The organism is Pontibacter sp. LHS1 (assembly GCF_058932855.1).
Genome location: NZ_JBZYWF010000001.1, coordinates 632,998 through 863,683 on the forward strand (window position 1 = coordinate 632,998; position 230,686 = coordinate 863,683).

The window sequence follows — 230,686 nt, forward strand, 5'->3', positions numbered from 1 at the left end:
TTTAGACAGGTATAAGTATAGGAAAAACGTCAGCTTTCATCCGACGTTCAGGTATACGCTTACGAAGCCTGTTGTGGCTTGATGTCAGGTTTTACCTCTGGATTACCGCCCTGCATGATAACGGTTTGTTTCCGGATTGACTCCACATGGATCAACTTGTAAAGCTCCTCTACAAAAGCCGGGTTTATACCTGCTTCGGTTGCCCAGTCGGCGCGGGTTCGGAAGATCTCCTTCCAGCGCTCGAGCTGCAGCACCTGTACGTTGTTCTGCTTCTTATACTCCCCTATCTGCTCTACCAGAGCCATACGCTTAGCCAAGGCGGTGATAATATCATGGTCGGCGGCATCAATCTGCAAACGCAGCTTTTCAGCGCGATTCACCAGTTCAGCATCATCATAATTTGTTTTGCGCACCTGCAGCTTCTCCAGAATTTCGGCCAGGGCAGTTGGCGTTACCTGCTGCTCCGGGTCGCTCAGAGCCTCTGCCGGATTTGGGTGCGTTTCAATCATTACGCCATCGTAGCCCATGTCGAGTGCTCTTTGCGACAAGGGGTGTATCAGTTCGCGGGTGCCCCCAATGTGGCTCGGGTCCACAATCACAGGCAAACCCTGAAAACGTGCCTTCAGCTCGATTGGGATCTGCCATACCGGCGCATTGCGGTACTTCGACTGCTGGTACGAAGAAAAGCCACGGTGAATAGCAGCCAGATCGGTTATACCTGCCTGGTAGATGCGTTCGATCGCCCCGATCCAAAGCGCAAGGTCTGGGTTCACAGGGTTTTTCACCATCACAGGCACTCGCACACCGCTCAACGCATCGGCTATCTCCTGCACGGCAAATGGATTCACAGTCGTGCGGGCGCCTATCCACAGCACGTCTATACCCTGCTTCAGGGCTTCTTCCACATGGCGGCCAGTGGCCACCTCGGTCGTTACGCGCATACCCAGTTCCCGCTTCAGGCGACCCAGCCATTCCAGCCCCTTTAGGCCTATACCTTCAAATGTGTTGGGCCGGGAACGCGGCTTCCAGATACCGGCCCGGAACAGGTGCACGTTCAGCTTTTTCAGAGCCTCCGCCGTCTGCATCACCTGCTGTTCGCTCTCAGCGCTGCAAGGCCCGGCAATGACCAGTGGCCTGCCCCGCCCGGCTAGCAAATCTGAGAAATAAGTGTTTTTATTCTTGAAATTCATCCGTGTCAATTGTCCATACAAAGGTACGACAATTACAACAGTTATGCAGCGGATCTAGTTTAAGGGAATGCTGCACTGAAAAACAGTACAAAAATATACCTTAAGTACCAGGTGTCCATAGTGTATAACTTTAACGCATACACTATCTTTGCGCCGATTAACACGCTATTACATGAACCCGGTTACCAACGTTTCTTTTGACGATACAGCCGTCGCTTTTTCATCCAAGTCAGACGCTGAGCTTTATAAAATGTATCTGCTGTTCAAGTCTATGAACAGCAACACCTTCGTGAAACTGGGTGGCAATCTGCTGAACACAGCCATTAAGCTGCACCTGCCAGTTAAGTTTATCATTAAGCCAACTATTTTTAACCACTTCTGCGGCGGCGAAACGATCGAGGAATCTGAGCGCGCCATTCAGGAACTGGCCAAATACAACATCGGCACTATTCTGGATTACTCTGTAGAGGGTGAGGGTGTGGACAGAAGTTTTGATGAAACCCGCGATGAGATTCTTCACACCGTAGAGAAAGCACGTGGCAACAAAAACATCCCGTTCACGGTGTTTAAGGTGACGGGTCTGATGCGAACAGATTTGCTGGAGAAAGTGCAGGCAGGCGAAAAGATGACGGCTGATGAACAAGCCGCTTTTGAGCGTGGCCGCCAGCGTGTGAATGACATCTGCAAGCGTTGCTACGAAGCTGATGTGCGTGTGTTTGTGGACGCTGAGGAAAGCTGGTTTCAGGAAACGATCGACAACCTGGCCTACGAAATGATGGAGCTCTACAACAAGAAGAAGGCCATCGTTTACAACACGTACCAACTTTACCGTCACGACCGCCTCGACGCACTGGTGCGCGACTACGAAAACGCCGTGGCCAAAAACTACATACTGGGTGCCAAGCCTGTGCGTGGTGCCTACATGGAAAAAGAGCGCAGACGTGCCGAGGAGCAAGGTTACCCGAGCCCAATCAACCCAACCAAAGAAGCTTCTGACAAACTATACAACGACGGACTCCGCTTCTGCATCGACCACATCGACCGCATTTCGTTCTGCGCCGGTACGCACAACGAGGACAGCTGTTACCTGCTGATTGAACTGATGGAGGAGAAAGGTATAGCGCCAAACGACGAGCGTGTGTTCTTTGCCCAGCTTTACGGTATGAGCGACAACCTGTCTTACAACCTGGCTAACGCGGGCTACAATGTAGCCAAGTATGTGCCTTATGGCCCGGTGGAGTCTGTGATGCCCTACCTGCTGCGCCGTGCCAACGAGAACACAGCCATCGCCGGCCAGAGCAGCCGTGAGTTCGGTCTGATCAGCAAAGAGATGGAACGCCGCAAAAAGGTGAAGCGCTTCTAGAACAGATCCGGCGCTTTACTTATGCTGGCAGGCCAGACACAAAACAATCTGTAGCTATACCTAAGCTAATATGACCTGAGCAACCATAAAAATAAGAAGGCCCTGCATTGCTGCAGGGCCTTCTTATGTGTTTAGAACTATAAGGTATACTCTGTAGTTCTGCTATTAATTACTGTACAGTTACAGTAGTGTCAGCTTCAACTTCAACAGTAGTGTCAGCTTCAACTTCTTCAGTAACAACTTCTTCAGTCTCAACAGTCTCAGTTTCTACAGCTTCAGTTTCAGTTGCAGTTTCTTCAGTGTTGCAAGCTGTGAAAGCTACCAGGGCGAACGCTACGAAAGCGAATTTGAACAAATTTTTCATTTTGTGTTTGTGATTAAGTGTTTTGGTTTCGAATTTGAACTTCATACCGGAAACCCGGATAGGTAACCCGGTATTTTTTATTTTTTTAAATTATTTTTTTGTTGGGTTACAAAAAGGGGCCTGGCGTATTAAAAATAGAACGGCATGAGGAAGAGTTTGTACGAGACGGATGAGGCGATCATGGAGGGGATTCGGAATGACGATGACCGCGCACTCGCACATCTGTATAAGCTGCACTTCCCGATGATATCTCACTTCATCATCAGTAACAGTGGAACTGATGATGAGGCAAAAGACATTTACCAGGAAGGTGTGATCGTCTTCTACGAGAAGATAAAGGGAAACAGCCTGGAGCTCAGCTGCCAGATCAAAACGTACCTCTACTCCGTTTGCCGCAGGCTTTGGCTGAAGCGCCTGGCCGAAAAAGGCCGCTATGCCAACCGAATCGAGGACTCTGAGAATTACCTGGGCCTGGAAGAGGATGTACCACAGCACGAAGAGAACGAGCGCCAGTTCAGCATGATGGCGGAGGCGTTGGAGCAGCTTGGTGAGCCTTGCCGCACTTTGCTGGAGGACTTTTACATCCGGTCACAGGGCATGCAGGATATTGTGGAGAAGTTTGGCTATACGAACACCGATACGGCCAAGAACCAGAAGTACAAGTGCCTGCAACGCCTTAAAAAACTGTTTTTCACCTCTTACAAACCAGAGGTATAGGATAGACCAGAATGAATTTTAGCACCTTCTAAGAAGGTATTTTTATAAAACCATGTTTGACTACCGCATATACGAGCAAATAGAGCGCTACCTGGCCGGCACCATGCCTGCTGAGGAGAAAGCTGCCTTTGAGGCGCTGTTGCTCTCCGACCTGCGGCTTGCCGACCAGGTACAGGAGCACCGGCAAGTATTGCAGGCAATGCAACAGTATGGCCAGCGCCAGCAACTGCGCCATAAGCTCAGCAGCATCCACACAGAAATGGAAGCCGGTTCGCACGGCATCACCAGTGAACTCACTGCCTGGAAAGTTTTCTTTAAGAAGCATGCCCAGACCATGGCGGTTGCCGCCAGCGTTTCTCTGTTGTCAGTATTTGGCACACTCTGGAGTGTGCAGCAAATAAAAGAACCTGTACAGCAACAGACCGCCCGCTACATCGAACTTCGTCGTGAAGTTGAGAAGATCAAAAAAGAACAGCGTGCCATCATCAACGGCATTGCCAGCGCGGACGCTACTACTCCTGCCCCACGCTCAGCTCGCTTTAGTGGCACTGGTTTCGTCATCAGCCCGGATGGGTATATCGTGACCAGTTCACACGTTATTCAGGGAGCTGACTCTATCCTGATCGAAAACAAGGCTGGTCTTAAGTTTAAGGTAACCGAGGTGCACCGCAACACAGATTATGACCTGTCTATTTTAAAAGTAGAGGATCCGGCTTTTGCTGGTTTCAGCAAGCTACCTTATACCTTCAAAACAGCTTCTTCTGATCTGGGTGAGCGCGTTTATACGCTTGGTTTCCCGCGTGAAGACATTGTTTTTGGTGAGGGCTCGCTGAGCTCAGCTTCCGGCTTTGAGGGCGACACCACTTCTTATCAGATCTCTATCCCGCTAAACCCGGGCAACAGTGGCGGACCGCTGCTTGATGACAAAGGCAACGTTATTGGTGTGATCAATGGTAAGCAGGCAGGTCAGGAAGGTGCCGCCTTCGCTGTCAAGTCATCTTACCTGCTTCAGATGGTGAACGAAATGAAAGAGCGGGAAGCCGGCCTGGCAGTTAGCATGCCACAGCAAAACAATCTGAGCGGTGCCTCCCGCACACAGCAACTCAAGAAACTTCAGGACTATATTTTCGTCGTAAAAGTTTATAATTAAGACACATTAGTATTGTTTTATTACAATACCATAAGGGACTATCTGCAGCTCACACGCAGATAGTCCTTCTTTTTTATAACTTTTTTAAAAAGATACAGTTAAATAAACAATGTACATCCCAACCAAAGATGTGCAATTTGTTATATCGTGAACTATAAAGAAATAACTATGAAAATGCGAATGCTAAAACCTTTTGCTGCTGTATTTGCGGCAGGCTTTTTATTTAGCTGCGCCAGCAGTAATGATACAATGGACACAACTGCCATGGACGAAACTACAACCATGAGCGAAACTACCACCATGGCCGGTGATGATGCTACCATGGATACAGAAGTGACTACAGATGCCACTACCGGTACTACAAACATGGAGGCTTCCGCTACCATGGATGCCAATGCCGAGACCAGCTCAATGGCTATACTTGATGCAGCCAGAACCAGAAGCGACATTTCTACTTTTATGGAACTGGTACAGGCTGCCAATATTTCAAGAGCTTTTGAGCAGGAGGGTGAGTTTACTATCTTCGCACCAACCAACGACGCTTTTGAGCAACTCCCAGCTGGTCAGTTAGAGTACCTGAAGAAACCTGAGAACAGAAACGAGTTGATCCAGGTCCTGCAGGCCCACATCATTTCGGGTAAAGTAACGACTGCCCAACTGGAAACAAATCAGCGTATTCAGGTAGGTCAGGATGACTACATCGAAATCGGTACGGCCGGTGCCAATCCGAATGCCTTTACCATTGGCGGAGCCAACATCGTAGAGTCTAACATCGAAGCAAATAATGGTGTAATTCACGTAGTTGACCGCGTACTTGTAACTGCTGACCGTGTATCAGAAGAATAATTAACACCATACTATACATAAACCAGAAAGCCTTCCGACACGGAAGGCTTTCTGGTTTATAAGTACTTAAGATTATCTCAATTATACCTATATACGTGAAGCATGGCCCTATTCCGTAACCATAGAGTTAAGCAGCCGTTACTATAAACTAGTCTGCAAAAAGTGCAGGCATTCATAATCATACTAATACAAACTAAATAAATAAACTATGAACAGACAAGACAACGCGAACATGATGACAGCTATGTTCCGGGACCGTGACAGCGCAGAACGCGCATATGAAGAACTACGTGCACGCGGTTATGACAAGGATGATATCAATGTGGTGATGTCGGACGAGGGTCGTAAGCGTCACTTTAGTGATGACGTGGACCGTGATGGTGACACCGAACTGGGAAATAAATCACTGGAGGGCGCCGGAGCCGGTTCAGCAATCGGTGGTACACTTGGTGCTATTGTGGGTGCTGTGGCAGCCATTGGTACTTCAGTGGCTATACCTGGCCTGGGTCTGGTTGTGGCTGGTCCGTTGGCGGCTGGTCTGGCCGGTGCCGGAGCGGGTGGTCTGACAGGTGGCCTGTTGGGTGCGCTGGTAGGTGCCGGTATACCTGAAGAACGCGCTAAGGTATATGAAGAAGGCGTGAAGGAAGGTAATATTGTATTGGGATTTAACCCACGTTCGCCAGAAGACGCACGCTACTTCGAAGATCACTTCCAGAAGAACCGCGGAGAGCATATTTATTACTAAGGTTTCATACCTTACATAAAACAAAGGCTTGGCTTTTCCCTTGTGGCGAAGTCGAGCCTTTGTCTTTTTATACCTTGTCCTGCTGTGCTCCATCACCTACAAATGCCGTGCTGCAGAATAAACTGAACATACACTTACTGTTTTTCCGTATGCCCTTAAAAACACGTAGAAATAACAAAAAGCAAAATAAGACTATGAAAAACCTATGGATGGCAGTCACCCTCACATTGGGCACGCTCGCCTTTGCATCCTGTAGCTCTGACACACAGGAAACAGACACCACCGCAAACGTAGACACGGAACTGAATACAACTGCCGCAGCTGACACCACCTTAAATGAAGAAAAGCGGGAGTTTATGAGCAAGGCGCACAGCATTAGCACACAACAGGTGGAGCTGGGCAAACTGGCAACCGAAAGAGGTGTAACTGCGCAGGTGCGTGAGTATGGGCAGCAAATGGTGGACCTTTACTCTAAGAAACTGGAAGAGCTACAGGATATGTCCGGGCAGTACAGCACAACACTGCCTCAGCAAATGGAAGATGACCACGCAGGACGTGTGCAGGAGCTGCGTGACAAAAACACCGATGAGTTTGATCAGTCCTACTGGGATACCGTGGTGGACGCGCATAAAGATGCTCTCAGCGAATTTGAAGACAATGTGAAAGACATTGAGGAAACGGACAATACAACCTTCAACCTGTGGGCCCGCAATACCACAAAAGAGATCCGGGCACAGATGGAAAATGCCATGCGTTTCAGGCAGGATTACAGGAACTAAGTCAACAGAGAGACAGGCGGTGCATCATGCATCGCCTGTTTTGTTTAAATACTTTGCTTTATGATACCCTCCAGCACTGTCCAGGTATGGCGGGCCAGAATCTTTTGCCCCTCAGCATTAGGATGCACGCCATCCGGCAGGTTAAGATGCCGCATACCGGCCACGCCTTCCAATAAGAAAGGAACAAAGGCTACATTGTTCCTGATAGCCAATTCTCTGAAAAGCTTTCTGAACTCTGCTGCGTAGCGCCCTGGCACAATATCAGGGAACTCCATACCTGACAAAATAATCTGCGCATCGGGGTGTTTGTGCTTTACCTTGTCAATGATCTGCTGCAGATTCTGAGAGGTTTCCCGGGCAGGTATACCCCGCAATCCGTCATTGGCGCCAAGAGCCAGCACAAAGATATCGATTGGAGCAGCCAGCCAGCGATCGAGCCGGTAAAGGCCACTGGAAGTGGTGTCGCCGCTGATGCCCGCATTGATCACTGTGTAGTCATCATATCCTTCTTCTTTCAGTTTTTCCTGTATCAGCGACGGGTATGCCTGTGCTGTGGGCAACCCATATCCCGCTGTCAGGCTGTCTCCGAAAAAAAGAATTGTCTTCATAGTCATTTAATCTTGGCTATACCTGCATCAGCACATGCTTTCCTGGTTTTCAGGATCGTACGATGCGACTACCGCTGCTACACGCCAGATACAATTATCCGGGCTTGGGCATGCTCCGGAAACGAAAAAAAAGAGATAACAGTTATATAAAGAAGAGAGGCTTTCCGTAAAACAAGTAGGCGGCCTCTTTGTTTTATCATTAGCAGAAGCGCTGCTTTGCGATAAAGCTATATTTATACTACATTAGGACTCGCCTTAAAGAATTGCCCGTGGCCTCATCTGCGGCACTACTTTTGCGTAGAGTATATGTGGTCCAACAAACTAAATTAGATGCTATCCTTGACAACCAGATTAAAAATATTTCTTTCTGTACTGGCCGTGATTCTACTCACGGGTTCTTTTATCCTGTACAGCAAAAACAGTACACCTGCCGGTAAAAACGAGATTCTGATCAAAGCTCTGATGCAGGGCTTGAGCACAATGCACTATAAACCGGAAAAGGTAGACGACAATTTTTCTAAAAAAGCCTTTAAGCTATACCTGGATCGTCTCGACTTTAACAAGAAATTCTTGCTCGAGTCGGATGTGGCTATGCTGCGCCAGTACGAGACCCAGTTGGATGACCAGTTGCGTGCCGGCTCTTTTGAGTTCTTTGACCTTTCGGCCGACCTGATTGAGAAGCGCACGAAAGAGTCTGAGGCCTTCTACAAAGAGATTCTGACCAAGCCATTTGACTTCTCCAAAGAGGAGAACATTGAGCTGGACGGTAAGAAACTGAAGTTTGCCAAAGACAAAAACGAGCTGAAAGAAGCCTGGAGAAAGCAACTGAAGTACCAGACACTGGTACGACTGGCCGAAATGCAGAAACAGCAGGAAAAAGCCACAGCCAGCGCAGACAGTAAGGAAACCCGCAAAACTACCGAGCAGCTGGAAGCTGAAGCCCGTGAGAAAGTGATGACGGCCTACAACGAGCTGTATAAGCGTCTTGCCCAGGTAACCCGCGACGACCGCCGTGCCTCTTACATTAATGCCGTGGCCAACGTGTACGATCCGCATACGGGTTACTTCCCTCCCAAAGCCAAAAAGGACTTCGACATTGAGTTCACTGGCCGCCTGGAAGGTATAGGAGCGTCATTGCAAGAAAAAGATGGCCAGATCAAGGTAATGGAAATTGTGCCGGGTAGTCCATCGTATATGCAAGGCGATCTGAAGCCGGGCGATGCGATCCAGAAAGTAGCGCAAGGCAATGGCGATCCGGTGCTGGTAGAAGGTATGCGCCTGGACGACGCGATTCAGCTAATCCGTGGTAAGAAGGGTACTGAAGTTCGCCTGACCGTGCGTAAACCAGATGGTAGCACACGCATTATACCAATTGTTCGCGATGTGATCGTGTTTGAAGAGACTTACGCTCAGAGTGCCATGATTGATGACAAGCAGAAGATCGGTTATATCAAGCTTCCTGGCTTCTATGCTGACTTTGAGCGAAATGGTGGCCGCAACAGTGGCGCCGACGTAAAAGCTGAAATTGAAAAACTGAAAGCCGCAGGTATGCAAGGCCTCGTGCTGGATCTTCGTAACAACGGTGGTGGTTCTTTGGCAGATGCCGTAGAAATGGCTGGTTTGTTCATTGACCAGGGCCCGATTGTTCAGGTTCGTACTTCTTCTGGCAAAACCGTAGTACTGGACGACCGCGACCCGGAAGTACAGTATGCTGGTCCGCTGGTGATTATGGTGAACTCCAACAGTGCATCTGCCTCTGAAATCCTGGCGGCAGCCATGCAGGACTATAAGCGTGCCGTGATTGTGGGTACGCCGACCTTCGGTAAAGGTACTGTGCAGCAGTTCGTTGAGATCGACGAAGCCCTGCCATCTCAGTTTGACCCATACAAGCCGTTTGGCGCCCTTAAGCTGACGATCCAGAAGTTCTATCGTATTAATGGTGGCACGACGCAGCTGCGTGGTGTAACTCCTGACGTGATCCTACCAGACGCTTATAGCTACCTGGAGTTCGGAGAAAAAGAGCAGGAATATGCCCTGCCATTTGATGAAATTTCTCCGGCCCGTTATAAGCCCTGGACACGCACTAAGCTGAACATCCCGGCTATACAGGCCAATAGCAAGAGCCGTATCTCCGGCAACGAGAGCTTCAAAGTGATTCAGCAGAGTGGTGAAAGACTGAAAAAGCAGTCTGATATCACGACCCGCTCACTTAGCATGAAGAAGTACATGGAAGAAGAGAGAAAGAGCGAAGTCGCTAATAAACAACTGGAAGATGCTCAGAAGAATATTCCGGTGCTGAACGTATCGCGTTTGAAAACTGATCTGCAGACCATCTCAGGTGACACTGCCAAGATGGCCCGCAACAAAGACTTCCTGAAGTCGCTGCAGAAAGACGTGTATGTGGAAGAAGCAGTAGCGATTATCAAAAACGATATCAAGTAATTACACTCAATTGGTAATAAGGAGAAAGCCGGCTATGCAGATAGCCGGCTTTTTTTTATTTTGCACCTTCGCTATACCCAGAACTGCATTCATGAAACACGTCAACCTGCTCCAGTGCTTCCTACCAAAGCGCTATACCCTATCTTGTATTGCAGCAGTACTCCTCGCCTTCTCCAGCTGTGCGCCCCGACCTCATACCCAGGCTGAAGCGGGCAAACGAGGCGTAGTTGCTGACAAAGCCATGGTGGTTTCGGCTCACCCGGATGCCTCTAACATCGGTTTGGAAATATTGCGCAAAGGCGGCAATGCCTATGACGCAGCCATCGCCACACAGTTTGCCCTGGCCGTTTGCTATCCGGTAGCCGGCAATATCGGTGGAGGTGGATTTCTGGTATACCGCCATCATACTGGCGAAACCGGCGCACTCGACTTCAGAGAGAAAGCTCCCGCAGCTGCTCACCGCGACATGTACCTCGACTCCCTGGGCAATGTGATACCAGACCTAAGCCTTTTAGGTCATCTGGCAGCGGGGGTGCCCGGCTCTGTCGATGGCATGATCAAGCTGCACGAGAAACTCGGCTCGATGTCTTTTGCCGAACTGGTGCAGCCTGCCATTGACCTGGCTCGCCGCGGCGTGGTACTGACTGAGCGAGAAGCCCGCATGCTGAACAATGCCCGGGAGCGGATGATCAGGTATAACAAGCATACCCCCTACCTCACCCGTGAGCAGGCCTGGCAGCCCGGCGATACACTCTATCACCTCGACCTGGCCCGCACTTTGGAGCGCATCCGCGATCGGGGCCGTGATGGCTTCTATGCAGGCGAAACAGCTGACCTGATCGTGAAGGAAATGCAACGCGGGGGTGGGCTGGTCTCACATCAGGACCTGCGCGACTACAATGCCGTGTGGCGTACGCCCATCACGGGGCAATATAAGAACCTGAAGGTTACATCTATGTCGCCACCGTCTAGTGGAGGTATAGCCCTGATGCAGTTGCTAACCATGGTAGAGCCTTACGACCTCAAGAGCTACGGTTGGCAGCAGCCTCAGACCATTCAGATCATGACCGAGGCCAAGCGCCGCGTTTATGCGGACCGCGCCACCTACTTAGGCGATCCTGATTTTTATAACGTGCCGAGCAGCGGCCTACTGGACCATAGTTACCTGCAGGCGCGCATGCAAAATGTAAACCTGGAGCGAGCTACTCCATCTTCGGAGGTAAAGGCCGGTAAACTGCCTATTCACGAGTCCGATCAAACGACCCACTTCAGTATCGTAGATCAGTTTGGCAATGCCGCTTCAATCACCACGACCATCAACGGTGGGTATGGCTCTATGGTGGTAGTAGAAGGTGCCGGTTTTCTGCTCAACAACGAAATGGACGATTTCAGCGCCAAACCAGGAGTACCCAATATGTTTGGCTTGATTGGTGGCGAAGCGAACTCGGTACAACCCGGCAAACGTATGCTCAGCGCCATGACACCGACTATAGTGGAGAAAGACGGTAAGCTCTTTATGGTAGTGGGTACGCCGGGCGGCTCTACCATCATCACCTCCGTTTTCCAGACGATCCTGAACGTAGTGGAGCACGGAATGACCATGCAGGAAGCAGTAGCCGCTCCCCGCTTCCACCACCAGTGGCTACCCGATGAAATTCAACACGAACCAGATGCGATCTCGCCTGAGGTCAGGGCCGTCCTTGAAAGTAAGGGCTACAAGCTGAAGCAGAGAGGCAAGTATGGCGCCGTGGAAGGCATACTGGTGCTGCCAAATGGCAAGCTGGAAGGTGGTGCTGACCCTCGAGGTGATGATACAGCAGTTGGTTTTTAAACAGGTATAGCCAATTTTATAAGCTTCAGTTTGCTTCAGCCATAAAAAGAAGAAGCCCACAGGTATAGCATCTGCGGGCTTCTTCTTTTTTGCAACAGGTATACCTTAGCTATTCTTGCGCTTCTCGATGAAGCCCCCGATGTAGGTGGCCATCGCAGCTATACCTGTGGTGCTCATCAGGCCAAAGATTAGCTTGCGCCGGTTTAAGGTGGCTGGGTCAAATTTCGTTTCTGTCTCCACATCCGGCACGGCAGCTTGCAGGAACGAACGCAGCGTTTGGACTAACAAAAGTCCGGTGATCCCCACTGCAACATGCGCCATTTTTTGATCGCCTTTCTCCAGGTTCTTGCTTAAGAGCAGCAGCCCGCTTCCGGCTATTGCAGGTATAAGTGCTGTTTTCGGACGCTTTTCGTTCATAAAATAGCTGCTCAGTCCGGATCCTATCAGGGTAGCAGCATGCACATTGTTTATAATTTGTGGTTTGTCTGTCATAGTAGCTTCCATTAGTTTGTCTGTTTCATACTGATTGTCTGATAGCTTGGTTATACCTGTAAGAACGACTTCACATGAAGAACCGCTATACCTGGGCATAAAAAAAGCGGCCTCCCACATAGCAGGAGGCCGCTTTTATGTACTTATTTAGAAGCTTAGTTTTTTACCAGGCGCGACTGGTAAAGCTTGCCGCGTACCTGAATTTGCACAAAGTACATACCGTTGCGCAGGGCTGGCAGGCGCTCGTTAAGCTGCGTTATCACGCTGTCCAGGCTGCCTTTCAGTTCGTGTATTCTGATACCTTCCGGTGAATGTACTGTCATCGTTGCTTCCTCTACAGAAGACACATCTTCTGGCAGTACGATGGTTACAGCACCTCTGGTCGGGTTAGGATACATGCGGAACTCCTGGTTCTTGCGACGGGCAAGACCAGTCGGCATGTCGTTGTCACGGATAGAGAGTGTAAAAGAAGCGTTTTCGCCTGCCATCAGTTTGTCGCTGAATGAGGACAGTGCAAATGTCACAGTCTCCAGCTCTTCTACTTCCTCATCATCATTCACTGTGATGTTGAAGGTAGCGCTAGTCGCTCCTGTCGGAATGGTGATAGTCAACTTGCCATCAGCCACGGCAGGTGCGGTTGTGTAGTCACCTGCAGCACCATAAGTCACATTGGCACCATTTGTTACGGCTACTACCAGTTCTTCTTCCTGCACAGTTGCCTGGTCCAGGTTAAGGGTGATGGTCTTCGTACCAGCATCTTCGTTCACTTCCAGCGTAGTCTCGGCAAAGCTTACCGCCGACTTGTCATTGTCTTCAATGATCAGTTCGAAAGTACGAGCTGATGTGAGCCCCAGGCCAGTACTGGCAGTATGGATTGTGAAAGACACACTCTCTGAAAGCTCCACCAGATTGTCATCCACGATTTCCACTTCAAAAGAAGCTGTTGTCGCATTGGCAGGGATCGTGACAATGATTACTCCATTTTCAGCACTAGAAACCGTGTAATCAGCTGCAGAGGCAGTCGCTTCGTCAGCAATCATCACGGTTACAGTATGCTCCGTTGCTTGTGCTTCTGACAAGGTCAGGCTCACGTTGAACTTGCCTGCATCTTCCATTTTAGTAACTGACGGTTCCGTGAAAGTCACTACCGGAGTAGCGCTGAATGTGAATCGAGCCGATACAGGCACGTGATCCGAGGTGGTGGTTCTAAAGCTGGAGATGCTGTTAAGGAACTGGTTCTCAATTGCAATAGACTCCTCGATGTATTCGTCTGTCAATGACTTAGACACGATAATGTGATCCAGAAAGCTCTGATAAGAACCACCTGCATAGGTGAAGGCACCCGTCGTGCTCAGGTCGTAAGTCAGCGTCTTGAAGTCTTCGTCGTTCACGAACGCCTCCAGTGAAGATGGCAGGTTGTTTACCACTGATACGTCCACATCATCGTTCATGTCGCCTAACAGCACCAGGTTCATGTTAGGATACTGCGCGGCCAGGCTGTCTTTCAGCACCTGTACATCGTATTTGCGCATGTTATAGCGGCTTACGTCAGTACCTGAGTTGGCGCGTGTGTGTAGGTTTACCAGATTGATACGCTGAGAAACACCATTTACTGTAGCCTCAACTTCTACCATGTATGGTAGGCGGCCACTGGCCCAGAAACTGTCACTAGAGCCCGGATAATTCTCCAATTGTCTTCCATCCAGGATCTCCTTGTACAGCGTGTTCAGCAGCACTTTCTGACTTTTGATCTGAACTGTTTCATTCTTATACACAAGGTATAGTTTCTGCGGATCCAAGGTAGATCCGGAGCTTTCCTTTTGCGAGTATGAGTATACATCAGATTTCACGAAGCTGTAGCCTGCCAGTTCATTGATGAGCTGCTCCATTCTCTCGTCATTCGAGATCTCCTGTAGCGCGATGATGTCAGCGTCTAGCGTCTCCAGTACTTTCTTTGTATTGCTGTACTGCAGGTCCAGGTTGCTTGGGCCACCACTTGTTGAACCGAACCAGGCTACGTTCCAGGACACAATATCCAGGGTGCTGGTCTTTGGCAATGAGCTACCAGTCAGCATACCTTTCTTGACAGATAAATCGCCGCTTGTGAAAGTAATGGCGCTTGTAGTGCGCAGCTTGGTGCTGGCAGGCTTGAAGCGAACGTATACCTTGTTTGATGCAGCAACTTCCTCAGCTGAGTAAGTGATGGAAGCTGCAAAAGTCTCATTATCTTTTGAGAGCTCAAAGTCCTCTTCTACACTCAGTGTCATACCTGCATAGCCCGGAGCTGAAAAACTGAAGTTTTGTGCTTCAGAAGCGTTCGGAGTTGCAACCATACCGAAGTCATAGATAAAGTCGCTGGCCAACAGGGCGCGTTCCATGTTCTCAACAGCCACATCATCCACTGTCCAGCGAGCTGCGCCGTCGGCCTTAGCCTCTGCTGTGTAAACAAAAGCCACGTAAACATTTTCGCCTTTGTAGGCGCTCAAATCAACGAAAGACTGTTTCCAGTAATCAGAGGCAAGTTCCGGGAAATCACCATTCAGTTCAGTCCAGGTAGCAGTGCTTGGAGCACTTGTACCGTTGTAGTCAGTGGATACCATCAGTTTCAGGCCCGGGCCTTTGAAAGCAGTTCTGGTCCAGAAAGTAAGAGCGGCGATATTGAAGTCGCTCAGGTCCAGCGAAGGAGAAATCAGCCAGTCTTCGTTCTCACGGGCACTACCGCTAAAGCCGTTGATTTGCACTGCATTGTTCCGTGGACTTTCGGCAGTCTCTCTGCCAAATGTAGTACAGCCCCATACCTGATCACCAGTTACGTTGATGGCAGTCCAACCGCCTGGCAACGTTGTAGCGCAGTTGTTGAAGTTCTGAACGTACGGGCTGAACACTTCAGCAGCAAGTGCCACGGTACCGTAGTCAACACCGTTGCTACTGTGCGTGATCGTGCTAGTGAAGTTACCAACAGCGCTGGTAGCTACTTTTACATATACCGTGCGCGGCTCCTCTAGCTGGCTTGGTGAGTAAACCAAACGCTGGCTATACTCCCCGTCTTCTGTCTTTGAAATACTGAACACACCATCTACCGCTATAACAACCTCATTGGTCAGCTCATGTCCTGTTACGGTATAAGAGAGTATATCGGCAGCCTGATTTACACCTAACGTACCGAAGGCTAGCGAAGAAGTGCTTACTTGTACTGGTTGTGGAGCAGGGTTTGTTTCTTCAATTACAATGTTATCGATAGCGATGCCGTCACGTGAACCGCCTACGCCAGTTTCCACATTTTCGTAAGTTACCCAACGCAGCTGCACAATGTCTTTGTTCTCAGCACCGGCTGGCAACATGGCTTCAATCGATCTAATGTCACCTTCAGCCAAATCTTTGCTGGTATAATCGGTGCTCGCCACTTCAATCCAGTCACCTGATTCGCCTACACGATACTGTAAAGTAACACCAGCAGAGCGTGGCTGGTTGTTAATCAATTCCACATCATAGGAAACCTGTATACTGGATTTCCCTGCTGTGTTGATAGCAGTCGCAATCTGGTCAGAACCGTTGGCTGCATTGGCAGACAATTGAATGTACAGTCTGTTTCCGTTGCCTGCCGTGTAATTGTACACGCTGGCGCCACCCGACTGTTTTCCACCTGTAGCAACAATTGGAGCATCAGCTGATGGAGTAGACGCTAAAGCTGCGGTTTTGGAGTTGTTGTATCCATTTAACCAAGCCGCGATACCAGTCGGCAGTTCCGTCGTACTTCCCATACTACTGAAGTCAGTACTAAATGGAAGTGTTTGAGGAGTTGGATTGCTCTGCCCCTGCACCTCATTGCCAGCCCAAAGGCCACAGCAAAGCAGCACAAAAGCAGAAGCTTTGTGTAAATGTTTAAACATAAGTATAAGATTGATTTGAGATTGATTCGGACAGGAGATGATAGTACAATGTACTGATGCACATTGGCTTTAGGCTACAGCATGTAGAATATAAAACCATCCTACAAATGTAAGCACTTGCATCTAATGTAAGGTTATGAAATCATTATAAATAATGTTATACCCCTATATAGTTCTATTAAATATTAAGCTACTACAGTTGTTTCAACGCCTGCTCCATATCCGTGATCAAATAATCAGCATCCTCCAAACCGATGTAAAAGCGCACCAGGTTAAAGTCGAGCTTGCCTTTGTAATTAGAGGTTTTATCAAAATAAGCAGCTGCCGGGTAAATCAGGGACTCGTGACCGCCCCAGGAGGCAGCCATCAGGAAGTGCTGTAAGCTATTGCAGAAGTTCTCTACCTTAGTGATGTCGTCTGTTCTAAGCGCGATCGTAAACTGTCCCGTATTATTGCGCAGTTGTTTCTGGGTCAGTTCATACTGTGGGTTTGAGGGATGAAAAGGATAATAGATCTTCTCGATCTGCTCCTGCTTTTCGATCCAGGCTACCACTTTTCGAGTAGTTTCGGCGACCCGTTCCATACGCACAGGAAGCGTCCGCAGGCCGCGCAGGAGCAGCCAGGCATCGTGTGGCGACAGTATGGCTCCCAGCGTCATAAATTCCCGCTCAAATATCTTGTTGATCATATCGCGACTGCCACAGATCACGCCTCCCATAGTGTCAGAATGCCCCCCGATATACTTGGTGCAGGAGTGCACAACCAGATCCACTCCCATAGCAAGCGGATTCTGGTTGAGTGGCGAGGCGAAGCTGTTATCTATGATGGTGCTACAGCCATGTGCTTTGGCAAGTGCGGCAACAGCTTCAATATCCTGCTGCTCAAAGGTAAAGGAGTTGGGACTCTCCATGTACAGCAGCCTTGTATTGGGTCGCATGGCCTTCCGGTAGTTTTCCGTGTCTGTGCCATCCACCATGGTTACCTCTACCCCAAACCGTGGCAGGAAGCGGTTCATCAACACGTTGGTCCAGCCGTAGGGTTTCTCGATGCACACCACATGATCGCCTGCCTTGAGTTGCGAGAGCACCGCCGCTGAAACAGCCGCTATACCACTCCCGAAAGCAATGGCATGTTCTGCTCCCTCAAGTGCCGCCATCTTTCTCTCGAACATGGTCACAGTCGGATTGTTGCCGCGGGTATACAGGTATGACTCGGCTTCGTTCCGCAGCATGCGACGCATATCGTCTACCGTTTTGCTGGCGAAATTGCTGGTCTGCAGGATGGGTGGCGCTACTGCATTGTAATACAATTCCCGGTCCTCCCCCAACTCGTTCAGGATGTATGATAGCTCCATGGCGTTAAGATTTGGTCCCCCTCTTGTACTCTTATTTTGAGCTTCAGGTTATTACTGTAAGCTCTCCTAAATTCCTGTAAATAAAAGGTATACATTCAGCCTTATTATACCTGAAATAGCGCTCCTTACAGCAGCGTTTTAAGCGCCAGAAAAATATTTTGTTCAACCTTGCCAACTAGCTGATAACCAGTATTTTAAATTCATTAAACCCGTGTATTTATGACTCAAAATTGCAACTGTTAGCAGCTCAAAAATGTTGTAAATACATGAAAGAGAAAGAAGAAGAAAACATCATATCCATGTATCCGGAAGAGCAGAAACAGCTCGACAAGGAATGGTATAAATCTATTCCGGCGCAGGTGTTTCTGAATTACTTTTTTGCGATCAATTATCACCTGAACCACTACGAGGGAATGAGCCTGCAGCAGTTGGCCTTCTTTAAGGAAGTACCTGCCGAGCTCTCCGAAGACGATGTGGAAGCGATCAAAAAACTTTTGCTGAACAGCTGGAACACCGAGTATGCCTTGCGTGCCACGGCAGAGCTGGGTGACGAGAGCTATATCCGAAATGCCCTGCACTGGACTTTTCCGCAAGCATACTATACAGTGTTTGCTAGCTTGCAGGCATTTCTGCATACCCGCCAGATCAAGACCAGCAACGAGACCCTGGTAATGCGCGAAGCAGGTCGCCTGATCGTAAAGAATGCTTATCCGCAGGCAATGAGCTTCTATGCATCCGGGCACTACGATGACTTCCGCATTAACCGTTTGCCACTGGCACACTACAAGCCGGGCTTGCAGATTGCCGGCAAAGAGCTTGAAGCACAGTCGCAGATCGGTCAGTTTTTGCGCACAACCCGTCGCATGAAGGCCAAAGCTGTGCGGCAACAGGTACAGAGCAATGCTGCAACCGCTATTCGCAGCAATCGCACTGGTGAGGTACTGCAGAAATTTGGTCCGCAGCACTGGCAGCAGCTGACCTGGCGCATGGGCTATACTACACTATTTGACCTGCTTGCCAGACTCCGCATCTCCAACTCACACCGCGAGATCGAGCGCTTTGTGCAGGCCGAGATCGATTTCAGGCTGTTCCACGAGTCACTGCTCGAGATAGTGAGCTACCTCAATGGCATACATGAGTGCTATGTGGCGCAGGCCATGAGTCTGCAGCAGTATGAGGCCTTTGTGCAGGAACTGCCAGCCTATCTGCAAAATTCCTTTGTGGCAGCCAGGCTGCAGGACAAAGTAAAACCGCTTTTACAGGACGACGAGCAGCAACTCCGCACAGCTGCGTAAGTCCGATTTGTTCTACTTCATATATGGGAGCCCCGGCAAGTTTTGCTTGCCGGGGCTTTTTTTGATCAGGACTTTCAGATTTCAGAAGGATACACAGGGTTGAGTTGTCTTTTCCAGCGACCACTTTTGTCTTTGGTGACTAACCTTTAACAATCAGTAATTAACCTTTTAAAAGCTGCCGATTATTTAGCAATTTTGCAGTTTGTATATAACAGTCACATTTAGTACTAAAATCGCATGCAACTCAGCGAACAGGAACTACGCAGACGCCACGAGCGCGAAGAACTGGAGAAAATGGGCATCAACCCATATCCATCCGAAACATTTGAAGTGACGGCCACGGCCAAAGAGATAAAGGAGAATTTCGATAAGGAGAAGAACAACTACCAGGAAGTAACTCTGGCTGGTCGCTTGATGAGCCGCCGCGTGATGGGCAAGGCCTCGTTTGCTGAACTGATGGACAGCACCGGTCGTATCCAGATCTACGTTTCCCGCGATGATATTGCACCAGGCGAGAACAAGGACATGTACAACACGGTGTTCAAGAAAATGCTCGACATCGGTGACTTCATCGGCATCAAAGGCTATGCTTTTGTGACGCAGGTAGGCGAGATCTCGGTACACGTGACGGAGCTGAAGGTGCTAACCAAGTCGCTTCGTCCGCTGCCGATCGTGAAGCGTGAGATCGACGAGAACGGCAACGAGATCGTGCACGATGGCTTCACTGATCCAGAATTGCGTTACCGTCAGCGTTACGTAGACCTGATTGTGAACCCGCATGTGCGCGAGACTTTTAAGAAGCGTACGCAGCTGGTAAGCACCATGCGCAATTTCCTGGCAGAGAAAGGTTATCTCGAAGTAGAAACCCCGATTCTGCAGCCTATACATGGTGGCGCAGCAGCCCGGCCGTTCAAGACGCACCACAATACACTGGACATGACGCTATACCTGCGTATTGCCAACGAGCTATACCTGAAGCGCCTGATCGTGGGTGGTTTCGATGGCGTGTTTGAGTTCGCCAAAGACTTCCGTAACGAAGGTATGAGCCGTTTCCATAACCCGGAGTTTACGGTGATGGAGCTATACGTTACCTACAAGGACTACAACTGGATGATGGACCTGGTAGAGGAAATGGTAGAAAAAGTAGCCCTCGCCCTGCACGGTAAAACAGAGGTACAGGTAGGTGAAAACCTTATCAACTTTGCCCGCCCTTGGAAGCGCTACACTATGTACGAAGCCATTGAGCACTTCACCAAAATTGACATCTCAAACATGGAAGAGCCAGAGCTTCGCCAGGCGGCACAGCAACTGGGCATTCATGTTGACCCAACCATGGGCAAGGCAAAAATCATTGATGAGATATTCGGTGAGACGGCAGAGCCTAACCTGATACAGCCAACGTTCATCACAGATTACCCGGTAGAGATGAGCCCACTGGCCAAGAAGCATCGCGACAAGCCAGGTCTGGTAGAGCGTTTCGAGGCGATCTGTAATGGCAAAGAGATCTGTAATGCTTTCTCGGAACTGAACGACCCGGTTGATCAGCGTGCCCGCTTCGAAGAGCAGCTGGAACTGGCAAAACGCGGTGACGTGGAGGCCATGGCCCTGGACGAAGACTTCCTGCGTGCCCTGGAATACGGTATGCCACCAACTGCTGGCTTGGGTGTAGGTATAGATCGCCTGACCATGATCATGACAAACTCTAACTCCATTCAGGACGTGCTCTTCTTCCCACAGATGAAGCCGGAGAGAAGAGAAGAATAAGAGTTAATTTTCCATAAAACAGAAATGGCCCGCTAAGGTATAGCGGGCCATTTCTGTTTTATGCTTATTTTCTTTCTACAGCTTTTCCTCGCCTGAGATTCTATCTTTCACTTTGTCTGCAGCATCTTTCAGGCTTTCTTCTTTTCCAACCCAGGAGTCAATTTTGGTCTTACCAGCACCTAACTTCTCGTTGATGCCGCGGCCTACCCAGGCGGCGGAGTCTGACAGGCGGCGACGGGTAATGCGGCCACTGTCGGGCGCCATGAGTATACCTGCCAGCACACCTACGCTGGCGCCGGCGAGCAAGCCCATGGCGACCCCCAAGGTGCCGCTGCTCTCTTCATGCGAGCTGGAAGACGATGACCTGCGACTGCCGCTGCTATACGCTGTCCTTTGCTGCATATTCGGCTGGTGCTTCGGCTCTCGCACTGAAGAGTGCGTTATATTTCCGCTCGTTTCCCTACCCACATGACTATAGGTAGAAGATGATCTTGGGTTGTTGCTGTATGTACTCTTTGCCTCTCCCAGGCTGCTGTAATCCATTTTCGTTCTCATAGTTTGCTTTGGTTTTATTGTGAATTCGATTGCGCGAACTTGTTATACTCTTTAAAATAATAACGGGAGTAAAGTCCTAAGGTTAGCGCTATTCAACTCATCAACTTCCAAAAACAAAGGCCTGCCCCCGTTCAGGAGCAGGCCTTCTCGTCTTAGTCTGGCATGAATCCGCCTCAGCGGGCCTTATGCCCCAGGATGCATCCAGACGCAGCGTATGTGTCGCATCGGGTATATTACCCGCGGGTGCTGTCTATGCGTTACCGCCAGTAGTTGTGCTACCACCAGTAGTAGAGCCAGTTGAGCCCGTTGAACCGGTTGCACCAGTTGATGAAGACGCACCGCCACCAGTAGTGCCGCCAGTGTTGCCGCCATCTTTGTTAGCGCCGCCCATTTTGCTCATGGCTTCGTTGCTCATGTTTTTGATCTCGTCAAGACCAGTCTGCAGGTTCTTCTCAAGATCTTTGCTCAGTTTGTTAGCCCACTTCTTGATCCCGGTTCTGGTGTGCTCACCTGTGTCTGGAGCCATCAATAAGCCTGCAATTACACCAGCGCTAGCGCCTGCCAGCAGTGCAAGCATTATCTTTCCGCTATTATCTTTCATAGTTCTGTTTATTATAAATTGTTGGATTTGGTTTCTTTAATATTAGCTATTGCCCTAATAACGATGAAGCTATGTATTAAGTTATAACTATACTACAGTTTTATATTGTAGTGCATCTAAATAACGAAAAAAAGCTCAGCAAAACACTTTGCTGAGCTTTTAAATTATGCCTTGTATTTTCTTACAAGTCCCTGATCACCTTCATGATCTCATTTTTGGTCTTGCCCAGCTTCTGCTGCAAACGTCCAAATAACTCGTCTTCCTGCCCTTCCACGTAGGTCAGGTCATCATCGGTCAGGTCGGCGTAGTTCTTCTTCAACTGGCCCTTCACATCATCCCAGGATCCGCGCATGATCAGGCTGCTTCCATCGTCGGTCACCCTGTTGCGTTCCAGCTTATCCATAAAGTTCTTGACAGTACGCTCTACATCATCGCTTACTTTGGTGAGCGTTTTTTTCAGACTATCGCGTGTGTCCAGACCATTGTTTGGGGCAAGTAGTACACCGGCTACTACACCGGCTCCAATACCGGCCAGTGTGGCCAGCAGAATCTTTCCTTTTTCGTCGTTCATGTTGTTTATCATTTTCAGGTGCTGTTTATTTGATAAGGCGTAGCTCCTTCAGAATAGAAAGCATGGTCCTTATACCTGTATCTCGTTTTAATTTACGTTCCAATACATACGGGTTGCTGCATACTTAGTTTGCAAGCCCTTATTTTTGCATACCGGCGTTTCTATCCTCTTTCTATTCAGTAGCACGTATAAAACAACAATAAAATAAAACCTTATGAAAAAGACAGCCCTGGCATTAGCCTTCCTGGCTATGGGAACCCTTTACTCCTGCAAAAACAGCGAAATAGCCTGCATTGACCAATCCAGGATCAACCCTGATCAGATGTGCACCATGCAGTATGAACCTGTGTGCGGTTGCGACGGAAAAACCTACGGCAATGCCTGTGAAGCTGACCGTGCCGGTGTGACTTCTTATACCAAAGGCGAGTGCCCTGACAAATCCTAAGCTATACCTGCCAGCCTATGTCTGAGAAAAAATATTTCAAACAAACCAAGCCTTTCCGGGTACCTACCACCGACGGTAAGCTGATAGAAGAGCATTTCGGCAAGGCCTCCACCCATACCAGCGCTTTCAGCGTCGCGCATATGGTAGCCCCACCACACTGGGGGGAGCCGCATCAGATGCCGGAGTTCGACGAGATCACGATCGTGCTGCGCGGCCGTAAGCTGATTGAGATTGACGGAGAGGAAGTGGTAGTGGAAGCCGGCGAGTCCATCCTGATCAAGGCTGGTGCCCGCGTTCGTTACTCCAATCCTTACGATGAGGAGACTGAATACTGGTCTGTATGCGTACCTGCCTTTGACTTTACCAAAGTGAATCGCGAGGAAGCGTAATGCTGAATCTTTCTATTTTTTTGTCATCCTGAAAGGATCTTTATGGTAAATAGCTAAGGCCTAACTCCTTTCTACCAAGTTTCTTAGCAGAATGACAGAAAGCTTAATTTTGTTCTTTAGAAACTTATCTCCCCAAGAAAATCGGGTGATTTAGATGTTTCACGAGTATCCTCCGGTGCCTGTCTTAGGCGGTGAACATGCTCCTACACTTGTCTTATGATTCTACCATAAGCTTGTATTACAAAAAAAGCCCCTGGTGCTAAATGCGCCAGGGGCTTTTCAGATTCCAGAGTATGTCATCAGATCCTTTTTAAATCTTCACATCCCCAAATCTTCCAATCCGAAACTAAGATTGTTTATTGATCATCTCTACTACATCCTCAGAGATGCCCATGGTAGAGAAGCCGCCGTCGTGCATCAGGTTCTGCATCGTCACCATACGCGTCAGGTCAGAGAACAGGGTGATGCAGTAGTCAGCGCAAGACTCAGCAGAGGCGTTGCCTAGTGGCGACATCTTGTCGGCATAGTCGTAGAAGGCATCAAAACCACCCACACCCGTACCGGCAGTAGTTTTGGTTGGCGACTGCGATACCGTGTTCACACGCACCTTGTTCAGTTTACCCAGTCGGTAGCCGTAGTTGCGGGCAATCGACTCAAGCACAGCTTTTGCCTGCGACATGTCAGTATAGTCAGGGAATACACGTTGCGCGGCGATGTACGAAAGCGCTACGATAGAACCCCACTCGTTCATGGCGTTCTGCTTCTCGGCCACGTGCATCACTTTGTGGAAAGAAAGCGCCGAGATATCCAGCGTCTTCAGGAACCAGTCATAGTTCAGGTCACCGTAAGACTTACCTTTGCGGATGTTCGGGCTCATGCCGATGGAGTGCAACACAAAGTCAATCTTGCCGCCCAGTATTTCCTGTGCTTTGGTGAAAAGGTTTTCCAGATCCTCTACAGAAGTGGCATCAGCAGGTATAACCTGTGCGTTGCAGGCCTCAGCCAGCTTATTGATCTCGCCCATTCGCATAGCAAGCGGGGCGTTGGTCAACACAAACTCAGCGCCCTCTTCTTTGGCACGCATCGCAACTTTCCAGGCGATAGACTTCTCGTCAAGCGCTCCGAAAATGATTCCTTTCTTTCCTTTAAGCAGATTGTAAGACATGTATTTGTCAGGTTAATGTTTCACATTTTTAGGATTCCCGCCAGGCAGGTATAGCCAGCGGAAATCAGGCAGCAATATAGCAATAACTGTGTATAACTCAAGTTATGATCAGCCATCATTCACATAAGCCCGTTTCTCCTAGTTTAGGTATGGGGTCCCGAACAAAGAAGCGCCATTGAGCTTGACCTTACAGCGAAAGCAACTCTTTGGCACTCTTATAGGCGCTCGCACTTGGGTTGGCTCCTGCTATCATGTGTGCAATTTCGTCTACACGCTCCTTATCACTCAGCTTTTTGATGCGGCTGATCGTGCGGTCTTCCGTGTCGTGCTTGTACACAAAGTAATGGGAGTTACCCTGCGCTGCTATCTGCGGCAAATGCGAAATAGCAATGATCTGGTGCTTCTGTGCCATCTGCTGCATCATCTTGCCCACTTTCACGGCTACCTCACCCGATATACCTGTATCAATCTCATCGAATACAATGGTAGGCAGGGCAGTCTTGTCAGCCAGCATGTACTTGATGCTGAGCATCAGTCTGGAGAATTCACCACCTGAAGCGGCTTTCACCAATGACTGCGGCTGCGCACCTTTATTGGCACTGAACAGGATACTGATCTCGTCGGTACCCGTAGCAGTCGGTGCAGCGGCTTTGTGTTGAATGACAATGCGGGCGTTCGGCATACCGAGCTCGGCCAGCAGGGTATAAAGCTCCTGCTCGAACTGACCAAACGAAGCCTTGCGACGCTCCGAGAGCACAGCGGCTTTCTCCAGCATTTCCTTCTCCGCATCCTTCATGGCCTTTTCGGTGCTGGAAAGGGCATTGTCCAGGTTAAGTACACTGCCTACTTTGCCTTCCAGTTCACGCTGAATCTCCAGCAGTTCGCCAATGGTTTGTACCTGGTGCTTGCGCTGTAAGGTATAAATGGTGTTCAATCGCTCCTGTACCTCCGTGGTGCGGGCCGGGTCGGCTTCGGTGCGGCGCTCAGCATCTTCCAGTTCGCCTGCCACGTCATTGAGCTCAATCATGCAGCTTTCGGTGCGCGTGCGCAACTCTTCGTATTTTGGTGAGAAAGCCGCCAATTGCCCGATCAGCTGCACTGTGTCTTTCAGCGCGGAGGTGATGTTAAACTCTGACTCTGTCAGATACTGCACCGCCTGCGTCAGCTTCAGCTTGATATCTTCGGCATTCTCCAGCTCCTTCAGCTCTGTCTCCAGCTGCTCCTGCTCGTCTTCCTGCAGGTTAATCTCCTCCAGTTCATTGAGCAGGAATGTGTTGTAGTCCAGTTCCTTCTGCGCCTGCGCCAGCTGGTCGGTCAGCTTCTTGTAGTCGCCCTCGAGCTTCTTATACCTGCGGTAGGTATCGTTATAGTTTTTCAGGTATGAGAGGTTGCCCGCGTAGATATCCAGCGAAGTATTACCGGCATAAATATCGAGGATGTTCAGCTGGAAGCTTGTGTCGCCTAACTGCAGTGTGTCGTGCTGCGAGTGGATGTCCATCAGGTTCTCCCCGATCTTGCGCAGCACGTCCAGCGTCACCGGCGTATCGTTCACAAAGGCACGGGATTTTCCGCTTGGGCTGATCTCGCGGCGCAGGATGCAGTGCTCGTCAAAGTCCAGGTCTTCTGCTACAAACACCTCTTTGAGGTTGTACTGCGAAATATCAAACACTCCCTCGATCACACACTTCTGCTCCTGGTTGAAAAGCAGTTTGGAGTCGGCGCGGTTACCGAGCAGCAGGCCAATGGCGCCCAGCATAATGGACTTACCGGCACCGGTTTCACCTGTTATAATATTGAGCACCGGCGATGGATTCATTTCCAACTGCTCTATCAGTGCGTAGTTTTTTATTTTAAGATCAATCAGCATATATAAGGATGCAAGACGCTAGTCACAAGGTATAAGATTTAATACCCGGACTTAGTTCGATAATTCGGGTGTATTTTAATAAGGTGCTTCGATGTCGTAAATCACTTCCTCTACCTCAGGCACAGGTATGGTATGCTTGTGCCTGCGGCCGTCCAGCAACTCCAGTTCTTCAACTGACACATGCTGCAGTACCCCCTGCACAACCACACGGCTTCTCAACACCACTTGCACCGTCTGTTGTTGCAGAAGATCGGGCAGGTGATCGGCCAATTGGTTTCGATAGATTCTGATCTGGCGTTTGCCCATAGGTGTTTGCGCAGGTATAGCCCTCCGCCCCGTGAAGATACGCGCTTTCTGTGAAATTTGGAAAAGGCTTAGCGCTGGAGCAGCACTTCGTATTTGGTGTTGTTGGTAGGATCCACCTGCGTGAGTAGGGTATAGGCAGCTTGTTTATCAGCCGGAGCGGCCGTCTTGAAAATATTTACCAACTCATCTGACTTGGCTTCGAAGAAAGAGCGGATTAAAGCAGCACCGGGTTTTTGCTGCGATATCTTCTGGATGTTCCGCAGCACTTCGAGTGTCGCCTTACGGGCTTTCTCCGGGTCCTGCGCCATCAGGTCCATCCCCTGGCGGTGCATGGTGTAGATGCCTTCGCGGAAAGGTATAAACACCGGATCCTGTATGTTGTCGATCATCCAGTAGCGGTTGCGGTTCCCTTCAAACGGGCGCCAGCCCGGGAAAATAGAATTCTGTGAGGCCGCCAGGTTCAGAATGCCACGAGCCCGGTCAAAAGAAGGAGACCCACCCAGTCTGGCAAAGCTGTCATTGTCCATCCCGATGATCATATAGGCATAGTAAGCCAGCATGGCCGACAGGTTGCCTGTAAAGTTATTTTCGGAAAAATCGAGCGGCTGCGCTTCGTTAAACTGAAAAAGCCAGTCGCGGTCGATAAAAGAGAAAAGCGTGGACTCATATCCGGTACCATAGGCCGGACGGACGGATACGATCTGCACGTTGGCACGGAAAGTACCTACCTCAGGCATTTCGGTCAGGTTGATGAGCATGCGGCACTTGATGCGCTCATCTACCCTGTAAGACTGATTAGTCCAGCGGCGGTTGTTCATAAACTCGAAAATGCGGTTTTGCATTTCGGTGAACAGTTGCCGGTTGGCAAAAGCTACCTGTTCGCTGTTGACCACCACATCGCACTGCAGCTCCTGGGCACGGGCTCCCAAGGCTACTCCCATCACACACAGCAAAACAAACAGTCGCTTAAGCATAGAGTCTCTCCCAAATCAGGTTGACGATATCCTGTGCCACTTCGCTTTTGTGCTTCAGCTCAAAAGCCGTGGTCGTATCTTTCTCAATAATAGTGATTTTATTTGTATCGTGCTTAAAACCAGCGCCCGGATCATTGAGCGAATTGAGCACGATCATGTTCAGGTTCTTCTTCTGCAGCTTCTCGCGGGCGTTGCTGTCTTCGTTATCCGTCTCCAGGGCAAATCCCACCGCAAACTGATCATCCCGCTTTTCTTTGCCGAGCGCCGCTGCTATATCAACGTTCTTCACGAGCTCAATCGTCAGTTCGGCGCCGGCTTTTTTAATTTTGCGGTCGGCCACTACTTTCGGCTTGTAATCGGCTACGGCAGCTGCAAACACCCAGATATCAGCCGCAGGAGCCTGTTGCCTGACAGCCGCATACATTTCATCGGCGGTCGTAACAGGTATAACTGTGATGGCATCATGCTGCGCCTGTAGGTTGGTTGGGCCTGCCACCAGCTGCACCTTGGCACCGCGGCTGGCAAAACACTCGGCCAGCGCATAGCCCATTTTGCCTGTCGAGTGGTTACCGATAAAGCGTACCGGGTCAATAGGCTCGTAAGTCGGGCCAGCGGTCAGGACGACGGTTTTGCCCTTAAACAGTTTTTCCAATGCCTGTGAAGTGATTTTCTAGTACGCGAATAATTTCCTCTGGCTCTGCCATACGCCCCTGCCCTACCAGTCCGCTCGCCAGTTCGCCATATCCGGCTTCAATGATGAAGTTGCCATAGCCACGCAGCTTCGTAAAGTTGGCCTGCACCGCTGGGTGCTGGTACATGTCCAGGTCCATGGCCGGGGCCACAAACACCGGGCAGCGTGCCGACAAATATGTAGCTGAAAGTAGGTTATCGCAGAATCCGTTGGCAAACTTGGCTACTGTGTTGGCACTGGCAGGTGCGACCACCATGGCATCAGCCCAGAGGCCTAGCTCCACATGGTTGTTCCAGACACCCTGCTCGTTGAGCACAAACTCGGTAAGCACTGGTCGTTTGGAAAGGGTGGCCAGAGTGAGCGGGGTTATAAAGGCAGAAGCAGAAGTGGTCAGGATGACCTGCACTTCTGCTTCTGCTTTCACGAGTAAGCGAACCAGCATGGCTGCCTTATACGCAGCTATACTTCCGCAAACCCCCAATACTATTTTCCGATTCCGGAGCATGCGCCTTACAGCGATATTTCGTCAGTCTCTTCGTCTGGTGTGCGCACGTATACTTTACCTTCCAGAAACTCCTCAATGGCAAGGCTGGTAGGCTTTGGCAGACGCTCGTAGTATTTAGAAATTTCGATCTGCTCACGGTTCTCAAATACCTCCTCCAGGTTGTCCACTGTAGTGGCAAACTCAGCCAGCTTAGAGTTCAACTCTTCTTTCAGCTTCACAGAGATCTGGTTGGCTCTTTTAGAGATAACCGCAACAGACTTGTATACATTGCCGGTCTGCTCTGCAAAGTCGGCCATGTTACGGGTAACGATTGATGATGGAACTGATGCCATATATACTTGCTTTATGAATTGCTTGGGTTATTTTTCTTTAATTTCTCTAGCTCCGACTGGGCGTTGGCGTATACCTGCTCCGCACTACGCAGATAGCTGCTATCAGGATACTGGTCGATGAAGGCCTGGTAAAAATCAATGGCCTCCATGAAGCGCTCCTGCTGCTTGTCCGGCACACTTTCCAGTGCAAAACGGTACTGCGCATCTATCCTTAAGTAAGCCGCCTGCTCACTATAAGGCGAAGACGGGTTTTCGCGCAGGAAGTTCGTAAATGCCACTACTGCAGACTTGTAATAACGCAGTTTGTAATACAAACGGGCACTTTCAAAAGCTTTCAGATCCAGCTTGGCGCTCAGATCATCAAACATCTTATTGGCCTCTGCTGCATACTGGCTGCTCGGATAGCGGACCAGGAATTCCTGGATTGACTCCATAGCCGTTATGGTGCTGGTCTGGTCCTGCTCAAAGTCTGGCGAGTCGTTGTAAAGGGACTTGGCCTGCAGGAACATGGCCTCCTCGGCCAGTTCGCTACGCGGGTATGTTTCGTAGAAGGTGCGGAACTGAAAGGCGCTCAGCATGTATTCCCGCTGCTGGTAGTGCGTGTTGGCGTAGTAGAAACGGGCTCTTTCAGCCTCTTCCCTACCCGTCATCAAAGGCATCACCTGCTCGAGCAGTTGGTTTGCACGGTAGTAGTCCCCTTTCTCGTAGTACTCGAGTGCGGCTTTGTATTTCAGATCAACGTCGTTGCTTTTTAACAGCTTTTGAAAGTTGCTGCAGCTGGTTGCAAAAACCAACAGGCACAACATTACGACGGTATGCAGGATTCCTCTGTTCATGAACGGGCAAAATTATACAATATCCCTGTGATTTACAAGTGTGAATATAGCGTGTTTACTTGCGGGCCGGCGACTGCCTGGCAGCCCCTGCAGCAGGCTTTTTAGCTGGCGTCTGGCCTGCTTTGTTACCAGATGTCTTGCCTTTGGCAGGAACAGCAGCTTTAGTAGGCACATCTGGCACTTTCACCGGTTCGCGCGGAGCCAGCACCTCTTTTTTATCAGGTCTGAGCTCTTCGAGCCAGGCAAATCCTTCAAGCCGTCGCTCAGAGGCCTGCAACTCGTGCGGCGGTATGAACTTTGCGTCCGGATTTACAAGAAACGAAATAGATTTCAGTTTATTTTCCGCAAAATTCAAAACCATGTCGCTACACACGGCCCGGTTCATACCTGTCAGCACCGAATCTCCCTCCAGCGCAAAATAGATGCTCTCGCCATTGCCGTTCACATTCACCCGTCGCATACGCCCATTCTGGAAATGCGCCACCATGTTACGGCCCTTCACCTGGTTATAATTTTGAAGCGAGTCTTCAGACGTAATAAAGGAATTGCTGAAAATGTACATCTTGTCGATGGTCTTGTTGCGCATGTGAATGCGGATAGTATCGCCCACGATCTGGCTTTGTTCGCTCCACAGCGTCGGGTTGCGGTGCATGTACATCAGCGAGTCGGTGCGGTTGTAGCTCAGTGAATCACAGGTGCCCTGCAAGTCTGACTTGAAGATCTTCACATTGTTGAAAGCAAACAGCATACTTGGCTGCCCATCTACCTTGGCCTCCTGCGAAATCAGCGAATCAGCGGCCATATACAAGGTATCGCCATCCATGATCGATTCCATCACCGGACTGCCCCATACCTTGGCTACCCCCTGATCGCGCCAGTAGCGGCCGACTTGCCCACGTATGGTCACGTCGTCTTTGAGCGAGCGCATGGTCATGTTCACTTTAGCCTCCCCATAGCCCCGGGCTTCGTCATAGTACAGGTCATCCCCTCCCAAGCGGTACTCCGGCGTCACGATATAGGCATTGCGACCAAAGCGGGATACTTTGGTGATGGTATTATAAGTACCCTGCTCTGCGTATAGATCACCGTTTTGGCCTTTGATGAAGGTTGGTCCCTGGAAGTACACCACCTTGCTTTCAGTGTTGTAGCGCATGTTCTGCGCCGTGATCTCATAGTCTGCCGAGAACACTTTTACATTTTGCTGGAAAGTAAAGACTTTGGTATTGGTGTCGTAAGTACCGCGCTGGCTCTGCAAGCGGTTTTCGGGGTCTACAATGGTTCCACCCTCCGTATAGACTGCCGTGCGGTTTTCCAGGTTATAATCAAGCGTAGGCGTCGTCAGTGTCATGCGGGGGTCCTGCATGGTCACACCACCGCTCATTCTGGCAGTGCGTTTTGCACCGTCATAAATGGCCTTCGTGCCGGTCATGGTAACAGTATCCGCCTGGTTGATGCGCACGTTGCCAAATGCCTCCAGTATCTCACTGTCCCGGTATTGGTACACAGAGTCGGCGTACAGAAACGTCTCCTTTTGCTTAAAGATCACATTCCCAATCAGCTTATTCACACGTCTCCCATTGATCGTTGTACCAATCAGGTCATCAGCACTCTCCAGTTGCACACGATCCTGCTGTTGAGGACCTTGCTGGACCGGCGTCTGCCCCGTACGCGCAGGCTCCTGCTGCTGGTTCATGCGGGGCTGTGGAGGGGCCTGCTGTGGCTGTTGCTGCGGCACAATCTTGGGCGGCTGAGGCCGTACTTGCTGCGTCGCCTGTCGCGGATTCACCGGAGGTTTCTGCTGCTGTTGCTCCTGCGCCAAAACTGTCAGCGACAATAGCGTAAACAGAATAGAATAAACTAATTTTGTGATGTTCATGCTTTATGGACAAAAGACAATGGCCTGCCAGGGGGGAGATCTCGTTTCAACGTTTCTTATACCTGTGGCCTTTGCCTGATCTTAACTTCAAAATTATAAAAAATATACCAGCCGCTGCCTTATGCTACAGAAAGTTTCCGGTTTCATACAATCACACAACCTTTGCGAGCCCAACAGCAAAATACTGACGGCCGTGAGCAGCGGCATCGACTCGATCGTGCTTTGCGAAGTGCTGCACCAGCTCAAGTATACCTTTGCCATTGCACACTGTAACTTCGGGCTGCGTGCCGAAGACGCCGAGGCAGACCAACTCTTCGCCAAAAAGCTAGCCAAAAAGTACGATGTACCCTTTTATACCGAAAATTTCGACACCCGTGCCTTTGCCGCGCAGGAAAAACTTTCGATCCAGATGGCCGCCCGCACACTGCGCTATACCTGGTTTGAACAGGTGCGCCAACAGGAAGGTTACGACTACATCGCCACGGCACACCATAGCAACGACCTGACAGAGACCATATTGCTTCACCTAACCAAGGGCACAGGTATAGCGGGCCTGCATGGTATACCTGCTAAGAACGGCCATATCATCCGGCCGATGCTCACGGTCACCAAAGACGACATCTTCGATTTTGTAACCGAGCAACGGCTGATTTGGCGTGAAGACACCTCGAACGAGACGACCAAGTACCAACGCAACAAAATCCGCCACGAGGTAATTCCGGTGCTCAAGGAAATCAACCCCAACCTGGAGGAGACCATGCAGCACACAGCCGAGCGGGTGAGCCAGGCCGAAGCCATTGTGCACGCCTACATCGACAACCTGCGCCAGCAAACTATAAAAGAGGCCGATGACGCCGTATACCTGTCGCTGGTACCACTGCAGAACGCGACAGGCCTGCCGGTGGTGCTACACGAGTTGCTGCGTCCCTTCAACTTCAGCTATACTGTGGTGCTGGAGCTGGTAGAGGCACTGGAAGGTCTATCCGGTAAACAGTTTGACTCGCCTAGCCATACCCTGATAAAGGACCGCGACCAACTTGTGATCACCCCGCGTAACCTGAGCCGCTTTGGGAGTGTGACCATAGCAGAAGGCCAGACGGAAGTGGACGAGGAACACGTGCAACTAAGCCTATGCTACGTACCGGCCAGTGCGTATAAGCTCAACACCAAACCGTATGTGGCTGCCCTGGATGCGGGCTTGCTTAAGTTCCCGCTGAAACTGCGCCCTTGGCAGGAAGGCGACTGGTTTGTGCCGCTGGGTATGAACGGCAAGAAAAAAATCAGTGATTTTCTGATCGACAAGAAGATTCCGGCCAACCTTAAAGCAAAAACGCTGGTATTGGTATCTGACCAGTCTATCGTCTGGATAGCTGGCCAACGACTTGACAACCGCTATAAAGTGACGGAGAAGACAGAACAAGTGCTGGAAATTTCTTTAAAACGTACATCGTAGCACATATCAAGTAGCAGAATTTTAGTGTAGACGTTTAGAGTGAGGCGCCTCTTAGCAGATTTCTGTTTCAGGAAGACAGTCACTTTATTTTTGTTTGAAGCCTTGAATATGAAAAATCGTGCAATGTGTGTCGTGATACTTGCTACTAAACACGCTTTTAATAATAGATTTTTCTAATTTTACGGAAGTAAACCGAATCTCAAACCATAATTAAAGTATATCCTACAATGAAAGTAACCGTAGTTGGAGCTGGTAACGTGGGTGCAACATGCGCCGATGTATTGGCTTACCGCGAAATCGCGAACGAAGTAGTTTTAGTGGATATTAAAGAAGGTTTTGCTGAGGGCAAAGCGCTTGATATCTGGCAGAAAGCCCCCATCAACCTGTACGACACGCGCACTGTTGGCGTAACCAACGATTACAGCAAGACTGCTGGTTCTGACGTGGTAGTGATCACATCTGGTCTGCCGCGCAAGCCAGGTATGACGCGCGATGACCTTATCTCAACCAATGCCGGTATCGTGCAGTCGGTAACTGAGAACATCGTAAAGCACTCGCCTGACGCCATCATCATCGTGGTTTCTAACCCACTTGACGTGATGACTTATGCAGCGCACATCACTTCTAAACTGCCACGCACCCGTGTAATGGGTATGGCTGGTATCCTGGACACGGCTCGTTACAGAGCATTCCTGGCTGAGGCTCTGAACGTATCTCCAAAAGACATCCAGGCGGTATTGATGGGTGGCCACGGCGACACTATGGTTCCACTTCCACGCTACACAACGGTTGGCGGTATACCTGTAACTGAGTTGATCGACGAAGAAACACTGAACGCTATTGTTGACCGCACTAAGAACGGTGGTGGTGAATTGGTGAAACTGATGGGTACCTCTGCCTGGTATGCACCAGGTTCTGCAGCTGCTCAGATGGTAGAGGCGATCGTACGCGACCAGCGCCGTGTATTCCCTGTTTGCGTGAAGCTGGAAGGTGAGTACGGCATCGATGGCGTATACCTGGGTGTTCCGGTAATCCTGGGTAAAAACGGTATCGAGAAAATCATCGAACTGCAACTGAACGAAGACGAGAAGCAACTGCTGGAAACTTCCCGCGGTCACGTGAAAGAAGTAATGGACGCGCTTGACAACATCAACGCCGCCAAAGCTTAATCGCTATACCTACTTATTGATACGAAAAGCGCCGCTTCTGCAAAGGAGCGGCGCTTTTGTTTTATCTTTTGTGCGATATCAATCTTTTTGACTCGCCTGAAACAGCTTCTGCTTCTCTTCCTTCGAGAGACTTTCGTAACCCGAAACCGAAATCTTATCCAGGATCAGGTCGATCTCCATCTGGCTTGGCTTGCCGGCATAACCAGTGTGGTAACCAGAGTTGTTACGGGCGCCATTATTCCCCACAGTCGCTTTCTGCCGGTGCGTTACTTTCAGTTTCGGACGGCGCTTAAACAGACCGGTGAAAAAATCCATGGTACCATGCAACGGACGTCCCATGTCGCGGCCGCGCTGCAACTGCTTGATGAATAGCCAGCCAAAGAGGGCGCCACCCAAGTGGGCGATGTTACCACCGGCATTGTCGCCAATCGCTCCGGAAATAGATAGAATCACCAGAAAGGCAGCGATGTACTTGATGCGCACCGGACCAATGATGAGCAAGTTGAAGGTATAGTTCGGTATCAGCGTAGCTGCCGCTACCACCACCGCCAGCACACTGGCTGAGGCACCGATCATCACGGCATATGCGGCGCGATCGGCAAAGTATGGAATCAGGTTGTAACTCAGGATGTAGAGCAAACCACCAGCTATACCCCCCAGTATGTAGAGGCTCAGCAGTTTTTTTTCACCCAGATACTCCCTGATCAGCTGCCCGAACCAGTAAAGGTTGAGCATGTTGAAGATAATGTGCAGAAAACCTTCGTGGGTAAAGAAATACGAAATAATCGTCCAGGGGCGGGTAATGAAAACGAGCGTGTCAGAGGGCAGTGCGATAAAACGCATCAAGCCACTGTAAGCCCAGCTGCTACTGGTCAGGAACAACACCGTCCGGAGCGTGATCAGTACCACAAAAACAATGACGTTGATGAGGATAAGCTGCTTCAGGGTGTTGTTCGGCTGCCGGAAAGAGTCTTTTATGTCTTGGATAATACTCATTATACCTGTTAGCTGAAAAGAGCGGGAAGGCTTTGGTGCCTTTCTATCTTATACTTGTTGTTTTACTATTACGTATCCTGATAATCGTTGCGTTGCCACATTTTTATAAGAATATACGCAAATAACATACCGCCGAGGTGCGCAAAGTGCGCCACATTATCGCCGGGTATACGGTTAAAGCCTGCATAGAGCTCGTAGCCCCCATACAGGAGTACAAAATATTTGGCTTTTATAGGTATGGGCAGAAAGAGCAGGAAGAGCTCCAGATTTGGGAACAACATCCCAAACGCCATCAATATTCCAAATACTGCGCCAGATGCTCCCAGCATGGGCATGTTGAAAGTTTGATTGAAGACGGCACGTACAGCTTTCTTACTTTCTGCGATATAACCTTCATTATCTGGATTGCGCTGGTACTCAATGGCAAAGCGCTTCTCATACCCACCTGAGTAGTGAGACTCCATAAAGTTATAAAAGCCTGTTGGCGTCGGGTTTTCGATGTACTGCACCGCCTCGGTTTCAATTGTATTCAATTCATACGCCCGTACACCGGAGTAAAGCATACTGGCCCCCAGACCTGTGATCAGGTAAAAGGCCAGGAAGCGCTGTGAGCCCCAGAAACGCTCCAGCAAGGGCCCGAATATGAACAAGCTGAACATGTTGCTGAACAAGTGCGCCCAGCCGCCATGCAGGAACATGTGTGTGAAAATCTGAACCGGCTGAAAATAATCAGAGGCAAAATGGTGCAGCGCAAATTGTCGGTAGTCGAACACACCATTTGCCTGCAGTATAAATACGACCACGTTGATGATCAGGAGGTTCCTGACCATGGGGGTTATATTGAACATCTTATCTTCTTTTTGTCGAGTTGATCGCTATACCTGTTGGCTATACCTGAGACTACGCCCCGAAAACCAAAATCAACGATTTAACAATCAACAATTTAACAATTCAATTCACCCCTTCAGGAAGAGCTCATGCAACTGACCGAGCTCCATGATGACCAGCGTCTTCTGTCCGCCGGGGGTGTAGTTGGGCACTTCGCAGCCAAACAGCTTGTCTACGAGTGAGTTCATCTCAAGGTCTGACATGCGCGGCTGCAGTTTGGAGGCCAGCCGTTTGGCCATGGCGCGGGCCAGGTTCTCCCGTTTATCCAACTTGAGGGTGGCCAGATTGTTTTTATACTGTTCAATCAGCTCCTCAAGCAGCTCTTTTTCGTTGGCCGCCTGCACATCGGCAGGTATAGCGTTCAGGATGATGGTGTTGCCGCCAAAGTCCTCGAATTGGAAGCCCAACTCCTGAAACTCTGCCCGGAGCTCCTTTACCAAAGCTGAATCGGCGGGTGAGAGCTCGATGGTTTGCGGAAAAAGAAGCGCCTGCGAGGTCACCATCTTCTTCTGCAGCGAGGCCATGTACTTTTCGTATAGAATCCGCTCCTGCGCCGCCTGTTGGTCAATGATCATCACACCAGACTTTACCTGCACCAACAAGTACTTGTGATGTACCTGCAAAGTTTTGCTGGACGTGGTCATAGGCGCGGCAAAAGTATCGTCGAGCAAACCCATACCGGATGGCGATGTGATTCGCTCTTCCTCTTGCGCAGTTTTGGTATCGCGCAGCGGCTCGTAGAGCTGTTCCCAGCCATTAACGTTGGCCTTTTTAGGTGAGGCCGGCACTTTAAAGCCCTGAAAGATGCCTTCCTTCTCAAAACCCTCTCCCCCATGCGGCATCCGGATCGGCTGCAGCGGCGCAAAGTTCACGTCACTCTGGAAATCGAGCGAAGGGGCGATGTTATGCGTCCCAAGCGATTTCTTCACAGCAGCATGCACAATGGCGTACACTGTCTTCTCGTCTTCGAACTTGATCTCGGTCTTGGTCGGGTGTACATTAATGTCGATCCGCTCCGGCTCAATGTCGATAAAGAGCACATAGAAAGGGTGGCTGTCTTTTGGCAGCAGTCCTTCGTAGGCCGTCATCACGGCATGGTTGAGGTAGCCGCTCTTAATAAAACGGTTGTTTACGAAGAAGAATTGCTCGCCACGGGTCTTCTTGGCAAACTCAGGCTTGCCGATGTAGCCACGCACGCTCATAAAGGGCGTTTCTTCTTCGCAGCCGGCCATTTGCTCTTTGTAGTTGTTGCCAAACACGCCCACAATGCGCTGGCTCAGCTTTCCGGCCGGCAGACTGAAGATCTCCACATCGTTGTGATGCAGTGTAAAGGCCACTTCCGGGTAAGCCAGGGCCACCCGCTGAAACTCGTCGAGTATGTGCCGCATTTCCACCGCGTTCGTTTTCAGAAAATTGCGGCGGGCCGGCACGTTATAGAAGAGATTCTTGACAGCAATGGAGGTACCAGCAGCTACTGCAGCTGGTTCCTGCGCGGCCACCGTGGAGCCTTCCACCAGCAAGCGGGTACCCGTTTCGGCACCGTGCGGCTTGGTTTTGAGCTCTACCTGCGCCACCGCCCCGATGGAGGCCATGGCCTCACCCCGGAAACCCATCGTCCGGATCCGGAACAGGTCTTCTGTAGACTTGATTTTAGAAGTGGCGTGGCGCTCGAAGCACATGCGGGCGTCGGTTTCCGACATGCCGATACCGTTGTCCACTACCTGCACCAGCTGCTTGCCAGCTTCCTTTACGATCAGCTGCACGCTTGTGGCACGGGCGTCAATGGCGTTCTCCAGCAGTTCTTTTACCACCGATGAAGGCCGCTGCACCACTTCACCAGCGGCTATCTGGTTGGCTAGGTAATCAGGCAATAAGTGTATAATATCGGACATCCGCTATTTCTAATTCAATTTAGGTATCTTCTATGCAAAATCTTGCGTTTTTAATAAAAACGGTCGGATTTTTGAATATACTATTTTGTCAAAACAGAACTTATTCAGAACAAATTTTATTACTAATTTACAGACCAGTTGCGAAATGGGTCGAAAATTAGAAGAGAGTCTGGATTCTGATTTTAACAAGAGACCGACGTATGGCTTGTGGCTCCTGAGGCGTTAGCACCTACAAAGGCCATCCGCTATACCGCCTGTCAGGGGCAAAAAGACTGGAAATAATTTTTCTCGTTTTTTGAACCGCCTTCTGCAAAAATAGGCTTAATTTCGACTTGTTCCAATATAATAATACCAGTACAGGATGTTGAAGAGTTTTAGCTTAGGATTACTTATACTTATCTTTCTCGGAATGGGACCGCTGATGTCACTGACACCGTCAGACAACATTATTGTGGCTTCGAAAGAGCAAAGTTGGGTAGACAGTGTCTTCACATCCATGACTCCGAATCAGCGTATCGGCCAGCTGTTTATGGTGGCAGCCTACTCCAACAAAGACGAAAAACACTTCCGGCAGATCGATACCCTTGTAGCCCGCTATAATGTGGGTGGCATTATGTTCATGCAGGGCGGCCCGGTGCGGCAGGCGCAGTTGACCAACCGCTTCCAAAGCAAGGCAAAAGTACCCGCATTAATCGCCCTGGACGCCGAGTGGGGCCTGAACATGCGCCTCGATAGCAGCATGCACTTCGCCAAGCAAATGACGCTGGGCGCTCTCAACGACGACAAGTACATATACCTGATGGGCCGCGAGATTGCGCTCAAGATGAAGCGTATGGGCGTGCACGTGAGCTTCTCGCCTGTACTGGACGTGAACGTGAATCCAGCTAACCCGGTGATCGGCAACCGTTCTTTCGGCGAAACCAAAGAGGAAGTGGCCCGCCGCGGTGTAGCTTACATCAAAGGTTTGCAGGACCACGGCGTGATTGCCGTTGCCAAGCACTTCCCCGGCCACGGCGACACCGACACCGACTCCCACCTGACTCTCCCGGTGGTAAACCACGACATGAAGCGCCTTTCGGAGGTGGAGCTATACCCTTTCCATAAGTCATTTGAGGCCGGTGTGATGGGCGTGATGGTGGCGCATCTGCACATGCCTAAGATCGACTCCACTAAAAATCAGGCGGCCACACTGTCTAAGCCAATCGTGACAGGGCTTCTGAAAGAAAAAATGAAATATAAGGGCCTTGTCTTCACTGACGCCCTGAACATGAAAGGCGTGAGCAGCTTCTACAAGCCCGGCGAAGTGGATCTGAAGGCCTTAATGGCTGGTAACGACGTGCTGTTATTCCCGGAGGATGTGCCAACTGCTATCCGTAAGATCAACGAAGCTATCGCAGCCAAGCAAATTAAGCAGGAAGACATTGACCAGCGTGTGCGCAAGATCTTGCATGCCAAGTACTGGGCTGGTCTGAACAACTACAAGCCGGTATCGCTGACGAATCTACAGCAGGATGTGGATCGTCCGCTGAGCAATGTGGTGCAGGAGCAGCTGTACGAACATGCCGTAACGGTAGCCCGCAACAAGGCCAACCTCATTCCCTTCCGCAACCTTGATACGCTGAGCATTGCATCGGTGGCCATCGGTACGGGTCCGAACAGTGTGTTCCAGCAGACACTGGGCAATTACGCTCCTGTGACCAAGTTTAACATCAAAGACCGCTTTGCCCCTGATTCCGCCTTTACCAAGCTTATACCTAAGCTGCAGGACCATGATGTGGTGGTAGTGAGCGTGCATGGCATGAACAATACGCCTTTCAGGGATTTTGGAATTGGGCTGGGCACGCGTGCTTTTGTGCAATACCTACAGAAGAGCACCAATAAGAAAGTCGTAGTAGCTGTGTTTGGCAATGCCTACAGCCTGAAGTTCTTCGACCAGAGTGAGTGGCTGGTAGCCGGTTACGAAGACAACCCTACCTCGCAGTCGCTGGTACCGCAGGTGCTGTTTGGTGCCCGCGCCGCCAAAGGCAAATTACCTGTAACGGCTTCGGCTACCCTGAAAGCAGGAACAGGTATAGCAACTCCTGCCCTCGGACGCCTGAAGTACGGCACGCCTGAGAGTGTAGGGATGGACTCCAAGACCTTGGCGCAGATCGACAACATTGCCACCGAAGCTATTGCCTATGCTGCAACGCCGGGTGCACAGGTGCTGGTGGTGAAGAACGGTACAGTCATCTTCAACAAATCATACGGCCACTATACCTACGACAAGAAAAAGCCTGTTACCAATAACACAGTATACGACATCGCTTCTATCACCAAAGTGGCGGCTACGCTGCAGGCGGTGATGTTCCTCAAAGATCAGGGCAAGATCAACCTGGACGAGAAAGTATCGACTTACCTGCCGGAGCTGAAAGGTACTAATAAGGCCAACCTGGTGATTCGCGATGTGCTGGCCCACCAGTCAGGATTGCGGGCAGGTATACCGCACTGGCAGAAAACGCTCGACAAGCTGCAACTGAACCAGACCTTCTACGCCAGCGCTCAGAATGATGTGTTTCCGAACGAAGTGGTGCCAGGCATCTATTCCATCAAATCGATGGAAGATTCGCTGTGGGCCTGGACGGTACGTTCGCCGCTGCTGGTGAAGCCAAAGACTGCCAAGACGTACGACTATCAGTACAGCGACCTTGGGTTCTACATCCTCAAGCGGATGTCGGAGCGTTTGCTGAACCAGCCGCTGAACGAGTTCATGGATCAGAACTTTTACGGTCCGCTTGGTTTGAGCACTATGACCTATAACCCGCTCCTGAAGCACCAGCGCGATGTGATTGTACCAACCGAAGATGACAATTACTTCCGCAAGAACCTGATCTGGGGTACGGTACATGACCAGGGTGCTGCCATGATGGGTGGCGTGGGTGGCCATGCCGGTTTGTTCTCAAACGCCAATGACCTGGCTATACTCATGCAAATGAACCTGCAGAACGGCAAGTACGGCGGACACCAGTTCTACAAATCGGAGGTGGTGAGCGAGTTTGCGAAAAGACAATCGACCACGAGTCGCCGCGGATTGGGCTGGGACAAACCAGACCCTGACGGTAATGGCCCAACGTCGAATCTTGCCTCAAAAGCGACCTTTGGCCACACAGGCTTTACCGGAACAGGCGCCTGGGTAGACCCTGATAACCAACTGATTTACATATTCCTTTCCAACAGAGTATACCCGGATGCGAGCAATTCCAAACTCGTGAAGTACAACATCCGCACCCGTATACATGATGTGATCTATAAAGCGATAGTACCTAAAACTTAAATAAAAAGGATACTTTTACAAGTGCAGCTCCGCATAGGGCTGCACTTGTTGTTTCCTCAGCATAAAACCATGAAAATCGGAATAGTTTGTTATCCTACCTTCGGGGGAAGCGGCGTGGTCGCCACAGAACTCGGCAAGGAACTGGCGCTAAAAGGTCACCAGGTGCACTTCATCACCTACAGCCAGCCAGCCCGACTGGATTTTTTTAACGAGAATGTTTCCTACCACGAGGTATACATCCCGAACTACCCCCTCTTCCAGTACCCGCCATACGAACTGGCACTAGCCAGCAAAATGGTAGACATCGCCCGTTTTGAGAAGCTTGACGTGTTGCATGTGCATTATGCCATACCGCATGCGTCGGCGGCGTACATGGCCAAACAGATCCTGCGCACCAAAGGCATTTACATACCTGTTATCACCACCCTGCATGGCACAGATATTACCTTGGTGGGCAAGGATGCTTCGTTTGAGCCGGTGGTAACATTTAGCATCAACCAGTCAGATGGCGTAACAGCTGTTTCGGAGAGCCTCCGCACCGAAACGTACGAGTTCTTCCAGATCGAGAAAGACATTGAGGTGATTCCAAACTTCATTGATTTGAAAAAATTCAAGCGCCAGAAGAAAGAGCACTTCCGGGCGGCCATCAGTCCAAACAACGAGAAGTTGTTGGTACATACCTCAAATTTCAGGGGGGTGAAGCGTGTGGAAGATGTCATCCGGATTTTTGCCAAGGTACGCGAGCAGATGCCATCGAAGCTCTTGCTGGTCGGTGATGGCCCTGAGCGCCCTAAAATGGAGAAGCTTTGCCGCGACCTGAAGATCTGCAATGACGTGCGTTTCCTAGGTAAACTTGAGGCAGTAGAGGAAGTGCTGTCTATTGCTGACTTGTTCCTGATGCCTTCCGAGAAAGAGAGTTTTGGCTTGGCCGCACTCGAAGCGATGGCCTGCGAAGTACCTGTTATCTCAACCAACGCCGGCGGTATACCTGAACTCAATGTGCACGGCGTAACCGGCTTCGTAAGCGAAGTGGGCGATGTGGATGACATGGTGAAAAACGCCCTGCACATCCTCGACGACGCCAACCTGCCGACCTTTAAGGCAAATGCTTTGGCCCGTGCTCATTATTTTGATATCGATAAGATCGTGCCGCTCTACGAGCAATTCTACCAGCGCATCATCGATGCGCAACTGGCTGAAACTGGCAATCCGTTGTAGATCAGAAATAAATTGTAGAAAAATCCGGCCGCTATACCTGTTGCCGGATTTTTTTATGCCTTATATTTACTTTGGTGCGCCACCCTGTAATTCTTTGCTGTCATCTCAACGTAAGGAAGGATCTGGATTGGAAGATGAATGATATACCCCTGCCCCCTCTCAAGAGCAGGGTCGTTTCATTCTATTTTTTTGTCATCCTGTAAGGATCCTGGTAAAGAGGGCCCCTACCCCCGCCAGTAGCATAGGCTTAATCTCCCGGTGGTAGGAGCCCTCTATTTCAACCAAGTTTCTTTACAGAATGACAGAATATTTGGGTCTATTTTTTTAGAATGAAACGACCCTGCTCTCAAGAGGGGAATTTTAACTTTAATATAGCGCGGGCGTCCTCGCTCGTGATTAAAAGTCTAAGTAACTCACCCTCCCTCGCTCGCCAGAGGCGAGCGAGAGCTAAATATTAAGCTATACCTAATAAACCCTATTACCTTACCCGACCAAACTATGGCAAAAGACAAGTACTACATCATCGACTTCGACAGCACTTTTACACAGGTAGAGGCACTGGATGAACTGGGCGAAATAAGTCTGGCGGGTGAGGAGAACAAGGACGAGATCCTGCAGCAAATTAAGGATCTGACTAATGGCGCCATGGAGGGTAAAAGTTCGTTTACCGAAGGCTTATCCAAACGGCTGGCTTTACTCAAGGCGAACCGCCGGCATCTGAAGCCGCTAATCCAGCTTTTGCAGACCAAGGTTTCGGACTCCATCAAGCGCAACAAAGGATTCTTCCAGGCCTATGCCGACCACATCCTGATCGTTTCTAGCGGGTTTAAGGAGTTTATCACCCCGATCGTGACCGAGTATGGCATCAAGGAAGAAAACATATACGCCAATACCTTCAGGTTTGACGAACAAGGCAACATCATTGGCTTTGATGAAGAGAACCTGCTGTGCCTGGACCGGGGTAAGATAAAGCTACTCGAGGAGCTGGCGCTGGAGGGTGATGTGTATGTGCTGGGCGATGGGTATACCGATTACGAGATTAAGGAAGCGGGTTTGGCCAACAAGTTCTATGCCTTCACCGAAAACGTGGTGCGCGACAGTGTAGTAGCGAAAGCCGACGACGTGGCCCCAAGTCTGGACGAGTTCCTCTACCAGCACAAACTGCCGATGGCGATCTCCTATCCTAAAAACCGCATTCGGGTGCTTTTGCTGGAGAACGTACATCCCAAAGCCGTCGAGTTATTCAAGCGTGAGGGCTACCAGATCGAGACTGTATCGGGAGCTTTGAGTGAGGATGAGCTATGTGAGCGGATCAGGAATGTATCGGTGCTGGGTATACGCTCTAAAACGCAGGTGACGAAGCGCGTGCTCGAGCATGCCAACAAACTGATGTGCATCGGTGCATTCTGCATCGGCACCAACCAGATCGACCTGAGCGCCTGCCTGGATGCCGGTGTGGCCGTGTTTAATGCGCCTTACAGCAATACCCGTAGCGTAGTGGAACTGGCCATCGGTGAAATTATCATGCTTTGCCGCAATGCCGTTGACAAAAGCACTAAAATGCACCAGGGGATCTGGGATAAGTCTGCTACCGGCAGCGTAGAGGTACGTGACAAAAAACTGGGCATAATCGGCTACGGCAGTATTGGAGCGCAACTGTCGGTGCTGGCAGAGGCATTGGGCATGGTGGTGTACTACTACGATGTGGTTGAGAGACTACAGCTCGGCAATGCCCGCAAATGCGAAACGCTAAAACAGCTCCTTGAAATAGCCGACATTGTGAGTCTGCACGTAGACGGTCGCACCAGCAACCAGGGTATGTTCGGAGCAGAAGAATTTGCCGCCATGAAGGACGGGGCCATCTTTTTGAACCTGAGCCGTGGCCATATCGTGGACTTGCCGGCTTTGGTAGAGGCTATTAAATCAGGTAAGGTACGCGGCGCGGCGGTGGATGTGTACCCGTATGAGCCGGCCACCAATGACGAGGAGTTTGTAAGCGAACTGCGTGGACTGCCCAATGTCATCCTGACCCCGCACATCGGCGGCAGCACACAGGAGGCGCAGGAGAACATCGGCACATTTGTACCAAGCCGCATTATGGAGTATATCAACACTGGCAACAGCTACCAGAGTGTAAACTTTCCGAACATCCAGCTGCCGGAGCTTAAGAATGCCCACCGCCTGATTCACATCCACAAGAACGTGCCGGGCGTACTCGCTAATATCAACAGCGTACTGGCTGGAAATCAAGTCAACATATTAGGCCAGTACCTGAAAACCAATGAACAGATCGGCTACGTGATCACAGACATCGACAAGCTATATGACAAGAAAGTGATCGAGGAGATGAAGCGGGTACCGGCTACGATCAAGTTCAGGATTTTGTACTAAGGTAGAGCCTTAAATTCCACCTTCTCAGCTTTCTAAGTTAGAACACCTGCCCGATCTCCTGCTTCAGATAACTGATGGCTTTGGCCGTTGGGTCGATTTCGTTGTTGAGCACGTTTTCCAGAATGCGCTTGGCTAGTTCCGTGCCTTTTGCCTTTTCGTCGAGGCTTTGGAAAGATTTGTTGATCAGGTTCACAACTTCTTCGCGGGCATGCCTTACCTGCTGCCAGGCCTGCTCGGTCATGTATACCTGCTGCGACATATTGTGGTTAAACTCGTTTCGGATCTCAGTGAGCAGGATGCGGTGGTATTCGGCGGCTGTGTGGCCCCCCCCACTCACCCGTAACAGGAGGTTGCTTGGCGTAATGCGCTCCAGCAACAGCACAATGCGTTCATAGGCCTGTAGCCGGATGGGCGTCACGACCTCAGCGCTTTTGTGACGAAGCTCCAGCAAGCGCAGTCTGTAATCCCGCTCCAGGAACTTTTTCAGCATAGAGTAAGCTACTGCGGCCACCAGAATGGCAGGTATAGAAATTCTGAGTATGTCGAGTATAATATTGGTTCCTTCTTCCATTTGCGATTGTTTTGAAACTTAAATATCGGGAAAAATTAATTTAGGTTGGCATGAATCATTTTCTGGATACAGCTGTTTAGCTAATACAACGGATAGCCGCAGTAAAATTGCGAGTAATTGCGTAAATTGCGACTCCATTTCAAATTTGAACGAACTATGGCAACTGAGACAAAAACTGCACCTATAGCGCTTACTGAAAAAGCACTGGCTGAAGTTAAAAATATAATGCAAGAGAAAAACGTACCTGCTGAATACGGCCTGCGCATTGGCGTGCAAGGCGGTGGCTGCTCTGGTATGTCCTACCTGCTGGGCTTTGACAAGGCAAAGGACTCTGACGAGATCTACACGCTCGAAGGTTTGAACCTGATCATGGACAAGAAACATGCAATGTATGTACTGGGTATGGAAGTTGATTTCCAGGACGGCCTGAACGCCCGTGGTTTCGTTTTCAACAACCCACAGGCTAAGAGCACCTGCGGTTGCGGCAGCTCATTCTCTGCATAAGATAGAAAGCACCTTCTTTCTCTTTAGAAAGACAAAGCCCGGCCAGTTGGCCGGGCTTTGTTGTTTTATCAATGGCGATCGTCATACTGTATAACATTCACTACTGTATCTGCCCTGAATTCAACATCAATGACATGAGGCAATAGAGAAAACGGACCTGGCAGCCGGCCTGTATAATATTTCCACCGTGCATTACTTTGGTTCTCTCTACCCGTTGTACCCAGCCACTTTTCAACTTCTGGTCTTGTCTTTCCAACAAGTAGCTTGCGAGCTATTAAATCATCCGTCATCTTATACCTTTCATCCGGCTCTGCCCACCATCCCGTTTGATTGAATTTTACATCAGGGTAATATCGCCAGACCACAAGGCTTGTGGAGTAAATGAACAGGAAACTCAAAAGGATGAAAGATAATGCAACAACCCACGCTGTAAATTTTCCAAGTCCATACCTTTCCATTACAGGCTTGACCTTGTAAGAACTCACGACACAGAGTCCTGCAAAGGCTGCTATAAGGAAAATCATCCAGGAAAATGTACCTATCAGCATAAGCACGCTCTCAATACGTTCTCGTCATAGTCGCTGGCACGACCAGTATATAATCCGCCTTCTGCACATGCTCCTCTGTCAGTTTGCCCAGGTTTTCCTGTAGCACGGTGGTGATGGTCATTGTTTTGAGTTGAGGATTTCCCTGCTTCAGATACCAGCCTATACCTTCAAAATTATCGGAGTGGTAGGCGCCGTTGAGGTGCAGCATTTTACTGCCGCTGTTTACCTGCTGCAGGATGAAATGAGCCATGGTCGCATCTTTCAGGGCCTGTGCCTGCACAATGTTTTCGCTTTTGGTGTTGCCGTGGGTGCTGCCGCCGAACATAGCCAGCATATTTTTATACCCCGGCAGGTTCATATCGACCTGCACGGGCAGTGGTGCGATATAGCACTTAGCGTCTGGCGACACATTCTCCAGCGCCTTCAGGCTGCCAGCTGATACCATGGCGGCATAACGGCGCGGCACGTTGGTAGCAATGAAAGGTATACCTGCTTCTTTCGCAAAACGTACCACAGGTCGGTAATCAGTTTTGTAATTATTCCATGGCCGCGATTCCTGCTCAAAGTTGTTCTCCGCCACCTGCCCCGACAGGTATTCATTCAGCACCAGTTGCACATCGGCTTCAAACATCTCGGCTCCTATGGCAAAGCGCTGCTGGTGAGCCTTGTGCAGGTCTTTGGCTACTTCTAATTGCAACCAGTGCGCGATTGGGTCGTTGTGCTGTTCTCCAAACAGCACAACATCAGCTTTCTGCAGTTCTTCCAGCATTCTGCTATACTTTACCGGCTTGCCCTTTGCCGTGAAGAGTTGGTAGGCGGGTTTGTCATTTTTTTGAGCCATAGTAATTGAACCCATTAAAAGCATTAAGTAGGCTATTAGGTATATCCTCTTCATGCTTCAAGCCCAAATTGTTGCTTCACATAGATATTCAAAATTGACTTTAGCATTTCAAATCCAACTGTTGGCAGTTTATCCCCTACTTTCGATTTAGCTTTATTCCAAATGTTATTATCTCTCGCGGCGTCTAAAAATTCGTGCCCATTCCATGTTAAACTTATTGGTTTCCATTCTTCAAGTTCTCTACAAGACACATAATCAGCTTCTATGTATCCTGCTTGGAATAATAGCTTAACATGATAGCTTACCTCTTTATCATTGTAACCTTCTATTGATAAACTAAAACTCCTACTTAATGAGGTAGATTTTTCTACTTCTATAAGAATCTGCCTAATAAGATCAATATCTCTTTTCATAATATTACGTTTCCCCTATCAAGTTACAAAAAAATAGCTGGCTCCGAAGAACCAGCTATGCTAATTTTATACCTATACCTGAGTGGCTATACTCTGTAAAACAACCACTTCGACAGCTCTTTGTAGTTGATTTTCTTGCCGTACATCAGTATACCTACCCGGTAGATTCTGGAGGCAATCCAGGTGGTGAAGATGAAGCCTAGAATAAGGAGCCCCATTGAAAGCAGGAGTTCGCTTGCAGGTACGCCGAATGGGATACGCACCATCATCACAATTGGAGATGTAAACGGAATGATCGACATCCAGAAAGCTACTGGCCCATCCGGATTCTGTATCACCACCGTGTAGGACATGATGAAAGAGATGATGAGCGGGATTGTGATCGGGAACATGAACTGCTGCGTGTCCGTCTCGTTGTCCACAGCCGCACCAATGGCTCCGAAGAGGGAACCGTACAAAAGGTAGCCGCCCAGGAAGTAGAACAGAAAACTGCCTAACAAGAGCGGGAAGTTGAGGTTAGAGATGGCGCTACTCACTTCGGATAAGGTATTTTGTTGGCTTGATTCTTCTGTCTCAGCAGATTCCTCTTCACCTGTTGCCATGGCACGTCCCGACTGCATCTGCTCGATTGGGGTAGGCGCTGGTTTGATGTCAAAGGCTGCCTGCACTCCGCTCACCACGATGGCCGACAGTACCACCCATAGCAGAAACTGCGTCAGGCCTACACCGGCTATACCTACGATCTTGCCCATCATGAGCTGAAAAGGCTTCACTGATGAAATCATTACCTCCACTATACGATTGGTTTTCTCCTCAATCACGCCACGCATGATTTGCACGCCATACAGGAAAATGAAGAAGTAAATAATCACGGCCCCAATGATGCCAGCTCCGGACGTTACCCAAACGTTGCTGTCACGCTCCCCACTTTCGCTCAGGTTCACGGTGGTCATGGTAATGTTGGCCTTCATTTTGTTGAGCATGTCGCGGTCTATACCTGAGGCCATAAAGCGCTGACTCTCAATTTCCTTCTCGAGCATATTCTCCAGCCTGAACTTTACCTGCAGACTGGTATTTTTTTTGGAATAGAGCCGTATACCTTCGGGTTTGTCAAGGTCGAGCTGCGGGATGTGCAGCAGTGCTGTGTAGTCTGTTTCCTGGTAAGCCATTTTGGCCTGCTCCAGCGAACCGGCAGCTATCGGGATAATTTTCAGGTCCTCGCGACTTTCCAGCTTATCTGCAAAGTGCCCGCTCTCGTCCAGCACCATCACCACATCCTCACTGTCCGAAATAGTGGCGAGCCAGGCAGGTATAACCATGAAGGCGGCCAGCAACAGCGGTGTCAGGAAGGTCATGATGATGAAGCTTTTCTTCCGCACGCGTGTCAGGTATTCGCGCTGTATAATGAGCCAGATCTTATGCATGGTAGGTTTCTTTTACTTTTCGGATAAATATGTCATTGATACTCGGCACCAGCTCCACAAAAGAGTGCACCTCCACACGCTGAATCAGGTAACGCAGCAGGTCATTTGGCGAAGCACCATCGAGCAGGCGGATGGAAGCCCGGAACACACCGTGGTTGTCATGCTGCTCCAGCACTTCAAAGTCAGGTGACGTAATCAGCAATTGCCCGTTGCCGATCACCTGGTAAGTATCTGTCTTGTAAGTGTCTTTAATTTCGCGTACCGGTCCATCAAGCACCTTGCGTGAGCGGTTGATCAGGGCGATGTTATCGCAAAGCTCCTCCACCGACTCCATGCGGTGTGTTGAGAAGATGATGGTCGCACCGTTGTCGCGCAGGCGCAAAATCTCATCTTTAATCAGGTTAGCATTGATGGGGTCGAAACCAGAGAAAGGCTCATCAAGAATGATCAGGGAAGGCTGGTGCATGACAGTGGCCATGAACTGTACTTTCTGCTGCATCCCTTTGGAAAGGTCTTCGATGTTTTTATTCATCCATTCCTTTATCTCAAAGCGGGCCACCCATTCCTTAATGCGGGCTATGGCTTCGTCTTTCGTCAGGCCTTTGAGCTGAGCCAGGTATAGCAGCTGCTCCCCTACCTTCATCTTCTTATACAGTCCGCGCTCTTCAGGCAAATAGCCCATATCCTTGATATGCGACGGACGCAGTTTCTCGCCTTTGAAGTATATCTCACCTGAGTCGGCACCTGTAATTTGAGTGATGATGCGGATCAGGGATGTTTTACCGGCACCGTTTGGGCCCAGCAAGCCGAAAATACAGCCTGCAGGTATATCAAAGCTGACGTTGTCAAGGGCAGTGTGGTTAGCGTATCGCTTGGTTACGCCATCTATTTTAAGAATGCTCAATGCTGTTAACCTTTTGGTATGTTCAAAAATAGCCTTTTTAGGGCTGAGTGACAAGCAATATCAATAAAGCACTATACTTAATCGACTAACGCAGGTATAGGCTATACCAAATACGAGTGCCGCATTATAGTGGCAATAAAAAAGCCTGCCTTCTCTACTGAAAAGGCAGGCTTTTGTTTATCTAGTCGCGGTGAGGCTTACTGAAAATAGTCTTTTACTTTCTCAAAGAAGCCCTTATCGCTCTTACCCGGGTGCGGTGCGAAGTTGTTGGAGTCACGCAGGCGCTCCAACGTAGCGCGCTCCTCGCTGCTCAGCGTCTTTGGCGTCCACACGTTGATGTGGATCAGCTGATCGCCTTTGCCATACCCATTGATGTCTTTCACACCTTTGCCACGCAGTCTGAAAATCTCGCCGCTCTGTGTACCCGGCTTGATCGTGATCTTCACGCGGCCACCGATCGTCGGCACTTCAATATCAGCGCCCAGTGCAGCATCGATAAAGCTGATGTACTGGTCAAAAATCACGTTGTTTCCATCGCGCTTCAGGCTTGGGTGCTCCTCTTCTTCAATCTGAATCAGCAAGTCACCCGGTACACCGCCACGCTCCGGCACGTTGCCTTTACCGCTCATCGAGAGCTGCATGCCGTCCATTACGCCCGCCGGCACATTGATCGTGATCACCTCTTCCTGCAGTTCGCGTCCACTACCGTGGCAGGCTTCGCAGTTTTTAGTCACGATACGGCCTTCGCCGTTACAGGTAGGGCAGGTTGCCGTGCTCACCATCTGGCCGAGCATGGTATTAACTACCTTGCGTACCTGACCTGAACCCTGACAAGAGCCGCAGGTCTGCATTTCAGTTCCGTTCTTGGCACCGTTGCCGCCGCAGGTGCCGCAGGCTACATAGCGCTTAACTTTTATCTTTTTCTCAACGCCGTTGGCAATTTCCTCGAGGTTGAGTTTTAGCTTAATGCGCAGGTTGCTGCCTTTGCGGGTGCGTCGGCCACCCTGACGGCCAGCGCCACCAAAGAAACTCTCGAAGCCGCCACCTCCGCCACCGAAGATGTCGCCGAACTGGGAGAAGATATCTTCCATGTTCATGCCACCTCCGCCGCCGAAGCCGCCGTTCATGCCCTGATGACCGAACTGGTCATAGCGCTGGCGCTTCTGCTGGTCGCTCAATACTTCGTAAGCTTCAGCCGCCTCCTTAAACTTTTCTTCCGCCGTGTGGTCGTCGGGGTTCTTGTCGGGGTGAAACTTGATGGCGAGCTTACGGTAAGCCTTCTTGATCTCCTCCTGACTTGCTCCTTTGCTTACTCCTAAAATCTCGTAATAATCTCTCTTAGCCATTGCTTAAGCTCCTATGATAACTTTCGCGAAGCGGATCACCTTTTCATTCAAGGTATAGCCCTTCTCGATTACGTCTACTATTTTGCCTTTCAGTTCCTCTGATGGTGCCGGAATTTGTGTTACCGCCTCGTGCAGATCGCTGTCAAAGTCGTCGCCAGCGTTGATCACGATTGGCTTCAAACCTTTGAGCTGCGTTACGTGCTTCAGCTTATGGAACACCAGCTCCAGGCCCTGCAACATCGCATCCACATCTTTAGTTGCCTCCATCGATTGGCGGGCACGCTCCATATCATCCAGTACAGGCAACAGTTCGCTCATCAGGTCTTCGTTGGCTGTTTTGAGCAAGTCCATGCGCTCCTTGGCAGTTCTGCGTCTGAAGTTCTCAAACTCTGCCATCAAACGGATGTATTTGTCTTTCATTTCTGCCAATTCGGCTTCAACTTTGGTTTCAGAGCCAGTTTCTTCTACTGTCTCCTCCGCCTGCTCCTGTCCGTTGTTTTCTTCTGTATTGGCAGTGTTATCCTCTAGTTCTGTGTTTTCCTGCTCTTTCTTGATATCTTTCTCTGACATAATGCCTTAAGAATTATAGGTTGATAGGTCTACTTTGTCTTTTCAATTGTCTTGCCAATTCTGTTTTTGTGTCAGATTGACATTTATTTAATTGTGGATTGTTGGATTGTTAAATTGTTGGGTGCTTTGATTTGGCGCTTATTACATTTTCCACCCGCTTTCCTTAGCTACACCTGAAAACTGTCTGAATCAGGATTTTGAAAATTAAAAAGGATCGGCAGGATTTTCGTGTACGATTAACCCACCCCTGCCCCTCCCGAGAGGGGATTTTCCTCCAAAGCGTGTTCTAAGGTAGAAGAGCAGTAGTTTTGGTTACACACCACTGGCAGGTATAGCAAGGCTAACTCGCACGCTCACAATGAAACAAGCAACAGTGCCAGGTGCGCTTTGCGACGCTCCACTGTTTGAGCGTTCAGCGAGTTTGGAGCGTCTTGATTTTTTTGCTTACTTTTTTCATCAAGGAAAAAAGTGAGTGCCCGCCGCACAGGCGAAAAGCCAGCTATGCAATAGCACATCAGCTATACCTGCAACAGCCTTAGCTACGTTAACAAAAACAACATTTTAACAATCAGCACCCGGCTGGTACCTCAAAAAAAATCGGTAGTAAGCTCTGCAGCCTCTACCGATCTGTATTTGTATGAAGACTGGTGGACTACGAGTTAAGCGCCGACCAGATCATATCTTTCAATTGGGTGATGTTCTTCTGCGTCATGCTGGAGATGAACACCGTTGGAAGATCTTTTGGCAAGGTCTCGCGCATTTCAGCTTCCAGCTCGTCGTCAATCATGTCGGACTTTGTAATAGCCAATATGCGTTTCTTGTCGAGTAGCTCCGGGTTGTAAGTCTGCAGCTCGTTCACCAGAATCTTGTACTCCTCAGCTATATCCGGACTGTCACACGAAATCATGAACAGCAGCATGGAGTTTCGCTCGATGTGGCGCAGGAAGCGCAGGCCCAGGCCTTTTCCTTCCGAAGCACCCTCGATGATACCCGGAATGTCGGCCATCACAAAGGATCTGTAGTCACGGTAAGCAACCACACCCAGATTAGGCTCCAGCGTGGTAAAGGCATAGTTGGCAATTTTCGGCTTAGCTGCCGATACCACCGAAAGCAAAGTAGACTTGCCGGCATTCGGGAAACCTACCAAACCAACATCGGCCAAAAGCTTCAATTCCAGAATCACCCACTCCTCTATACCTGGTTCCCCCGGCTGAGCATAGCGCGGCGTTTGGTTAGTTGGTGATTTAAAGTGGGCATTACCAAGGCCACCACGTCCACCCGGCGTCAGGATGATCTCCTGTCCGTCTTCGGTGATCTCGCACATGAACTCGCCGGTTTCGGCATTGCGGGCAATTGTTCCAAGTGGAACCTCCAGCACATCGTCTTTGCCTTGCGCACCTGTAGAGTGGCTTGGGCCACCGTTCTGGCCATTTTCGGCAATTACGTGCTTGCGGTACTGCAGGTGCAGCAAAGTCCAAAGCTGGGCATTGCCACGCAGGATAATATGGCCTCCTCTGCCCCCGTCGCCGCCGTCAGGGCCACCCATGGCAGTGCGTTTGTCGCGGTGCAGGTGCGCAGATCCGGCGCCACCGTGACCGGAGCGGGAACAGATTTTTACGTAATCAATAAAGTTGGATTGGGCCAATGTAGGTAATGCTAATAGGTATAAATTATAAGGTATAAGCAAGTCCGGAGCATCAAAGTTCCGGTTTGCTTATACCTTTCTGTATGAAGTCTAAAGAAAGCCGCTTTGGGCTGTTACTTCTGCTGCTTCTCTTTCAGCGAGTCAATCTGCTCGCAAAGATCTGCGAAGATTTCCTCAATTTCACCGATACCATCTACTGCGCAGTATTTGTTCTGGCCTGCATAGTAATCAGCCACCGGCGTGGTTTTCGTGTTGTACTCCTGTATGCGCTTGCGGATCAGCTCTTCGTTCTGGTCGTCCGGACGGCCTGAAGTCTCACCGCGAAGCAACAGACGCTTAGTCAGCTCTTCATCGTCTACTTTCAGCGCGATCATGCACGAAATTTCGGTGCCGTGATCCATCAGAAGCTTATCCAGGCCCTGCGCCTGAGGCACAGTACGAGGGAAGCCGTCAAAGATAAAACCACCTGCGTGGCTGTGCTCCTTCACTTTGTTCTCGATCATGCCGATCACCACTTCGTCTGGAACCAGTATACCATTGTCCATCAACGACTTGGCTTTCATACCCAGCTCAGTGCCAGCGGCAATTTCAGAACGGAGCAAATCACCAGTAGAAAGGTGGATCAGGTTATATTTATCTATCAGCTTTTGGCTTTGCGTACCTTTACCAGCACCAGGAGGGCCAAACAAAACGATGTTGAGCATATCTTTGATTTATGATAAAAAACAAATTTAAGTATAAAATCGATGTATTGTTCAATAATTTTTGAGTTGCGCCTAATCTGAGGAGGGTCTTTTTGCTTCAGGCACGCCAGACTCCTTAAGACACGATTTTGTAAATATCGCGCAGGTTACGGCCCAAGCCATTGTAGTCAAGCCCATAGCCAACTACAAAGTCATTCGGGATAGACTTGGCCACGTACTTCACATCCAGCTGGTGCTGCAGGCATTCAGGCTTCATCAGCAGTGTTATGATCTCGAGCGATGCAGGATTCTTCTCACGAAGTTGTTGAAGCAGCGCACTCACGGTATGTCCTGTGTCCACGATATCTTCGATGATCAGTACATCTCGTCCTTCAATTTGCTCAGTCAGACCCAGTACTTCCTTCACTTGGCCAGTGCTATGCATATCCTGATATGATGACATGCGGATGAAAGATATTTCGCAAGGAATGTTGATGCGCTTCATCAGATCGGCTGTAAACATGAACGACCCGTTCAGTACTGCCAGAAAAAGTGGGTTTTTACCAGCATAGTCCTGCTCAATTTGCTCTGCCAGCATCACTATGCGTGCAATGATTTCTTCTTCGTACATGTAGGTACTGAAGTCACAATCGTGAATCGTGATTGTACGGGGATCCATATAGCGTATCGGTCTTGTTGGTAAACAAAGGTAAGGATAATAAAAAATAAGCCCAACCGAATAGTTGGGCTTATTTATACTTCGCGGAATCGTGTTGATTATCTGACCGTCAGACCGGCAACAACAACTGTATTTTCAGGATTGATATGCTGCACTGTCGATGGCGCCTCCTGCTCCAGCTGCATGTTCAGGTTTGGCTCCTCAGGTATAGCTGGGGTACGCTCTGTGGCAATGTGAGGCGCAATTACCAATGACACGATCGACATCAGCTTGATCAGGATGTTCATAGAAGGTCCGGATGTATCCTTGAACGGATCACCTACCGTATCGCCCGTTACAGAGGCTTTATGGGCATCAGAGCCTTTGTACTCCATCTTGCCATTGATCTCCACGCCTTTCTCGAACGACTTCTTGGCATTGTCCCAGGCGCCACCGGCGTTAGACTGAAACATCGCCATCAGTACGCCTGACACGGTTACACCAGCCAGCAGGCCACCCAGGATTTCGGCTGAAGGGGTATCTGCGAACACGTCTCTGAAACCGAAGCCTACCAGAACCGGCACGATCAGGGCAATGGCACCAGGCAACATCATTTCGCGGATAGCGGCTTTAGTTGAGATGGCTACGCATTTTTCGTACTCCGGCTGACCTGTACCTTCCATAATGCCCGGAATTTCGCGGAACTGACGGCGCACTTCATGCACCATGGCCATGGCTGCACGACCTACCGCTGCAATACAAAGGGCAGAGAAGATGAATGGGATCATGGCACCGATAAAGAGCCCCGCCAATACAGGGGCTTTGTAGAGGTCGATGCTAGAGATGCCTGCTATACCTACAAATGCTGCAAACAGCGCAAGTGAGGTAAGAGCTGCCGATGCGATCGCGAAGCCTTTACCCGTTGCAGCGGTGGTATTACCCACCGCATCCAGGATATCGGTACGGCCGCGCACTTCTTTTGGCAACTCGCTCATCTCCGCAATACCACCGGCGTTGTCAGCAATAGGGCCGAAGGCGTCAATGGCCAGCTGCATAGCTGTTGTGGCCATCATACCCGCCGCTGCGATAGCTACGCCATACAGGCCAGCCGAAGCATAAGACAATACGATACCTGCGGCCAGCACGATGATAGGCAACACAGTGGAATGCATGCCTACCGCCAGACCAGCAATGATGTTGGTAGCGTGGCCAGTAGAAGACTGCTGTACGATGGAATTAACAGGCTTTTTGCCCATGGCCGTGTAGTACTCTGTAATGATACTCATCAAGGTGCCTACCACCAGGCCCACAATTACAGCGATAAACACACCGTTAGCGGTAAATTCGAAGTTGCGCAGGTTCATATTTTCTGGCAGCATCCAGTGTATAGCGAAATAAGCACCCACTGCCGTCAGGGCTACCGAGATCCAGTTGCCTAAGTTGAGAGCACCCTGCACATTGCCACCTTCTTTTACACGGATAAAGAGCATCCCGATCAGGGAGAAGACGATTCCCAGACCAGCGATGAACATCGGAAGTATGATCGGGGCCATACCGCCGAAATTGTCCTGTGAAACCACTTCGCGGCCCAGTACCATCGTAGCCAGTATGGTAGCCACGTACGAACCGAAAAGGTCTGCCCCCATACCTGCCACGTCACCTACGTTATCTCCCACGTTATCGGCAATAGTAGCCGGGTTGCGCGGATCATCCTCTGGTATACCTGCCTCTACTTTACCCACCAGGTCAGCGCCTACGTCGGCTGCTTTGGTATAAATACCACCGCCTACACGCGCAAAGAGGGCAATACTTTCAGCACCCAGTGAGAAACCGGTGAGTACTTCCAGTGCCACTTCCATCTCGTGGCCGTTCACATTACCGTTCACGCTGTATACAAAGAAGTAGTAAAGCACGATGAAAAGTGAGCCCAGACCCAGCACCGCCAGACCTGCCACACCCATCCCCATTACGGAGCCACCCGCAAATGACACGCTCAGTGCACGCGACAAGCTTGTACGGGCTGCTTCCGCTGTACGCACGTTTGCCTTCGTGGCGATGCGCATCCCAATAAAGCCTGCAATGGCCGAAAAGAGCGCTCCAATAATAAAGGCTATGACAATTGTCCAGTGGGAGTTTTCACCGGTATAGCCCAGATAAAAAAGAAATATACTGGCGATGACCACAAAGTAGAATAGCACTTTGTACTCCGCTTTCAAAAAAGCCATGGCACCGTCGGCAATGTGGCGGGCGATCTCCGTCATGCGTTCGTTACCCGCTGCTTGCTTCGTTACCCAAGCCGACCTGATAAAGGTATACAGGAGGGCCGCCAGACCAAATCCAGGAATTGCGTAGAGAATAGTTTCCATTCAATAAGAGTTAGTTTTGTTAATAAGGGTTGAGATTCTGAAATTGCTATATAGAGCTATTAAAGAAAGGCTATTCGTTTGACTTTTCCAAATATTTGCATTCAAAGCTTTCAGGTCAACTTAGCAGGTATACCTCTATCGCTTAGTCATTTGCATTCCACATTACTTTCACACCTCGTTTGCACCGCCTCCGCCTGGTTTTGCCTGGTCTATTTCTGTCTGGAAATACTCGTCTGCTGCCCCCTGAGCAAAGAAAAAGGCTGCCATTAACTGGCAGCCTTTCATTTATTTTGTTTCAAAGTAAAATTACAACTTCTCCATCAGCTCCTTATACAGCGCCACCATACTCTCTATATCTTTCTTATGAACAATTTCATTTGGCGTATGCACATTATCTTCGGGAGCGCCCACAAAGCACCAGTCCCAGGGGTATGGTCCGTGCTGAAGTTCCTTTGCATCGCTGCCGCCTGCGCCTTCCACTTCCAACTGGTAAGGTATACCGGAGGCTTTAGCTATACCTATTATCTTCTCGACATATGACCGACGCGGTATAAGACTGTCGCGCATAGAGATCACAACACCCTCTCCTGGCTTTACGCCTTCCGTTACCCAGGTAATATCCGAGATCAGTGCCTGATGCACACCGTAGCGCTCCGCAATGTACTTGGCCAGGTATGCTACTGAACCGCCGCCGTGCTCCTCCCAACTGCTGAACGCAATGATGCCATTCTCCAATGTCTCAGCAACTTTTAAAGCACTCCACACACCCAGTCTGTTATCAAGATAGCACGACTGCACTGTCTCTTCAGTTTCCCGGAAATCGCATTTAAACACAAGCTCTGTCCCGCGTTCTATCTCACGCTCATAGCTGTAACTGATCTCGTGCTCTTCCTCATCAAACTCCAGCGTACACTCAATTTTACCCTGCGAATCTTCCCCCACCAGTGTATAGCCGGTTTCCAGGTCAGGCCCACCGATCTTTACAAGCTGCTTTCCGTAGCGCACTGTAAAGCCAATGGAGTCTATATGCGCAAAAATGGCGGCCCTGGGCTTTCCAAATATTAACAAAATACAATCCTGAAAACCCTCTCCATAAACTACCACTGGTTGTTGTTTCCACTGAACTTTCTGTTCTTCAATGTAGTTAAGCAGAAAATCGGTTAGTTTTTTCTCGTTGCCGGACGGTGCGTGTATGCTGCAGAGTTGTTTCAGAAGTTTCATGCAATATTTCTTTTGTATCAATTCAAAATTAATATAATTGTTGTACTTTTATTACCTGTTTAGCAGATAAGGAGGCTACAAGCACGATACGCCGGATTTTCCATTTTATTTATGAAGAAGATTGTACTTGCATTTCTCGGTATCATCCTGTCACACTTTGCTTTGGGCCAGGGCTCTAAGGCGCAGTCTGATACAGCTATACGAGAAGTCACAATACAATCGGTAGAGGTTATACCTGCGGCTGGGAACATAAAAGGCATGCTGCTCATGGATAAAGACATCCAGTATGAACTGGAGGGCGCCGTGGACAACATGTACAACTTCAAGTACGAGCTGGCCGAGAAGCAATTCAAATCTTTGCGCCGCCGCTATCCGAATCACCCCCTTCCCTACTTCCTGATGGGCCTCAGCCAGTGGTGGAAGATCGTGCCTACCAACATTCAGACCCTGGAGTATGATGACTTGTTTTTCGCCTACATGGACTCCACCATCCAGAAGGCTGAGAAACTCTATGACCAGAATAACAAAGACTACGAGGCGGCCTTTTTCCTATCGGCTGCCAACGGATTTGCCGGCCGCCTGCATTCTGAGCGCAGCAACTGGCGCAAGGCTACCATTGCCAGCAAACGATCATTGGAATATTTAGAGAAAGCCAAGGCTGGCAACGGCCTGAGCCCTGAGTTTTTATTTGGGGAGGCGCTCTTTAACTACTACTCCATCTGGATTCATGAAAACTACAAGATGCTGCGCCCTGTGCTGGCTTTCTTCCCGAGCGGCGACAAGCGATTGGGTATAAAACAGCTGCGCTATGTGGCAAATAATGGTTTTTATACCGGTACGGAGGCAAAGTTCTTCCTCATGAAGATATATGCCAACGAGGAAGGAAACATGGAGGCTGCACTGGATCTGGTAAAGGGGCTTGTAGAAAAGTACCCAAATAATGCCTACTTCCAGCGCTTCTACGCACGTGCTCTTTTCGTGCAGGGCCACTTTACCATGGCAGAGCGGGTGTGTCTTGATATTCTAAGTAAGCTCGACCGGCGCATGCCAGGCTACGAAGCTGTAAGTGGACGTTACGCCTCTTATATCCTGGCCTATATCAACCAGAATAAGTACCGTGATTTTCAAAAGGCAAAGGCTTACTACCAGAACTCGATCAATTACGCTGAAATGAGCAATGAACGTGATTCGGGTTATTTTGTCAATTCATACCTGAACCTTGCCCGCATTGCCAGGCAGGAGCGGGAGCTGAAAACAGCAAAGCATTATTACAGTATTGTGCTGGAGACTACCGATAAAAAGCATGCAGCTAATAAAGAAGCGAAAGACTTTATAAAAGCGCACAAAAGGATCTAATCACACTAAAGGATATAAAAGCAGAAGGGCTCTGTCACCACAAAGTGACAGAGCCCTTCTGCTTTTATATGTAAATTGCCTAATCTACTACACGTTCGACAGGCAATTTCACTTTCTCCTTAAAGTACTCGAGTGTTTTTTGCAAACCCTCGGCACGGTCCACCTTCGGCTCCCAGCCCAGCACCTCTTTGGCTTTTGAGATATCCGGCTGGCGCTTCTGCGGATCGTCGGTCGGCAGCGGCTGGTACTCCACCTTGAGCTCCGCACCGGTCAGGCGGCAGATCTCCTCGGCAAACTGCTTAATGGTGATCTCAGATGGGTTGCCGATGTTGACCGGGTGCGGGTAGTCGCTCAGCAGCAGACGGTAGATACCCTCCACCAGGTCATCCACGTAGCAGAAGGAGCGCGTCTGGCTGCCATCACCGAAGATGCTCAGCGGCTCGCCACGAAGCGCCTGGCTCAGGAAGGCAGGCAGCACGCGGCCATCGTCCAGTCGCATGCGCGGCCCATAGGTGTTGAAGATACGCACAATGCGCGTCTCCAGCCCGTGGTGCATGTGGTAGGCCATGGTCATGGCCTCCTGGAAGCGCTTGGCTTCGTCGTAGCAGCCGCGCGGCCCCACCGGGTTCACGTTGCCCCAGTAGTCCTCGCTCTGCGGGTGCACCAGCGGGTCGCCGTACACCTCCGAGGTGGAGGCGATGAGCATGCGCGCGCCCTTGGCCTTGGCCAGTCCCAGCAGGTTGTGCGTGCCCAGCGAACCCACCTTCAGCGTCTGGATCGGAATCTTGAGGTAGTCGATCGGGCTGGCCGGCGAGGCGAAGTGCAGGATGTAGTCGAGCTCTCCCGGCACGTGCACAAACTTGGACACGTCGTGGTGGTAGAACTCAAACTGCTCGAGTTTGAAAAGATGCTCTATGTTCTCGAGGCTGCCCGTGATCAGGTTGTCCATCGCGATCACGTAGTAGCCCTCGGCTATGAATCTGTCGCACAGGTGGGAACCGAGAAAGCCGGCTCCGCCTGTTACCAATACTCTTTTTCTGGCCATGCTATACTGTTGCTTTAGGTTGCTGGACCACCTGCGCCTGCTTGACGCCGATGCCGAAGTAGGTGAAGCCCTTCTCCTCCATCTCCCTGCAGTCGTAGATGTTTCTTCCGTCGAACACGACCTTCTCCTTCATCAGCTTGCTCACCACTGCGAAGTTAGGGGAGCGGAACTCGGGCCACTCGGTCACCAGCAGCAGCGCGTCGGCGTCGATCAGGGTCTCGTACTCGTCCTTGCCGTACTCGATACGCTCGCCCAAGGAGTGCCTGGCCTCCTTCATGGCCACCGGGTCGTAGGCTTTTACCCTGGCCCCCTGCTCGAGCAGCTTCTCGATGATCACCAGCGAGGGCGCCTCGCGCATGTCGTCTGTCTTGGGCTTGAAGGAGAGGCCCCACACAGCGAAGGTCTTGCCTTCCAGGTCACCGCCGAAGTAGTTCATCACCTTGTTGAAGAGCACCGACTTCTGACGCTCGTTGACCGTCTCCACCGACTTGAGCACCTCCATGGAGTAGCCGTTCTCGGAGGCCGTCTTGATGAGCGCCTTCACGTCCTTGGGGAAGCAGGAGCCGCCGTAGCCGATGCCCGGGTAGATAAACTTGTTGCCGATGCGGGCGTCAGAGCCGATGCCCTTGCGCACCATGTTCACGTCGGCGCCCATGATCTCGCACAGGTTGGCGATGTCGTTCATGAACGAGATCTTGGTGGCCAGCATGGCGTTAGCCGCGTACTTGGTCATCTCGGCAGAGGGTATGTCCATGAAGATCAGCGGGTGGCCGTTCATCAGGAAAGGCTTGTAGAGCTTGCCCATCACCTGCTCGGCGCGCTCCGAGTCCACGCCCACCACGATCCTGTCCGGCTTGAGGAAGTCGTCGATGGCGGCACCCTCCTTGAGGAACTCCGGGTTGGAGGCAACGTCGAAGGCGATGTCGGCGCCGCGCGCCTCGAGCTCCTCGGCGATGGCCTGGCGCACCTTGGCGGCCGTGCCCACCGGCACGGTGCTCTTGGTCACCACCACCAGGTAGTCGTTCATGGAGCGGCCGATCTCCCGGGCCACGGCCAGCACGTACTTCAGGTCGGCCGAGCCGTCCTCGCCCGGAGGCGTGCCCACGGCGATGAAGGCCACCTGGCAGCCCTGCACGCTGTCGGCAAGGCTGGTGGAGAAGGAAAGGCGCTCCTTCTGGGCGTTGCGCAGCACCATCTCCTCGAGGCCCGGCTCATAGATGGGCAGGATACCCTGCTTGAGGTTGTCTATCTTCTTGGAGTCAATGTCGATGCAGGTCACGTCAATGCCCACCTCGGCAAAGCAGGTGCCCGTCACAAGCCCCACGTAACCGGTGCCAACTACAGCTATTCTCATAGGTAAATATTATTAATGAAGTACAAACTTAGAGTTTTTTAAAAAAATCAATATGTAATCTCAACGAGCTTTCCCGCATCCCATTGCTGCCATATCTCTAAAACCACCCCCTGAATAGAGGAATTTGTTTTGCGAGCTAAAGCATCAACTTATGCAGCCAGCCCTTGTCTCCTGATAAAATGAAAACAGTTGCACAGGGATGTTCCCCATGAAACCCACACAGTTAAAAAGACAAAATTAAACATTTTTTTAGAAGGAGTTGAATTTGGCTACTATTGTTGGCCTTAGGAATACCAGGCAATCTGATCACCTGGCAGAGCCTTCCCTTCAAAATACCGCGAACCGGCGACTTGTCTTACTTTGTTCAGGACAAAAGTGTTGCGGTATATCCTCAAAAATTAAAATAAATCAATACTACTTCTTTCCTATCCGACAGCCTGTGTTGCTAGGCTACATTCATTTATGCCTGTTTTATCTGCCAGTAGCACCACACTCCCTTTAAATTAAAGTGACTGACATATTTTTACTTTTCTCAACAACCTGAGTTCCTGTCTCAAGTATAGATAAGGGTAGAACACACCCTGAGTCACCTATGAAACCAGACTGGCTGGACACCAAAGAATACCCCTTCAAATCCAAATTCCTGGAATTAGAAGCTGGCAAGATGCATTATATCGATGAAGGAGAAGGCCATCCGATCGTTATGATTCACGGCACGCCTTCCTGGTCATTTGCCTACCGCAACCTGATCAAGATCCTGAGCAAAAAATACCGCTGTGTGGCCCTGGATCTGATCGGCTTTGGCTTGTCCGACAAACCTAAGGACTGGAGCTACAAGCCAAGGGCACATGCCGCTAACTTTGAGCAGCTGATGGCACACCTTGGACTTAGCGAGATCACCTTGCTGGTACATGACTTTGGGGCGCCGATTGGACTGGCCTACGCAATTAAGCATCCTGAAAAGGTGCAGAATATTGTCATGCTCAATACCTGGACCTGGTCGCTGTCCAATCATCAGGTGTTTTCAAAGGCCAGTAAATATCTGGTAGGCCCTCTGGGCAAGTTTTTACATTCTAAGCTCAACCTCACCACGGACCAACTGGTACACGAACTGTTTGGGCAGGAGAGCAAAATGCCGGAAAAGCTTAAAGCCCAATATACCCATGCACTTGGCGACCCTGACGACACCGTAAGTTCACTGGCCTGCGCCCGCGAGCTGGTAGGTGTAAGCAAGTGGTATGATGAACTTTGGAAAGAGCGCAAAAAGATTCAGGATACTCCGACCCTCATCTTATGGGGAGAACGTGACAAGCTTGTAAAAATTGAGGCATTACAGCGCTGGAAAAAATTTTTCCATGAGTGCTATGTGCTGCATTTTGAGGACAGCGGCCACTTTCTGATGGAAGAACACGCCGATGAGGTTTCCCGGTATGTGAGCAACTTTATAAAAGAGGAAGAGAAAAAAAAGGAAAAGACATTACACAATTCATAAACATAAAACGAGCGATTATGACGGAACCCGATAAAACCTTAAAAGAGGCCTTGTTTCGCAGTCACCAGGCGACAGAAAAGGCCAACCAGGCCCAGAACAAGTTGTATAACATGAGTACCGGTCAGCAGGCGGGAGAGACGCAGGGTAATTCTATACCTGAACTGCACGAATCACCACGCAACCTGCTGCAGTCATGGGATACCCTGCGACAGTTGGATGAGGCCCTGGAAGACAAAAAGCCAAACCATGAACGTAAATCATGATATATACCGGGAATCGGGACTTATACCGGTTCTCTATCTATAAAAAGCGGCAGCCATCTTATGACTGCCGCTTTCTTTTTTAGAATATTTTCCCCGGATTCAGGATGCCCTTCGGGTCAAAGAGCTGCTTTATACCTTGCATGAGCCGGAGTTGCACCTCACTAAGTGCTATACCTATATAAGGCCGCTGCACCAAGCCTATACCATGCTCACCAGATATGGTACCGCCCAACGAAACACATAGCCTGAAGATCTCCTTTATACCTTCAGGTAGTTTGTTGTTCCAGTCATCGTCTGACATGTCAGCTTTCACAATATTGATATGAAGGTTGCCATCACCGGCATGGCCGTAGCACACAGACTTGAAGTTATACCTTGCCCCAATCTCTTTCACGCCCCGCAGGAGCACGGGTAGCTCGGCACGTGGCACCACCGTGTCTTCTTCTTTATAAATAGAGTTGCTCTTCACGGCATGGCCCACATTGCGGCGCAGGCGCCAAAGGTCCTCTTTTTGCTTCTCGGTATCGGCTACCAGTATATCTCCTACATCAAATGCTTCCAGCACTTCATAAACCCGTTCTGCATCCTTGTAAAGCAGGTCCATGTCATTACCATCAAGCTCTATGAGCAGGTGTGCCCGTTCATCAGCTGCCATAGGCACTTCCAGTTTCATATAGCGGCAAGCCCATTCAATGGCTTCACGCTCCATAAATTCGAGGGCGGAGGGCACTATACCTGCAGTAAATATGCTGGATACGGCTGCTGCTGCCTCTTCTTCTTTCCGGAAGGGCACCAGGAGCACCAGGTTCTGGGTTGGGTAAGGTATAAGCTTAAAGACAATTTTGGTGATGATGCCCAGGGTGCCTTCGCTCCCGACCATCAATTGCGTCAGATTATACCCTGTAGCGTTTTTGAGCACATTGGCCCCGGTCCATGTAATTTCACCGCTTGGCAGCACTACTTCCAGGTTCAACACATAGTCTTTGGTAACCCCGTACTTGACCGCTCTGGGCCCTCCGGATGACTCGCTCAGGTTGCCGCCCAATTGGCTACTACCCCGGCTCGAAGGGTCCGGCGGGTAGAAAAGCCCACGGGCGATCACCGCCTCCTGAAACACCTGCGTGATCACACCGGGCTCCACGGTGGCCTGCAAGTTGCGCTCATCAATCTGGATGATCGCATTGAGCCGCTCCATCGACAGCACCACGCCTCCATGCACGGCCAATGCACCGCCGCTCAGTCCGGTACCTGCCCCACGGGGTGTCACAGATATACTATTTTCATGGCACAGCCGCATAATACCACTGATTTCTTCTGCGTTCTTAGGCTTGAGCACTACCTCCGGCAGGTAGCGCAGGTCTTCCGTTTCATCATGGGTATAGCGCACAAATCCTTCCTCGTCAGCAGGCAGTATGAGGTGCTCCTGCCCAACGATTGAAGAGAAAGCTTCTACCAGATCGGGGGTTATCTTGTTAAAATTCATTTTATATTAAATAGCTTATGCTTAATTTAGCAAGCCCAATATCTTTTTAGCCACAATTTACCAAGTTACGCTTTGAGAACATCAATTACCAGTTACCTTTTATTTATCTTTTTTATTGGATTGATGGCGTCCTGTCAGTCAGCAAAGCCTACCTTCAGCAAGCGTGGCGACACTTATAAGTCGGCCAGGGAGATAGCTGAGGAAAAGCGACAGGAGCGCAAAAGAGCCAGAATGGCCGCCCGAAGCGGTGGAAAAGGCAATGTAGCCTCGAAAGACCGCACCAGTCGCACCAACGTACCCAACCCACGTCGCCTCGACGAGCATGTGGCCACTGTCATCCAGACGGCCCGCTCCTATACCGGCACTCCTTATAAGTGGGGTGGCACGACACGCGTAGGTATGGACTGCTCCGGCTTGCTCTGCACCTCTTTCCAAAGCATCAATGTGAACCTGCCGCGTACATCGGAGGAGCAGAGCCGCTTTGGTAAAACCGTAAAAGTAAGAGAGCTCAAAGAAGGGGACCTCGTGTTTTTTGGGGCTAACAAAAACAGCCGGGAGATCACGCATGTGGGCATGGTGACGGAAGTAATCAACGACAGTGAAGTTAAATTCATCCATGCCTCCACCAGCCTCGGTGTGATTGAAAACAACCTGAACTCTGACTACTGGCAAAAAATCTTTATCAAGGCGGTGCGGCCTTTTGAAGAGTAACCTGTTTCCTTAATTTCTTCAAAATTTCATTACAAGACCTGCACAGCAGCTGAATAGTTCCTGGTGTAATTCCATGCCTTATCGGTACTGATCGAACCTGTCGAAATTACGGCATAATCTGTTCTTCCATCCAGATGCCTGCACTTTGCTGCAGCATGCCTCCAGCGCAGCCTGCAAGTGCACAAAATTTAACATCAAAAAAGAGATAAAATACTCATACATACGTACTTATAAGAAGTTATATTTTTTCAATTTAGCTTATAAGTATTATGAGGACTATTTACACAAAGCTGCTTGTGACCATATTGCTGCTAATGTGCGGCCACTTAGCCTGGGCACAGGGTACAACGACTGCGGCTATGAACGGTGTGGTACAAGACCAAAGCGGCTCCCCTCTACCAGGCGCAACAGTGATTGCGGTCCACACACCTACCAACACGCAGTATGTAGCCGCCACCAACGCAGAGGGTCGTTACAATATCCAGAACATGCGTGTAGGCGGCCCCTACACGGTCAGGACCTCCTATGTGGGCTACCAGGAGCAGCGATTCGAAAACATCAACCTGGCACTCGGCCAGAACTTCAGACTGGACCTCACCATTTCAGAAAGCACAACCACCCTTGGCGAAGTGCAGGTTACCGCAACGCAGGACAAAGTCATCAACTCTGACAGGACAGGTGCTTCTACCAACGTGTCAACAGAGCAGCTCGAGTCCCTGCCTACAATCTCCCGAAGCCTGAATGACTTCACCCGTATCACGCCACAGGCCTCTACATCCGGGTCAGGCATATCGTTTGCCGGCCAAAACAACCGGTTCAACAATTTCTCGATAGATGGTACCGTAAACAATGACGTATTTGGTCTGTCGGCCAGTGGTACCAATGGCGGGCAGACTGGCGTGCAGCCGATCTCGCTGGATGCCATTGAGGCGATACAGGTTGTGATTGCTCCTTTTGATGTGAGACAAAGCGGCTTTACAGGGGGTGGTATCAACGCGATCACTCGTAGCGGGTCCAACCGATTTACGGGGTCTGCCTACTATTTTGGCAACAATGAAGCATTAGTGGGCAGGAGCCCGGATGACGCCAGGACCAGGCTGCCGGACTTCACAGACTACCAGATGGGCCTGCGACTTGGCGGCCCGATCATCCGGGACAAACTATTCTTCTTTGTGAATGGTGAAAAGACCAAAAGAGTGGCTCCGCTGCTGTTCGAACCCGGAAGCCCCGGCTCTAATATTACAGTGGACGAAGCAAACAGAGTGCTGAGCGTTGCCAATCGCCTGGGCTACGATCCGGGCAGCTTTAGGGGGATAGATGACGAAACTCTGAGTGATAAGATCTTTGCCCGACTCGACTGGAACATCACCGACAACCACCAGCTTACCCTCCGCCACAGCTACGTATATGGCGAAAACCGTGACAACTCCCGCACCCCAAATGCCCTCCGCTTTGCAAATAATGCTGAATTTTTTCCCAGCACCACTAACTCGACCGTTATGCAGCTGCGCAGTCAGTTTGGGGGCCAGTTTGCCAACGAGGCACTGATCGGCTTCACCGCAGTACGTGACGACCGCGATATCATCGGCGATCCCTTTCCCAACGTACTGATACGCTTATCAGGTGGTCGCACGATCACGCTGGGTAGCGAACCCTTTTCAGGTCAGAACCAGCTTGACCAGGATGTACTCACCATTACCAACAACTTCAACGCTTTTCTGGGCAAGCACACGATCACACTGGGTACGCACAATGAGTTTTACAAAACTTACAACCTGTTCATCCGGCAGGAGTTTGGAGCCTACGAATACAACTCCCTCGAAGCTTTCGAAGCGATTGGCACACCCGACGAAGCTGCGCCAGGGGCTTTCTTCCGCAACTACTCCCGCACTGATAATCGCCAGCAGGGCGCAGAGTTCTCTGCTTTTCAGCTCGGATTCTATGCACAGGACGAGTATGCCGTACGCAATAATCTGAAGGTAACGGCAGGTATACGCCTCGACATCCCGACGTTTAATGATGAGCCGGCTGCCAATGCAGAGTTCAATGAGGCGTTTGCCAGCAGGGGCCTGGCCACTGACAAGACACCTGGTGCTCAATTTATGCTTTCCCCCCGTGTTGGCGTCAACTGGGACGTATTCGATAATGGCAATACGCAGATAAGAGGCGGTGCCGGGGTCTTCACCGGTAGAGCACCCTTTGTGTGGATAGCGAATCAATATACCAATACAGGGCAAATGCTGGGTAGTCTGGCACTCACTTCAGGCCCGCTGCTGGAGCAGATCCGCTTCAACCCTGACCCGAATACCCAGCCAACTGCCACCACGGTAGGTTTGTCAGACAGAACAGCTGAAATCAATATCACTGATCCTGATTTCAAGTTTCCGCAGTTGTTCAGGGTAAACGCTGCCGTTGATCACCGGCTTCCATTTGATCTGATCGCAACGCTGGAAGGTATATACTCCAAGAACCTGAACAACATCTATTACCAGAACCTGAACCTGGAGCAAACCGGCACTTTGACTGGAGCAGACAATCGTCCGGTGTTTGGCCGCATACAGGGCAATAATTTTCAGGATATTATCTACCTGACCAACACCAGCCGTGGCTTTGGCTACAGCCTGACGGGTCAGTTACAAAAGACATTTGTAGAGAATGGACTCTCGGGTTCATTGGCTTATACCTATTCCCGAGCCAAGGATGTTAACCCCGGCAACTCCAGCCAGGCCCGTTCTAACTGGATCAACGTAAACCAGGTAGAGGGCCTCAACAACGTAAGGGAAGCCTTTGCTGACAATGATGTGCGATCTAGGGTGGTAGCTGGCCTTACATATAACTTGAACTACCTGGGCTTTGCAGGCACAACTATCTCTGCATTCTATAACGGACAGACAGGGGTGCCGCTTTCCTACATCTATAATGGTGACGTGAACAATGATGCCGGCAGAACCAACGACCTAATCTACATCCCGAGCAATGCGTCAGAGATAAACCTGGTACCTTTTACTGATCGGGATGGAACGGTCGTATCACCTGAGCAGCAGTGGCAGGCGCTGGATGCCTTTATCAGCAGCAACGACTACCTGAGCGACAGACGCGGCCAGTATGCCGAGCGAAACGGAGACAGACTTCCCTGGACTAATCAGATTGACCTGCGCATCATGCAGGAATTCAGGGTAGGGCAAAATGAGAACGCCCACCGGCTGCAACTGACCTTTGACATCTTTAATTTCACGAACCTGCTCAACGAAGACTGGGGTCGACAGTACACCGCCACTTTCAACGCCTTCCAGGCCATTGATTTTGTAGGCTACGAGACCGGCACCACAACGCCCCGATTCAACTATACCGGTCGCGGCCTGACAGACGGGAACCCATACTTTGTAAACGACTTTTCGTCACGGTGGAGAGCCCAGTTCGGTATTCGCTACATTTTCAACTAAAAGTAAATTGTGTCCTAAAATTAACTGAGTGCCAAAAAGAAAGGCGGAGCTGTATGGCTCCGCCTTTCTTTTTGGCACTCAGTGTTTAGACTAGCAGTGTGTTCGCAATTTACAACAATTTTTCGATGCTGAAAAGCAAATAACATAAGACAAATTATTAATAATAATTTAATCATTAAGTAGTTGCATTTCGAAATATAGCCTCTAATTTTGCAGGCAAAAATCAATCAATCTTTTATGAAAAAGTTATTACTATCAACGCTACTTATGTTGCTTTGTGTGCTTACTATGCACGCTCAAGTAACAACAAGTAGCGTAAGTGGATCCGTTAAGGATTCGAAGGGTGAAGCTTTGATCGGGGCAACCGTAAGAGCAACACACCAGCCCTCGGGCACCACGTATGGCGCAGTGACCAATACAGATGGTCGCTTTAACATCGCCAACACCCGTATCGGTGGTCCTTACACCATCGAGGTAAGCTACATAGGATACCAGCCTATGTCTTTCACAAACATCACTTTGCAGCTTGGCCGCCCTTACGTGCTCGATGCTGTCCTTTCTGACGGTGGCACACAGCTATCGGAAGTAATGGTAACAGCTGACCAGTCATCAGTGTTCAATGCCCAGAGAACAGGTGCTGCAACAAACGTAAGCACTGAGCAGATTGCAACGCTTCCAACTGTAACCCGCAGCCTTACAGACTTCACTCGTCTGACACCACAGGCTAATGGCAATGGTTTTGCAGGTCGTGATGGTCGTTTTAACAACGTTCAAATTGATGGTGCAAACTTTAACAATGGCTTCGGTCTGAACTCCAACCCACTTCCTGGAGGTCGTTCGCAGCCTATCTCTATCGACGCGATCGAGCAGGTGCAAGTAAACATTGCTCCTTTCGACGTACGCCAGTCAGGTTTTACAGGTGCTGGCATCAACGCAGTAACCCGCAGTGGTAGCAACGAATTCTCTGGTTCAGTTTATGGTTTCTACCGTAACCAAGACATGAACGGCAGAAGAGTGAATGGTGAAAAGCTTGATCAGGGCAACGAAACATCCAGCCGTACTTTCGGTTTCCGTTTAGGTGGTCCGATTATTAAGAACAAATTATTCTTCTTCGTGAACGCTGAAACTATTGATGAAAAAGGAACAAACCCATTTGCGGTAAACCTTTGGAAAGCATCTGATGATGGTATAGCTAACCCTGACCAGAACATCGCCAGAACAAGAAGATCTGACCTGGAAGCAGTTCGCAACCACCTGATCAACACATGGGGCTATGACCCAGGCTCTTATGAGGGTTATGCCAACGACAACGGTACCAAGAGCACAAACTTCCTGACTCGTATTGACTGGAACATCAGCGACAAGCACAAACTGGCAGTTCGTTACAACCAGGTTGTTGGTCAGGCAGGTTCATTGGTAAACGGTAGCTCTGGCCCAAGTCCACGTTCAACTGTTAATAACCGTGTGAGCGACCAGTCTATAGCTTTCTCTAAGACTATGTATGACACAGAGAACATCGTTCGTTCCGCTTCAGCTGAATTGAACAGTACTTTCTCTTCCCGTCTTTCTAACCAGTTCCTAGCGACTTATAGCCGTATTCAGGATACTCGTAAGTCTCCAAGCGAAATCTTCCCAATGGTTGACATCTGGGATGGCGACAGAAACCGTAACTCAAACTACATGACGTTTGGTTATGAGCTATTCACTTTCGGAAACGACGTACTAAACAACAACTACAGCATTACAAACAACCTGACTTACCTGGCTGGTAAGCACACGATTACGGGTGGTGCTACTTTTGAATCTCAGAAGTTTGGTAACCAGTACATCCGTATGGGTACTTCTTACTACCGATACGAGTCTGTTGAGGACTTCCTGACTACTGGAACGCCTAACGAGGTTGCTCCGATCATGTTCGGCCTGACTTACCCTTACGAAGGTCAGGACACGTATGCTCCAATCGTGCTGGGTACTGCCGGTGCCTACATTCAGGACAAGTTTGCCGCTACTGACAGATTGGACCTGACACTGGGTCTGCGTGCCGACATGCCAATTTATATGAACGACCTGACTGCCAACACTTCTATTGATGAACTCACGCTGAGAACACCAGAAGGCGGTGAGAGAAAGTACACGACAAGCGAGTGGCCAAAGTCCAGAATTATGCTGGCTCCACGCATCGGCTTCAACTTCGACGCCCTTGGTGACGGTTCTCTGCAACTGCGTGGTGGTACTGGTCTGTTCAACGGCCGTGTTCCATTCGTATGGTTGACCAACATGCCTTCTAACTCTGGTGTAATCCAGAACAACGTAGAGCCTAACAGCTATGCTTCAGTAGCCGGCTGGATTGGCGATATTCGCTTCAACCCAGATCCTTACTACTGGTTGAACAACACACCTGCTAGCGCGCAGAACGTGTTCATCAAAAACCCAAGAGCTGGTGTTCCTACAAGCTTCGCTCTGGTTGACAACGAGTTCAGAATGCCTAAGGTATGGAGAACCAGCATCGGTGCTGATTATACCATCCCAGGTACTCCTTTGGTAGCCACGGCTGACATTATCTACACAAAAGATGTGAATGCCGCTTACCAGTTTGGTGCTAACAGAGCAGATGCTCCTACAACACTGAACTATGGTGGTGAAGGCGAGAACGACAACAGAGGGTACTACCCAGAAGGCGCTAACAGCACAAAATACAACGCTGCTGTAAACGCAAACACTGCCGTAGTACTGACAAACACTTCTGCTAAAGGCGAATCATTCAGCAGCACAGTAGGTCTGTCTCTTCCTGCACGCAACGGCCTGTATGGCTCTCTTTACTATACTTACACTCACGCAACTGAAGTATCTGGTAACCCAGGTTCAAACGCTTCTTCTGCCTGGTTAGGTAGCCCGTCTGTTAACGGCCCGAACGAGCAGATCTTGTATAAATCACAATATGCAGTGCCTCACAACGTAGTAGGTAACCTGTCTTACAAAGTGAACTACTTTGGCAACCTAGCTACTACTGTATCGTTGTTCTACAACGGTTCACATCAGGGACGCTTCTCTTATACCTACAGTGGTGACATCAATAAAGATGGTATCAACGCTGACCTCCTGTATGTGCCAAACGACGTGAACAACCTGAACTTTGTTGACATCATTGACAGCAAGACCAAAGAGGTAATGTTCACTGCCCAGCAGCAACGCGATGCCTTCAACACGTTCATCGAGAACGACGACTACCTGCGCACAAGACGCGGCCAGTACGCTGAGCGTAACGGTGCCCTGATGCCATGGTTGAACCGCTTCGACTTCAAATTGATCCAGGATGTTTACACGAACATTGGTGGCAAGCGTAACACACTGCAGCTGACTGCTGACGTAATGAACGTAGGTAACCTGATCAACTCTGAGTGGGGTATCATGACTGGATTCAACAACGCTCAGAGCGTATTGACTACCAACTCTAGCACTACGCCAATCAGCAAAGAAGGTGTTCCGACATTCCAGATGAGAACTGTAACTGAAAATGGCCAGACTGTACTTCCTACAGCTCCTTTCAGAGACATCACAACACTTTCTACTACTTGGTATGCTCAGCTTGGTCTGCGCTATATCTTCAACTAAGCATAAAAAGCAAATACAATAAAAAGGCGGGACAATTGTCCCGCCTTTTTATTTTCAAAATATAGCGCTCCAGTTTTTGCATATTCAAAATTTGTCCTAATTTTGTGACACTCAAACGGGGGATTAGCTCAGCTGGCTAGAGCGCTTGCATGGCATGCAAGAGGTCATCGGTTCGACTCCGATATTCTCCACTCTGATAATCAGGCCTTTACGGTAATTCCGTAAAGGCCTTTTTGTTAGGGGGTAACACAAAAGTACACACAACTTCCTCTATTCTTTTCTTTTATACCTGATCAACCGCTCTGGGTAAAGCTTTAAGATGGTTAGCCTTATAAATTATTGCAATTAGCTTTGGTTGGCTTTTCTATACATATTCGGTAAGTTTAATATTCTTTTTAGGATTCAAATAAACTTCTATCTCAATGGGAAACGATCTTAAAGTACAGCCGAAAATAATCTATAATGAGTTATTTAAACATCCTACATTAGAATTCAAGAAACATTTAAATGCTGAAAACAACTCCAGAATATTGTTTTCTGGGATGTATGGTGTAGGCAAATCTACCTTCATCCAACACTTCTTTGGACATGAAACTCAGACAAAAACATTCGGTGAAGAAAAGTATAGGGTAATACAGCTAAATCCTGTAAACTATAGTGTTTCTACCAACGAAGACATCTTCAAATTCATCAAGATTGATATCCTAAAAGAACTACTCACGAAGTATAAAAACCATATTGATTTCAACCATGACAAGCTCTCATTCTCCACTGTAGCAGCTTTTTATATCGCTGAAAAGTTTAACAATATCGCTGGGCCACTTTTAATGCTAATGGGACAGCTCAATATTACTAACTTCCCAAATGAAGAGATTCTTTCAGCCTGCAGTACCATAAAGAAACTATCTGATGAAGTTACAAGTGGGATCGATAAGAGAGTTGATGAATCTGATAACCTCAAAAATATCAAAAAATTCATAAGTCCTGAATTTGAGCGGGAGGGGTCAATTTATGAGCAAAATTTAATAACTAATTTAATAATTGACTTTACTAATCAGCTAAGAGAGAGTGATAAAGAAACTATACTGATAATTGATGACTTAGATAGGCTTGATCCAAGTCATATTTTCAGGCTCTTCAATGTTTTTGCTGCTCACTTTGACCAAGAGTTTGAAACACAAAATAAATTCGGATTTGACAAGGTAATATTTGTGTGCGATGTAGATAATATAAGAAGACTATATCGCCATTTTTACGGAGGCAGCAACTCCTTTAACGGTTATATTGATAAGTTTTATAGCCACAGGATATTCTACTATGACAACAAGAGTTCAGTAAAAGCTATGGTCAGTTCTCTTGTGGACAGGGTAAATATCTATTACGATTCAGTTGATGAAAGAAAATTTATTTCAAACATTAGTATTAGGTCAAATCTTACGGTAGTACTTAGCTCATTTTTGGAAAATGGGAATATTAACCTTAGGTCATTGCTAAAACTTTCAAACCCTATTGTTATTAAAAGGAGAGAAGTCGCCACAGATTTGAGATGGAAAACAAATATAGATATCCCTGTCACAGTAGAATTTGAAATATTAATTCAGCTCCTTAACCATAAAGATGAAGTAAAAGAAGCTCTTGAAAGGTCACTTAAGAGAGGTAACTTCCTTAATGAATCAAATATAAATGATGCTGAATACCTTAGATTCGTACTTAGTTGTGTTCCTTTAATAAGCCGAAAGTTCAGTACAGAGACAGTACTTCAAAAATATATTATTGATGAAAACAGGGCTTTCTATGTAAATACTGGACCAAGACCAGGTGATTATGATGTAAGAGTTAAGAGAAACGATAATTTTAAAGAATCCGCACTTGAATCACACTGCACACCAGCCATTGAACTTTATATTAAAGCGATGGAATATTTGGAAATGACCAATTACCTGTAGGCGCGAAAAGGATTACTAATAATTTATAATCAACATCATATGATGTTATAAAAAGCTTGGAACTTCCTACGAAAAATATTAGTTATATTCAGACAATTTAATATTTGAAGTATTATGACACAGAAATACGATATAAGCAATCATCGCATCCCAGTTCCGGTTTGGAAAGATGAAAAACAATTAGAGCTGGTTGATAAATTTATCTTAGTAAAAGATCACAGCAGCTATTTGGCTTTCTTGGAAAAGCTAAGTGGAGGTAGAGGCCCTTGGACTCCTAAACTCGAGGAATTTAACCAATGGGAACAATCACTACAAAATTAGCAATAAAGGCCACCTTCGCGGGTGGCCTTTATTGCTTGATAAATGTTTGCTGTAATTTTATTAAGTATTTTGGAAAAGATAGATTTTAGCTTAGTAGCTTTTGTTTTTGCTGTTGAAATTCTTCCTCGGTTAAAATACCTTGATTTTTAAGGCTTGCAAGCTTCATAATTTCATCAGCAACAGATAAAGTCGCATTTGCTACTTGTGCTTCTGGTTGTTTCTTGGTTCTATGATATTGGTCAATATAATCATTAATTTCTTTGATGATCTTCTCGGAATTAGCCCCTTTCGGAACTTCAATTTTTCTATTTTCGCTCCCAGATGCTATAATGTACATATTAGCCATAACACTAAACATTCCTTTGCTTTCGTATTAAACTCCGGTTACGCTTCTTAGCGGATATGAACTTCCTTTACCAGAAAAATCTTTCCATATTAGTTGATCATTTTCTGATTTGACTTTGGCTTGAAAGCTCCCAAAATCCCACTTTTTATCTTCCATCTTAAATTCGTGGTTAAGTATATCAATATTTAGATATTAATCTATAAATAAAAATCAAAAAGTACAATAGTCTCTTTTGTATTTCAATTATTCAAATCATTATTAAGTATTTAAAGCAGAAGGTTCACCGCTTAAGGTATGGCCGTTCTCCGCTTTCCTATGAACCAAATAACAAATTTAGTATGGTATTAAAGAGCCTCTTCTGTACTTTATAACAGTTTTGATTGTCAGATTGTAAAGCTTAATCTTTAGCTATTGATTGTTTTTTGATGAGCTTCTGGCAATGCAGTTTTGAGTATCGCCTCCAAATTATTGAGCTGTTCGGGGCTTAGGTGTTGCAATGCCTCCTGGCTTAATACTGTGCCATTTATCTGAATATAGTTGTTTTGAGTCTGTATAAGAGTATTGCCTTTGGGTTTTGCCACTGCGGGTGTCATCATGGTAAGAAATAACTTAGCTGCTGAAACATCTCCATTCACTGCATACTTAAATACCCTTGCCAGTACTTTATCTGTCATAAATCGGTATTGCTCTGATTGTTCTAAATAAATTGGGTGAGTAGCATAATCTTTTAGATGCTTATGTACTGTTTGGCGGCTTAAACCTGTATCCTTTGCTATCTCTGTTTTTGTCGGCATTCGACCGAAATCCTGCATAAGTGTAGAAATGGAGGCGGTTATAATATTATGGTTAAGCTCCCAATAATAATTCTTGAAGTCCCTACCCATTACCGGCTCTATCTGCCTATAAAAATTATGTCTATTCTTATCAGTGAGCTGCTCAAACTTCTCTTTCAGCTTCTTATCAAATGCCTCCCTTTCATCTTCACTCAAATCTTTTAGGTCTTCACGATTGATAGTGTCTAAGGCAAACAATTTGTTAATCTTAGCCTCTGCATCTGTAAACTTTTGTAAACTCTTTTTAGCGGATTTCATAATGTTTAAACTTAGTTGGTAGACCCTGTAAGCAATTCCTTATAATTGATTCCATGTACAGTGCAGCGGCTTAAAAACGTACCTATTGAGGCTACCCCATTGCACTTGGTTAAACATCTGTTGTACTGCCTGTCTGTTTCGCTGTAGCTGTACTTTGGGTGAAACTGGCTTACCTGATGGAAGTACCCCCGCCCGCTTTCACCAAACGTACTGGCAAAATTGCTGCCTATGGGTAGCCAGTCCTGATGATATGATGTGGTAATGTCCACCCCCTGTCTGATAATTTCCACTATACAAGCTTCTACTTTTATCTGATCTTCAGTTGGGTTCACTGTTGCTGTGGCTTGGTATTCTTGCTTAGCTGCTTTGTGCCTCCCTCGCAACGGTTTAGGCCAATGGTTAAAGTATGCGTTTGGGTCATAGCTGTAATACCGTGCGCTCGCTATGTTACGGGGGGCTGGGTCAAGCTTCATACCCATTGTAGCAATCTCCCTGTACAAATAATTAAAGTGCTCACTATGATATAATGAATCATAAACACTTACTAAACCCCATACCCCCCGCCCGCTAACGCTAAGCCCACAATATGCTACGTATGGCAGTGACGTCAATATTTCACGGGCTGTACTTAAATCTTTCAGGTGTAGGTTATCTTTTTCATCAATATCAAACTGTATTAAGCCGCTATGACTTTTATAACTCGCTTCGTTACGGTAAGGGAATATGCCTGATGGTGTGATTACTGGTAGTAGCTGCTTTTTCAGAATGTTCCGCTGGGTGTGGTTCTCTTCAGCTCTGATGGCCTGCACTTCTTTGGCGTACTTATCGGAGGTTAGCCACGTTAGCAGATTGACTGTTACCATGCCACTTGGTGTGAAGCATCTTTTAAAGCAAGATACCTCCACATTTAAAACACTATTCATAATGCTTTTTAATTGAATTTTAAGATTGTGCAGGTATGATATTATTGACACTAATGATATTCTGTTTTACAGAAAGTGTCAGAAGTATCGAAAATTTCATACCTGCACTTTTTAGAATTTCTTAGAGTATTGCCCGTGCTTTTCTTTAGAAAACAGGTCAGACCGTTGCAGAAATCGCTTGAATGTGATTTCCGGCATACTCTCACTGTGAGCAATGTTTAGCCCCTCTTTTGTGTGGAAAGTGTTGGGCAATAGGTCGTACACTATGCGTTGTTTAGTATTTAACCTATCATAAGGGGTGCTATTGAGTATGCCATGTGCTTTCAATCCTGTCTGCCTGAAATACTCCACTAACAGTATGGCCCGCTCTACTGTGTCGGCTTCTACTTGTTCCTTGGTACTTTCGCCTGTGGTATAATCTAACATCTGAAGTATAAGCGATAAGCGTATCAGATATACTTCGAGCTTGGTGTAAAGACCGGCTATACTTTCCGCTTCAGCATCATTTATAAGGTCTGTATTGATATGATTCCATCTACTTAATACTGCTTTAGCTTCTGTTGTAAACTCCAAAATGTATGGTGAAGTATTGCCCTCATCATCTATTCGGGGCTTTAGATCAAGCAAGTTTGATAGATATGCATACCAATACTGGCTAACTTTTGGGTGCAGGTCTGCGTCGTTTGGGTATGGTTTTTTCAAACCTTCTGGCATGGCAAAAACAACCCTATCCATGAACCCATTAAGGCTACGGCTGTCTTTAGCTAAATCGGTTAGTATGCCGTTTTGGATTGTACCACAAACTGAAATAAAGGGGCTTTTTATAAAGATGGCCTCATCTCCTTTACGGTCAATTACAATAGGTTTCCCGCTCCAATTGCTAAGCCAAAATTGTTCTTCACTTCCTTTGTTGTACCTGTCGAAATTTTTAAACCAACTTGCTAACTCATCTGCATAAACACCTAACCCTCTGGGATTACACTGATGCACTTTAGTTAATGCTTCTGGTGTGAAGTCCTGAACAATATGCTTGGTTAATATAGGCTTAACAGGTTCTTCAACTATACCCTGCTCTCTTCGTTCTTTATTAGATAAATTGGCAATGGTTTTAAACACTTCATACTCTTTCTGATACTGTGTGAAAGCCTTGCTATCTCTCTCAAATATTGGATTGAGTGCCCATGTGAGGGGGTGGCTTTTGTTTGCTCCTGGCCTGCCTACAAGCGCAATGTAGATAACAGGGTTTTCCTGCCAACCACTTTTAACCTGCACTTTGTGGGTGTTGCCAATGGCTAATGATGTGGCATAAAGTATAGCAGCTCCAGTATAATCTATCGGGAATTGAAGTGCCTCATGCAGCATTATTACCATGCGCTGCAGTTCTTCAGGAAAAACATGTACAGGAAACATGTTCCCCTTGTCGGGTAATTTTGAGTTTAAACTATCCATCACTAAAACAGGCTAAGTTGAGAAGAAAAATTAGGGGCTTTTGTGGGGTCAGTAGTAAGATACCATGCCCTGAAGCCTGTGAGCTTGCAATGGGTGCGGGTAACCTCCCATAATCTGCCTGTTTTTTGAAGCTCTCTCTTATATCTCGTTATGCACTTTTGAGGAATACCTGTTGATGCAGAAACCATTGAGGCGGTAGCTACATGCGATTGCAAAAACCTAAATATGGTTTGCAGTTGGGTTAGGTGGGTGTTATCTTTGGTCTGTCGAGTTACCAAAGATTTTCCGGGGGTTAGGTTATGTTTCCGCATAGCTTAACCCCTTCTTTGTTTACGTCTTGCTGAAGCGGCTAATGCTAACGTAGCCTCATCGCTGCTCTTCTCAACTGTCTGTTCTTCTACCCAGTCAGTAAGCTCTTTACGGCTGAATACAAGCCTGTGCCCATAGTGCTTGTGGGGTATCTCATTTAATGAAGTGAGCTTGTAGAGTTTAGACTTACTTAGCCCTGTGATTTCTACCGCTTCATCAAATGTGCAGCGGTCAGGCTTGGGGGTAGCAGGTGTTGATGTTGGGGCTAATGCCCTGCTTACTGCACTCTGTATTAGGGTGCTTAGCTGTTCTGCTGTTGTTACTATTAATTGCATAATATACTTGATTGATTTGCAACAAAGTACACTATGGAATTAGCGAGCTTTTTAGTAACCTATTTCATTAAACTTACATTTATCAACCTGATTTACAGTATATTACAAAATATAATAAAAATATTTAGTAAGTCGTTAGTAAGTCGAGTTTGCTTTTATTGACAAAATACTTTTTAGGTCTTGCAAAAATGCCCTTTGCACCCTACTTTTTTGCTCTTTCATAAATAGTTTATTATCGATACCATCAAAAGTACTTTCTTTCAACTCAAGTTTTTCAAGCAAAGGTTTAACCCAATCTTTCATGTATTGTTTGCTGTCGCTGCATTCATACATTCGCTTGAGTAAGCCACACATCAATTCTTTTTTACCTTTCTTAATAGTCAGTCTATGTTTTGATGTGGAAGTAAAAACGCTCAGGAATTTGTCAATACTAATACTCTCCCATAACTCACCATCAAACTTGTAATGAATCCTAATCAACAAATCTGGTTCTAAAAGAGAGTGTCCGCTGCCCTCTGTAATATGCTGTGCATGCTCCATTTTTTCTTCTATTCTTGCCTTTGAAACTTCTTCACAAAAAATGTTATCAGCATAATTTTTTAGAATGCGATACTTTTCTAATACCTGCCTTATTTTGTTCTCGGAGTTGGATTGATACAGATATTTGAGAGTTATTTCTATATTCTCGCTATCATCTATTAAACTGTTTAATAGTGAAAGCTTCAATTCAGGAATAACAATTTTATCAGTCAGTGAGATAACATTATAACATGTGGCCTGTGCATATCCATTATAATCTATGTTAGTATCTGTCAGAACATATTTCTTAAATTCTGTAATACTACTGTTAATCTTATCGAGTATCTTAACTGTGCTGGTGTCTTTTATAAACCTGCCGTAATAGTCTGAATCAACTTCGTTTTTCAAAAGCATTTGGTTAAACTCCGCTATTAACCTTTGCCCCTTTACCTCCAGTACAGATGGTGTGTAAAAGTTGGCAGCAACAGACCCATCAGATTTTATAACTGTTGGTCTATTTGAAGTACATTCCTTAGCCCATTCATCATCACTGATAAAAGAACTGAAATACCAGTATAGTTTGGGTTTAGGAGTCAGCTCTAAAAACTCTTCAAATAACTTTTCTCTATAGCCTACATTTTCAGTTATAATTTCCTTGTATCCAAAATCAACAACTGATAGTTCACGCTCAAAATCCTTAATTATTTTCTCTCTATTCATATCCTTTTTTAGAAGTTAGTCAACAAAGCAGCATTCTTAACTCGCTCTTCCTGCTCAAATGATGCTAAATAGTTTTCAGTTGTTTTTAGATCGTTATGCCCTAAACTCTCTGATATAAAGGCAATGTTAGCTCCAGACCGTTTTAATACTGTTGCGTAACTGTGTCGGGCTGTATAAGTACTGATGTTAGGTATTCCCAGCTTTTTACCAATGGCTTTAAGCTTAGTATTCATCAACTTTGTGATGTTCTTTATCTTAGTGCGCTCTTCTTCGGGGCTTTCTTCGCCTTGCAGGATAGGAAAGACAAAGGTTTCAGGGCTAATCTCTTCATTCCCCCAACGACTTATAATAGCTTGCATTTCGGGTAACATGGTAGCGTGTATCAGCTTTTTTTTCTTTGCCTTTGCTAATGTCTTCTGCCGGTAGAAACATACCTCTCCATTTCTAATATTGGAGTACCTTAGTTTGCAGATGTCAGTAATATTTGCCCCGTTGCATAGGTAAGAGAAAAACCAAAGGTCACGGCATTTCTCCACTGTATCGGTTTCGCATTCATACTGCACTATCTTCTTTATGTCACTTAGGGTTAAGGCTATGTTTCTGCCTGCATGCTGTGGAATTTCGTAGCGGCCCTTACCGAATGGGTGTTGAGCGGGTTTAATGATGTCTGCTGCCTTTGCTTCGTTTACTATTACCTGTAAAGCCCGCATGTACATTGAAATAGTAGTATAACTCTTACCATCATCCAATAGGTATTGCTCGTACTGCTTTAACCAATCAACTGTAACATGTTTAAACTCTATGTTCTTACCCTTTTTGAATAGGCCAATACTTCTAAGCGTATACTTATACCAATCGGAAGTACTTACCTTACCCAGTGCTTTTAACTCTTCAATCTTAGCAGTGAATGCAGCATTTAAGGTACTACTCTGGCCTTTGCTCAATTTGGCTTGCAGGTAATCAATGCTGAACTGATCGTTTTTGATAAGCTGCCTAACCGTAGCTTCAAACTCCTTAGCAAACTTCTGTATTGATTCCCTGATGGCTTTCAGCTCCCGTGCTTTTGTAGTCGGTAGCTTTTCCCAGTCTTCAACAGTTAGCCGCTTTCCTGTAGAGTAATAAGCCCGCTGCCTTTGGTGGGTAACTCTAACCTTAACAGGACACAACCCATCTGTATTGGCTTTGCGGGTTTCAAGTATGGTAGCCAATGTAACGCCACTATCAGAAAATTCAAACATGCTATTTGTGGTTAGCTGTGTTACCCTTAAAGGGGTCACACAGAGGTACACACAAATATAAAGAATGAATGAAAATTAAAGAAGTGGTATGCAAACTAAAATATTACCTTTATTGCTAAATAACAGCAACTTACGAAAAGCATACCAGAACATGAATACAGGAGAAATACAAACTGTTTTGCATGGCATGCAAGAGGTCATCGGTTCGACTCCGATATTCTCCACGAAGGCAACCTGAAAGGGTTGCCTTTCTTGTTTATGGCCAGCTATACCTACATACTTTTCTCTGAGAAAACAGACCGCTACTATGTGGGCAATTGCCAGGACATGGAGATCAGGCTGGCCAAGCACAATGCTGGACGGAATACCTCCACCAAAGTAGGAGCACCGTGGACACTCAGGTATAGCGAGACTTACCCCACCACGCAACTCGCCCGCAAAAGAGAAGCAGAGATCAAAAGAAAAAAGAGCCGCAAGTACATCGAGCAGCTGATCAGCGCAGCTGGCTAGCACAACTCAGAGGCTTTTCATGTTCAGTTAACTAGATAGTTGCAACAAAGGCAACCCTTACAGGTTGCCTTACTTATTTTATGGCCTTCTATCCTCTAGAAATAATAACCCGATAGCTTGTCAAAGTATTCTTTGAATTTCTTCTCCGTGTGCTTCAGGTCAGCTATATCGACAAACAGCGAAGAAGAAAACAGGTTCTCAGCCTCTTTGTGATTACCTAGTTCATTGGCGATCTGCTCAAAGGGGTGCTTGATACCACTCTGCTTCACTCTGTACCCGAATCTGCCAACAGGGACCCGCCCTTTGCCCATTTTTTTGGTATGAGCCAAAGCTAACAGGTACTCGAACATATCGAATATGTTTTCATAATCCTTGCTGTGGGGCAGGAAAGAATTGAATAGTGGTTTCAGTTCAGAGAATAGTAATTCAGACATAGGCACAAGCTGCCTGTTACCAAGAGCTTCTCGTAGCGTATCATAGTCCAATACTTTAGCCACATTGACATGGTCTAGAATTGGAGCCTCGCCATACCTTAAATGAGAAGTCATGGAGAACATCTTGGACAGCAACCTGTAGTCTTTCTTCATGATGCTGGCAAGCCCTATGCTGTACAGGAAGATAAGTCCTGGTAGCGTTTCGAGATCCAGCCATACGCCTCCTTCCTCGTCTCTCTCTTTTGCAGATGTGAAACAGGCTAAACTGTTAAGCCAGATTGAATGGTGCTGTTCTTTACCCCAGTAAACCCCGTTTACAAACAAGCTGCTTAGGGAAACGCATTGTTTGAAATAATAATTTACCCGTGCCTTGATCTCTTCTTTAGTTGGAGTGCCTGCAACCGGCAAAGCATTGAAATTAAAGTTGATACGATCAACTTCACTCCTTATGAGATCATGAAGTGATATGATCTGCTCATCATGCACGATAAACTTCTTCAACTTGGTTAGTGCAATCTGCGATGTTGAAAGATGTGCTGATTTAGTCGTTTCAAGCACTTCTATCTTTTCGTGCAGTTCTTTGAAGAACAAGTCAGCATTGGTAATGCTCACAGCCTTCCCTCTTCTGATGTAGGCTAGCTCTTCCAGTTCATTTCCAACCTTGTCTGAATACGTGAAGTAGTTCGAGAACCTGAACTTATTTGAAGTTTCTAAGGCCTCCTTGAGCACACGATCACTAGTGGCCGTCCATCCGCAGGTTATCAACCCAAAATTATCTGACACATAGCGCAACAGCTCCGATAGCCTTTCCTCGTACTTGTCTGCTTCACTCTTTACATTCAGGAAACTGGAGTCCATGTAGTCCCCGTTTACTTTAATGACTGTAACCCTGGAGTGAACAATGGGAAGGGAATTTACGATATGGCCAGGGCAGCTTATCACAACAGGCTCTATACCTATGCATCTCAATGCATTTTCTACCAGCCTGTCGAGGGTCGTTGTGATGATTACCCGCACATAGCCTTTGCTAACTAACCGGGCAATTGTTTGATGGGCAAGTGTTGGTTTCTTTAGCCCCTCCTCAAGTTCGGTTTCGTTGGGCTCAAAATATCTTCGCAAGAGATTTTGCCGCTCAGTCTCTGTATTCGTAAGCGGCTCCAGCAGGCTTGCATAGCCCGGCTTTTCTCCAAACCGCGTAAAAAACCACTCCTCCGGATTCGGCTCACAATTCGCATTCTCAAGCACAGCTATTTGCCTGATCAGATCCAAGGCTATATCACTACCCGTAGGTATGCCGGCACCGCTGGAAACACCAGAGCCTAATAAGAGCGCAAATGCACCTTTGTTATTATAGATCGAATGAGATACCGAGGAGACTTGGGCATTCATAATTCATGTTGCTTCAATACCGGTACAATATATAGATAATTTTATACTAAAACCACGGAAATTATTTTCATTCTAGCAGCTCTACAATTTTAGCAGAGCGCAATGCCCTAAATCGGGTTATTCGCCCCTTCTACGCTCTTTCATCCCTGCAAAATCTTCATAGCCACTATACTTATACCTGCCGCCGCTTCAGCGAAAGGGCCAGCTTTACCCCCTAAAATCAGTCTTGCTCTGAAGATGTATAATATCTGGCATCCCTTAACTCCAATCATACAGCACAGTTATAAGCCGTGGCGCAAACGGGGCTCCGTTTTATACCAATACACTTCGTCTGGTTAAACCTGAGAGGTTAAATATTCCGGAACATGCCCCCATACTGCCCGTACCATATAGGACGCAACGCTTAAAGAAGGGAGGATCTATGTCAATGCCATTTAATTTTGAAGACAACATCAAGAACGCAACAGTACTGCTGCAGGACGTAGCGGCAGAGCTGCAAACAGATGACCTCAACAAAGCCGGCCGCATTTTCAGGGCTGTGCTGCAATCCATACGGGACAGATTGCCTGTAAATGATGCCGTACAATTTGCCGCACAGTTACCTATTTTCTGGAAGGGCATCTACTTCGACCAGTATGACACGTCCAAGGTGCCGGTCAGGATCCGGGATGCGAACGATTGGATCAATTACATCCGCAACAAGAATGCATTTGCGGCTAATAATGACTTTCAGCAGGACGAAGAAATCACAGCGGCTTTCAGGGCTGTCTTCCAGGCCCTGCAGCGCACCATGACCGACGGACAGCTAGAGAAAGTGAAGCAATCGCTAAACGAGGACATCCAGGAACTGCTGGCTGCCTGATACAAAAGCTGCGCCGCCTGTCGCATAAGGCAACAGGCGGCGCAGCTCTTAATATACTTTCACGCTATACAAACAGCCCCTCTACAGAAAGGTAGCGCTCGCCGGTATCGTAGCAAAAGGTCAGTACCCTGGCACCATCCGGAATTTCTTCGTCCAGTTTCTGCTGCACCGCTGCCAAAGAGGCCCCCGAAGACACTCCCACAAATATTCCTTCTTCCATAGCGACTCTCCTGGCATAATCGTAGGCATCGTCGGCTGCTACCGTTATCACACCATCCAGCAGACTGGTATCCATTATACTAGGCACAAACCCGGCTCCTACACCTTGGATCGGGTGTGGGCCGGGCTGGCCACCGCTCAGCACCGGAGAGGCGGCAGGCTCTACTGCATATACCTTCAGATTAGGGAAGTGCCGCTTCAGCACCCTGGCTACGCCTGTTATGTGCCCACCTGTGCCTACCCCGGTGATCAGGTAATCAAAGCCTTCCGGAAAATCAGCCATAATCTCCTGCGCTGTGGTTTCGATGTGGACCTGTGTGTTAGCCTCGTTATCAAACTGCATGGGCATCCAGGAGTTCTCGTGTTCTTCGAGCATTTCACGGGCGCGCTCTATCGCTCCCTTCATGCCTTTTTCACGTGGTGTCAGCTCTAACTTAGCCCCGTAAGCCGACATTAGCCTGCGTCGCTCAATGGACATGGACTCCGGCATCACCAGGATCAAGTGATACCCTTTCACAGCAGCGACCATGGCCAGTCCGACACCAGTATTACCCGAAGTTGGCTCAATGATCACGCTGCCCTTTTTAAGGATACCTCTTGTTTCGGCATCCTCTATCATAGCCAAAGCAATGCGGTCTTTGATGCTGCCGCCCGGATTAGCACGTTCCAACTTCATCCAAACTTCCGCTTTGTTTTTAAACATGCGGTTGATCTTCACATGGGGCGTTTTGCCTATGGTTTCAAGTATGCTATGCGCTTTCATATTTGTGTCATTTTAAATTGAAAAATTCAGAACATCCGCTCTGTCTTCGTAATAACTCACTTTTATTTGTGGACGGTGGTACACTCTTGCAAAAGGTGGCACACTTTCGGTCAACCACACATTTCCCCCTATGATGCTGCTGTGGCCTACCACTGTATTCCCACCCAGTATGGTTGCTCCGGCATAGATGATCACATTATCTTCTATGGTAGGATGACGTTTCAGGTTCGCCATTGACTTCTCCACACTTAATGCACCCAGCGTCACGCCCTGGTATACCTTCACATTGTTTCCAATGTCGGCTGTCTCTCCGATCACAACGCCGGTGCCGTGGTCTATGCAGAAGCGAGCCCCTATACTGGCTTTGGGATGGATGTCTATACCTGTCTTAGTATGTGCGTAGGTAGCTAGCACGCGTGGCAGCAGTGGCACCTCCATGCGGCAAAACTGATGCGCAAGCCTGTACACGGCCACAGCAAAAAAGCCTGGGTAAGTGCGGATCACCTCGTCTATGTTTACTGCGGCCGGGTCACCTGCCTCTATGGCAGCGGCATCGGCATTAAGTTGGCGCTGCAGGTCCGGCAGTGCTTCAAAATAAGCATCGGCTATTTCATAGGGCTTGCCGGGCAGGCGTTCTTCTATTCTGTACAGGATCTTCTCCAGATCAGAGCGCAGCAGCATGGCGTAGGCTTCTACTTCAGACCGGGAACTAAAAGAGCGCTCCGAAAGGGATGGAAAGAGCAGTTGCAGCACGCCATCCAGGAAGGCGCAGCTCATCGAGTGCGGCACTACGTGGCGGGACTGCTGGTGCACAGCTGTCAAGTGTTCAATAAAAGCTTGGCTGATCGCTGTCATAATGCAGAAGAAACTAGGTAGCCTGGCTAAAGTTTAACTGAAGTATATACAATAAATAGCTATACGGGCAGCTTTAGCCTGTGTCTATGATTAACGTGAAATATCGACCGGAGTAGTGTACCGCGCAAAAAAAGAGGCCTCCTACCTGAGGAGGCCTCTATGCAAATGCTGAAATGGCAAAGGCTATACCTGTGATTATGTTCTTGTCTCGCTATTTTCGGTCTTTCACCACAAAGTTGAGGTACAGAAAACCAAGCAAAGCGAAAGCTCCTCCCGTCCAGAACACTATGCTGAACCTGGAAGGGTCGTTGGCATAGATCCAACCGGAAGCCAGGGCACCAAACCCTATACCTGCCTCGAGGGCGATGTACATGGTGGCCATTGCCCGGCCACGGTGCTCGGGGTGGCTCAGGTCAATGGTCCAGGCAAAGACCGTCGGGGAGTTCATGCCTACGGCTACGCCGAACACAGCCGCAGCGAGCAGAAGCTCTGTAGCCGTGCTGGCCCAACCGATCAGCCCCATCGCCACCACCAGTAAGGCAGAGCTGATTTTCAATACCCGGATACGGCCATACTTGTCGGAGGCTCTGCCGGCCAGAAAGCGGATAGCCAATGATGAGAGTGTAAAACTAGTGAAGAAGAGTCCTTTGTTTTGAATGCCCAGGTGCTCACTGAAGTCAGGAACAATCGTCAGGATGATACCGAAGGAAACCACCGTGAGCATCATCACAATAGAGGGGTGTAGGACACGGGGTTCAAATATCTCTTTGCGGGAAATCTTGAGCAGTCCCATCCGGAAGCGGTTTGGGTTGTCCAGTGTTTCGTGCATGCGGGCTACTACGGCCACCGATAGGAAGGCAGCTGCTGAAGAAGAGTAGAACATGGCATCAAGCGAAAAGCTATTGGCGATTGCGGCTCCCATGGCAGGTCCCGCAGCCATGCCCAGACTGCCTGCTAACCCCAGCAGTCCCGTCGCCTCCCCCCTTCGCTCCATCGGGATGATGTCAGCGACATAGGCGGCAGTGCCAGTGGGTGTAAAGCCTGTTGAAAAGCCGTGCACAAGGCGCAGCAACAGGAATGCAGCTACCGTGCCGGTGATCGGGTATAGGAAGCCACATAGAATACAGACAGTACCTCCGATCAGCATGACAGGTATACGCCCCATCTTGTCGGCCAACTTCCCGCTAAATGGCCTTGACAGACCAGCTGTTAGTGTAAAGAGAGAAATGATAAGCCCCTTGTACTCAGCACCTCCTAGTTGTGTAATGTAGTTGGGCAGCTCCGGGATGATCATGTTGAAGCTTGCGAAGAAAAGAAAAGAGCTCAGGCACAGCAATCCAAATTGAAGTCCATACACACGTGTTTTCAGCTCGGCCATAGTCAGATTAAAGCCGCAAGTTCCGAAAACAATCGCTCCAAAACTATAGCCTAATTGACATGCTGCAGTTCGTACGGCTAGATGGCGCGTTTATACCCTGTGTCTAAGCCAGATCAGGCGCAAAAAATAAGCAGCCCCGTGGACTGCTCAAATGGTCTTTATAGAAGTCAACCGGGAGACTAGTCGAAACTAGGGCAGCCTTTCTTGGTACGCTTCTTCTTTACCAGGCCATCCTTGTTATACACTGATGACTTGAATGAAAAATACTCAGCAGTTTTCTTGCCGGATACTGCCTGTCTTTTACTCTTAGTTGTTTTTTCGCTTTTAGCTGACTTCACATCAGCATCAGCAAAACTGGCAAATGATAAAAACAGCAGGGCACTGATCAAGGCCGTATAGAATTTTCATTTCATTAGCTGGTTGTTTTAGGTGAGAGAAGACCATCTGTTGCAATATTATAATATAATTATATATTAAAAAAATAATTAATTATATTTTTTAAACCAATATTACCAGCTTATGAGAATATTATCGGTGCAACTACAGGATTTGAGCAGGCATGTGAAGGTGAAGCAGTGCCTGCCCGCTAAAAATTCAATTAGGAGATGCTGTATAACAAAGAACCATCTCAGATGTGAGATGGCCGCCATTTGGGGAGCAGCAAGAGATAAGGAGCCTATATACCTGCAACTGGTTTTGGCACGTTGAACCGGACACCGTTAACAGCCACATTGCGCTCCAGCGCTGCTAACTGTAAATTAAGTGCCACCTGGCTGGCCACGTTGTGACTTTCGATATCCGACAGGAGCAGTGATTTCTGTTGACCGCCATACAGGTCAAAAAGCACACAGTGGTCACTCAGTTGTACTGCCGCTATCCTGCTCCAGTCCAATCTGTTTTCCTTGCTGTAAAAGTTAAGCCTGTAACTGATCCTCGTCGGCGATATGGCTACAAAGGCATTTTTGAGGGGGAGCTTATCAGTGCCAAGTGCCACCAGGTACAGCCCTGCCAAAACAATAACGATGGCCGCAATACCCCACAACCAGCGTGTCTCTTCCGACAGTATGAGATTGTAAAGAGATGCCGACCCGCCTCCGCATGCCATGAACAGCCCTAACCAAAGCAGCCGGTCTTTGATCCTATGCAGTTGTCGGGCTGTATAAAGGCTGATGTACATAGAAACAATATTGGGCTGATGATTTAAGGCAATGCCAACTCAAAATGTCAGACTTGACAAAGTTGCAAAAAGAGGCATTAAAATTGAATTAAAGTAACATACGATCGCCACAAATACAGGTTTAGTTTTAATCAAAATAAATTAAACACAATTTAATTCTATTATTTTGAGACCTGGTTTGAAAGTGCTATGACTGCTCTCAGAGGCGCTGCAAATGCTGCATTTTAGTGGGGCCTATAAACTTACGCGCTGTGCACTTACAGGCACCTGGTTCACCTCCACTTGCTGTTGAATGGCTGCTAGTTGTATACTTACGCTTACATGATTGGCTATTTCGGGGCTTTGGATGTGACCTAGCCGCATGATCAGTTGTTCACTGTCTTTCAAATCAAATACCAGCGCATGCTCCGATGCCTGAATACTGTCAATGGCATCCCAGTAGATGGTATGCTCAGGACCGTACAGGGTGAGTCTGTAGGCGATGCGCTCTGGCGTCATGGAAAAGTAAGCGTCTTTCAGACGGATATAGCTGGCACCAACAGCAAACCCCAGCATCCCGATAATGCTGATAGCCAGTGCGCCTCCTGCCCAGCTCCACCGGACCTCTTCACGGGCAACAAACTCCCCTAACAAGGCTGAGAGACCTCCGCAGAGCATGAGTATACCTATCCAAAGCAGCACTCGCTTTGTCTTCTTAAGCTCTTTGTTTGGGTATAGGTTTACATACATAGTCTTAATTTTGCGTCATCTCAATGGTTATCCCCTTATCAGCTGAGATCTGAATCAGTTCGGCACGTATGCGCTGGAGCGTTTGCTCATGGTTCACTGCATCCAGGGAAATAGCATGCTGCTCTCCGTTTTTCAGTTCAAATGTCAGTGAATGGATGCCCAGCACCATGCGCTCTACTTCCTCCCAATCAAAATCGTGCTCCCGCTGCATAAACCCCAGACGGTACCGCAGACCCACAGCCGATATGCTAAGGTGACGCTGATAGCCTGGGTTGTGGTCGAGCCATACGGAGACCATAAAAAGTGTGAAGGGCAACAGGCTGAACAGGTACAGGAAGGTCATGGCTGAGTGGAAGTCCTGCACAGCGATGAGCTGGTACAGCAACCAGCCATGCAAAGCCACTGAAAGCAAGGCAAGTACAAGCAGCAGACGCTCCATTTGCGACCGAACGCCATAAGGTCTGGAAAACAAACGTACGCTAATGCCGGTGTGCTGCATCGTAGGGTATAACTTTAAGAGATCAATATACTAATTATTACATAGTTACCAAAGAAATTCATACGAAAACATTAAAACAGAGCTATATTAAAGGCATTTAGTATATTGAAAGCGCATAAGCCTAACCCATGAAAAAAAGCTATACCTTCTTACTTGCCTTTGGCCTTTTTGCGGCCTGCCGCCAGCAGCCGCAGCAAAGCGTTCCCGTGGCTGCCGATACACAACAACAGGGCATAAACAAGTTTTCTGACCCCGTCCTGCGCGAACTCTATACCTTGCAGGACGAGCGCAAAACCGCTGAACTACTCAACTTCCTGAACCACCCGACATTGCAGTACCGTCAGGAGGCAGCACTTGCCTTTGCTTCGGTGCAGGACACACTGGCCATACCACAACTTTTGACATCTCTTTCTGACACCAGCGCTGCGATGCGCGTTGCCTCGGCCTACGCACTGGGTCAGATCGGACATAAAAAAGCCCAGCAGGCCATGATCCGGCATCTGCAACAGGAACAGCGACCTGCGGTACAGGCAGAAGTATTGGAGGCCCTTGGCAAACTGGCTGACAGCGGAGGGCTTAACTTTCTGGTAAATTATCGGGCAACAAACGAAACAGCAGCGGCAGGACAGGCATGGGGAATGTACCGGGCTGGCCTGCGGCAGATCAGCAGCGCACAGGCTGTGGAACGTGCCGTGCAGTGGCTGGCCGAAAGCAAGTCGTATGAAGTGCGACTGGCGGCCGCTCACCTGCTGGCCCGCACGCCCAAACTTGACCTGACCCCTTACCGCCAGCAACTGACCACCGTGGTTACCTCAGATGAATCTGCAGATGTGCGCATGGCGGTGGCGCAAGCTTTCTCCAAAGTGAATGCCCGTGACAAAGCAGCACTGCTTTCCGGCATCGTGCAGAGCGACCCAGACTACCGCGTGCGCCTGAGTGCGGTCCGCTCCATGACAGGGCTTGAGTTTGAAGAAATAGACGAAGCGATTCTGGCCGGTCTGACCGATCAAAACATCAACACAGCAGTGGCCACAGCGGAGTTTCTGCAGGCTAATCACGCCGGTGTAGATACCAATACGCTCCGTAAGGCTCTCAGTCAGGTAGAGGATGGCCGTGTGCGGGCGGGTCTGGTCTGGGTGATCCTGCGCAACAGCCCTGATAAGGATAAGCTGAGCCAGGAGTACCAACAGCTATACTTGCGCACCGAGAACCCTTACGACAAAGCGCATCTGCTCAAGGCGCTCTCGGCAGACTACAGCAATTATAAGTTTATCGCCAAAGAAACCTTTGCCGCTTCGCAACCGGTGATTGGCACCTATGGCATGGAGGCACTCGCCGCCATGCGCCAGCAGGCCGACTTCCCGAAGACTATGGAGCAGGACTTTGCCGACATCTTTAAACAAGGTATAGCTTCCGGCGACGTTTCGCTGGCTGGTCTGGCTGCTGGCGTGATCCGCAATCCGAAGCTCAACTTCAGGGAGGTATACCGCGACTATTCCTTCCTGAACCAGGCGCAGCAGAAACTCGTGCTGCCCCGCGACATGGAGACCAATATCGAATTGCAGAAGACGATTGATTACCTAAACGGGAAAGAACAATCTGAAACTCCTCAGAATCCTTTCACGCATCCGATCAACTGGCAACTGGTACAAACCATTCATCCTGACCAGCAGGTGGTGATTGAAACTGAGAAAGGCGTGGTCACACTGGAGCTGTTTGTGGAGGATGCACCGGGCTCAGTGGCCAATTTTGTAGAGCTGGCAAACAAGCAGTTCTTTGATGGGCTGTACTTCCACCGCGTCGTGCCAAACTTTGTGGCGCAGGGCGGCGACAAACGCGGCGATGGCTGGGGCAGTTCCGACTACTCTATCCGCTCTGAGTTTGCTCCGCTGCACTACCGCGAAGGCTACGTAGGCATGGCCTCTGCCGGAAAAGACACCGAAAGCAACCAGTGGTTCATCACGCACTCTCCCACCCCGCACCTGGACGGCCGCTATACCATCTTCGCGAAGGTGGTAGAAGGCATGGATGTGGTGCACCAAGTAGAGGTGGGCGATAAGATAAGACAAGTAAATCTGATCCTTCGAACTAAATAAACTATGTCTGAGATCTGGCCCGCTACAATCCCAGCCGTACAGGTGCGCATTGCCCGCCCGACAGACCAACTGCCGGAGATTGAGCAATTCTATTGTGAAGGACTGGGATTAGAGAAGCTTGGCTCCTTTACAGGACATCAGGGGTATGATGGCATCATGATAGGCTTGCCCGGCTTAGCATACCATCTGGAATTTACCCAGCACATAAACGGAAGTCCCTGTCCGGCACCTACCCGGGACAATCTGCTGGTGCTTTACATTCCGGATAAGTCTGCGCTCGATAAGGCTGCACAGCGGCTGCACCAATTGGGCTACCCTGCAGTGGAGCCAGAAAACATTTACTGGAAAGAGAAAGGAGCCGTAACCATTGAAGACCCTGATGGCTGGCGAGTGGTTCTCATGCCCTCTGCAGGTATAAAAAAAGCGGCGACCTTTACTTAAGGTCGCCGCTTTTATATGAAACGAGCTTTTAGAATCGTTCCATTGGCTGTTCTTCAATTTTTTGCAAGCGGCCCCACTGTGGGATCAGCTGCTTGAACTCCTGTAGCAAGGTTTTGCTGCGGTCTTTGCCATACCAACCGTGTAGCTTCTCCACAAATTCCTTGTATGGAACCTCCTGCGCTTTCATATCCATGAACAGCTGCTGGGCAGGCTCAGGCCGTGGTCCCCAGGTACCGAGTTCTTTCATGGTATCGGCATCGAGCACGATCAGCTTCGGTATAGAGCGTCCTCCGTTGGTGAGGTAGGCGTCCATTACTTCCGGGTACTCGTCACGCAGCATCAGCTTTACCTCAATCAGGGGCGAGGCATCCGCTATTTTTACCAGGGCAGGCACTGTTTGGGCGGCATCGCCACACCAGGCTTCCGTCAGGATCACCCATATCATTTTATTCTGCACGCTCAGCATCAGGTCCACCATTTCGTTGTCGAGCACGGTGGTTTTCTCGACGCGGCGCATGCGCTGGGCGTTCATGCGGGTATACTCTACCATGGCCTCGGAGTGGTTCGTTCCTGTGGTTTTATTCTCCGCAAGCAATGTGTCAATTAACTCGCGGTATTGGGTATAGGTCATGGCTTTCGCCAAATGTTCACTCGTAATTACTGTTTTAGACATAGTCTCTGAGATCATAATTTTTGTTTAAATTTTCGCGGAACTATATATTAACAGGTAGATGTTCACATAAGTTCCTTCACCTTGGGAGCCCCCCTGCCCTCCCTCTTATTTTACCCCGTTTGCACTGAATTGTTTGCATTTTCTGTCAAGCGCTTTGCAGAATCGGTCAAGTACAACAGCAGGTTTAAGCCCCATCTTTGCAGCATCACAAAACTTATAACACCAACGCAATGAACAAATTGGACAAAAATTTCCTGGTGCTTGGTGCAACAGGCAGCATCGGCTATGCTTTCACGCAGGTGCTCCTGGCGCAGCAGGAGCAGGTCACCATCCTCGTACGGGACCGTGACAGGGCATCCCGACTGTTCGGCACACAAGCCGGACTCACCATTGTGCAGGGCGATGCACAGGACAAAGAGCTGCTGCATGACTTAGGCCGTAAGGCCACGCATATTTTCCATGGCATCAATTACCCTTATGACAAATGGCAAGGCAACATGGAGCGTGTGACACAATACATCATAGCCGCTGCAGCCGCCAACAAAGCCACCATCCTGTTTCCGGGCAATGTGTACAACTACGGCAACCTGCAGCCCGAAATAAAGGAAGACTCCCCGATGCAGCCGCACACCCGGAAGGGGGCGCTACGTGTGCAGCTGGAGCAGATGCTGGCTACGGCGGCACAGCAGGGAACTTGCCGCGTGCTGATCCTGCGCCTGTCCGACTTCTGGGGACCCAACGTCATGAACGAAGGTATAGCTCCGATTTTCAGGGCAGCCCTGAAAGGGGAGGCCATGCCCTGGCTCTACCGCAACGACATACCGCACCAACTGGTCTACACCCCTGATGCTGCACGAGCCTTTTATGAACTGCTCCAACTGCAGCCAGACGCTCCTTACCAGGTATACAATTACGGGGGCGAGGTGGTGCCCAGCATAAAAGCCTGGCAAACGCAGATTGCGGAGGTAGCCGGCACAAAACCAAAGCACAAACTACACAGCAAGTGGCTGTTCCGTTTGCTCGGCCTGTTCATGCCTGTGATGCGGGAGATCGGCGAGATGGGCTACCTGTGGGAAAACACCATCCTGCTGAACGATGAAAAGCTCCGGCAGACCCTGCCTGACTTTAAGCCAACCCCGATGCGGCAAGCCATTGCCGCTACCCTGGATTGGTTCAGGAAAGAGTCGACTGCCTGACCGTAAAACAAGCCAGGAAGCAGCCTAATACTCCCCGTAGGACTTTTCTCCTGCCTCAATCATAATGGGCAGGAAGTTCTGACGCGGAGGCAGCGGACAGGTGGCATAGGACACAAAGTCACAAGGCGGGTTCGAGGCCTTGTTAAAGTCAAGCTCTGTAGTACCATCTGGCCCCGGCTTGGCTGCATAGAGGTAGCGGCCTGCGCCGTAGGTTTCGATGCCGTTTGTTTTGTCAGCAAAGATGATGAAGAGCTCCTCCCCTTCCCACAGCGCATCCAGCTGATACTGCTGTCCGTTCAGCGTGAAGATCAGCGTACCAGGCGAGTCCTGCATAGAGGTCTGCCCTACTATATTGGTAATGGCGATCTGCTTCGGGGTGGGGTGCGCCACAAAGCTTGCTGTTACACGCCAGTCGGCCTTCACTGGGAAGCGCTTTATCCCTTTGAAGTGCACCAGGGCATCGTTCTGCAGGTCACGGAGGCGGATGCCATACCTGCCACCTCGCTTGATCACAAACCAGGTTAGTGTACCGTGCGTCAGTTTGGGCACTGAGTCCATAGCAGAGGTATAGAGCAGCGCCTCACGCACAGGTTTCCCTTTCAGCAGCACCTCCACTCCCGGATTGATGCTGGTGGTGACCTTGTCGCCCTTCAGCGTGATCACGCCAGCCCTGCCCGGAATCTTGCCCTCTGGAAAAGTCAGGCTGTTGTCAGGCCCGCTGCCAAAGGTATTGTCGCCTTCCTGCAACCAGAACAAACCCGCCAAAGTGAGCCAGCCGTCTGGTGCTTTCAGTTTTGCCTCCCGCTCCTGATGCCACTCATCTACACTAGCTACATAATCTGGAGTAGTTTCTGCTATGTTCTTGGCAGACTGGTCATACTCAGCGCATCCACCTGCCAGTATTAATGTGATGAACAGAAAAACAGAGAGAGAGAAAGGTTTTGATCGGAGCACGGGTATTAGCTGGGTAAAATATGCGATTCCGCTAATTTAATAAAAAATAATGGCTGAACATAGTTTTTAAGCAATTCAAAGCCTGAATCAGGCCTCAGCTATACTTTGCCGGTAGAGTTGCGGCGGGAGTCCGGTCCACTTCTTAAAGGAGCGGCTGAAGGCGCTTGGCTCAGAAAAACCGAGCAGGTAGGCCACGTCTGCCACGGTATGGTGACCACTCCGCAGGTGCTGCTGGGCAAGCTCCTGTCGCACACTGTCGAGCACACGCTGATAAGTGGTTCCCTCTTCGCTTAGCTTGGCCTGCAGCGAGCGCACACTCAGAGCCAGACTGCGGGCCACGCTGGTTACATTGGGCTCCTCCCCTTTCAGTTGCCGGGCCAGTTCGCGCTGCACAAGCTCAGTCAGCGAGCGGGGTTCATGCAGCCGCTGCAGGTACTCATTCGCGTACTGTTCGAAGAGCAGGTTCAGCTCAGGATTGGCACTGACCACCGGCTTCTGCAACCAGTCCGCCTCGAACACGAAGCCGCTGTAGGCAGCATCGAACTCCAGCATCGTAGTTTCCCCGAACAGGCGCCGATGCTCCTGAATGCTGTCAGGCTGTGGGTAGGCAAACATGACCCTGCGGTGTGGTAGCTCCTGCCCGATCAGGGCTTCGAAGGCATTTTTATAGATCACCATTTCACAATCGATCGCATAGCGGGGCTCTTGCAAAGCTGGGCTAATGACCTCCAATAGCACATGCGCCTCGTTGTCCCGCAACTGCAGACTGGTTCGTATGCCTTCGCACACGATGTCCTGGTACTTACAGAGCTTGCGCAGCGACTCGTATAGCGTTGGGGCGTTCATCATCACATAGGCGATGATACCTGCCGAGGTCGGGTTCAGGGCCTCGCCCACATGCAGCGCCAGATCAGGATTGGCAGTGGCCCTGACAGCTGCCTGCCAGAGCGCCACCATCTGGGCAATGGTAACACGACCGTGCACATCCCGTAGCTGACCTGACTCTATACCTGCCACCTCGCATAAGGCCGCTGCATCCTGCCCCTGCAGCGTGAGCACGTGCAGTACCAGGTTAACGGAGTTAGCGCTTAAGGTATGGTCAGGTGCTTGCATGGTTTCTTTCTGAAAATCGAAGTTACACAATCTCATAAACAGGTGCTGCATCCCAAGCGCAATAATTATTTGCTTAAAATTTTGCATTTTCATATAATATTTAGATATTTATCTAAATACCTAAAAACAACGTGAACAAAGTTTTCAAGGCACTGAATGATCAAACCCGCAGAGAGATCCTCAACCTGCTCAAAGAGAAGGATTTGACGGCTGGCGACATTGCAGAGGCTTTTCATATCACCAAGCCCAGCATTTCGCATCACCTCGACATCCTGAGCCAGGCCGAGTTGGTCACCTCCCAGAAACAGGGGCAGTTTGTGATCTACTCGCTTAACACAACAGTGCTGGACGACTTAATGAAATGGATCATCACGCTTAAAGATTAGACTTATGAAAACCAAAAACCTGACCCGAGAGATCATACTTTGGGTGATCATTTTTATTCCACTGGTATACCTGGCGGTGGTTTGGAACAGTATGCCAGAGCAAGTACCGGTGCATTTCAACCTGAAAGGCGAGGCCGATGGCTGGGCGGGCAAGTCTACCATGATCCTTATAGTGGTGGGCACGACGGCTCTGCTCAATCTTATTCTGCTGGCCGTGCCGTACATCGACCCGAAGGGAAAACTGAAGTCTATGGGCAGTAAATACCACCAGTTGCGCTTTATCCTGATCGCCTTCATGGCGGCACTATGCGTCTTTCTTATCCATACATCGCTACACCCGGATACCTTCAAGCCCAACGGCCTGTTTATCCTGATCGGGGCACTGTTGGTAGCGCTCGGCAATTACTTCCAGGCTGTGAAGCCCAACTACTTCATCGGCATCCGCACGCCCTGGACGCTTGAGAGTGAACAGGTATGGCGCAAGACGCATCGGCTGGGGGGCATCCTCTGGATCATCGGGGGCATTCTGCTGATTCTGCTGGCTGTATTGCCCATCGCCGGATTAGAGCACATTTTCTTTATCGCCATTATAGCGCTTGTTGTCCTGATTCCGACCATCTACTCATTCACAATCTACCGAAAGGAGCAAAGGTTAAGACAGCAGACCTAAACCGGCGATTTTCCCACGCAAGGCATTTATCCAACCACAACAGATATAGCATGAACAGATTAACCCTTACCCTTTGCATGACGCTACTCCTCCTGAGCACTGCCATGGCCCAGAAGACAGCGCCCGGTCAGCTTGATGGCAGCTGGAACGGAACCCTGCAGGCAGGGGGCAATAGAATCACGATAGTTTTCCACCTGAGCAGCACGGAAAGCGGACAACTCACTGCCACCATGGATATCCCGCTGCAGGGCGTTAAGGGGATGGCTATACCTGAGGCTACGCTCACCCAAGACAGCTTATACCTGCGCATACCCTCCGGTGGCATCGAATACGCCGGCAAGCGGACTGGCCCGGAGTCGATAGAGGGGCACTGGAAGCAAAGTGGCATGGCCTTCCCGCTAGCCCTTACTAAGGGAGAAGCAGCCGAAGTGCGCCGTCCGCAGACGCCTGCAAAGCCATACCCTTACCAGGAGCAGGAAGTAATAGTGGAGAACAAGGCGGCAGGCATTACACTGGCAGGTACGCTCACGATACCTGAGGGCAAAGGCAAGTATCCGGCTGTGATCCTCTTTACCGGCTCCGGCACACAAGACCGTGACATGACACTGCTGGGGCATAAGCCTTTTCTGGTGCTGGCTGACCACCTCACCCGCCAGGGCTTCGCCGTGCTGCGCCTCGACGACCGTGGTGCGGGCAAGTCGGGAGGCAATGCTACTATGGCTACCACCCAGGACTTTACCTCCGATGCACAGGCGGCCTATACCTTCCTGAAGACGCACCAGTCCATAAACTCTAAGAAAGTAGGCTTGCTAGGTATAAGCGAAGGTGCTCTGATAGCGAGTAGTGTTGCCGCCGCTAATAAAGATGTGGCTTTTGTAGTGCTGCTGGCAGGCAGTGCCATGCCGGGTGTTGAGCTGCTCGTGCAGCAAAATGAAGCGCTGTATAAGAAAGGGGGCATACCAGAAGAAACGCTGCAGAAACTTCTGAAGCTGCGTCGCGCCCAGTTTGAAACTGCCGCTTCGGAAGCCGATGTATACGCAGCAAGCCAAAAAATAAGAGCCTTGGAGCAGGAAGCAAAAGCCGGTATGACTGAGCAGGAAATAAAACAGCTGCAGCTGAGCCCTGAAGCGGAGAATGCCATTGTGGCGCAGCTCAGTCTGCCCTGGACGCGGCACTTCCTGGCCTATGACCCAGCCCCTGCCCTGCGTCAGCTGAAAATGCCTGTGCTCGCCCTCAACGGCAGCAAAGACCTGCAGGTACCTGCTGCAACCAACCTCGCAGCCACCGAAAAAGCCTTGAAAGCCGCTGGCAACAAGCGCTACACCATCAAAGAGCTGCCCGGTCTCAACCACATCTTCCAGACGGCTGACACCGGTTTGCCCGGCGAGTATGCCACCATAGAAGAGACGATGGCACCCGTGGCGCTGGAGACGATCAGCACCTGGCTGAAAGGAGTGGTAAAATAAAATTTATGAGCATCACAATCAGAAAAATTGCCCCGGCAGATGCAGGCGCCCTGGCCAGCCTTTCCCAACAGTTTGGCTATACCGTGTCGGCAGAGGAGATGAAGCAGCGAATAGACCAGGTATTGGCCCATAAAGAGCACTGCGGATTTGTAGCAGTCAAAGCTGGTCAGGTAGTTGGCTGGATACATGGCTTCCATACCTTTCGTCTGGAGTCAGCCCCCTTTGTGGAAATTGGCGGCCTGGTGGTAGATCAGAACTATCGTCGGCAAGGTATAGGGCAACAGCTGGTACATAAGGTAAAGGCATGGGCTGCTGACCAGTCAGTTGCGAAATTGCGGGTGCGCTGCCATACCGCACGAACCGATACCCATATTTTTTATCAGAAAACCGGCTTCACGGAAAGCAAAGAGCAAAAAGTATTCGACATGCCAGTTACGCTACAGTAGCTTTTGCTCTTTTCGAACAGGTATAAAAAATTACCCCGAAATTCTGTTCTTTTGCAGCTACATACTTATCTGCACTATGAAAAATCTAACCCAGGAAGCACTCGATCGAATCGTGGCGAGTACTGCCGCCAAAAAGAACATCCACGGCGCCGCTTTTCGGGTGGAGGCTGCCGATGACTCGCTTTCGCTCGCCAGTGCTGCTGGCAATATGCAGCCCGATACACCCTTCTACATTGCGAGCATCAACAAAATGATGCTGGCTGCTGTGACGCTCCGGCTTGTAAGAGATGGCAGACTAAATCTGGACGATAAAATCAAGGTATACCTGCCTGCCGGGTTAATGCAGGGACTGCATGTATACAAGGGTCGGGAGTATGCGGAGGAACTAACAATCAGGCACCTCATTTCCCAGACATCTGGTCTGCCTTGCTACCTCATAGATAAGCGTCCGGGGCAGCCAAAGCTGATGGAGGAACTGCTCAGCAGCCATGACGCCGCCTGGCCGCTTGAGAAAACCATAGAGCAGGTAAAGCAGATGCGCACGAAGTTCGCGCCCGGTCAGCCAGGCAAGGCCAGTTACGGAAACACCAATTTCAAATTGCTGGGCCGGGTGCTGGAGTCGGTGATGGCGCAGCCACTGGATGAAATCCTGACTGCTGTTTTCGAAGAGTTAGGTATGGCTGCTACCTATGTCATCAGCCCTCACGAGAACAGGACGTTCAGCCCTTTCTATCATAAAAGCCACCAGGTCAGCCTGCCGCTATACCTGTCCTCCTCCCGGTACGACATTGTTTCCACGACGCAGGACCTGATGACTTTTCTGAAAGCCTTCTTTAGCGGTCATTATTACCCGAAAAACAGACTGCAGGAGCTCGAACAATGGAACAGCATTTTCTTCCCGTTCAAGTACGGCATCGGCATACAGAAATTCTACACGCCCCGCCTCCTTTCGCCCTTCAAAGCCATACCTGACCTGATTGGCCACTGCGGCTCTACGGGCACCGCAGCGTTTTATATACCTGCCAAAAGTGCGTTTGTAACAGGAGCTATCAACCAGGCCAGCAGCCCGAGCACGTTGTTTCAAACCCTGATCAGGATTGTGAATAAGCTGTAACTCCTCATCTATACCTTGATTTTCAGTTAGGAGGCCTTGCAAAGCCGAACATACAGATGTTGTTCTGAGTAAGCAGATTATGAAAGCAATCATCTTACTCGGCACACTTAAGAAAGAAGGCTTGTCCAACACGGAGGTTCTGTCAGAATTTCTGGCGGGCTATTTCAAGAAGCAGGACATCGGCTGCAGCATCGTCAAGCTGGTGGAGCACAACATACTGGCAGGCACCTACAGCGACATGGGCGAAGGCGACGACTGGCCCGGCATACTTACTCAAATACTCAGCTCAGACATCATCGTGTTTGCCACGCCTATCTGGTGGAACAACCAGTCGTCGGAAATACAGCGTGTAATAGAGCGCCTCGATGAAATCCATGACGAGATCCTGGAAGGCAAGAAGTCAAAACTGGAGGGCAAAGTGGGCGGCATTGTGATAACGGGCGACTCTGACGGGGCGCAGCACATCATTGCCAACATCAGTAACTTTTACAATGCAGTGGGTATGGTACTTCCTCCCTATGCCTCGCTTTCGGTGCTGTGGAAGAAACAAGCCAAAGGAGAAAAGACCAGTCGCGAAGAGCTAATGAAGAAATACGAAGAGGACTACGCCAGCACTGCCGAATCAATGGTAAAGCAGATGCTCCGCTATCTTCCGAAGTCTTCTTCCTGAGCTTTACCTGATTGGCCTGTTCTATGACTGCTATCGCAGGTTATTAGGGATGGGCAACATCGGTAGCCAAACCTGTGGCCGGTGCTGCGTCAGGATGTAGCTCAAACACAACTTCCTCATCCGCCGGACCCTCTTGCGCTGCCTGCCTGATCAGATCTTGTAACTTACGCCTTGCCTTTTCCATATTGATGGGGCACAAATAAGTGAGCAGCATAAAATACTCATCACCCTCCTCCCCCATGAACAGGTACAGGTTATGTGTACTTTCACCGAAAAAGTTTAGCGTACGGGTCTCGACACGCTTAATGTCAACAAGCGGAATGGAAGCTTTCACAGAGCCGTTTGGCTCTATTAATCTTATAATCATGGCCTATGCTGATAAATGTATTATAAACTTAGGCTGTGGCTGAATTGCCAAACAGACTGCAGTTTAACAAAATTAAAGCAGAGCTAATAGCGATAACTGGTTTATTACACATTATGTTCTTAGCCAGCCTGCGAGTAATCAATCAAATAGTGACATACGCAACCTTGCTAATCGCCACGCAGGAAGACAAGTATTTGTACAGCTTGGCCGAGAGTTCTGGACTATGGTACGGGATCATAACCACTTCCACCCCACGGATGACACCGGCCAATCCGCTTCAGCGCCATCCATCCTCCTTTAAAAGGCCCATACTTATTTACAGCGCCCAGCGCATAGGCCGAACAGGTGGGTGTATAGCGGCAGGTGGCTGGCTTCAGGGGGGAGATCATGTTGCGGTATACCCAGATAAGCGCAAGAAGCAATTTTTTGAAAAGCCAGTTCATGGTATGGTTTTGGTGTGTTTTATTTGCCGAACAACTGTTAGGTAACGCAATTTTTCGATAAATTTGTCACAGTTTAACTAATCTAAACAAAATTTCATGTTAAAAAGAATCCTTTCACTTCTTCTTTTAGTTTCGCTTTGCGTGCCCTTCGCAAAAGCGGACGAGGGTATGTGGCTGCCGATGCTGATCAAGCGCCTGAACCACGCTGACATGCAGAAAAAAGGCCTGCAGCTGACTGCCGAAGAAATCTACAACGTGAACAACTCCAGCCTCAAGGACGCCATCGTGCAGTTCGGCGGCTTCTGTACGGGTGAGTTCATCTCTGCTGAAGGTCTGTTGCTCACCAACCACCACTGCGGTTATGGCCAAATCCAGTCGCACTCCACTCCTGAGAAAGATTACCTGACCAACGGCTTCTGGGCCATGGACCGCAAGCAGGAGCTTCCAAACGAGGGCCTGTTCGTGGACATCCTGGTGCGCATGGACGACGTGACGGGCAAAGTGCTGGAGGGTATCGATAACAACACGCCGGAGAAAGAGCGCCTGCAGCTTGCCTCGCAGCGTGCACAGGCTATTGCTAAAGAAGCCAGCGAGAATGGCCGTTACGTGTCTTACGTGCGTGACTTCTTCAACGGCAACGAGTATTACCTCTTCATCTACGAGCGCTTTACTGACGTGCGTCTGGTAGGTACGCCTCCGTCTGCCGTTGGTAAGTTCGGTGGCGACACCGACAACTGGATGTGGCCACGCCACACTGGTGACTTCGCGATGTTCCGCGTGTACATGGCGCCAGATGGCAAGCCAGCTGACTACGCTGCAACCAACGTGCCTTACAAGCCAAAGCACCACCTGCCGATCAACATTGGTGGTGTGGAGCAGGACGACTTCGCAATGGTATTCGGTTTCCCGGGCCGTACGAAGCGTTTCATGACTTCGGAAGGTCTGGTACTGGACGTGGAGCAGCTGAACAAGTCCCGCATCAGATTGCGTGACAAGAAGCTGGCCCTGTGGAAAGAAGACATGGATAAGAGCGATGCTACCCGCATTCAGTATGCCTCTAAGTATGCTTCTACTGCTAACTACTACAAGTATTCTATCGGTCAGAATGAAGGCATCAAGCGCATGAAGACAGTAGAAGGCAAGCGTGCGGATGAGAAGAAATTCCAGGCCTGGGCCGATGCAAACGCGGAGCGCAAGGCACTTTATGGCTCGTCGCTGAACGACATGAACGAAGCTTACAAAGAGATCGAGAAGTATAACCTGGGCAGCGTATACCTGAACGAAGCGGTATTGGGCACAGAAGCCCTTCTGTTTGCTTACCGCATGACGCCAGTTTTCAATGCCTTGAAATCAGGTAACGCTGATGCTGCTAAAAAAGCGGCTGAAGACCTGAAGCCAAGAGCTGACGCTTTCTTCAAAGACTACAACATGGCTACTGACAAGAAAGTGTTTGCTGCTATGATGAAGTTTTACCACGAAGACATCGCCAAAGACCAGCAGCCGGAAGCTTTCAAGCAGATGGTAGCCAAGTATAAAGGTGACTTCAACAAACTGGCTGACCATGTGTACAGCAACTCGTTTGTGGTAAACAAGCAGAAAACAGAGCAGTTCCTGAATAACCCGACGCAGAAGCAACTGGCAAACGACCCGGCTTTCTCTTTGGTAAACTCCATTATGGAGAACTACCAGCAGAACATCGCGCCTAAGCTGGCTGAGAGCAACGCCAAGCTGGCTCGTGCGAACCGTCTGTACGTAGCAGGTCTTCGCCAGATGAACCCGGACAAGGTATACTACCCTGATGCGAACTCCACCATCCGTTTGAGCTATGGTTCTGTGAAGAACTACAAGCCTTACGACGGTGTGACGTATGAAACCTTCACGACACTGGAAGGTGTGATGCAGAAGGAAGATCCAAACAATGAGGAGTTCATTGTGCCTGCCAAACTAAAGCAGCTCTACGAAGCAAAAGACTATGGCCGCTACGCCAACAAGGACGGCGAGCTGATTGTGAACTTCATCACCGACAACGACATCACGGGCGGTAACTCAGGTTCTCCGGTGATCAACGGTAACGGTGAGCTGATCGGCCTGGCCTTCGACGGTAACTGGGAAGCGATGACCGGCGACCTGGTGTACGACCCGGACTACAAGCGCTGCATCAACGTGAGCGCCAACTACGTGCTGTTCATGGTGGATAAGTATGCCGGTGCCTCTAACCTGATCAACGAGATGACGATCGTGAGCACCAACAGCCCGGGCCCTGCCGAAGCTGGCGCCACTCCTACTGCAACAGCAGACGGCTCTACTGAACTTCTGAACGCTGCCATCGAAGAGGCGAAAGCTGATCTGGCCGCTGGCAAGAAGTCAGTGAAAGTGACCAAGAAAAACGGCAAGAAATCAGCTAAAGTAGAAGTAAAGAACTAAGCTGAGGCTCTCTTTAATCAATAATTGCAAAGGCGCTGGGGATATCCCCAGCGCCTTTTTGTTTGTCAGAATCAGGTTTTACAGGATTTAAGGATTTTCAGGATTATAACAGATATTGGGTAAACAAACTTAAGGCTCTTTCGGATCTCCAGATCCGGAAGCAAACTGCTGGGGATTTCCATATCCCAGTGCATAGGACGATCGTTTCAGCTTATTTTTCATCCTGCCCATCCTAAAACATCCTGAAAATCCTGATTCTGACAAACCCTCCCCCTACACCCTCGTACATAGCACTTTAGCTATAAAACAAAACCGGATGGGATAACGCAACTTCTACAAAACAAACTTAATTTCCTGCTTCTCCTTTTATTGCCTTGCCTTGCACAGGCGCAGGCCGATGTGCCTGCTGGTGCCCGTGCCGCTGCGCTGGGAAACGCCTCTGTTACCCTGCCTGACCTTTGGGCACTCAACAACAATGTGGCAGGTATAGCTAGCCTGGAGCAAGCGCAGGTCGGGGCTTATGTGGAAAACCGCTTCGGTATCAGGGCTTTTTCGACGGTGGCGCTGCAGGCCGTATACCCAACGACCAGGTATGGCAACTACGGGCTGAGCATGAGCCGCCTTGGCGATGAATTGTTTAGCAAGCAGCACGTGGGCATAGGCATAGGCCATAAGCTGGGCCAGTTCAGTTTAGGTGGGAAAATAGACCTGTGGCAAGTAGCCGCCGAGGAGTATGGCAGCCGCAAAGCAGTAACACTGTCGGTGGGTGGACAGGCGGAGATTGTGCCGGGGTTTTTCTTTGGGGCCTACGCCTACAACATCAACCAGGCCAGGCTGGCTGAGTTCGACGACGAGCGACTGCCCACCATCATGAAAGCAGGCTTGGGTTACCGTCCCTACCAGAAAATCCTCCTACTAGCTGAGACCGAGAAGCACATTGACTTCCCTGCCAACTTCAAAGCGGGTATAGAGTACCAGCTTTTGCAGGAGAAAGTGGCCCTGCGGTCAGGTTTCAGCACACTCACCAACCGCGCTACTTTCGGTATAGGCTTCAGGGCAAGGCAACTATTTGCCGACTACGCCTTTGGCTCCACCACCTTGCTGGGCATCAGTCACCACCTGTCACTTTCCTATACCTTCCAAAAGTAGAACAGGATGAAGCAAGGTAGAACGACACGCTTCAGGTATAGAAATCGTCTGCCACTGCGGCAAGCAGGCATCAAACAAGGTATAGCTACGCTCTTGCTCATACTTTGCACCTGGCTGCCGCTGCAGGCACAGGACTACCCACGCCAGACATTCGATTTCGACTTGTTCGTGCAAGAGCTTTTTGCGCAGCAGGAAGACGAAAACGTACCTTACGAAGATTTCTATGAAACGCTTTTCCAGTACTTCCAGCGCCCAATCGACCTGAACCGCACCACGCCTGAGGAACTGGCCTCGCTCTACATCCTGTCCCGACCGCAGATTGCTTCCTTCTTTCGATACATCCAGGAAAATGGCCGTCTGCTGAGCATCTACGAATTGCAGGCTATACCTGATTTTGACCTGATCACGATTTACAAACTCGTGTATTTCGTACGGGTCGATGATGCTGGCCTCAATGCTGACCAGCGGCCCCTACTGCAACGCATTGTGGGCGAGGACAACAATGCCTTGATCATCCGCTACGAACGCACTTTGCAGGAACGGCGCGGCTATACCTCGATCGATACCACCAGCCGCTCCAGAACACGTTACCTTGGCTCACCCGACAAAGTGCTGATGCGCTACCGCGTGAGCCATACCCGTGACTACAGTCTGGGCTTTACTGCTGAAAAAGATGCGGGTGAGCAATTTACATGGAACCCCGACACCCGCCGCTATGGCTTTGACTTCTACACAGCGCATTTGCAACTCTACAACAAGGGCAAGTTTAAAACAATTGCGCTAGGCGATTACCAACTGCAGTTTGGGCAAGGCCTGCTGCTTTCATCAGGTTATTCGGTAGGCAAAGGCAGTGAAACTATTACGACAGTCAGCCGGCCAAACGTCGGCATACGCCCATACAGTTCGGTGCTGGAGCACGCCTTTTACCGTGGAGTGGCTGCCACTTATACCTTAGGCAGAGTGGATGTAACGGGTTTTGTTTCGAGCAAGCGCGTCGATGCCAACCTGCAGGCGCAGCTCGACACACTTGACAACTACGGGGATTTCTTTATAGGTATACAAACCTCGGGCTTCCACAGAACGCCAACGGAGCTGGCGAACAGGTGGCGGGTACGGGAGCAGATCATTGGCGGCAATGTCACTTACCAGAGTCGTAACCGCACCTTACTGACAGGCATCACAGCCATGGCGACCAACTATAGTTCTCCCATTCAGAAAGCAGGCTTGGCCTATCAGCGCTTTGAGTTTGGCGGCACGAGCAATTATAACATCGGCACCAACTACGCCTATACCTGGCAGAACGTCTACCTGTTCGGTGAAACGGCTATCTCCAAAAGCGGCGGTCTGGGCACTGTGAATGGTTTGACCGCCAACCTCTCCAACAAAGTAGAACTGGCCATGCTCTACCGCTACTATGCCCGTGACTTCCATACCTTCTATGGCAATGCATTTGGTGAGAGCACCCGCAACATCAACGAGCAGGGCTTTTACACCGGCATCAAAATAAAGCCTTTTCCGAAATGGGAGCTCACGGCTTTTTATGATCGCTTCCGGTTCCCGTGGCTTCGCTACCGCGTCGATGCCCCATCACAAGGGGACGAGTACATGCTGCGGCTCTTGTTCCGGCCTAACCGTCAAAGTTCGCTCTACGCCCAGTTCCGGGTCGAGAGCAAAGGCCGCAATGTAGCCAACAACAGCACCAACATAGACTACGTGGGACAGGCTAACCGCAAAAATTATCTGCTGTATTATGAGTTCATGCCAACACCCGTTGTGAATCTCCGCTCACGGGTGCAGTTCAGCAGTTTTGAGCTGGAGTCGCCGCAAGCCACGGGCTATTTGATTGCCCAGGACATCAACTTCAATTTCAACAAAATACGATTGAGTACCCGCTACGCCATCTTCGACACCGACAATTATGACACACGGCAATATGCTTTTGAACGGGATGTCCTCTATGCTTTTTCTATACCTGCCTTCAGTGGCAGAGGCACCCGCCTGTACGCCTTACTGCAATTCAGGCCGATGCGGCGCATGGATGTGTGGGTGAAGTATGGCCTGACACACTACCGTAACCAGCGCACCATTGGCTCAGGCCTGGAGACAATTGAAGGACCAAGAAGGTCGGATATCAGGGTGCAGACAAGGTATAGGTTTTGAACTTACTCTCCTTTTAACTGTACCTGAAGTGGTCTGCAGCTTTCCTTCGCAGTGGCACTAACCAAAGCACCTTTCCTGTCAAGCTCCAGATGGCAGCACTCCACAAAAAGCTCTTTCAGTTTCTCACGCCCACGTTGCACCCGCGACTTGGCGCCCGAGTAAGACATACCCAGCCGCTCGGCAATCTCTTTCTGGCTGATGCCCTCCAGTTCGCTTAGTCGCAAAGGTTCTGCATACTCGACAGGCAGCATGTTGATGAGTGGCAAGATCAGACTCTCCGTGTCCTGTCGCTCCGGCTCCTGGCTTAGTAGCTCCTCTAGCTTGCCTTCGTCCTCTAGCGGCATGCTACGCCCCTGTTCGCGGAAGTAATCGTACACGGCGTTGCGGGCAATCTGGTAAAGCCAGGCGTTCATGTTGCGCACATCCTGCAGTTGCTCGCAATGTTTGTAAAGCTTCACGTAGAGCTGCTGCAGAATATCATTGGCTTCATCCTTGTCCTTCACGCGGTTCATGACAAAGCTCCTCAGCCTGGCCTCATATTCCAGGTATACTGGCGCTACAGCAGCGCAGGTATCTACTGAAGAGACAACCTGATCAGCCGAACAGGTATGGCAACTCTTGTTTTCCATGACGCAACGATTTTAATGGTGATAGCAGGTAGAGATATACATCAATTTACGAAGAAAAATATGGAAAAGGCAAATTCAAAAAAACTTCTGAAAGTACATAAAAATTAACCGGACCACGGCAGGTATGGTCCATACCTGCCGTGGTCCGGCTTCGTAGTTTTACGTTGTACTAAATGGCAGTTGTTTCGATGGTTGAGGTGGTGCGGGCATTTGCACCTTCGCCGTACACAGTGGCTTCACCGAAGGTATAGAAAGCTTCCCAGTCCACGCCCTGCGGGTCTGTGATCCACGATTTTTCGGACTTGGCGTAGCAGCAGGTGCACTTTCCTTCTTCCCGAATGGCCCCTTTGGCCTCCTTCAAGCGGCCGTATACCTCAGCTAGTTCCTCTTCACTCTCGGCTTGTATGCCAAGGTGCTCTATACCTGCGTTCTCGGGGTGCAGCGATATGGCGAAGTTGATGCGCGGGTCTTCCAGCATCCATTTGGCATAGTCTTCTTTGAGCACAGTAGGCTCCGTGCCGAACAATGCTGTATAAAAGGCAGTAGATTCCTGCAGGTTCTTAATGCGCACATTCACGTGAAATCTTTTCATGGCTTTGTCTTTTTAAGGTGATTCTTTCTTGTTTCACCTTGATGACGACGCGAGGGCTAAAAAGACGCAGCCCCACAGAAAAAATTTTCTGTGGGGCTGCTATATATAGTAAATCGATCAAATCACTGAATACTCTTCACAAAAACCACTTGCTGCTGATCTGCTTTGTACACGTCGTTCATAAACGCTACCATGGCAGCATACACCTCAGGCTTATAGCGTCCTTTATGCATCTGCAGGGTTCTGATGTAAGTAACCTGGCGTCCATCAATGTTTACTTTGGATTCAAAACGGCCAAACTCCGTATTGAATGCCAGATCATCTGGCTTGAACTCGAGTGCAAAGCCGGCCGGCATTTCGTAAATGACCGTGTCGACGTTGGTGTAGGCGCTCGACCTTACGACATCATACTTGCGGTTGCCTGTATTCTGTGGCAGGGTGGTCCAGCGGTTCATTAAATTAGGCGTCAGAAACATTCGTTTCCCGCTTACCGTAACGCATTGCCGCAAGCTAAACTCCAGTTTTTCATTCACCTCAGGCATTCGCCCTTTTTTCAGATCGAAAGAGAAATTCTTCAGCTCGAAGGCCGGGATACTGATGTTGCGGTATAACCACTTGCGTTGCTCTTCAGGCGAAAGGTTATGGATGACGTCGCGGTGATCTTCGTGTGCTATACCGGTATACCTGGTCTGTACCTGGGCCACGGCATTACCGCTTTCATCCAGCTTCACAGTAGCCAGACGGCTCTGCAGGTTATCTTTGGCCGTGTATTCCTGCGTCTTCACCAACTTGCCACCGTCTGCCGTGATGAGCAGCGCATGACGGTCGCCGGTAAAGCTTCCGGAGAAGCCTGCTGACTCAAACTGGTTGGTACACTCCAGCCAAACGGTGTCTTGCTTGGTGGGTACGCACAGTATTACATGGTTGAACTGACTGCTTGGAAAGTCAGTAAGCACTTCCCGCTCGTTGCTGCCTCCGTTCACGAGGGCATAAATGGAGGGTATACCCACGGCCTGCAACATGGCTTTGGTATAGTTAGTAAGCGCTTTGCAGTCACCGTAGCCTTTGGAATCGACAAAGCTGGCCTCGAAGGGTTGCCAGCCACCCAGGCCTAACTGAATGGATACGTAGCGGGTGTTTGACTGCAGGTAATGGTATATCTTGTTGATCTTCTCTACCGGGTCGTCGATACCAGCCACCATAGCTTGCAGTTTGGCTTTTGTGGCCTCTGGCAGGGCATCACGTCCTTCGTTCAGTTGGTTGATCCACTTACCATAGGCCTCCCAGGTATCCATGTTGCCCTTATACCCCTGCACTTCAAAGTCGGATGGCGCCGTGCGGACCATGGGCAGCAGCTCGATCATGCTCGGTGCATAAGGCTCGCTGTCCATTGGGGTCAGGTTGGTGATCTCCCAGTTGTACACATCATGCGTAGCAGTATGCTCTTGCTTCACGCCCTGCGACAGATTACTCTCGCGGTAACGCAACTTCATCCCTTTAGGCATCAACACCTGGAAAGTAGCGCTGGCAATAGAGGTCTTACTGCTGTTGAGCGGCACCCAGTTAGGGTAAAACAGCATGTTGCTGGTCGTGGTCTGGTACTCAAACTCTACTCTGTAAGGATATGCCTGGTGTGTCAGTTCAGCGATCATAATACGGTTATCCAGCACTTCATTGTCAGCGCTGGCCGCACTCACGTTCCGGATCTCACTGTTCTTTAAGCTCTTGATCTTCTTTCCGTTCCGGTCATAACTCGTTCCTTTTATAAAGTCGACCTTATTGAGCTTGTCATGATGCACATATAACTTAGCGTGATCAATTCCTCCCTCGTTAAAAATAGTAACCACCCTTTTGACGTAGGTAGTGCCTTTGCTCAGCGAGTGCACTGTGAACACCTTCTCTTCCTGGTTGATGATGGCATTGGCACCTTTCAGCAGGTCTGGATTAGAGGCTGACACCGGGTTTGCCATTGCCCATAGCACCATAGCCAGCAACATGTATAAGTTTCTTTTCATCACTTTTATAATCGAAGCCAGTGTGTATTATTTTCGTTTCAGCACAATCTGCTCGGCATGCTTGGCCACAATGCGGGCATATAGCTCTTTCAATTGCGGGTACTCGGCTGCGTAATAGACCGGCTTAAAAATATCGATCTTGCTGAGCACTTCCACTACATTGCCCCGCTTCTCTACCATGTACATAAAGCTTCCGCCCTGATTAGGCAGGCTTACCTTGACATTCTGCGGCGTGTCATCCAACTCGTAGTTTTCTGGTATGGTAAAGCGGCAAATAAATGTTTCGCTGATCGGGAAAGCAAAGTCTACCGGGTAGGCACGTTGCTCAAGCTTAAAGGGATTTTCGCTCTCCCCTTGACCCAGCATAGGGTTCAGGTAGATCATGTCCTGCGCCTGGGTATTGCCTGCAGCCACAACTTTGTAGTTGAGCTCAAGTGAGCTGTTCAGTTCTTTCAGGTGCTTGAATGCAGGGCTGCTGAACTTGTAAGTACCGATTTCCTTGTTCAGCTTTTCTGTGTAGTTGGCTTCGCCTTCTTCTTTTACCTCCTTGCGCAGGTATAGTGCTCTGTATCCACTACTAACCTCTGTTGCATCCCCTTCTATCTGTCCGTTCTCGTGAATTGTCAGGTTGCCGGTATACACCCGCTGGTATTTAGCTGAGGGTTTCAGCGCTACCCATTGGTCTGTATTAGCCTTGATCAGTCGCCCCTCCCCGTTGAGGCTGCGTACCGGGAGCATGCCTGCCGGCAGCAGCGGGTCTGTGGCATCCAGGAGCACAGACTTGCCATCCAGGTTGACATGCGCAATCACATAGTTAAACTTGTTGAGCATCGGCGTGCCTTTGTATACCTTACCATGCTCGCGGGTGCTCACCAGCACGGGCGCTGCGTCCAGCCCAGCCTCCTGCAGCATAGCGGTGAGCAGCAGGTTCACTTCAGCCGCACTGCCTGTTTTGTTGTCGAAAGCTTTGCGCAGCGTGCCGGTCGTGTAAATACCGTACTTCCCGTTCCACTTCATTTGTTGCTGCACCAGCTCATAGATTGCCTTCATCTGTTGCTCAGGCGCAGTGAATTGCTCAGTAATGGTGGCAATATCCCCCTTGAAAAAGCCTTTTCGGTTAAGCTGGCTGCCAAAGCGCTCCTGTCGCAGCAGGTCTTTTATCACCTCGTCCCATTCGCCTGTCATTACCTTGGATTCCTTGCCGGGCACATGCAGCATCTGCAGCTCAAACTCAATGCGAGCCTGGTAATCCATTAAAGTGGTGATGTAGCGTTCCGGGCGTAGCGCCGGCAGGTCCACCATAACCCAGCGGTACCCGTTGATATTGGCATCGTAGTTGTCCTTTGGCTCATAGATACCGTGGTAGCCATGCTGCAGGGTCTTATAGTCGAAGTACTGCGGTATTTTGACTCTGTACTCGCTCCACACGGTAGGTATAGTGCTCTGAAACTCCCAGTCGCGCAGGTTATAGATAAAGTCTGAGTTGACAGTGTAGGTATACTCGATTACGGAGCCTTCCTTCACATTCGGCATTGTAAACTTTTTAGTCTGCCTGTACTCTGACTGCCTTTCTTCAAATATGGCGCTCGACTCCAGTTTATCTTTTTTGATCTTGCCGTTTTCGAGGTTATAGGTATAGCCTTTTATACCCGTTATGGTCTCTTTGCTGCTGCCATTCTGATACATTGGCACCTCCACATTAGCCCAGGTATAGCCTGTCTTTTTCAGGATCTTGATACGGGTACGACGCTCTGTTATAAGTTTGACGTCTCCATTGAGACGAAAATGCGACACAGCAAAGTCAGATAGGATGACGGCTGCGGCACTGGTATCTTTGTCGTAGGTTCGCATCCGGAGCTCTTCCTCCTGCACTTTCCCGTACTTGTATGGTCCTGATTGAGAGAAGGTCTCCAGAGCAGGGATGCAAAGGAATGGAATCAAGATAAAAATCAGCTTCGCTTTCATGAAATGGGGAATAATGACAGTGCACTTCAGGGCATACTTTAAAGTATGCCCTGAAGTGCACTGCATAATGATTAATTGGATGATACTTTTTTCAACACGATCTGCTCGGCGTGCTTGGCCACAATCTGGCTGTAGAATTCTTTCAGGTAGGGGTATTCAGGAGCAAAGTACACGGGCTTGAGCATGTTGATTTTGCTCATGACCTGCAGCACATTACCTTCTCTCTGCAAAATGTACATAAATTTACCTCCATCCTCAGGCAGCGAGATAATCGTTCCCTTTGGCAACTCCTCTACCTCATAACCTTCTGGTATTACAAACTTAATGACATGGGTATAGTCTATAGGTACGGCAATATCCACCGGGTATAGCCTTTCCTCGAGCTTGAATGGGTTTTCCTTCTCACCCTGGCCCAGCATCGGATTCAGGTAGATTACATCGACAGGCTGGCTATTGCCGCTCGCTGACAGGCTATAGTTAATGTTCAGAGCTTTATTTAAGTCCTGTACATTGTGGAACTCCGGCTTCTCAACTTTGTAGTTGCCTATCTCCTTGGTTATTTTTTCGGCATATTTATCCTGTCCGTCTTCCAGTATTGTCCGACGAAGGCTCAAGGCATCATACCCGGTACTCGATTCCGTTACCTTTCCTGTTAAGCCACCGTTTGGATTGATGGTAAGTTCTCCGTTAAAAAACTTGGTGAGTTTACCTGTTGGCGTGAGCGCTACCCAGCGCTGGTCATCTTTCTTGATCAGGCGCCCCTGACCATTCAGGCAGCGAACCGGCAGCATACCTGCTGGCAGCAATGGGTCAGTAGCATCCAGCAGGTACTCCTTATCACCCAGTTTCACATGAGCAATCACGTAGTTAAACTTGTTAAGCATCGGTGAGCCCTGCGGCACACGGCCGTGTTCTCTGGTGCTCACCAGCACTGGGCCGACATCCAGGCCAGCATCCTGTAGCATAGCGGTCAGCATCAGGTTGATATCGGCAGCGCTTCCGCTTTGGTTCAGGTAGGCTTTCTGGATGGGGCCGGTTGCGTAAAAACCATATTTGTTGTTCCACTTAACACTGCGCTTCACGAGGTTGTGAATGGCAATCATCTGCTGCTCCGGATCAGTATGCTTGGCCGTGATAGCAGCTATCTCTGATTTGAAAAAGCCTTTACGGTTAAGTTGAGCACCAAAGCGATCCGCTGTCAGCAAATCCTTTGTTACATCTTCCCAATTGCCTGTCATCACCTGGGGCAATTCGTTCGGGTATTTTACAGTTTGCAGCTCAAAATCAATTTTGGACTGATAGTCGCGCAGCGTAGTGATGTATTTCTCCGGACGCAGCGCAGGCGCGTTTCTGATCACCCAACGGTATACGTCGCTGGTTGCCTCTATCTGACTTGAGCCACCCGGTGTACGGCCTCCTCCAAAACCTGGTGTTGTCTCCCCCGACCATGTAACGGTAAAGCGATCTGCGGTTTTGCTATTGGTTGATTCGTCAAATCTTAAATAACCCTGATGCTCCTGCTTGTAATAGAAATACTCCGGAATGCGTACATTGTACTCGCTGTAAGCCACCGGAATGGTACTCTGGAACTCCCATTCGCGCAGATTATACAGAAAGTCAGAGGTGATCGTATACGAATACTCGATCACAGAGCCTTCCTTCACATTCGGCATCGTAAACTTTTTGGCAAACCAGTTTTCGTTTGTCTGCTCATCAAATATTGCCTTCGACTCCAGTTTGTCTTTTGTCACTTTGCCACCTTCCTGGTTGTAGGTAAAGCCCTTGATGCTGTAAACAGTTTCCTTCCTGGAGTTGCGCTGGTAGTAAGGTACTGAGACATTAGCCGCATCATATCCTGATTTTTTCAGGATCTTGATCCGGGTATGGCGTTCGAACACAATTTTGAAGCCCTTACTGTAGGTAAAGTAAGAATAGCCGTAGTCTGATAGCACGACAGCGGCGGCACTTGTGTCCTGTTCGTACACACGCATTTTAAGTGCATCCTCATCCACTTTGCCAAACTTGACTAATGCGTCCTGGGCTACCACTTGTGTGAGCCCTGCACCCAGAAATAAAAGAAGAGAATAAAAGAGAGTAGAAGTTTGTAATTTCATAGGCTGTTGAAATTTTGTTGTATGAAATGTTATGAAGTTCCAGCATGCTCAATGACTTCATAAAATGGCGTTATCATTTATAAAGCAGTTCAACAGACCGATGTATAAAAGAAATAATATTCTTCTATATTGTCAACACTAAAACAAAATTTAGTATTGATTTTTAACCATTACAATTTCATTATACAGCCCCATGATGGAATATCGTATGGTTTATATTCAAACCGGGAGCCCTGAGAACACAAAAAATTCAATGTTACTTATCTAAGGGGACATATTTAGCCCAGCCCTAAAGTGATGCAACCAGAGCAGAGGGCATGGGTAATGTGCTATTGCAGTATAGCATGTATTAGCTTCTCGCACAATGTTGAGTGAACTGAGTGCGCTGCAAAAAAAAGCAGGACCATGAAATGAATCATGGTCCTGCTACCAGTTAGTGTACAAGGGTGAAATCCGCAAAGAAACAGACCCAGGGAGTGAAGGCGGGCCTGCCTCTTTGCATAGTATTACAGGTAGGATGAAAAATTAGTGCTGTTTTGCCAGAATTCGCGGCAGGTTTCACGCTGTTTTTCCAGGAACTCCTGGTCGCGCTTCAGGCTTTTCCAGTCGCCGTAGCCGAGACGTTCGCATAGCTTGAAGAAGCTGTCGCCCTGGTTTTGGCGACCTTTGATACGAACCAATGAGCTTAGCAGGGGACGGCCTGCAGCATGTTCTGCTTCTGAAATCTCGTCGATTACTTCGTTAAGTTGTGACTTTTCGTAAGAGTTTTCAAGGTTTAGGCCTAGTTCGGCTTCTAATATCAGGTTTTGGAACGACATCAGGTGAGCGCGACCGCGGGCTACTTGAATGAGTTTTTTTCGTACGCGTGTATTCATGTTTCTTTTTTAGATAATGAAGGACAGCGGACAACACCCGCTACTTTGTGCAGTGGGCTCCAACTGAATAGGTTTCATAAAATATCTATATACACTTATACTCCAAAAACGGCTTTCGGGTTGTCCTGTGTTGTGAAAAAATTCGGTCAGGCACCCGAATATTCAGCCTCTGTTATGAAACATAACTGAAACACAACACGTTACAGGCCATTTTTTTACTGCAGTCTTGGCTGTTTCTCGGACAGGTATTTCCAGTAGCGCTTAGGTATGTGCCGCAGGTGCAACTTGGGGTTCTTGCGCTCAGGTATGTTCACATGGTCAAAGTATACCTGCCAGAGCATCTGGTAGCGGGTTTCGTTCTCATCGAACTGGTCGGGGCTTAGTTTGCCCTGCTGTTTAGGCGTTAAAGCTGGATTCTCTAGCTGCACAAAGCTCGTATGCTGCAGATCATAGTAGGCACCGTAACGGCGTGCTGCATCATAAATAGCCCAGCGCTGGTCGGTGTAACGTTTCTCGAAATGACGCACGATCAGGGGCAGCACGTTGAAGTCAGGTGAGATGCTGGCGTAGTACAGACCATCGGCTGTTTTCTGAAAGCGCACGAATGCTTCCATCCGGTGTTTTTCACGGTGTACCTGCTTTTGTATCTGCTGCACCTGCAGGATAAAAGGGGCCGTATAGTTTCCTTCCACACTCTCAGGCGAGTCAAACACAAGCCGGGCATAGTCAAAGATCAGCCGTTCAAAGCCGCTCTGCTCCCATAGGTAGGTATAGTAGAGCGAGTCCAATGCCGTTGCTGACAAGCGCTTCTTTAAACCCTGCCATACCCGGCCGGCCTTTTCTTCGTCGGTCACCACTGCTATCGTTTCTCCAAACATAGAGGGTTGGGCCAACTGCTCAGGCTCAATGGCGGTAGGCCAGGCTTTACGCTCGTATGCCTCAAACACTACCGTGAGCAGTCCCTCGAAGGAGCCGTCGTAGGTATAGAAGTACATCGGCAAGACGCTCCTGCTACTGCTTGGCGTTAAAATTCACGCGGCCCTTCTCGCGCTTGCTATCGTGTTGCATTCTGGAAGAAAGGCTCTGCAGGTGAGGTACCAGCATGTTGAGTTTGCAGCAGCAGGAAACACGGGCAACTTTAGTAGAATTTCTCATTGTTTTATGAATGGTTTGAAATGATGTATGATCTGTTTGGATACACAATTCTGTTTTATGATCTTCTCTCCCCTCTTCCATGTCACACTTTTTAATGTTAGCCTACCTGCCGAAACAAGTCCAGCTGCTGCGTCAGCAGTGCACTTCGCATAGAGCCCTCCCCAAATAAGATGCGGCGACGCAATTGCTCTGAGTCAAAGTCCTGCCGCTGCAGGCTCTTGGTCTGGCAGGTGATAAAGTACTTAGCCCGCTTCAGCACCACGCCCATTTGGCGCAGGTGGTCAAAGTGCAGCGGTGCAAACCGCCGGGCTGATATAATTTTCTTAGCTGACTTCACCCCAATACCCGGCACGCGCAGGATCATTTCGTAGTCGGCCGTATTGATCTCTACCGGAAAGAAATGGCGGTTACGCAGTGCCCAGCCCAGCTTGGGGTCAATGTCCAGGTCCAGATTCGGGTGCGCCTCGTCCAATATCTCCTTTACATCGAAGCCATAATAGCGCATCAGCCAGTCGGCCTGGTAGATGCGATTCTCCCGGATGATCGGCGGCTCTGTGATGATCGACAGCCTGCTATCGGTACTCACCGGTACATAGCCCGAGTAGTAAACCCGCTTCAGGCTATACCCTTTGTAGAGCTGGTCCGACAGCTGCAGTATCTGGCGATCGCTCTCGGCAGTGGCCCCCACGATCAGCTGTGTGCTCTGGCCGGCTGGCGCAAACTTGGGCACCGCCTTGAACAGCTTGCTTTCTTCCTTCGCCTGCACCAGTTGGTTCTTGATCGAGTCCATCGGCAACAGGATCTCGGCGTAGTTCTTCTCCGGCGCCAGGCTTTGCAGACTTTGCTCCGAAGGCAGCTCTATGTTCACACTCAAGCGGTCGGCATACAGGCCAGCTTCTTTTATCAGCTCTTCGCTCGCACCCGGTATGGTTTTGAGGTGGATGTAGCCGTTGAACTTCTCTTCCTGTCGCAGCTTTTTGGCCACTCGTACAAGTCGCTCCATGGTATAGTCAGCATCTTTGAAAATACCCGAACTCAGGAACAAGCCCTCAATGTAATTGCGACGATAGAAGTTGATGGTCAGGTCCACCACCTCCTGCACTGTAAAAGCTGCCCGCTGCACATCGTTGCTTTTGCGTGTCACACAGTAGGCGCAGTCATAAATACAGAAATTGGTCATCAGGATCTTCAGCAAGGAAACACAACGACCGTCTTCGGTATAGCTGTGGCAAATACCCATGCCTTCTGCATTGCCCAAGCCTTTGTTTTCGTTCTTGCGCTTTCCTCCGCTCGAAGAACAGGAAACATCGTACTTGGCGGCATCTGCTAATATTTTTAGCTTACCTATTACTTTATCGTTCATCCTCGCCTTTTCTATCTGCTTGACGGTTATAAAATTACAAAAGCCTTAGCACAAACCCCAATAATATTAGCAACAATATTTATCAACATGCTTTCCACATCCAAAAAATACTAACATGATTAGCAGAGGCAGTTTTCAGGTTTTCAGCCTGAAATTTTCCACATAGAGCCGAAAAGAGTATATTAGGAGGTTGTACCGTACAAACACGTACAACAAACAGTAAGCGCCCCTATACTTCCATGGCTTTTCCACGTTTGCCCTTTTTATGCTGTATGTTGGCCTGCATGCTGGGAGCATGGCTGCTGGCCGGCAATGTGCAGGCGCAGGAAATACCGCCCCGAAAGGATACCGTCGCGGCACCGGCCGACACTATAAAGCAGAAGTTTGACGAACGCGTGATGAGCAATCTGCGGGAAATCTCACAGCGCAAGACCATCATGGGCAAGCTGCTTAAAGCCATACTGGTCTTTGACCGTCGAGATGAAGAGGTACTGGGACTGGACGCCGAGCTGATTCAGCGCGAGTACGAACGGCACAACTATAAAGTGGTGCGCCACGTCAACATCATGACACTGGATGCACTGGGATACTCCATCCACGACAGCACCCGTGTGCCGCGCAGCTTTCTGGAAAAGGCCGGCAACTCGCTGCACGTCAAAACCCGCCGGCACCTGGTGCGCAACAAACTCCTTTTCCGGAGAATGGAGCCCCTGGAGCCGCTGGCACTGGTCGAGTCGGAACGCCTTCTGCGCCAGACCGACTACCTGCTCGATGCCCGCATCATCGTGGACGAGCGCACTACGACCGAAGACAGCGTGGATGTGTTGGTTATCACCAAAGACATTTTCAGCCTGGGCGGGTCTGGCTCCTATACCCCATCGTCGGGCTCGGGCAGAGTCGCCCTGCGTGAGCTCAACTTCCTGGGGCTTGGCCACCAGATACGCGGATCCTACCGCTTCAACATGAACGCCCCCCGGTCCTGGGAGACTACGGCCGGGTATACTGTGGAGAACATCGGCAATACTTATATCACAGCCGACATCAATTACTTCGATCAGAATTTTTACAAAGAGCGCAGCGCCTACCTGCGTCGTGACTTCTTTGCCACCAACACCCGCTACGCCGGGGCTGTCGGGGCCAGCAAGATAGACGAGCAACTGCTGCTGCCGCCGGTGCCTGAGGACACGATACAGCGCTTCGCCGAGGTGGGCTATCACCGGCAGGATCTCTGGCTGGGCCGTTCGTTCAAGTTCAAGAGTTACAACCTGGGCTTTGAGCCACGGGGCCGCCTGATTACGGCACTGCGGGTAATCAACACAAATTTTTATACCAGGCCTACCGAGAACTTCCAGGACAATGTGCTGGGCATCGCCAGTTTAGGTTATAGTGTGCGCCGCTATTACAAGGACCGCTATCTCTATGGCTTCGGTCGAACAGAGGATATTCCGGCCGGTACGCTGGCGTCCGTATCCTACGGCTACGAGCGGGGTGACTTGTTCAACCGGCGTTATTTCGGGTTGGATCTTTCCTTTGCCCGCTACAACAAAGAAGCTGGCTACCTGTACGGCCGCGCCGGCTATGGCTCCTTTATTAGAGACGGTAAATGGGAACAGGGTATGCTGGAACTGGAGTCGCTATACTTTACGCGGCTGTACGAAAACGGCAACTGGAAGCTGCGCCACTTTATACTCGGCCGTAGCACCATTGGCATCAACCGCAACCCCGAAGAGCTGCTCTCAATCAACAACGAAGAGGGACTGCGCGGCTTCCGATCGGGTTTATTGCGGGGCAATCGCCGCGTAGTGATCAACTACGAAGCCAACCTCTATACCCCATTTAAACTATTCGGCTTCCGACTGGCCACACTGGTCTTTGCAGATGTGGCCTGGCTCTCGTACGGCAACAAGAGCTCCCCTTTCAAAAGCACTCCTTTTCAGGGTTTCGGGGCAGGTATACGCTTCCGCAACGAGTACCTGTCGTTCAGCACCATCCAGATTTTGGTGGGCTACTATCCGAAGATCCCACCCAACGAGAACTTCAACAACCTGCGCATATACGAGTCGTCCCGCTCCTACTACGACTTCGAGGACTTCCGCTTCACGCAGCCCGGTATAGCCGAGTTCAGGTAAACCTTTCTGTATCCTTTTGAGCTGATCGGGGTACAAAGGCAGAGTATTTCATTAAACCCTGAACATGGAAAAGCTAAGAGAAAAATCAGAATATGAAGGCAACCCGGTTGGGCTGTCAAAAACTACCGCCACGGCAATGGCCAACGAACTGGACCGCCATCTGTCGTCATTTATCACCCTGTACAACCAATACCACAAGCACCACTGGATGGTGGAAGGACCGCAGTTCCGCGATCTGCACCTGTTTTTTGAGGAGCACTATACCCAGATCCACGAGCAGTACGATGCCATTGCCGAGCGCCTTACCGTAATGGGCTACTGCCCTACCTGCCACCCGGCGAAACAGTTGGAGCTCTCTTATATCGCGCACGAGGAAGAAGGTGTGTTTCGCATCCGGGAGATGCTCAAAAAAGACATGGAAGACGAAAAGACGATCGCCGTGGAGCTGCGCAAATCCATTAAGAAGGCCTTTGAGCAGGAGGACTTCGCGACCAAGTCTCTATTAGAAGGCATTCTTCTCAAAACCGAAGATCGCTGCCACCACATAGAGCATTTCCTGGGTGAAGACGGTCTGTCTATCGGCCTGATCGCTAAACCAGATGACATCATGGAAGAAGACGGTGAGCCAGCCAAAGGGCAGAACGGCAAGGCCAAAACCCCAAAAAAAGCGAAGGCTTAATAAAATAGGCTAGCTGTACCTTACAAAACAGGTAGTCTACTTAGGCTACCTGTTTTTTATCTGGGGCAGGTCTAAACACATCTTCCGTCCACTTAAGCCGTTTCCTGTCATTCCGGCCACTAGGAGAAATCCTAAATAGTGCCATTGCCCTGAAATAATCCGATCTCTCCGATCAGAGGCCATTACCCCTGGCTGCATTCGCCCCTCCGACGCACATCTCAGCCGCAACCCGAATGGCAGTATAAATTCGCAAATCCATAAGTAGACGGCATTGCTTCCAGTTCTCTTTACTAAACACTATCTTTTGTTATTGTATCCTTTTGCCCCTCTCTTCAGGTATAAGGGGAACAGCCGAAACTGGAGGGCTATACCTGAAATGGTTTCACTATATTTGCAGCACTCTATACTTATTACAACAGCACCATGGTAGATCTTGGCAATTACAACGAACTGGAGATAGCACGCGAAGTAGACTTCGGCATGTACCTGACCTCTGAAGACGGCGACATTCTGTTGCCCCGCAAGTATATTCCGGAGGGTGCCAAGGTAGGTGACAAGGTACGCGTGTTCGTGTACCGCGACTCCGAAGACCGTGTGATTGCCACCAACCTCACGCCTTACGCCACGGTACGTGAGTTCGCCTGCCTGATGTGCAAAGACAGCACTGACTTTGGTGCCTTCCTGGACTGGGGCCTGGAAAAGGACCTGCTCGTGCCGCTGCACAATCAGAAAGAAAAGATGCGACCCGGCCGCAAGTACTGCGTGTATGTATACCTCGACGACACCTCCGACCGCATCGTGGGCACGACCAAGCTGGGCAAGTACCTGCACAACGACGAGGCCCCTAACGAGCTGTCCGATAACGAGGAGGTGGATCTGCTGGTAGCCGGCTTTACCGAGATCGGTATTAAGGTGATCATCAACAACCGCTATATGGGCATGCTCTACAAGAACGAGGTGTTCAAAGAACTGTACATGGGCGACAAATTGCGTGGCTATATCAAGACTATCCGCCCGGATAACAAGTTAGATGTGACGCTCCGCAAGCCGGGCACCACCGGCCTGAGCGAATCAAACGAGGCGGCTGATAAAGTAATGGAGGTGCTGGAGGCGGCCAAAGGCTATTTACCGCTGTCTGACAAAAGCAGTCCGGACGAGATATACCGCATGCTGGGGATGAGCAAGAAGGTGTTCAAAAAGGCCATCGGAGGTTTGTATAAAGAGGGTAAGATCGAGATCGACACAGACCACATCCGGCTGAAAGGCAACGAGTAAGCCGCGCCGCAGCCTATGGCATAACTATGCGATTCATGCTGAATTCAAAACAAGAGCAGCCGCAACAGGATTATTTACAGGAAAGCTACGCATTTTTCAACCAATGTGGCGGGCAATCACGTAATTCAGCGAAACGCAAACCTACATGCACCGAACCCGAACCGCACTGATTGCCGGCGCCAGCGGCCTGGTAGGCAGTCACTTGCTGCTTATGCTGCTGCAAAGCGACCGCTACAGTCAGGTGATTTCCGTTGGCCGTCGCGAACTCGCCATCATTCACCCCAAGCTCGACCAGCAGATAGTCGACTTCGACAACCTCAAGAAAAGCGCATCTGAACTGGCCGCCGACGACGTGTTCTGCTGCCTGGGTACCACCATCAAAAAAGCCGGCACCAAAGAGGCCTTCTATAAAGTTGACCATACCTATGTCACGCAACTGGCCGAGATCACGCTGCGCCGCAATGCCACGCAGTTCCTGGTCGTTTCGGCCATGGGTGCCGACGCAGGCTCCCGCATTTTCTACAACCGTTTGAAAGGCGAAATGGAGCGAGATGTTCAGGCTTTGGGCTTTACTTCGCTGCATATTTTCAGGCCGGCGCTCCTGCTGGGAGAGCGTGAAGAGCACCGCACCGGCGAAGAGATTAGTGCCAGGATTATGAAGCCGCTATCCGTGCTGATGATCGGCCCAATGCGCAAATACCGTCCCATCAAAGCTGAAACTGTAGCCAGGGCGATGCTGCGTGCCGCTGCGCAAGACCAGAAAGGCGAAAAGGTATACCTGTCCGATGAAATAGAGCGACTGGGCCGCTAACCCTGTCCATACCTGGCCCGTAAGCTGCAAGGCATCTTATACCTATACCTATGCCTAACAGAAGTCTGCGCCGTGCCTTCCCCAAAGCCTCTCAATACGACCCGGAATGGGTGCGCAAGCATTCTATGGGCGAGAATGTGCTTTTCAACCTCGAGAGCCTCACCAAGTCTCTCCACCTGAAGCCCGGCATGCGGGTACTTGACCTGGGCTGCGGCAAGGCCATTAGCTCTATCTTTTTGGCCATGGAGTTCGGAGTTACCGTTTGGGCTGTAGACGAAGCCGTCTCGGCCAGCGACAACTACGAGCGCATCCGGAGCGAGGGCTGCGAAGACAAGGTATTCCCGCTTGAGATGGAAGCCCGCTCTCTCCCCTTTCCTGAAGAGTACTTTGATGCCGTGATTGTCGTGGACTCCTATACCTATTTCGGCACCGACGAGAAGTACCTTCCGTACATTGCCCGCTTCATCAAACCGGAAGGCCATATAGCTATTGTGGATGTTTGCTTCACCAAAGAAATTGAGAGCCATGAACAGGTTCCTGCGTTCTTGCAAGAAGATTATCAGAACTATTGGTACTTTATACATACCATAGACTGGTGGCGCAGGCTCTGGGAAAAGACTGGCCTGGTTGAAATTGAGGCTGCTGCTGAACTGACAGAGGCAGGACTGGTACGTGAGCAGTACATCAAGGACTACCAGAACTCCGAGGAAGCAGATGCTTTTGCAAAAGCCTTAGAGCTTGACAAAGAGAAGTTTATCACCTTTTTCAAGCTGATTGGCAGGCGTACATCCAAGACAGCTTACTTGCAGTCTTATAAGTGACCTTATTATTTTTTTGTCTGATTTGTAAATATTAATTTTTTCAAACGCAAGAAGTTATATTTTTGCACCCTGCCAGCTGGACATACCTGTCTGGCAAGCCAGATATAACTTTTTCAATAGAACAATGAAAACATTTCTTCGCGTTGGATTCGCCATGGCTTTGGTGATGACGCTTGCCTTCGGTGCACAGGCACAGGAGTACAGTACAGGTATAGGCTTCAGAGGCGGTGTAGCTTCTGGTCTTAGTGTGAAGCATTTTATTAAAAGCGACGCTGCAATTGAAGGTATCCTGAGCACAGGTTTCCGCCACAGAGGTGCTGTCCTGACAGTGCTTTACGAAAAACACGCCCCGGCCTTTAACGCCAAAGGCCTGCAGTGGTACTATGGCCTGGGTGGCCACATTGGAGTTTATGAAGGTCGTCACTACTACTATTACCACGACGAAAGACGTCACAAGTATTACCACGACAACATCGTAGGTGTAGGTATCGACGGCGTATTAGGACTTGAGTATTACATCCGAGACATTCCGTTCACAATCGGTGCTGATATCAAACCTTATATTAGTATACCTCATGTACGCGGCTTCTGGGATTCTGCCCTGCACGTGCGCTACGTATTCTAAGAACTGAAAAGCCTTAACATAAAGCGCCCGCTACTGCTCAGTAGCGGGCGCTTTTGATTTTATATGATTCTTAAAATGTCAACAGCTTTTTAAACAAGCCGCTTCAGAGTGGCTATACCTTAGAAGGCAATGTGCATCAAAGCATCGCCCTGGTTTACCACAGGCATATTGTTGAGCCCTACCACATAGCCGGCTGCCGGCGCATTCAGGCGCACTTCCATCTCACCGTAGGGGTCGGTAATGGTACCTACTACCTGCCCTTTTTTCACATAGCCGCCTTCCGCCACGTTGCTTCGGAACAGGCCCGCATTTTTGGCGCGCACCCATATGTCTTTCATGCAAATGGTCGTCGGCTCTGTGGGAGCAGGTGCGGCAGTACCCATACCCAGGTGGTGCATCAGGCGCAGGGTGCCCTCTATCCCCATGGCTATACCTCTTTCGTCGAAGCGAAGTGACTCGCCCGTTTCATACACGAGAATGTGCTTGCCCAGTTTAGCAGCTTCCTTGCGAAGTGAGCCCTGCCGGTACGATGCGTTCAGCGTAAAGGGCGCGGCAAAGGCCTCTGCCAGCTGCTGATTCTTCGGTTCGGCCAGCACACAGCGTATCTGTGGATAGTTACCGCGACTTGATCCGCCTGTGTGGAAATCCACGCCGTAGTCAATATAGGGCATGACCTCTTTCATGAACCGGTGCGCTACACGACTGGCCAGCGAACCTTCTTTGTTTCCTGGGAAACTTCGGTTCACATCTTTGCCATCAGGCACATCGCGCGAAAAATTCAGGAAGCCATAGATGTTCAGAATGGGCACCGCAATGATGGTACCCTTGAGCGGGTATAGCATCTTTTTGGTGATCATGCGGCGGATGATCTCCGTGCCGTTCACTTCGTCGCCGTGCATACCCGCCATCAGCAGGAGCACCGGCCCGTCGTGTACGGAGCGGAATACATAAACCGGAATATCGATGACGGTACCACTGGGAAGTTTGGAGATGACAAGCCGGGTCAATACTTTCTCTCCACGGTCTATACTTACACCGTTGATCTTAATCGTTTCGGGCATGCTATTCTTTCACTCTTTTGGAGACCTTCTTCTGTACCAGCCCCTCCACGTATTCAATTATTTTTACAGCAATATCTTTGCTGGTGGCCTTCTCTATACCTTGCAGACCAGGAGATGAGTTCACTTCCAGAATCAGCGGTCCGCGCTTGGACTGCAGCATGTCCACACCGGCTATACCTAAGCCCAGCGACTTGGCAGCGAGCAAGGCTGCGGCTTTCTCCTGGCGGGTCAGTTTGACCAGGGAAGCATTGCCGCCCCGGTGCAGGTTAGAGCGGAACTCGCCCTCTTTACCCTGTCGCTTCATGGCACCTACCACTTCGCCGTTCACCACAAAAGCGCGGATGTCAGCACCTGCCGCCTCAGAAATGAATTCCTGCACGATAATACGGGCCTTTAGATTGTGAAATGCCTCAATTACCGACTCAGCCGCCTTTTTAGTCTCGGCCAGCACCACACCCAAGCCCTGCGTACCTTCCAGCAATTTAATCACCAAAGGGGCACCGCCTACTTCTTTCACCAGCATCGATGTTTCTTTGGAATAGTTCGTGAAAGCTGTTTTCGGCATACCCAGCCCAGCCCGAGACAGGATTTGGCTGCTGCGCAGTTTGTCGCGGGAGCGCACAATGCTCTGAGAGTCTACGGCGCTCTTCACTTTCATCATTTCAAACTGACGCACCACGGCCGTGCCGTAAAAAGTAACGGAGGCACCGATTCGCGGAATGATGGCGTCGATATCGGTCAAGCGTTCTCCCTTGTAGAGGATGTGCGGGTCGCCCTGCTCAATCACAAGGTCGCAGCGCAGGTGGTCCAGCACCACCACTTCGTGGCCACGCTGCTGGGCAGCTTCCACCAGGCGGCGGGTAGAGTACAACTTAGAGTTGCGAGAGAGAATCGCTATTTTCATAAAAACTATTTATTCTTCTTTTGTTTGTTATTGAATTTGAGGGAGACGTTTTTGCGGGAGACATCCACAATAAACCGGCCTTTAAGCAGTTTTCGACCGATCAGCACCGGGTACTTCATGTCGCTTCGATCTGAAAGTGAGAACTCCGCCTCGATCAGTTCATCAAAAAATTTGATTTTGGTCTTGATAACGTACCGCTCCTGCACATCCCCAAACGAGTTACGGATATCGCGCAGACTATAGTCAGAAAACCGCAGCTTTTTGTGATTGTACTGTGGGTGTGACGGGTCTAATAAGTCCAGACAGATCACTTTAGTTCCGTCAGCGCGGGTTTCCTCATGAATATCCGAGCAATGGATCGCCGAGGTATAGGCACCGGTATCGATCTTGGCCTCTATCTCGTCAATATCCAGTTCGGGAAAGGCCACCATCTCGCGCCTGCCGATGATCTTTTTCTCTGGTTTGGGCTTTTTTAGATTCTCCTCTTTCATCAGGGGCCAATTTAAGCATTCTGCTTTATGTACGACAATTTGGAGAAGGATTGGGTGTTAAATTTTTGAGGGCGGCACAATGCCCATCTTTTTCTTATGCAGCAACTCGGCAACCTCCTGCAGCAAATGCGAATGCCCGGCTTTGAGCACCACAAGCTCGCCTTTGTGCAAAGCTTTAATAAACACACTCACCCGCTTCGGCGAGATAATCTGATCGAACTCACCAAGAAACATGGTAACCGGCACCTGCTTGTGGTTGAGCAGCCGCACGATCTCGCGGATGTCGAAGTTAAGTTCGCGGAAGCCTATCCAACTGCGGTACACCCGCAGGCGCTTTTCGGTGCTGTCCATTTGGAAACGTGCGAAGCGGATCAGGCTTTTGTGGATCATGTTATACCGGTTGAGCACATTCAGCAACCGGAAGAAGGGCTCCGGCTTGAGTACAGTGCGTTTAAACAGCTGCTGCAGCCAGCCCGGGTAAGTAGCAATATTGTACCAGAAGCTGGTCTTGATGCCATCCGGTGCGATCAGGAAAAGCTCGTCGATGCGCTCCGGGAAGCGCTCCACTAGCGTAAGCGCAAATTTGCCGCCCATACTGAAGCCCATCACCGAAAAGTGGTCAATCTTTTCCTTCACCAGAAACAGCCCGATCAGCTCCTGCAGAAAATCCTTGTCAAGCGGCATGTTCTCCTTGTGCAAGGTGCTCTGCCCATGAAAGAACAGGTCGAAGGCGTAGATGGTATAGTCGCTGCCCAGTGCATGCCCCATAGGCAGGTAGTAGCTGCTGCTCTGCCCATAGCCATGGAAAGCCAGCATAGGCTGCGCACCCTTCCCCAGCACCCTGTAGTGCAGCTTCGTACCGTTATGTATGATGTAAGGCATTCTAAATTAATGGGTCGCTCTTAACTTATTCGGCATGCATACAAATAAGATACACAAAAGGGCCTTTAAATTTTGAGATATTTTGTGAAAGCTCTACTGCTCGCCAGAAAAGGTATAGCCACCGGCCCGTTACAGACGCGACACGCCACCTGACACAATGAACTTCATCACGTCGCTGCTTGGCAGATCCAGATATACCACGTTGCGCTTAGGCACCACGAAGAGCTCACCCGAAAAATTGTAAGAGTGTGGGAAATACACGGCTACGCGGTCTTCTACATTCACTAAGCTTAAAGCATCCTGCGTTACAAAACCGAATTTAAGGTTATCAGAGTCTTCCGACATCTTCACCATCACCGGTTTGTTGAACTTTTGGTTGTCGCCCACGAATGCGTCGAACAGATCCTTGATGCTGGAGTAGACAATGCCCACCAGCGGCACTTTGTTGAACCAGCGACCCGTGATGACAATGAATGGCTTTACAAAGAAAGAAGAACTAATAAATCCGATCAAGGTGAGGAGCACAAACATCAGGAATATACCTAATCCGGGTATACCTAAGTCGAACATGCTATTCAGCCAGTCGATAATGGCCACAATGATCCATACCGTAATGGTGAAGGGAGCTACAATAAGTAGGCCGTTCAAAAAATAGCGTAAAATGCGTCTCATGTCTGCTGGTGCTTAAAAAAATAGGCCTTGCCGAAGCAAAGCCTAAATGTAGCTAAAAAGCCACTATTTTGTAGTATAGGGCTACACCTATACTGTTTCGAGATCAAATTTTTTGATGCTGTCGGCTACTTGCTGCATCAGCCACATCGGGGTTGAAGTGGCGCCGCATATACCTACGCTCTCCGCATTGGCAAACCACTCTTTCTCCAGTTCTTCTTCGTTCTCCACAAAGTAACTGTTCGGGTTGTGCTGCTTGCACACGCTGTAGAGTGCCTTTCCGTTAGAGCTTTTCTTACCGCTCACGAAGATGATCACATCATGCTCCACCGAGAATTTAGTCAGTTGCGGCTCCCGGTTTGATACCTGACGGCAGATGCTGTCGTTGGCGTTGAAAGCGGTGCTGTCCTGATTAGCCTGCTGAAGGCGTTCCTCGATCAGCGACTTGATATGGTAAAAGCCTTTGGTGCTTTTGGTTGTCTGGCTGAAGAGGGTCACCGGACGGGTAAAGTCGATCTTGTCGAGGTCTTCTTCCGTCGTCACGATAATGGCCTCATCGCCTGTCTGGCCCGCCAGTCCGATCACCTCAGCGTGCCCCACCTGACCGTAGATCACGATTTGCCCGCCTTTGGGTTTATCGGCGTCAAAGGCGTGCTTTACACGGTTCTGGAGCTTGAGCACCACCGGGCAAGAGGCATCGATCAGTTCGATATTATTTTCAAGAGCTGTCTTGTAGGTCTCTGGCGGTTCGCCATGGGCTCTGATCAGCACTTTGGTGTCGCGTAGTTCTTTGAGCTGCTCCCGGTCGATGATGCGGAGGCCTTTTTCATAAAGCCGCTTCACTTCCATGCTGTTGTGCACGATATCGCCCAAACAATAGAGTTCTTCGCAGTTCTCCATTTCATCCTCCGCCATCTGAATGGCGAATTCCACACCGAAGCAATAACCGGAATTTTTGTCTATCGTTACGTTCATCTCTTCTTTCCTCTATTCCTGTAAAGCATAATCACCGTTGAAGATACGGGAAGTTACCTTATTAAGCACAAACTCTACCTGCTCATCGATGGTCATGTGCGAAGTATCCAGCAAAAAGGCATCGTCGGCACGGCGCAGCGGACTCTCGGCTCTGGTCGAGTCGATCAGGTCGCGCTTTAGCAGGTTTTCCTTTATCTCACCAAGGTTGATCAGCTGCTTTTTCTCCAGCAGTTCATCCTGACGACGGCGTGCACGGGTGTCCACGTCGGCTGTCATAAAAATCTTCACTTCTGCATCCGGAAACACAGCCGTCCCAATGTCACGACCGTCCATCACCACACCACGCTTTCTGCCCATCTTCTGCTGCTGGGCCACCATAGCACGGCGCACTTCTTTTACGACGCTCACCTCGCTCACTTGATTGGAGATGTACATCCTGCGGATCTCGTCCTCTACGTTCAGCCCATTAAGAAATACTTCGTTTCTTTTGGCCTTTGGGTTATAATGAAACGTGATATCTATTTTATCCAGTGCGTCCTTCACCTCCTTGGGGTTGGTGAGGCTTACGTGGTGTTCCAGAAAATAAAGCGTAACCGCCCGATACATAGCACCGGTATCGATGTAAGCGTAGCCCAGTTCGGCAGCCACCAGTTTGGCCGTTGTACTTTTACCGCACGAGGAGTAGCCATCTATGGCGATTACAATTTTTTTCATGGTAAGCTCTCAGAAATTAGTTCGAATCACAAGGGCAGGGCACATTGCCTTTCTTGCTCTTTTTCATGTAGGAGGCCGTCTTTTTCTGCTGTGGTGTTTTAGCTGTGCAACCCGCCAGAGTGCCGGAGGACAAAACACATGCAACGATCAGGTATGAAATTATCTTTCTCAAAACGACTTAATTTAACGCAAATATAAAGTAATTTACGGGTTCAATCCCCATCAGCGGGCATTTTATATCAACAAGACAGTCCTACCCATGCATAGCTCCTATACCGTCAGCGGACGCATCATCGACCTGCACCAGCAAGAGATTTTTGAGGGAACAGTCCATGTGTCAAACGGCCGCATTTCTAAAATAGTTCGTGAAGCCACTGCCTCTTCCAGTTATATTTTGCCGGGCTTTGTGGACGCCCACGTGCACGTGGAAAGCTCCATGCTCGTACCCTCGGAGTTTGCCCGGCTGGCCGTGCCGCACGGCACTGTGGCCACCGTATCGGACCCGCACGAGATCGGCAATGTGCTGGGTATAGCCGGTGTGGAGTATATGGTGGAGAACGGGAAGAAGGTGCCGTTTAAGTTCTATTTCGGAGCTCCCTCCTGCGTACCTGCCACCCCTTTTGAAACAGCCGGTGCCGAAATAACGGCCGCCGACATCGAAACATTGTTTCAGCGCGACGAGATCAAGTACCTGGCTGAGATGATGAACTGGCCCGGCGTGCTGCACCGCGACCCGGTGGTGATGGAGAAGATCGAACTGGCCAAGAAGTATGGCAAGGCCGTGGATGGTCACGCTCCCGGACTGCGCGGCGAGCAGGCGGCGCTATACGCATCAGCCGGTATCACCACCGACCACGAATGCTTCACCGCAGAAGAGGCGCTCGACAAACTCGCCGTCGGCATGAAGATCCTGATCCGGGAAGGCAGTGCCGCTAAAAATTTTGAGGCGCTTATACCTTTGCTTGCCACCCATCCGGACAGCATCATGTTCTGCTCCGACGACAAGCACCCCGATAACCTCGTGGAAGGCCACCTGAACCTGCTCGTAAAGCGGGCGCTGACCAAAGGCCATAACCTGTTCCATGTGCTGCGTGCCGCCTGCCTCAACCCAGTCGAGCATTACAAGCTCGAAGTCGGCCTGCTACGCGAAAACGATCCGGCTGACTTTATTGTGGTGAATAACCTCGAGGACTTTGCTGTGGAAGCAACCTACATTAACGGTGAATTGGTGGCGGAGAAGGGCAAATCGAAAATCGCCTTCACCCCTAGTAAAGAAATCAACAACTTCAACACTGAACCAAAGACGCCGGAGCAATTTAAGTTAGCGGCCGACAGCGCCAGCAAGATCCGGGTGATCGAGGCTTTTGACGGGCAACTGATCACGCACCAGGTATGGGCTGAGCCGAAAACAGAAGCCGGGCATATTGTTTCCGATGTGGCGCAGGATGTGCTGAAGATCACGGTTGTAAATCGCTACGAGAATACTGAACCGGCCGTGGCTTTCATCAAGAACGTAGGTATAGAGCGTGGTGCCATTGCCTCCTCGGTAGGGCACGACTCACACAACATCATTGCCGTGGGTGTGGATGACGAAAGCATTGCCCGCGCCGTGAATCTGATCATTAGTGCCAAAGGCGGTGTAGCCGCTGTGGACGGCGACAACGAACAGCTACTGCCGCTGCCGGTGGCAGGCATTATGTCAGCGGCTGATGGTTACGAGGTGGCCAATGCTTACTCGTCCATCGACCGCATGAGCAAAGAGATGGGCAGCAAACTGGCCTCCCCTTTCATGACGCTCTCGTTTATGGCATTGCTCGTTATACCTTCGCTCAAGCTCAGCGACAAAGGATTGTTTAACGGTGATGACTTTAAATTCGTACCTGTAGCTGAATAGTATACCTTGCCGCACAAGGTATGATACCACGGCCCTGCGGGGCTTCGCAAATGGAGGAATTTATCATCTTTCTGGTCGGTGCGCTCGTGAGCGGGTTTGGCACCATTATCGGTTTCGGGGGAGGCGTGTTTATGGTGCCGATCCTGATCATCTTTTTCGGGTATAACATCGAGATCGCTATCGGGGCCACTATGTCGGCACTTGTGCCAGCTTCCATCATTGCCTCCGTCTTCAACCTCCGCGACCGCAGCATCGACTACCTGGTGGGCTCGCTCATTCAGTTTCCGGCGGTGGTGGGCACGGTTCTGGGTGCCTTTATGGTGGCTTTTCTGCCAGTTACGGAGTTACAGGTGATTTTTGCACTCTTTGTAGTGACGGTAGGAATCTTTATGGTGAAGCCTCAGCAAAAAGAAAAGCAGATTCGCCACTCTGGCATGATGTACCGAATACGCCGCGTGCCGACTTCCTTCATCCGAAAGAACAGGGCCAAACACCTGGCTTACCGGCTCAATGGCGGCGTTGTAGGGGTTTTTGGCTTTGCTTCAGGTATAATAGCCGGCCTTTTCGGTATAGGGGGCGGCTTCCTGCAGACTCCCATGATGATCAAACTGTTCCGGATACCGCCTCAGATCGCCACCTCTACCTCCCTTTTCATTCTGGTCATCACGAGCTTCACCGGCTTTATCAGCCACTACCTGCTAGGCAACGTGATCTGGAGCCGCAGCCTGCCACTCATGGCAGCCTTTGCCCTTGGGGCCATCGGCGGAAACATGCTCAAGAAGCGACAGGGCAAAATGCAGGATATCGAAAAGCTGATCGGCATCGGCCTGTTGCTGGCAGGTTTAGGTGTTATTCTGAACCTGCTGATCAAATCCAATTTCGGCTTCTCGTTTTAGGTATAGCATAGCGCCCTACCCCCGAAGGTTAAGCCAATGCTACTGGCGGGGGTAGAGAGCCTCTTTACCAAGATCCTTTCAGGATAACAAAAAGTAGAATGAAACGGCCCTGCTCAATACCTCCTTAAAGCAAGAAGAGCCGATGCGCAGCCTGTGAATAGGCAAGCTCATCGGCTCTTACTTATAACTATTGCTTTTCCTAAGCCTCCTGCTTCGCGGAGCTAAAGTGCTTGTCAATCAGATTCTTTACTTTATCTGCCGTAAGCGGCTTTGTCAGATATTCTGCCGAATACTTCTGAGCTGCATCCGTATCCTGTGGATGGGTAGAGGTAGTCAGTACGGCTAGTATGATGTTCTTTCTGAACTCCGGGTTCAACCGCTCATACAGGTCCAGCATTTCAAATCCATCCATCACCGGCATGCTGATATCCAGGAATATCAGTTCCGGCTGAAAATAATTCCCATCCGCCTGCTCGTAATTGTTGTTACTTACATTGTACAGATAGTCAAATGCCTGCTTGCCGTTCACAAACGTGCGTATGTTATCTGTCACCTGCATTCGCTCTAACAAACGCTGGTTCAGGAAATTCGTGGTGTCGTCGTCGTCAATTAGTAGAACGCCTGATAATTTTTTCATAAATACACTATACCCAGCCTGTAATAATACGCAAGCTGTCTATTCCAAGCTGACGTTTCTGAGAAGAAGAAATAATACGGTACCTAAGGCTATGTATTTACCGCAGCACAAGGTACACAATTGAAAGCCTGAAACAAATTCTAGGCTTCCAATTTCGTTATAACCAAGGTGTTTAGTCAATGTAGCCCTGCGAACGCATCCAGTCGTCGTTGTAGATCTTGCCCAGATAGCGGGTGCCATGATCTGGCAGCAACACAACGATAACATCATCCTCAGTCAGATTGTTCTCACGAGCGTACTCCAATGCTCCGTACACGGCTGTACCGCTAGACCAGCCTACAAACAGACCTTCTTCTTTGGCCAGGCGACGGGTCATCACTGCACCGTCCTTGTCGGTCACCTTCACAAAGGTATCTATTACATCAAAGTCCACATTCTTGGGCAGGATGTCTTCGCCTATACCTTCGGTGGCGTAAGAATAGATCTCGTTCTCATCGAAAATGCCAGTTTCTTTATACTTCTTGAAAACCGAACCATACGTATCTATACCTACAGTAGTCAACTCTGGCTTACGCTCCTTCAGGTAACGCGAAATACCAGTAACGGTACCGCCTGTGCCTACACCTGTGATGAAGTGCGTCACTTTACCTTCCGTCTGTTCCCAGATCTCAGGACCAGTGCTTTCATAGTGCGCTCTCCAATTAGAGAGATTGTCGTACTGGTTTGGGTAGAAGGAGTTAGGAATCTCTTCATTGAGGCGCTTGGCCACTGAATAGTACGAATCCGGATGGTCAGGTGCCACATTGGTAGGGCACACCCTTACCTCGGCGCCAACGGCACGCAGAATGTCCATTTTCTCCTTGCTCTGCTTGTCGGCCAGCGTAAAGATGCACTTGTAGCCTTTGGCGATCGCCGCCAGCGCCAGGCCCATGCCTGTATTGCCGGAAGTACCTTCTATGATGGTCCCTCCTGGCTTCAGGATACCGGCTTTCTCAGCGTCTTCGATCATTCTGATCGCCATGCGGTCTTTCACAGAGTTACCAGGGTTCATGTACTCTACTTTGGCCAGCACTGTAGCCTTAATGCCGTCGGTTACGTTGTTAAGCTTTACTAAGGGAGTGTTACCGATCGCCTCGGTTATATGATTCAGGTATTTCATTTAGCTGCTTTTTTGAGATACGGGTGCAAAGGTACGTAATTATAATTATAGTTGACAGGCTTAGCCGTCTGCCTTTCGTACAACAGCAGGCATACCTGTTCCCGTTCCGCCGGGCTGATTTTGAGCCTATATTAGGTTTAACTATTTTTTGGAAGGGCCACAAAAAAGGCTATTTTTGCACTACCTTATTTTAGACCATCATTCATCAACTTAATAAGATACACATGAGTGTTTTAGTAAATAAAGATTCGAAAGTGATCGTGCAGGGCTTTACCGGCTCAGAAGGCTCGTTCCACGCCTCTCAGATGATCGAGTACGGCACCAACGTAGTGGGTGGTGTTACACCGGGCAAGGGTGGCAACAATCACCTCGACCTGCCTGTTTTCAACACAGTGGAAGAAGCTGTAAAGAGAACCGGTGCTGATGTTTCTATCATTTTCGTGCCACCGGCTTTCGCTGCTGACGCGATCATGGAAGCAGCTGACGCGGGCATCAAAGTAATCGTTGCGATCACAGAAGGCATTCCTGTAAAAGACATGGTGATGGCCAAAAACTACCTGAAAGGCAAAGACGTGACCTTAATCGGTCCTAACTGCCCGGGTGTGATCACGCCAGGTGAGGCGAAAGTTGGTATTATGCCAGGTTTCGTGTTCAAGCCGGGCCGTATCGGTATCGTGTCTAAGTCTGGTACCTTGACGTACGAAGCTGCTGACCAGATTGTGAAGGCTGGCCTTGGTGTTTCTACTGCCATCGGTATCGGTGGTGACCCGATCATCGGAACACCAACCAAAGACGCGGTACAGCTGCTGATGGAAGACCCTGAGACAGACGCGATCGTAATGATTGGTGAGATCGGTGGTAACTACGAGGCCATGGCTGCGAAGTACATCAGCGAGACCGGTAACAAGAAGCCGGTTGTTGGTTTCATCGCTGGTCAGACTGCTCCTGCTGGTCGCCGTATGGGCCACGCAGGCGCGATTGTTGGTGGTGCTGACGATACAGCTGCCGCTAAAATGAAGATCATGCGTGAGAACGGTATCCACGTGGTAGACTCTCCTGCTGAGATCGGCGCTACGATGGTGCAGGTGCTGCAGGATGCAGGTATGATCAACGCTTAATTTGATTTGCTATACCTGCTTACAGGTATAAGTTATAAAAACGGGCTGCTTCGCAAGAAGCAGCCCGTTTTGTTTTAACTCCCAAACTTACTTCACTTCAATCACCTGCTGTTTTTTCCTGCTTCTGATTTCATCCGGTATAGCAGCTACTATTTCTTTTTGCAAAGCTTCAATCAGCTTCTTCTTCAGAAAACTGCGGTGCACAACCAGACTCACCTCCCGCTGTGGCTGGGGCTCCTGAAAGGTATGAACCAGCGCCTGTTTCTCTTCAGGTATATCCAGCACCGACAGCTCTGGCAGCAAGGTAAGGCCACGTTGAGTTTCTACAATCCGCTTAAGGGTTTCCAGCGATCCACTTTTGTAATCCAGATGTCCTGCACCGCTTAGGCCGCTCCCAGACCGGTTGCAGATGTTGAGCACCTGACTCCGGAAACAGTGCCCTTCGTTCAGCACCCACAGCTCGTCCAGATCAAGTTGCTCCGGACTGATGGATTTGCTTTGGGCCAGCGGATGGGCTGGGTTAATGTAAGCTACAAAAGCCTCGTAGAACAAGGGCAGCTCTTTGATGGACTTATCCTCCAGCGGCGTCACCAGCAGTCCTACATCCAGCAACTCATAATTCAGCTTCTGCACGATCTCCTCCGTCAGCAGCTCCTGCACCACCAGCCGCACATCCGGGTACTTCTCCATAAAGCTGGTCACGAACAGCGGGATCAGGTAGGGAGCCAGGGTTGGTATCACGCCCACCCGTAGCTCGCCGCTCAGCTCCTGCTTTTGATTCTGCACAATCTCCTTGATCTTCTTCGCCTCTGCCACCACGATACGGGCTTGGGCTATGACCTCCTTGCCCAGCTCGGTCGGGCGCACCGGCACTCTGCTTCTGTCAAACAGCTGCACCCCTAGCTCCTCCTCCAGCTTTTGCAGCTGCATGCTCAGGGTGGGTTGCGTTACAAAGCAATGCTCCGCTGCTGTGGCAAAATGGCGGTGGGTATCTACTGCTATTAAGTACTCTAATTGTACCAGTGTCATATCATCAATCGTATAGTAAAGAAGCTCTTAATACTAACGGTATATCCAAACCGCACAGGCAAGTACGAGCCACTTTTGCTTTCGCCCTGCAAAGTTATAGACTATTACTATATAGCCATAAACAAAATTGATTTGATTTATAACCTTGACTCAGGCATCTTTGTATATACAAACAACACAAATAAAAAGACTATGAATAAGCTGACGAATATTGGATTAGAAAAACAAGATTCAGTAGAGATAGCCGATAAGCTAAACGAACTGCTGGCTAACTACCACATCTATTACCAGAACCTGCGCGGTTTCCACTGGAATATCAAGGGTATACACTTCTTCCAACTGCATACCAAGTACGAGGAGCTGTACAACAGCGCTTTGGCTAGAATCGATGCCCTGGCGGAGCGTATCCTGACCATTGGTCAGAAGCCTTTGCATACCTTCTCCGATTACCTGCGTGTGTCGAGCATACAGGAAACTTCGAACCTGAGCGGTGACCGTGAAACAGTAGAAGCCACACACCAGAACCTGTCCGTGATCGTGAACCTGGAGCGTGATATTCTGGCCCTGGCTGCTGAGCGCGACGATGAAGGTACGGTAGCCCTTGTCAGTGAAGATATCAACGAAAATGAAAAGACGCTTTGGATGCTGAAGGCATTCCTGAGCTAAGGATAATAAGTGACGATTGGTTTTAGTTTAATGCAAAAGCCGCCTGCTACAATTGTAACAGGCGGCTTTTTGTTTATACCTAGGGCTATACCTTACTTGGCGTAGCTAATGGCTCTCATTTCACGAATTACCGTAATCTTGATCTGACCAGGGTACTGCATTTCCTTCTCGATCTTCTGCGAGATATCGAAAGAAAGCTGTGCGGCTTTTTCATCGCTCACGTTATCGGCGTCTACCATGATGCGGAGCTCACGGCCCGCCTGAATGGCGTAACACTGGTTCACACCGTCGAATGAAACGGCTGCGGCTTCCAGGTCTTTCAGACGCTTGATGTAAGACTCCATGATCTCACGGCGGGCACCCGGTCTTGAACCGGAGATAGCATCGCAAGCCTGAATCAGGGGAGAAATCATAGCCGTCATCTCGATCTCGTCGTGGTGAGCACCGATGGCGTTGCAGATATCCGGATGCTCCTTGTATTTCTTGGCCAGCTCCATACCGATAATAGCGTGTGGCAATTCCGGCTCGTCTGGCGTTACTTTACCAATATCGTGCAACAGACCGGCACGTTTAGCGTGCTTCACGTTCAGGCCAAGTTCTGCCGCCATGGTGGCACACAGATTAGCTACCTCGCGTGAGTGCTGCAGCAGGTTCTGTCCGTAAGATGAACGGAAGCGCATGCGGCCCACCATCTTGATCAGTTCCGGATGCAGACCGTGTATACCTAAGTCGATGGCAGTACGCTCACCAATCTCCACGATCTCCTCTTCGATGTTCTTGCGGGTTTTGCCAACCACCTCCTCAATGCGGGCCGGGTGAATACGTCCGTCAGCCACCAGGCGGTGCAGCGACAGACGTGCGATCTCGCGGCGAACCGGGTCGAAACCTGAGATGATGATTGCCTCTGGGGTATCGTCTACAATGATCTCCACGCCAGTTGCGGCTTCGAGGGCGCGGATGTTACGGCCTTCACGACCGATGATCTTGCCCTTGATGTCGTCGCTTTCAATGTTGAAAACAGAAACGCAGTTCTCGATAGCGTGCTCTGCGGCTGTACGCTGTATAGTTTCTACTACAATCTTCTTGGCTTCTTTCGTAGCGGTGAGTTTGGCCTGGGCCACGATGTCCTTCACGTAAGAAGAAGCATGCGACTGGGCTTCGCTCTTCAGCGCTTCTACCATCTGCTCGCGGGCTTCGGCGGCGGTCAAGCCGGCAATCTTCTCCAGCTGCGCCACTACTTCGTTGTGCTGCTGCTCTACGTCTTCTTTGCGCTTCTTCAGCAACTCCAGTTGGTGGTCAAGGTTTTCTTTTTCCTTGTCGAGCTCCGTTTCGCGGCGCTTTACCTGCTCCATCTGCTTGGCCACGTGCTGCTCGCGCTGCTTTACCTTATTCTCGTTCTGGATAATAATGTTCTTCTTTTTGTTCGACTCTTCCTCGAACTCAGACTTCAGCTTCAGGAATTTCTCCTTCGCCTCCAACATACGGTCTTTCTTGATGCTCTCAGCATTGATTTCAGCCTCGCGGATGATGGCCTTGGCGGTCTGCCTGGCGGCTTCCTCCTGTTGCTTGTATACCTTTTGCAACAGGACACGCCCGATGTACACGCCCACTCCGAGCGCTACAATGGCGGTGATTAAAATGAATAAAATATCGGGCATAACTATAAGCTTTTATGGTTTATAAAAACTATAGCAGTACCTGCAGCAGGACAGTGAGGTGGTCTTACGGACCACACCGTAGTTAAAGAGGCCGCTTGGGAAGCCGCCTCGGAATATGTTTACTTACTTGATGATAAGAGATCGTCCAGTACGCTCAGTTGCTCTCCCACTTTGGCCAGATGGTTGTTTTTGTCATCCTCCAGTTTCAGCTTGTCCACCATGGTCTCAAACGCCACCATGGCCAGCAAATCCTGTTTATCCTGTATGCCAAACTGGTCTTTGAAAAAGCGCAGGCGCTCGTTCAAAAGTTTACCTACAACCCGTAGCCTTTCTTCTTCTTCTTCCTTCACCCGCATCGGATACTCGCGTTCTGCGATGCGAATTTTAATTGCTAATTCACCCATCCGTTGCGTTCTTTTGGTATAGGGCTACCTCGTTTCTTTGCTTCTTCACAGTGGCCAGCCGTATGTCCGGCTCCGGCTCACTGCCTCCCGCTAGTCACGCAAGTAGGCGATACACTTATCAATTTCCCTTATATATTCGTTTAACTTCAGCTTTAACTCTGTCGAATTTGCAGTGTTTCCTGCTATCGTATCTACAATCTTAACAATATTCTCTTGATTTTGAAAATTTTTTATTTGCTGTTCCTTCTCCTCTAACAGCGACTCCAGCAATTTAATTTCTTCCTGAGCGGCTACAAGCTTCTGTTGCACGTCAACATGCTTACTCAGAAGCTGGCGCACTTTGCTCTCAATGGACTGAAGCTGTTGCAGTTGTTTTTCCTTTGGCATAACTATTTGCGGATAATGGCTCCCAGCTGTTTCTCAAATTGCTGCATCAGGCGGTTCATCACGCCCTCGATCACTTTGTCGGTCAAAGTTTGCTGGCGGTCGAGCAAAGTAAAGCTCAGGGCATAGGCTTTCTTGCCTGCCTCTATCTTGTCGCCCTCATACACATCAAACACATTGACGCCTTGCAGAAGCTTGCGCTCCGTGCGCAGGGCCACCTGCTTCAGCTGCTCAAAGGTAACGGAGCGATCCACCACAAGTGACAGGTCGCGGCGCACTTCCGGGAACTTCGGCAACTCCTCAGCCACCAGTTTATCTTTGTACTTTTTGAGCAGGTAGTCCCAGTTCAGCTCAGCGTACCATACCTGCTCTTTCACGTCGACGGCTTTGGTCACGGCCGCGTCCAGCAAACCTACCTGTGCTATCACATTACCATTTTTCACATAAGCTATACCTTGGCGCATGTAGCGGCTTTGCTCAATGGCCTGCACTTCGTAGTCGGCGGCGTTGAGTTTCTGCAGCACATTCTGCACCACACTAGCCAAGTCGTGGAAAGCCACTTTCTGGGCAGGCTGCTTCCAACTTTCGGCCGTAGTGTTGCCTACCATATAAAGGGCCAGTTTGCGGCTCTCTTTGTAGCCATCCTCCAGCTGCTCGTATACCTTGCCGAGCTCGTATATTTTAAGGTCACGCTGACGGCGATTGATGTTGTAGCGCAGCACTTCCAGACCAGAGAACACCATGCTCTTGCGCAGCACGTCGAGGTCCTCACTGTTGTAGTTCAACACCTTCACCAGCCCGGCCGTCTCCGTATCTCCACCAGCGGCGTAGTACTTGGAGTTGGTGATGGAGTTGGTGATGATTTCGTGGAAACCGTTGGCTGAAATGTAATCCAGTATCGTTTTGTTGATATCCTCGGGATACGGTTTCGGGAAGCTGGCCATGTAGGTGGTGGCCATGTGCTCGCTCACCTCAATGTTGTTGAAGCCGTAGATGCGCAGGATTTCCTCCACCAGGTCCGCCTCACGCGTTACGTCCACCTTGAAAGGCGGCACCGACACATGCAGCTTCTCCTCCGTTTCGCCTGTAATTTCTATACCTAAGTCCGTCAGGATAGCTTTCATGCGCTCGGCTCCAATGTGCTGACCAATCAGTGAATGGGCACGGGCAATATCGAGCGACAATTCCAGATTCTGAATCGGTTGCGGATATACGTCCACAATCTCGGAGCTAACCTCACCACCTGCCACTTCCTGTACCAGCACAGCGGCACGCTTTAGAGCGGTAATCACCATGTTCGGGTCTGTACCACGTTCGAAGCGGAAAGAAGCATCGGTCTTAAGGCCGTGTGCCATACCTGTACGGCGGATATAATCGGGTGAGAAGTAGGCGCTCTCGATGAAAATGCTGGTCGTTTCGTCTGAAACGCCGGACTCCTGTCCACCGAACACCCCACCAATCGCCATGGGCTCCTCGGCATTGCAAATCATCAGGTCATTGGCTTTGAGCTTGCGCTCTACACCATCCAAGGTCACAAATGTGCTATCCGCCTCGACAGTCTTCACGACAATCTTATTGCCTTTAATTTTATCGGCGTCGAAAGCATGCAGGGGCTGCCCCAACTCGTGCAGCACGTAGTTGGTCACGTCTACAATATTGTTAATCGGCGCAAGTTCAATGGCACGCAGGCGCTTTTGCAGCCACTCTGGTGAAGGACCTACTTTCACGCCACTTACCGTTACACCCGCATAGCGAGGACAGGCCTCTGTATTTTCAATCTCCACCTCCACAGGGCGGGAATTGTTGTTTACTTTGAAATCTTCAACAGAAGGCAAGGTATAGGGCACACGCAGCAGGGCTTTCAGATCGCGGGCTACGCCTAAGTGCGAAGCGGCATCGGCGCGATTTGGCGTCAGGCCGATCTCGAACACTTTATCAGAGCCCAGTCCGAAGTACTCAGCTGCCGGGGTACCATTCGGCAAATCCGTGTCGAGCACCATGATGCCTGCATGCGACGTGCCAACGCCAATTTCGTCTTCGGCGCAGATCATCCCTTCGGACACAGCACCACGAATTTTCGACTTCTTGATTTTGAAAGCCTCCCCGCCAGTTGGGTATAGCGTGCTGTTCACCGTCGCCACTACCACTTTCTGACCGGCAGCCACATTCGGCGCACCGCACACGATCTGGCTCGGCTCACCTGTGCCGATGTCTACAGTGGTCACACTCAGGCGGTCAGCGTCAGGATGGCGCTCACAGGTAAGCACCTCTCCGATCACGATGCCTTCAAGGCCTCCTTTTACCTGATCGAAGTTATGGATTGCTTCCACTTCCAGACCTGCCCCCGTCAGCAAGACACCTGTTTCTTCAGCGGTTTTATCGATAGAAATGAGTTGTTTCAGCCAGTCGAATGAAATCAGCATGGTTATTTCTGTTGTTCTGTAAGGTATAGCCCCGTTCGGTTGAAGCTAATTCCCAAAATTAAGGATTATTTTTTTCGTATCACGACACACGTATCAAGTATCACGACTTCTTTTAACTTGACAAAGGACCTTGTGGAACAAGACATCTCTTGATACGCTAACGCTATACCTTAAATGCTCTTTCGGATTTGCAATCCGTTTTGCTGCTGGCAGGCACGCGGATTGCAAATCCGCTAGTAAGTAGTTTCGGATTAAAAATCCGAAACAGCAGTTTGGACAGTAAATTAGAAAACCAGACTGCAAACCTGAAAAAGTGGTCTTTCCAGAAGCTCCTTTGTCTATTGTCAAAATGCCCTTTGTCAAATCCTCTTCGAAGGCATCGTGATACTTGATACGTGTGTCGTGATACGCCAAAGCCCTACTCCACCACCGGGTGCGCTTTTTCGTAGTTTTTCTCGCCGGCCTCCACCGCCACGGTCAGGCGGTTTTCTTTGGGCGGTACGGGACACACATACTCAGGATTGTATGCGCAGAAAGGGCTGTAAGCACGGTTAAAGTCGAGTGTAGCGGTTTTAGCTCCTTCTTTAAAAGGCACATCGAGGTAACGGCCGCCGCCATAGGTATCGAAGCCGTTGGTCTTGTCGGTAAAAGGCACAAACAACTTTTCCTCTTCTTCTTTTACTTTTTTGTAGAGTGTCAGACGCTGCGGCTCGCCGTGTAGGTCGAAATTGGCGATGGCGTAACGCAGGTAGGCCTCCGTGCTGCCATTCGTCATCGGCATATGCAGGGTGTCTTTTGGCTCTATGTCCTCCAGTTTCACCTTTACACGATAGTCAAGGTTGGGCTCGTAGTATACCAGGTTGCTGAAAGCACGGCGCTCGGCCTCCTCAAACGGGCTGTTGGTGCGGCTCCGGAACGACAGGTCTTTGTCTTCGCGTTCTTTCTGCAGCGGAATCAGGTAGTTATCGTCACTCATAAAAGACTCACGCACAAAATAAAAAAGTACCAGCGCGATGCCGGCTATGATAATGAGCTTAATAGGTCGTTGCATTGGGTCAGGTAATTTTGCTGCAATTTCGGAAAAATTTCGTCAAAGTGCCCGCAAGGCAGGCTTTTCAGTGGCCTGTGGCAGGTAGTAGTTTGCCAGCGCCTCAAAGGCCGCTACCTGCTCCCGCTGCCATACTTCGTCGCGCTTGAGTTCACGGGCCAGAACAGCGGCTACAACAGGTGCCAATTTCTGGGCAGCACGGGCATGCAGGAACAGCACTCTTAACCGCCGCGCCAGCACATCTTCCACAGTACGGGCCATCTCGTGGCGCACCGCCCAGACTACTTCAGCCAAGGTATAACCAAAGTCAGGGTGCAGCTTCTGCGCCAGCTCTGGCTCCGACCGCATCAGGGTTTTTAAGTCAGGCGCATCGCTGCCATAGGCTGATAGCCCGGACGGCAGGGAGCTGCTCCTGCTGCTTTGCGCAGATATAGCACCATGGATAGGCAGCTTTTTGGTAAGGCAAGGTATAGCCGGTAGACCCGCTACCCGGATAGCTGCGTTCACGGTTTCTTCGGCCATCTGCCGGTAAGTAGTCCACTTGCCGCCAGTAATAGTGATTAACCCGGAAGGAGCCACCAGCAACTTGTGACTGCGGGAAATCTCTTTTGTGTTACCTGTTTTACTGTCGGGAGCGGCCAGGGGGCGCAGTCCGGCATGTACACTTAGCACATCCTGTCGTGTTGGAATTTTCTGTAGATAAGCACCTGCCGTTTGTAGAATGAAGTTAATCTCAGCATCGAGTGCCACGGGCTCCAGGCTCAGCTCCTGCAGCGGCGTGTCGGTGGTGCCGACCAGCACCTGGCCTTGCCAGGGTATGGCAAAAAGCACGCGACCATCAGGCGTTTCAGGTATCATCAGGGCCGTATCGCCTGGCAGAAAGGACTTATTAAGCACCACGTGCACACCCTGGCTGGGCATCACCAGTGGTTTTTGGGCAGGCTGGTCCAATTGTAAAATCTCGTCCACGTACACGCCTGTGGCATTCACGACCGCTTTGGCCTTTAAGGTATAGGGTTCACCGCTTTCGAGGTCCAGTGCTGCTACACCGGTCACTTTCCCATCGGCCTCTTTGAATAAGCCAGTCACACGAACATAATTCAGCACCGTGCCGCCCTGTTCGGCACAGGTTTGAGCGATGTTCAGGGCCAGGCGGGCATCGTCGAACTGCCCGTCGTAGTACACAATGCCGCCTTTCAGGTTTTCGGACTTTATAGTAGGCATCTGCTCCAGCACGGTTTTGCGGCTCCACCAGCTGGTACGGCCCAGGCTATACCTGCCCGCCAGCAGATCGTAGAGCGTCAGGCCAGTGCCGTAGAAGAAACGTTGCCACCAGCTGTAACAGGGAATGACGAAGGGCTGCACCGACACCACGTGCGGGGCGTTGCGCAGGAGGAGACCCCGCTCCCGAAGCGCTTCGAACACCAACCGGATATTGCCCTGCGCCAGGTAGCGTACCCCGCCATGCACCAGTTTGGTGCTCCGACTTGAAGTACCCTTGGCAAAGTCGGACTGTTCCAGCAAAAGCGCCTTATACCCACGAGAGGCAGCATCAAGGGCAGTTCCCAGCCCCGTAGAGCCGCCGCCGATCACGAGCACATCCCATTCGGGCACTTCAGAGAGCTGGCGCAGCATGACTTCACGGGTAAAGGGTATGGCCGGCATGGCTTTTCAGGTATAGTGTATAGGATTCCGGAACATAATTGCCCCATCAAGATAAGTAATTTTCACTTCATAAATCCTTTCTAATGACAGGTTTCGAAAGGCGCTGCGCAAATCAAAGCACACAGTGCCGTCTTCCTTACAGACATGCACCGCCATCATGCTTCACTCTAAATTATCAGGGAGAACGGTGTGGAATCAACACGAAAAATCGCTAACATTATACCGCTTACAAACCCTATCATGAAATACCCTTACCCAACCCTCCGCTTACCGTTTCCCATACTTTTATCTGTTCTCTTAATTGGCTTGTCATCCTGCCTGCAGGAAGGCAAAACCACCCAAACGCAGTCGCCAGTCGAAGTCGCTATACCTGTTGCTTCGGATGCACAGGACAGTGCTATACCTGCGCCTGACATCCTGACTTTGCAGGCAGCTATGCCTGAACAATCGGCTCAGCCTGCAGCTGTTGTGACCAGTTCCGTAGCCGATGCCGAGACCATCATTGCCCGCAAGCAGATACCGATTTTGTGTTACCACCAGGTGCGTGACTGGCGCGAGAAGGACTCCAGGCAAGCCAAAGACTACATTATACCTGAAGAACGTTTTAAAGAGCACATCAAAATGCTCGCTGACAGCGGGTACCAGACTGTGCTGCCCGACCAACTAATGGCTTACCTGACCACAGGCGCTCCGCTTCCCGAAAAGCCCGTGATGCTCACCTTCGACGACATCAGCCTGGGACAGTACACCGTGGCCGCACCTGAACTCGAGAAGTACGGTTTCAAGGGTGTGTTCTTTATCATGACGGTGTCGCTGGGCCGCCCCAACTACATGAGCAAGGCGCAGGTAAAGGAGCTTTCGGACAGAGGGCACGTGATTGGCTCGCATACCTGGGACCACCAGAACGTGAAGAAATACCAGGGCCAGGACTGGGTAACGCAGGTGGAGAAGCCTTCGCGGCAGCTGACCGAGATCACGGGCAAACCGATAGAATATTTCGCCTACCCTTTTGGGCTCTGGAACCCTGAGGCTATACCTGAACTCAAACAAAGGGGCATGGCAGGAGCTTTTCAACTCGCCGGTAAGCGTGATCCGCAGGACCCGCTGCACAGCATCCGGCGCATTATCGCCAGCGGGTATTGGAGTGCGCCATCTTTGCAACGGGCTATGATCAACAGTTTTTAAAAAACCCTACCCGCCTCTCTTCAGTTTGATAGTATGCCACACCTCTACCATGATGCAAACAGACGAGAAACAAATCCAGGAGATGATCACGCAGCTCGACCGGCTGCACCACGACGCCCTTGAACTGGAAAAGAAATTTGCCGGCGCCATCAAAAACGTGCATCCGTCTTTCCGGAAAAGTGCCCGCAACCTGCTGCACTACCTGTCGCTGCGGCAGCACGATATCCGGCAACTGCAGGAGAGCCTGTCCCGCATGGGACTGTCGTCGCTGGGCCGCGCCGAGGGGCATGTGCTGGCAAGTCTGCAGGCCGTGCGCGACATGCTCTGTCAGTTGCACAGCTGTGAGGTTATCAAAAAACCAGTTCCTGTTTCATTTGATGAAAGCAGTGACTTACTCGAGAAGCACACCAACGATTTGCTCGGGCCCTCACCTAGAAAACACGGCACCCGGATCATGGTCACCTTCTCAACCGACCTGGCTCATGACCATGAATTGCTGAAGCGCATGTTACTAGCCGGTATGGACTGCGCCCGCATCAACTGTGCCCACGACAACGAGCAGGTATGGGAAGCCATGGTACAATCCGTCAGAAAGGCTGAAAAAGAAACGGGCCGAAACTGCAAAATACTGATGGACCTGATGGGGCCTAAACTGCGTACGGGTCCGCTCAAACCAGGTCCTGCCCTGCTCCCCATCCGCCCCATTCAGAACGAACTGGGCCAACTCGTGTCGCCTGCCAAGGTATGGCTTGCACCGCACGGTGAAGAAAGTGAAGTACCTGTAGATGCCAGCCTGCCACTCGACGAAGGTTGGGTAGCGCAGCTGCAACAGGGCGACAAGCTGAGATTCAGGGACACCCGCGGCCGCAAACGCACCTTCACCGTAATGCAGCGCAAAGGAAAAGGTGTGATTGCGCACCTGTTCAAGACCTCTTACATAGGCACTGGCACCGAACTTACTATCAAAAAAGAAAGTGCCCTGGAGCGCTCCGCCAAGGTAGGCCAGCTGCCTGCCAGCGAAGCACCCATCTACCTGCGCAAAGACGATCTGCTGGTACTCACCAAGGAGCAAACGCCCGGTGAACCCGCCCTTTACGATGCCGAAGGCCACATCGTGAAGCCCGCACACATAGCCTGCACCTTGCCTGAAGTGTTCAGCCGCGTGAAAGTAGGGCAGCCGATTTTGTTTGATGATGGCAAAATTGCGGGCACGATCATGGAGGTCAATGAGGATAACCTGCTGGTGAAGATTACGGAAGCCAAGGAGTCTGGCAGTCGCCTGCTGTACGACAAGGGCATTAACCTGCCAGAAACCAAGCTGAATCTGGAGGGCCTGACGCAACAGGACCGCCATAACCTGGCTTTTGTGGTAAAGCATGCTGATGCGGTGAGTTTGTCGTTTGTGAACCAGCCTGAGATGATTGAGGCGCTGCACCAGGAGCTGAAAGAGCTGCAGGCTCCTCAACTGGGTATCATGCTCAAAATAGAAACCAAGGAGGGCTTCCGCAACCTGCCCCGGTTGCTGCTTACCGTCATGAAAAACCATCCTGCCGGGGTGATGATCGCCCGTGGCGACCTGGCCGTGGAGTGCGGCTGGCAGCGGCTGGCTGAGGTGCAGGAAGAGATTTTGTGGCTCTGTGAAGCAGCGCATATACCCGTGGTCTGGGCTACGCAGGTACTGGAGTCGCTCTCTAAAAAGGGCCGACCGTCACGTGCCGAGATCACCGACGCTGCCATGTCGCAACGGGCCGACTGCGTGATGCTCAACAAAGGACCTTACGTGCTGCGGGCTATCGAGCTCCTGGACGATATTCTCAAGCGCATGCAGGAGCACCAACACAAGAAAACATCCATGCTGCGTTTGTTGCACGTATCGGAACTGGAGATGCCCACCAACGATGCTGACAAATAAACCCCGACAGGTATAGCCGCTAACCAGTTATACCTGCACCCGAAACCCTTGACTATGAAACAGGCCCTGACGCTTCTTTTTTTTTATCGGCCTATACCTCTGCACAGCCCCCTATACCTTGGCGCATACTTATTACCTCAGTTCCAAAGGCGATGATGCCAACCCAGGCACTTCCCCTACTGCTGCCTGGCGTAGCATTGCCAAAGCCAACAGCCACAGGTATAGCCCGGGCGACACGCTCTTGCTCGAAGGTGGCCATACCTTCGCGGGCGGGCTCTATTTTCATCCTGACAATTTCCAGGGCAAAGGCGCTCCGTTGGTCATCAGTTCTTTTGGCGAAAGCCGCGCCACCGTTGACGCCGACACGAGCTATGGCCTGTATGCGCACAATGTCGCCGGTATAGAAATCCGCCAGCTCAACTTCAAAGGCAGCGGCCCCGACAGCAACAGCAACAACGGGATCCTTTTTTACAACGACCTGCCCGGCAATGTAAAACTGGCGCATATCGTGATTGACCAGGTAGAAGTGACAGGTTTTCGAAAATCAGGTATTACGATTGGATCCTGGAGTGGCAATAGCGGCTTTGAGGAGGTGCGCATTACCCGCGCTGTGGTGCACCACATTGGATCGGAGGGCATCAACACCTGGGGTGAATTCGACCAAAACAAAAAAGGCTATGCAAACCGCAACGTGTATATCGGCAACTGCCATGTGTACCATGTATACGGTCTGCCCCTGCCCGACAAGCACAGCGGCAGTGGTATTGTGCTCTCAGACGTAGACGGCGGCACAGTGGAGCACAGTGTCGTGCACAGTTCCGGTATGGGCAACACAAACTGCGGTGGACCAGTCGGCATCTGGGCCTGGGACGCCAATAACGTTGTTATCCAGTACAACGAAGCCTACAACATCAGCGCGGGCAGTGGCTGCGACGGCGGTGGCTTCGACCTGGACGGGGGCGTCACCAACTCTGTGATCCAGTACAACTACTCCCACGACAACGACGGAGCGGGCTTCCTGATCGCGCAGTTTGAGTGGGCACGGCCGATGCACAACAACATCATCAGGTATAACATCTCTGAAAATGACGGGCGCAGAAATGATTATAAAGGCATTACACTTTGGGTGGCCGACCAGCACCACAACGGCGGCAACCGCGACTTGCTGGTTTACAACAACACCGTGTTTGCTGACCAAGGTATAGCACCCACGGGAGGGGGTGTGCTTTTCAAAAGCGGCCAGCACCACAATGTGCGGTTCTTCAACAACATCTTTTACACCCGCAACGGCGCCCCTTTGCTAGTTGCCGCTGACACGGCAGCGCTCGACGTGCTCTTTCAGCACAATGCCTGGTACAGCGAAGACAGCCGCTACGCCTTTGTGTGGGGCGAAAACAGGTATAGCTCACTGCAGAATTTCAGACAGGCAACAGGCCAGGAGCGCATGAACGGCAATCCGACAGGTATAGTGGCCGACCCACTGCTGCTGGCTCCCGGCACAGTTGGCGCCTTGGGCTACCCGCTCGATCTGCAAACCCTGCATGACAGGTATAGCCTCCACAAAAAATCGCCACTTATCAAAAAAGGTATAACCGTGCCGCTTCCTCCCACTTTTACTCCTGCTACGAAGGATATTTTAGGAAATGAGATCAACCTTAATGACCAACCAGACATAGGCGCTATCAGTCATCACCACCCAAAGTGGTTGCAGTGGCTGAGACAGATTTTCAAAGGTTAATATTAGAGCAGTCCAAGTGTTAAGCAGTAGCGTGGCACTTAGTAAAAAACCGATATAAGGATGAATATACAGGAGATTCTATGTATATTACCTAGGTGGTTCTTGTAACCTATACTTACATCTATACCTGTGTAAAACCTATGAAATCTTTCAGCTTGTCTGGAATTATCGCTGTAGCTCTGGCTGTGGCAGGATTTGTAATTAATATCGGTCACTTCTTCGAAAGCAGATACATCGGCTGGGCATTGATAGGAGCAGGCCTGGCGCTGGCGATAATCAGTACGTGGGTAAACATCCGGAAGCACAAGCGGTAAGGAGATAAAACTTGATCAGACATATACTGAAAGGCGAATCGCCCTATAAGCATCTAAACGTCGTAGCGACGTTTACAAAATAGCTAACATCACAACATGACATTTGATACGCAACCCACATTAGAAAACGACAAAGCTATCCTATACCCTTTGCAGGATAATGACTTTGAGGCGTTGTATGCGGTGGCGTCTGATCCTAAGATATGGGAGCAGCACCCTAACAAAGACCGCTGGCAAAAAGATGTATTCAAAACCTTTTTTGATGGCGCAATTCAAAGCAAGGGAGCGTTTAAGGTGATTGATAAGGCAACAGGTCAGATCGCGGGCAGCACCCGTATATACGATCACAACGCACAAGACAATACCATCCTGATCGGCTACACTTTCTACGCCACAGCCTACTGGGGAAAGGGCCTTAACCATGCTGTAAAAGCACTGCTGCTGGATTACTTATTCCAATATGTTGAACAGGTATTTTTTCACATCGGCGCCAGCAACGTTCGTTCCCAAATAGCCATCGGTCGGCTGGGTGCTGAGAAAGTTGCTGAACAGCAAGTTGCCTATTTCGGAGAATCTCCGAAATTAAATTACGTATATAAAATCGCGAAGGAAAAATGGCAAGCCGGTACACAAGCCATATCCTAAGCTTAATCTGATATTTGAAGCTTGTTTCATTTGGTGCGTTCTACTGACCACCACATATATGTAAAGACCCTGCTATGAAAAAACTTATCTTCTCTTTCCTCTTTGCCGCTTGCAGTCTGCAAGCCTTTGCACAACAAGAGCTTATTCACCCTAAAGAGCGGCGGCAGCAGGGCATATTATTGCAGCAGCCCCAGCCTTACATCGAAATTGCTGGGAGGCAGGTAACACAGCCAAGCCTGGCCTTGATAGCAGCCAGGCACATTGAAAGCGCTGAAGTGCTGAAGCATGAAAAAGCCACAGAGAAATTCGGCAACAAAGCCAAAGACGGGGCTGTCATTATGCACATCAAGCCAACGGTAGAACTTGCCACTCTAACCGACATCTATACCCACTACCGTATACCTGCCGACCAGCAGAACCTGAAAGTGGTGATCAACAATCAGGTAGTAAAAGACACCAGCCTGATTTTAGCCAACCTGGAACAGATCGAAAAGGTAGAAGTTGTAAAACAGGACATCACAGCCCCTGTGCGCTGGAGCCTGAACGACGAAGAAGAATTTCTGCACATTACTTCTAAACCTCAGACCAAGCAATAGACACCATGGACGGCACAAAACGCAGCAACATCAAAATTGGCTCCCATGTGAACATCGTGCTTAAAGAGGACCAACGCACCGGTGAATTGACCGAGGGCTATGTGGAAGCAATTCTTACAAAGTCGCCGAACCACCCGCATGGCATCAAAGTGAGGCTCGAAACAGGGGAAGTCGGCAGGGTAAAGGAGATCTTAGAAGAAGATTAGAACTCCTAAATTCATAAGAGTCCTTCGTCAGCAAAGCTGTAGTAGTCGTTATCGGTAAAGATGATGTGGTCGAGGATGGGCAGGTCCAGAAAAGATCCGGCTTCTTTCATCTTTTTGGTGAGGGCGATGTCGGCGCCGCTGGGTTTGGTGTTGCCGCTCGGGTGGTTGTGCACCAGAATGAGGGAACTGGCCAGCTGCTCGATGGCCTTTTTGAAGATCATTTTCGGGTCGGCCACGGTGCCAGCCACTCCCCCGCTGCTGATGCTTTCCTTTTTCATCACTACGTTAGCACGGTTCAGCAAAATCACCCAGAACTCTTCGTGTGGCAGGTCGAGCAATTGGGGCTTGATATAGTTGTAGATGTCGGTGGAGCAGGTGATGCGGGTTTTGGCAGCAGAAGCGGTTTCTTTGCGTCGGCGACCCAGTTCCAGCGCACTCACGATTGAAATAGCCTTTGCTTCGCCTATACCTTTAATCTTTGTAAGGTCCTTCACTGTCAGTTTGGCCAGCTCGTTCAGATCGTTGCCCACGGCCGCCAGTATCAATTTGGCTACGTCCACAGCAGTCAGTTTTGGGGTGCCAGAGCCGATCAGGATGGCAATCAGCTCGGCATCGCTCAGGGCGGACTTGCCTTTGAGCAGGAGCTTTTCGCGCGGACGGTCTTCTTCGGCCCAGGTTTTGATGTTGAGGTTGGCGGTATCGTATGCCAAAAGTGCAGACGTAGCTTCTTCTTTCACTGCGGTACAGATTTTGTTAGAGAAATGATTGCTAAGTGAATCTGTTTCACCTGAAAATAGTTCAGAGTATGTAGGCGGTTTGCTTACTTTTTTATCATAATATCCAATTTTAAACAAAAGCTGCCACGGCCTGTTCCTAAGCAGCTATTACCATACAACATGCAACGATTCTTTTCAATAGGAATAGTCATTTTCATCCTATTCCTGGTGGACTTTTATGTCTTTCAGGCCATTAAAACAGTCAGTCAGAACCTCTCGGCCAGTACTCAGCGCATTATCTATATTTTGCACTGGGCTGTGTTTGCCATTACGGCGGGCACCTTTGCACTGGCTTCGTTTACACGTGGCACGCCGCCAGACGCCTTTAAAACATACCTGGCCAGTACGCTTTTTATCATCTTCGCCTCTAAACTGGTGATTGTGCTCTTCCTCTTCGTGGACGATGCGTTGCGCCTGGGTAAATTGGTGTTCAACAACGTGAACAGCGGAGAAGCAACCTTCGACCCTTCCCGCAGTAAGTTCCTCAACCAAATGGGCTTGCTCGTGGCAGCGGTGCCGTTCTCGGCTTTTATCTATGGTATGGTGAAGGGCGCTTATGATTACCGCGTGAAACGTGTAATACTCCGCTTCCCAAACCTGCCAGCTGCTTTTGAGGGCTTCAAGATGCTGCAGATCTCAGATATGCACACAGGTAGCTTTACCTCTACCGAGCCTTTAAAAGAGGCTGTCCAACTTATAAACAAACAGGAAGCCGACCTGGTGTTCTTCACAGGTGACCTGGTGAACAATGTGGCCACAGAGCTGATGCCGCATGTGGACACGCTGAAGGAAATCCGGGCGAAACAGGGCGTTTTCTCTGTGCTCGGCAACCACGACTACGGTGACTACGTGAGCTGGGAGAGCCGCGAAGCGAAGACGCAAAACCTGCAAACCCTGATTGACACACAGCGCCGCATGGGCTGGGACGTATTGCTTAACGAAAACCGCCGCATCGAAAAAGACGGGGAGCACATCTCGATCCTGGGTGTGGAGAACTGGGGCAACCGGGCAGGCTTTCCGAAATACGGTGACCTGGGCAAGGCCTACACAGGTGCAGAAAACAGCCCATTCAAAGTGCTGCTTTCGCACGACCCTTCACACTGGGATGGTGAGATCAACCAGAAGTATGATGATATAGACCTGACTCTCTCGGGTCATACCCATGGCATGCAGTTCGGGGTGAACATACCTGGTTTAAAATGGAGCCCGGTGCAGTATGTGTACGAGCAGTGGGCCGGTCTGTACAAGCGTGGCAGACAGCATCTGTATGTGAATACCGGGCTTGGCTTTATCGGTTATCCGGGTCGTGTAGGCTTCCTGCCCGAGATTACAGTTTTTGAACTGCGAAGGGCTTAAGTATTAATCGAATATCCTCATCACCAAAAGAGCCGGTCTGTAGATCGGCTCTTTTTTTATTCATCAGGTACAGCAACACAACAACTATACCTTCATATATATTTTATCATATTTGCCTACACTTAAAATTTGCACAAAACAACCCTCACCTCACAATAAATTTCGTTTTCCCAGGCACCCTCTATACCTGCCTACGACAATAAAAACAATATTTATTCCCCTTACAAGAGCCGACTTCGACTAGCACGATATAAACCTATCCTACTGTGCACCGTAAAACACTAGGGCAAGCCATATTTGTTTTATACTATTTTAAAACAAACACAAGAGGCTTTATCAGGTTTAATTTAGATTATTATAGAGATGAAAAAGGTATTTTATTCAATAGCAATAGTTAGCGCCATGATGTTTACAGCCTGTTCCGAAGATAAAGGAACAAGCTTTGAAACAGCAGACGCAAATCATGACGAAAATGTAGACCAAAGCCACATCAGAGGCTATGGGGAGGATTTGACAGCTGCCAATATGGAAACAGGAACGGATGTCGATTGGCGACAGAACGCTGAACGCGCCTCAAGCCAGATGGCAACAGACCTGCAGCTAGATCCGGAAACCCAAAATCGTGTGCAGCAGGTGTTGTATGAACGCGAGAGACGAATGAGTGAGCTGAATAACAGCCAGTATAACTACAACGAAACAAGACGTATGGGTGGACAGGCCAATAATGACACTCGCAACGACACGAGCGACAACGAGGCCATTGGGATGCACAACAGCAGAGCCAATACCAATGACGCCAGCATGAATGCTGGAACCAACATAAATGAAGGAAGCACCATGAACGACGGCACAACCAATATGGGTAATGCAGATGCCGGTAACATGAACCAAGGTATGAGCCAAAATGACCTGGATGCCGAACGTAATTTGATCACAGCTGATACTGACCGTGAGCTACAGTCGATCCTAACGCCTGAGCAGTACAGGCAGTACGAACAAAACCGTAGTAACTATATGAGCTCAGGCAGCAACCAGATGAACAATTCCGGCAACATGAATAACTCAGGCAATACGAATAGTAGCGGTACCGTTCGCCCGAATGAAATGCACAACAGCGGTCATCTGAAAAGTTCCGGCCTGAATCATGAAGATCAGACCGGTACTGAACGAACCATCAGGCAAGACAAAAATGCCCAAAACCGTGGCAACAACGACCCTGATAATCATTAATAGAGAAACAAACAATTTGAAATACCGTACATAAAGTACTGAAAGCCTGTAGCGCCCGTAGCTATGGGCTTTCGCTTTTAATGCCCACTTTCCGTTAAATTTTGTAATTTAGCACCATACTGCTGCGCTGTTATATATTTTGGCAGTGGCATACTTTTTTGCCTTTTCCGGCGTATTGACATTAACTCCTTGCCACCGCTGAAGTGGCCTCTGCTGTAACATGCCCTTATACCCGCTACGACTACTGCTTCTTTCTGTCCTGTTGCTTGTGAGTGCACTTCCGGCACTGTCGCAGCGCAATATACGCGTGAGCGGTACCGTGCTCGAGCCTGACAAAACCACCCCTATACCTGGTGCAGGCGTTATCCGCTATGGCACGAACTATGGTGTTATTTCTGACGCAGAAGGCAAGTTTCTCATCGATATCGACCAGAGCGATACGCTGCTGATCCGTGCCGTTGGCTTTAAGCCCCTGCTATACCTGCCCCGTAACCTGCCCGTTTCAGAGCTCCGCGTCAACATTGTGTTGCAGCCTGACAGTGTGATGCTCGGCGAAGTGGAGATCACCAGCCGGCCATCCGAAGAAATGATACAGCGGGCGCTGCGCAACATGAAGACAGAGGAGCCGGAGTATGTAAAGCGCAAAGGCTACCGTCCTGAGCTAGAGCCCGGTCCTCCGCCACCTCCTGTTGCCCCCACCCCACTCAGCCCTATTTCACTGCTATATGATATGTTTTCAAAAGAAGGAAAGCAGAATCAGAAACTGCAGCAATTGCTCCTGATTCAGGAATTGAAGCGCCGCAGAGAGGAAAAAGAGAACTACAACCGCTTTTTTAAGGACAACACCGGCTACGAAATAGACCGGTAAGTCACCCTTTCCTAAAATTTGATTTTCGCCAAAACCATTTGCTTGTGCGTAGGTTAAGGTATAGCCATACCTCTATACCTTATGAAAATCGGATATCCCTGCATTAACGAGACCCTGGACTGTTCCTCTTCCCGCACTTTTCGGTTAGCCTCTTACTCTGAAGAGCGCTTGATTCAGACAGTGGAGCAAAACCTGAGCTGTTTGCGCCGCATACTGGAATTCAATGTGGAGCATGGGCTGTACTTTTTCAGGCTCACGTCCGATCTGGTGCCTTTTGCATCGCACCCTGTCAATACCTACAACTGGCAGGAACACTTCAAACTGACCCTCCGCCGGCTCGGTGATAACATTAAGCGTCACAACCTGCGCATATCCATGCACCCCGATCAGTTTGTGGTGCTCAACTCCCCTACCCCCCAAACGGTGCAGAACAGCATAGCCGAACTGGTATACCAAGGGAGCGTCCTCGACCTGATGGGGCTCGACACCACTGCCAAGCTACAGATACACGGTGGCGGTGCCTATGGTGACAAGGAATCAGCCCTCAATCGCTTTGCAGAGGTATACCACACCATGCTGCCTGAGACGGTAAAGGCCCGCCTCTGCGTAGAGAATGACGACCGTACCTACAGCCTCACCGACTGCCTGGTGCTGCACGAGCTAACGGGTATGCCTATTATTTTCGACAACCTGCACCACGAGTGCGTGAACAACGGTGAACCAATGCGGGAGGCGGTAATGCTGGCTGCCCAAACCTGGCAACCCGAACGAGACGGCGTACTGATGGTAGACTACAGTGCCCAATCGCCGGGAGAGCGCAAAGGCAAGCATGTGCAGAGTATCGGAGAACAGGCTTTCCACGATTTCCTGGTAGAAACCGAAGGCATCGACATGGATATCATGCTGGAAATAAAAGACAAGGAAGCCAGTGCGCACAAGGCAGTGGCTGTGGCAAAGGCGCTGGGCAGAATATAGGCTGACTTAGAACCAGCCCTGCACCAGCTGGTATACAAAAGCCAGCAGCTCCCAGATGGCCCAGATCAGCAGAATGAAGATCACGACAATGCCGAGGATAACTCCCAGAATAATATTTTTGCCACTGCCCTGGTACTTGCCCTCTTCGTAGTGCGCCCGAAGCATGCGCACGTTACGTTCATTCGCTTTAAAGGCAAAGTCAAAGATATTGCCTAGAATAGGTATACTGCCAAAGAGGGCATCCAATGCCACGTTGAGGAGCATCAGGGTGACCATCTTGCCACTGGCACCATAGCGGGCCATGGTGAGGATCAGCATAGCCGACACACTAAACGAAGCCAGGTCGCCCACCACAGGAAAAAGCCCGAGAATTGGATCCAGCCCAAATCGCCAGTTGGTGCCCGGCAAGCGGAACTGGTTGTCCATCAAATGGGTGATGCGGTCAACCCATTTCAGGCTTTCGGTGCGGGGTGTGCGTGTATAGTGCGTGTTTGCCGTTTCCATAGCTGCCTATACGCAAGCCGGATACAAAGGTATCAGCCATGCCATCTGATAGCTTCTGATGAAAGATCTACCAGTCAGCAGTTCTGCGTGTCGCAACTTTGTTGTTTCTGGGTTTGTAAGACGATTTTGACTTCCACTTTTTATGCACCCGATCCGGCTTGCCTTTGATGTAACGCATGCTTCCGTAGTCATCGACCACAATAGCTTTGTCGCTGCGGTGGAGAGGGGAGCATGAAGAAAGAAATGCCAGTGTACTTACCAGCGTAATCAACAGGGTGAATCTTAGGAACGCCATGCAATTCTGAGTGTTTGGTGAGTATCAAGTATTTAAGATACTATATATACCTATACAATTCAAAATTGTTCTGTTTAACCATCGATTTATGCAAAAAAAATGCTGCATGCAACAGGCCAAAGCCATGCCACATACAGCACCTTGAAATTGAGTTACGGGCTGGCTTACTGTGCAGGCTCCGGGTTCATCACTACTTTAATGTAGTTATTCATTTTCAGATAGCTCTTTGCGGCCTTGCTGATGTCTTTGGAGTTAAGCTTCTCCACCAGCTCCAACTTGTCGTTGATGGCGGTAGGCTGCTCGCCGTAGTAGTAGGCGTTTTCGAGTGAGCTCAACCAGGCGCGGTTTTCACGCATACTGGTTTCGATGCTGCGTCTGTCCGCCTCTTTTACTTTGGCCAGGTCAGCTTCAATCGCACCGCTCTTCTGCAGCTTCTGGATCTCTTCGAAAGTAGCTGCTACCAGTTTGTCCACGTTTTCGGGAGCACAGGTAAAGCTGATGTTGAAGGCGTAGTTCTGGTAAGGCACCCGGCTTGTGCTGGCAGATACACTGGTTCCATACACGCCGCCAATTTCCTCTCGGAGCTTCTCTGTCAGCCTGATCTTCATTACCTCAGACAGTGCAGCCAAATGGTAGCTTTTCTCTTTGCTATACTTGGTCTGGTCACGGAAGCTGATCATTACATTGCTCTTCTGATCAGTGCCTTTCACCAGGTCTTTGGTTACGACGCCTTTTGGCGCACGCTTGCCCACGTCTTTGAAATTCTCCTTGCGGTTAGTGGACGGCAGACTGCCCAGATAGGTCTGCAGCATCGGCTTCACCTGTTCTACATCAAAATTACCCACAAACACAAAGGTAAAGTCGCTGGCATCGCCAAAACGGTCATGGTAAATTTCATAGGCACGGTCCAAATTTACTTTCTGCAGATGCTCTACTGTAGGTATACCGCCACCGCGCAAGTGGTCCTGCGTCATGATGCGGGCTACCTGGTCAGAGAAATAGTTCTGCGGACTAGCCATCAGGTTAGGCAAAATGCCATTATACTGTGTCAGGAAAGACTGGAAGTCCTGCTCGCTTTTGCGCGGCGCCGTAAACTTCAGGTGCGTCAGCTGCAGCATGGTCTCCAGGTCCTTAGGCGTCGCCATACCAGACAGGCCTTCGCGCAACTCGGAGATGAAAGCATTGACGTTGGCACTCTTACCGGCCAACACTTTCCGCAAGTCCACGGCCGACATGTCCTTCAAGCCGCTACGTGACACAATCTCAGACGTAAACGAAGCGGTATAGAAATCATCATCACTGTAAAGCGAGTGACCACCGTGGCTGTAGGCCGACATCAGGATCTCGTTGTCTTTGAAGTCGGTTGGCTTGAGCACGACACGCACTCCGTTTGACAAGGTGAGTTCTGTTACGCCCAGCTTCTCAATTTTGCTCTCTTTGGTGATCGTACCGGCCTTTGGTGTTTCCTCCATCAGGACGGTGGCTGTCATTTTATCTTCATAAGGCTGCAGTTCGGCAGTGGAGGCTTCTTTCAAAATGGCCAATACCTCAGCCTCTGTTGGCAACTTTACGTTTTCCTTTTCCGGAGCAGTGATCACAACCACCCGGTTATCCTCTGTGATCCACTGAGCGGCCAGCTGGTTTACTTCTGCCAGTGTGATGCCTTCCAGATGTTTTTTGATGAACTCGAACTGAAACGCTATACCTGTGGCCGGCATGTTGTCAAGGAAGTTGGCCACGTACTGGTTCACGTACACTCCTGAATTAGTTTTGCTGCGCTCGTTGTAGGCTCGTTCATAAGAGGCCAGCATCTGGGTTTTATAACGGCTCAGTTCTGACTCCGTAAAGCCATGGCGCTTCACACGCTCGTTTTCTTCGGCCACTGTTCGAAGACCACGCACCACACCAGTTTCGTTCGTGGTGACATAGGAGGAGTAAGCATCTTTAGAGCTCAGACCCTGCAGCGCAGTATAAGCTGTGCTGGCAAACAGGAATGGTGCATCTGCCTGCTGCTGCAGTTCGCTCAGGCGCTGGTTCAGCATGCCGTTGTACATGTCGCGGGCCAGCTTGTTGCGCATATCACCCAGCGTCTTCAACTTCTGAGTGTCTTTCTTATAATGCAGTTGCAAGCCAGGCATGGTCGCTTCTTTGTCACGCACAATTGTAACAAGTGTTTCTTTGTGATTTGGGATCTCGAAGCTCTTTCGCTCTTTTGGGTTGGCAGAAGCCTTATACTTGCCGAAGCTCGCTTTGATCTTCTGTTCCATCGCATCGACGTCAATGTCGCCTACCACTACCACGGCCATCAGATCCGGGCGGTACCAGTCTTTGTAGAAGCGACGGATCTCTTCGTGTTTAAAGGTCCTGAGCACCTCGTCAGTGCCGATTGGCAAACGCTGCGCATACTTGGAGTCTTTGAAAAGCACCGGGAAGTACTGGTAAGCCATACGCATACCTGCCTCCTGTCGCGAGCGCTTCTCTTCCACGATCACGCCACGCTCCTTGTCAATCTCCTCGCCTTCAAAGGTCACATTGAAAGCCCAGTCCTCCAGGATCAGTAAGCTCTTGTCGATGATCTCCTGCTTATCAGTAGGTATAGGCAGGATGTACACCGTCTCGTCGAAGCCGGTGTAGGCATTCAGGTGGGCCCCAAACTTCACCCCAACAGACTGCAGGTAATTGATCAGCTCGTTCTTTTTGAAGTTTTTGGTCCCGTTGAAGGCCATGTGCTCAGCAAAGTGCGCTAGCCCCTGCTGGCTGTCATCTTCCAGAATTGAACCAGCGTTTACAGCCAGTCTCAACTCTGCACGTTTCTCAGGCGTGCCGTTTTTCTGGATGTAGTAGGTCAGGCCATTGGCCAGCTTACCGGTACGCACATTGGGGTTGAGCGGAATAGGTTGATCCAATTCTGCCACAGCTGTCGTCACCGGCTTCTGAGCCAGCACAACCTGTTCTACTGTCGTACCCAAGAGGATGGCGGTCAGAGCCAGGGTGTAAAACTTCTTGTTCATCTAAAAGATTTTTAAATTAAGTTGTTATTCATTGCCTGGAAAAGGCCGCACGTATCTATCCTACACAATGCGTCATAGGATATGTTATAAACATAGTCATTTTAATTTCATAACACAGGATATTTATACCTATTTCCGTTTTCTATATACAAATCAGACTATTCTCACGACCAAGCCCTGCCCACGAATTCCTGAAAATAAAAAAGCAGGCCCGAAACCGGACCTGCTTATACCTGGCAGTAGCAGGATGCAAGCGTACAGCGGCTTACTTTTTGCCGCCTTTTCCTTTACCCTGATTTCCTTTGCCTGCATTATCTTTCCCTTGGCCACCTTTTCCTTTTCCGCCATTGTGGTGATTACCGTTTCCTGGCTTACCTTTTGGAGCAGCCTGCTTTACAGTAGTATTGTTGTTATTGACGATGATCACAGTGTTGCCTCCCTTCCCCTGCTTGTGCTTGGTATGGCCTGGGTTGGTGGTGCGTGGGTGATGCGGATTGTTCGGGTTCTTGGTCCAGCCTTTTTTGTAGCCCTTATGCCCGGCTTTGCTGTCTTTGATAATAACTACTTGCCCGGTATTGCTGTTTTTCTTGCGGGAGGTGGTACAAGATGCCATCGTGGCAACAGACAGTACAACCAGGAGTAAGAGTTTAAGGCGTTGCATATTAAGTTTATTTTATGATTGTGAGAGATAAAATCTATTCGGCAGGTACAAATGTATGTATTCACCTGAATACCTTGTTATGCCTGTGTCTGTATTTAGTGCTATTGTTTTAAAAACTAAACTATCCATAGCTTCCGTCCTATAAAATTAATTTCTGCAGCTTTGGGCACATAGCCCTAACTAAGCTGAAGTCATCTGCGTACTACTCCAAGAGCCAAACTCCTGGTACCGTAAACTTGAGAAGCCATGCTGAACAGACTATATGGGGTGCTGCTGCTGACCCTACTCATACTTGCCCTATTCACCTCCTGCGACGACAACGAGGCGCAGGCTGTAGATGCTGAAGCAACAACAACTGTAGCTGCAGAATCAACAATCTTGCCAAATACTATATAGTAAAACGATATACCTGCGCTATACCTGCAGATCTTAAGCTTCTCAGCAAATTGCCGATATCTCAAAAACAGCGACAGGAGCCTCTTTCGGGGCTCCTGTCGCTGTTTTTGAACTTCTGAAAATTATCGTGTTCTGATCTTGTGTCCGGCTATCGCATAGTACAGGATGAACAGGTAGCAAGGCACCATGATCCAGTAGGCCTGCTGTGAGTTGATGATATCGGCGAGGGCACCGTATACCAGCGGCAGAATAGCACCACCGGCTATACCCATTACCAGCAGCGAAGAGGCCGCTTTGGTAAAGCGACCCAAGTCAGCCAATGCCAGTGGCCAGATAGCTGGCCACATCAGGGAGTTTGCCAAACCTAGCAGCGCAATGAAACCAACAGAAACATAACCTGACGTGAAGATAGCTCCCAGCGAGAACACCACGCCTAAGATAGCGCAGAACTTCAGGGCATTCTCCTGCCTGATATACTTTGGAATGGCAATGATACCGATAATGTAACCTACGACCATCGCCACCATGGTCGCGCTGGCAAAGTACTGTGCCGTGGTAAGCGCAATATCATAAGACACGCCGTAGCTGATAATCGAGTCAACAGCAATTACCTCCACACCCACATACAGGAAGAGGGAGAATACGCCCAACAACAGGTGCGGGAAAGCAAACACGCTTTTCTTGCCGGTGTTGGCAGCTGCTACTGTTTCATCTTCCGCATCCGTGTCTATTTCAGGGAGGCTGGAGCGGTAGATCCAGTATCCGAGTATCAGCAGCACCACCACAATACCTATGTAAGGCGGAATCACCTGCAGGGCCATTTCATTCAAAGCAGCCTCACGAGCGGCGTCCGTCATACCCAGCACCTCTGACTTCAGCTTATCCGCATCTTCCAGGTTCAGGAAAAAGCCCAGGATAATCGGAGCAGCTGCACCCGCCATTTTGTTGCAAATACCCATGATGCTGATGCGCTTGGCAGCACTTTCGGCAGGACCAAGGATCGTGATGTAAGGGTTAGAAGCCGTCTGCAGAATAGCCAGACCACAGCCAATGATGAACAGGCCTGCCAAGAACATCAGGTAGATGCGTGTCGTGGCGGCAGGTATAAACAGGGCCGCTCCAACTGCCATCACCACCAAGGCAACTGACATCCCGTTCTTAAAGCCAAACTTCGTCAGTACTCTCGTAGACAGCGGCGCCATGACCAGGTAGGCGATGTAGAAAGCAAAGGTTACGAAGAAAGACTGGAACTTGGTGAGTTCACAGGCAATCTCCAGGTAGGGAATCAGCAGGGAGTTCAGCCAGGTAACGAAGCCGAAGATGAAGAACAGCGCACCGATGATGATGATCGAGCGCATATACCCACCAGAAGCATTCTCCTGCCCGGTTTTGCTATTTGTGGAAGGGGCTACTTTAGTCATGATAAGTTTAGGTATAGATAAGGTGCAAAACTGTTTCCGGAGATTAAGCCCGGGAATAAGGGTACAATATAAAATTTATCTCGCTTATATCAGGTGTTATAACCTTTAAATTTGACCTGCAAATTACTCCACCACGATCTCATCCAGCATCAGCCAGGTTTTCTGTCCGGCAGACGGATACTTGTCAGGGCTCACTCCTACACTTCGGACCTTCACTTTCACGAAGCGGGCACGGGTGAGCGGTAGCGTTGCAGCGACTTCATGGGTTGTAATACCCTCTGCTCCCAGTGGGTTCGGGTCGTCGATCGTGTCTACTGTCACATATCGGATGCCATCTACTGACAGCGCATATTCTACCTGAACCGGCAGGAAAATACGATAGCCGATGTGCTGCATAAAGTTGGTGCTTATCCTTTTGATCGGCTGCTCTTTCCCCAGGTCGATGATCGCCTCCACGTCTGTGTCCAGGAAGCCGACCCAGTGGCCGTCGTACTGATCAGTTGATCCCTTGAGGCCGTCCACCAATTTTGACTTGCTCGCGAAGCTCTGGTGAGCCGGGGTAGCCAGTGTGATGCTTTTGTTAAAGCCTTTATGCGCCTCGAAAGTGCGGGTGCTTACCTTGCCTACCAGCTTACCGTTCACAAAGGAGCCGGCTTTGATGGTCGAGGTTCTGTTTAGCGAGAACGGTCCTTTGTATACCTGTGACCTGGTGGTTGGCTCCGATCCGTCCAGGGTATAGTGGATGGTCACATCTGCGGCATCTGTCTCAAAGGTTACATTGGCTCTGTTGTTAACCGTGTCTATCTGCAGTTGCTGCTTTACGTTGAAGGCGCTGCGGGCATAGTTGATGCCCATGGCGTCGTATCGCTTGTACTGCTCCGTCATGCGGTTCTGGAAGCTTTTCCAGTCTTTGAGTTTGGCAGGCGTCCACAGCACTTCGCTCAAAGCAGATATGCGCGGGAACACCATATACTCTATGTGCTCTTCCGTGGAGACGTATTCGGTCCACATGTTGGCCTGCGCACCCAGGATGTACTTTTTTTCCTCGGCTGACAGTTCGCCAGGTGTTGGATCGTAGGCGTATACCTTAGAAAGCGGGTTATACCCGTGTATGGTAACCGGCTCTAGGTCGCGCTCACCCTGGTAATGGTCGAAGTACAAAGGCGAACCCGGAGACATCACCACGTAGTGCTTCTCTTTGGCAGCGGTTATACCTCCTTTGGTGCCGCGCCACGACATGACATAAGCATTCGGTGCCAGTCCGCCTTCCAGAATCTCGTCCCATCCGATGATGATGCGGCCATTCTTGTTAGCGAATTTCTCCATGCGCTGCACAAAATAGCTCTGCAGTTCGTGCTCGTCTTTCAGGCCTTCGTCCTTGATGCGCTTCTGACATTTCGGACATACCTTCCATCGGGTTTTCGGGGCTTCGTCGCCCCCTATATGGATTACTTTGCTTGGGAAGAGCTCCATCACCTCCGTTAGCACGTCTTCCAGAAAGGCAAAGGTATGCTCGTTGCCTGCACAGAAAATATCAGGGAAAATACCCCACTTCGACTCAACTTTGTGCGGACCTCCGGTACACGAAAGCTCCGGATAAGCGGTCAGCGCGGCCAGTGCGTGACCTGGCATTTCAATCTCTGGCACTACGTTGATAAAGCGGTCCTGCGCATATTGCACCACCTCTTTGATCTGCTCCTGGGTATAGTAGCCACCGTGACGGCGCTTGCGGTAAGTCTGTGGCAGGTCCCAGTAGTGCCCGATCAGGGTGCTGTCGCGCCAGGCACCTACTTCAGTCAGTTTCGGGTGTTTTTTGATCTCGATGCGCCAGCCCTGGTCGTCTGTCAGGTGCCAGTGGAAGCTGTTTAGCTTGTGCATAGCCAGGTAGTCGATGTATTGCTTCACAAACTCCACCGGGAAAAAATGGCGGGTTACGTCCAGGTGCATACCGCGCCAGGTATAGCGGGGCTTGTCCACGATCTGGAGTGCAGGTATAAGCGCCGAACCTGTCGTCTTCTGAGCTGGCAGCAGTTGACGCACAGTCTGCATACCCAGGAAAGTGCCGTGTGCTTCCTTTGCAGCCAGTGTTATGCGGCCCTGTGCTACGCTCAAGGTATAGCCTTCCGCACCCAGCGTATCGTTCTCTGTCTTCAGCGTCAGATGAATCAGGTTGGTCTCTTTTTTCTTCGGCTTCTTTTGGATCACTTCCGGCTTGTGTCCGATTGCAGCTTCGATGTGCTGGGCCAAAAACTCGCCTACACGCAGCAGATCGTCATTTTTGGGATCAACATATACCTTGGTGGAAGGCTGCACCAGGAAGCCTCCTTTCTGGGTGGTCAGCTTCACGGGCTGCGGTATCAGCGACAGCGACTCGGGTTTTACCTGCGCCTGCGAAAGCGTAGCTATACCTGCCGTGCAGAAAATTGAAAGCAAAAGGGTGAGAATGTTTTTTCTGAAAGTCATGTCAGAAACGGGTGTTATGGTTGGGTTGGTTAAAGGCGATGTAATAGCTGTTTGTGTGTTACTGAGACCCGGCTCCAACTTTCATATAGTGATAAAAAGCCCTACCCAACAAAGATAGGCTCTATACCAATTTTAAAAAGCTCAAACCCAGCTCCATTCTCTAAAAATGCGCAACTGCGTGACAAGGCTTTAACTTCAAGAATCTAAGCCGATGCAACTTGCCAACAAGATCCTTGCAGGATGACAAAAATAGAAGCAGTTACCTCTCTCCAGAATAAAAAAAACAGCTGAAACAAAGCTAAGCAATTTGCTTCGTTTCAGCTGTCATTGTCTACGCTAGAATTTCCATTTCACGAAGGCTTCCATGGCTTCGTAGTTGGCAAGGCCTAGGTCGTCGTAGCTCTTGGCGGTCTCACGGTTGCGCTCTTCGGCACGCACCCAGAACTCGCGGGCATCGTCACCCGGGAACACCGGACGGTCTTTCTGAGACTGGTGCTTGAAGATGGCGTTGCGCTTGCGCTCCACTTCCTGCGGCGACAGCGGAACGGCCATCTCGATCTCGTGGGTGGCGAACTCGTGCCAGGCGCCGCGGTACATCCACAGCCAGCAATCTTTGGCCCACTCTTCGGTTTCGCGCAGGCGGGCAAGGGCGGCCAGCACGATGTTGAAGCAAACAATGTGCGTACCGTGCGGATCGGCAAAGTCTCCGGCGGCAAATACCTGGTGCGGCTTCACCTGCTGCAACAGCTCCATCGTCAGCTCCACGTCAATATCCGTTACCGGCTTCTTCACTGTCTTGCCTGTTTCGTAGAACGGCAGCGCCATGAAGTGAATGTGGTCATCATCCAGACCAGCGTAACGGGCACCGGCAATGGCCTCACTCTTCCGGATAAAGCCTTTCACATCGCGAATTTCCTGCGTGTCGAGCTGGTTAGGCTGCTTGTTCTCGATGAAGCCGCGCATGTCTTCGTAGATGTTCTCCAGGTGATCCGTTCCCTGCCCGATGCTCTTGTTGAAGTCGATGGCGAACTCCATGTAGCGCAGCACGTCGTCGTCCCACACGGCAGTGTTGCCGGAGGTTTGATACGCTACGTGCACGTCGTGCCCCTGGTCTACCAGGCGGATGAAAGTACCACCCATGGAAATCACATCATCATCCGGGTGTGGCGAGAAGATCACGACACGCTTACGAGCAGGCTCAGCACGCTCCGGACGACGCTTGTCGTCGGCGTTCGGCTTACCACCAGGCCAGCCGGTGATGGTGCTTTGTAGTTTGTTAAAGATGTCTATGTTGATCTCGTAAGCAGTGCCTTTTTCAGTGATCAGCTGCGCCATGCCGTGGTTGTTGTAATCCTCCTCGGTCAGCTTCAGGATCGGCTTTTTCACCGTCTGTGACAGCCAGATTACGGCTTTCTTGATCAGCGTATCATCCCATACGCAGTCTTTTACCAACCATGGCGTGTTGAAGCGGGTCAGATCCGAAGCGGCGTCCATGTCCAGCACAAACTCCACGTTATCAGACAGCTGCAGGTAGGTAGCCGGTACGTCACTTGACATCTCGCCTTCCACGGCTTTCTTGATGATTGGCGCTTTCTTACCACTCCAGGCCATCAGGATGATCTCGCGGGCTTTGAAGATGGTACCGATACCCATGGTGATGGCTTTGCGCGGCACATTCTCTTTACCACCAAAGTCACGGGAGGCATCGCGACGGGTCAGGTCGTCGAGCGTCACCAGGCGTGTGCCTGAATTTGGTGCTGAACCCGGTTCGTTGAAACCGATGTGACCTGTACGACCGATACCCAACAGCTGCAAATCCAGTCCGCCCACGGCTTCGATCTTGCGCTCATACTCCAGGCAATAGTCATGGATTCTTTCCTGCGGCAGGGTACCGTCAGGTATATGCACATTGTTTTTGTTGATGTCGATGTGGTCGAAGAGGTTCTCGTTCATGAACGTCACATAGCTCTGCACCGCAGTTGGCTGCATCGGATAGTACTCGTCCAGGTTGAAGGTGATCACATTGCGGAAGCTCAGGCCTTCTTCGCGGTGCAGGCGCACCAACTCGCCGTATACCTTGACCGGTGTGGCACCGGTGGCCAGGCCGAGCACAGCCTTCTCGTTGCGCCCCTGCTTGTATCGGATCAGCTCCGCAATGCGCTGGGCCACTTTCACGGAAGCGACATATTCATCGGAGTAAACAGTAACCGGAAGCTTCTCAAATCGGGTTTCTTCCAGAAGATTTAATCGTGCCATTTTATTTGTGCTATAATGTGATGTTGTGTTTCGTTGTTCTGTTATTTGGTTGATTCAATGCGGTGTTCAAAAATGCGCTCCATCACCGTGGCCACCGGCCCTAGTATACCTGCCTCCTGCCCCAGTTTAGAGAGCGCAATTTCGGTCCGCTCACGCAGCTGCGTCATGCAATAAGTGTTGATCGATTGCTGGATCGGGGTGGTGAGGTACTGCCTGGCTTCGGCCATTTTGCCCCCGATGATGATCAGCTCCGGGTTAAACAGCTGGATCAGCATGGCGATGCCTTTGCCTAGGTTCCGCCCTGTTTCGGCCAGTATGTTGATGGCGTACTGGTCTCCTTCGTGTGCAGCCTGTATGATGGCCTGCGGTTTGATCTTATCCGGTTCGTGGTCAGACAGCGCTTTCAGCAAAGTATCCTGCCCCGCCTGAAGCCCTTCGCGGGCCATGCGTGCCAGCGCACTTCCCGAAGCTACCGTTTCCAGACAACCCCGCTTGCCGCAGTGGCAAAGCACACCGTTATCGATAAAAGGTATGTGGCCGAACTCGCCCGCAAAACCCGAGGTGCCTACACGCAGCTTGCCATCCATGATGATGCCAAGGCCAATACCCCAGTCCAGCGTAAGTACGAGCACGTCGCGCTTGCTCTGCGCTGCCCCGAAGCGGTATTCTGCCAGGGTGATGCTTTTTACGTCGTTTTGGATGTAAACTGGCTTGCTGAACTTGAGCGCCAGCAGATCCTGCAGCGGCGTTTCATTCTGACCCGTAAGCAAATAGGTATAGCTATCGCCTTCGCGGGAAGACACCAGTCCCGGCATGCTAAGGCCTATACCCATCAACTTGTCAGCGTCTATACCTGCCGAGAGCACCAAGCTACTGGCATGTTGGTGCAGCTCCTCAATAGCGCTGAGATCCTTCGAAAGATTCAGTGGAAAGGTATGGATACCCGTGATGTTGTTGTTATTGCCATCGAAAATGGCCATGCGGGTGCTAAACTTCTCCATTTCAATGCTCAGCACGAAAAGTGAGTTATTGCGCAGTCCGTACAGTTCCGGCTTTCGCCCTCCTACTGATTCGCCACGCCCCTGCTTCTCCACCAGCCCTTCAGCCATTAGCTCGTTGAGCAAAGCCATGGAGGTTGGCGAACTGATACTGAAGCGGTTACAGATGTCGGCGTTAGAGCGAGCGCCTTTTACATACAAGTGCCGCACGATCTTGATCTTCTGCAAATGCTTTTTCCGTTCCACGTGGTTCAGCTTCTCCAGATATCCTTCTTCCAGTGCCAGGAATGCGCTCATGCTAACAGTGTTGGTGTGATACTATAAAGTACGAGGATTAAGAGATTATATCCAAAAACTTTTCTTAAATTTTTATTAAAGTATAAATCAATTGAATAAAAAATAATTTAATAGTTCACATTCAGTGTAATTTTTATCAAAACTTGATCAGTTGCGACGGAGTAAAACTCATATCAGAGCTATAGTGAAACCGCACCATGAGATAGGGCCACTCCATCTACAGAGATGATTCTTAATACACTATGAAACTCTCACTACTCAGCAGCCACAAAAAAAAGGCAGTAGCTCTCGCCACTGCCTTTCTATTGGTCCCTTGCTATACCTTATTCATACAGCGGCTTCTGACGCAAGTCTACCAGCGTTGCTTCCGGCGAAATACGCTTGGCACGCAGGAAACGGGCCAGTTCAGAAGCATCATGGTTTTCAGCTGACGGATTCATGCTGTTGATGCGCACGCGGCCGGCGGAGTGAATAAACTCCTGGTTGCCACCGATCCACATACCTACGTGCACCACTCGCTCCGGCTTACCGTCTTTGGCAGGCACACCAAAAAACAGCAGATCGCCCGGACGAAGCTCACCCCAACCCTTATCAGTAGGCACCAGTTCACCAATATGTATTTGCTGCGATGCATCACGCGGCAGCACCAGGCCGTTCATAAAGAAGATCGTTTTGGTAAAGCCGCTGCAGTCCATCCCTTTCACAGAAGTGCCGCCCCACAGGTAGGGCATACCCAGCATCTCTTTGCTGGAAGCCACCAGGTTTTCCTCAGTCGGTTTACGGGTGGCTACCCACTCCTTGAAATCCATGGCTTCGGCAGTAGACACAAATCCAGTCCGTCCATCCGGGAAAGCCACTTCATAAAAGTCTTTCGTCTTATTCTTCAGCACCATCACGTCACCATACACCATATCCGAAACAGTCGTACCGTTCTTGTCTGCCGCGGCATGGGCAAAGCCATAAGTTTTGGTGTAGATCAGCTTTTTGCCTTGTTGCCAGTTGTTGAAGGCGGTCTGGTCCATCAGAGCTACGCCACCGTAATCAACCCAGGCCAGGTACTGATCAGGTGTCTGCACCAGGTACCAGCCATTTTGCTTCTTCCATACCTTAAGCGGCGTACCCATGGTCGCCTGCGTAGCCAGCTCGGCCGAGTGCTTTGGCTGCGAGCGCAGGTTGGCAACCGAGATCGTCACGATAGCCTGATGCTTACCTTCCAGTTCTGCTTCCGGCAACACCTGTATACTGTCTACAAACGAAACATTGGCCGCCTGCAGACGCTTGAGCAGATCCGCTTTGGCTTCCGGCATATTGGTTTCGCCACGCAGCACGTTGCCATTAGGCTCCACATCAAACAGCGCTACACGCTTATCAGGGGCGAACTGCTGACGCACGGCATCAATGTGCACCTTGGCAGGAGAAACAGCGGTAGCAGCGCTTGCGGTAGTTGCAGTTTCAGATGTCGTGGTTTGTGTGCCTGCACAGGCCGAAAGCACCAGTGGGAGCAACAACGCAAAAAGACTCTTTCTAATCATAGTATAGGTTTTAAAATGTGGGCAGGCGCCGAGGCCTGACAACAGCATTACATACTGAACATTAATACATTAACAATAATTCGCTACTCCGCCACGAGCTGCATGAGTATACCTGAGATATAAGCCCCATAGGTACCCACGGCATAACCCAGAATAGACAATAGCACGCCTACAGGAGCCAGTGCCGGGTGAAAGGCCGCCGCCACAATCGGAGCCGAGGCCGCGCCGCCCACATTGGCCTGACTACCCACAGCCAGAAAGAAGAACGGTGCTTTGATGAGCTTGCCCACAATAAAGAGCAGCAGCATGTGCACCGAAATCCAGATAATGCCCACCAGGAACAGACCCGGCTGACTTACGATGGCCGTCACATCCATCTGCATACCGATCGTCGCCACCAGGATGTAAAGGAATATACTGGCAACACGCGAAGCACCCGCTCCTTCCAGATTACGGGCTTTGGTAGTTGAAAGCAGCATACCAAAAGTGGTAGCCAGCACCACCAGCCAGAAAAAGCCGGAGGTGAGACTGAAACGAGCCAACTCTGGTGCATTCGCTTCAATCCAGGGAGCGATGATATCCGCAAAGAAGTGTGCAAGCCCCGTCAGACCAAAACCTATACCTGCTATCAGCATCAGATCAGGCATGGTAGGCACCCGCATGATACTCTTGCGGTATTGCTCAATCTTATTCTTCAGGTTAGTTACAGCCGAACTGTCGGCTTTAAAGAAAGCGTCTATCTTTTCTGATCTCCCTGATCCGTACAATAATACTGCCATCCAGATGTTCGCCACGATCACATCCACGGCAATCACGGCAGAGAACAGGTTCGGGCTAGGCTGAAAGATCTCGAACATCGCTAATTGGTTGGCACCACCGCCGATCCAGCTGCCTGCAATGGTCGTAAGTCCGCGCCAGACGGCATCAGGCCCCGCTCCTCCCACCACATCGGGTGCAAAAGTGGAGACAATAAGGATTGCCAGCGGACCACCAATCACAATACCGACCGTACCGGTAATGAACATAAGTCCCGCTTTGTGGCGCAGTTTCCAGATCTCTTTCAGGTCGAGACTGATAGTGAAAAGCACCAAACTCGCTGGCAACAGGTAACGCGACGCCATCCCGTACAACGACGAGGTTTCACCAGAGATGATGTTCAGGGAATTCAGCAAACTCGGAATAAGGTAACACAGCAAGAGCGAGGGCACCACCGAGTAGAATTTCTTGAAGACAGTGCGTTCGCTGGACGATGTCTTAAATATAATAGCTAGTATGACAACGAGAATGCCCAGCACGACGGCATCGTTGGTGATAAGTGGTGCTGCAGCGGTAGTTTCTTCCATGTAGTGTTTGATCTCCCTTTACAAGAGGAATTAGTTTAAAATATTGATAAGCTTATTGCTTTAGCCATTTGCCCGCTGCGCCACAGGGTAGCGATTGATCAACGCTGCCAGTCGCAGCACATCCTCCTCCCGATGCGCGCTGCTCAGGATTACCCGTGTGATCGGGTCATCGGCCGGTGTCGGATATCGGAAGCTGGAGATAATCACTCCGTGCTCCTGCAGGTACGCCGCCATGTGATGGTCATGCACCCCAAATACCGGGTATCTTTCAAAGTAACTGAATTGATCCGGTCGCTCCAAATGCTGCAGAAAAAGGGCAATGCTTGAAAACAGCTTCTGCCGCGCTTCCTTAAACAAGGACTCGCATCGCAAAAAGGCATACAGGTAGGCAGGTATAGCCGGTGACGCTCCACCGAAATAATGGCTATGCCGCAACTTATCAACCAGCTCTTTATCACCCAACACCACACCGGCAGGTATACCCAGGGCTTTCCCCATTGAGCTTGCCACCACCAGTTGCACATTGGACTGTAGACGCGCCTTCAGCTGCGCATACACACCCGCTCCATCCTCTCCCGTTACCCCGAAACCATGCGAATCATCCACGATCAATGTGATTTGCTTGTCGTTTGGCAAAGCACTTAGCCAGCTAAAACCGTGGTTGCGGGCTTTGAGCGGGTCGAGGGAATTGCATACCAAAATGATATGCTGCTCCTTCGAATTCTGCACTTGCTGCAGCATCGGACCAACCCAGGCATCGTAATCGCCGTTGACTTCGTCGGAGGTGCTGCGCCAAAGGGCTGGGTGTGTGTTGGGAGCATAGATGAAATGGCCACTCCCTTGCAAAGCCTGCACCAGCGCCTGCCCGGCCAGGTAACCTGACGACATGGTGAAAGCCGCTTCGGCTCCGGTATACCTCGCCAAATACGCTTCCACCTCCCCGAACACCTGCAACTGTAGGTTGGAGTTGCGGGAGCTGGAGTAGTTGGTGCCATAGCGGGCCATCCCCTCCAGCACGCAGTGCCTGAAAGCTTCGTTGACAGGTATACCAAGGTAGGAGGTCCCGCTAAAGAACAGGAACTCCTCTCCGTTCACCACCAAGGTGCGGCCCGGCAGCTGATCTGTGTATACCTTGTTGGCCATTATGCTATAAGAGCGGCACCTGTGCCGTTCACATTTTCGCTATAGCTCACCTTGCCTTGCTCGATGGTCACGCCAGTGGCAATGTCCTTGCTCAGCAGCAGGGCGCCGTCCATGTCCACATAGTCGAGCATCGGCAGTAGCTGCGCAATGGCCGATATACCCACGCTGGACTCCGTCATACACCCTACCATCACTTTCATGCCCAGGCTCTTGGCTTCGGCAATCATACGACGGGCAGGCGTCAGGCCACCGCATTTCACTAGTTTGATGTTCACGCCATGGAACAGGCCGTGGCACTTGGCTACGTCAGACTCGGTAATGCAGCTTTCGTCAGCAATTAGGGGCAGCTCAGAGCGCTCATATACCTGCTTCATACCTTCCAGGTCGTCGGCTTTCATGGGCTGCTCGATAAACTGAACACCCAATTCTTTCAGCTGCTTTGAGTTCTCAATGGTTTCTTCTACACCCCAGGCGCAATTAGCGTCCACACGGAAAATCGCATCGGTATGCTTGCGCAGTTCCTTGATGATGGCCACGTCTTCTTTCGTGCCCAACTTGATCTTGTAAAGCGGCCACGGCATTTCCTGCAACTTCTTCACCATGTTCTCCACCGTGTCGATACCGATGGTATAGTTTGTCAGCGGCATGTTCTTTGCCTCCAAACCCCATATTTTGTAGAGCGGCTGGCCCTTCATTTTGCCGAACAGGTCATTGGCAGCCAGGTCCAGTGCGCAGAGAGCAAAGGGATTGTCAGCCAGGTGTGGCTGCATCTGCGCCCAGAATTCCTCTGGTGAAGTCAGCTCGGTCGACTCTATTTGCTCGCGGATATTCTCCAGCGCTGCAGTCATGCTCTCGATGGTGAAGCCATAGTAGGGATTGCTGGTCGCCTCGCCGTAGCCTTTGTGCTCCCCGTGCTGCAGCTCCACAATCATGGTTGGCTGCACATCGCGTGAGTCGTAGGAAATGGTAAAGGTGTGCCGCAGCGGCAGGTCAAAGGAGCGTATTGTTAGTTTCAACATAGTATTGGTTTGTTTGTGTGGTCAGGTATGGGTTAGTTTGTTGGTTGATAATTGTTGATTGTTTTTTGTTTTTCAGCTACCCTCGCTCGAGCCCCGCGAGTGTGAGGTATTCTAGTGGCGTCCCGCCACTTGTGCCAGAGGCACAGAGTATAGCGGCCAATCAGATCCCGAATGCTTTCGGGAAGTCCGCAAAATAGCTCACACTCGCGTCCCGCGAGCGAGGGCTTCCTTATATTAATACTTTTCGTGCACCTCCGTCATAATCCGTTCCATAGCGCTTCTTATCTCCGAAGATGACGTTTTAAAGTTGTTATTCATAAAGCTGTACATCAACAGTTTGCCGCTCTTTGTGATGATATAGCCGCTTTGGTTGTGTACGTGCGAGAGCGTACCGGATTTGCCAAACACGAAAGGCACTTCTGCTTTGTAGATGTTCCGGAATGTACCCGGTCTGCCACCTACGGCCAGCATGGGCAGCAACTTTTCTCTTGGACGCTCAGCATGCAGCCTCTGCAACAGCGCAATGATGCTGCGCGGCGTGAACATGTTCATGGAAGATAGGCCCGAGCCATCAATCCATACCGGCGCATCCTGCAAATCGGACAAGTAAGTTTTCACGGCATACTTGATAGCCCGCTCTACTGACAGGGTATCCGAAAAAGTACCGGAGCTCAGCATCATTAACTGCTCGGCCATCAGGTTGTCGCTCACCTGCAACATACGTTTGAACACAGTATCGGCGGGCAGGCCGTAGAGAATTTGTCCACCCGCAGGTATAGGTCGCTTTACCAGTTTTACAGGGCGTTTCAGGGTGTCGGCCAGTAGCTGCACCGTCAGCTCAGGCGAGGTAATGAAAGGCACCTCCTGCGAGAAAGCAATCGCAGCACGCTTCGGATTGTAGGCGATGTCGTTGCTGCGCCATGCCCTGCGGAAGGTGTCGCGGTGGGCATTTTTGGAAGTATCAGGTTTTACGTGCTTCTGGAAAAAAGCCGGTGTAGTGGTGTAGGCCGTGGTGCTGTCCTTTTTGAACTTCACGATGTTGCCGTGAATCGGAAAAGAGCTGCGCTCCGGCTGATAGTAATAGTTGTAGTCATCCCAGCCCCAGTTGGTGGCGAAGGGCGTGCTGGTCATGGGGGCCTCGATATAGTAAAGCTTCTCTTTGCGGTTCTTCAGAAAATCGTAGGCAATGCTGTTCTTCAGGTCCATGTGTGTGAAGGTCGGATCACCGGTGCCCCAGAAAATCAGCGAGTCGCCTTTCGCTACATATTTGAGGGCAGGTATAGAATCACCCAGCATTTTGGAGGCCGCATAAAAGGTGAACAGCTTCGTGTTGGACGCCGGCACAAAATACTTGTCGGCATTGTGCTCCACCACCGCCTTGCCCAGCTCCGGGTCATACAGCACAAAGCCTACGAAACTCTGTTGCAGCGCCTCCACCTCCAATACTTGCCGCTTAATCTCCGCTGGTCCGTAAGGCGCAGGCGCTTCCGCCACAGGTTTGGCCGCGCTACAGCCAAGCAGAAAGAGCAAGCTGAGACAAGGTATAAGTTTTAAGGTATAGCGGAGTAGTGGCTTGGTCATAGGGTGTGGTTTGATTATCCCAATTTACAAATACTTCTGATACAGGTTATACAGTATCAGCTTCTCGTCCTCGGTCAGCGGCGCATTCACATCCGTCTGTATAAAATGAATCTTAAAAGCCCGCACAGCAGCCTCTGGATTGCGGGTGTCGTAGCCGATGATGCGCAGGGCGTCGAGGGGGCTGAAGTGCTCGGGCAATGTATACCTTGGCACGGTTTCCATTACGAGCAAAGGCGAAGCATCTTGCTCACCGCCTACAGGCACTTCGCGCAGGACTTGTTCTTTCTCCAGCACGTCTTCGTCAAACCACAAGCCAAAGCCATTGTCGGCCAGCGTCTTCCACGGGAACATCGGACTCGGGTCTACTTTGCGAACCGGCGCGATATCGGCGTGACCGATGAAGTTCTCTGTAGGTATACCGTGCTCTTTTTTGAGTTTGCCCAGCACCGCGATCAGGCTGTTGATCATCTCCTCCGGGAAAGGCTCTGAACCGTTGTTGTCGAGCTCTATACCTATGGAAGAGGAATTGAGATCGGTGTTGTTTCCCCATTTGCCAGCGCCACCGTGCCAGGCACGCATGTGGTCGTGTAACATCTGGTATACCTTACCATCGCGCCCAATCACGTAGTGCGAACTCACCTTCGTAGAGGGCATGGTAAAGGTCTTCAGGGTTTGCGCCGTGGAGTTTTGTGCCGTGTGGTGAATGACCACATAGTTTGGTTTGCGCAGGTTGAAATTGGTGGTGCCTACCCAGTAATCGCCTTGCGGATAGGTATGTTCGCCGGTAGGTGCCGCAGGTATAGCTCGCAGCGACTTGGCGTATGCTTTAGCCTGTTTTTTATAGGACTTGTTAGTTGCGGCGTAAGGGTTTGTGGCGCAACTTGCCAGTAGGCCGCAGCCTAGTAAGAGACTCAGTGCTTGCGTTAGAATGCGTTTCATATCGTGTTTACTTGTTCAGTAAATGTTTAAATCTGTATTGGCTATACCTGTCAGTACTGCTTTTACCTGTTCATACCGCAAGTTTAGCGAAGCGTAACTTGTGGTTGTGCATGGGGCCAGTTTGTAACTGGCGTAGTGGTGGCTGTAGTTATAGCAACTAGTATTGCTTTGTAGTTTGCCCTGGCCGGGCGGGCCTTACTTTTTTCCTTGATGAAAAAATCGAGGGCCCCTACCCCCAGTAAGCAAAAAAATCAAGACGCTCCAAACTCGCTGAACGCTCAAACAGTGGAGCGTCGTTTGGTGCACATGGCCAATGCTACTTGTTGCATAGCTTGAGGAGCAAGTTAGCCTTTCAATGCGTGCCAGCGGAATAACATCAGTAACTACAACACCTATACATATAAATCGGCAACGGCAGAAAAGCCCCCTTTGTGGGTAGGGCCCTCTTGAGAGGGGCAGAGGTGTGTTAATCGTTCACGAGAATCCTGTCAATCCTTTAATCCTGAGAATCCTGATTCTGACAATACCCCATACCTATAGGTATACCCACCGCAACATCGTATATTTGGCTTTAGCCCTTAATAACTTGACGCCCCTAATATTGCTTTTATTTGCAGGAATTTAAAAAATTACCGCAAATAAAAATACATATACCTGAAAACTGTTAAATTGCAGTGTATCTGATATTAAATTAACCTATATCACCTTGAAACCATCCTATTACTTCTCAATGGCCTTTGTTCTGCTGCTGATTTTCGGCACAAACAACTTGCAAGGCCAGACCAACAAAGCAAGAACAGGCAAGGCTACTGCCCAAAAAGCGACTGCTGCCAGCTACACGCCGGGTCGCGACGCTGAATTCCTGCAGTATATCAACAGCCGCTGGGTTGACTCTGTCATGAAAACCCTGACGCCGGAAGAGCGCATTGCCCAGCTGATCTCGATTCCAGTGTACTCTAACAAAAACCAGGCGCACATCGACTCGATCAGCAACATCGTGAAGACCTATAAGGTTGGCGGCATGATCTTCTTCCAGGGAGGTCCGGTGCGTCAGGCCAAGATGACCAACCGCTACCAGCAGGAAAGCAAAGTGCCGCTGATGATTTCCATTGACGGTGAGTGGGGTCTGGCCATGCGCCTTGACAGCACCATCCGTTTCCCATACCAAATGGCCCTGGGCGGCATCGACAACGAGCGCCTGATCTATGAGATGGGTGCCGAGATCGCTCGTCAGTGCCAGCGATTGGGTGTGCACGTGAACTTTGCGCCTACTGTGGATATTAACAACAATGCAAATAACCCGGTGATCGGCTTCCGCTCCTTCGGCGAAGAGAAACATAATGTGGCCAGCAAGTCACTGGCGTACATGAAAGGCATGCAGGACAACCGCGTGCTGGCCAGCGCCAAGCACTTCCCGGGCCACGGCGACACCAACGTGGACTCGCACTACGGCCTTCCGCTCATCAACTTCTCCCGCATTCGCCTTGACTCTATCGAATTGCACCCTTTCCGCACCCTTATGGACAAAGGCCTGGGCAGCGTGATGGTGGCGCACATGAACATCCCGGTACTCGACAACACACCAAACCTCGCTTCTACCCTTTCGAAGCCGATTGTTACTGACCTTCTTAAAAACGAGCTTAACTACAAAGGCTTAGTATTCACCGACGCCCTCAACATGCAGGGTGTTGCCAAATTTTACCCGCCGGGAGTTGTGGATGTGAAAGCTCTGGTAGCTGGCAACGATGTGATGCTGAACACGATGGATGTGAAAACAACCATTCAGGAAGTCAAAAAAGCCATTGCCAACAAAGAAATCACACAGGATGAGATTGACTTCCGCGTTCGCAAAGTGCTGGCTGCCAAGCAATGGGTAGGACTGGACAAGTGGAAGCCGATCGAAACCAAAAACCTGATCGCCGACCTTAACAATCCGCATGCGCAGTATCTGAACCGTCAGTTGACCGAAGCTTCGCTCACGCTCTTGCGCAACAAAAACCACATCCTGCCGATCCAGACACTCGACACGTTAAAAGTAGCTGCACTGGCAATTGGCACGAAAAAAGAAACTGCTTTCCAGCGCGACCTGGCCCGCTATACCCAAGTAGATACCTTCTTCCTGCAGCCGACCAACTCTATTGAAGAACTGTTGGCTATGAAGGAAAAACTAAAGGACTACAACCTGATCATCGCAGGTGTGCACTCCTTGCAGCTGAAGGCGGGCAGTAGCAATTTCGGTATCACCGCCGAGATGAACCTGTTCCTGAAAGAACTTATCCGTAACAAGAAAACGATCGTGAGTGTGTTTGGCAACGTGTACAGCCTCGCCGAAATGGAGAGCCTCGATAAAGCCGACGCCGTGATTGCCGCTTACCAGGAAAATGCCACCACGCAGGATCTTGTTTCACAGCTGATTTTTGGAGGTATAGGCGCTACAGGCAAACTACCTGTTACAGTGAGTAACGCCTTTAAGATTGATGATGGTCTGCTGACCAGAGGTGGCTGGCGCATGGCTTACTCCATGCCGGAGGCCGTAGGTCTAAAGTCGCAGGACCTGGCAGGTATAGACTCGCTTGTGCACCAGGCTATTCGTGAAGAAGCTGCACCGGGTGCACAGGTACTGGTGGCCAAAGACGGCAAAGTGATCTATCACAAAGCCTTCGGATACCATACCTACGACAAGGAACAACCGGTGCGTATAGATGATATCTACGACCTTGCTTCCGTGACCAAAATCAGCACCTCCATGGCAGCACTGATGCGCCTGAAAGGGGAAGGCCGCTTTGACGAGAACCAAACGCTGGGCACCTACCTGCCAATGGCTGCCGGCACGAACAAAGCTGATCTGAACTACCGCGACATCCTCACGCACCAGGCCAGACTTAAGTCCTGGATCCCGTTCTGGAAAGAGACCGTGAGGAAAAACGGTAACTTCAAGTGGCGTACGTTTAAGGCGGATTCTACAAGAAGATTCCCGATCAGAGTAGCCAACAACCTCTACATCCACCGCAAGTACGCCGACAAGATTTACAAGGAGATCATGGAATCGCCGCTGAACGAAAAACCAGGCTATGTATACAGCGACTTGTCCTTTATTCTGGCTCCGAAAGTAGTAGAAAACATCACTGGCGTGGGCTTTGAGACATACCTGCAAAACATGATCTACAAGCCAATCGGCGCGACAACTTTGACGTTCAATCCTTATAAACATTATCCAGCCTCTCGTGTAGTACCAACTGAATTTGAGCCACACTTCCGTAAGCAGCTGTTGCATACTACCGTGCACGACGAGGGCGCTGCCATGCTGGGCGGTGTAAGCGGTCATGCTGGTCTTTTCGGCAACTCCAATGACGTAGCCAAACTCATGCACCTCTACCTGAACGAAGGCCTGTATGCCAACAAGCGCTACATTGGCGAGAACGTGGTGAAGGAGTATAGCAAGTGCCAGTTCTGCGACCAGGGCAACTACCGCGCCCTCGGCTTCGACCGTCCTGCCAAACCAGGAGCACAGAACAGCAACGCTGCCCCAAGTGCTCCGGCAGAAAGCTTCGGTCACTCCGGCTTTACCGGTACTTATACCTGGGTTGACCCGGTGAATAACCTGGTGTATGTGTTCCTGAGCAACCGCGTGAACCCTACCCGCGAGAACAACAAGCTGAGCAAACTCAATACCCGCACCGGTGTGCTGCAAGTGGTGTACGACGCCATGGGCAAGAGCAAAGAGAAACAGCCTGCAGAAGCTTCTGTGAATTAAAATATAAGGTATAGCCGTCCCGGGTAAAAACGGGGCGGCTATCTTTTTATACCTCTCCGAAACACGCTATACCTTAACCGCCTTATACCATGACTAAACTCTCGACAGCCCCTCCCCTGACAGACGCTGGTTTACTCAGACCTCAAACGTATGAGCGTTACCTTTCACTTGATGTGCTCCGCGGCCTCACCATTGCTTTAATGGTCGTGGTGAATAATCCCGGCAGTTGGGGCAGCATCTATGCTCCTTTCAAACATGCCGCCTGGCACGGCTTCACGGTAACGGATCTGGTATTTCCGTCCTTCCTGTTTGTGGTAGGCAACGCCATGAGCTTCAGCATGCGCAAATTCGAGACGCAGCCGGACAGTGTGTTCCTGCGCAAGGTGCTCAAGCGCACGGCCCTTATCTTTCTGATCGGTCTGTTCCTGAATCTCTTTCCATTCGTGATGCGCAATCCGGAAGGCGCCATCGTCATGAAGGATTTCACGGCGGTTCGAATTATGGGTGTGTTACAGCGTATAGCGCTTTGCTATTTCATCGCTTCGCTGGCGGTGCACTATCTAAAATTCAAGGGAGCTGCCATTTTCAGTGTAGTGGTACTGTTGGGCTACTGGGCTGTGATGTATTTCTTCGGCGACTCCGCTGACCCGTACAGCCTCGCTGGCAACGCCGCCCGCAAGTTCGACGACCTGATCATACCTGAAACCAACCTTTACAAAGGCTTCGGCATACCTTTCGACCCGGAAGGACTGCTGAGCACACTGCCAGCCACCGTGAATGTGATCGCTGGTTACTTCGCAGGCCTGTTTATCCAGAAGAACGGCAACAACCTGAGCACTGTCTTCAAACTCAACCTGGCCGGTGCCGCACTGGTAGCCATCGCTTTCGTGTGGGACTTCGCTTTCCCGATCAACAAGCCCATCTGGACAAGTTCTTACGTGCTGCACTCTGTGGGTTTAAGCGTGATGCTGATTGGTGGACTAATGCTGATTATCGAAGTGCTGGGCTTTGTGAAGTGGTCCTACTTCTTTGAAGCCTTTGGTAAGAACCCGCTTTTCATCTTCGCTTTTGCCACGCTGGTGATCAAGCTGCTCAACTTCATCCGGATTGACGACATGAGTTTGCAGAAGTGGCTCTACACCCATCTATTCCTGAGTTGGTCTGAAGGGAAAACAGCATCACTCCTGTTCGCACTAGCCTATATGCTAACCATGTGGGTAATCGGCTTCTGGATGGATAAGAAGAAGATTTATGTGAAGGTCTAGGGTATAACGTGCCTGATTTTGAGAGCCTGTTCCATTAGTGGGGCAGGCTTTTCATTTTGTCTGAATCAGGATTTTCAGGATTAAACGAGGGCCTCTATCCCCACGGATTCACAGGATTTATATACCGTAGGGACAGGTCGCGACCTGTCCGCGCGATGACTGTGCAATGAAACAGGGTTGATATATACAGTGAACTACAGCTGATTCGGACATCCTTGTCCGAATCCTATCCTGCTGCGGACTTTCTAGTCCGCGTTTACCAGCACATGGGGACCAGGAAGTCCCCTACAGTGGGGATAGGGCCCCTGTATAAAGCTTCGGGACATGGATGTCCCGAAGACCATTTGTAATCATCAAGTTTTTTGCTGGTGCACGATTGGACAGGTCACGACCTGTCCCTACACATTAAACATTCCATTCCATAAATCCTGTCAATCCGTGGGGATAGAGGCCCTCTTTAATCCTGAAAATCCTGATTCAGACAGTATATTTTCAGAAAAAAATCTATATTTGATTTTTACAGATTAAATACGACCAGAATGCTTAAGGAAGAACGGCAGGCTTTTATCATAAAGCAGATCAACCTGCACAACAAGGTGCTTTCATCGGATTTGAGTTTGAAGCTCAATGTATCGGAAGATACGGTTAGAAGAGACTTGAACGAACTGGCAGAAAGCGGTCAGATTTTGAAGGTACACGGAGGCGCTTTGTCGAAGTCATTTCATTACCCGTTCAGCCAATCGGAGGTATATGCCAAGGAGTCGAAGAAAGATATTGCCCGGAAGGTAATTGACCTGCTAAAAGACGGCATGAGCATACTCGTTGGCGGTGGCACGACCATGATTGAAGTCGCCCGCATGATTCCCGACACACTGCGCTGCACGTTCTTTACGGTGAGCCCGCTGGTAGCACTGGAACTGGCCGAGCGCCCGAATATCAACGTGATCCTGCTGGGCGGACAGCTTTCCAAGAACTCCCACATCATGATTGGGGCGCAGGTGGTAAACCAGCTTTCTGAGATCAAGGTGGACCTTTGTATACTCGGCACCAACTCTCTCTCCGTAGAAGACGGCCTGACAGACTCTGACTGGGAAGTAGTGCAGGTGAAAAAAGCAATGATCCGTTCTGCCAAAAAGACTGCCATCATGAGTATCGCCGAAAAACTCGGCTCCGACCAGAATATGAAGGTATGCGACCTCAACTCCATTCATTACCTGGTAACGGACCTAAATCCGGAAGACGCAAGTCTGAGAGAGTATGCAGCAGTCGTTGAGACAGTTTAAAAATTATATAGTCTAAAACAAAGAGGCCCGTTACTTGAACGGGCCTCTTTGTTTTATGGTCACACGAGCATTCTACAAACACTCATCCAGCAGATAAACGATCGACTCGTAGTTACGACCAACCGCCTCCGTCATGGCCATTTCGCAGGTCTTGCCTGAAGAATAATATCCGTCATACTCCCGCTGTTTCACCTCAGCCGCTTCAGGTGCCGTAGCAGATGCTGTTAGCTCCGGCACCAGGAATCCACGGTCGCCAGCCATACCGCAGCAACCGGCGTGCATCGGCACAATTACTTCATCAGCTAGTTGCCTTGCTATACTTACAAAACGCCCCTCCAGCCCCATTTTCTGCAGGGAGCAAACCGGGTGTAGCACCACATTCGCTTTTTTGCGCTGCACAGTGGCATTCGGCAGAATGAAGTCGGCAATGTAGTCGATGCTGTCGATGATCTTGATGCTGTCGAATTTCTGCTTGTTCTCAGCGGTGAGCACCGGACGGCAGCTTTGCAGGGTTTGGGTGCAGGATGTGATGTCGAGCACCAGTGGCAGACGGCCCTTGTCTGTCCATCGCCACACCTTCTCTATTGTTTCGTTGGCGGTGTAGGCGAAAGCCTGGCTATACCCTTTCGAGGAGAAGATCTGTCCGCAGCAGGCACCTTGCACATCCTGCGGAATTGTAAACTTCAGCCCTACCTTATCTGATACACTTTTAAACGTGTCGATGATGTTTTTCTTACCCGACTCAGCGGCACCCATGGTGCGGGAAATACAGGTCGGGAAGTAGACTACAGCGGCTTCTGCCACAGGAGCTGTCGCATGGGCAATAGACCGGGCTATACCTGGAGCCGGGGCCAGTTGCTTTGTCCAGAGTGGGAAAGAAGGAATCATATCTTTCACCTCTTCGGTAAATCTGCCCAAGGTATTCGCACCCAAAAGTTTGTTCACACCCGCTCCTGCCTGCAGGCCCAATTTAACGGCTGACGAAACAGGCCTGAAATTCTTCGCCACCATCAGCGCCACCTGGTTTGCCAGCTCACTGTGGTTCTCGCGGCGAAGGCGTTTCACCAAATCGCCGGTGTTGATGTCGACCGGGCAGGCAGTGGCGCAGAGGCCGTCGACTGCACAGGTATCCAGCCCGTCGTACTGGTACTGGTTCAGCAGTTCTTTGTGCTCTTTCTTCTTGCCTCTGCGTTGCAGGTTGAGTAGTTCCCGGCGCACCACAATACGCTGCCGTGGCGTCAGGGTGATGTTTCGGCTCGGGCATTTGTGCTCACAGAAACCACATTCCATGCAGCGATCCACTTCCTCCTCCACCTTCGGCAGGTCCTTCAGATTCTGGATGTGTGCGTTCTGGTCGTGGTTAATGATGACGCCAGGGTTGAGCAGGTTCTCCGGATCAACCACCTGTTTGAGCGCTTTCATAATGCGGTATACCTCTGGTCCCCATTCCGTCTCCACAAACGGCGCCATGTTCCGACCCGTACCGTGTTCGGCTTTCAGGGCGCCTTCGTATTTCTTCACCACCAGCTTCACCACTTCTTTCAGGAAGCGGTCGTAGCGGGTAACTTCTTCCGGTGTGTCGAAGGCCTGCGTGACAACAAAGTGGATGTTGCCGTCCTTGGCGTGTCCAAAAATAATAGCGTTTAGGTACCCGTGTTTGCGGAAAAGATTCTGCAGGTCAAGGATGGCGTCACCGAGTTTTGCAACCGGCACGGCGATGTCTTCGAGCAACACGGTGCTACCGCTGGCCCGCACAGCACCCACCGCCGGGAACATACCTTTGCGCACCTTCCACAACAGGCCCTGTTCGATCGGGTCGGTTGTGAAAACAGGTTGCTCCAGCAAAGCCAGCTCCGGTGCCAGCGCCATAAATTTCAGGATCTTCTCCTGCACCTCTTCGTGCGTGTTCGCCTGAAACTCTACCAGCAAAGCGGCTGCCGTATCAGGCAGTGTTTTGATCACAGCCGGAACACCCGCCATATGCTCAATAGAGCGCAGCGAAGCACGGTCCATCAGTTCAACTGCCTCGGCACCCGCCTCTGTGAGCGGTACAATGGCCTGGCAGGCAGCATAGATATCAGGAAAATATAGAAGTGCCGTCGACTTGGCCGGATAATCAGGCACGGTCTGCAACACGGCCTCGGCGATGAAGCCGAGTGTACCTTCTGCCCCGATCAGCAAATGCGCCATGATGTCGAGCGGGTGCTCGTAATCGATAAAGGCGTTGACGGAGTAGCCGACCGTGTTCTTAGTCTTATACTTGTGCCGGATCAGGTAATGCAGCTCCGGGTTGTTGCGAATCTGCTGCTTGATCTTTTGAAGTGTCAGGTATAGCTCAGGGCATTCCTCGCTGAAGCGCAGGTAGTCGATCTGTTTTTCGGTGGTGAAGCATTGGCCGCTGGGCAGCACAAAGCTGATGTACTTCGTGGTGTGGTAGGAGTTCTTGCTCACGCCGCAGCACATCCCGCTGGCATTATTAGAGAGGATCCCACCCATCATGGCCGAGTTGATGCTGGCCGGGTCCGGACCGATCTTGCGCTTAAACGGACGCAGGTGCGCATTCACAATGGCACCGATCACACCGGGCTGCACCCTTACCTGTGCCCCCTCCTGCTCTACCTGCACTTTGTTCCAGTACTGGCTCAGGTCAACCAGTATGCCGTCTGTAATCGACTGCCCTGAAAGGCTGGTACCAGCCGTACGAAAGGTCAGAGGCACCTTGTGCTGGTGCGAGAAAGCAAATAAATGTTTGATCTCCTCCTCCGACACCGGCTGCACCACGGCCTTCGGCCTTAGGTAGTAAAAGCCCGCGTCAGAAGCGTAGGACACGACATCGATCAGGCGTGCCCGAATGCGCGCTTTTGGTAACACACTCTCCAAAAGCAATGCTATATTCATAAGCATGAGAACAAAAGAACTTTAGATAAAGGACAAAAGACTGCCCCACTCAATGCTTCCTTAGTTAAGAAAACACTTACGATGTTTCATTATTCGCACTTACCTGAGGTATGACCGTTCACACATTACAGGTATAGGCTTAATAAGTTGTCTGTTTTACTTTAGGTCCACGTTCGGCTTCCTCCAGGGCGTCCATCATCATACCGCCGCCTGGTTTACTCGTTACCAGCAACAGGATAAATGTGATAGCGGCATTCACCACAATCAGCTCAAAGCCCATGGCATAGCCTGTCCAATCCACAGAGTTAGTATCCAGAATATAAGTCAGCACCGGCGAGATCACGCAGACATACGGCACCAGTTTGTCTGCTACGGCGCGTTTGTTGGCCATACCGAAAGCAAACAAGCCCAGCAACGGACCATAAGTATAGCCAGCTGCTTTGAAGATGGCATTCACCACCGAGTCGTCGTTGATGATCTTGAACACGAGGATCACCAGCAACATCACCACCGAGAAACCGACGTGCACCATATGGCGGGTACGGATCAGCTTAATGTCGTCGTGGTTGGCCTTTTTGGTGAAGTTCAGGAAGTCCACACAGAAAGAAGTTGTGAGCGCCGTGAGGGCAGAGTCAGTGGTAGCAAAAGTAGCCGCCGTAAGACCGAGCATGAAGATAATAGCCGGAATCATGGCCATGTGATTCAGGGCGATTTCCGGGAACAAGTGGTCAGGCGTAGCAAGCGCCGTTACGTCGATGCCATTGGCTTCTGCATAGATGTACAGCAAGGCACCCACGCTCAGGAAGAAGATGTTGATCGACACGAAAACGCCCGTAAAAGTGAGCATATTCTTCTGTGCTTCGCCGATGTTTTTGCAGCTCAGGTTCTTCTGCATCAGGTCCTGGTCCAGGCCTGTCATGGCGATGGTCACGAAAATACCGCCAATGAAATGCTTCAGGAAGTGACTCTTCGTACCCAGGAAATCTTCCCAGAAAAACATTTTGGAGTAAGAGCTGTTTTTCACCGCCTCAAAGGTCTGCACCACGTTCAGGTCGAGGCTGCTGGCGATAAAGATGATGGAGAAGATTACCGACGACACGATAAAGAGTGTCTGCAGGGTATCTGTAATTACAATCGTTTTAAGACCGCCCTTGTGGGTATAGAGCCAGATCAGAATCAAGCAAATGGCCACAGTCGCCACAAACGGTACGTTCCAGGCATCGAAAATAAAGCGCTGCAGCACGATGGCCACCAGGTATAGACGGAAAGCCGAACCAATGGTACGCGACACCAGGAAGATCATCGCACCCGATTTGTAGCTCCAGTAGCCGAAGCGTTTCTCCAGATAGGTATAAATGGAGATCAGGTTCATGCGGTAGTAGAGCGGCAGGAGCACAAAAGCGATCAGCACAAAGCCGACCGTGTTACCAAGCACAAACTGGAAATAGCCGAAACTACTGTTGACCACCGCCCCCGGCACCGAGATAAAGGTCACACCCGATAAAGCGGTACCGATCATACCAAAGGCCACGAAGTACCACTTCGAGTTGCGGTTGGCGATAAAGAAACTGGAGTTGTCTGATGATCCTTTCGAAGTGAAGTAGGATATACCTATCAGTACCGCAAAATAGCCGATCAGGAAAGACAAAAGAACGATTGGAGACATAAGGTAATTAGTTTGTCATCAGCGAAAGAAGTCAAAAGCGATGATGCCTGTAACTTATGCTTTCGCACATGATTGTAAGTTACTAAGTTTTGCCGAAATGTAGGCAATGTTAGCTGCTTTGAGAACTAAGGCTTTATTAAAGGGCTATGATAAAGATATATCGTTTCGAACGCAGCATGAAAACTGAAGAAGTAGAGACTCCGGTTTTCTCTGAGCTACGCTCGGCCTCTTCGACTCCCGTCTCGAGCATGTTCGAAACGACTCTTATATTGTTAGAAATCCTACTTCGAAACCAGCACACTGGCTACGGCCTTGCGCACACTGCCATGCTTCTCCAGCAATGCAGCCGCTGTTGCTTCGTCAGCACCAGTCTCCGCCATCACCATGCGCACGCCGCGGTTATAGAGTTTGTGGTTCGTCAGCTGCATGTCTACCATTTTGTTGCCACGCACGCGCCCCAGTTGGATCATAACGGTGGTGCTGAGCATGTTGAGCACCAGTTTCTGGGCAGTACCGGCTTTCATGCGGGTGCTGCCTGTCACAAACTCAGGGCCAACTACAACCTCTACCGGATATTGAGCCTCAGCTGCTACCGGACTGCCGGTGTTGCATACAATGCAACCGGTTGCCAAGCCATACTCGTTCGCCATGCGCAAACCGCCGATCACATAAGGTGTCGTGCCTGAGGCGGCTATACCTACGATGACATCGTGCTCGTCGAGGCCGTATTCTTTCAGGTCTTCCCAAGCCTGCTCCATGTCGTCTTCGGCAAACTCAACGGCTTTGCGGATGGCCGTGTCGCCACCGGCAATCAGACCTACCACCATGTCGAATGGCACACCAAAGGTCGGAGGGCACTCAGAGGCATCCACTACGCCCAAACGGCCGCTGGTGCCGGCGCCTATGTAGAATAACCGACCACCTTTTTTCATGCGATCCGCTACTACTTCTGCCAGTTTTTCTATTTGAGGAATTGCCTTTTCAACGGCCAGTGGTACGCTTTTGTCTTCACGGTTGATGTTCTCCAGCACTTCCCTCACCGACATCTTTTCCAGGTTGTTATAGTTCGAGTCTTTCTCGGTTGTAATCTCCATGTTGTGTTTTAAATAATTCCTTCTAAATCAATCGCTATACCTGTTCCTATACCTTACTTGGCAGGCACATACTCCAGGCAGGCGATCTTCCCATCCATTGTGCTCACGACCACTCTGTTTTTGCCGAGCGGCATCACTGGGTTCATGAGACTGTTTGAACTCTTGTATTTCCAAAGTACTTCCCCACTCTGGCGGTCCAATGCACTGACCAGACCTGAGTGCGAAGGCACCAGTACGACATTGTTGTGTTCGATTATAGCTGAAGGGGCCAGCTCGTAAGGCAGCTGCAGCGTCGACTTCCAGTCTACCTGCAGGGCATTTGCGGAAGTGGAAACGCCGTATACCTTCCCGTCCATGGTCTTCACGTATACCAGCTTACCATCATTCGAAATCCCCATCGATTCACGCACGCGGCCTTCTTTCATTTGCTCACGCCACAGCACTTCACCTGTGTTAGCGTCCAGAGAGGTCATAAAGCGGTCAGGGGCCACAATAAAGATGCGGCCATTGGCAGCTACCGGGTAGCAGGCTGCCGGTGAAAACATCCGGTTGCTGGAGCCGTTGCTCCATTTCCAGGCCAGCTGACCAGTTTTGGCGTCAAGGGCATAAAACTCATTGCCCCAGCTACCGAAATATACCTTGCCCTGGTAGAGCAGTGGCTTGGTCACTACAAAATTGTTCACCTGATCAAAATCCCACAGCAGCTTGCCTTTCTTCAGATCAAGAGCACGAAAATGCCCATCCGAAGCACCTATGTAGACTACGCCTTTCTCGATAAGCGGCGAACCCAGCACAGGCCTGTTGGCTTTAAATTTCCAAACCAATTTGCCTGTAGCGGCAGAGAGGCAGTAAATATGGTCATCCGAGGAGCCTACCACCACAAAGCCATTCGCCACAGCCGGAGTAGAGTAGATTTTGCCATTGGTGCCGTAAGTCCACCTGCGCTTTCCGGTTTTGCTATCTAATGCATATACCTGGCCCGTCGTGTTCGTGGCAATGACCAGATCTTTATAAACAGCTGTGCCCGCCCCGACATCGCTATCGTCCTGGTATTCCCAAACCAGTTTCACATTTGGGTATAATTTATTTACGGCAAATGACGGTCGGTGGTGCTTAGTCGGGTCGTTGGCGAAATCATGCTTTACCAGCGGCACTTCAATCCATTTCGGCAATGTTTCTATACCTGGCTTCCGGATTTCAAAACTGGCTTTTCCGTCGGCGAAGGTCACAATGTTATACCCTCCCACTTCTTCTTTTGCACGCAGATTAGAGCGACCCATCACGGCAGGTATACCGTCGTAGCGGTATTCGCGGTTGTTGTGGCCGTGGCCGTGCAGGATCAGCTGGGTGTTGTAGGAACGCAGCTTGTCTGTTACGTCGTACCAGTTATTCAGCGAAGAGTCCTGTGGGTAGTGGTTGAGAAAAATAACCGGCATTTCCGGATCGGGCATGTGAGTCAGCACCGAGTCCAGCCACACGATGTTCTCGCGCGGAATCTGCCCCGGCCCCATGCGCATGTTTGGTCCTGAACCAGTGCCTGCAAAGAGGTAACCTTTGTAGGTAAATGCGAAGGTCTCTGCCCCGAAAACAACCCGAAAGCTGTTGCTGCCGCTCTCTGACCAGTTGGTATCGTGATTGCCAGGCACAATGTACCAGGGCTTTTGGAGGGTGTTGAATAGCTGTTTAGCCAGCTTCAGTTCTTCATCCGAACCAAACTCGGTGATATCGCCGGTGATGACTACAAACTCAAGATTGGGGTCAGCATTGATGTCAGCGATAGTACGCTCAAGGTCTTCCTGGGCAGTGGGATTGCCGATGTGGGTATCGGATACAAAAGCGAATTGGAGAGACTGACTATAGCCAAGCCTGGCGATTAGAAACAGTGCTAACAAAGCGGCGTACTTCCGTAAATTCATCTGTTTATTTCCTCTTGAAGCAAAAAGACCGATGGCAGCACTTCGAGTAGTTGTACCCATTCTGCTCATGCCGCCTTTTGTTTGGTAAACTAGCGCAGAAACCGCACAAAAGCGCACGAGCAAAACGAATACTGTCCCTTTATTTTGTATAAAACTAAGCACTTGTTCGTAAAGTTCAAACTATTTCGCAAGTTTTTTTCTAAAACCGGCAAAAACACGCAAAAAACCTCCATTTATCAACCAATACATCCCTGTGCTTGCGCCAGGCTGTTGTTCGGCCACTGCACCCGGCATCTAATTGCCTTTCATTAATTGTCTGAATCGTGGCAGCTCCGCATATAAGCCAGCGCCCGGGCAGGTGGTTTGAGCAAAATCCTTGTGTGCTCCCAGGCTGTCGGCAGGTATACCAAAGCGCTTTGCCAGGGCCGGCACCAGTTTCTCGAGCGTTTTCAGCTGCGCCTCCGTGATTGCCTCTTTTTCAAAGTTGCCCTCTACCACCACCAGCAGATGACCGGCCGGATCGTAACTGGTGTTGGAATCGCCGGCGTAGTTGAGATCCCGCGCCTCCCCTACAGCCCCATGCACATCCACATACAGGTGATAAGGTACATCGGCCCAGGCTGGTTTCATGCGTCCGTCCGCCAGGGGACTGTCTTCCTGCGAGAACTTCTGCAGATTGCGCAGCTTGTCAGCCAGGCTGCGGTCAAACAACTGCGGCACACCGGTATGATGGATGGTCAGCCTCGTTAGTTTATGGGGCCGCATTGGCAGCACGGGTGCTTTGGCTCCCCACTCCTCCCGCGACAGGTAGGTTATACCTTCCGGTATCAGCGGTGTGTCGGAGGTGGCAGCAGGTTGCTGACAACTCACAAAGCCAGCAAGAAGGCACATCAGTATCAGTATTTTTTTCATTCAGTTTCAAATCTTTTTGAAGCGCAGGTATAGCGCTCTACTTTTATTGCTCCAGCAGCTCATCCAACCTCACAAACTGGTAGCCTTTCTTTTCCAGCCTGGTGAGCATTTCGTCCAGCCGGTGGTAAAATTTGTCTGTCCGCCTCGGGTCAGTGCCGATGTGCAGGAGTAGCATAAAGCCGTTCAGGCCGTTCCTGTCTTTCGCCTCATAGGCCATAATCGACTGCAGCACCGTCTCCGAATCCACATACCTGTTTCCCATTTCGGGGTAGGTATAGTCGGCGGCAGAGCGGGTGCCGGGCGAAAAATTCACCAGTTGCAAACCTTCCTCCGCTGTCCAGTTGCTGATGCTGCGGTTGTACCATTCGTACGGCGGCAGATAGTAAGGCGCGTCTTTTTTTTTCACACCAAAGGCTTCCATGCGCTGGTAATTCTTCCGCAGGTCTTCGCTGAACTGCTCCCGCGTCACCAGCAGACTATCCCGTTTTGTCCAGTCGCAGTAAAGCAGATGCTCGTCAGAGTGTGCTCCCAGGTAATGTCCCTCTTTTTTCAGATCCCGGATCAAGGAGCTAAAAGCAGGATTCCGGTAAAAGCGCCCCGTGAGAAAGAAGGAGGCTTTGGCCTGGTGCTTCTTGAGCACCTTACTGATCACCTCTCCTCCGTCTGCATACTCATCCCCGGTAAAGATCAGCGCGATCTGCCGGGCAGTTGTATCGCCGCGGATGATCGCTCCGTGGCTGTCAATTATTACTTTTTTACCTGACTCCCCTCCTGTGAGCTATACTCTTTGGAGGCCAGCAGGTAGATCAGCGATGCGGTACCGTCCATAGTCGGCTCATTGGTGCTGTAGTCACCGAAGTCGTCGTGGTATACCACCAACTTTGACTGGAACTCAGCATAAGGGTCTTCGCTGTAAAGCTTTATACCTTTCAGGTTGTTGAAGATGCTGCCATACACCGGACCATCCACCAGGCCACCGTCAATCGGAAACTTGTGCAGGTGCGTGAATGCCGAATGCGGATCTGTAGGGGTGTCGCCATGCGCTGGCAGACCATATACCATGCTTGTTCCCCAAGGGTTCACACCGAACAACCAGTCAAAATTAGCCTGCTCCAGCTCTGCGTAAGTCTGGTCACCGGTCAGCTGGCGGTACAGGAAGCTCTGAATAGCAAAAGAGGTGGTCAGGTTGTTGGAGCACCAGATAAACGGCACCCCACGGTAAAAGGCATTTTTCTTTGCCTTAGCATGTACCCGTTCTATACCTTCTTTGTAGAAACCGATCAGTTCAGCCTTTGTCTTTTCATCTGATTTCTTGGCCAACTCGAAGTGACCGAAGTTATGGAAAGGATACCACTGGTAGTGACGGGCTGTATCGGCACCCATCCAGGGCGTCACCTTTTCCTGCAGACCGTAGGTATAAGCCTGCTTGAAGAACTCTTGCTTGCCGGTCAGTTGGTAAAGTGCCGCAGCACCCAGTTGCATGTCGTCTACCCAATTATCTTCTTCATAGAAATAAGGAGCCAGGCAAGGAGCGGTCTGGGCAACACCCGGCTTCGCCAAACCTAGTTTGAAAGCCGACTGTGCTTTTTGAGTAAATAAATCAGATAACTCCTGGTCTTTACTGTTGTAGATCTGTGCGGCCAAACCAAAAGCGCTTGTAAACTTTCCTGCGATAGAGGCCACGCCGGTCGCCCGGTTCTTATACTTGCCAAGACCCTGTGGTTCTCCAGTGGCGAAGTATACAGGCCGCGCTCCCCCTTTGCCCATACCGTAATCAACCGGATCTTCGGTTGGCAGCCTGAATCCCTGGTGGTCGCGATCGTCAGCGAGTTGGTTGAAAAGCCAGTCTTCACGCGGGTGCATCTTCAGGAGCCAGTCCAGTCCCCACTTTGCCTCGTCGAGCACGTCGGCTACACCGTTAGTACCTTCGAGTCCGTTGGCCTGATGCTTGTCGGTGAACACGCCCGGAAAATCTCGGTAGGCAGCCAACAGGTGGTAAGTCGCATTGGCTGAAGTGGTGGCATACTGCAGGTAATCCGAGGCATCGTGCCAGCCACCCGACACGTCGATGATCGTGCTGTCGGGCATCGGGCCATACATGGTGTAGCCGTCCTGGGTATGGCAGGAGTCTTGCAGGTATGGGTTGAAGCCGCTGCGCTGCTGGCGCATGTAGCGCAGCGCAAAGTCTGCCGTGCCTTTGTACACGTCGGCGTCGATCCGGAATTCCGGCGACTTAGCATTTCCGGCCTGCAGGTAGTAAGTGCCCGGCTTGTTGAATTCGGTAAAGTTCAGACGATAAGATTCTTCAAAAGGACCGTAAGCGCCAAAAGCCTGACCAGCTTTTCCTTTGAACACCACTTTACCGGTGGCAGCGTCTACCAGCTGAAAGCGGCGAAGCTTTCCTTTCGACTTACTTCCCCACACCGCTACTTTTATACCTTGAGGGGTATAGCCTAACTGGTTGATACGGATCCAGGCAGGACCTTTGGCGGCCATACCTGCCTCCTCAAAATCAGGAGCAGCTTTGTTCGAAAATGCAATGGCGTTGGCCGCCACGATCATCGTCGTCAGCACCAGTGCCAGTATGGTCTTTTTCCTGTTCTTCATAAGTCTAGCGAAGTTTCTTTAGGTAAACATTAGAAGGCTTGCTCTCATTTTTCAACCTGTCGATGGATGTCACCACATATTTGTAGGTCTTCCCGCGCTCAGCTGTCTCGTCATGAAAGCTTAGTTCGTAATCGTTGAATTGGATGCGTCGAATATTACGGGCATGTTCCAGGTTGATCGGCTCGTTTTCGTCGAAGCGGTATACCACAAAGCCATACACATCCTCTTCCTGATCCGGGTAATCCCATTTAATAATTGCCTTGCGAAGACGCGGGAAAACGAACAAGAACTTGTCTTCGCGCAGCGCCAGAGGCTGCTTTGGTTTGGCCATACCTAACCAGGGCATGATGGGCTGCAGGGCCGGATAGCGGTACAGGTCGTGCTGTAGGGAATCGCGGAAGCCCGCCAGGTTATTTGTAAGGGAGCGGGAGCTGAAGTATACACTGCCCTGCACCCTTGGATTCTCACGCAGGTAGCGCACCTGGTTTGGCAACTGCTGCCGGTCGCGCCAGCCCTCTCGGTCTTCCATGGCACGGTAGGCCCCCTGGCCTATGTACACATGCTTACCGTTGGCGTTGGCAGCCCACCAGTCCAGTAGCTTTTCGTAAGGTGCCGGGGTATAGCCAAACGGAAAGTATAATTGCGGATTGATGTAGTCGATCCAGCCTTCCTGCACCCACTTGCGGGCATCGGCATAAAGGGCGCTATACCCTGACAGGCCATTGCTTTCTGAACCCTCCGGGTCCTGTGACTTGTTTCGCCAGATACCAAAGGGGCTGATACCGAATTTCACATGCTTCTTCTCTTTCTTGATCGCTTCTGACAGGTCTTTGATCAGCTGGTCCACGTTATTGCGGCGCCAGTCTTCTATGTTCTTTATGCCTTGCTCGTGCAGCATGTAAGTGATCGAGTCCGGCAGTGCGGCTTTGCCTGGATATGGGTAGAAGTAGTCGTCGAAATGGATGCCGTCGATGTCGTAGTTGCGCACCACATCCATGATCACATCCACGAGGTAGTGGCGCACCTCAGGTATGCCGGGGTTAAAGTACTTTTTATCGCCGTAGGTAAAGAACCAGTCCGGCTGAATGCGGGAAATGTGCTCGCTGCTCACCAGCGAATCGACCAGGCTGGTGGAGGCACGGTATGGGTTGATCCAGGCATGCAGTTCCATGCCGCGCTTGTGGGCTTCTTCGATGGCGAACTCCAGCGGATCGTAAAATGGCTCGGGCAGCGTGCCTTGCTTGCCGGTCAGAAACATACTCCACTGCTCCCGGCCTTTGGCATAGAAAGCGTCGGCTGAGGGACGCACCTGCAGCATCACAGCATTGATACCTGTCTTTTGATGGGCATCGAAGATGTCGACCAGCTCCTGCATCTGCTGTTGGGAGTCTACGCCCTGCTTTGGTTTGGAAGGCCAGTCGATGTTTTGTACGGTAGCGATCCAGACACCTCTGAACTCGCGTTTGGGAGGGTTCTTTGTTCCCTGTGCAAAAAGGCTGACTGAACTGAGCAGCAGGACGGCTAAAAGTGTAAAGTTTCTAATCATTGTTCCTTTGGGTATAGGGTGGCTAAAAAAAAGCCCTCCAATAGGTTTAGTAAAGGAGGGGCTCTTTCATGTTGATAAAACTATTCGTAAGCTAATCTATCACTATTTGTACTAGGATGCAAGCCAGGTTTAAAACCGGCTTGCCATATGCAGAAGGGCAAGGCGGGAAATAACCCGGGGCCAGCGCTGCCCCGGGTTTACCACCTTATCTCTCTCTCCAGTAATCAATGTTGCTGGTTGCAGGCTTCTCGGCGTAAGTACCTCTGATCTGGGTCGAATATACACGCCCTAAACTTGCCAATGTTACTGAGTTTTGAATGAATGCTGGTGTAGTAGACGGATCGTACTCAGTGCCCGATGGATACACCTTGAAAGTATAAACACCTCTCTTCAATTCTACATATTGGCTATAACCCTTGAAATCGATATTCTTACCTATCTCAACTATTTCCATAGGTTCAGCAGGGTAGTTATCTGTTGCTGGAATTGCCGCACGCACGGCATAGGCGTCTACTGCAAAAGGGATGTTAGCCATGGTATTTACAAACCTCCACCAAATTTTGGTGTTGTCAGCTGGTGGCAGTACATCTTCAATCACGAAGGTGTCAAAGTTAGGCTTTGTACCAACTAAATAAGCAGAGTAGAACTTATTGTTAGCCAAGTCTACAGAAGTGCTAGCTAGAACATCTGCTGTTCCTTTTCCTGTCGTAACAGTATCGATTACACTCATGGAATATGAACCTGCAGGCAGTAAAGCATAAGCATTACTTGGGTATACAGAAGCGTAAGCATTTCCTAAAACCTGTCCTGCTGTAGTAGGCGCAACCCCAGTAACTTTATTGTTGTCCAAATAAAAGTTAGATCGAGGGGCATCCTGAGCGTGAAAGAAGAACTTAACATAAGTTCCCTCTCCTACCGGCTTCGCTACTTCAGGTATTTCATTTTTCTCACAGGCAGCTAGCATCAGGCTCGCTCCTATAAATAACATTGCTCTATTTAAAATCTTTCTCATAACGTTTCAATCTAATTATTGACGTTTGCTGAACCAAGTTTCATATGTATGGTAGTCCTCCTCAAAGCCACCCATTGCACGAAGCGCTTCTTGGTTCCACATATAATCTGAATTGTATCTCGGACGAGCTCTGTAGGCAGGCTTGCCCATATTCGCTACGTTCAGTGTGTTAGGCAATACAAAATCAGTATAAACTTCTTCGTCCTGGTTGTAGTGATATCTTCTCATATCAGACCATGTTTCCAAGAAGCCCCAACCCCAGGTTGCGATATACTTCTGCAACATAATCTTAGAAAGAGTAAGACCGGCAGATGTTGTTGGCATCATAACCTCACTGGCCAAATATGCTTCCTTACGCTCATCATAAACAGCAGGATCCGGAGCATAAGTACGGGCAAAATCGATATGTGCAATCACACCATTTCTATATGCTTGGAGGGCAATGTCCTTCTTACCAGCAATCCAGGCGGCTTCAGCCTTAATGAACTGCAGCTGCGAATAGGTCATCAGCGGAAATCTAGCTGCATTTGCGAAGAAATAGATCTGAGGACCCGTTGGCACAGTAGAAACTCCTGTAGCATTCCACAGGTTTTTAGGTATGCGCGGGTCGGTTGCATTAGGGAACTCAGACAAACCCAAAGTAGGAGTAATTCCTCTGTACTCTCCATCCGGAGAAGGAGCTAACATTGCTGTAATGCGCGGGTCCTTCAAGTGCTGGCCTTCAAATATTGGGTCTGCACCCTGCAAACCACTATCGGTCAACTCAGAGTTAGTACCATCCAATAATCCAACGATATATTTTGTCTGACGATTGGAAGCTATGTTGTTCCGAAGCGGACCAAAGAAGCTTGTGTTTGCACTAACAGTTCCTTCAAAGCGAATCAAAGCATTGTCGGCATTGCTGGCAAGTGCCTGATCTACATATTCAATAACCTTGTTTGGGTCATAAGAAGGCTTGTTTGTCAGGCGGTGTGCGTTGATAGCCAACATTCCATAGGCAAACCGCTTCCACTGCTCACGATTGCCTGCATAAATCAAATCACTCTTAGCTAAACCTGAGCTGGCAGCATCAAGTCCATCTGTACGCTCCAGGTTTTTGATACCTTCTTCCAACAGGCGCTTAATTTCAGGATACACAACATCCTGCTCATCATAGTTGAATACACGCTTGTCTGGGTCAAAAGCCTCTGTCATGATCACAGGACCATGGTAATCAGTTAGGTTTTGCCATCCGTAAGCGCGCATGACATGTCCAACTCCTACAAAATCGTACTTCTTGCTGCGCTCGCCACTCTCGATCATATCCGAAAGGTTATAACCCATGCTCCAATACACGGCTCTCCAGAGCTGTGCATAAGTATCTGATAGTGGGTTACCGTGCTGATCAACAGCATTGTTTGTTACAGTTGATGCCCAGTTCTGCACATACTGTCCTGCAAAACGACCATCCCACTGCACGGCTACCGCCATTTCAGACTGTATCTGCGGCAGGAACAGCTCCGGCTGCAGCAAAGCATCCGGACCGTTCGGGTTTGTATTTACGTCTAGGTAATCTTTACAGCCAGATGCCGAAAACACGCTGGCCGCTATAAGAGAAGCAAAAATTATCTTTCTCATTTTCATCTTAATTAAAATCCTGCTCTAATTCCAAAGTTAATTCCTCTTGGCAACGGGAAGTTACCATAGTCAAGGCCGGAACCACCGGCACCACCTACTGCAGCAGAGTTACCGTTTGCAACCGGATCCAGACCAGAGTAATTTGTGATCAGGAACAGGTCTGTACCAGTTACAAACACGTTCAGGTCTTCCATGAACTTAACGCGCTGCATAATGCTGGTCGGCATGCGGTAGTTCAGTGTCACGTCACGCATACGTACCCAGTTCACATCCTTTTCGACGAAATTCTGGTGCGGGTAAATAGAAGCCCAGTAATCAGAGTTTCTGTGAAGGTCTATCGGAATGTTGTTCTGCGTTGGGTTGGCAGTGTTTTCCAAACCATCTCTGAGAACACCTGTCACGATACGCGGCGTCTCACGATCTAAAGTGCGTTTACTCAAACCTGTTACTGTCAGGTAATGCTCTGTTGCATTGTACACGTCACCACCTTTGCGAATGTCAAGCAGGAAGTTCAACGACAGGTTCTTGTAAGTGAAGGTGTTTGTCAGACCAATATTGAAGTCTGGGTTACGATCACCTACAACTACCCACTCGCTCGTGTTCAATAACGGCAAACCAGTAGATGGATTGATCAATACATCACCGTTGTCGTTGCGCTGGTAGTCATAACCAGTAAAGGTTGTAAGCGGACCATCCAAACGGGAACCTACACGCACGTTGCCATACAGCCAGGTGTCAGAGTTGTAGAACTCCTGCACGTCGCCAGGCAGCTTCGTCAGCTTACTGTTGTTCTTCGTGTAGTTCAACAACACGTCCCATGTGAAGTTGCTGTTCTGTACCGGCGTACCGTTCAACTGAAGCTCTATACCTGAGTTCTCCATCTCACCGGCGTTGAAGGTCATCAGTACGAAACCAGTTGCATAGCTCAGGCGCAGGTTCTGCACGATCTGGTCAACTGATTTCTTCTTAAAGTACGTCGCGTCGATACCGAAGCGGTCGTTGAAGAACTTCAACTCTGTACCGAATTCGTAAGAAGTCGTCATCTCCGGACGCAGGTTCAGGCTTGGGCCTGTGAAGCCATAGCGGAAACCACCACCCGTAGTCTGAGCTGATTCATAGAATGGACGCAGGCTGTATGGTCTTGCATCTTTACCTACCTGAGCGATAGAACCTCGCAACTTACCAAAAGAAAGAACATTTTTAATACCCTGGAATGGCTCCAGCTCAGTGAACACAAAGCTCAAGGCAGCTGATGGGTAGAAGAAAGAGTTGTTCTGCACAGGGAGCGTAGAGCTCCAGTCATTACGACCAGTCAACGTCAGGTAGATGATGTCGTTGTAGCTTGCGTTGAAGCTACCCCAAGCACCTACCAAACGACGCTGCGTCAGGTTATTGTAAGCACGCTGTGTTGTGAGGGCTGTGTTGTTGATCGAGTACAGATCCGGAGCCATGAACTGCTCTCCGGTAGCGGCTGCACTGAAAGTGTTCCAGTCGTATACTGTGCTACCCAGTTTCAGGTCAGTACGCAGCTTGTCATTGAACAACGTAGGTGCTGTGAACTGAGCATAGTATTGGAATGTCAGGTTACGGTTTGTAACTACCGCTTGGTCAAATATACCACCGAAAGAACGTCCTGCATTCGATTCTGGGTGACGCACGATCGTGTTTTTCTCAGTGTAATAATCAACACCTGCCTGACCAACAAGTTTCATCCAATCTGTCACGTCAGCAGTTAAGCTGGCATTTAGCCTGTAACGGTCTGTCAGGGAGTTGAAGATGTTCTTGTTTACGTTGAAGTATGGGTTTTCAACAGCTGTTGCGAATGGAGCATAATCTCTTCTGCCTCCACTCGGAGTCAGGTAGTTGCTGGCGTCGTCAGTAGATGGCCAACGTAGCAACTGAAGCAATGGACCACCGGCACCTCTGAAAGCCTGGTCGTTATCAGAGCGAGTATAGTCGAAAGTTAAATCTGTTGACAGATATTTGCTCAGTTTCGCAGTGATAGCTGATGAAAGTGTAATACGCTCTAGTCCTGTATTCGGAATAAAGCCCTGTGCATCTGTGAAAGAACCGGAGATGCGGTACTGCGCAGCTTCGTTGCCGCCAGTGAAGGCCAGGTTGTGCTTCTGTGTGAAAGCGTCCTGAAAGAAGTTCTTCACGTTGTCATAGAACTGCACTTCAGATGCATAAGGCGCACCGAAAAATCCGATACTCTCACCTTGCTCAACTGTATAACCGTTTATACCTCTGTCATACTTCTGCTGGATCTCAGGGTAGCGCACGATACGGTCCATACGGAAGCTGTTGCTGTAGTTGATGCGGGCTTTGCCAGCCTGACCACGCTTGGTCGTAATTACGATCGCACCAGATGCAGCCTCAATACCATAAAGAGCGGCCGCTTCAGGGCCTTTCAGTACCGTGATGCTTTCGATATCCTCAGGGTTGATGTCGGCCGCACGGTTAGTAAAGTCAACACCTCTGTTCTCGAAAGAGCGTGAACCGGCTCCGATAGAAGAGGCGAACACACCTGTAGAAGTGGTGTTGTTGCTGATAGGCAAACCGTCTACTACGAACAACGGCTGGTTGCTACCGCTCAGGGAACTGATACCACGGATCACAATAGAAGAAGAAGAACCTGGCAGACCAGAAGAAGCGTTTACTTCCACACCCGCCACACGACCGGCAAGGCCGTTCACGAAGTTTTCGCGCTGTGTCTGGGCAATGGTAGCACCTTTAACCTCTGTTACGGCGTAACCAAGCGCTTTCTTTTCCTGCTTGATACCGAGAGCTGTTACTACTACTTCGCTGAGGCTTTCGGCATTCGCTTGCAGTGCAACGTTGATCACCGTGTTGGTACCCACAGGTCTCTCAGCAGGTTTCATACCGATAAAGCTGAAAACCAGCACATCGGAAGGTGCTACCGAAATGGAGAACTTGCCATCCGTGTCGGTATTGGTACCACGCGGCTGACCTTTAACGGCTACCGTCACACCAGGCAGCGGGGTATTGTCGGAGGCGGCAGTTACCGTGCCGGTTACAGTCGTGCTCTGGGCATTGGCTGTAAAGTGAAACAGGAGGAAACATATCCCCCATAGGTAACATTGTAATTTTTTCATCATAACTACGTGGCTATTGGTTAAGATTATTGTGGGTAGATTGATTGTAGGTTATAGGTAAAACATAGAATAAACTCTCTCCAACTCTCCGGCTAAGCATCACAGCAATTCATATCTGCAAAATACAATTTAGCCAGCTACATTAATGTTCCTGTATGTCAGTATATATTAAACTCACATTAAAGCTACTAAAAAAGGAATACAGCGCACAGGTTATTGCAATGATTTTAACTAAAAAAGAAAAAAGCAGCAACATCATGCTATACACAAAAACGCAAATTCATGCATATAAAATTAGATTTATTTAATATATATTTTAACAATAAATCTAAACATGCTGGTTGCGAAACAAAAACATGCTTAATTAGCTTTTAAACCAGCACCTCCACTGATACAGCTAGTCAGGCACCCAATGCAAACACGCAAATTTCGGCAAGTCTGCCACCAACAAAACATTCGCAACATGAAGCTACAAACTGTGTTATCAAGACTGATTTCAGCAACCTGTTAACTCATAACACATTACACATGTCTTCGATCAGGCCACCAGCATCACCAATAGCGTCCAGAAATTTTTCAATCCGGCACGCATCTAACATCACGGGTACAGCAGATACTTTTTGCGCATCTCCTTGTACTGGCTCAGCCCTGGCTCCCAGCTCCGCCGGATCTCCTCTTCCGAGACACCCGCTATGATCTGCTCTTTAAACTTTTTGGTCCCCGCGAGCTTATCAATGTTCCCGATCTGATTGCTCTGCGTGTAATCGAAGAAACGCTCTTTATCCGGATAAGCCTGGTAAAGCTCGATCATCCAACTCAGATTAATTCTGCCGGTCTCCCGGAAAGTGTTGACATCGTAATTGCGCAGGTCCAGCCCATAACAGACCTTGTCCTGGTGCAAAGGCGTCTCGGCCATCCCCTTTATACCTGTTGGGGTATAGCTAAAGGAGTACTTGTCCTTCATGACCGGATGCCCGAGCACTGTGAAAGGGAACATCGTACCGCGGCCGTGGTTGAAAATCGTGCCCTCAAAGAGGCAGGTAGATGGGTATAGCAGAATGGACTGCTGTGTGTTCAGATTGGGGGAAGGCCACACAGGTAAGGCATAGGGCATGTCGTGGTCGTAGTTTTTCACCTTCACGACATTGAGCTTGCACTGCACGCCATTTGCCAGCCACTTTTCACCGTTTATCATCTGAGCAAACTCGCCCACCGTCAGACCATGTGCAATAGGTATAGGGTGTATACCGATGCCTGACTTATTCTCGGGTTCCAGAATCGGGCCGTCCACCAGGAAGCCATTTGGATTGGGTCTGTCCAGCACCATCAGCTCTACTCCGTTTTCGGCGCAGGCCTCCATCACACGGTGCAACGTAATGGTATAGGTATAGAAACGGGTACCTACATCCTGTATATCGAAGATCATCAGGTCTACATCGGCCAAGTCTTCTTTCGTAGGTTTGTTGCGCTTACCGTACAGCGACACCACCGGTATACCTGTCTTCGGATCTACGCTGTCCTCCACCTTTACACCAGCACTGGCATCGCCTCTGAAGCCATGCTCTGGCCCGAACACTTTCACGATGTTCACCCCGAGCGCATGCAAACTGTCTACACTCAGCTTATCGCCTATAATAGAAGTAGGGTTCACCACCATCCCGACGCGCTTGCCCTTGAGGTAGGGCAGGTAGGCCTCGGTTTGGTCAGCACCCGTCACGATCGGAGCCTGTGTGGCTTCAGGAGCTGCTGCTGCAGCAGCGCTTTGCGCAACTGGCGTGGTCTCGCTCTGCTGTGGCGCTTTGCAGGATGTAGCCGCCAGCACTACGGCTAGTGCGCTGTTTACCAGCACTTTTACTTTAAAGGAAGTATACATAGTAGCTCAATTACTCTGGTAGTCTGGCCTGTTCTTAAGGCCTGGCGAGAAGCAAAATGCGCGGCTTTCTGCAAGCTCTTTCGCTATTCCTGCTTTTTCCTTCACTAATTAACTCATTTTTATTTCTATATACCAAATTTTATGCTGATTATTTTATTAAATCCGCAAAAACATGCATCAAAACCATCATGTGGTTAGCAAATTGATAATCCACAAAAGCAAAGGGCAGGTATAGCCTAGCTATACCTGCCCCCGCAAAATGCTTGTCTGGAATTAGTTTACCAGAAGATGATGTAAATAGCAGCCAGAGTCAACACGATGGCAAAGGAAGCTACATTGAAGATCATATCTGTTCGGAACAGCGACCTCTCGTACTGAATCGGATTGGCTGGCACGATGCCGCGTGACTTGTTCTCATAGAGTGAGTACACAATCATAAGCGTAGACAGCAGCAGGAACACCAGTCCCATCTGATCCAGGAAAGGCATGGTCGGGAACAGCTGATCTATGATGATACTGAAAGGCACCGAAGCGATGGCCGTGGCAAGCGCTGCATTGGAGGTTGCCTTTTTCCAGAACAGGCCAAATACGAACAGTACTACTATACCCGGGCTCACATAGCCGGTGTATTTCTGAATAAATTGGAAGATCTGCTCCTCCCCTCCCAGCAATGGCTCTGCGACCAGCACCGCTATGATAATAGCCGTCAAACTCACCAGTCGTCCGATCACTACCAGCTGCTTCTCGTTGGCATCTGGCTTGAGATGGGCTTTGTAGATATCCATGGTAAAGATTGTGGCCGTGGAGTTCATCATGGAGCTGAGCGAAGAAAGGGCTGCCGCCATCAGGGCAGCAAAGGCCAGCCCTTTCAGACCGGTCGGCACCAGGTTGCTTAGCAGCCATGGATAGGCCTCGTCGTAGCGGCTGATTTCGGCATTGAGTGCAAAGGCCGCTATACCTGGAATTACCACTACCAGCGGAATAAGCAGCTTCAGGAAGGCAGCGAACACCAGCCCCCACTGCACTTCTTTCAGGCTTTTGGCTGCCAGGGCACGCTGTACAATGTACTGGTTAAAGCCCCAGTAGCTGATGTTCGCAATCCACATACCACCAAACAGCACCGTCATACCCGGTAAGTCTTTATAGAAGGGGTTCTCCTCCGACAGGATCATATCAAACTTCTCCGGCGCCTGCTCAAACAGCATGGCCATGCCGCGCATCGGGCCTTCGCCCCCGCTCACAGCATCGAGTGCCAGGAAAGTCGTTACCAAGCCACCCATAATCAGGAACACCACCTGGATCACGTCGGTCCAGGCTACCGCTTTCAGACCACCATAGATGGAGTAGGAAACTGCCACCACAGCCAGCCCAATGATGGCCCACATCGTGCTCACGCCGAACACTACGCTCAGCGCCAGGGCCGACAGGTATAGCACCGTGGTCAGGTTCACGAAAATGTAAAGCATGATCCAGAAAATAGCCAGACTGGTGCGGATGCGGTCGTCGTAGCGTAGTTTCAGGAACTGGGGCATGGTGAAGATGCCTTCTTTGATGTAGATCGGGAGGAAAAACTTGGCTACAATGATAAGCGTAGCCGCCGCCATAAACTCGTAACTGGCTATACCTAAGCCAATGGCAAAACCGGAGCCGGACATACCAATGAACTGCTCGGCTGAGATGTTGGAGGCAATGAGCGAAGCCCCGATCGCCCACCAGGGCAGGGACTTACTGGCCAGAAAGTAGTCAGTTGAGTTTTTGATGTGGCCTTTCTTTTCGCGGGACACCCAAATGCCGACCGCTATAATGAGCACACAGTAGCCAATGAAAATGGCAAAATCCAGTGTAGAAAAGTTCATTGCATGGTGATTTAGAATAGCTAATATAGAATATTAGATTTAATAAATAGTACAGACAGAAGCAGTTATTTTTGACCGGCTCCCAGTGTCTGCCTTTCAGGCAGTATTCACGAGGCTCCGCAGCAGTTTGGCAGCAGCTTCCGAGGTGATGTCGCGCTGCGGATTTCCCATCATCTCGTAGCCTACCATGAACTTTTTGACAGTAGCAGAGCGCAACAGCGGCGGGTAAAAATGCATGTGAAAGTGCCAGCCCGGGTATACCTGTCCGTCAGTAGGACTTTGGTGGATGCCCGAAGAGTAAGGGAAAGACACGCCAAACACCCGGTCGTAGGTGGCCGTGAGCGATTGGATGATCTGACTGAAGCCGTCTTTTTCGGCTTCGTCCATCTGCCCGATGTGCTGAAAATGGCGCTTGCTGATGATAATGGTTTCGAAAGGCCAGACTGCCCAGAACGGCACCAGCGCCACAAAGTGCTCGTTCTGCACTACGATGCGTTCTCCTTGCTCCAGCTCCAGTTGCAGATAGCCGCTTAGAAGACTACGGCTATGCTGCTCAAAGTATTGGGTCTGTTGCACGGTTTCCTTGGCTGGCTCTACCGGCACTGTGCTCTGCGCCCAGATCTGTCCGTGTGGGTGCGGATTGCTGCAGCCCATGATACTGCCTTTGTTCTCAAAGATCTGCACATAGTTGATAAAGCCCAGACTGCCCAGCTCGGCGTACTCCTTTTGCCAGAGGTCCACCACCTTGCGGATGTCGGTTACTTCCATCTGGGCCAGGGTAAGGTCGTGGCGTGGTGAGAAACAGATAACGCGGCAGATGCCCCGCTCACGCTCAGCCCGGATCAGGTTGCCCACTACATAAGCACCTTCAGGCACATCGGCCTGCAAAGCTCCGAAGTCGTTGTCGAATACATAGGTAGAAGTATAAGCAGGATTCTGCTCGCCGTTGGCGCGGGTATTGGCAGGGCACAGGTAGCAGGTAGGGTCGTATTCGGGGCGGGTATCGCAAGCCTGCTCCTCCTGCTGCCCCTGCCACGGACGCTTGGACCTGTGCGGCGATACCAGCACCCACTCACCGGTGAGCGGATTATACCTGCGGTGTGGATGTTCTGCCAGATCAAAAGTAGCCATGGTGTTTGTGGTTTAAGGTTAGGGGCAGTTAATTATAAGTCACCCGTTTCTGCCAGACTGCTGCCGTCGACCAGCTCGGCTACGTAGGTTTTAAGCTGAATGCCGAACTGCAGTTTGTAGGCTGTTTCCATTTCAGCTATAAACTTGTCCAATCCATCGAGCTTCACGAGGTTGACAGTGCAGCCGCCGAAGCCGCCGCCCATCATGCGGGCACCCAGCACTTCATCCAGGCCATGGGCTTGGTCTACCAGAAAATCCAGCTCCGTGCAGCTTACTTCGTAGTCGTGCTGCAGGCCCCGGTGCGAAGCGTACATTTTTTCTCCAAAGGCATGCAGATCGCCTTGTTCCAGTGCCAGGCAGGCTTCTTCTACCCGCTTGTTTTCGTGCACCACAAAGGTACAGCGTCTGTACACCACCGGGCTGAATTCTTCCTGGTGCTGCTCCAGCATGGCCACTGTGACATCGCGCAGACTTTCAACCTCTGGGTAATGACGCTGCATGAGAGCCACACCTGCTTCACACTCCTGTCGACGGGTGTTATACTCCGAAGATGCCAGGCTGTGTTTTACCTGCGTATCACAGAGCACGATGCGGTAATCGGCCATATCCAGCGGGTAGTAGTCAAACTCCAGGGAGCGGCAGTCGAGCTTGACGGCATGCTGCTGACGGCCATACATGCTGGCAAACTGGTCCATGATGCCGCAGCGCACCCCGGCATAGGTATGCTCCGCCATCTGCGCCATCTTCACCAGCTCAAACTTAGGTATACCGTAGTCGAAGATGTGATTCAGGGCGAAAGCCAGCCCACACTCCACGGCTGCAGAAGACGAAAGTCCTGCCCCGATCGGGATGTTGCCACCATACACCAGGTCGAATCCTTTCACCTCATAGCCGGCTTGCTGCAGCTGCGCAATCACGCCGAGCAGGTAATTGGCCCAACTCAGCTCAGTTCGCTGCACCTGCCGCAGATCAAACTCCGCCTCCTGCTGCAGGTCGTAGGCGTATACCCGGAAGGTGTGACTCTGGTTAGGCGCCACGGCAAAATAAATCTCTTTGTTAATAGCGGCCGGCAGCACAAATCCCTCATTGTAGTCGGTATGCTCACCAATGAGGTTCACCCGGCCGGGTGAGCGGACAATAATTGGATCCCCACCGTAACGGGTTTGAAAGGCTTGTTTTATTTCGTTTAGCATCATTTCTTCTCTGTTTTCAAGGTATAGCTCTCCGCTTCCAAACCCTGGCTCTGCGCCTGCACTTTTATACTTCCTCCCTGCTTACCAGCTTTCACTAAGATAGTCGCTATACCTGCTTCGGCGGCTATGGTGGCTTCGCCTACTATTTCAGCATCGCCCTCCAGAGTGAAAGCCACCTGGTTCGTTGCATCTGACACGACCACACCATCGGCGTCGGTGATGCTGGCGTAGACGAACACCACATCGTTAGCGCCCGCTTGCAGGGGCTTGCCACTGTAGTCGGCGTGGATCTGCAATTTGGCAGCCTTGCCGGCTGTTTGCCGGGTGTGCTCTGCCACTTTTTTGTTTCCAATGTAGCCAATTGCGGTGAGCTTGCCAGCTTCGTATTTGGGTACTTCAAATGTAAACGGCGGATGGGGCAGATGGGTGGTGTTGGCGTCCTGGTCGGGCTGCTGACGGGCGATGGTTTTGCCGTTGAGTTGCAGCTCCACTTCCTCGCAATTGCTGAATATCCGCACAGTTTTCAGGTCAGGATCGGTCCAGTAATTGGCGATGAACACCATCGGCTTGTGGAAGACAGCTTCTTTGCTAAGATCAGGTCCGGCCTGGCTTTGGTAGAAGTAGTACGCGAACTTGGGCAGGCGCACGATGTCCATGATGCCGGAGGATTCGATATCGTCGGCATAGCCGCGCTTGTAGTCGAACATCAGCCAGTTAGCGTCGCCCACGGCCGGGCCCTGCAGGTTGCTGTTGTGTGCCTCCTGGTAGTTGAGGGCCTGCTGCAACAGTCGCTTTTGCCCAAAGCCGCGCAACTGCCGGGAGGTGCGCTCCTCTTCTTTCAGATTCTTAAACTCTTTTTGATTGAAACCGGCGTTCTGGGCGTAGTACTCCCAGTCGCCGTATTCGGCAATGAAGATAGGCTTGTCCTTCGCGTACTTGTTCCAGTAGTCGGGTGCTTTGCCGTGCTGGCGGGCAGGTATAAATACATCATATACTTCGTCGAGCCAGCCGCAGGTATAGACCTCCTCAAAAGGCAATTCCTCGTGCACCGCATCGTGTGCCCGCTGCATAAACTCCTTCGTCATACCTGACTCGTTGAGCGAAGCTTCCCAGAGCACCACCGAGGTATGGTTACGGTCGCGGCGCACCATGTCGCGCACATCCTGTATGGCATTGTCCTGAAATTCCTTGTTCCCGAAAAACTGCCAGCCAGGTATAGCATCCATCACGAGCAGGCCCAGTTCGTCGCAGGCCCGCATAAAAGCCGGCGACTGCGGGTAGTGCGACAGGCGCACAAAGTTAAAACCAGCTTCTTTTATCTTGTAGGCATCACGGTAATTCGCATTATCAGAGAGGGCATAGCCAAGCCAAGGATATTCCTGGTGCCGGTTGGTGCCGCGCAGGTATAGCTTTTCGCCGTTCAGGTAAAAACCCTCTTTGGCAAACCGGAAAGTCCGGATGCCGGTTTTAAGCTGCGTTTGTTCCAATACTTTTCCGTCCTGCTGCAGCTCCACCGTCAAGGTATAGAGGTAGGGATTGTCGGGTGACCAGAGCTGCGGATTTTGGATGCTGATCTGCTGCCGGAAAGTGCCGTACTGCCCTGCTGCTACCTCTGCAGCATTCCCAATCGCTTTACCAACAGTGTTGCCATTGGCATCCGTGAGCTGCAGTCTGATCAGGGCGCTGCGGCTCTCTGCATAGTCGTTTTTTACCTCGGTCTGCACGTGCAGGGTGGCCTGACCGGTGCTCACGTTTTTGTAATGCAGCAACACACCGCCGCCTGCCACGCGGTTAGCTGCCACAGCGTCCGATATGTGCAGTTTGTCTTTCGTTACCAGGTATACGTTACGGTTAAGCCCGCTGTAGTAGTTGAAGTCGAGGTCGGCCAGCGGCTTACCGGGCGGGAAATCCGAATTGTCTTCGTTGTTGACACGTACCAGCAGGATGTTCTCCTCCCCGAATCGCACATGCTCACTGATATCGACATAGAAAGGCAGGTAACCGCCCAGGTGGCGCTGCAAATGCTTGCCGTTCAGGTATACATCGGCCACCTGCATGGCTGCCTCAAAATGCAGGGCAACATGCCGGCCTTTGTCGCTGTCGGGCAGGCGGAAAATCTTGCGGTATAGCGCCGTCCCCTGCCACTGCTGTTCAGTTTTGTGGATAGGCTCAATGCGTGCCGTATGCGGCAACGTCACACGCTCCCAACTGGTTTGCCCGGAAGCAAATTCCGGTAGCCTTTTCACGAAATTGCTGGTGTCGAGATCCCGCACAAAGTCCCAGTTGTCGTTGAACAGCTGATTGGTTTCTATACTCGAAGCAGTTGCATCAGGTATAGCCTGTTTTGAGGGTGAAGAGCAGCCTACTACCAGCCAGCCCAGGACCAGGGGCAACAGGTATAGCAGATGTCTGAGCTTGAGCATAGGGGAACTTTTAGATTGATCGGCGAACCAGTGTGCCGGTACCGCACATCAGCTTTACAGGCCTGACTTCAAACGTAAAAAACTTTCAGGTGTTTAGCATGGCTGATGATAATAAGCTCCTAAAGATACAAACTCTGAGGATACACTTCATCAGGATGCGGACTTACACCGCACATCTTAACACCTGGTATAGTACAATCATGTATGCTATTTTTCCCTATCAGTATTCAGAACAAGGCAGCGTAAAATTTTAGGACAGAGCCTGCTTTGATAAACGCAGAAGTCTTTGTTAACTTAGAGGCTTCTAAAAGAGCATGTTCAAACTTCTTCTTACATATAGCACCCACTTTGCAGCGGAGGCCACCATTCGCTACCTCAGGACGCGCTGCGCTGCTATGCGGCTTTAGTACCATTCTGAAGCCTTGCTCCTGCCCGCTCTCAAGGGCCGAATAAAAGTTTAAACATTCTCTACGCACCTTATTGCACAATTCACCTTATATGAAAAAGAGTCTACTTCTTTTTTCTCTACTGATACTACTTGTCAGCCAAGCAATTGCCCAGGACGCACCCTCCGGCAAATCTTCCAGGTCATCGGCTATTAAGCTACAGTTCCCGACTGAGCCCGGCTGGAACGTGCTTAAAGAAGGACAAAAGCTCGAATTTGATGTGCAGGCCAGCGGTGGCACGGGCACCGATTTCAGGTATAGCATCAAGCAAGGCAAGGTAGACGGCATGATCTTCGACTCAACCGGCTATTTCTCCTGGACGCCCAGCTACGATTTTGTGGACCGCCTGAGCGGAGGCCGTGTGTTGCAGGTGATCTTTGAAGCCCGCAACGAGAAAGACGAAAGTACCAGCCAGGTCGTGGATTTTAAGGTGGAGCACGTGAACCGCCCGCCCGTGGTGGGCGAACTGAAACCACTCTATGTGCGCTACAATACCCAGAATACTTATACCATTGAGTCAGCGGCAGTGCAGGATGAGGACGAGGACCCGATTGTGTTTGTGGCCATTGCAGATGGCATGCCCGAGGGAGCTAAACTGTCGGCGCAAGGAGAGTTTACCTGGAAACCTTCGCTCACGCAGTTCAACCGCCTGCGCAACAACCCGATCAAAGTAGAATTCTATGTGGAGGATCAGCCAGCCAAGGCCCGTACCCGTGGTTCTTTCAAAGTGGAGGTAACGCAGCAGGACCTGCCCCCTACCCTACAAATGATCCCGTCGCAAAAGCGCTTTGTGTATAAGGAAGATGCCACCCTGAACATCAAGTTCCAGATTTATGATCCGAACGGGGAGGCCGATATTGCTTCTTTCAGCTTTATTTCAACTGACCCTAAGGTTCCGGCTACTGCCCTCGTGAAGAACACGCCCTCGCAGTACGAGTTCATCTGGCGCCCGGGCTACGACTTCGTGCGCGATCCGCTCGACTCTGTTGCTTTTGAGATGACCTTTTTTGTGCTGGACAAATCCAATAAGCGCGACGAGCGCACCGTGTCGATCACCATCATCAATGCCGTAAACGAGGGTGAAAAAGATCAGAAGCTATACAACGAATATCGTGCTGCCCTGGTGCGTGCCTGGGACCTGATGGAGCAGCTCAAAGAGACTGAAAAAGACCTGAAGAAGAAGTATAACCGCGCCCGCAAAGGTAAGAAAGGGCGCTCCCTGGCTAACGCCTCCATGGGTGCTGTAACTGGTGTGGCCCCTGTCATCATAGACGAACCGGCCACCAGCAAAAAGATCACCACCATCGGCGGCACGACTGTCATGACCATCGGTACGCTGGAAGCGACGGAGGTGATCGGCCGCTCCACCAAAGACCTGGTAGAGCGCCTGAATTACATCATCGAGAAGCGCAACGAATTGCAGACCAAAGGCGATGTCTTCGCCCGTAAGTATGCCCTCAAGTCATCCCGCCGCAGGCCGGATTTTCTCAAAGATGTGGATGATTTTGTCGCGGTGATGAATCTGAAAGGCATGGTCGCCCTGGAGTTGGACGCCGGCTGGAAGAACAAGAGCAAAGCCAGTGATGAGAACATCGCTAAGACGTTTAAGGACTTTGGTTACGAGAGTCAGAATTAATACACCTTATAAAACGAGAGAGCCGGAAGCTGACGCCTCCGGCTCTCTCGTTTACAGCTAAACAATTAAACTATCCTTTAGAAGCCAGTATCTTTCTGGCTAGCTCCAGCTCTTCCTGCAAGATGGTGTGTGGTCGGCCCGGGTATACCTTGCGGGTTACTTTCGCGCCCATCCCTTCCATTTGCTTCACGGTTTCATCTACTCTGCTTACCGGCACATGCGGATCCGGGTCTCCTGTAGAAATGAACACCGGTGTACCTTCGAAATCCCCTTTGTAGTTACGCGTGTTCAATTCCTGACCGATGAGCCCGCCCGTGAAGATCAGCAGACCACCGAAGCGCTGTGCGTGCCGGGTTGCGTACTCCGCCGTAAGGCAGGCGCCCTGCGAGAAGCCGAGCAGGTAAATGTCTTTACTGGCTATACCTTGCGCCTTTATACTCTGCACGGTTTCGTTGATCAGTTCCAGGGCCGAGTCCAATGCAGGCTGGTTCTGATCGGCCGGCGCCATGAAGCTGTAAGGATACCAGGTGTTGTTGGTAGCCTGCGGTGCGAACAACGTGAAATCATCAGCTCCCAGCTCCTGTGCCAGCGGCAGTATACTTGCCGCTGTGGCCCCTCTCCCATGGATCAGGATCAGCGCCTTGCCCGTTTCCGTCAAGGGTTTGCCTTGCGTACGTACTTGCTTTTCATGTGTGTACATGCTATACCTTTCGTTCAGTTTTAAATGTTAGCCTTAGTCCAGACTAGGCAGAACAGCTTCAATTTTGGCTCTGTGCGGTTCGTACTGCGGCGGCAGCAAGAGTTTCTGGCCCAGTTCCTCCACCGGCTCGTCTATCGCAAAACCTGGGTTGTCGGTCGCGATCTCGAATAGCACGCCGCCCGGTTCACGGAAGTAGAGCGAGTAGAAGTAGTTGCGGTCTATTTTCTCAGTAATATTGAAGCCTTTGCCGGCCACTTTTTCACGGAATCGCATCAGCACCTCCTCGTCTTTCACCCGGAAAGCGATGTGATGGTTCGTACCCGCACCGCCTTCGCCACGCCCGATATTCGGATTTTCCACAATGTCGATGATGCTGGCGCCTTCTACCGCGTCGGTGCTATACCTGTAGCTGCTACCAGTCTGTTCCTGCAAGGTATAGCCAAAGATATCGGTGAGGATCGCTGCCGTCTTTTCGGCCTTATCCAATGTCAGCGTCACGCTGTGGAAACCTTTGGTTGCTACTTCGGCATTCACCTCGTCGGTTTCCCAGGGCTTGCGGTTGTCAGTATTCTTCGGAATTACCAGTTCCAGCAACAGTCCGTCCGGGTCCTGAAAAGGCAGGTACTGCTCCCCGAATTTCTCAGATGGGCGACCATAGCTGACCCCGTGTTCCTCAAAGCGTTTCATCCAGAAATCAAAGCTGCCTTCGGGCACGGCGTAGCCAATGTGCGTGGCCATACCTGTACCAGCCTTGCCACGACGGGCACCTGCATAAGGGAAGAAGGTCAGGATGGTTCCCGGACTGCCCGCCTCATTGCCATAATAGAGGTGATAGGTGCCGGGGTCGTCGAAGTTAACCGTCTTTTTGAGCAGCCTCAGCCCCAGCACTTTGGTATAAAAGTCCAGGTTGCTTTTTGCTGAATCAGCAATGGCTGTGATATGGTGAAGTCCTAAGATTCTGTCTTCCATGATAATAAAATTTAGCTGTTAAAAGGTATACGCGAAGCCAGTGGTATTTGTCTTTTCAGAACACTCGTGATGCGAGAACCGATTGAGTTTACGAAGCTGTAAGAAACCTAAGGCTTATTTGCCTGGCAGATCTCTTTGAACTACGCTTGTCACACTCAGCTCTTGTCACGGGTGTGTTCTGATTGACAAAAAACTTAAGCCTGCTTTACCAACTGCACTTCAGCCTGCAGCTTGATCTCGTCGCTCACGACTACGCTACCGGCTTCAGTTACAGCGTTCCAGGTCAGGCCGAACTCTTTGCGGCTGATCTTACCTGTCACGGTAAAGCCTGCCTTGTGCTGGCCGTATGGGTCTACTACCGTACCGCCAAACTCTACATCCACTGTCACAGGCTTCGTCGTGTTGCGGATGGTCAGGTCACCGTGCAATTTGTAGTCGTTTCCGCCCACGTTCTCGTAGCGTGTACCTACAAAGCGTACTTCGCCATGATTATCCGCATCAAAGAAATCAGCTGACTTCAGGTGCGTGTCACGCTGCTCATTGTTGGTGCTGATCGAGTTCACATCGGCAGTGAACACAATGTTGCTGGCACCGTTAAAGTTCTCGTCTTCGCTCTCGGCCTCCACCGTGAATTTTTCAAAATAACCTGTCACAGTCGTGATCATCAGGTGCTTTACTTTAAACTGTACTTCGCTGTGCATTGGGTCTGCTGACCATCTTACGTTTGCCATAATCTTATCTTATTATTTAGGTTAAAATGTTTTTCTGCTACAAATCTACAATAAATGTATAGACTTTAAATGTATATACATCAGTTATTTTAAAAAGGTTTCCTCTCTGTGAAGTTCGGGTTTTGTAAGACGTTCAATTTAGTACTTGTGAGCAGTATATATATGCTGCAGGAGCAATCGGGAAATAGCGCATTTAGAGAGCAAATAAGGGTAACTCGAAATAATTGATGTCTGCATAAGTGATACAGATTTCTCCCGAGTAGAGGCCCCTACCCACTACTGTTCGAAACCTGTCAACCAGCCTCTACCAAGTCCATAAAGCCTGTTTGAGTAAACTAGGACTGTCCCCTTGAGGACAAGTGAGAACGGGAGTTCGAAACTTGCGAGCGCAGCTCAACAGGGGTGTCCAGTTGAGCAGCTTCCCCCGATATAGCACCTACATGGCACAGGCCAGGTCATCTACACCCCTACGGTCCCCTCAAGGGGCACTTTCTTCTACTGTAAAATCAGCTTTGCTCGTGCAGGAACGCTTAGTCAGCAGGTTCCGAACAGTAGTGGCCCCTACCCCAGGTCGAAATGACATAAAGATGCCTGCGCAGTGGCTTTAGCTTCCTGCTCCTGGAAAAGGAACATCCATTTGTGAAGACGAAACACCTACTCTCAATTTTCAGCGAAACTTCTGCCTTAAAATTTTTCATTTTACAAAAAACTTCTGTATACTTGTTTTAGTGCGCAATCGATTGCACAAAAGAGCATTTTAGAAACATGGCAAATAATACTTTAAAGATTCACCCGGAAGATAATGTGCTGGTCGCCTTGACTGACTTGCAGGCAGGTGATGTGGTAGAATTCAATGGCAGACAAATCGGAATTGTGGCGAACATTCCTGCCAAGCATAAGTTTGCCGAACAGCCGCTTAACCCGGGGCAGGAAATCATCATGTATGGCTCTCTGGTAGGCAAGGCCGTGGAGGCTATACCTGCCGGCGGCATCCTGACCACCGGTAATGTGAAGCACCAGGTAGCAGGTTTTACGGGCAAGACGAAGACCATTGGCTGGCAGGCACCTGACGTGTCGAAGTGGGTGGACAAGACTTTCCTGGGCTATCACCGCGAAGACGGACAGGTGGGCACAGGTAATTACTGGCTGGTGATCCCGCTGGTATTCTGCGAAAACCGCAATGTGGAAACCATCAAGCAGGCTTTTATGGAGAACCTGGGCTTTGGCCAACAGGACCTGTACAAGAGCTATGTGCAGCAGATGGTGGAGCTCTACCAGGCGGGCAAGACAGAGGAAATTGCCCAGTTGCCACTCAACTCGGCCACATCTAAGGGACAGCAACGCATTTTTGAAAATATCGACGGCATTAAGTTTCTGACACACGAGGGCGGCTGCGGCGGCATTCGCCAGGACTCGGATATGCTGTGCGCACTTTTGGCTGGCTACATTCACAACCCCAATGTGGCGGGTGCCACTATTTTGAGTCTGGGCTGCCAGAATGCGCAGGTGCCTATTCTTGAAGAGCGCATCAAGGCGCTGAACCAGAATTTCTCAAAGCCACTTATCATACTGGAGCAGCAAAAAGAGGGCACAGAGCAGGAGTTGCTGACGCTGGCCATCCGACGCACGTTCCTGGGATTGGTAGAAGCCAATAAACAGAAACGGCAGCCTGCACCGCTAAGCAAGCTGGTGATCGGGCTGGAGTGTGGAGGTTCTGATGGGTTCTCCGGCATTTCGGCCAACCCAGCCGTGGGCCACGTGTCGGACCTGGTGGTAGCACTGGGCGGCAAGTCTATGCTGTCGGAGTTTCCGGAGCTGTGCGGGGTGGAGCAGGAACTCATCAACCGCTGCGTGAACGAAGAGACCGCCGACCGCTTTGTGCACCTGATGCGAGCTTATGCCCGTGCAGCAGAAGCGGTAGGCTCCGGCTTCGACATGAATCCAAGTCCGGGCAATATCAAGGACGGCCTGATCACAGATGCTATCAAGTCGGCAGGTGCGGCCAAGAAAGGCGGCACCTCCCCTGTAGTAGATGTGCTGGACTATGGCGAATATGCTACCCGTCCGGGTTTGAACCTGCTCTGCACACCAGGCAACGACGTGGAAAGCACGACCGCCATGGCCGGTTCAGGCGCCAATATCATCCTTTTCACAACAGGTCTCGGCACCCCAACCGGCAACCCGATTGCGCCGGTTATCAAAGTGTCGTCCAACACCAAGCTGGCCCAGCGTATGCCAGATATTATTGATGTGGACACAGGCCCGGTGATCGCTGGTGAGAAGACTATCGAAGAGATGGGCGAGGCAATGCTGGACTACATTATTGAAGTCGCCAGCGGCAACATCCAGTCCAAAGCTCAAGTGCTGGGGCAGGATGACTTTATACCTTGGAAACGTGGCGTATCGCTGTAATACGCCAGCTTAATAGATTGTTTTAGATTGTTGTTGCGTTTGTTAAATGGGTGAAAGCCGGCTCTTCATTGGAGGAGCCGGCTTTCTTTTTAGGGTTATACCTGCTGGTTGTCTTTACTTCTTCACCAACCTTTCAGCCAGGCTCAGCTTCTGGGCTTTGATTTCGGCCAGCACCAGCTGCGCCATCAGGCGGGCACCGTACTCGTTAAAGTGGGTGTTATCTTCTTTGCCGTCCGGGTAGTTGGGGTGCGCTCCCGGCTCCAGGTGCAGGAACAGATGCTTCGAGCCTTCCACACCGAATTGCTGTAGCAGGTCCTGGCTTTTTCGGTCCAGGTCAATCAGGGCTACTTTCCGCTGGCTGGCCACGTCCCGTACAATGGTTGCATACTCCTCATGCGTTCCCACTATTTTGCCTGCCTCGTCAAACTGACGGCGGGCAGCTGGTGTGAGCAGCACAGGTATAGCTTTTTTCTTTTGCGCCTCCGTGATAAAGCGATTCAGATTGGCCCGGTACTGATCCTTTGGTGTATAGCTCTTCTTGGTTTCGACCTCATCATTGTGGCCGAACTGGATAAACACATAGTCACCGGCCTGCAACTGATCTGACACGGGTTGCCAAAGCCCCTCCTCAATAAAAGTGCGGGTGCTGCGGCCGTTTTTGGCACGGTTGTCTACTGTCACACTCGAGTCGAAGAAATATACGAAGGGCATTCCCCAACCTGTCTCCGGATAGGCTTTCGTTTCCTTGATGGAGATGGTGGAGTCGCCGATCAGGTATACCTTGATGGGCTTCTGCTGCTGGGCAGGAAATAAAGACATCAGCAAAGTAGTCGCTAGTAATAAGAATATCTTCATATGAACTCTCTCTGTTGTTTTACATCTATCTCACTAAAAACAGGCCAACTATTCAGGTGATGCGCTGCATTGATTCTTACGCTAGATTCAAAAACAGCTGCACTCTACTGAGCCTGTTTGCCTATACCCTTGCCTCCGCTCTCTCTATCTCAGCCAGCATGGGAACACCTCTTTTACAAAGCTGCAGAGCCAGGCCCCAAGGGTCGCGCAGCATCACCAGATGTGAACCATCCTCCAGGTGCTGCTCTGTTACCAGACTTGCTCCTGCAGCTACTAAGCGCTCCTTATCGGCAGTCGGATTATCTGACACAAAGGCCAGGTGCACCAGCAGCGGGTTCATGTCGCGGTAAGGCGGTACTTCGTCTGCAGGGTTCAGGTATACCTCTACCATGATCCGGCCGCTATCATCGGCTATAAAGGTGGTAAAAGGTGCCTGCTCCATTTGCCGCACTACCTGCATTCCCAAATGCCCCACATACCAGGCTGCCATGGCAACGGGATCTTCTACGTTCAGGGCAAAGTGTTCTAATTTCATATCAGTAATCTCTAATTATTTCAGCCACTTCTCCAGCCAGGCAAAGGCATCTTCCTGCATGGCGATGGTCATGGAGTGGGGCACATCGTAATAATTCGTCTTAAATTTATCAGACGCTTTCATTTTATTGTAGATAGCCGCCAGTTTATGCTCAGCCGCTTCCATACCTGCCGGATTGAAAAGTTTGTCCTGCCTGCAGTTCATAACCAGGAGTGGCCGCGGTGCATTGAGCGAAGCCACGTCCGGCAGATCCAGGTATAGGTTTTGACGGGGCACGTACATCATCCAGGTATGGCGGGTGTGGTTGCGCAGCATATGCCCGAAGGTAGTGGAAAAAGCGGCCACTATACCTGTCTTCACCCGGGCATCAAGTCCGAAAAGATACGTGCTGCGCAGTCCGCCCAGTGAAAGTCCGATACAGCCGATCCTGTTTGGATCCACTTCGGGCCGCGACAGTAAATAGTCAATCGCTACCCTGTCGCTCTGCACGATCATGCCCAGCCAGGTAGTACCCGCTGCCAGCACCGTTTTGTTAATAGCCGCCTCGTGTCCGTTGGCGAACTTGTTATAGGCGACGATATCAGCGTTCTGGTCACCGGTCAGCTGATTGCGGTAGTTCTTGGTGAGGTTCTCACTCACCTGCTCCGGGCCCAGCTTCTGAGAGCCGAAGTAGGGTGCGTCCGGCGATAACACGATAAAGCCCCTTTTGGCCAGCTCGTCGGCATAGGTTCTGCCTTCGTACAGGTTCTGGATGTATTCCTTGAGTACCTCTGGCTGGTCATTGGTCAGGCTATGCTTTTCCTTTCCAAAAAAGTAAAAGCCGCCGTGGTCGTGCAGGGCGATGACAGCAGGCGCCGGCGTGGTCAGGTTGTCAGGTATAAGCAGGAAGGCTTCGGTTTTTTGATGCGCATTCACGCTGTAGCGCACGAGATATTGGGTATAGCCATCGCGTTTGGTCGTGCTGAGGACCTCACTCTGCAAAGGCACGGGCGCTGGGTTATAGGCCAGCAGTTCCTGCAGTTTCCCCTTGGCCTCTTTGCGCCACTTTTCTGTATTGCGGTGTTTGGTGTTCAGGAATGAGAGGCTGCTATTTTGCTGATCTGCATGCTCGCGCAGTACCGGGTAAAAGTTGCCTACATCAGACGTCTGGTTTTGGCCCTGAACAGGTAACCAGCATGCTGTGAAGAAGATGATCAGGTATAAGCTGAATATTCTCATCATAAACTTTACTTCCGCCCAACCGCTGTACCCGCCTTCAGGTTCTGCATACCTTTGAAAACCAGTTGCGCAACTGCAGTCGCCCCCTCCGGCTGGAAGTGCGTGTTATCCTTCAGGCCATCCGGGTAGGCGGCATATTTGCCGGCTGGCAGGTTCATGAAATAGTTGTCGGTTACGTAGTCCTGACCTTTGGCAGTGAAAGCATCAATGGAAAGCTGGGTCAGGTCGATCAGCTGCACGTTCAGCTCTTTGGCTACATCCTTTACGGCTTGCGGGTAGTCACCGTGCACGTTGCTCAGTTTGCCGTCCTTCCAGGGGTAGTTGCGGTTCACGGGCGTCAGCAAGATAGGTATAGCGCCCCTTTCGCGGGTCTGGTGCACGAACAGGCGCAGGTACTCTTTGTAGGCGGTCACGTTGGTATAGCGTTCCGGCTTGTTCTCGGCGGCATCGTTGTGGCCGAACTGCATCAGCACCAGGTCGTTTTTCTGCAGCGAGCGGTATACTTCCGCCCAACGGCCCTCCTCAAAAAAGGTGCGTGTGCTGCGCCCTCCCCTGGCTTTATCGGCCACTATTACGCTATCAGCTTTGATCAGGTGCCTGATCTTGCGCAGGCTGTCAGGTTGCATGAAGGGTTGAAACACCTGCCCCCACCCAGCCACAGGGTAGCGGGTAGTCATATAATCTTTATCATCATAGTCGCCGGTATAGTCAGCCACTGTGGAGTCGCCGATCAGGTATACCGTGACAGTTTTTTTCTTGAAAGGCACAAAAGCCACCAGCACGAGGCTCAGTGCTATTGCGGCAAGTCCGAAAGCTAGCTTCTGCATAGTTAAGTTGTTTCAGGTAAAAAATACTGGTGTGAAATGATAAAAAAGCATGGCCCTAAAGTGACCATGCTTAGTGTTTCAAATGAAAGTTCTTACTACTCGATGTTGAGCGCCGTGCCGGTCAGGTCTTTGCCTTTCGAAACCTGCTTGTCGGCGTTGCTAAAGTCTTTTTTCTCCAGTCGTACCTTCTCCGTTTTCGGTCCCAGCACCTTTACCACTGGCTCTTTGCCCTCGTTGTAGCTAAAGCCGGTAATATCGATGTTTTTGCTGTTGTAGATGGTCAGGGCCGGGCCTTGTTCTGTTTCCACTTTCACGTTCTTGAGCACAATGCCGTCAGAGTCTACCGCCGTTATACCTTTCTTTGCTTTTAGCACGGCATTCTCGATGTTCACGTTCTGCAGGTTCATCTCTGGCAAACCCTGTAGCGCCAGTGCCTGGTCAGCGCCAGCCACGTTGATGTTTTTCATGTAGATGTTGCGGAAAGCAGGCGTTTCTTCAGTTACCGGAACCAGCTTTTCGTCGCGTGCCTCGGTGCCAGCTTTCTGGTCATCATCCAACACCGGAGAGTTGCCGCCATAGAACAGGTTGAAGCTGATGGCCTGTGTCGGGATGTTGATCATGTCGATGTTGGAGATCCAGATGTTCTCCACCACGCCGCCACGTCCGCGTGTGCTTTTGAAGCGAAGTCCGATGTCGGTGCCGATGAAGGTGCAGTTGGACACGTGCACGTTCTTCACGCCACCCGACATTTCGCTGCCTACCACAAAGCCGCCATGGCCATGGTATACCACATTATTCTTCACGATCACGTTCTCAGTTGGCATGCCGCGGTCACGTCCGTCTTTGTCTTTGCCGGATTTGAAGCAGATCGCATCGTCGCCTACGTCGAAGGTGTTGTTATATACCACCGCATTTTTGCAGGACTCCAGGTCCAGGCCATCGCCGTTCTGGGAGTACCAGGGGTTGCGCACAGTCAGGTTGCGGATGGTCACGTCCTCGCACATCAGCGGGTGCAGGTTCCAGGCCGGAGAGTTCTGGAAGGTCGGGCCGTCCAGCATTACTTTTTTGCTGTTCACGATGCTCAACAGCACCGGGCGCATAAAATCCTTTACCGGCTCAAACTGCTCCTTCTTCGTGAAGTGGATCGGCACGTTGAAGTTGTCTTTCGTATCGCCGCGTTTCGAGCTCTCAGAAGGGTACCACACCTTACCATCATCGCTCAACACGCCACCTGATTTCAACAGCGTCTTCCACTGTGAGTCCGTCATCTTGCCTTTCTTCACCGGACGCCAGGCGTCGCCATTGCCGTCAATCACACCCTTGCCCGTAATGGCTACGTTCTCCAGGTTGTTTCCTGAAATAGGTGATTGGCAGCGGTAAGTATTCAGCCCCTCAAAGCTGGTCTTCACAAGCGGATAATCATCGAAGTCTTTGCTGAAGAGCACCAGTGCGCCCTCCTCTACGTGCAGATTGATGTTGCTCTTAAGCACGATCGGACCGGTAAGCCACATGCCGCGCGGCACGATCACTTTGCCGCCTCCTTTGGCCGCCACGTCGGCAATGGCTTTCTCAAAGGCAGCTGTGTTTTTTGTCAGCCCGTCGCTTACAGCTCCAAAATCGGTAATGCTGACGCTGTAGTTGCCAAAAGTCGGCTCCTGCACACGTGGCATATCAAACTCGATGCCTTCGTATACCCAATCGTAGTTGGCAGTGCTGGTTGCTGCTGCCGCTGCCACAGGGGCAGTTGTGTTGGCTGTGGCTGTAGCGGCTGGCTGTTGCTGACAGCCGAACTGCAGTGCGCCGGCTATACCTGCCAGCAGGAACAAGCGGTGTTTCAAGAATCTCTTCGTAATCATATCTTCAGCTTTAGTCTCTTACAGAAATTTTAGTCGGGTTGGGGGTGATGCGGAACCAGTCTACATCAGCGTAACCGGAGTCGTTGGTTTTGCCGGGGCGGGTGGCGAACAAGCCTACTTTAGCGCCTATCCAGCGGCCCGGCACGGCTGTGAAGGGAGCACCTACCGATTTGAAAGTCGTGCCGTCCTCGCTGTAGCTGAACTGGCAGGCGGCGTCTTTGCTCACGCTCACCCGGAAGTATACCTCGTTGCCGTTCAACTTACCCAACACCTCTTCTTTCTCCGGTGTGCCTTTATCGGCTTTGGTGGCGGTGTTGTAAGTCAGGGATAGGCCATCGGGCTTGCTCACCAGCGATACATAAGCGTAGTTCTCGCCCATCACGATCAGGCCGGTGCGCTCGTCCTGCAGCTTGGGGTTGGCTGTAAATTTAAGTTTAGTGGTGGCCGTAAAGGTCTCTGCCGGGAACTTCTGCAGCAAGAGGTTTGGCACATCCCAGTAGTTTTTAAAATCCTCCGGCAACTGATCGGTGAACAGGCGTAAATGCCCTTTTGTGCCGGTTGCAAAAGCCCAGGTGGCTTTCGGGTTGGCATGCCACTGCCACTGCAGCCCCAGGGCATGTCCGTCAAACTCGTCTGACTCCAGCGGAGTGGCTATCGGGTATACCTTGCCGACGTTTGGTTTCTGGTAAGTCAGTACCGGTTCCCCTTTGCCATCACCATCTTTATCTTCTCCGATCACCGGCCAGTCGTTCACCCACTTCACCGGGTTGAGGTGCACCACACGGCCATAGGCTTCGATATCCTGAAAGTGGATGAACCAATCTTCGCCTGTTGTAGTCTCTACCCAGGCACCCTGGTGCGGACCGTTGATCGGTGTGCTGCCCTGGTCCATCACGATCTTCTCTTCGTAAGGGCCATACACATTTTTCGAACGGAGTACCAGCTGCCAGCCTGTGGACACGCCTCCTGCCGGTGCGAAAATGTAGTAATAGCCGTTGCGCTTGTAGAACTTCGGACCTTCCACGGTTGGGTGCGCATCGTGTCCGTCAAAAACCATCACGCCTTCGTCCAGTACACTGGTGCCATCCGGGTTCATTTTGTTTAGTGTGAGGATACTCTTTATACCTGCCCGGCTACCGGCCCAGCCATGCACCAGGTAGGCCTTGCCGTCTTCATCCCAAAGCGGACAAGGATCGATCAGGCCTTTGCCTTCCTTTACCAGCACCGGCTTCTCCCATTGTCCGGCAGGATCCTTGGTCTTCACCATGTAGATGCCGAAATCCGGATCGCCCCAATAGATGTAGAACTCACCGTCGTGGTGGCGGATGGCAGGTGCCCATACCCCGTTTCCGTGCTGTGGCTTGGAGAAGTGATCATAAGGCGTGTTACGATCAAGTGCGTAGCCGATAATGCTCCAGTTTACCAGGTCCCTGGAATGCAGGATCTGCAGACCAGGTATAGCATTGAAGCTGGAGGAGGTCATGTAATAGTCTTCGCCCACCTGCACTACATCCGGGTCGGAGTAGTCGGCGTGCAGGATCGGATTCTTATATCGGCCATCGCCCAAATCAGCCACCCATACCTCTGAAACAGGGGCTGGTGTTGATTGTATCGTTTCTGCTGTTGCGTTTGTATTGTCCTGCTGCGCCAGCCCTGAGCAGGAACTGAGCAGAAATGAAAAACAAACGGCAGCGTAAAGTACAGGTTTCTGAGTCATGGCAATCGTGTTTCAATGATGTAAAGATCTATTTACTGGCTGTACCGAATTTCTCTCCCGGTATCCATCCGTCGAATATCTTCTCTAAGGTATAGTCATCGAGTTGTTTCTTGCTGAGCTGATGCGACCAATCTACCCGCTTGCCAGCCCTGGCACCCGGTCCTTTGGATTTATATTCTGCGTAGAATGTCGTCTGCTCGGCCTCCGGTTTGTTCCAGTTGTGCCAGCCTTCGGGCTTGATGTGCGGACCTAGGTAACTATTGATGAACACCGTCTTGGCATGCGGTCTCCAGGGACGGCCCAGGTAGTAAGAGCCTTTCGGAGCGTTGCCGGTGAGACGGCAGTTCAGGAAAACAAAGCCGTAAGGTGCGCCTTCCAGTGTAGAAGCGGCCGTTACGTAGCTGCCGCCTTTTTTGCTGTAGATCTCACAGTTCTCAAACACAGCCGTGGACCAGCCAAAAATAAAATCGGTCGTGCCTTCGATGTAACAGTTCTTGTAATACTGGCGGCTTTTCTCGCCGTGCGGGTAGAGTGTATCCTGATTGCCCAGAAAGCGACAGTTAGTAAACATCACCCGGTCGCCGTTGATGCGTACCGCTACCGCCTGCCCTACCGGACCGGCGGAGTTCTCAAAGGTGATGTTCTCGGCTGAGAAATCATCTCCGAAAATAAAGAAGCTGGTAGAGCCGGTCGTGCCCATCTCTTCGCCGAAGCGGTTCTTTTTGGAGGCGTAATCGTCGTAAGTCAGAATGGTGTGCTGCACATCCTCCCCCACCAGTTTCACCATGGTTTTGGAAGTAGGCAGTACCAGCTTCTCTTTGTACACCCCCTTTTTGATGTAGATGGTCGTGGTGTTTTTGCGGAAATCCGGCACGGCATTGATGGCCTCCTGTACTGTTTTAAAATCACCGCTGCCGTCCTGCGCCACCACAAAATCATGCCCCTGCCCTTCTGCAAAAGCAAAAGATAACAAGAAAGGAATCAGTAACAGGTATAGCTTGTGCGTCATTGTCGTGATCAGGTTTATTTGGCGGCAGCCGCGTTTTTCAGTTCTTCGAATTCAATAGAGGCCATGATGAACGGACCGACCGCTTTGGGATCGTTGTCGCGTTTTGGTTCGGAGATGTAGTACTCGTAGGTGCCTTCTCGGTAAGGTTTGCCACCCAGACCGGCTACGGCACATACCTCCGTGATGCTGATGCCGCCGTCTGCATCCTGTCGGATGAAGTTATCCAGAATACCCTGGTAGCCTCTGGTAGCCGCCTGCATGTAGCTTTGGTCCAGGTAGCCTTTCTTGCTGGCCTTCACCAGAAAGTAAGTGAACATGCTCGAAGCAGATGATTCCAGGTAATTGCCTTCACGACCGCCCTGGTCCACCACCTGCCACCAGAGACCGGTTTTCGGATCCTGGTAACGCACTATGGCTTTGGCTAACTTTTGGGTAATCTGCAGTATTTCGGCGCGCTTCGGATGGTCCTTTGGGAAGTAGTCCAGCACATCGACCAGCGACATGGCAAACCAGCCCATGGCACGGCCCCATACCTCCGGCGAGCGGCCTGTCTGCGGGTCGGCCCACTGCTGCTCGCGACTCTCGTCCCAACCGTGGTGGTAGAGTCCTTTCTCCGGATTCCAGGTATACTTGTCGATCAGGTGGATCTGATTGGCTACGTCGTCGAACAGGGCGGGCTCGTTGTACTTGGCCGCATACTGCGCCAGGAAAGGTGAAGCCATGTACAGTCCGTCGAGCCACATCTGGTGCGGGTATACCTTCTTGTGCCAGAAGCCGCCTTCGCTGGTGCGCGGGTGCGTACGCATCTGGTCGCGCAGGTTGTCAAATGCGATCTTATACCTTTCGTCGCCCGTCTCTTCGTAAAGCTTGATCAGGAACTTGCCCGGGTTCACGCGGTCGATGTTATAATCCAGCTTCTTATAAGTGCGGATGGTGCCGTCCGCCGTGATCATGGTGTCGGCGAAGGTCTTGATGTAGGTAAAGTACTTCTCGTCGCCGGTGTGCTTCCATACCCGCTCCAGCGCGCTGGCAAACAGCCCTTGGGTATAGTCCCACTTCGGCTTCGGCTGAAAATCAATCATCCAGCCTTCCGGACTGCGCTTCATCTCGGAGTCGGCCATCTGCACCGACCAGGGTTTGGCTTCTTCCTGTGTCACGGCCTGGGTCTGTTGTACCGGCTCACCTGTTTTGCAGGCGGTGGTCAGGAGTATCAGTGCGGCCACTGTGTAGCGTATCAGTTTCATAAGCTTGTTTATTGCGTAGGCTTTTCAGCCTCCTTGTTCGTTCAGATTATTTCGTACCTGCAGCGCTTGTTGCTTTCAGCTCAGGTTTCCAATTGTCTTTTCCGGCCAGAATCGTTTCAGGCGTATAGCGTTTCGCATCATTCGGCGTCAATTGCCTGGACCATTTTACCCGTTGCGCAGGTATAGCGCCGGGGCCAAAGGAATTGTATTCGGCATAAAAAGCTGTCTGCTCCGCCTCCGGTTTGTTCCAGTTGTGCCAGCCTGCCGGACGAATATGTTTCCCGAGCTGCGTGTTCAGGAAAACCGTCTGGGCATAAGGTCGCCAGGGTCTGCCCAGATATACCTGCAGCTTTTCGTCGGCCGCAGTTACGGTGCAGTTAAGGAACACAAAACCAAAGGACTGTCCTTCGGGTGTGGAGGCCGCTGTGATGTAGGAGTTCTTTTTGCACTGGATGGTGCAGCGCTCAAACACCGAAGTAGCCGGTCCGAAAATGAAGTCAGTCGTACCCTCGATGTAGCAATCTACGAAGTACTGCCGGCTGCCGCTTACCCCAACGTAGAGCGTGTCCTGGTCTCCGATGATGCGGCAGTTTTGAAACACCGCCCGGTCGGCCTCCACGTGCAGCGCCACGGCTTGGCCTACCGGTCCGGCAGTGTTCTCAAAAGTAATGTTCTCGGCTCTGAAGCCATTGCCCTGCACCAGCACGGTATAGGACGTAAAAGTATTGATGTCGCCTTTGCCCGAGTAGTCGTCCCAGGAAATGATCGTCTTATGCTTGTCCTCTCCGATCAGGGTGATGTCGGTTTTCCAGGAAGGGATCACCACCTTTTCCCGGTAGGTGCCATTCTTCACAAAAACTTCCACGCCTCCAAGCTGGAAGGCAGGTATAGCATCGATTGCCTCCTGCACACTGCTGTAGTCACCGCTGCCGTCCTGCGCTACCACCAGTTTTTTGTGCTGTGCTTGCAGAGCCAAAAGGCTAAAAGTAAACAGTATGGTCAGAAGGTATTTCATGTACTATAGTTCAGTTGCTGGTTTCACTAAGCTGTTCAGGTATACCTCGACATTGGTGTACTGCTTGTCCAGGGTATAGCCGGCCGCATCCGCGGGATTCGTCGGGTCCAGATTGTGCTGCCGCTCCCAGGCATCCGGCATACCGTCCTGGTCCTTGTCTTCGGGTGCAGGCGCCGACTTCAGCTCCGGCCAGCCGCCCACATCCTGCTGCGAGTCAATGATGCCGTTCTTCTTTTTGCCGCTGGTTGGTTTGCCGGAGCGCACGTCGGCTACCACGCGGGCATCCACGGCGTCTCGCTTATGGCTGGCTCCGGCATGGGCCAGCACCAGTTCGTAGGCCTGGGCAGCCGTTTGTTCTTTGATGGCTGCCACCTCAAAAGGATTAACCGTCTTCACAGAATCTATATGATCGGCCTGCACACCACCCGCCCAATTATCCTGGGTGATGGCCGGATGGCCTTCCACGTGATTGCCCGCTACATAGAATTTGCCGTATGGCTGCGATGGGTTTACAATGCGATCGGTTTTGGATGAAGCTGTCGCAGGACCTGCCTTGTAATAATTGTTCACCATATTATAGCGGCCTTTCTCTCCACCGTAGGAACTGTTGTGCACCCAGTTGAAGATGACATTGTTTCGGAAATCCACCAGTTCATCCGGGCTGTTCGGAGTAGATTTGGAGCCGGAGAAACGGGGGGTGCGGCTACTGTGGTTGGCGATCAGGTTGTGGTGAAAGCTGGCGCCCTCTCCTCCCCAGATGCCGCCGTAACCATGGTCGCCTTTGGCATGTACCGACCTGTTGAGGCTTTCGGAGATGATGCTCCACTGCAGCGTAAAGTTCTTGTTCCGGTAAAAAGAAGCGCACTCGTCGGTGGCCCAGCTCATAGAGCAGTGATCGATGATGATGTTGCTGCGGCCTTTGTTCCCGCTCAAAGCGTCTTCCTGCTGCTCGGTCACGTCGCCCAAACGGAAACGCAGGTAACGCAGGATTACGTTGTCAGCTTTAACGCTCACCGGGTAGTTGCTGATGCAGATACCATCGCCCGGAGCTGACTGCCCGGAAATGGTCACATCGCCATTGTTGATATCCAGTGGCTCTTTGAGTGCAATCGTGCCTGACACGGCAAACACGATAATACGTGGCCCTTTTTTCTGTATAGCCTTGCGTAAACTGCCTTCCCCGCTATCGTCCAAGTTGGTCACATAAACGACCTCTCCGCCACGGCCGCCGGTGGTATGCTTACCAAAACCTTCTGCACCCGGAAAAGCCAGGGGCTTTGAGTCAGCAGGTATAGCTGGGGCTCTGGAAGCGGTCACTGCCTCTCCGGTAGACCCGACAGGTATACCTGTCGGGTGCGATGCGCACCCAGCCAGGCATACTACCAATAGCGCCACGCTATTTGATATCAATTTCTTCAGGTCGTTTCGGGTTGTCATGCTATTCAATTTTATGCTACAGGTATAGACGCCATT

191 protein-coding genes, 1 tRNA gene and 1 pseudogene are annotated in these 230,686 nt (G+C 50.3%); 68 read left to right on the top strand and 125 right to left on the bottom strand.

Annotated elements, in window-relative coordinates; translation table 11 throughout:
• Positions 1-59: 59 nt before the first annotated feature.
• Positions 60-1,190, bottom strand: coding sequence for a chorismate mutase (locus AC5FXQ_RS02760; RefSeq protein ID WP_493600967.1), 1,131 nt, complete (start codon positions 1,188-1,190; stop codon positions 60-62).
• Positions 1,191-1,362: 172 nt separating this feature from the next.
• On the opposite strand from AC5FXQ_RS02760, the gene AC5FXQ_RS02765 reads away from it, so the two are divergent.
• On the top strand, positions 1,363-2,553 hold the full coding sequence (locus tag AC5FXQ_RS02765) for a proline dehydrogenase family protein (protein WP_493601269.1): 1,191 nt from the start codon (positions 1,363-1,365) through the stop codon (positions 2,551-2,553).
• A 169-nt stretch (positions 2,554-2,722) separates the two neighbouring features.
• On the opposite strand, the gene AC5FXQ_RS02770 is transcribed toward AC5FXQ_RS02765, so the two are convergent.
• Positions 2,723-2,917 (bottom strand): hypothetical protein, encoded by a 195-nt coding sequence (locus tag AC5FXQ_RS02770; protein ID WP_493600968.1) that lies wholly within the window; start codon positions 2,915-2,917, stop codon positions 2,723-2,725.
• A gap of 144 nt (positions 2,918-3,061) precedes the next feature.
• Here AC5FXQ_RS02770 and AC5FXQ_RS02775 point away from each other — a divergent pair, with 144 nt between their 5' ends.
• From AC5FXQ_RS02775 to AC5FXQ_RS02795, 5 genes are all read left to right on the top strand, one after another.
• Positions 3,062-3,634, top strand: a complete 573-nt coding sequence (locus AC5FXQ_RS02775; RefSeq protein ID WP_493600969.1) for an RNA polymerase sigma factor — start codon at positions 3,062-3,064, stop codon at positions 3,632-3,634.
• 52 nt (positions 3,635-3,686) lie between these two features.
• Complete coding sequence (locus AC5FXQ_RS02780) at positions 3,687-4,784, top strand: S1C family serine protease (protein ID WP_493600970.1); 1,098 nt, start codon at positions 3,687-3,689, stop codon at positions 4,782-4,784.
• Between the two features lie 174 nt (positions 4,785-4,958).
• Positions 4,959-5,630, top strand: coding sequence for a fasciclin domain-containing protein (locus AC5FXQ_RS02785; protein ID WP_493600971.1), 672 nt, complete (start codon positions 4,959-4,961; stop codon positions 5,628-5,630).
• 208 nt (positions 5,631-5,838) lie between these two features.
• Positions 5,839-6,375 carry a hypothetical protein gene (locus tag AC5FXQ_RS02790; protein WP_007653261.1) on the top strand — a complete coding sequence of 179 codons (537 nt, stop codon included), beginning with the start codon at positions 5,839-5,841 and terminating at the stop codon, positions 6,373-6,375.
• Between the two features lie 194 nt (positions 6,376-6,569).
• Positions 6,570-7,154, top strand: a complete 585-nt coding sequence (locus tag AC5FXQ_RS02795) for a DUF4142 domain-containing protein (RefSeq protein ID WP_493600972.1) — start codon at positions 6,570-6,572, stop codon at positions 7,152-7,154.
• 44 nt (positions 7,155-7,198) lie between these two features.
• Here the strand turns inward: AC5FXQ_RS02795 and AC5FXQ_RS02800 are convergent, their stop codons facing one another.
• A complete protein-coding gene (locus AC5FXQ_RS02800) occupies positions 7,199-7,762 on the bottom strand; it encodes an arylesterase (RefSeq protein WP_493600973.1) in 564 nt (187 codons plus the stop codon).
• Between the two features lie 330 nt (positions 7,763-8,092).
• Here AC5FXQ_RS02800 and AC5FXQ_RS02805 point away from each other — a divergent pair, with 330 nt between their 5' ends.
• Together AC5FXQ_RS02805 and ggt are read left to right on the top strand one after the other, a co-directional pair.
• Positions 8,093-10,204 carry a carboxy terminal-processing peptidase gene (locus tag AC5FXQ_RS02805; RefSeq protein WP_493600974.1) on the top strand — a complete coding sequence of 704 codons (2,112 nt, stop codon included), beginning with the start codon at positions 8,093-8,095 and terminating at the stop codon, positions 10,202-10,204.
• A gap of 91 nt (positions 10,205-10,295) precedes the next feature.
• Complete coding sequence (gene ggt, locus AC5FXQ_RS02810; protein ID WP_493600975.1) at positions 10,296-12,035, top strand: gamma-glutamyltransferase; 1,740 nt, start codon at positions 10,296-10,298, stop codon at positions 12,033-12,035.
• A gap of 105 nt (positions 12,036-12,140) precedes the next feature.
• On the opposite strand, the gene AC5FXQ_RS02815 is transcribed toward ggt, so the two are convergent.
• From AC5FXQ_RS02815 to AC5FXQ_RS02825, 3 genes are all read right to left on the bottom strand, one after another.
• Entirely contained in the window at positions 12,141-12,647 is a 507-nt protein-coding gene (locus tag AC5FXQ_RS02815) for a hypothetical protein (RefSeq protein ID WP_493600976.1), read from the bottom strand.
• Between the two features lie 35 nt (positions 12,648-12,682).
• Positions 12,683-16,417 carry a choice-of-anchor J domain-containing protein gene (locus AC5FXQ_RS02820; protein WP_493600977.1) on the bottom strand — a complete coding sequence of 1,245 codons (3,735 nt, stop codon included), beginning with the start codon at positions 16,415-16,417 and terminating at the stop codon, positions 12,683-12,685.
• A gap of 193 nt (positions 16,418-16,610) precedes the next feature.
• Positions 16,611-17,771 (bottom strand): trans-sulfuration enzyme family protein, encoded by a 1,161-nt coding sequence (locus AC5FXQ_RS02825; RefSeq protein ID WP_493600978.1) that lies wholly within the window; start codon positions 17,769-17,771, stop codon positions 16,611-16,613.
• Between the two features lie 266 nt (positions 17,772-18,037).
• On the opposite strand from AC5FXQ_RS02825, the gene AC5FXQ_RS02830 reads away from it, so the two are divergent.
• Positions 18,038-19,066, top strand: coding sequence for a hypothetical protein (locus AC5FXQ_RS02830; RefSeq protein ID WP_493600979.1), 1,029 nt, complete (start codon positions 18,038-18,040; stop codon positions 19,064-19,066).
• 237 nt (positions 19,067-19,303) lie between these two features.
• Entirely contained in the window at positions 19,304-20,830 is a 1,527-nt protein-coding gene (gene lysS, locus AC5FXQ_RS02835) for a lysine--tRNA ligase (protein WP_007653245.1), read from the top strand.
• 75 nt (positions 20,831-20,905) lie between these two features.
• Here the strand turns inward: lysS and AC5FXQ_RS02840 are convergent, their stop codons facing one another.
• From AC5FXQ_RS02840 to AC5FXQ_RS02850, 3 genes are all read right to left on the bottom strand, one after another.
• Positions 20,906-21,385 carry a YtxH domain-containing protein gene (locus tag AC5FXQ_RS02840; protein ID WP_493600980.1) on the bottom strand — a complete coding sequence of 160 codons (480 nt, stop codon included), beginning with the start codon at positions 21,383-21,385 and terminating at the stop codon, positions 20,906-20,908.
• A 250-nt stretch (positions 21,386-21,635) separates the two neighbouring features.
• Positions 21,636-21,986 (bottom strand): YtxH domain-containing protein, encoded by a 351-nt coding sequence (locus tag AC5FXQ_RS02845; RefSeq protein WP_493600981.1) that lies wholly within the window; start codon positions 21,984-21,986, stop codon positions 21,636-21,638.
• Between the two features lie 181 nt (positions 21,987-22,167).
• A complete protein-coding gene (locus AC5FXQ_RS02850) occupies positions 22,168-22,557 on the bottom strand; it encodes a CsbD family protein (protein WP_493600982.1) in 390 nt (129 codons plus the stop codon).
• 214 nt (positions 22,558-22,771) lie between these two features.
• On the opposite strand from AC5FXQ_RS02850, the gene AC5FXQ_RS02855 reads away from it, so the two are divergent.
• Positions 22,772-23,002 (top strand): Kazal-type serine protease inhibitor family protein, encoded by a 231-nt coding sequence (locus AC5FXQ_RS02855; RefSeq protein WP_493600983.1) that lies wholly within the window; start codon positions 22,772-22,774, stop codon positions 23,000-23,002.
• Between the two features lie 17 nt (positions 23,003-23,019).
• Complete coding sequence (locus AC5FXQ_RS02860; RefSeq protein WP_493600984.1) at positions 23,020-23,391, top strand: cupin domain-containing protein; 372 nt, start codon at positions 23,020-23,022, stop codon at positions 23,389-23,391.
• A 346-nt stretch (positions 23,392-23,737) separates the two neighbouring features.
• Here the strand turns inward: AC5FXQ_RS02860 and AC5FXQ_RS02865 are convergent, their stop codons facing one another.
• The 9 genes from AC5FXQ_RS02865 to AC5FXQ_RS02905 form a co-directional block, all read right to left on the bottom strand.
• Positions 23,738-24,556, bottom strand: coding sequence for an enoyl-ACP reductase FabI (locus tag AC5FXQ_RS02865; protein WP_493600985.1), 819 nt, complete (start codon positions 24,554-24,556; stop codon positions 23,738-23,740).
• Between the two features lie 187 nt (positions 24,557-24,743).
• A complete protein-coding gene (gene recN, locus AC5FXQ_RS02870) occupies positions 24,744-26,423 on the bottom strand; it encodes a DNA repair protein RecN (protein WP_493600986.1) in 1,680 nt (559 codons plus the stop codon).
• Positions 26,424-26,498: 75 nt separating this feature from the next.
• The gene (locus AC5FXQ_RS02875; protein ID WP_493600987.1) at positions 26,499-26,729 is read right to left on the bottom strand and encodes a hypothetical protein; all 231 of its coding nucleotides are present in this window, start codon (positions 26,727-26,729) and stop codon (positions 26,499-26,501) included.
• A 68-nt stretch (positions 26,730-26,797) separates the two neighbouring features.
• The gene (porD, locus tag AC5FXQ_RS02880; protein ID WP_493600988.1) at positions 26,798-27,703 is read right to left on the bottom strand and encodes a type IX secretion system protein PorD; all 906 of its coding nucleotides are present in this window, start codon (positions 27,701-27,703) and stop codon (positions 26,798-26,800) included.
• Positions 27,696-28,355 (bottom strand): bifunctional phosphopantothenoylcysteine decarboxylase/phosphopantothenate--cysteine ligase CoaBC, encoded by a 660-nt coding sequence (coaBC, locus tag AC5FXQ_RS02885; RefSeq protein ID WP_493600989.1) that lies wholly within the window; start codon positions 28,353-28,355, stop codon positions 27,696-27,698. The genes porD and coaBC overlap by 8 nt, the downstream gene beginning before the upstream one ends.
• A complete protein-coding gene (locus tag AC5FXQ_RS02890) occupies positions 28,339-28,899 on the bottom strand; it encodes a flavoprotein (protein WP_493600990.1) in 561 nt (186 codons plus the stop codon). The genes coaBC and AC5FXQ_RS02890 overlap by 17 nt, the downstream gene beginning before the upstream one ends.
• A 5-nt stretch (positions 28,900-28,904) precedes the next feature.
• The gene (locus tag AC5FXQ_RS02895) at positions 28,905-29,231 is read right to left on the bottom strand and encodes a DNA-directed RNA polymerase subunit omega (RefSeq protein WP_493600991.1); all 327 of its coding nucleotides are present in this window, start codon (positions 29,229-29,231) and stop codon (positions 28,905-28,907) included.
• An 11-nt stretch (positions 29,232-29,242) separates the two neighbouring features.
• Positions 29,243-30,067, bottom strand: a complete 825-nt coding sequence (locus AC5FXQ_RS02900; protein WP_493600992.1) for an outer membrane protein assembly factor BamD — start codon at positions 30,065-30,067, stop codon at positions 29,243-29,245.
• Between the two features lie 55 nt (positions 30,068-30,122).
• Positions 30,123-31,943, bottom strand: coding sequence for an OstA-like protein (locus AC5FXQ_RS02905; RefSeq protein WP_493600993.1), 1,821 nt, complete (start codon positions 31,941-31,943; stop codon positions 30,123-30,125).
• Positions 31,944-32,064: 121 nt separating this feature from the next.
• On the opposite strand from AC5FXQ_RS02905, the gene tilS reads away from it, so the two are divergent.
• Together tilS and mdh are read left to right on the top strand one after the other, a co-directional pair.
• The gene (tilS, locus tag AC5FXQ_RS02910) at positions 32,065-33,396 is read left to right on the top strand and encodes a tRNA lysidine(34) synthetase TilS (protein WP_493600994.1); all 1,332 of its coding nucleotides are present in this window, start codon (positions 32,065-32,067) and stop codon (positions 33,394-33,396) included.
• A 227-nt stretch (positions 33,397-33,623) separates the two neighbouring features.
• Positions 33,624-34,565: a malate dehydrogenase gene (gene mdh, locus AC5FXQ_RS02915; RefSeq protein ID WP_007653210.1), complete on the top strand. Its 942-nt coding sequence runs from the start codon at positions 33,624-33,626 to the stop codon at positions 34,563-34,565.
• A gap of 78 nt (positions 34,566-34,643) precedes the next feature.
• Here mdh and AC5FXQ_RS02920 read toward each other — a convergent pair whose 3' ends face one another.
• The 3 genes from AC5FXQ_RS02920 to mutL all read right to left on the bottom strand — a co-directional run bounded on the left by AC5FXQ_RS02920 (position 34,644) and on the right by mutL (position 38,341).
• Positions 34,644-35,561: a rhomboid family intramembrane serine protease gene (locus AC5FXQ_RS02920; RefSeq protein ID WP_493600995.1), complete on the bottom strand. Its 918-nt coding sequence runs from the start codon at positions 35,559-35,561 to the stop codon at positions 34,644-34,646.
• 68 nt (positions 35,562-35,629) lie between these two features.
• Positions 35,630-36,391, bottom strand: coding sequence for a rhomboid family intramembrane serine protease (locus tag AC5FXQ_RS02925; protein WP_230392155.1), 762 nt, complete (start codon positions 36,389-36,391; stop codon positions 35,630-35,632).
• A gap of 126 nt (positions 36,392-36,517) precedes the next feature.
• Positions 36,518-38,341 carry a DNA mismatch repair endonuclease MutL gene (gene mutL, locus AC5FXQ_RS02930; RefSeq protein ID WP_493600996.1) on the bottom strand — a complete coding sequence of 608 codons (1,824 nt, stop codon included), beginning with the start codon at positions 38,339-38,341 and terminating at the stop codon, positions 36,518-36,520.
• A 361-nt stretch (positions 38,342-38,702) separates the two neighbouring features.
• Here mutL and AC5FXQ_RS02935 point away from each other — a divergent pair, with 361 nt between their 5' ends.
• The 3 genes from AC5FXQ_RS02935 to serA all read left to right on the top strand — a co-directional run bounded on the left by AC5FXQ_RS02935 (position 38,703) and on the right by serA (position 45,263).
• Positions 38,703-41,654, top strand: a complete 2,952-nt coding sequence (locus AC5FXQ_RS02935; RefSeq protein WP_493600997.1) for a serine hydrolase domain-containing protein — start codon at positions 38,703-38,705, stop codon at positions 41,652-41,654.
• Between the two features lie 69 nt (positions 41,655-41,723).
• On the top strand, positions 41,724-42,872 hold the full coding sequence (bshA, locus tag AC5FXQ_RS02940; RefSeq protein ID WP_493600998.1) for an N-acetyl-alpha-D-glucosaminyl L-malate synthase BshA: 1,149 nt from the start codon (positions 41,724-41,726) through the stop codon (positions 42,870-42,872).
• A gap of 498 nt (positions 42,873-43,370) precedes the next feature.
• Complete coding sequence (gene serA, locus AC5FXQ_RS02945; RefSeq protein ID WP_493600999.1) at positions 43,371-45,263, top strand: phosphoglycerate dehydrogenase; 1,893 nt, start codon at positions 43,371-43,373, stop codon at positions 45,261-45,263.
• 37 nt (positions 45,264-45,300) lie between these two features.
• On the opposite strand, the gene AC5FXQ_RS02950 is transcribed toward serA, so the two are convergent.
• Positions 45,301-45,834 carry a DUF7935 family protein gene (locus tag AC5FXQ_RS02950; protein WP_493601000.1) on the bottom strand — a complete coding sequence of 178 codons (534 nt, stop codon included), beginning with the start codon at positions 45,832-45,834 and terminating at the stop codon, positions 45,301-45,303.
• A gap of 156 nt (positions 45,835-45,990) precedes the next feature.
• Between AC5FXQ_RS02950 and AC5FXQ_RS02955 the strand changes: the two genes are divergently transcribed.
• Entirely contained in the window at positions 45,991-46,338 is a 348-nt protein-coding gene (locus tag AC5FXQ_RS02955; protein ID WP_076422951.1) for a HesB/IscA family protein, read from the top strand.
• 68 nt (positions 46,339-46,406) lie between these two features.
• On the opposite strand, the gene AC5FXQ_RS02960 is transcribed toward AC5FXQ_RS02955, so the two are convergent.
• From AC5FXQ_RS02960 to AC5FXQ_RS03015, 12 genes are all read right to left on the bottom strand, one after another.
• Positions 46,407-46,886 (bottom strand): hypothetical protein, encoded by a 480-nt coding sequence (locus AC5FXQ_RS02960; protein ID WP_493601001.1) that lies wholly within the window; start codon positions 46,884-46,886, stop codon positions 46,407-46,409.
• A 10-nt stretch (positions 46,887-46,896) separates the two neighbouring features.
• Positions 46,897-47,727 (bottom strand): ChaN family lipoprotein, encoded by an 831-nt coding sequence (locus tag AC5FXQ_RS02965; protein ID WP_493601002.1) that lies wholly within the window; start codon positions 47,725-47,727, stop codon positions 46,897-46,899.
• 50 nt (positions 47,728-47,777) lie between these two features.
• The gene (locus AC5FXQ_RS02970) at positions 47,778-48,140 is read right to left on the bottom strand and encodes a DUF2513 domain-containing protein (protein WP_493601003.1); all 363 of its coding nucleotides are present in this window, start codon (positions 48,138-48,140) and stop codon (positions 47,778-47,780) included.
• A gap of 86 nt (positions 48,141-48,226) precedes the next feature.
• Positions 48,227-49,564, bottom strand: coding sequence for an ABC transporter permease (locus AC5FXQ_RS02975; RefSeq protein WP_493601004.1), 1,338 nt, complete (start codon positions 49,562-49,564; stop codon positions 48,227-48,229).
• On the bottom strand, positions 49,557-50,468 hold the full coding sequence (locus AC5FXQ_RS02980) for an ABC transporter ATP-binding protein (protein ID WP_299987142.1): 912 nt from the start codon (positions 50,466-50,468) through the stop codon (positions 49,557-49,559). Before AC5FXQ_RS02980 ends, AC5FXQ_RS02975 begins: the two co-directional genes overlap by 8 nt.
• A gap of 197 nt (positions 50,469-50,665) precedes the next feature.
• A complete protein-coding gene (gene dnaJ, locus AC5FXQ_RS02985) occupies positions 50,666-51,814 on the bottom strand; it encodes a molecular chaperone DnaJ (protein WP_196118145.1) in 1,149 nt (382 codons plus the stop codon).
• A gap of 3 nt (positions 51,815-51,817) precedes the next feature.
• Positions 51,818-52,384: a nucleotide exchange factor GrpE gene (locus tag AC5FXQ_RS02990; protein ID WP_493601005.1), complete on the bottom strand. Its 567-nt coding sequence runs from the start codon at positions 52,382-52,384 to the stop codon at positions 51,818-51,820.
• A gap of 652 nt (positions 52,385-53,036) precedes the next feature.
• Positions 53,037-54,029: a GTPase ObgE gene (gene obgE / locus AC5FXQ_RS02995; RefSeq protein WP_493601006.1), complete on the bottom strand. Its 993-nt coding sequence runs from the start codon at positions 54,027-54,029 to the stop codon at positions 53,037-53,039.
• A 113-nt stretch (positions 54,030-54,142) separates the two neighbouring features.
• Positions 54,143-54,733, bottom strand: coding sequence for an adenylate kinase (locus tag AC5FXQ_RS03000; protein WP_493601007.1), 591 nt, complete (start codon positions 54,731-54,733; stop codon positions 54,143-54,145).
• Positions 54,734-54,848: 115 nt separating this feature from the next.
• Positions 54,849-55,391 carry a hypoxanthine phosphoribosyltransferase gene (hpt, locus tag AC5FXQ_RS03005; RefSeq protein WP_493601008.1) on the bottom strand — a complete coding sequence of 181 codons (543 nt, stop codon included), beginning with the start codon at positions 55,389-55,391 and terminating at the stop codon, positions 54,849-54,851.
• Between the two features lie 98 nt (positions 55,392-55,489).
• Positions 55,490-57,736 (bottom strand): sodium-translocating pyrophosphatase, encoded by a 2,247-nt coding sequence (locus tag AC5FXQ_RS03010; protein WP_493601009.1) that lies wholly within the window; start codon positions 57,734-57,736, stop codon positions 55,490-55,492.
• A gap of 306 nt (positions 57,737-58,042) precedes the next feature.
• Entirely contained in the window at positions 58,043-58,957 is a 915-nt protein-coding gene (locus AC5FXQ_RS03015; protein WP_493601010.1) for a M20/M25/M40 family metallo-hydrolase, read from the bottom strand.
• A 111-nt stretch (positions 58,958-59,068) separates the two neighbouring features.
• Between AC5FXQ_RS03015 and AC5FXQ_RS03020 the strand changes: the two genes are divergently transcribed.
• Positions 59,069-60,313 carry a tetratricopeptide repeat protein gene (locus AC5FXQ_RS03020; RefSeq protein WP_493601011.1) on the top strand — a complete coding sequence of 415 codons (1,245 nt, stop codon included), beginning with the start codon at positions 59,069-59,071 and terminating at the stop codon, positions 60,311-60,313.
• Positions 60,314-60,392: 79 nt separating this feature from the next.
• On the opposite strand, the gene AC5FXQ_RS03025 is transcribed toward AC5FXQ_RS03020, so the two are convergent.
• Both AC5FXQ_RS03025 and AC5FXQ_RS03030 read right to left on the bottom strand, forming a co-directional pair.
• Positions 60,393-61,358, bottom strand: coding sequence for a UDP-glucuronic acid decarboxylase family protein (locus tag AC5FXQ_RS03025; RefSeq protein ID WP_493601012.1), 966 nt, complete (start codon positions 61,356-61,358; stop codon positions 60,393-60,395).
• 1 nt (position 61,359) lies between these two features.
• Positions 61,360-62,712 carry a UDP-glucose dehydrogenase family protein gene (locus AC5FXQ_RS03030; RefSeq protein WP_493601013.1) on the bottom strand — a complete coding sequence of 451 codons (1,353 nt, stop codon included), beginning with the start codon at positions 62,710-62,712 and terminating at the stop codon, positions 61,360-61,362.
• Positions 62,713-63,304: 592 nt separating this feature from the next.
• Here AC5FXQ_RS03030 and AC5FXQ_RS03035 point away from each other — a divergent pair.
• Both AC5FXQ_RS03035 and AC5FXQ_RS03040 read left to right on the top strand, forming a co-directional pair.
• Positions 63,305-64,204, top strand: coding sequence for an alpha/beta fold hydrolase (locus tag AC5FXQ_RS03035; RefSeq protein WP_493601014.1), 900 nt, complete (start codon positions 63,305-63,307; stop codon positions 64,202-64,204).
• Positions 64,205-64,221: 17 nt separating this feature from the next.
• The gene (locus tag AC5FXQ_RS03040) at positions 64,222-64,467 is read left to right on the top strand and encodes a hypothetical protein (protein ID WP_007652037.1); all 246 of its coding nucleotides are present in this window, start codon (positions 64,222-64,224) and stop codon (positions 64,465-64,467) included.
• Positions 64,468-64,546: 79 nt separating this feature from the next.
• On the opposite strand, the gene AC5FXQ_RS03045 is transcribed toward AC5FXQ_RS03040, so the two are convergent.
• Complete coding sequence (locus tag AC5FXQ_RS03045) at positions 64,547-65,950, bottom strand: FAD-binding oxidoreductase (RefSeq protein WP_493601015.1); 1,404 nt, start codon at positions 65,948-65,950, stop codon at positions 64,547-64,549.
• A 72-nt stretch (positions 65,951-66,022) separates the two neighbouring features.
• On the opposite strand from AC5FXQ_RS03045, the gene AC5FXQ_RS03050 reads away from it, so the two are divergent.
• The 6 genes from AC5FXQ_RS03050 to AC5FXQ_RS03075 all read left to right on the top strand — a co-directional run bounded on the left by AC5FXQ_RS03050 (position 66,023) and on the right by AC5FXQ_RS03075 (position 75,983).
• On the top strand, positions 66,023-66,661 hold the full coding sequence (locus tag AC5FXQ_RS03050) for a C40 family peptidase (protein WP_493601016.1): 639 nt from the start codon (positions 66,023-66,025) through the stop codon (positions 66,659-66,661).
• A 269-nt stretch (positions 66,662-66,930) separates the two neighbouring features.
• A complete protein-coding gene (locus AC5FXQ_RS03055) occupies positions 66,931-70,104 on the top strand; it encodes a TonB-dependent receptor (RefSeq protein ID WP_493601017.1) in 3,174 nt (1,057 codons plus the stop codon).
• A 288-nt stretch (positions 70,105-70,392) separates the two neighbouring features.
• Positions 70,393-73,716, top strand: a complete 3,324-nt coding sequence (locus AC5FXQ_RS03060) for a TonB-dependent receptor (protein ID WP_493601018.1) — start codon at positions 70,393-70,395, stop codon at positions 73,714-73,716.
• Between the two features lie 117 nt (positions 73,717-73,833).
• Positions 73,834-73,907, top strand: a tRNA-Ala gene (locus AC5FXQ_RS03065).
• Between the two features lie 231 nt (positions 73,908-74,138).
• Positions 74,139-75,662: a P-loop NTPase fold protein gene (locus AC5FXQ_RS03070; protein ID WP_493601019.1), complete on the top strand. Its 1,524-nt coding sequence runs from the start codon at positions 74,139-74,141 to the stop codon at positions 75,660-75,662.
• 114 nt (positions 75,663-75,776) lie between these two features.
• On the top strand, positions 75,777-75,983 hold the full coding sequence (locus tag AC5FXQ_RS03075; RefSeq protein WP_493601020.1) for a hypothetical protein: 207 nt from the start codon (positions 75,777-75,779) through the stop codon (positions 75,981-75,983).
• An 85-nt stretch (positions 75,984-76,068) separates the two neighbouring features.
• On the opposite strand, the gene AC5FXQ_RS03080 is transcribed toward AC5FXQ_RS03075, so the two are convergent.
• The 7 genes from AC5FXQ_RS03080 to AC5FXQ_RS03110 all read right to left on the bottom strand — a co-directional run bounded on the left by AC5FXQ_RS03080 (position 76,069) and on the right by AC5FXQ_RS03110 (position 82,913).
• Positions 76,069-76,329 carry an SHOCT domain-containing protein gene (locus AC5FXQ_RS03080; RefSeq protein WP_493601021.1) on the bottom strand — a complete coding sequence of 87 codons (261 nt, stop codon included), beginning with the start codon at positions 76,327-76,329 and terminating at the stop codon, positions 76,069-76,071.
• Positions 76,330-76,733: 404 nt separating this feature from the next.
• Entirely contained in the window at positions 76,734-77,420 is a 687-nt protein-coding gene (locus AC5FXQ_RS03085; protein WP_493601022.1) for a hypothetical protein, read from the bottom strand.
• 11 nt (positions 77,421-77,431) lie between these two features.
• Positions 77,432-78,343 carry a BT4734/BF3469 family protein gene (locus AC5FXQ_RS03090; protein ID WP_493601023.1) on the bottom strand — a complete coding sequence of 304 codons (912 nt, stop codon included), beginning with the start codon at positions 78,341-78,343 and terminating at the stop codon, positions 77,432-77,434.
• 111 nt (positions 78,344-78,454) lie between these two features.
• Positions 78,455-79,792 carry a YfjI family protein gene (locus AC5FXQ_RS03095; protein ID WP_493601024.1) on the bottom strand — a complete coding sequence of 446 codons (1,338 nt, stop codon included), beginning with the start codon at positions 79,790-79,792 and terminating at the stop codon, positions 78,455-78,457.
• 314 nt (positions 79,793-80,106) lie between these two features.
• Positions 80,107-80,436: a helix-turn-helix domain-containing protein gene (locus AC5FXQ_RS03100; protein ID WP_493601025.1), complete on the bottom strand. Its 330-nt coding sequence runs from the start codon at positions 80,434-80,436 to the stop codon at positions 80,107-80,109.
• Between the two features lie 135 nt (positions 80,437-80,571).
• Positions 80,572-81,675, bottom strand: a complete 1,104-nt coding sequence (locus tag AC5FXQ_RS03105; RefSeq protein WP_493601026.1) for a hypothetical protein — start codon at positions 81,673-81,675, stop codon at positions 80,572-80,574.
• A gap of 8 nt (positions 81,676-81,683) precedes the next feature.
• Complete coding sequence (locus tag AC5FXQ_RS03110; RefSeq protein WP_493601027.1) at positions 81,684-82,913, bottom strand: phage integrase SAM-like domain-containing protein; 1,230 nt, start codon at positions 82,911-82,913, stop codon at positions 81,684-81,686.
• A gap of 243 nt (positions 82,914-83,156) precedes the next feature.
• Here AC5FXQ_RS03110 and AC5FXQ_RS03115 point away from each other — a divergent pair, with 243 nt between their 5' ends.
• Entirely contained in the window at positions 83,157-83,423 is a 267-nt protein-coding gene (locus tag AC5FXQ_RS03115; protein WP_493601028.1) for a GIY-YIG nuclease family protein, read from the top strand.
• Between the two features lie 95 nt (positions 83,424-83,518).
• Here the strand turns inward: AC5FXQ_RS03115 and AC5FXQ_RS03120 are convergent, their stop codons facing one another.
• Positions 83,519-85,246, bottom strand: a complete 1,728-nt coding sequence (locus AC5FXQ_RS03120) for an SIR2 family protein (protein ID WP_493601029.1) — start codon at positions 85,244-85,246, stop codon at positions 83,519-83,521.
• A gap of 421 nt (positions 85,247-85,667) precedes the next feature.
• On the opposite strand from AC5FXQ_RS03120, the gene AC5FXQ_RS03125 reads away from it, so the two are divergent.
• Entirely contained in the window at positions 85,668-86,108 is a 441-nt protein-coding gene (locus AC5FXQ_RS03125; protein WP_493601030.1) for a DUF2267 domain-containing protein, read from the top strand.
• A gap of 64 nt (positions 86,109-86,172) precedes the next feature.
• Here the strand turns inward: AC5FXQ_RS03125 and cysK are convergent, their stop codons facing one another.
• From cysK to AC5FXQ_RS03155, 6 genes are all read right to left on the bottom strand, one after another.
• Positions 86,173-87,090 carry a cysteine synthase A gene (gene cysK, locus AC5FXQ_RS03130; protein ID WP_493601031.1) on the bottom strand — a complete coding sequence of 306 codons (918 nt, stop codon included), beginning with the start codon at positions 87,088-87,090 and terminating at the stop codon, positions 86,173-86,175.
• A 12-nt stretch (positions 87,091-87,102) separates the two neighbouring features.
• On the bottom strand, positions 87,103-87,945 hold the full coding sequence (locus tag AC5FXQ_RS03135; protein WP_493601032.1) for a serine O-acetyltransferase: 843 nt from the start codon (positions 87,943-87,945) through the stop codon (positions 87,103-87,105).
• 211 nt (positions 87,946-88,156) lie between these two features.
• Entirely contained in the window at positions 88,157-89,323 is a 1,167-nt protein-coding gene (locus tag AC5FXQ_RS03140; protein ID WP_493601033.1) for an MFS transporter, read from the bottom strand.
• Positions 89,324-89,999: 676 nt separating this feature from the next.
• Positions 90,000-90,500, bottom strand: coding sequence for a hypothetical protein (locus AC5FXQ_RS03145; protein WP_493601034.1), 501 nt, complete (start codon positions 90,498-90,500; stop codon positions 90,000-90,002).
• A gap of 234 nt (positions 90,501-90,734) precedes the next feature.
• Positions 90,735-91,229 carry a hypothetical protein gene (locus tag AC5FXQ_RS03150; protein WP_493601035.1) on the bottom strand — a complete coding sequence of 165 codons (495 nt, stop codon included), beginning with the start codon at positions 91,227-91,229 and terminating at the stop codon, positions 90,735-90,737.
• 4 nt (positions 91,230-91,233) lie between these two features.
• On the bottom strand, positions 91,234-91,728 hold the full coding sequence (locus tag AC5FXQ_RS03155; protein ID WP_493601036.1) for a hypothetical protein: 495 nt from the start codon (positions 91,726-91,728) through the stop codon (positions 91,234-91,236).
• A gap of 128 nt (positions 91,729-91,856) precedes the next feature.
• On the opposite strand from AC5FXQ_RS03155, the gene AC5FXQ_RS03160 reads away from it, so the two are divergent.
• Positions 91,857-93,824: a peptidylprolyl isomerase gene (locus AC5FXQ_RS03160; RefSeq protein ID WP_493601037.1), complete on the top strand. Its 1,968-nt coding sequence runs from the start codon at positions 91,857-91,859 to the stop codon at positions 93,822-93,824.
• A 3-nt stretch (positions 93,825-93,827) separates the two neighbouring features.
• Positions 93,828-94,265 carry a VOC family protein gene (locus AC5FXQ_RS03165; protein WP_493601038.1) on the top strand — a complete coding sequence of 146 codons (438 nt, stop codon included), beginning with the start codon at positions 93,828-93,830 and terminating at the stop codon, positions 94,263-94,265.
• Positions 94,266-94,293: 28 nt separating this feature from the next.
• On the opposite strand, the gene AC5FXQ_RS03170 is transcribed toward AC5FXQ_RS03165, so the two are convergent.
• Positions 94,294-94,938 carry a thioredoxin family protein gene (locus AC5FXQ_RS03170; RefSeq protein WP_493601039.1) on the bottom strand — a complete coding sequence of 215 codons (645 nt, stop codon included), beginning with the start codon at positions 94,936-94,938 and terminating at the stop codon, positions 94,294-94,296.
• A 230-nt stretch (positions 94,939-95,168) separates the two neighbouring features.
• Here AC5FXQ_RS03170 and AC5FXQ_RS03175 point away from each other — a divergent pair, with 230 nt between their 5' ends.
• Entirely contained in the window at positions 95,169-96,134 is a 966-nt protein-coding gene (locus AC5FXQ_RS03175) for an NAD-dependent epimerase/dehydratase family protein (RefSeq protein ID WP_493601040.1), read from the top strand.
• A gap of 24 nt (positions 96,135-96,158) precedes the next feature.
• Here AC5FXQ_RS03175 and AC5FXQ_RS03180 read toward each other — a convergent pair whose 3' ends face one another.
• Positions 96,159-97,088, bottom strand: a complete 930-nt coding sequence (locus tag AC5FXQ_RS03180; RefSeq protein WP_493601041.1) for a DUF1684 domain-containing protein — start codon at positions 97,086-97,088, stop codon at positions 96,159-96,161.
• A gap of 87 nt (positions 97,089-97,175) precedes the next feature.
• Complete coding sequence (locus AC5FXQ_RS03185) at positions 97,176-98,237, bottom strand: AraC family transcriptional regulator (protein ID WP_493601042.1); 1,062 nt, start codon at positions 98,235-98,237, stop codon at positions 97,176-97,178.
• 95 nt (positions 98,238-98,332) lie between these two features.
• Between AC5FXQ_RS03185 and AC5FXQ_RS03190 the strand changes: the two genes are divergently transcribed.
• The 6 genes from AC5FXQ_RS03190 to AC5FXQ_RS03215 all read left to right on the top strand — a co-directional run bounded on the left by AC5FXQ_RS03190 (position 98,333) and on the right by AC5FXQ_RS03215 (position 102,953).
• Complete coding sequence (locus tag AC5FXQ_RS03190) at positions 98,333-98,587, top strand: autorepressor SdpR family transcription factor (protein ID WP_493601043.1); 255 nt, start codon at positions 98,333-98,335, stop codon at positions 98,585-98,587.
• Between the two features lie 4 nt (positions 98,588-98,591).
• Positions 98,592-99,257, top strand: coding sequence for an SdpI family protein (locus AC5FXQ_RS03195; RefSeq protein ID WP_493601044.1), 666 nt, complete (start codon positions 98,592-98,594; stop codon positions 99,255-99,257).
• Positions 99,258-99,307: 50 nt separating this feature from the next.
• Entirely contained in the window at positions 99,308-100,723 is a 1,416-nt protein-coding gene (locus AC5FXQ_RS03200) for an alpha/beta hydrolase (protein WP_493601045.1), read from the top strand.
• A gap of 5 nt (positions 100,724-100,728) precedes the next feature.
• Positions 100,729-101,169, top strand: a complete 441-nt coding sequence (locus tag AC5FXQ_RS03205) for a GNAT family N-acetyltransferase (protein WP_493601046.1) — start codon at positions 100,729-100,731, stop codon at positions 101,167-101,169.
• 76 nt (positions 101,170-101,245) lie between these two features.
• Positions 101,246-102,283 (top strand): serine hydrolase domain-containing protein, encoded by a 1,038-nt coding sequence (locus AC5FXQ_RS03210; RefSeq protein WP_493601047.1) that lies wholly within the window; start codon positions 101,246-101,248, stop codon positions 102,281-102,283.
• Positions 102,284-102,362: 79 nt separating this feature from the next.
• A complete protein-coding gene (locus AC5FXQ_RS03215; RefSeq protein ID WP_493601048.1) occupies positions 102,363-102,953 on the top strand; it encodes a flavodoxin family protein in 591 nt (196 codons plus the stop codon).
• A gap of 43 nt (positions 102,954-102,996) precedes the next feature.
• On the opposite strand, the gene AC5FXQ_RS03220 is transcribed toward AC5FXQ_RS03215, so the two are convergent.
• Both AC5FXQ_RS03220 and yidD read right to left on the bottom strand, forming a co-directional pair.
• A complete protein-coding gene (locus AC5FXQ_RS03220) occupies positions 102,997-103,320 on the bottom strand; it encodes a hypothetical protein (protein ID WP_493601049.1) in 324 nt (107 codons plus the stop codon).
• A 221-nt stretch (positions 103,321-103,541) separates the two neighbouring features.
• Complete coding sequence (gene yidD / locus AC5FXQ_RS03225; RefSeq protein WP_493601050.1) at positions 103,542-103,763, bottom strand: membrane protein insertion efficiency factor YidD; 222 nt, start codon at positions 103,761-103,763, stop codon at positions 103,542-103,544.
• Between the two features lie 96 nt (positions 103,764-103,859).
• On the opposite strand from yidD, the gene AC5FXQ_RS03230 reads away from it, so the two are divergent.
• The 3 genes from AC5FXQ_RS03230 (at position 103,860) to AC5FXQ_RS03240 (ending at position 109,496) form a co-directional block, all read left to right on the top strand.
• Complete coding sequence (locus tag AC5FXQ_RS03230; RefSeq protein ID WP_493601051.1) at positions 103,860-106,187, top strand: S46 family peptidase; 2,328 nt, start codon at positions 103,860-103,862, stop codon at positions 106,185-106,187.
• 369 nt (positions 106,188-106,556) lie between these two features.
• A complete protein-coding gene (locus tag AC5FXQ_RS03235) occupies positions 106,557-107,336 on the top strand; it encodes a PorV/PorQ family protein (RefSeq protein WP_493601052.1) in 780 nt (259 codons plus the stop codon).
• 6 nt (positions 107,337-107,342) lie between these two features.
• The gene (locus tag AC5FXQ_RS03240; protein ID WP_493601053.1) at positions 107,343-109,496 is read left to right on the top strand and encodes a ComEA family DNA-binding protein; all 2,154 of its coding nucleotides are present in this window, start codon (positions 107,343-107,345) and stop codon (positions 109,494-109,496) included.
• Positions 109,497-109,498: 2 nt separating this feature from the next.
• Here the strand turns inward: AC5FXQ_RS03240 and sigZ are convergent, their stop codons facing one another.
• From sigZ to AC5FXQ_RS03285, 9 genes are all read right to left on the bottom strand, one after another.
• Complete coding sequence (gene sigZ, locus AC5FXQ_RS03245; protein WP_493601054.1) at positions 109,499-110,125, bottom strand: RNA polymerase sigma factor SigZ; 627 nt, start codon at positions 110,123-110,125, stop codon at positions 109,499-109,501.
• Between the two features lie 169 nt (positions 110,126-110,294).
• Complete coding sequence (locus AC5FXQ_RS03250) at positions 110,295-110,717, bottom strand: ArsI/CadI family heavy metal resistance metalloenzyme (protein WP_493601055.1); 423 nt, start codon at positions 110,715-110,717, stop codon at positions 110,295-110,297.
• Between the two features lie 122 nt (positions 110,718-110,839).
• On the bottom strand, positions 110,840-112,732 hold the full coding sequence (locus AC5FXQ_RS03255) for a DUF3858 domain-containing protein (RefSeq protein WP_493601056.1): 1,893 nt from the start codon (positions 112,730-112,732) through the stop codon (positions 110,840-110,842).
• 27 nt (positions 112,733-112,759) lie between these two features.
• Positions 112,760-114,697 carry a DUF3858 domain-containing protein gene (locus AC5FXQ_RS03260; protein ID WP_493601057.1) on the bottom strand — a complete coding sequence of 646 codons (1,938 nt, stop codon included), beginning with the start codon at positions 114,695-114,697 and terminating at the stop codon, positions 112,760-112,762.
• Between the two features lie 71 nt (positions 114,698-114,768).
• Positions 114,769-116,811, bottom strand: coding sequence for a DUF3857 domain-containing protein (locus AC5FXQ_RS03265; RefSeq protein ID WP_493601058.1), 2,043 nt, complete (start codon positions 116,809-116,811; stop codon positions 114,769-114,771).
• Between the two features lie 506 nt (positions 116,812-117,317).
• Positions 117,318-117,686, bottom strand: a complete 369-nt coding sequence (locus AC5FXQ_RS03270) for a hypothetical protein (protein ID WP_040574144.1) — start codon at positions 117,684-117,686, stop codon at positions 117,318-117,320.
• Between the two features lie 215 nt (positions 117,687-117,901).
• Positions 117,902-118,681 carry a TIGR03915 family putative DNA repair protein gene (locus AC5FXQ_RS03275; protein WP_493601270.1) on the bottom strand — a complete coding sequence of 260 codons (780 nt, stop codon included), beginning with the start codon at positions 118,679-118,681 and terminating at the stop codon, positions 117,902-117,904.
• A gap of 16 nt (positions 118,682-118,697) precedes the next feature.
• Complete coding sequence (locus AC5FXQ_RS03280; protein WP_493601059.1) at positions 118,698-118,841, bottom strand: hypothetical protein; 144 nt, start codon at positions 118,839-118,841, stop codon at positions 118,698-118,700.
• 97 nt (positions 118,842-118,938) lie between these two features.
• Positions 118,939-120,204 (bottom strand): putative DNA modification/repair radical SAM protein, encoded by a 1,266-nt coding sequence (locus tag AC5FXQ_RS03285; protein WP_493601060.1) that lies wholly within the window; start codon positions 120,202-120,204, stop codon positions 118,939-118,941.
• Positions 120,205-120,488: 284 nt separating this feature from the next.
• Here AC5FXQ_RS03285 and AC5FXQ_RS03290 point away from each other — a divergent pair, with 284 nt between their 5' ends.
• The 6 genes from AC5FXQ_RS03290 to AC5FXQ_RS03315 all read left to right on the top strand — a co-directional run bounded on the left by AC5FXQ_RS03290 (position 120,489) and on the right by AC5FXQ_RS03315 (position 126,544).
• On the top strand, positions 120,489-122,333 hold the full coding sequence (locus tag AC5FXQ_RS03290) for a BamA/TamA family outer membrane protein (RefSeq protein ID WP_493601061.1): 1,845 nt from the start codon (positions 120,489-120,491) through the stop codon (positions 122,331-122,333).
• A gap of 64 nt (positions 122,334-122,397) precedes the next feature.
• Positions 122,398-123,012, top strand: a complete 615-nt coding sequence (locus tag AC5FXQ_RS03295; RefSeq protein ID WP_493601062.1) for a Dps family protein — start codon at positions 122,398-122,400, stop codon at positions 123,010-123,012.
• 423 nt (positions 123,013-123,435) lie between these two features.
• Entirely contained in the window at positions 123,436-124,287 is an 852-nt protein-coding gene (locus AC5FXQ_RS03300; protein ID WP_493601063.1) for a CvfB family protein, read from the top strand.
• Between the two features lie 145 nt (positions 124,288-124,432).
• Positions 124,433-125,098 carry an oxidoreductase gene (locus tag AC5FXQ_RS03305; RefSeq protein WP_493601064.1) on the top strand — a complete coding sequence of 222 codons (666 nt, stop codon included), beginning with the start codon at positions 124,433-124,435 and terminating at the stop codon, positions 125,096-125,098.
• A gap of 50 nt (positions 125,099-125,148) precedes the next feature.
• A complete protein-coding gene (locus AC5FXQ_RS03310; protein WP_493601065.1) occupies positions 125,149-125,919 on the top strand; it encodes a methyltransferase domain-containing protein in 771 nt (256 codons plus the stop codon).
• Positions 125,920-126,043: 124 nt separating this feature from the next.
• Positions 126,044-126,544 (top strand): hypothetical protein, encoded by a 501-nt coding sequence (locus AC5FXQ_RS03315; RefSeq protein ID WP_493601066.1) that lies wholly within the window; start codon positions 126,044-126,046, stop codon positions 126,542-126,544.
• A gap of 119 nt (positions 126,545-126,663) precedes the next feature.
• Here AC5FXQ_RS03315 and AC5FXQ_RS03320 read toward each other — a convergent pair whose 3' ends face one another.
• The 7 genes from AC5FXQ_RS03320 to cmk form a co-directional block, all read right to left on the bottom strand.
• The gene (locus AC5FXQ_RS03320) at positions 126,664-127,605 is read right to left on the bottom strand and encodes a succinylglutamate desuccinylase/aspartoacylase family protein (RefSeq protein WP_493601067.1); all 942 of its coding nucleotides are present in this window, start codon (positions 127,603-127,605) and stop codon (positions 126,664-126,666) included.
• A gap of 1 nt (position 127,606) precedes the next feature.
• Complete coding sequence (gene rimK, locus AC5FXQ_RS03325) at positions 127,607-128,509, bottom strand: 30S ribosomal protein S6--L-glutamate ligase (protein ID WP_493601068.1); 903 nt, start codon at positions 128,507-128,509, stop codon at positions 127,607-127,609.
• Positions 128,510-128,514: 5 nt separating this feature from the next.
• The gene (locus tag AC5FXQ_RS03330) at positions 128,515-129,000 is read right to left on the bottom strand and encodes an ATP-dependent zinc protease family protein (RefSeq protein ID WP_493601069.1); all 486 of its coding nucleotides are present in this window, start codon (positions 128,998-129,000) and stop codon (positions 128,515-128,517) included.
• A 57-nt stretch (positions 129,001-129,057) separates the two neighbouring features.
• Entirely contained in the window at positions 129,058-129,882 is an 825-nt protein-coding gene (locus tag AC5FXQ_RS03335) for an alpha/beta fold hydrolase (protein ID WP_493601070.1), read from the bottom strand.
• A 129-nt stretch (positions 129,883-130,011) separates the two neighbouring features.
• Complete coding sequence (locus AC5FXQ_RS03340; RefSeq protein ID WP_493601071.1) at positions 130,012-130,554, bottom strand: DUF502 domain-containing protein; 543 nt, start codon at positions 130,552-130,554, stop codon at positions 130,012-130,014.
• Between the two features lie 87 nt (positions 130,555-130,641).
• The gene (locus tag AC5FXQ_RS03345) at positions 130,642-131,526 is read right to left on the bottom strand and encodes a 4-hydroxy-3-methylbut-2-enyl diphosphate reductase (protein ID WP_493601072.1); all 885 of its coding nucleotides are present in this window, start codon (positions 131,524-131,526) and stop codon (positions 130,642-130,644) included.
• A gap of 12 nt (positions 131,527-131,538) precedes the next feature.
• A complete protein-coding gene (gene cmk / locus AC5FXQ_RS03350; RefSeq protein ID WP_493601073.1) occupies positions 131,539-132,240 on the bottom strand; it encodes a (d)CMP kinase in 702 nt (233 codons plus the stop codon).
• A 259-nt stretch (positions 132,241-132,499) separates the two neighbouring features.
• On the opposite strand from cmk, the gene ade reads away from it, so the two are divergent.
• Together ade and AC5FXQ_RS03360 are read left to right on the top strand one after the other, a co-directional pair.
• On the top strand, positions 132,500-134,134 hold the full coding sequence (gene ade / locus AC5FXQ_RS03355) for an adenine deaminase (protein ID WP_493601074.1): 1,635 nt from the start codon (positions 132,500-132,502) through the stop codon (positions 134,132-134,134).
• A 20-nt stretch (positions 134,135-134,154) separates the two neighbouring features.
• Positions 134,155-135,030, top strand: coding sequence for a sulfite exporter TauE/SafE family protein (locus AC5FXQ_RS03360; RefSeq protein ID WP_493601075.1), 876 nt, complete (start codon positions 134,155-134,157; stop codon positions 135,028-135,030).
• A gap of 199 nt (positions 135,031-135,229) precedes the next feature.
• Here AC5FXQ_RS03360 and AC5FXQ_RS03365 read toward each other — a convergent pair whose 3' ends face one another.
• Both AC5FXQ_RS03365 and AC5FXQ_RS03370 read right to left on the bottom strand, forming a co-directional pair.
• Complete coding sequence (locus tag AC5FXQ_RS03365) at positions 135,230-135,667, bottom strand: response regulator (RefSeq protein ID WP_493601076.1); 438 nt, start codon at positions 135,665-135,667, stop codon at positions 135,230-135,232.
• 175 nt (positions 135,668-135,842) lie between these two features.
• Positions 135,843-136,826, bottom strand: a pseudogene (locus AC5FXQ_RS03370) (PLP-dependent cysteine synthase family protein); the annotation flags it as partial.
• A gap of 224 nt (positions 136,827-137,050) precedes the next feature.
• On the opposite strand from AC5FXQ_RS03370, the gene sucD reads away from it, so the two are divergent.
• The gene (sucD, locus tag AC5FXQ_RS03375; RefSeq protein ID WP_493601077.1) at positions 137,051-137,944 is read left to right on the top strand and encodes a succinate--CoA ligase subunit alpha; all 894 of its coding nucleotides are present in this window, start codon (positions 137,051-137,053) and stop codon (positions 137,942-137,944) included.
• Positions 137,945-138,031: 87 nt separating this feature from the next.
• Here the strand turns inward: sucD and AC5FXQ_RS03380 are convergent, their stop codons facing one another.
• Entirely contained in the window at positions 138,032-138,973 is a 942-nt protein-coding gene (locus AC5FXQ_RS03380; protein WP_493601078.1) for a hydrogen peroxide-inducible genes activator, read from the bottom strand.
• A 192-nt stretch (positions 138,974-139,165) separates the two neighbouring features.
• Here AC5FXQ_RS03380 and AC5FXQ_RS03385 point away from each other — a divergent pair, with 192 nt between their 5' ends.
• Positions 139,166-139,639 carry a Dps family protein gene (locus AC5FXQ_RS03385; protein ID WP_493601079.1) on the top strand — a complete coding sequence of 158 codons (474 nt, stop codon included), beginning with the start codon at positions 139,166-139,168 and terminating at the stop codon, positions 139,637-139,639.
• A 92-nt stretch (positions 139,640-139,731) separates the two neighbouring features.
• Here the strand turns inward: AC5FXQ_RS03385 and rny are convergent, their stop codons facing one another.
• The 6 genes from rny to AC5FXQ_RS03415 all read right to left on the bottom strand — a co-directional run bounded on the left by rny (position 139,732) and on the right by AC5FXQ_RS03415 (position 147,221).
• Positions 139,732-141,297, bottom strand: coding sequence for a ribonuclease Y (gene rny / locus AC5FXQ_RS03390; RefSeq protein ID WP_493601080.1), 1,566 nt, complete (start codon positions 141,295-141,297; stop codon positions 139,732-139,734).
• Positions 141,298-141,416: 119 nt separating this feature from the next.
• On the bottom strand, positions 141,417-141,701 hold the full coding sequence (locus AC5FXQ_RS03395; RefSeq protein ID WP_007659821.1) for a cell division protein ZapA: 285 nt from the start codon (positions 141,699-141,701) through the stop codon (positions 141,417-141,419).
• Positions 141,702-141,791: 90 nt separating this feature from the next.
• A complete protein-coding gene (locus AC5FXQ_RS03400; RefSeq protein WP_493601081.1) occupies positions 141,792-142,088 on the bottom strand; it encodes a hypothetical protein in 297 nt (98 codons plus the stop codon).
• A gap of 2 nt (positions 142,089-142,090) precedes the next feature.
• Positions 142,091-144,508, bottom strand: a complete 2,418-nt coding sequence (gene pheT, locus AC5FXQ_RS03405) for a phenylalanine--tRNA ligase subunit beta (RefSeq protein WP_493601082.1) — start codon at positions 144,506-144,508, stop codon at positions 142,091-142,093.
• Between the two features lie 418 nt (positions 144,509-144,926).
• Positions 144,927-145,559 (bottom strand): DUF1684 domain-containing protein, encoded by a 633-nt coding sequence (locus tag AC5FXQ_RS03410; protein WP_493601083.1) that lies wholly within the window; start codon positions 145,557-145,559, stop codon positions 144,927-144,929.
• Between the two features lie 39 nt (positions 145,560-145,598).
• Positions 145,599-147,221, bottom strand: a complete 1,623-nt coding sequence (locus tag AC5FXQ_RS03415; protein WP_493601084.1) for a glycerol-3-phosphate dehydrogenase/oxidase — start codon at positions 147,219-147,221, stop codon at positions 145,599-145,601.
• A gap of 240 nt (positions 147,222-147,461) precedes the next feature.
• Here AC5FXQ_RS03415 and AC5FXQ_RS03420 point away from each other — a divergent pair, with 240 nt between their 5' ends.
• The 7 genes from AC5FXQ_RS03420 to AC5FXQ_RS03450 all read left to right on the top strand — a co-directional run bounded on the left by AC5FXQ_RS03420 (position 147,462) and on the right by AC5FXQ_RS03450 (position 153,817).
• Positions 147,462-148,406: a polysaccharide deacetylase family protein gene (locus tag AC5FXQ_RS03420; protein ID WP_493601085.1), complete on the top strand. Its 945-nt coding sequence runs from the start codon at positions 147,462-147,464 to the stop codon at positions 148,404-148,406.
• A gap of 49 nt (positions 148,407-148,455) precedes the next feature.
• A complete protein-coding gene (locus AC5FXQ_RS03425; protein WP_493601086.1) occupies positions 148,456-150,318 on the top strand; it encodes a pyruvate kinase in 1,863 nt (620 codons plus the stop codon).
• A 118-nt stretch (positions 150,319-150,436) separates the two neighbouring features.
• Positions 150,437-152,056: a right-handed parallel beta-helix repeat-containing protein gene (locus tag AC5FXQ_RS03430; RefSeq protein ID WP_493601087.1), complete on the top strand. Its 1,620-nt coding sequence runs from the start codon at positions 150,437-150,439 to the stop codon at positions 152,054-152,056.
• 140 nt (positions 152,057-152,196) lie between these two features.
• Complete coding sequence (locus AC5FXQ_RS03435) at positions 152,197-152,370, top strand: hypothetical protein (RefSeq protein ID WP_493601088.1); 174 nt, start codon at positions 152,197-152,199, stop codon at positions 152,368-152,370.
• Positions 152,371-152,466: 96 nt separating this feature from the next.
• Positions 152,467-153,015, top strand: coding sequence for a GNAT family N-acetyltransferase (locus AC5FXQ_RS03440; protein WP_493601089.1), 549 nt, complete (start codon positions 152,467-152,469; stop codon positions 153,013-153,015).
• A gap of 74 nt (positions 153,016-153,089) precedes the next feature.
• Positions 153,090-153,611, top strand: a complete 522-nt coding sequence (locus AC5FXQ_RS03445; RefSeq protein WP_493601090.1) for a hypothetical protein — start codon at positions 153,090-153,092, stop codon at positions 153,609-153,611.
• 5 nt (positions 153,612-153,616) lie between these two features.
• Positions 153,617-153,817 carry a YwbE family protein gene (locus AC5FXQ_RS03450; RefSeq protein ID WP_493601091.1) on the top strand — a complete coding sequence of 67 codons (201 nt, stop codon included), beginning with the start codon at positions 153,617-153,619 and terminating at the stop codon, positions 153,815-153,817.
• 11 nt (positions 153,818-153,828) lie between these two features.
• Here AC5FXQ_RS03450 and radC read toward each other — a convergent pair whose 3' ends face one another.
• A complete protein-coding gene (gene radC, locus AC5FXQ_RS03455; RefSeq protein ID WP_493601092.1) occupies positions 153,829-154,527 on the bottom strand; it encodes a RadC family protein in 699 nt (232 codons plus the stop codon).
• A gap of 186 nt (positions 154,528-154,713) precedes the next feature.
• Between radC and AC5FXQ_RS03460 the strand changes: the two genes are divergently transcribed.
• The 4 genes from AC5FXQ_RS03460 (at position 154,714) to uvsE (ending at position 159,022) form a co-directional block, all read left to right on the top strand.
• A complete protein-coding gene (locus AC5FXQ_RS03460; protein ID WP_493601093.1) occupies positions 154,714-155,949 on the top strand; it encodes a metallophosphoesterase in 1,236 nt (411 codons plus the stop codon).
• A gap of 363 nt (positions 155,950-156,312) precedes the next feature.
• The gene (locus tag AC5FXQ_RS03465; RefSeq protein ID WP_493601094.1) at positions 156,313-157,179 is read left to right on the top strand and encodes a hypothetical protein; all 867 of its coding nucleotides are present in this window, start codon (positions 156,313-156,315) and stop codon (positions 157,177-157,179) included.
• A 220-nt stretch (positions 157,180-157,399) separates the two neighbouring features.
• Positions 157,400-158,047, top strand: coding sequence for a carboxypeptidase-like regulatory domain-containing protein (locus AC5FXQ_RS03470; RefSeq protein WP_493601095.1), 648 nt, complete (start codon positions 157,400-157,402; stop codon positions 158,045-158,047).
• Between the two features lie 81 nt (positions 158,048-158,128).
• Positions 158,129-159,022 carry a UV DNA damage repair endonuclease UvsE gene (gene uvsE / locus AC5FXQ_RS03475; protein WP_493601096.1) on the top strand — a complete coding sequence of 298 codons (894 nt, stop codon included), beginning with the start codon at positions 158,129-158,131 and terminating at the stop codon, positions 159,020-159,022.
• Between the two features lie 6 nt (positions 159,023-159,028).
• Here uvsE and AC5FXQ_RS03480 read toward each other — a convergent pair whose 3' ends face one another.
• From AC5FXQ_RS03480 to AC5FXQ_RS03495, 4 genes are all read right to left on the bottom strand, one after another.
• Positions 159,029-159,526 (bottom strand): DUF4112 domain-containing protein, encoded by a 498-nt coding sequence (locus AC5FXQ_RS03480; protein WP_493601097.1) that lies wholly within the window; start codon positions 159,524-159,526, stop codon positions 159,029-159,031.
• A gap of 67 nt (positions 159,527-159,593) precedes the next feature.
• Positions 159,594-159,821 carry a hypothetical protein gene (locus AC5FXQ_RS03485; protein WP_493601098.1) on the bottom strand — a complete coding sequence of 76 codons (228 nt, stop codon included), beginning with the start codon at positions 159,819-159,821 and terminating at the stop codon, positions 159,594-159,596.
• A gap of 164 nt (positions 159,822-159,985) precedes the next feature.
• The gene (locus AC5FXQ_RS03490; RefSeq protein WP_493601099.1) at positions 159,986-162,832 is read right to left on the bottom strand and encodes a M16 family metallopeptidase; all 2,847 of its coding nucleotides are present in this window, start codon (positions 162,830-162,832) and stop codon (positions 159,986-159,988) included.
• Positions 162,833-163,097: 265 nt separating this feature from the next.
• A complete protein-coding gene (locus tag AC5FXQ_RS03495; protein WP_493601100.1) occupies positions 163,098-163,493 on the bottom strand; it encodes a hypothetical protein in 396 nt (131 codons plus the stop codon).
• A 246-nt stretch (positions 163,494-163,739) separates the two neighbouring features.
• Between AC5FXQ_RS03495 and AC5FXQ_RS03500 the strand changes: the two genes are divergently transcribed.
• Positions 163,740-163,889 carry a hypothetical protein gene (locus AC5FXQ_RS03500; RefSeq protein WP_493601101.1) on the top strand — a complete coding sequence of 50 codons (150 nt, stop codon included), beginning with the start codon at positions 163,740-163,742 and terminating at the stop codon, positions 163,887-163,889.
• Positions 163,890-164,011: 122 nt separating this feature from the next.
• On the opposite strand, the gene AC5FXQ_RS03505 is transcribed toward AC5FXQ_RS03500, so the two are convergent.
• From AC5FXQ_RS03505 to AC5FXQ_RS03550, 10 genes are all read right to left on the bottom strand, one after another.
• Positions 164,012-165,310, bottom strand: coding sequence for a sugar MFS transporter (locus tag AC5FXQ_RS03505; RefSeq protein WP_493601102.1), 1,299 nt, complete (start codon positions 165,308-165,310; stop codon positions 164,012-164,014).
• A 123-nt stretch (positions 165,311-165,433) separates the two neighbouring features.
• Positions 165,434-167,773 carry a glycoside hydrolase family 20 protein gene (locus AC5FXQ_RS03510; RefSeq protein ID WP_493601103.1) on the bottom strand — a complete coding sequence of 780 codons (2,340 nt, stop codon included), beginning with the start codon at positions 167,771-167,773 and terminating at the stop codon, positions 165,434-165,436.
• A 336-nt stretch (positions 167,774-168,109) separates the two neighbouring features.
• Positions 168,110-170,083, bottom strand: coding sequence for a glucosamine-6-phosphate deaminase (nagB, locus tag AC5FXQ_RS03515; protein WP_493601271.1), 1,974 nt, complete (start codon positions 170,081-170,083; stop codon positions 168,110-168,112).
• On the bottom strand, positions 170,071-171,324 hold the full coding sequence (locus tag AC5FXQ_RS03520) for an ROK family transcriptional regulator (RefSeq protein ID WP_493601104.1): 1,254 nt from the start codon (positions 171,322-171,324) through the stop codon (positions 170,071-170,073). The genes nagB and AC5FXQ_RS03520 overlap by 13 nt, the downstream gene beginning before the upstream one ends.
• A 323-nt stretch (positions 171,325-171,647) precedes the next feature.
• A complete protein-coding gene (locus AC5FXQ_RS03525; protein WP_493601105.1) occupies positions 171,648-172,856 on the bottom strand; it encodes a C40 family peptidase in 1,209 nt (402 codons plus the stop codon).
• 83 nt (positions 172,857-172,939) lie between these two features.
• Entirely contained in the window at positions 172,940-174,199 is a 1,260-nt protein-coding gene (locus AC5FXQ_RS03530; protein ID WP_493601106.1) for a DUF819 family protein, read from the bottom strand.
• Between the two features lie 60 nt (positions 174,200-174,259).
• On the bottom strand, positions 174,260-175,342 hold the full coding sequence (locus AC5FXQ_RS03535) for an aminotransferase class I/II-fold pyridoxal phosphate-dependent enzyme (protein WP_493601107.1): 1,083 nt from the start codon (positions 175,340-175,342) through the stop codon (positions 174,260-174,262).
• Entirely contained in the window at positions 175,342-176,361 is a 1,020-nt protein-coding gene (locus AC5FXQ_RS03540) for a dipeptide epimerase (protein WP_493601108.1), read from the bottom strand. The genes AC5FXQ_RS03535 and AC5FXQ_RS03540 overlap by 1 nt, the downstream gene beginning before the upstream one ends.
• A 234-nt stretch (positions 176,362-176,595) precedes the next feature.
• Complete coding sequence (locus AC5FXQ_RS03545; protein WP_493601109.1) at positions 176,596-177,942, bottom strand: D-alanyl-D-alanine carboxypeptidase/D-alanyl-D-alanine-endopeptidase; 1,347 nt, start codon at positions 177,940-177,942, stop codon at positions 176,596-176,598.
• Between the two features lie 24 nt (positions 177,943-177,966).
• On the bottom strand, positions 177,967-178,881 hold the full coding sequence (locus AC5FXQ_RS03550) for an N-acetylmuramoyl-L-alanine amidase (RefSeq protein WP_493601110.1): 915 nt from the start codon (positions 178,879-178,881) through the stop codon (positions 177,967-177,969).
• A gap of 706 nt (positions 178,882-179,587) precedes the next feature.
• Between AC5FXQ_RS03550 and AC5FXQ_RS03555 the strand changes: the two genes are divergently transcribed.
• The 3 genes from AC5FXQ_RS03555 to AC5FXQ_RS03565 all read left to right on the top strand — a co-directional run bounded on the left by AC5FXQ_RS03555 (position 179,588) and on the right by AC5FXQ_RS03565 (position 185,183).
• Positions 179,588-182,635, top strand: a complete 3,048-nt coding sequence (locus tag AC5FXQ_RS03555) for a serine hydrolase domain-containing protein (protein ID WP_493601111.1) — start codon at positions 179,588-179,590, stop codon at positions 182,633-182,635.
• Positions 182,636-182,724: 89 nt separating this feature from the next.
• Positions 182,725-183,900 carry an acyltransferase family protein gene (locus tag AC5FXQ_RS03560; RefSeq protein ID WP_493601112.1) on the top strand — a complete coding sequence of 392 codons (1,176 nt, stop codon included), beginning with the start codon at positions 182,725-182,727 and terminating at the stop codon, positions 183,898-183,900.
• 539 nt (positions 183,901-184,439) lie between these two features.
• The gene (locus AC5FXQ_RS03565; protein ID WP_493601113.1) at positions 184,440-185,183 is read left to right on the top strand and encodes a DeoR/GlpR family DNA-binding transcription regulator; all 744 of its coding nucleotides are present in this window, start codon (positions 184,440-184,442) and stop codon (positions 185,181-185,183) included.
• A 72-nt stretch (positions 185,184-185,255) separates the two neighbouring features.
• Here AC5FXQ_RS03565 and AC5FXQ_RS03570 read toward each other — a convergent pair whose 3' ends face one another.
• From AC5FXQ_RS03570 to AC5FXQ_RS03645, 16 genes are all read right to left on the bottom strand, one after another.
• Positions 185,256-188,081: an FAD-binding and (Fe-S)-binding domain-containing protein gene (locus AC5FXQ_RS03570; protein WP_493601114.1), complete on the bottom strand. Its 2,826-nt coding sequence runs from the start codon at positions 188,079-188,081 to the stop codon at positions 185,256-185,258.
• 139 nt (positions 188,082-188,220) lie between these two features.
• A complete protein-coding gene (locus tag AC5FXQ_RS03575) occupies positions 188,221-189,747 on the bottom strand; it encodes a sodium:solute symporter (protein WP_493601115.1) in 1,527 nt (508 codons plus the stop codon).
• Positions 189,748-190,028: 281 nt separating this feature from the next.
• Positions 190,029-190,841 carry an N-acetylmuramic acid 6-phosphate etherase gene (gene murQ / locus AC5FXQ_RS03580; RefSeq protein WP_493601116.1) on the bottom strand — a complete coding sequence of 271 codons (813 nt, stop codon included), beginning with the start codon at positions 190,839-190,841 and terminating at the stop codon, positions 190,029-190,031.
• A 53-nt stretch (positions 190,842-190,894) separates the two neighbouring features.
• Positions 190,895-192,757, bottom strand: coding sequence for an outer membrane protein assembly factor BamB family protein (locus tag AC5FXQ_RS03585; RefSeq protein ID WP_493601117.1), 1,863 nt, complete (start codon positions 192,755-192,757; stop codon positions 190,895-190,897).
• 294 nt (positions 192,758-193,051) lie between these two features.
• A complete protein-coding gene (locus AC5FXQ_RS03590; protein WP_493601118.1) occupies positions 193,052-193,669 on the bottom strand; it encodes a peptidoglycan recognition protein family protein in 618 nt (205 codons plus the stop codon).
• 43 nt (positions 193,670-193,712) lie between these two features.
• A complete protein-coding gene (locus tag AC5FXQ_RS03595) occupies positions 193,713-194,417 on the bottom strand; it encodes a polysaccharide deacetylase family protein (protein WP_493601272.1) in 705 nt (234 codons plus the stop codon).
• Complete coding sequence (locus AC5FXQ_RS03600; protein WP_493601119.1) at positions 194,417-196,276, bottom strand: glycoside hydrolase family 9 protein; 1,860 nt, start codon at positions 196,274-196,276, stop codon at positions 194,417-194,419. The genes AC5FXQ_RS03595 and AC5FXQ_RS03600 overlap by 1 nt, the downstream gene beginning before the upstream one ends.
• A gap of 4 nt (positions 196,277-196,280) precedes the next feature.
• Complete coding sequence (locus AC5FXQ_RS03605; RefSeq protein ID WP_493601120.1) at positions 196,281-197,822, bottom strand: glycoside hydrolase family 10-like protein; 1,542 nt, start codon at positions 197,820-197,822, stop codon at positions 196,281-196,283.
• A 205-nt stretch (positions 197,823-198,027) separates the two neighbouring features.
• On the bottom strand, positions 198,028-198,834 hold the full coding sequence (locus AC5FXQ_RS03610; RefSeq protein ID WP_493601121.1) for a DUF4397 domain-containing protein: 807 nt from the start codon (positions 198,832-198,834) through the stop codon (positions 198,028-198,030).
• A 15-nt stretch (positions 198,835-198,849) separates the two neighbouring features.
• Positions 198,850-200,457, bottom strand: coding sequence for a SusD/RagB family nutrient-binding outer membrane lipoprotein (locus tag AC5FXQ_RS03615; RefSeq protein ID WP_493601122.1), 1,608 nt, complete (start codon positions 200,455-200,457; stop codon positions 198,850-198,852).
• A 5-nt stretch (positions 200,458-200,462) separates the two neighbouring features.
• Complete coding sequence (locus AC5FXQ_RS03620) at positions 200,463-203,570, bottom strand: SusC/RagA family TonB-linked outer membrane protein (RefSeq protein ID WP_493601123.1); 3,108 nt, start codon at positions 203,568-203,570, stop codon at positions 200,463-200,465.
• A 595-nt stretch (positions 203,571-204,165) separates the two neighbouring features.
• On the bottom strand, positions 204,166-205,440 hold the full coding sequence (locus AC5FXQ_RS03625; protein WP_493601124.1) for an exo-beta-N-acetylmuramidase NamZ family protein: 1,275 nt from the start codon (positions 205,438-205,440) through the stop codon (positions 204,166-204,168).
• A gap of 278 nt (positions 205,441-205,718) precedes the next feature.
• On the bottom strand, positions 205,719-207,296 hold the full coding sequence (locus AC5FXQ_RS03630) for a sodium/sugar symporter (RefSeq protein ID WP_493601125.1): 1,578 nt from the start codon (positions 207,294-207,296) through the stop codon (positions 205,719-205,721).
• A gap of 96 nt (positions 207,297-207,392) precedes the next feature.
• Positions 207,393-208,427: a UDP-glucose--hexose-1-phosphate uridylyltransferase gene (locus AC5FXQ_RS03635; protein ID WP_493601126.1), complete on the bottom strand. Its 1,035-nt coding sequence runs from the start codon at positions 208,425-208,427 to the stop codon at positions 207,393-207,395.
• Positions 208,428-208,459: 32 nt separating this feature from the next.
• Positions 208,460-209,623 carry a galactokinase gene (locus AC5FXQ_RS03640; protein WP_493601127.1) on the bottom strand — a complete coding sequence of 388 codons (1,164 nt, stop codon included), beginning with the start codon at positions 209,621-209,623 and terminating at the stop codon, positions 208,460-208,462.
• The gene (locus AC5FXQ_RS03645) at positions 209,620-212,043 is read right to left on the bottom strand and encodes a glycoside hydrolase family 2 protein (protein ID WP_493601128.1); all 2,424 of its coding nucleotides are present in this window, start codon (positions 212,041-212,043) and stop codon (positions 209,620-209,622) included. The genes AC5FXQ_RS03640 and AC5FXQ_RS03645 overlap by 4 nt, the downstream gene beginning before the upstream one ends.
• A gap of 498 nt (positions 212,044-212,541) precedes the next feature.
• Between AC5FXQ_RS03645 and AC5FXQ_RS03650 the strand changes: the two genes are divergently transcribed.
• Complete coding sequence (locus AC5FXQ_RS03650) at positions 212,542-214,125, top strand: hypothetical protein (protein WP_493601129.1); 1,584 nt, start codon at positions 212,542-212,544, stop codon at positions 214,123-214,125.
• Between the two features lie 70 nt (positions 214,126-214,195).
• On the opposite strand, the gene AC5FXQ_RS03655 is transcribed toward AC5FXQ_RS03650, so the two are convergent.
• The 3 genes from AC5FXQ_RS03655 to AC5FXQ_RS03665 all read right to left on the bottom strand — a co-directional run bounded on the left by AC5FXQ_RS03655 (position 214,196) and on the right by AC5FXQ_RS03665 (position 216,525).
• On the bottom strand, positions 214,196-214,825 hold the full coding sequence (locus AC5FXQ_RS03655; RefSeq protein WP_493601130.1) for an alpha/beta hydrolase: 630 nt from the start codon (positions 214,823-214,825) through the stop codon (positions 214,196-214,198).
• 33 nt (positions 214,826-214,858) lie between these two features.
• Entirely contained in the window at positions 214,859-215,794 is a 936-nt protein-coding gene (locus tag AC5FXQ_RS03660) for a ring-cleaving dioxygenase (RefSeq protein ID WP_493601131.1), read from the bottom strand.
• 194 nt (positions 215,795-215,988) lie between these two features.
• Positions 215,989-216,525, bottom strand: a complete 537-nt coding sequence (locus AC5FXQ_RS03665; RefSeq protein ID WP_493601132.1) for a YceI family protein — start codon at positions 216,523-216,525, stop codon at positions 215,989-215,991.
• A 765-nt stretch (positions 216,526-217,290) separates the two neighbouring features.
• Between AC5FXQ_RS03665 and AC5FXQ_RS03670 the strand changes: the two genes are divergently transcribed.
• Positions 217,291-218,937, top strand: a complete 1,647-nt coding sequence (locus AC5FXQ_RS03670; protein WP_493601133.1) for a UxaA family hydrolase — start codon at positions 217,291-217,293, stop codon at positions 218,935-218,937.
• A 114-nt stretch (positions 218,938-219,051) separates the two neighbouring features.
• On the opposite strand, the gene AC5FXQ_RS03675 is transcribed toward AC5FXQ_RS03670, so the two are convergent.
• From AC5FXQ_RS03675 to AC5FXQ_RS03720, 10 genes are all read right to left on the bottom strand, one after another.
• Positions 219,052-219,792, bottom strand: a complete 741-nt coding sequence (locus tag AC5FXQ_RS03675) for a rhamnogalacturonan acetylesterase (protein ID WP_493601134.1) — start codon at positions 219,790-219,792, stop codon at positions 219,052-219,054.
• Between the two features lie 121 nt (positions 219,793-219,913).
• On the bottom strand, positions 219,914-220,327 hold the full coding sequence (locus AC5FXQ_RS03680) for a VOC family protein (RefSeq protein WP_493601135.1): 414 nt from the start codon (positions 220,325-220,327) through the stop codon (positions 219,914-219,916).
• A 15-nt stretch (positions 220,328-220,342) separates the two neighbouring features.
• On the bottom strand, positions 220,343-221,548 hold the full coding sequence (locus AC5FXQ_RS03685; protein ID WP_493601136.1) for a dienelactone hydrolase family protein: 1,206 nt from the start codon (positions 221,546-221,548) through the stop codon (positions 220,343-220,345).
• A 5-nt stretch (positions 221,549-221,553) separates the two neighbouring features.
• A complete protein-coding gene (locus AC5FXQ_RS03690; protein ID WP_493601137.1) occupies positions 221,554-222,372 on the bottom strand; it encodes a rhamnogalacturonan acetylesterase in 819 nt (272 codons plus the stop codon).
• A 95-nt stretch (positions 222,373-222,467) separates the two neighbouring features.
• Positions 222,468-224,228, bottom strand: a complete 1,761-nt coding sequence (locus tag AC5FXQ_RS03695) for a glycoside hydrolase family 28 protein (protein ID WP_493601138.1) — start codon at positions 224,226-224,228, stop codon at positions 222,468-222,470.
• A gap of 10 nt (positions 224,229-224,238) precedes the next feature.
• The gene (locus tag AC5FXQ_RS03700) at positions 224,239-225,945 is read right to left on the bottom strand and encodes a glycoside hydrolase family 43 protein (protein ID WP_493601139.1); all 1,707 of its coding nucleotides are present in this window, start codon (positions 225,943-225,945) and stop codon (positions 224,239-224,241) included.
• Between the two features lie 28 nt (positions 225,946-225,973).
• Entirely contained in the window at positions 225,974-226,954 is a 981-nt protein-coding gene (locus tag AC5FXQ_RS03705; RefSeq protein ID WP_493601140.1) for a pectinesterase family protein, read from the bottom strand.
• Positions 226,955-226,968: 14 nt separating this feature from the next.
• Positions 226,969-228,198 carry a glycoside hydrolase family 88/105 protein gene (locus AC5FXQ_RS03710; protein WP_493601141.1) on the bottom strand — a complete coding sequence of 410 codons (1,230 nt, stop codon included), beginning with the start codon at positions 228,196-228,198 and terminating at the stop codon, positions 226,969-226,971.
• A 46-nt stretch (positions 228,199-228,244) separates the two neighbouring features.
• A complete protein-coding gene (locus tag AC5FXQ_RS03715) occupies positions 228,245-229,213 on the bottom strand; it encodes a pectinesterase family protein (protein ID WP_493601142.1) in 969 nt (322 codons plus the stop codon).
• A gap of 3 nt (positions 229,214-229,216) precedes the next feature.
• On the bottom strand, positions 229,217-230,650 hold the full coding sequence (locus tag AC5FXQ_RS03720) for a pectate lyase family protein (protein ID WP_493601143.1): 1,434 nt from the start codon (positions 230,648-230,650) through the stop codon (positions 229,217-229,219).
• Positions 230,651-230,686 lie beyond the last annotated feature (36 nt).

Coding starts and splice junctions, on each gene's coding strand:
- AC5FXQ_RS03385 (WP_493601079.1), top strand. CDS start 139,166: ATGAATAAGCTGACGAATATTGGATTAGAAAAACAAGATTCAGTAGAG.
- AC5FXQ_RS03715 (WP_493601142.1), bottom strand. CDS start 229,213: ATGAAATACCTTCTGACCATACTGTTTACTTTTAGCCTTTTGGCTCTG.
- AC5FXQ_RS02970 (WP_493601003.1), bottom strand. CDS start 48,140: ATGAAAAGAGATATTGATCTTATTAGGCAGATTCTTATAGAAGTAGAA.
- AC5FXQ_RS03565 (WP_493601113.1), top strand. CDS start 184,440: ATGCTTAAGGAAGAACGGCAGGCTTTTATCATAAAGCAGATCAACCTG.
- AC5FXQ_RS03675 (WP_493601134.1), bottom strand. CDS start 219,792: ATGAAGATATTCTTATTACTAGCGACTACTTTGCTGATGTCTTTATTT.
- AC5FXQ_RS03200 (WP_493601045.1), top strand. CDS start 99,308: ATGAACAGATTAACCCTTACCCTTTGCATGACGCTACTCCTCCTGAGC.
- serA (WP_493600999.1), top strand. CDS start 43,371: ATGGCAAAAGACAAGTACTACATCATCGACTTCGACAGCACTTTTACA.
- ade (WP_493601074.1), top strand. CDS start 132,500: ATGCATAGCTCCTATACCGTCAGCGGACGCATCATCGACCTGCACCAG.
- AC5FXQ_RS03175 (WP_493601040.1), top strand. CDS start 95,169: ATGAACAAATTGGACAAAAATTTCCTGGTGCTTGGTGCAACAGGCAGC.
- AC5FXQ_RS03720 (WP_493601143.1), bottom strand. CDS start 230,650: ATGACAACCCGAAACGACCTGAAGAAATTGATATCAAATAGCGTGGCG.
- AC5FXQ_RS03105 (WP_493601026.1), bottom strand. CDS start 81,675: ATGAATAGAGAGAAAATAATTAAGGATTTTGAGCGTGAACTATCAGTT.
- AC5FXQ_RS03030 (WP_493601013.1), bottom strand. CDS start 62,712: ATGAGAATAGCTGTAGTTGGCACCGGTTACGTGGGGCTTGTGACGGGC.
- AC5FXQ_RS03550 (WP_493601110.1), bottom strand. CDS start 178,881: ATGAAACGCATTCTAACGCAAGCACTGAGTCTCTTACTAGGCTGCGGC.
- AC5FXQ_RS03295 (WP_493601062.1), top strand. CDS start 122,398: ATGGAAAAGCTAAGAGAAAAATCAGAATATGAAGGCAACCCGGTTGGG.
- AC5FXQ_RS03000 (WP_493601007.1), bottom strand. CDS start 54,733: ATGCTCAACATCGTTTTGTTTGGCCCTCCTGGTGCTGGTAAAGGTACG.
- uvsE (WP_493601096.1), top strand. CDS start 158,129: ATGAAAATCGGATATCCCTGCATTAACGAGACCCTGGACTGTTCCTCT.
- AC5FXQ_RS02850 (WP_493600982.1), bottom strand. CDS start 22,557: ATGAACGACGAAAAAGGAAAGATTCTGCTGGCCACACTGGCCGGTATT.
- AC5FXQ_RS03255 (WP_493601056.1), bottom strand. CDS start 112,732: ATGAAAAGAAACTTATACATGTTGCTGGCTATGGTGCTATGGGCAATG.
- AC5FXQ_RS03535 (WP_493601107.1), bottom strand. CDS start 175,342: ATGGCCAACAAGGTATACACAGATCAGCTGCCGGGCCGCACCTTGGTG.
- mutL (WP_493600996.1), bottom strand. CDS start 38,341: ATGTCCGATATTATACACTTATTGCCTGATTACCTAGCCAACCAGATA.
- AC5FXQ_RS02960 (WP_493601001.1), bottom strand. CDS start 46,886: ATGCTGATAGGTACATTTTCCTGGATGATTTTCCTTATAGCAGCCTTT.
- AC5FXQ_RS03540 (WP_493601108.1), bottom strand. CDS start 176,361: ATGTTGAAACTAACAATACGCTCCTTTGACCTGCCGCTGCGGCACACC.
- AC5FXQ_RS03395 (WP_007659821.1), bottom strand. CDS start 141,701: ATGGGTGAATTAGCAATTAAAATTCGCATCGCAGAACGCGAGTATCCG.
- AC5FXQ_RS03615 (WP_493601122.1), bottom strand. CDS start 200,457: ATGAAAATGAGAAAGATAATTTTTGCTTCTCTTATAGCGGCCAGCGTG.
- AC5FXQ_RS02790 (WP_007653261.1), top strand. CDS start 5,839: ATGAACAGACAAGACAACGCGAACATGATGACAGCTATGTTCCGGGAC.
- hpt (WP_493601008.1), bottom strand. CDS start 55,391: ATGGATCCCCGTACAATCACGATTCACGATTGTGACTTCAGTACCTAC.
- cysK (WP_493601031.1), bottom strand. CDS start 87,090: ATGAAAGCGCATAGCATACTTGAAACCATAGGCAAAACGCCCCATGTG.
- AC5FXQ_RS03055 (WP_493601017.1), top strand. CDS start 66,931: ATGAGGACTATTTACACAAAGCTGCTTGTGACCATATTGCTGCTAATG.
- AC5FXQ_RS02990 (WP_493601005.1), bottom strand. CDS start 52,384: ATGTCAGAGAAAGATATCAAGAAAGAGCAGGAAAACACAGAACTAGAG.
- AC5FXQ_RS03645 (WP_493601128.1), bottom strand. CDS start 212,043: ATGCTCAAGCTCAGACATCTGCTATACCTGTTGCCCCTGGTCCTGGGC.
- AC5FXQ_RS03330 (WP_493601069.1), bottom strand. CDS start 129,000: ATGAAAGAGGAGAATCTAAAAAAGCCCAAACCAGAGAAAAAGATCATC.
- AC5FXQ_RS02845 (WP_493600981.1), bottom strand. CDS start 21,986: ATGAAAGATAATAGCGGAAAGATAATGCTTGCACTGCTGGCAGGCGCT.
- AC5FXQ_RS03700 (WP_493601139.1), bottom strand. CDS start 225,945: ATGACTCAGAAACCTGTACTTTACGCTGCCGTTTGTTTTTCATTTCTG.
- AC5FXQ_RS03015 (WP_493601010.1), bottom strand. CDS start 58,957: ATGAAACTTCTGAAACAACTCTGCAGCATACACGCACCGTCCGGCAAC.
- pheT (WP_493601082.1), bottom strand. CDS start 144,508: ATGCTGATTTCATTCGACTGGCTGAAACAACTCATTTCTATCGATAAA.
- AC5FXQ_RS02770 (WP_493600968.1), bottom strand. CDS start 2,917: ATGAAAAATTTGTTCAAATTCGCTTTCGTAGCGTTCGCCCTGGTAGCT.
- AC5FXQ_RS03530 (WP_493601106.1), bottom strand. CDS start 174,199: ATGGAAGAAACTACCGCTGCAGCACCACTTATCACCAACGATGCCGTC.
- AC5FXQ_RS03410 (WP_493601083.1), bottom strand. CDS start 145,559: ATGCAACGACCTATTAAGCTCATTATCATAGCCGGCATCGCGCTGGTA.
- AC5FXQ_RS03360 (WP_493601075.1), top strand. CDS start 134,155: ATGATACCACGGCCCTGCGGGGCTTCGCAAATGGAGGAATTTATCATC.
- AC5FXQ_RS02765 (WP_493601269.1), top strand. CDS start 1,363: ATGAACCCGGTTACCAACGTTTCTTTTGACGATACAGCCGTCGCTTTT.
- AC5FXQ_RS03340 (WP_493601071.1), bottom strand. CDS start 130,554: ATGAGACGCATTTTACGCTATTTTTTGAACGGCCTACTTATTGTAGCT.
- AC5FXQ_RS03690 (WP_493601137.1), bottom strand. CDS start 222,372: ATGCAGAAGCTAGCTTTCGGACTTGCCGCAATAGCACTGAGCCTCGTG.
- AC5FXQ_RS02825 (WP_493600978.1), bottom strand. CDS start 17,771: ATGGAGCTATCATACATCCTGAACGAGTTGGGGGAGGACCGGGAATTG.
- AC5FXQ_RS03135 (WP_493601032.1), bottom strand. CDS start 87,945: ATGACAGCGATCAGCCAAGCTTTTATTGAACACTTGACAGCTGTGCAC.
- AC5FXQ_RS03335 (WP_493601070.1), bottom strand. CDS start 129,882: ATGCCTTACATCATACATAACGGTACGAAGCTGCACTACAGGGTGCTG.
- AC5FXQ_RS03040 (WP_007652037.1), top strand. CDS start 64,222: ATGACGGAACCCGATAAAACCTTAAAAGAGGCCTTGTTTCGCAGTCAC.
- AC5FXQ_RS03275 (WP_493601270.1), bottom strand. CDS start 118,681: ATGTACTTCTATACCTACGACGGCTCCTTCGAGGGACTGCTCACGGTA.
- AC5FXQ_RS02815 (WP_493600976.1), bottom strand. CDS start 12,647: ATGTGGGAGGCCGCTTTTTTTATGCCCAGGTATAGCGGTTCTTCATGT.
- AC5FXQ_RS03160 (WP_493601037.1), top strand. CDS start 91,857: ATGAAAAAAAGCTATACCTTCTTACTTGCCTTTGGCCTTTTTGCGGCC.
- AC5FXQ_RS03070 (WP_493601019.1), top strand. CDS start 74,139: ATGGGAAACGATCTTAAAGTACAGCCGAAAATAATCTATAATGAGTTA.
- AC5FXQ_RS03695 (WP_493601138.1), bottom strand. CDS start 224,228: ATGATTACGAAGAGATTCTTGAAACACCGCTTGTTCCTGCTGGCAGGT.
- AC5FXQ_RS02965 (WP_493601002.1), bottom strand. CDS start 47,727: ATGGCTCAAAAAAATGACAAACCCGCCTACCAACTCTTCACGGCAAAG.
- AC5FXQ_RS03470 (WP_493601095.1), top strand. CDS start 157,400: ATGCCCTTATACCCGCTACGACTACTGCTTCTTTCTGTCCTGTTGCTT.
- AC5FXQ_RS03280 (WP_493601059.1), bottom strand. CDS start 118,841: ATGAGAAATTCTACTAAAGTTGCCCGTGTTTCCTGCTGCTGCAAACTC.
- AC5FXQ_RS02905 (WP_493600993.1), bottom strand. CDS start 31,943: ATGAACATCACAAAATTAGTTTATTCTATTCTGTTTACGCTATTGTCG.
- AC5FXQ_RS03460 (WP_493601093.1), top strand. CDS start 154,714: ATGCAACGATTCTTTTCAATAGGAATAGTCATTTTCATCCTATTCCTG.
- AC5FXQ_RS03710 (WP_493601141.1), bottom strand. CDS start 228,198: ATGAAACTGATACGCTACACAGTGGCCGCACTGATACTCCTGACCACC.
- AC5FXQ_RS03665 (WP_493601132.1), bottom strand. CDS start 216,525: ATGGCAAACGTAAGATGGTCAGCAGACCCAATGCACAGCGAAGTACAG.
- AC5FXQ_RS03590 (WP_493601118.1), bottom strand. CDS start 193,669: ATGAAAAAAATACTGATACTGATGTGCCTTCTTGCTGGCTTTGTGAGT.
- AC5FXQ_RS03685 (WP_493601136.1), bottom strand. CDS start 221,548: ATGATGAGAATATTCAGCTTATACCTGATCATCTTCTTCACAGCATGC.
- AC5FXQ_RS03650 (WP_493601129.1), top strand. CDS start 212,542: ATGAAAAAGAGTCTACTTCTTTTTTCTCTACTGATACTACTTGTCAGC.
- AC5FXQ_RS03445 (WP_493601090.1), top strand. CDS start 153,090: ATGAAAAAACTTATCTTCTCTTTCCTCTTTGCCGCTTGCAGTCTGCAA.
- AC5FXQ_RS03315 (WP_493601066.1), top strand. CDS start 126,044: ATGAAAACATTTCTTCGCGTTGGATTCGCCATGGCTTTGGTGATGACG.
- rimK (WP_493601068.1), bottom strand. CDS start 128,509: ATGAAAATAGCGATTCTCTCTCGCAACTCTAAGTTGTACTCTACCCGC.
- AC5FXQ_RS03305 (WP_493601064.1), top strand. CDS start 124,433: ATGCACCGAACCCGAACCGCACTGATTGCCGGCGCCAGCGGCCTGGTA.
- AC5FXQ_RS03605 (WP_493601120.1), bottom strand. CDS start 197,822: ATGATTAGAAACTTTACACTTTTAGCCGTCCTGCTGCTCAGTTCAGTC.
- AC5FXQ_RS03195 (WP_493601044.1), top strand. CDS start 98,592: ATGAAAACCAAAAACCTGACCCGAGAGATCATACTTTGGGTGATCATT.
- AC5FXQ_RS03485 (WP_493601098.1), bottom strand. CDS start 159,821: ATGGCGTTCCTAAGATTCACCCTGTTGATTACGCTGGTAAGTACACTG.
- AC5FXQ_RS03345 (WP_493601072.1), bottom strand. CDS start 131,526: ATGAACGTAACGATAGACAAAAATTCCGGTTATTGCTTCGGTGTGGAA.
- tilS (WP_493600994.1), top strand. CDS start 32,065: ATGCTACAGAAAGTTTCCGGTTTCATACAATCACACAACCTTTGCGAG.
- AC5FXQ_RS03545 (WP_493601109.1), bottom strand. CDS start 177,942: ATGACCAAGCCACTACTCCGCTATACCTTAAAACTTATACCTTGTCTC.
- AC5FXQ_RS03680 (WP_493601135.1), bottom strand. CDS start 220,327: ATGAAATTAGAACACTTTGCCCTGAACGTAGAAGATCCCGTTGCCATG.
- AC5FXQ_RS03520 (WP_493601104.1), bottom strand. CDS start 171,324: ATGAGCGCATTCCTGGCACTGGAAGAAGGATATCTGGAGAAGCTGAAC.
- AC5FXQ_RS03230 (WP_493601051.1), top strand. CDS start 103,860: ATGTTAAAAAGAATCCTTTCACTTCTTCTTTTAGTTTCGCTTTGCGTG.
- AC5FXQ_RS03265 (WP_493601058.1), bottom strand. CDS start 116,811: ATGAAATTACAAACTTCTACTCTCTTTTATTCTCTTCTTTTATTTCTG.
- AC5FXQ_RS02955 (WP_076422951.1), top strand. CDS start 45,991: ATGGCAACTGAGACAAAAACTGCACCTATAGCGCTTACTGAAAAAGCA.
- AC5FXQ_RS03480 (WP_493601097.1), bottom strand. CDS start 159,526: ATGGAAACGGCAAACACGCACTATACACGCACACCCCGCACCGAAAGC.
- AC5FXQ_RS03165 (WP_493601038.1), top strand. CDS start 93,828: ATGTCTGAGATCTGGCCCGCTACAATCCCAGCCGTACAGGTGCGCATT.
- AC5FXQ_RS03010 (WP_493601009.1), bottom strand. CDS start 57,736: ATGGAAACTATTCTCTACGCAATTCCTGGATTTGGTCTGGCGGCCCTC.
- AC5FXQ_RS02900 (WP_493600992.1), bottom strand. CDS start 30,067: ATGAACAGAGGAATCCTGCATACCGTCGTAATGTTGTGCCTGTTGGTT.
- AC5FXQ_RS03575 (WP_493601115.1), bottom strand. CDS start 189,747: ATGTCTCCAATCGTTCTTTTGTCTTTCCTGATCGGCTATTTTGCGGTA.
- AC5FXQ_RS02800 (WP_493600973.1), bottom strand. CDS start 7,762: ATGAAGACAATTCTTTTTTTCGGAGACAGCCTGACAGCGGGATATGGG.
- AC5FXQ_RS03600 (WP_493601119.1), bottom strand. CDS start 196,276: ATGAAGAACAGGAAAAAGACCATACTGGCACTGGTGCTGACGACGATG.
- AC5FXQ_RS02895 (WP_493600991.1), bottom strand. CDS start 29,231: ATGGCATCAGTTCCATCATCAATCGTTACCCGTAACATGGCCGACTTT.
- AC5FXQ_RS03585 (WP_493601117.1), bottom strand. CDS start 192,757: ATGAATTTACGGAAGTACGCCGCTTTGTTAGCACTGTTTCTAATCGCC.
- AC5FXQ_RS02780 (WP_493600970.1), top strand. CDS start 3,687: ATGTTTGACTACCGCATATACGAGCAAATAGAGCGCTACCTGGCCGGC.
- AC5FXQ_RS03095 (WP_493601024.1), bottom strand. CDS start 79,792: ATGGATAGTTTAAACTCAAAATTACCCGACAAGGGGAACATGTTTCCT.
- sucD (WP_493601077.1), top strand. CDS start 137,051: ATGAGTGTTTTAGTAAATAAAGATTCGAAAGTGATCGTGCAGGGCTTT.
- AC5FXQ_RS02855 (WP_493600983.1), top strand. CDS start 22,772: ATGAAAAAGACAGCCCTGGCATTAGCCTTCCTGGCTATGGGAACCCTT.
- AC5FXQ_RS03570 (WP_493601114.1), bottom strand. CDS start 188,081: ATGAATATAGCATTGCTTTTGGAGAGTGTGTTACCAAAAGCGCGCATT.
- AC5FXQ_RS02925 (WP_230392155.1), bottom strand. CDS start 36,391: ATGGTCAGGAACCTCCTGATCATCAACGTGGTCGTATTTATACTGCAG.
- AC5FXQ_RS03285 (WP_493601060.1), bottom strand. CDS start 120,204: ATGAACGATAAAGTAATAGGTAAGCTAAAAATATTAGCAGATGCCGCC.
- AC5FXQ_RS03435 (WP_493601088.1), top strand. CDS start 152,197: ATGAAATCTTTCAGCTTGTCTGGAATTATCGCTGTAGCTCTGGCTGTG.
- AC5FXQ_RS03625 (WP_493601124.1), bottom strand. CDS start 205,440: ATGTATACTTCCTTTAAAGTAAAAGTGCTGGTAAACAGCGCACTAGCC.
- AC5FXQ_RS03630 (WP_493601125.1), bottom strand. CDS start 207,296: ATGAACTTTTCTACACTGGATTTTGCCATTTTCATTGGCTACTGTGTG.
- AC5FXQ_RS03045 (WP_493601015.1), bottom strand. CDS start 65,950: ATGAATTTTAACAAGATAACCCCCGATCTGGTAGAAGCTTTCTCTTCA.
- AC5FXQ_RS03090 (WP_493601023.1), bottom strand. CDS start 78,343: ATGAATAGTGTTTTAAATGTGGAGGTATCTTGCTTTAAAAGATGCTTC.
- AC5FXQ_RS03490 (WP_493601099.1), bottom strand. CDS start 162,832: ATGAACAAGAAGTTTTACACCCTGGCTCTGACCGCCATCCTCTTGGGT.
- AC5FXQ_RS03670 (WP_493601133.1), top strand. CDS start 217,291: ATGGCAAATAATACTTTAAAGATTCACCCGGAAGATAATGTGCTGGTC.
- AC5FXQ_RS03635 (WP_493601126.1), bottom strand. CDS start 208,427: ATGGCTACTTTTGATCTGGCAGAACATCCACACCGCAGGTATAATCCG.
- AC5FXQ_RS03310 (WP_493601065.1), top strand. CDS start 125,149: ATGCCTAACAGAAGTCTGCGCCGTGCCTTCCCCAAAGCCTCTCAATAC.
- AC5FXQ_RS03210 (WP_493601047.1), top strand. CDS start 101,246: ATGAAAAATCTAACCCAGGAAGCACTCGATCGAATCGTGGCGAGTACT.
- AC5FXQ_RS02950 (WP_493601000.1), bottom strand. CDS start 45,834: ATGGAAGAAGGAACCAATATTATACTCGACATACTCAGAATTTCTATA.
- AC5FXQ_RS03505 (WP_493601102.1), bottom strand. CDS start 165,310: ATGACTAAAGTAGCCCCTTCCACAAATAGCAAAACCGGGCAGGAGAAT.
- AC5FXQ_RS03320 (WP_493601067.1), bottom strand. CDS start 127,605: ATGCCCGAAACGATTAAGATCAACGGTGTAAGTATAGACCGTGGAGAG.
- AC5FXQ_RS03610 (WP_493601121.1), bottom strand. CDS start 198,834: ATGAGAAAGATTTTAAATAGAGCAATGTTATTTATAGGAGCGAGCCTG.
- AC5FXQ_RS03365 (WP_493601076.1), bottom strand. CDS start 135,667: ATGAAAAAATTATCAGGCGTTCTACTAATTGACGACGACGACACCACG.
- AC5FXQ_RS03120 (WP_493601029.1), bottom strand. CDS start 85,246: ATGAATGCCCAAGTCTCCTCGGTATCTCATTCGATCTATAATAACAAA.
- AC5FXQ_RS03270 (WP_040574144.1), bottom strand. CDS start 117,686: ATGAATACACGCGTACGAAAAAAACTCATTCAAGTAGCCCGCGGTCGC.
- AC5FXQ_RS03500 (WP_493601101.1), top strand. CDS start 163,740: ATGCTGAACAGACTATATGGGGTGCTGCTGCTGACCCTACTCATACTT.
- AC5FXQ_RS03260 (WP_493601057.1), bottom strand. CDS start 114,697: ATGAAAGCGAAGCTGATTTTTATCTTGATTCCATTCCTTTGCATCCCT.
- recN (WP_493600986.1), bottom strand. CDS start 26,423: ATGCTGATTGATCTTAAAATAAAAAACTACGCACTGATAGAGCAGTTG.
- AC5FXQ_RS03110 (WP_493601027.1), bottom strand. CDS start 82,913: ATGTTTGAATTTTCTGATAGTGGCGTTACATTGGCTACCATACTTGAA.
- AC5FXQ_RS03655 (WP_493601130.1), bottom strand. CDS start 214,825: ATGTACACACATGAAAAGCAAGTACGTACGCAAGGCAAACCCTTGACG.
- AC5FXQ_RS03495 (WP_493601100.1), bottom strand. CDS start 163,493: ATGCAACGCCTTAAACTCTTACTCCTGGTTGTACTGTCTGTTGCCACG.
- AC5FXQ_RS03060 (WP_493601018.1), top strand. CDS start 70,393: ATGCACGCTCAAGTAACAACAAGTAGCGTAAGTGGATCCGTTAAGGAT.
- AC5FXQ_RS03400 (WP_493601081.1), bottom strand. CDS start 142,088: ATGCCAAAGGAAAAACAACTGCAACAGCTTCAGTCCATTGAGAGCAAA.
- AC5FXQ_RS02795 (WP_493600972.1), top strand. CDS start 6,570: ATGAAAAACCTATGGATGGCAGTCACCCTCACATTGGGCACGCTCGCC.
- AC5FXQ_RS03185 (WP_493601042.1), bottom strand. CDS start 98,237: ATGAGATTGTGTAACTTCGATTTTCAGAAAGAAACCATGCAAGCACCT.
- AC5FXQ_RS03170 (WP_493601039.1), bottom strand. CDS start 94,938: ATGTCTAAAACAGTAATTACGAGTGAACATTTGGCGAAAGCCATGACC.
- AC5FXQ_RS03510 (WP_493601103.1), bottom strand. CDS start 167,773: ATGACTTTCAGAAAAAACATTCTCACCCTTTTGCTTTCAATTTTCTGC.
- murQ (WP_493601116.1), bottom strand. CDS start 190,841: ATGGAGATTACAACCGAGAAAGACTCGAACTATAACAACCTGGAAAAG.
- bshA (WP_493600998.1), top strand. CDS start 41,724: ATGAAAATCGGAATAGTTTGTTATCCTACCTTCGGGGGAAGCGGCGTG.
- AC5FXQ_RS03080 (WP_493601021.1), bottom strand. CDS start 76,329: ATGGCTAATATGTACATTATAGCATCTGGGAGCGAAAATAGAAAAATT.
- AC5FXQ_RS02840 (WP_493600980.1), bottom strand. CDS start 21,385: ATGAGAACGAAAATGGATTACAGCAGCCTGGGAGAGGCAAAGAGTACA.
- AC5FXQ_RS02760 (WP_493600967.1), bottom strand. CDS start 1,190: ATGAATTTCAAGAATAAAAACACTTATTTCTCAGATTTGCTAGCCGGG.
- AC5FXQ_RS03525 (WP_493601105.1), bottom strand. CDS start 172,856: ATGATTAGAAAGAGTCTTTTTGCGTTGTTGCTCCCACTGGTGCTTTCG.
- AC5FXQ_RS02805 (WP_493600974.1), top strand. CDS start 8,093: ATGCTATCCTTGACAACCAGATTAAAAATATTTCTTTCTGTACTGGCC.
- AC5FXQ_RS03440 (WP_493601089.1), top strand. CDS start 152,467: ATGACATTTGATACGCAACCCACATTAGAAAACGACAAAGCTATCCTA.
- AC5FXQ_RS02920 (WP_493600995.1), bottom strand. CDS start 35,561: ATGAGTATTATCCAAGACATAAAAGACTCTTTCCGGCAGCCGAACAAC.
- AC5FXQ_RS03380 (WP_493601078.1), bottom strand. CDS start 138,973: ATGACACTGGTACAATTAGAGTACTTAATAGCAGTAGATACCCACCGC.
- AC5FXQ_RS02875 (WP_493600987.1), bottom strand. CDS start 26,729: ATGGGCAAACGCCAGATCAGAATCTATCGAAACCAATTGGCCGATCAC.
- porD (WP_493600988.1), bottom strand. CDS start 27,703: ATGCTTAAGCGACTGTTTGTTTTGCTGTGTGTGATGGGAGTAGCCTTG.
- AC5FXQ_RS02830 (WP_493600979.1), top strand. CDS start 18,038: ATGAAAGAGAAAGAAGAAGAAAACATCATATCCATGTATCCGGAAGAG.
- AC5FXQ_RS02865 (WP_493600985.1), bottom strand. CDS start 24,556: ATGTCTTACAATCTGCTTAAAGGAAAGAAAGGAATCATTTTCGGAGCG.
- cmk (WP_493601073.1), bottom strand. CDS start 132,240: ATGAAAAAAATTGTAATCGCCATAGATGGCTACTCCTCGTGCGGTAAA.
- yidD (WP_493601050.1), bottom strand. CDS start 103,763: ATGAACTGGCTTTTCAAAAAATTGCTTCTTGCGCTTATCTGGGTATAC.
- AC5FXQ_RS03425 (WP_493601086.1), top strand. CDS start 148,456: ATGATGCAAACAGACGAGAAACAAATCCAGGAGATGATCACGCAGCTC.
- AC5FXQ_RS03020 (WP_493601011.1), top strand. CDS start 59,069: ATGAAGAAGATTGTACTTGCATTTCTCGGTATCATCCTGTCACACTTT.
- AC5FXQ_RS03415 (WP_493601084.1), bottom strand. CDS start 147,221: ATGCCGGCCATACCCTTTACCCGTGAAGTCATGCTGCGCCAGCTCTCT.
- AC5FXQ_RS03240 (WP_493601053.1), top strand. CDS start 107,343: ATGAAGCAAGGTAGAACGACACGCTTCAGGTATAGAAATCGTCTGCCA.
- AC5FXQ_RS03250 (WP_493601055.1), bottom strand. CDS start 110,717: ATGAAAAGATTTCACGTGAATGTGCGCATTAAGAACCTGCAGGAATCT.
- AC5FXQ_RS02890 (WP_493600990.1), bottom strand. CDS start 28,899: ATGCTCCGGAATCGGAAAATAGTATTGGGGGTTTGCGGAAGTATAGCT.
- ggt (WP_493600975.1), top strand. CDS start 10,296: ATGAAACACGTCAACCTGCTCCAGTGCTTCCTACCAAAGCGCTATACC.
- AC5FXQ_RS03640 (WP_493601127.1), bottom strand. CDS start 209,623: ATGATGCTAAACGAAATAAAACAAGCCTTTCAAACCCGTTACGGTGGG.
- AC5FXQ_RS02820 (WP_493600977.1), bottom strand. CDS start 16,417: ATGTTTAAACATTTACACAAAGCTTCTGCTTTTGTGCTGCTTTGCTGT.
- AC5FXQ_RS03450 (WP_493601091.1), top strand. CDS start 153,617: ATGGACGGCACAAAACGCAGCAACATCAAAATTGGCTCCCATGTGAAC.
- AC5FXQ_RS03075 (WP_493601020.1), top strand. CDS start 75,777: ATGACACAGAAATACGATATAAGCAATCATCGCATCCCAGTTCCGGTT.
- AC5FXQ_RS03085 (WP_493601022.1), bottom strand. CDS start 77,420: ATGAAATCCGCTAAAAAGAGTTTACAAAAGTTTACAGATGCAGAGGCT.
- AC5FXQ_RS03215 (WP_493601048.1), top strand. CDS start 102,363: ATGAAAGCAATCATCTTACTCGGCACACTTAAGAAAGAAGGCTTGTCC.
- AC5FXQ_RS03035 (WP_493601014.1), top strand. CDS start 63,305: ATGAAACCAGACTGGCTGGACACCAAAGAATACCCCTTCAAATCCAAA.
- AC5FXQ_RS02935 (WP_493600997.1), top strand. CDS start 38,703: ATGTTGAAGAGTTTTAGCTTAGGATTACTTATACTTATCTTTCTCGGA.
- AC5FXQ_RS03420 (WP_493601085.1), top strand. CDS start 147,462: ATGAAATACCCTTACCCAACCCTCCGCTTACCGTTTCCCATACTTTTA.
- AC5FXQ_RS03100 (WP_493601025.1), bottom strand. CDS start 80,436: ATGCAATTAATAGTAACAACAGCAGAACAGCTAAGCACCCTAATACAG.
- AC5FXQ_RS03300 (WP_493601063.1), top strand. CDS start 123,436: ATGGTAGATCTTGGCAATTACAACGAACTGGAGATAGCACGCGAAGTA.
- AC5FXQ_RS03150 (WP_493601035.1), bottom strand. CDS start 91,229: ATGTATGTAAACCTATACCCAAACAAAGAGCTTAAGAAGACAAAGCGA.
- AC5FXQ_RS03560 (WP_493601112.1), top strand. CDS start 182,725: ATGACTAAACTCTCGACAGCCCCTCCCCTGACAGACGCTGGTTTACTC.
- AC5FXQ_RS02860 (WP_493600984.1), top strand. CDS start 23,020: ATGTCTGAGAAAAAATATTTCAAACAAACCAAGCCTTTCCGGGTACCT.
- AC5FXQ_RS02785 (WP_493600971.1), top strand. CDS start 4,959: ATGCGAATGCTAAAACCTTTTGCTGCTGTATTTGCGGCAGGCTTTTTA.
- AC5FXQ_RS03025 (WP_493601012.1), bottom strand. CDS start 61,358: ATGGCCAGAAAAAGAGTATTGGTAACAGGCGGAGCCGGCTTTCTCGGT.
- AC5FXQ_RS03155 (WP_493601036.1), bottom strand. CDS start 91,728: ATGCAGCACACCGGCATTAGCGTACGTTTGTTTTCCAGACCTTATGGC.
- AC5FXQ_RS03290 (WP_493601061.1), top strand. CDS start 120,489: ATGCTGGGAGCATGGCTGCTGGCCGGCAATGTGCAGGCGCAGGAAATA.
- dnaJ (WP_196118145.1), bottom strand. CDS start 51,814: ATGGCTAAGAGAGATTATTACGAGATTTTAGGAGTAAGCAAAGGAGCA.
- sigZ (WP_493601054.1), bottom strand. CDS start 110,125: ATGGAAAACAAGAGTTGCCATACCTGTTCGGCTGATCAGGTTGTCTCT.
- AC5FXQ_RS03620 (WP_493601123.1), bottom strand. CDS start 203,570: ATGATGAAAAAATTACAATGTTACCTATGGGGGATATGTTTCCTCCTG.
- AC5FXQ_RS03140 (WP_493601033.1), bottom strand. CDS start 89,323: ATGGCCGAGCTGAAAACACGTGTGTATGGACTTCAATTTGGATTGCTG.
- AC5FXQ_RS03465 (WP_493601094.1), top strand. CDS start 156,313: ATGAAAAAGGTATTTTATTCAATAGCAATAGTTAGCGCCATGATGTTT.
- AC5FXQ_RS02775 (WP_493600969.1), top strand. CDS start 3,062: ATGAGGAAGAGTTTGTACGAGACGGATGAGGCGATCATGGAGGGGATT.
- lysS (WP_007653245.1), top strand. CDS start 19,304: ATGCAACTCAGCGAACAGGAACTACGCAGACGCCACGAGCGCGAAGAA.
- rny (WP_493601080.1), bottom strand. CDS start 141,297: ATGCCCGATATTTTATTCATTTTAATCACCGCCATTGTAGCGCTCGGA.
- AC5FXQ_RS03660 (WP_493601131.1), bottom strand. CDS start 215,794: ATGGAAGACAGAATCTTAGGACTTCACCATATCACAGCCATTGCTGAT.
- AC5FXQ_RS03220 (WP_493601049.1), bottom strand. CDS start 103,320: ATGATTATAAGATTAATAGAGCCAAACGGCTCTGTGAAAGCTTCCATT.
- mdh (WP_007653210.1), top strand. CDS start 33,624: ATGAAAGTAACCGTAGTTGGAGCTGGTAACGTGGGTGCAACATGCGCC.
- AC5FXQ_RS03705 (WP_493601140.1), bottom strand. CDS start 226,954: ATGACGCACAAGCTATACCTGTTACTGATTCCTTTCTTGTTATCTTTT.
- AC5FXQ_RS03205 (WP_493601046.1), top strand. CDS start 100,729: ATGAGCATCACAATCAGAAAAATTGCCCCGGCAGATGCAGGCGCCCTG.
- AC5FXQ_RS03125 (WP_493601030.1), top strand. CDS start 85,668: ATGTCAATGCCATTTAATTTTGAAGACAACATCAAGAACGCAACAGTA.
- AC5FXQ_RS03145 (WP_493601034.1), bottom strand. CDS start 90,500: ATGTACATCAGCCTTTATACAGCCCGACAACTGCATAGGATCAAAGAC.
- AC5FXQ_RS02975 (WP_493601004.1), bottom strand. CDS start 49,564: ATGCATAAGATCTGGCTCATTATACAGCGCGAATACCTGACACGCGTG.